Origin of the sequence: Pigmentiphaga sp., assembly GCF_033795525.1 — a bacterium.
Lineage (GTDB): Bacteria > Pseudomonadota > Gammaproteobacteria > Burkholderiales > Burkholderiaceae_B > Pigmentiphaga.
The window spans coordinates 1-225180 of record NZ_JARYGM010000003.1 but is presented as its reverse complement, the minus strand read 5'-3'; the positions used below and the strand labels follow the sequence as shown (position 1 = coordinate 225180).

The following is a 225180-nucleotide window of genomic DNA, read 5'->3' as shown; positions in this document are numbered from 1 at the left end:
GGCGCATGTGATCGGCTACATCGGCCGCATTTCGCAACGGGATCTCAACCGCCTGGAAGAAGACGGCCTCATCGCCAATTACCGGGGCACCGACTACATCGGCAAGGAAGGGCTGGAGAAGTCGTACGAGGCGGTCCTGCACGGCAAGACGGGCGTAGAGGAAGTCGAGGTCACGGCGTCGGGCCGCGCGGTGCGCACCTTGTCGCGCACGCCGCCGGTGCCGGGCAAGAACCTGATCCTGTCCATCGACCTGGAGTTGCAGAAGATCGCCGAGGCGGCGTTCGGAGACCGCCGCGGCGCGCTGGTGGCCATCGAGCCGGCCACGGGGGACATCCTGGCCTTCGTTTCCCGGCCTTCGTTCGATCCCAACCTGTTCGTCGACGGCATCGACGTCGAGAGCTGGAAGGCCTTGAACGAATCGCCCGACCATCCGCTGATCAACCGGCCGCTGTACGGCACTTATCCCATAGGCTCGACCTACAAGCCCTTCATGGCGCTGGCCGGCCTGGAACTCGGCAAGCGGACCGCGACCTGGACCATGTACGACCCCGGCTTTTTCGAGTTCGGCGATCGCCGCTACCGCAATTCGGGGGAGCGCGCCTACGGCACCATAGACATGAAGCGGGCGCTGGAAGTCTCGTCCGATACTTATTTCTACTCGCTGGCGGCCGACCTGGGCGTCGACGCGATCCACGATTTCATGAAACCGTTCGGATTCGGGCAGATTACCGGCATCGACCTGGGTGGTGAAAAGACGGGCATCCTGCCGTCCACTACCTGGAAGCGGCGGGCCTATTCCAAGCCCGAACAGCAGCGCTGGTATGCCGGCGAAACCATTTCCATCGGCGTCGGTCAGGGCTACAACTCGTTCACGCTGTTGCAGCTGGCCCAAGCTACCTCGGTGCTCGCCAACGACGGTATCTACATGAAGCCGCACCTGGTGAAATCCGTGCAGGACAGCATCACCGGCGAGCAGACCTTGACCGTACCGCACGAAAGCTACCGCATTCCCCTCAAGCCGGAGAACGTGCAGGCAGTCAAGCAGGCCATGACCTCGGTCACCAAGAGCGGTACCGCCGCGCGGGCATTTGCCGGCGCGCCGTACGTGGCGGCCGGCAAGACCGGCACGGCGCAGGTCTACAGCCTGCGCAGCGGCGAGCGCTACAACGCCAGCAAGATCGACGAGCGGCTGCGTGACCATGCGCTGTTCATGGCCTTTGCCCCGGCCGAGCAACCTCGCATTGCCGTTGCGCTGATTGTCGAGAATGCGGGGTGGGGCGCCACGGTGGCCGCGCCTATCGCGCGGCAGGTGTTCGACTTCTGGCTGTTGGGCAAACGCCCTGGCGAACCTGCGCCGCCCACGCCGCAACCCATGGAGGCCTCCGGTGATTGACAGTCCGGGCCTGTTCAACCGCCTGACATGGCGGAGCATACTGTCGCGCACGGTAGCGGTGTTCGACGGTCCGATGCTGTTGATCCTGATCGCGCTGGCCGGGATCGGGCTCATGTCGATGTATTCGGCCGGAGGCGGCTTCGATGGGCGCTTTGCCGACCAGTTGCGCAACTACGGCATTGCGCTGCTGGCGATGTGGCTGCTGGCGCAGCTCTCGCCGCATACGCTGATGCGGCTGGCCGTGCCGGTATACCTGGTCGGGATGCTGCTGCTGATCGGCGTGGAGGTGGCCGGCGAAACCAGCAAGGGCGCAACCCGCTGGCTGAACCTTGGCTTCACCCGTATCCAGCCGTCCGAGATGATGAAGATCGCCGTGCCTATGATGCTGGCCTGGTACTTCCACAAGCACCAGGGCGTCTTGCGGGTACGTGATTTCATCGTGGCAGCCGTGCTGATGCTGGCGCCGTTTTCGCTCATTGCGCTGCAACCGGACCTGGGCACCGGCCTGCTGGTGTTCGGTGCCGGGTTCTTCGTCCTGTTCTTCGCCGGCCTGTCGTTTCGCCTGCTGGTGCCCGTCACGCTGGTGAGCGTGCTCTGCCTGGGGACGCTGGTCGTGATGGAAGATTCGTTATGCGTCGATGGTTTCGATTGGGTCGTGCTGCACGACTACCAGAAGCACCGCGTTTGCACGCTGCTCAACCCGGCATCGGATCCGCTGGGCAAGGGCTTCCATACCATTCAGTCGGCCATCGCGGTCGGATCGGGCGGCATGCTGGGCAAGGGGTATATGCAGGGCACGCAGACCCACCTCGACTTCATTCCCGAACGCACCACCGACTTCATCTTTGCCGTCTTCGCCGAGGAGTTCGGCTTCGTCGGCAACCTGCTGCTGCTGTTCCTCTACCTGCTGTTGCTGCTTCGCGGGCTGGTGATTGCCGCGAACGCGCCCACGGTTTTCTCGCGCCTGCTGGCGGGGGCCCTCACCATGGTGTTTTTCGTCTACGCCTTCGTCAACATGGGCATGGTCAGCGGCATCCTGCCTGTCGTGGGAGTGCCGCTGCCGTTCATGAGCTATGGCGGCACGGCGCTGCTGACACTGGGCTGCGCGGCCGGCATCCTGATGGGGATACAGCGGCACAAGACGCTGGTGCAGACCTAGGGCGTGTCACGTGAAAAGGAGCGTTAACGCGCCCTGATGTGCTGTCCCCGGAAAAGCTGGGCGCAAACTTCGCTGATGCTGTCGCGCAGCCAGCGCATGCCGTCATCGCCCGCCTTGTGGCGGGGCCATTGCATGACTTCGGTCAGCGGCGGGATGGTGATGGGCAAATCCATCAGGCGCAAAGGCAGCCATTGCGCGTAGCGCCGGGCCAGGCCGGACTGGACCGTGGCGATGTGGGGAGTGGCGGGCAGGCACATAGGCAGCAGGCTGTATTGCGGCACGCCCGCCGCAACCTTGCGCCGGCGCTTGAAACTGCTGAGCGAGCGCTCGTCGAGCGGCGGGAACATGGGGTGGTTTTCGCGCTTGATCACGTGCTCGAGGTCGAAATACTGGTCTTCCGTCAGCGTGTCCCCGATTAAGGCGTTGCCCTGCCATGCAATCGCGAGCCAGGGGTCTTCGAACAGCGTCGCTTGGGGATAGTCCGGCAGCGCGTAGACGCTGGGAATGATGAGCAGGTCGATCTCTCCGCGCTCCAGCCCCTCCGACAGCTTGGGCGAGAGCGGATAGATCTCGAGATGAATGCCGGGCGCGTGCCTGGCGCAGTGGGCCAGCAAGCGCGGCAGCACCACGACGGAAAAGTAGTCCGACGCGGCGATGGAAAACGTACGCTGCGCCCGGGCGGGCTCGAAGTCGCCCGCCGGCTGTGTCACTTCCTGGATGCGCAGCAAGATCTCCCGGACCTCGCCGCGCAAGGCCTGTGCCCGGTCGGTCAGCACCATGCGCCGGCCGAGCGACACCAGCAACGGGTCGCCAAAGTGTTCACGCAGCCGCGACAGCGCGCTGCTCATCGCCGGTTGGCTGAGATAGATCCGTTCCGCTGCGCGGGAGACGCTGGCTTCTTCCAGCAGGGCATCGAGCGCAACCAGCAGGTTGAGATCCAGCTTGTGATAGCGCATAACCTATCCATGGCATGGATGCAAAGCATCCAACGAATTCATTGGTTAGATGATAGGCGGCTCGCTAGGATGTGGGCAATACGTTGTTCCATAAGGAAAAGAGCATGGAGACCCATCCTGCCCCGTTCGCGCTCGGTACATTCTCCGAGCCGGACGGGACGCCTTTCGTCGCGCTCGTCGTGGAGGAGCAGCGCGCAGTGCCGCTGGCGCCGCTCGCCGCCGAGGCCGGCACGCCATGGAGCGCAAACAGCGTTGCCGATCTGCTGGGCGACTGGGATGGCGCGCTTGCGCGGATCGACCGTATCCTCGCCCGCGCCGGCGCCATGCCGCCGGGTATCCCGGTCGATGGCCTGCTTGCCCATGCGCCTGTTGCGCCACGGCAGATCGTCTGCGTTGGCGCGAACTACCGCAAGCATGTGATCGACTTGGTGATGGCCCAGGGAGCAGGGGCCGAGACCGAGAACATGTCGGTGGAGCAGCGGCGCGACCATGTGGCCCGCCGTACCGATGCGCGGGCCCGCGACGGTATCCCCTATGCCTTTCCCAGGCTGTCGGGCGCGCTTTGCGGGCCATCCGACCCGGTGGTCATCCCCCGGGACGCGGAGCAGTTCGACTGGGAGCTGGAGCTCGCCGTGGTCATCGGCCGCGAAGCGTGGCGAGTCCCGCGCGAGCGGGCGCTGGACTTCGTCGCCGGCTACACGGTGGTCAACGACTTGACCCGGCGCGAGCTGGTCTATCGCCCCGACATCAAGTCGCTGGGATCGGACTGGCTGCGCGCCAAGAGCGGGCCCGGCTTCATGCCCTGCGGGCCGTTCCTGCTTCCCGCGCGTTTCGTTCCTGATCCGCAGTCGCTGCATATCGAATTCCGGCTCAACGGCGAAGTCATGCAGTCGGAAAGCACCGCCGACATGCTGTTCGACGTGGCCAGGCAGATCGAATACATCAGTTCCTATGTGCGGCTGTTTCCAGGAGACCTGGTGGCGACGGGTTCGCCGGCAGGCAACGGCATGCACTACGGCAGGTTCTTGCGTCCCGGCGATGTCATGGAGGGACGCATCGCGGGAATGGGCACGCAGCGCAACCTCTGCGTGGCGGAAGGAGCGTGACATGGCCATCGTCGGTATTCATTCCCTGACCTACCACGTTTCCAATCTCGATACCTGCACCGCGTTCATGGAAGCTTTCGGACTGGCCCGCGTGGCAAGGAGTCCGGAAGAAGCCCGGTTCGGCCTCCCGGATGGGGCCACCGTCTTCTTGCGCCGTGCGGCTCGCCCGGAAGGGCATGGCACGGTGGAAACCGTCTGGGGCGTCGATACGCTGGCGAACCTCGAGGCCGCAGCAAGCCGGCTGGCCCAAGACCGCACGGTCGTGCTGGACGAGACCGGGGTCTTCCGTTTCCAGTCGGATTGCGGCATGGCCATGGGGCTGGCCGTTTTCGAGCGCAAGCCGGTGCTGTGCGCGCCCGACCCCGTCAATGCCCCCGGCCGCGTGCAGCGGCTGGATACCTGGCGCAAGTGGCGCACGCGGGCGGCACCCCGGACGATCAATCACGTGGTCTATGGCGTGGATGACTACAAGGCATCGTGGGATTTCTTCCGGCATCGCCTGGGCTTTCGGCTATCGGATCATTCGCGGGGCCTTGGCGTCTTCCTGCGGGCGGACGGGGCGCCGGAGCATCACACCCTGTTCCTGCAGAACTGCCACTACCACGCGCCCGGTACGCCGGGTTTCCTGCATGCGTGTTTCGGCGTGGAGGACATCGACGAGCTGATGGCCGGCGCCAACTACATGGCGCGGCTGGGACATCGCAGCAAACTGGGCGTGGGGCGCCATCGCATCGCGTCGGCCCTGTTCTACTACCTGGATTGTCCCGCCGGCGGCGAGATCGAGTACGGCGCGGATACCGATTACCTGGACGACCATTGGATGCCCCGCGAATGGGATCCGAAATTCGGCTTCATCAGCTGGTGCGCGAACCTGCCTCCCTTCCTGCAGGAAGCCGCGGCGCCAGACGTGCGGGTGCTCGCGTCGGAGGACGATGTCGACATTCCCGACCTGGCCGCGTATCGGCTCGGGCGGAGGGGCTGACATGATGCTTTGCCATTGCTGCGGGCACCACGTTTACGGCGCGGGAGTCACGCAGGCGCCGCCGGGCCCCCGCTTTTCGTTTCCCACGCTGGACATGCATTGCCACCTGCTGGTCGCCGAGGCGGAAACGCTCGTGGCCGGCCGTGAAGAAAAGCGCAGGGAGTCGGCGTTGCAGCCGGTCCTGATGGGCGCGGCCTCGCATGCCCACAATATGGCGCTGCGGGAGCAGCTGGCCCCGTGCCTGACGGATATCTCCCGGCGTCTCGCGGATATGGACCGCCTGGGTATCGACATCCAGGTGCTCAGTCCATCGCCTACGCAGTATTACTACTGGGCAGACGAAAGCCTCGCCGACGAGCTGGTCGACGTACAGAACGCGCGCATCGCCCAGGTATGTCGGGAACATCCGCGGCGTTTCATCGGGCTGGGGGCGGTAGCGCTCCAGCACCCGGCGCTCGCCGTGCGCCAATTGCGCGAGGCTGTGTCGGAGCATGGGTTGCATGGCGTGGAAATCTCGTCCGATCCTGGCGGGCGAGGCCTTGACGACCCGGCCCTGGAGGGCTTCTGGGCCGAGGCGCGGCGGCTCGAATGCGTGGTATTCCTCCATCCGCTGGGCACCTCGCTGGGAGAGCGCGTGAATCGCTACTACCTGGCCAACGTCATCGGGCAGCCGCTGGAAACCACCGTCGCATTGTCGCAGCTGATCTTCGGCGGCGTGCTGGACAGGCATCCCGGGCTGAAGCTGTGTGCCGCGCACGGCGGCGGCTACCTGCCGTACGCCATAGGCCGGTCGGACCATGCCCATGGCGTGCGGCCGGAAGCGGCCGGATGCCGTTTCGCCCCGAGCACCTATTTGAAGCAGATCTGGTACGACACCGTTGTATTCCGGCCCCAGGCGCTGCACGCGCTGGCCGACATCGCCGGGGTGGGGCAAATCGTGGCGGGCACCGACTATCCCTTCGACATGGGCGACTACGCGCTTCATGACCTGTTGCGCGCCACCGGCTGGGACGCGTCCGAGGTTGCCGCCGTGCTCGGCGGCAATGCGATCCGCCTGCTTGGCCTGGATCCGGATCATCCGGCCCTGCTGGCCGCGTCGGCCCGGCTTGCCGCCAAGGTGGCGCCATGAGCAATTCCGTCTATCCACGCATACTGGTCGCGGGCGGCGGCATCGGCGGATTGGCCGCGGCGACGGCGCTGCGCCAGGCGGGCTGCGAGGTCGACCTGGTGGAAATCAAGACTACATGGGAAGTGGCCGGCGTGGGCATCATCCAGCCCGCCAACGCGCTGCGCGCGCTGGATACCTTGGGCTTGGCCGATGCATGCCTGGCCCGTGGGTTCGGCTACGACAGCTATCGCTATCTGGCGGCCGACGGGTCGTTGCTGAACGAAATGCCCGGGCCCAAGGCCGCGGGCGCGCATCGGCCTGCCTATAACGGCATCGCGCGGCGTGCGCTGCAGGAAATCCTGCTCACGGCCGCGCGGGATGCGGGAGCCAGGCTGCACAGCGGTTGCGCCATCGAGTCGTTGCAGCAGGACGAACACGGCGTCGACGTCATATTCAGCGATGGCCGCGCGCAGCGCTATGCCTGCGTGGTCGGCGCCGACGGCATTTATTCCTGGCTGCGCCGCACCCTGTTCGGGACCGGCATCCGCGCGCGGCCAACCGGCCAGAGCGTCTGGCGCGTGATGATGCCCCGCCCATCCTGGATGACCTGGGGCGTCATGATGGTAGGCGAGCGCAGCAAGGCGGGGTTCATTCCCATCAGCCAGGACCAGATGTATTTGCTGCTGGTCACCCAGGAGGAGCCGGGAGCCTTCATGCCCCCGGGCCGCTTGCACGACCTGCTGGCGGAAAGGCTGAAGGGCTTCGGCGGAATGGTGCCGGAAGCCTCTCGCACGATCGATGGCCCGGCCGGCATCGTATACCGCCCGATGGAAGTGGTCATGATGCCGCCGCCTTGGCACCGGGGGCGGGTCATGCTGATCGGCGACGCGGCGCACGCCTCGACGCCGCATCTGGGCCAGGGTGCCGCCATGGCGATCGAAGATGCCGTCGTGCTGGCCGACCTGGTGCGCCGCGGATTGCCTTGGGAAGCGCTGGTGGCGAACTACATGCAGCGCCGGTTCGACCGGGCGACCTTTATCCAAGGGGCCTCCTTCCGGATCGGCGAATTCGAACAAGGGCGTGAACCTGGTCTCGATCTGTTCGCATTGCTCGGGCGTGCCAGGGAGACCATGGCCGCCCCCCTATGACCTGCCACGAGGCAGGCACATCAGGACTACAACCCATCAAGGAGGGGAGACATGAAACTACTCAAACGCCTCATGGCCGGTGTAGCCAGCGCCGGCTTGCTCGCCGGCGCCTCGCAGGCCCAGCCGGCAGATGCCTCGTCCGGGCAAGCCGTCGAAATACTGGTGCCCTTCACCGCCGGCGGCGTGGTGGATATCATGGCCCGCGGCTTTGCGGCGGCATTCGGCAAGTACCTGAACCAGCGCGTGGTGGTGGTGAACCGCGCCGGCGCGGGGGGCGTGGTGGCCATGGCCTCGCTGGTAAATGCGCCTGCCGACGGGCACACCGTGGCATTCAGCGTGGTGACGCCGCTGACGGTGCAGCCCCACCGCATGAAGAGCATGCCTTTTGCGCCGGCCGACGTCGTGCCCGTGTGCCAGACGTTCGAGAATGCCTTCTTGATTGCCGCGCCGCCCGGGTCGCCCTACAAGGATTTCGAGACCCTGAGTGCCGCGGCGCGCGCCCGGCCGGGGAAGATCACGTACGGACATCCTGGCCCGGCCTCGTCCCCCCATTTGTCGGCGCTCGAACTATGGCGAGCCGCCAAGCTGGAGCTCAGCGACGTGCCTTACCAGGGCGAGTCGCAAATGGCGCCCCAGTTGTTGAGCGGCCAGGTAGAGCTGGGCTCGGTCACCGCGGCCATGGTTATTACGCAGAAGCTGCAACCGCTGCTCGTGTTCGCAGACAAGCGGCTCGAGGAGTTCCCGAACGTGCCCACCAGCGCGGAACTGGGATATCCCATCAAGCCATCGGGCTACGGCGGCCTGTTCGTCCGCCGCGGGCTGCCGGCCGAGTCCCTGGCGCGGCTGGAGGCGGCATGCCAGAAGGCCATGAACGACAGCGATTACCAGGCGTTGGCCAGAAGGCAGTTCCAGTTGTCGGAGTACCTGGACGCCAAGGCCTTCGCCGAGCGCATCGCTGCGGACTATCGCGCCAAGGCACAACTGATTCCTACGCTCAACCTGACGCAGTAGCGCCGGCGGCGATAGACGGCTAGTGGTCGAACTCCGGGCCCTCGACCACGATCCGGTGCATGACCCGCTCGCCCGCCCCGTAGTCGTTGACGGCAAAGTGCCAGGTCTGCAGGTTGTCCCAGAAGGCGAGCGAGCCGGGCCGCCAACGGAACCGGCAGAACAGCTCCGGGTGCTGGCCCTGCTGGAACAGGAACTCCAGCAGCGGGCGGCTTTCGGCCTCGGTCCAGCCTTCGAACCGGACGGTGTAGGCCGGATTCACGTACAAGACGGGCTTGCCGCCTTCGGGGTGCCGGACCACGACGGGATGTGTCACCTCCGGGTCGGGTGCGCGCCCGGTGCCCATGCGCGCCTGCACGCCGGCGTTCGAGTGCACGGCGCGCAAGCCTCCCAAGGTTTGCTTCAGTCCGTCCGAGAGCCGATGGTAGGCAGCCGCCATGCTGGAGAACAGCGTGTCGCCGCCCGTGGCGGGCGCTTTCCGGCACAACAGCATGGTGCCCCAGCTGGGCGCTTTGCGATAAGCCTGGTCGGTGTGCCAGCTGCCGCCGACGTTCCGATCGCGGCCTGCTTCCTTGCGGACTTCGGCAATTTCCTCCGACCCGGGGATGGGCGGGATGATGCCGCTGGTCGGCACCGTGGGGCGGCCGAAGCGCCGCGCCAGGGCCACATATTGTTCGGAGCTGAGCGTCTGGTCGCGAAAGAAGACGACGCCGTGGTCGATCAGGGCTTGCCGGATCTGCCGATAGACCTCGGCCGGCTGCTCGACCGATAAATCGACCCCCTCGATTTCCGCGCCGACGTTGGAGGTGACTGGTGTGATGCGCATGGCTATGCTTCCCGTAGTAGGTCGTCCCGCCGGACGCTAGCGCCCGACCGATTTTTCGAACACCTCGCGAAAGCGCGTCCGTTCGATGATGCCGCGGTAGCGCTCGTAGTCCGCCTTGACCATGCCGGCGAAGACCTCGGTGGTGACCTGCACGGGTTCGAATCCCAGGTTGGCGAGCGCCTGCTGCCCCTGTTCCGAACCGCTCACCTCATTCATCGCGCGGTTCATGCGCTCGAGCACCGCTTGCGGCGTGCGCGCCACCATGAAGACTCCCAGCCAGTCCTGGAAGACGATGTCCTTGTAGCCGAGCTCGCCGGTGGTCGGAATATCCGGCAGGAAGCGGGAGCGCTTGGCGCCGGTTACGGCCAGCACCCGTATGCCGCCCGACTGGTGCTGGGGAATGGCGCTGGCGATGGGCAGGATGATGGCAGGCACGTGTCCGCCCAGCAGGTCCTGCAAGGCCGGTGCATCGCCTTTGTACGAGACGTTGTCCAGCTTCACGTTGGCCGCCTGCGAGAAACTCGTGCCCACCAGGTGCTGACTCGATCCGGTCTGGGCCGCGTAGAGCGCCTGGCCGGGGTGCTCGCGGCACCAGCGCACGTAGTCTTCCAGCGTCCGGACCTCGGCCGGGACGGCCGGCCCGACGGCGATGGTCATCATCGAGCGGCCGGCGATTCCTACGGGCGCGAAGTCGCGCAGGGGATCGTAGGGCAGCGTAGAGACGACGTGCGGCGAAATCACGATAGGGTAGGCCGGCGACAGGAACATCAGGCTGCCGTCCTTGACGCCGCTGTGCTTGACATGGGCATAGGCGATAGCGCCGCCCGCACCGGCCTTGTTCTCGACAATGACCCGGTCCGCATAGCGCCGGCCGAGTCCGTCGGCAAACATGCGCGCGAGCTTGTCGGTGGCCCCGCCGGGGGGCGATCCGACCAGGATGGTCGCCTGCGTCAACGTCGACGCGCCGAAGGCGCGGCGTCCCGCTGCCGCGCAACAAAGGCTTGCGGCCGAAGCCGCCAGGAAGCGGCGGCGCGCGTGGGCCGGGCCGTCCTGCAATACGCTGATCGCCATGATGGTGTCTCCTGTCTCGAGTTGTCGTGGGGCGTGCTAGCCCGGCATGCGCTTGGCGGCATGTTCCCGTGCAACGTCTTCCTGGATGTCCGCTCCCCAACCCGGACCCTGGGGCAAGGCGAAGCAGCCGTCGCGCAGGGTCCATGGCCGGGTCAGGAGATGGCGGCGCCAGGGCACTTCGTCTTCGTCGTATTCCATGAAGCGCAGGTTGGGAATGACGGCACAGAAATGTGCGCTCATCAGCGATCCCAGCGGGCCGTGGGAGTTGTGCGCGGCCACGTTGATTTCCCAGGCGTCCAGCAGGGCGGCCATCTTGACGGACTCGGCCATGCCGTTGAATACGACGTCGACGATGCCCACGTCTACCGCCTGTGCATCCAGGTAAGGCTTGAGCGCCCGCCTTCCCAGCACGGTCTCCATCGAGGCAATAGGGGTACGTGTAGTACGCCGGATCAGACCGAGTGCTTCCGGATTCTGGCTGTCCATTTCCAGCCAGGTCAGGCCCAGCGGTTCGGCGGCAAGCGCGAGGCGGCGGAAGCCTTCGGTTTTGTAGTTGAAGTTCAGGTCCAACATCAGGCCCATGTCCGCGCCGCCTCCTTCGCGCAGCGCCGCGAGCTGGTCCACGACACGGCGCTCGATGGCATGGTCGATGTTGAGCTCGAAGCTGCCGGTGCCGCGGCCGATGGCCGCCGGCTTGCCTGGGTGGAAAACCAGCAGATTGGTCTTGAGCGCCTTGAAGCCGTTGCGGGCCGCCTCGGCCGCCAGCCGCTTCAGGTCGTCGAGCCCCCGCACGGCCGCCTTGCCGATGACCTGCTCGAACAGGTCGACATTGCGCGCGCGGTACATGCCGAAATGCGACCAGTAGACCGGTATGTCGTGGCGCAGCGCGCCGCCGAACAGCTCGTATACCGGAACGCCCAGCGCCTTGGCCTTGATGTCCAGGCAGGCATTCTCGTAGGCGCCTATGGCGAGCGCCTGCAAGCCGCCCGCGGTCATCTGGGTCAGCGCGTACAGCCTGGCGGACAGGCGCCCGACGTCGCGCGGGTCCTCGCCCATGATCAGCTCGGCCATGCCTTGGACTACCGCCGCCAGTCCGCGCCTGCCGCGGGCCTGGTTGAATTCGGACCAGCCGATCAGGCCGTCGTCGGTCGTCAGCTTCAGGAAGGACCAGTCGTCCCATCCGCCATCCACGTGCAATTGCTCGACCCGGACAATCTTCATGTCAGTCCTTGACCATGTGCAGCAGCGGTTCGCCGCCCATGAACCGCCGCAGGTTCTCGCTGACCACGTCGGCGATCCGCCTTCCCGTATGCACGCTGCCCGCGCCGGCGGTATGGGGCGAAATGAACAGGTTCGGCGCATCCCATAGCGGATGATCCGGGGGCAGCGGCTCGGGTTCGGTCACGTCGATGAACGCGCTCGCCAGGCGCCCTGAGGTCAACGCCTCGCTCAGGGCATCCTGGTCCACCGTTTCTCCTCGGGTCAGGTTGATGAAGAAGGCGCCGGGCTTGATGGCCGCGAACCGTTGCGCGTTCATGATGTGGCGTGTCGCGGGCGACGAGGCGATGCAAAGGGCTACGACGTCGGCCTGGGCAAGGGCCTCGTCCAAGGCCTCCATGGGCCGCATCTCGGCCAGCGGGCTGGCGGGGAGCGACCTGGATAGGCCTATCACCTTCATGTCGAAGCCCGCCGCCCGCTTGGCCAACTGCGCGCCGATGTTGCCGAAGCCGACGATGGCGAGTGTCTTGCCTTCCAGCGAGACGAGCGGCGGTGAGAACTCCTTGTTCCATTCATGCCGCGCCGAGCGCTCGCAAATGTCGGCGATCCGGCGCGCCATGCCCAGCATCATCGCCATCCCATGCTCGGCCACCGCGGGCGCGACGGCGCCGCCCTGGTTGGTGACTACGACGTGCGCCGGCACGCCATGCGCCAGCAGGCCGGCCGCGCCGGCCGACAAGAGCTGTACCCAGCGCACCTTGCTGCCGGGTTGCTTGATGGCGGCGGAAATCTCCCGGCCGGGCGCCCCGCGGGGATCGGACAGGATCAGCGCGTCGGCCTGCGCGGCGATCGGCGCAACCTCCGACAGGTCTTCGCAGATGACCAGGTCCAGACCGGGAAAGGACTCCAGCGCGCGCTGCACCGGGGCGCGGGCGATTCTGGTGCTGAATATGACTCGCATGGTCAGGCGGCTCCGGTAGATTGATGCTCGCGGTAGACCCGGGCATAGGCTTGCCCGCGGGCGTAGAACTCAGGCACGACCGGCCGCCCATCGGGTACCGTCAGCCAGAGCCGCAGCAGCAGCCGCCTGTGCTGGTCGTCGTTCTCGAATTCCGTGCGGGAGTGCAGATTGGTGAAGTTGTGCCAGAGCAGGATCTCGCCCGGCGCCAGCATGAAGCGCAGTGCCAGCTCGTCGCGCTGCGCGATGGCCGAGAACGCTTCCAGGGCTTCAGACAGCTTGTCGGGGAGCGCCGTGTTGTTGCGGCGGGCGGCTTCGCGCATGAAGCTGGCTGCATACATGCAGCTCACCTGCCCGTCCACGTGGCAAAAGACCGGAATCTTCTCGTCCGTGACCGGTTTGCTGCTCAGCCGAGCTTCCGGGATGGCGAGGTAATAGCCTTCATACAGCGGTTCCAGCAGGTCCGGCCTTTCCCGCAGCAGGGCATTGTGGATCGCCAGAGAGCTGACCAGCGCGCTTTGCCCGCCGCGGGCTGCCTGGCGGATGCATTGCAAGCCCACGACTTCGTAGGAATCGGTGTGCATGACCAGTTCGCCGCTACTGCGGTAACCGCGTGCGACGGGGTCCTTGTCGTCCTGCTCCACCCGGCCCAGCCGGTCCCCGGCGTGGCTTTGCACGGCCGCTTCGCCCAGGTGCGTGCCCACGGCCCAGTAGATGCGTTCGAGCTGCTCGGGGTCGTATCGCGACGGGTCCAGGCCGGTCACCAGCACGACGCCACGCCCGTGCATGATGTCCGCGCGCAGCTCGTCCAGCAGGCCGACGAGCGCGGGTTGGCGGACGTCCCCCCGCGTGACGGCCTGCGGCGCCAGATGGGCGGTCTGTTCGAGCAATCGATCGATATCGTCGAGCTCGTTCTGGCGCAGCGGCCGGGTGATGGCGCCGCGGCCCCCGAGGTCCCGGGAGGTCCAGGCGCTGGGATGGTCAATGGGCGTACGGCATATCGATGTCATGGCGCGTCTCCTGCGCGGGAGGATTAGCGGGCAACGCCCAGTTCCCTGGCCAACATGCGCTTGCGTTCATCGGGCACGTCAAAGCGCATTTCCATGCCCTTGCGCACCGGTATGCAGCCGCGGCTGTCGTCCGGCGCCATGGCCAGGGAAGTCGGGCTGATCGAGCAAGTGAGCTTCAAGCCTTCTTCCGAAAGCAGCCAGTTCAGGTAGAGCCGGGCCGCATTGGGATGGGGAGCGTCGGCCACGATGGCAATGCTGCGGGGCGAGACCACCGCAGGGTCCTGCAGGTACTGGATGGCGATGGGCGCCTTCTTCTCGATCAGCCGCGCCGAGAACGACGCGAAGGTCGGCGCGTTGAACAGGTAGGCGCCCGCGGCCACCATCTGCGCACCGGAGGCCCCGCTCTGGGTGATCTTGTAGTTCTGCCCGGCGATCTTGCGTAGCAGTTCGACCCCGCGTGCGCGCTCGATGGCGTCCAGCCAGCCCATGTAGTTGTCGGCCACCTGCGGATCGGTCAACAGGAACTTGCCTTTCCATTTCGGATCGGCCAGTTCCGTCCAGGTCTTGGGCACTTCCTGCGGCTTGAGCTGCTCGGTGTTGTAGGCCAGAGCCACGAGGTCCGTGGTCCAGATCATGTGCTTGTCGGCCACGCGATAGTCGGGCCACTTCGCCAGGTTGGGGAGGACGGAGCGGCCCAGGTCCGCGAAACGATCGGGGCGCTGCTCGTAGGGAACGGGCGAACTCACGCTCACGATGTCAGCGCGCACGTCCTTGGCGTCGTACTCGGTCGAGAAACGCTGCATGAGCGGGCCGGTGGGGAAGCGTATGAAACTGCCCTTGATGCCGTAGCGCTTTTCGAAGGCGGCCAGCAGGGTCTTGGTCTGGTTCTCGTCCGACGAGGAGTAGATCATCAATTGCCCCTCGGCCTGGGCAGCCTTGACGAGCGCCGCCGGCTGCTCGACGTCGCCGGTGCTTTGCGCCAGGGCAGGTAGCGATACCGCCATCAGGCCGCCCAGGGCGGCGCGGCGGGCTGCATGGAGAAAACCGCCGAAGCGGGTGGAGGAAGGGCGCGACATGTTCCGTTCTCCTTGAAGGGATCGGCCGGCTAGCCGCCTCGCGGCGCAGACCGGGCGAAGCGCGGACGTCCCAGCAAAAGCACCGCGGATACGGCGACGGCGGAAACGACGCCGATGATGCTGCCGATGGCGGCCAGTTGCGAATACGTGCCGTTGTCGAAAAGCGTGAGGATCAGATAGCCGATGACAGGATTGCGCGGGCCCGACAGGATGGCCGCCGCATTGAGTTCGCCCAGCACCAGCGCGAAGATCGACGCCCAGCCCGCGGCCAGGCCGGGCAGGATCAAGGGCAGCTGCACGGTCCGGAACGTGCGTACCGGCGAGGCGCCGAACAGGCGCGCCGCTTCGGTCAGCTGGTTGCCTACCTGCTGGACCGAAGATTCGGCGGCGATCGACGCGGTGGGCAAGTAGATCGCCGCATAGGCCAGAAACAGGATCAGCCAGGTGCCGCCCAGGTGGAAAGGCGCAAAGCCAAAGGCCACGAGTACGCCGACCGCGAAGACGATATGGGGGATGGCGGTGGGGACCTTGGTGACGATGCCCAGGGTTTGTTCCCGCCGGCCGCCGGCGTGCCGGGCGATGACTGCGACCAAGCCGGCCGCCAGCACCGCGGCGGTCGACGCGCATATGGCCAGCATGGCGCTGTTCGAGATCGCACTTCGCGCCGCTGCCGATGCGCCGAATTCCGCGAAATTGCCCAGCGAAAGATCGGACAGCACGATGCGGGAGCGCCAGAAGGGCTGCAGTGCCACCACCACCAGGGCCAGCAGCGGCAGCACCGAGGTCAGCAGGACGTACAGCAGCACGGCCAGCCGCGCGGGCCAGCGCCAGCCGCCCAGCGCGAGCAGGTTGGGGCGTATGCCCATGCCGCCGATTTGCGCGTGGCCGGTACGTGAGGCGATGCGCCGCTGCAGCAGCCATATCGAAGCGATCAGCACCATCAGCAGCAGCCCGATAATGACTGCCTGCGAGGTTCGCGGCGGATAAGAGAAATTCAGCAGGCGATAGATGTAGACCGACAGCACTTCGATGCGTGCGGCGCTGCCGATCAAAGCCGCGATCGAATACAGGCCGATACTGGATATGACGCAGACCAGGACGGACGAGCCGACGGCATGGCGGATCGCCGGCAGGGACACGCCCAGGAAACAGCGCATGCGTCCTTTGCCGCATATGCGCGCGGCTTCTTCCAGGCTTGGATCCAGGCCGCTGAAGGCCGCGGCTGCAATGACGTAGACGTGCGGTACGGCCCATAGCACGTAAAGAAAAATCAGCCCGGCCCAGCTTTGTATGGCGACCTGGTCCGCATCCAGCGGCAGCCCCAGTGCCTGCAGCGCATCGATGAGCGGGCGCGCCAGGAAGCCGGCCCGGGGGTCGGCCAGGAACAGCCAGCCGATGGCCATGGCGACCGGAGGCAACAACAGCGGTATGACGGGCAGCAGGCGCGACAGGCTGCCCCACCGGGCGTCGGTGCGTTCAATCAGCCAAGCGAAGAAAACGCCGATCGGGACGGCCAGGCACGTTGTGGTCGCCGCCAGGATAGCGGTGTTCCGTACTGCGGCCAATAAACCGGGGGCGGTCAGCGTACTGGCCCACAGCGCCCAGTCCAGGCGGCCCTCGGGCGCAATGGCGCGTACGAGGATGATCGCGATCGGGTAGAAGACGATCACGCTGACCGCCAGCAGCAAGGGCACGACGAACCAGGTCGCCGAGCTGCCTCCGCGAGCGGGCGCCGGCGGCTGTCCCAGGTCTCCGGCGGTTGTCGCGCTCATGCCGGGAACCACCTGAGGCTGGCCGCGGGCAGCGTGACGTCGATGGCATCGCCCGGCCGCATGGCGGCCTGGTTCCATGCCCGCCCCGTGGTCCACGCCGTCATCGGCGTACCGGCGACCTCAAGCCGGAGCTCCTGCCGTGCGCCGAAATAGATGGCATCTTGCACGACCCCGGGAAACGACGGGCCGGGCTGCGATGGCGGCGAACCGGCCGGCGCCACGGCCACCTGCTCGGGGCGTATCGTCAGCCATCCGTCGTCGCCGGTCCTGGCGCCAAGCCCCACGCCCGAGACCGGCAGCTTGCCCAGGGGCGTGGCGATGACCGCTTCACCTCCGGAAATGGTTTCCACCCGCCCTTGCAAGCGGTTGATCTCGCCTACGAATTCGGCCACGTAGATCGACGCCGGGTGTTCATAGACGTCGCGTCCGCTCGCCGACTGGCTGATCCGGCCCGACTCCATCACCGCCAGGGTGTCGGCCAGTTCCATGGCCTCTTCCTGGTCGTGCGTGACGTAGATGCCCGAAAACCCCGCCTGCGCCTTGAGCTCACGCAGTTCCCGGCGCAGCCGGCGCCGCACCTTGGCATCGATATTCGACAGCGGTTCGTCGAACAGCATCACTGACGGCGCGCCGGCCAATGCCCGTGCCAGCGCCACCCGCTGCTGCTGGCCGCCGCTCAGCTCGCCGGGGTAGCGGTGATCCATGCCGACTATCCCCAGCCGGCCCAGCACGTCGGCGACCCGGGCCCGAATGGATTCCTTGTCGTAGCCGTCGAGCGCGGTCAGCGGATAGGCCACGTTCTGGAACACCGTCATATGCGGCCAGAGTGCATACGACTGGAACATCATCCCGATATGGCGATGCTCGGGCGGGACATAGACATGGTGGCGCGACGAGAAAACGGTCTTGCCGTTTATCTGGATTTCGCCGCCGTCCGGTTTTTCGAGCCCCGCAATGCATCGCAACAAGGTGGTCTTGCCGCAGCCGCTCGGCCCTAGCAATACCACCAGCTCGCCGCGGCGTACGGTCAGATCCACGGCATCCACCGCCAGTACGCCGTCGTGCCCCTTGCGGCCGTCACCCGGGTAGATCTTGGTCAGGTGACTGACCCGTACGATCGCTTCGCTCCCCGCGGGGAGCCCTGTCGCAGCGGCCAAGATGTCTTCCTCCAGATGTGGCGGCGCGCTACAGTCGCCACCTATCTTTTTGGTGTTTTGTTCAATCTAGCATGAATCTAAATCTTTATTGAACAAGAAATTTAAAAAAACGAGTTGTTTGGTGTAAATTCAAACTAATTGTCCAAAATGTGGACAGAGGGCGATAGCGTGTCAGCAGTCACAAACAAGATCCGGATAGAGAAAGCAGGGCGTAGCGACGAGGCTTCGCCCAGTGCCGTCAAGACGCTGGGCAAGGCATTGGCCGTGCTCGAAGCGGTTGCGCAGTGCGAGCATCCGCCGACCGTCGGCGAACTGGCCGCCTTGCTGGGCCTGGCCCGGCCCACGGTGCACAGGCTGGTACAGACCCTGGTGGGCGCCGGCTTTCTGCAGCAGAACACCACCGACGCCCGGGTCAGCATAGGATTTGCGGTGCTGCCGCTCGCGTCTTCGCTGCTCGATAACAACCGCCTTCGGCTCGAAGCCTTGCCGCACCTGCAGGCGCTGGCGCAGAAAATGAACGAGCGGGTCAACCTGGGCATCCTGCACCGGGGCCAGGTGCTCATCATCGGCGGCACCGAAAAGCCCAACCTGCCCACGATCTATTCCCGCTTCGGCCGGTCGGTGCCCCTCCATTGCTGCGCGCTGGGCAAGGCCATGCTCGCTTTCATGCCGTCCGAAGAAGCGCTTACCCTGCTCGAGGCGCGGCCCATGGTCGCCCGCACGCCCAACACGATCACGTCCATCCCGGAGATGATGAAAGAGCTCGCCGCCATTCGGCAGCGGGGCTATTCAACGGAGCGCGGGGAGAACTCCCCTACGTCCAGCTGCATAGGCGTGCCCTTGCTGGACCGGAACGATTTCCCGGTCGGCGCCATCAGCGTCAGCGGCCGGTCCATGGAACCGCTGGAGAAGGACGTCGGCGAAGCGCTGGCCACGGCGGAACTGATTTCCCACCTGCTCTAGCCGGACGCGCAGCAATCACGATGGAGTACTGGCATGAAGATCCAATCCGTAGAGATCTGCAAACTCGAATTGCCTCCCCGGACGCCATCGACCCCGCCGCGCCGGTCCAGCTACAACCAGACCGCCAAGCGCGCTTTTCCGATCAACAAATATGCCGAGTTCCCGCGCCAGTTACGCAAGATCCCCGGCGAAGTGGCCGACGAGGCCTGGATCAAGGTGACCGCCGAAGACGGCACCTGGGGCGTGGGGTTGTGCCACTGGGGCAGCCTGATCGAACCGCTGGTCCGCAGGCATTTCTCGCCGCTGCTGACGGGGCGCGACTGCCTGGCGATCGAATACCTGAACGATCTCATGTGGCGGTCATGCCAGCGGTTTGGTGCGACGGGCCTCGCCTCGGTGGCGCGCAGCGGCATTGATCTGGCCTTGTGGGATCTCAAGGGCAAGCTGCTGGACGTGCCGGTCTACAGCTTGATCGGCGGACCCTGCCGCGAACAGATCGACTGCTATTGCACCAGCGACGATCTGGATTGGACGATGGAGCTGGGGTTCAAAGCGTTCAAGATCAGCAATCCCGTTCACTACGAGGAAAGCACCGAAGGCATCAATCGGCTGGAAGAAAAAGTCGCCAAGGCGCGCGAGACGGTGGGACCGGATGCGGACCTGATGCTCAATCCCGTGATGTCGTTCAACGTGGAGTTCGCCGCCCGCCTGATGGAGCGGCTGTTGCCGTACCGGCTGCGTTGGATAGAGGAACCCTTGATGCCGCACGACGTCGATGGCCTCGCCCAGCTCAAGCAGGCTGTCCCGACCCTGCCGATCGCCACCGGCGAGGATCACAAAGGCCGCCATGCGTTCCGGGAACTGGTGGACCGGCGATGCGTAGACGTGCTGCAGCCCGACCTGCGCTGGTTTGGCGGGCTGACCGAGGCGCTGAAGGTCTATACGTTGGCCGAGGCCGCGGGCCTGTCGACCTTTCCGCATTCCGGGGCCAGCCTGCCGTTCGGCCAGCACTTCCATTTCGCCATGCCCGAAGCGCAGCTGGCGGAGTACTGGCTGGGGGCCGATGTGGGGGTGCCGCTGGCCGAAGCCATGCGCCTGCCCGGTGTCCAGGTGCCGGTGAACGGCAAGGTTCGGCCTTCCGATGCGCCGGGATTCGGCATCGACCTGAAGCAAGAATGGCTGGTGCCCTGGCCTTGACGGCCGACGGGGCCCCCTACACCAGTCCTCCCCGGGCAAACAAGCCTTGCAGCAGCTTCTTCACCGGCGCGGGCAGCGCGGCTTCGGCCAGTTCGCTGGTGGGCAGCCAGATCTGCGGTTGCCCCGCGTCGCGCAGCGCCAGCGAACCTGCATGCACGTGCCAGGGGTCCACATGCAGCCGGAAATGGGTGAAGGTGTGTGAGAACCGCGGCAGCCGTATCGTTTGCGCGGGCGCCACCCCCAGATGCCGGCAGGCCAGTCCCGGATCGCCGTCGGCGAATTCCGGCAAGCTCCACAACCCGCCCCAGATGCCCGGCGAAGGCCGGCGCTGCACCAGGATCTCGCCGCCTTTCTCGATCACCAGCATGCCGGTATGCCGTTCCGGCACGGCCTTGCGTTCGCGCGGCGTGGGCAGTTCGTGCTGGCGCGCCTCGCGCAGCGCCGTGCAGGTGTCGCGTACCGGGCATCGTCCGCAGTCGGGATCGCCGCGGGTGCAAAGCGTGGCGCCAAGGTCCATCAGCCCCTGGGTATAGCGCCGCATTTCCTCCGCGGCGTCGGGCCCCTCTGCCGGCACCTCGGCCTGGGCGATAGCCCACATGCGCTGTTCCACCACGCGCTTGGTCGGGACGCCCTCGATTCCGAAATGGCGCGCGAACACGCGCTTGACGTTGCCATCCAGGATGGGGCTGCGCTCGCCATAGGCAAACGCGGCGATCGCCGCCGCCGTGGAGCGGCCGATGCCGGGCAGGGTTTCGATATCCGCCGCCGTAGGCGGAAAACGCCCGCCCCAGTCCGACACGATCCGCTTGGCGCACGCATGCAGATTCCGGGCGCGCGTGTAGTAGCCCAGCCCTGCCCACAAGGCCATGACGTCTTCTTCGTCCGCCGCTGCCAGATCGGCCACCGTCGGGAATTTCGCCAGGAAACGCTCGTAGTACGGAATCACCGTCGCTACCTGCGTCTGCTGCAGCATGATCTCCGACAGCCAGATCCGATAAGGGTCGTGCGTGTTCTGCCACGGCAGCGTATGCCGCCCATGGGTCCGCTGCCACGCCACCACACGCTCGGAAAACGACTTCACTACACCTCCTGTTGGGCGCTTATCTCTGACACCGCGGGCAAAAATACGTCGCCCGCTGGCCCTGCACCAGCCGCCGGATCGGCGTGGCGCATACCCGGCAGGGCTGCCCGGCCCGGTCGTAGACGCGGGCGTCGATCTGGAAATAGCCCGACTCGCCACCTGCGCCTACGTAGTCGCGCAGCGAGCTGCCGCCCGCGCGGATGGCGTCTTCCAGCGTGGCCCGCACCGCGGCCGCCAGTGTCTCATAGCGCGCCGCGGAGATGCGGCCGGCGGGCGTGCGAGGGTGGATACCGGCCCGGAACAGGCTTTCGGACGCATAGATGTTGCCGACTCCCACGACGATATCGCCCATAAGCAGGGCCTGCTTGATCGGCGCACTGCGCCGCCGGGTATGGCGAAACAGCCAAGCGCCGTCGAAGCGTGGATCGAAGGGCTCGATGCCGAGCTTGGCCAGCAAGGGGTGGTCTTCGACCGGTCCCGCTTCGGCGTCATGCCACAGCACCGCGCCGAAACGCCGGGGGTCGTGCAGGCGCAGGACGGCCTGGTCGAAGATCCAGTCAACATGATCGTGCTTGCGCGGCGGTTCGCCCGGATCGACATGGCGCAGCGATCCGGACATCCCTAGGTGGACGATCAGCCACCCATGCTCGAATTGCATCAAAAGGTATTTGCCGCGGCGGCCCGTGGTCAGGACGCGGCGCCCCTCTACCCGCGCGGCCAGATCCGGCGGGACCGGCCAGCGCAGGCGGGGCTCGCGTATGATCAGGCGGCGCAGCTCGCGGCCTTCCACCGTGGGCGCGATGCCGCGGCGGGTGGTTTCTACTTCTGGAAGTTCGGGCATGTTGATTGCTGCCGGCGCCAATGAACTGTTCGCGCCGCCGGCAGTCCGATGATTAAAGCCTATGAACCCGCGTATCTCCGCCGGCATGCCTGGCCCGCCGGCGGGCTCGCCGACCGGTTGGGCAGATAAGCGCAGTGCTAACATCACCTAATATGGACGGCGTCGGCGGTACGCCAAGGAATTGTGCCATGTTGTTTAACGCTTATCGTTTGAAGCTGGCGGCCGCGTGCGTGGGGCTGGCGGCCATGGTCCCGGGCGCGCTTGCCCAGACCGAGCCGGCCGCTTCGGACGAATTGCTGGTTCCGGGCTTGAGCCTTTCGCCGCTCAGCGGAAGGGCGATCGGGCCCAAGGCCCTTCCGAGCGTCGAGCTATCGGCCGACGTCCTGTTCCAGATCCTGGCTTCCGAGATCGCGGCCCAACGCGGCGCTTTCGGCCCCGCTACCAGTACCTCCCTGGAGCTCGCGGAAAATACCGGGGACCCCCGCCTGGCTCGCCGGGCGGTCGAGTTCGCGCTGGCCGGGGGCGATCTGGTGCGCGCGCTGGAAGCGGCGCAGGCGTGGGCCGAACTCGATCCGGCCGACGTGGAAGCGCGCCAGACCGCGCTTTCGCTGGCAGCCGCCGCAGGCCGCGTCGAAGGCATGGGGTCCGCGCTGCGGTCCAGGATCGCAGCCGCGCCCGACAAATCCGTAGCGATCGTCGAAGCCCGCCGCGTGGTTGCCCGCCTGGAAGACAAGCGCCGGGCGCTGACCATTCTCGAGGAAGCGCTGGCCGATGTGCGCAACCATCCCGAGGCGCACCTTGCCCTGGCCCGGGTCGCCGCGGCGGCCGGTGACAATACCCGCGCGCTGCGCGAGGCGCGTGCCGCGCTCGATGCGCAGCCCGATTCAGAAGCGGCAGCCATGCTGGCCCTGCAGCTGGGCATAGAAATCGAGCCCGAGCAGTCGGTTGCGCGGGCTCGCGCCTTCATTGCCACGCATGCCGAGTCGCGCAACCTGCGGGTCCTGCTCGCGCGGGCGCTGGCATCCCTGAAGGACTACGAAGGCGCCCGGTCGGAGCTGGATGCCCTGGCGCGGGCCAATCCCGAGGATTTCGAGATCCTCTACATGCAAGGCGTGCTGGCCTACCAGTCCGGGCGCCTGTCGGACGCGGACCGCTACCTCAGGCAGTACCTGGACATCCACGAACAACGCGTCGGCGCCGACAAGCGGCTTGCGCCGCTGCCCGAAGCCGATAATGCGCTGTTCCTGCGCGTGCAGATCGCCGAAGACCAGCAGCGCTACGACGACGCTTTCGAGCTGCTGGACAAGGTCGACGACCCGGAGGCCGCCTTGCCCGCCCGCCTGCGCCAGGCGGTGCTGCGCTCCAAGCAGGGGCGGGTCGACGAAGCCCGGCAAATACTCTCGGTCATCGATCCGCGCAGCACGCGCGAGGGCACGCAGGTGGCGCTGACCGAAGCGCAGATCCTTAGGTCGGCCGGGCAGCGCGACGAAGCGGTCAAGGTTCTCGAGGCGGCGAACGAACGCTATCCCGATACGCCCGACATCATGTACGACCTGGCCATGCTGTACGAACAGCAGAACCGGATCGACGAGATGGAGAGCCGGCTGCGCCGCATCATCGCGATCAAGCCCGACCACGCCCACGCCTACAACGCGCTCGGCTATTCGCTGGCCGACCGCAACGTCCGGCTGGACGAGGCCAAGAAGCTGATCGAGCGCGCGTTGAACCTGGCCCCCGACGATCCCTTCATCATCGACAGCATGGGCTGGGTCTACTACCGGATGGGCGACAACACGCGGGCGCTGTCCTATCTCGAGCGGGCCTACCAGCTGCGGCCGGACGCTGAAATCGCCGTGCATCTGGGCGAGGTCCTCTGGGCCGCGGGCCAGCAGGCCCGGGCACGCCAGTTGTGGCGCGAAGTCCAGGCCAAGGATCCTTCCAACGCCGCGCTCAAGGGCACCCTTGTGCGCCTGGATGTGACGCTGTGAGCCATTGCTGCTTGCGGTTGGCGCGTGCGGCGGCGACTGGCGCCTTGATCGCGCTGGTGGGCGCCTGCGCCGTGCCGGTTCCGATTCCCGCGCCGCAGGGCGCGGACGAAAGCCGCTCTTTGTCGCGGGTCGGGCGTTTCGCGTTGCGCGTGGAAGAGATCAGCGGCAAGCAGAACGCGGTGCAAGGAAGCTTTGCCTGGCGCGACGACGGCAGCAGCCTCGCGCTCGACTTGGTGTCTCCCATGGGCGCCACGCTGGCCCGGGTCGAGGCCGCTCCAGGCCGGGCCGTGCTGCGCGAATCGAACGGCAAGGAAACCCGCGCCGGCGATCCGGACGAATTGGTAGGTATCGTGCTCGGCAGCGATATTCCGGTATCCGGGTTGCGCGATTGGCTGCGCGGCCGCATCGCGGCCCGGCCCGCCGCGGTGATCGTCGAACGCGACGAACAGGGCCGGCCCCTGGTGTTCGACCAGGCCGGCTGGCGCGTGACAGCCCGCGAGTACGACGCCATGGGCCCGACCCGGCTGCACCTGGCGCGCAACGAAGCCGGTCAGGAAGTGGACCTGCGCCTCGTCATCAATCCCTAGATGAACCTGCTTCCCGGACCCTTCGGGCGACGCCGGGCAGCGGCCTGACTCTTGCCATGGCCACAGAACTGAACGACGTACCCGCGCCCGCGAAGATCAACCTGTTCCTGCACGTGGTCGGACGGCGTGCCGACGGCTATCACCTGCTGCAAACCGTCTTCCGCTTCATCGACCTGCAGGACACGCTGCATTTCCGCGTCCGCGCGGATAACCGCATCGTGCGTGCCTACGAATTGCCCGGCGTGCCCGCGGACGCGGACTTGGTCGTGCGGGCGGCGCGCGCCTTGCAACAGGCTACCGGCTGTGCCCTGGGGGCGGAGATCGTGCTCGAAAAACGGATCCCGGCCGGCGGCGGGCTGGGCGGGGGTTCGAGCGATGCCGCCTCGGTGCTGTTGGCGCTGAACCGCTTGTGGAAGACTGGCCTGTCGCGGCGCCAGTTGATGCAGCTGGCCTTGCCGCTGGGTGCGGATGTCCCGGTGTTCGTGTTCGGCCGCAATGCCTTCGCCGAAGGGGTAGGAGAAGAGCTGACCGGGCTGGTCCTGCCACCGCGCTGGTACGTGCTGGTCCAGCCCGATGCCAGCGTGCCGACCGCAGAGGTTTTCCGGGCACCGGAATTGACAAGAGACACGCGACGCGTCAAAATAGCGGACTTTCCTGACGGCGCATTTAATGCTGCACCAGATGCTGTCTTTGGGAACGATCTGGAAGCTGTCGTTTTTGCCCGCTTTCCTGAAGTTGGGCGGATCCGGGCGGTGGTTTCCCAGGCGCTTGGTGGTGCCAGGGTCAGAATGTCCGGATCGGGCGCGTGCCTATTTGTCGAATGCGACACGCAGGCACAGGCCAATGGCGCGGTATGCAAAATCGCCGCTACAATGCGGGATCAGCCCAGCGGGCTACCGGCGTTGAGAGTCAATCTGGCATGTGCCGGGCTCGATACGCATCCGTTGCTGGACTGGGCCGCATAGGCCGGAAGTAAATGGCCACCAGTCGGCAATGTTCGTCGCAGCCGGACGTTGTCGCGACAAGTTTCGATGTCCACGCAGGTTTCTGCGCGGGCAACGAGTTGGGGAGTCGCCAAGTTGGTTAAGGCACCGGATTTTGATTCCGGCATTCGAGGGTTCGAATCCTTCCTCCCCAGCCAAAGTCTTTGACCGAAAGCTGTTGATGCCTGTCCGTGTTTCACAGGGTCAACAGCTTTGTTGTTTTGTCGATCGGTCCCGGTTACAGGTCACCCGGGCCACAGCCACGGGCAAATGCGTCATGGCGCAAGAAAGCTTCATGATATTCACGGGGACTGCCAACCCCAAGCTGGCGGCGGACGTCGCGAGTCATCTCGGCATACCACTGGGCAAGATGAGCGTCGGTCGCTTCTCCGACGGCGAAGTCATGGTGGAGATCAACGAGAACGTCCGTGGTAAAGACGTATTCGTGCTCCAGCCCACCTGTGCCCCGACCAACGACAACCTGATGGAAATCATGGTCATGGTGGATGCGCTGCGCCGGGCATCCGCCGGCCGCATCACGGCCGCCATGCCATATTTCGGCTATGCCCGCCAGGACCGCCGCCCCCGTTCGGCGCGCGTGGCGATCTCGGCCAAGGTCGTGGCCAACATGCTGCAGGTGGTAGGCGTGGACCGGATCCTGACCATGGACCTGCACGCCGACCAGATCCAGGGGTTTTTCGACATCCCGGTCGACAACATCTACGCCGCGCCCATCCTGCTCAGCGACATCTGGAAGCGCAACCTGTCGAACCTGATGGTGGTGTCGCCCGACGTGGGCGGCGTGGTCCGCGCCCGTGCGCTGGCCAAGCGCCTCGAGGTCGACCTGGCCATCATCGACAAGCGCCGCCCGCGGGCCAACGTGTCCGAAGTGATGAACATCATCGGCGACGTCGAAGGCCGCACCTGCATCATCATGGACGACATGGTCGATACCGCCGGCACGCTGTGCAAGGCGGCCCAGGTCCTCAAGCAGCGGGGCGCGCTGGCGGTCTATGCGTATTGCACGCACGCCGTGTTGTCGGGCGGCGCGGTGGGCCGTATCGCCGAGTCCGACCTGGACGAACTGGTGGTGACCGATACCATTCCCGCCAGTGAGGAGGTCAAGGCCTGCAGCCGCATCCGCCAGTTGTCGTGCGCGGCCCTGATCGGCGAGACCATGCTGCGCATCTCGCGGGCCGACTCGGTCAGCTCGCTGTTCGTCGAATAAGTTTTGTCCTTTGCGCCTTGCCGCAGGCAGGCGCAAAGGCGAACCGGAAGCGCTGGTCGCGGCGCTGCCGGGCGGAACGCGATGGTCGCGTTCCGTGCACCGCTCGCGGGCATGTCGCCCGCCGCATTTTGGAGAAAACCATGCAATTCAACGCCACTTCGCGTAGCGTCCAGGGTTCGAGTGCGAGCCGCCGCCTGCGCCGCGCCGGCCGTGTTCCCGCCATCGTTTATGGCGCCGACGCAGCGCCCCTGTCCATCGAACTCGACCACAACGAGATCTACCATGCCCTGCGCAAGGAAGAGTTCCATTCTTCCATCCTGAGCATGCAACTCGACGGCAAGAGCTCCCAGGTCCTGCTGCGTGCCGTGCAATGGCACCCCTACAAGCCGCAAGTGCTGCATGTGGACTTCCAGCGCGTCGCCGCCGGCCAGGCCCTGCACACCAAGGTTCCGCTGCACTTCATCAACGCCGAGACCTCGCCTGCGGTCAAGCTCAGCGGCGCGATCATCACCCATGTGCTGACCGAAATCGAAGTCACTTGCCTGCCCAATGACCTGCCGCAGTTCATTGAAGTCGACCTGGGCAATATCGTGGCCGGCGCATCGGTGCACCTGTCCGACATCAAGGCCCCCAAGGGCGTGACCTTCACGGTGGGCGGCGAGACCGTCTTGGCCACCGCGGTCGCCAAGCCCGGCGGCGCGGCCGACGAAGCGGAGGCACCGGCAGAGGGCTGATTGCCCCACGTCCGGCGCTCGGCCATCATGGAACCCCGGTGCTTGCGCCGGGGTTTTTTTATGGCTGAGCGCCGAAACGCCGGCTGAAACAAAAAAGATATCAGCCGTGCCATTGAAAAGAATTAGATATATCAGAGGCCTTGGGGCACACTCGGTCGTGCGGGGCTGACAGCCCATACCGGATTCTTACCACTCTATCGCTGACGACCATGTCTACTACCACGCATTTTCCGTCTCCGACCCGGGCTCCCGCCGCCTGGCGCGGCCCCGACGTCGATTGGACACAGGAGTGCCTGTTCCGGCTGGATGACGCCGATATCGCCGAGATCGACCGGGCGCTCAAGGCGTTGAACGCGGGCGCAATCGAGCGGCCGCTGCCCTTGCGGCCCCAGGATTTCCCCCTCGAGCGAGTGGCGAGCAAGCTGCAGGCCGTGGGCGAACAACTCTACCGCGGCAAGGGGTTTGCCATGCTGCGCGGCTTGCCGCGGACCCGGTACAGCGCCGACGAAATGGCCCAGATTTATTTCGGCCTGTCGGTGTATCTGGGCGTCCCGATTTCGCAGTCGCATCGCGGCGAATTGCTGGGGCACGTGCTGAACCTGGCCGGCTATGGCGAGGTGGCGCGGGCCTACCAGGACGGCGGGCATATGAACATGCATACCGATTCCTGCGACATCATCGGACTCATGTGCCTGCGTACCGCCCGAGCCGGCGGCGCAAGCCGGATCTGCAGCGCGCTCGCCATTCACGATGCATTGGCCGAGCAGCGGCCGGACCTGCTGGCCAGCCTCTATGCCGGCTACTACTTCCGGCGCGGCGACAAGGATGCACAATTGGGTGATGGCAGAAAAGTCAGCGTGGCCCCCGTCCCGGTGTTCGATCGGCTCCCCGGCTGGCCGCAACAGGTTTCCTGCTATTTCCTGGGCAGCTATATTCGCCGCGCCGCCAAGGAGGGATTCGGCAGCCTGAGCGCAGTGGACCAGGAAGCCGTCGCTACGCTCGAAGCCATGGCCGAGTCGCCGGAGTTCTATCTGGACATGCAATTCCAGGATGGGGACATCCAGTTCTTGAACAACCGCGTTATCTTGCATGGCCGGACCGACTACGCCGACGAGGACGATATCGGCAAGCGGCGGCATTTGCTCCGGGTCTGGCTGAGCGCGCCCGAGTGGCCGCCCTTGGCCCCCCGGCAAGTGATGCATTCCGACGAAGACCACCGGCTCTGGCTGGAACGCCGGGACCCGGCGCTGGAATTTCCCCAGGCTTATCTCGAATCGCTGCGTGCCCACGCGGATTGAACGACAGAAGGAGAAGTGACTGCCATGAAACGCCTTGTCTATGGGATCGCACGCATTCGTGGGCTGATCGCCGCCGTATTGGTCTTCACGGGGCTGGCCTTCGTCGTCCCGGCCGGCGCAGCCGAACAGTACCCCAACCGCAATCTGGAACTCATCGTCCCGTATGCGCCGGGAGGCCTGCTCGACGTCGCAGCGCGCCTGTCGGCTACTTATCTGGCGCAGGAACTGGGCCAGCCTGTGGTGGTGAGGAACGTGCCCGGTGCCGGCGGCACCATCGGCATGGTACGGCTGGCCAAGGCCAAGCCCGACGGCTACACCTTGGCGCTCGGGTCGTTCGGCCTGCTGATCAACAAAAAGCTGCGGCCGGACGTGGAATACGATCCGCTGCGCAGTTTCACCCCGGTGGGCTATGTAGGCGACCAGGGCTTCGTGCTCATGGTCGCTCCCGCCCATTTCGACGTCGCCAACGTGAACGAACTGGCCGAGCGCATCAAGGCCAAGCCCGGCGCCTATACCTATGCGTCGGGTGGCGTGGGTGCGCCGTCGCACGTGCTGGCCGAACAGTTCCGCGCCCAGCAGGGGCTGAACATGGTGCATGCGCCGTATCAGGGGCAGAATCCGGCCATCATGGCCTTGCTGGCGGGCGACGTGCAGGTGACCTTGCAAACCGTGGCCGGCGCCGAAGAGCTGCTGCACAGCGGCCGCATCCGTGGGCTGGCCTCCACGGGCTCCGAGCGTCCCGCGGCGTTTCCGACGGTTCCGACCTTCAAGGAGCTCGGTATCGAAGGCATGGAGAACGAGGGGTGGCTGGCGATCTTTGCGCCGTCGGGCGTGAGCCAGCCGGTCAAGGAAAAGCTGCGGGCCGCCTGGGCACGCGTGGCGAGCAACGACGAATTCCGGCAAGCGCTGGCCAAGCGCGCCATTCAGGCGCGCGCCGTGACGCCGGAACAATTCGAGACCATGATGGCCGACGACCTGAAGTACTGGACGCAGCTCCTGGACAAGACCGGCATCACCTTGAACTGATGTCCCGTACGCGGCTGACGCATCGTCCATGAGCAGCCCGCAACGGCCGTCGTGTCCGGCGGATCTTCGCCAGCTGCAGCAATTCATCGTCGTTGCCGAGGAGCTGAATTTCCGCCGCGCCGCCAGCCGGCTCTGCATGACGCAGCCTCCGCTGAGCACGGCCATCAAGCGGCTGGAAGAAGCGGTCGGGACGCCGCTGTTCCAGCGCAACCGCTCGGCAGTGTCGCTCACGCCGGCCGGTGTGGTGCTCTTGCGCGAAGCGCGCTATCTGCTTCGCCAGGCCGAAGTTTCTTTTGCCGAGGCCCGGGCCGCCTCGGCCGGCGCGCGCGAGATCCTCAGGGTCAAAAGCATAGATAGCGCGATGCTGAACCTGCTGCCGGAATGGCTGGAACGGTTCTGCTCCACGGAAAAAGGCATACGGTTGTCTTTGACCACGGGCTCCAGCCAGGACGTCATCTCGGCGGTCGAGGGCGGCAGTATCGATCTGGGCGTATGCGTGCCAGGGGGCGCCAGCTATCCCCACTTGCGGACCTTTCCCTTCGGCCGCGAACGCTTCTGCCTGGCCGTCCATGCTTCGCATCGTTTCGCGGGCCGCGCCCAGGTCCGGCTGCCCGAACTCGCGGGCGAGCACATCGTCACCCATTACCCGCATGCGGCCAGCCCCGGCTATCACGCCGCAGTAAGCGTTGCCTTGCAGCAGACCGGCGCACACGTGCACGTGCACCAGTCCGAAACCCACTTGCTTGCCACGCTGGGTCTGGTGAGGCTGGAGGTCGGCCTGGCGCTGATTCCCGATTCGATGCGGCGCATAGGCATGGATGGCGTCGTATACGTGGAAGTGGTGTCCGAGCAGGGGGACGCCGTCACCTATCCCATCGTGCTGGCCGTGCGCCAGAGCGGCGCGAGTGACGCCGCCGTGCGATTCTGCGAGTTCGTCCAGCGGCGGACCGCGGCAGCGGGGCGTTCTTAAACTAAGATACAAGCCTTCGTCCGGGTTTCGGCGGCCATGCCGTCCCGGCCGGCTGTGCATTCCTCTGTTTTTCGCATCGCTCCCTTCATGTCAGAACCCATACGCCTCATTGCCGGCCTGGGCAATCCCGGTCCTGAATACGAACGCACCCGGCACAACGCGGGCTTCTGGCTGCTCGACCAGATCGCCGACGATTTGCGCGTGTCCTTTACCAACGAAAAAAGCTTCTTTGGCCACGTTGCCAAGGCCCGGGTGGACGGCGCCGCGATTCTGCTGGCCAAGCCCATGACCTACATGAACCGCTCGGGCCAGGCCGTCGGCGCCTTGGCCCGGTTCTACAAGCTTGGGCCGGAGCAGATACTGGTCGCACACGATGAGCTCGACCTGTTGCCCGGCCAGGCCAAGCTCAAGCAAGGGGGCAGCCACGCAGGGCACAACGGCCTGAAGGATATCCAGGCGGCGCTGGGGTCACCGGCGTTCTGGCGCTTGCGCGTGGGCATCGGACATCCGCGATCGCTGGGCCTGGCCCAGCAGGTCGTCGACTTCGTGCTTCATCCTCCCGGCCGCGAAGAACAGGCCCGCATCGACGAAACGCTGGACCGCGCGCGCGCAATCGTCCCGGCGTTGCTCAAGGGTGAATTCGAACAGGCCATGCAACAGCTGCACAGTGGCAATGCCTGATACCGATTGGCCCGGCGCATCGGCGGCGCGCGCGCCTGGCCGGGGCCGTCCCGGATTTCGCGAGGAGTTCGCCGACTTCCTGGCCTTCGTCAGGCGACCCGCGCTGGGGCCACGCCTGCCTCGCGCGCCCTACGGCTATCGCCGCCTGGACGGCAGCCGGCCCCGCTATGCGTCTCAGGAGTGGCTGGGCGGCATAGCGGGGCCGCACCTGGCCGCCTGGTTGGCGGTGCTGTGGGGCATCAACCTGCTGGTTCTGGGGCCGGTAGCGGCCTCTGTCGCGACCGCCTCCGGCGCCGAGCGCCGGCTGGACACGCTGCAGCTTTCGTGGTTCCACGTGGTGCTCTGGGCTCCTGTGGTCGAGGAAATGCTGTTCCGCTTCGGGCTGCGTCGCCCCGCCACGGCGCTGTGGCTGCTGCCCGTGCTGCTTGCGGCCTTGTTGTTGCGTCCCACTCCTGCGATGGCGGCCAGCGTTGCCTTTGCCTGCGCCATCATCGCTGCGGTCCTTGCCTGGCGCCGCTACCGCTGGCCATGGCGGTGGCTGCGGCGCTATCGCGACGCCTTTCCCGCCATCTTCCATCTTTCCACGCTGGCGTTCGCCTTTCTGCACCTGCTCAACTTCCGCCTGGGCGAGGCGGGCTGGCTGCTTCTGCCGCTGCTGGTGCTGCCGCAATGGGCAACGGGACTGGCGCTCGGATGGATGCGCGTGCGGTTCGGCATAGGCACTTCCATGGCCATGCATGCCGCCTTCAATGCCGGGCCCATGGCGCTGCTGTGGGCACTGCAGAAGTATGCGCCGGGCTGGCTGGATGGATAATGGCTGCCAAGGTTTGAATCCAGGAGACGTGCCATGACGCGAGCGCCCGTGCTTTCGTTCGATGCTTCGGTCGTGATGATCACCGGCGCCAGCAAGGGAATCGGCCTTGCATGCGCGCTGGCCTTTGCCCGGGCCGGCGCCACGGTGGCCGGCATATCGCGCAGCCAGGCCAATCTCGACACCGCCCGGGCCGCCTTGCGGGCCGAAGGCCTGGACATGCACGCGATCGCCACCGACCTGACCGACGAAGCCGCGGCACTGGCGGCCGTGCAGCGCGTCGAGGACGAGATCGGCCCTCTCTCGGTGCTGGTCAACTCGGCGGGCGCTGCCCGGCGCTATGCACCCGAGCAACTGGGCGGCGCGGCCTTTCGCCAGGCCATGGACGCAAAGTATTTCAGCTACATGCACGTACTCGACGCAGTGGCCCGCCGCATGGCCGGCCGCAAGCGGGGCAGCATCGTCAATGTGATCGGCCAGGGCGGCAAGTCGCCGGGTTCCTTCCATATCGCCGGCGGTGCGGCCAATGCGGCGCTCATGCTGGCTACCGTTGGCTATGCGCGTGCCTATGCAGCGGCGGGAGTGCGGTTCAACGCCATCAATCCCGGCTTGACCCGCACCGGCCGGGTGGAAGAGGGCTTGGCCGTGGCGGCGCAGTCCAGCGGACAGAGCCCCGAGCAGGTCCTGGCGCAGCAGGTTGCCGACATCCCCATGGGACGCTTGGCCGAGCCGGACGAGATCGCCAACGTAGCGATGTTTCTCGCGTCCGATCTGGCCAGCTACGTGTCGGGGGCGGTCATCCCGATGGATGGGTGCGCGGCGCCGTTCATCTGAGTTCGTGCCGAACAGCTCATGGCGGCCCACATCCAGCAGACCCATCGCTTCGCCCAGCGTCTTTCCGACGAGGATTTCGATCGCGTTTCAATCCGTGACCGCCGGAAAGCGGTCGCGCCGATCTATACGATTTGCCGATCAATCTATACAAACAATTCAATTCCGAAAAAGAAAGCCCTTTGTTACCTTGGGGCTGATCTTGTATCGGAATGCATGAATGAAAACAGCAGTTTACGGAGACTACGACCAGGAAGAACTGGACCGGCAGTACGACAACCAGCGCTATTGCCCCACTTTCCGCGAGACCTTGGACGAGGGCGCGCGCCTCAGTCTTGAAGCGTCGCCGTTGTGCACCGAGCGCGACGTGCGCTGGGGCGAGCACCCGGATGCCCGCCTCGATATCTACCGGCCCGCCGGGCCGGGGCCGTATCCGGTGGTGGTCTACGTCCATGGCGGCGCGTGGCTGGGACAGAGCAAGGAGGAAAGCGCGTTCGCTGCCCCGGCATTCGTCGAGGACCAGTGCATGTACGTGGCCCTCGGATTCCCCCGCGCATCGCAAGTGCCTTTTGCCGACATGGTCGCCGCCGTGCGCGAAGGCATAGGCTGGATCGTGCGAAATATCGCGCGTTTTGGAGGCGACCCGCGTCGTATCGTGTTGATCGGCCACTCCTCGGGCAGCCACCTGGTCTCGCAGTGCCTGATCCACGATTGGAAGGCCGCGGGCCTGCCGGGCAACGATTTTGCCGGCGCGGTGCTGGTGAGCGGCCTGGGCGATCTCGAACCGGTGCGGTTGTCGTATCGCAATCAGCGCCTGCACCTGACGCCTGCCCAGGTGAACGAGTTCTCGCTGCTACGCAACGAACCCAGCGGCCGGACGCCGGTGGTGGTGGCCGTGGCCCGGGGAGATACCGACGAATTCCGCCGGCAGAGCGGCGAGGTCGCCCGCTACTGGCGCGCGCGGGGATTGCTGGCGTCCGAACATGTCTTCGAGGACCGCCATCATTTCGACGTGATTCTCGACCTGTGCAACCGGTCGAGCGCCTTGTATCGAGCCGTCATGGAGTTGGCCGGAGGGGACGGCATCCGTTCAACCTAACCAAGGAAACCGCCATGTTCCGCTATCCTGTTTCTGTCCCGTCACGTCGCGGCGCGCTTGCCGCGTTGCTGCTCCTGAGCGCCTTTAGCGCCGGCGCGCAGGGGGCCGACACCTGGCCCTCGCGCCCCATACGGGTCGTGGTGCCGTACGCACCCGGCAATGCCGGGGACGTGACCTTCCGCATCGTCCAGCAGGAACTGGAAGCACGCCTGGGCGCCAACTTCTTTATCGACAACAAGAGCGGGGCATCCGGCAACATCGGCGCCGAGGATGTGGTGCGCGCCGCGCCCGACGGCTACACCCTGCTGCTGGGCGCGACCAACAACTTCGTGACCAACCAGTTCCTCGCCACGCTGCGCTATGACCCGACGCGGGACCTCGTCCCTATCAGCGTCATCAACAACGCGCCCGCCGTGGTGGTGGTCAACGCCAGCCTGCCGGTCAACGATCTTGTCGAGTTGACGGCCTATGCCAAGAAGCATCCCGGCAAGCTCAACTACGGTACGCCGGGCAGCGGTACGGCACCTCATTTGATCGGTGCGCTCTATGCGCAGTCGGCCGGCATAGAGCTGGTACACGTGCCCTACCGCGGTTCGCCGCCGGCGGTCCAGGCGCTGTTGGCGGGCGACGTGCAGATCTTCTTCGCTTCGGCCGGCATCAGCACCGTGGCCGGACATATCGCCAGCGGCAAGCTCAAGGCGCTGGCGGTGGCGGCCCCGCAGCGGATGCCGGCGCTGCCCGAAGTGAAAACCACGGTCGAACAAGGCATGCCATGGTGGCCGGCAACTGGTGGGGGCTGGCCGCTCCGGTCGGCACCGACCCGGCCATCATTGCGAAACTGGCCGATGCCGTGAAGGCGGCCGTGTCCAAGCGGGATATCATGCAGCAGTTCGAGAAGCTGGGGCTCGATGCCGTGGGCAACAGCCCGGCGGACTTCTCCGTGCAGATCCAGCAGGAGGCGGCGGTCTGGAAGGAAACCATCCGCAAGGCCGGCATCAAGGCTGAATAAGGCGGCGCGCCGGAAGCTAAGGGACTCCCCCTGCGGCACCGGCTCTTTTCTTTGCGTTCTCATGCGGCGTGCCCTCAGGGCGCGCCGTTTTTGTTTGGTCCGGGATTTCCCTGGCTTTTACAAATAATCGATTTTTTCATTGACATCGATTTTACGAAATAATAGATTGTAAAAACGATTATTTGGTAATCATCGATTCAGCGGGGTGCTTTATGGGAATTCGCGATACGGATCGGACGCTGCCGTCCAACCGCATGGTGTTCGAACTGCGGCGCGACGTAGCCAAGTATGAGGCCTTCAAGGCGGATCTGGAGGGCACCATGCAGGCCTACGGCCTGAGCGAGGAAGAAAAGCGCGCGTGGCGCGACGTGGACTTGCCTGCGCTGGGCGCCATGGGCGTGCACCCGTACTTCCTCCCGCAGATCTCGCGCTTGTTCAAGGGCGGTGACTACAACCATAACGACAGCGATGCCGCGCGTCTATATGCGCAAAAGATGGGCATCGGCGGCAAGGACTGAGCGGGAGTACCGAACATGGCAAAACTGGTAGCGGCCCTGGGCATCGCCCATGCACCCGGCGTGACAGGCTGGATCGACAAAAGTCCCAAGTCCGAGCAGGACGCGGTGCTGGCAGGCTATGCAGCCTTCCACGAGCGCATGGAGGCCCTGCGTCCCGACGTGGTGATCGGCGTGGCCAACGATCACCTGCTCAATTTTCCGATGGAGAACATTCCCGACTTTTGCGTGGGCATCGGCGATCACTGGTCCGGACCGGCTCCCTGGTTCCGCAACTGGCTCAACGTGCCCGACTATGCCATCCAAGGACACCGCGAGTTGGGACGCACCCTGGTGCGGGAGTCGGCGCGGGCCGGCATCAACCACGCGTTCGCCGAACAGCTGCTGTTCGACGACAACTGGTCGGTCCCCTTGATGTTCCTCTTCCCGCGGTACGACGTGCGCTTCGTGCCTATTCACATGAACCCCATCGTGCCGCCGGTACCCACCGCGGAGCGCTGCCTCCAGGTTGGCGCGCAGATCGCGCGCATCGTGCAGGCCTTCCCCGGCAACGAGCGCGTGGTGTTGATGGGAACCGGCGGGCTCTCGCATGATCCCGGCGGTCCCGACTACTTCACCGTGCACGAGGACTTCGATCGCTGGTTCATGGATTTGCTCACCACGGGCGACCTCGAGCGCGTCAAGCGCGAGGTGACCTTCGAGAAGCTGCTGACCGGCGGCGACGGGGGCGCGGGCGAGCTGCTGGCATGGCTGGTGGCCATGGGCGCGGCGGCAGAACTGGGCCGTCCCCAGGCGGAGAGCGTGTTCTACGTGCCTTCGGTGCCGATGCGCTGCGGCATGGGCGGTTCCTACTGGGATCTCTCGTAATGGGCGGCCTTCCTGGAAGACCGCGCGGCGACGACGCGGAGCTGCCCGTCGCGTTGGCCGACAAGCTGCTGCCCTCGGACTGCGCGTTGCTGGTCATCGATATGCAGAACGATTTTTGCGCGCCTGGCGGCTATGTCGACCGGGTGATGGGCAAAGACGTGACCGCGGCCGCCGGCATCGTGCCCGCGCTGCAGGAGATGGTCGCGACGGCCCGCGCTGCCGGCGTGCCGGTGGTCTGGGTATGTGCCGACTATTCGCACGCGCTGGCGCCCGACTCCATGCGCGTCAAGCTCAAGGCGCGCGGCATCCAGACCGAATGCTGCAAGCCCGGCACCTGGGGCGCCGAGGCCTTTGGCGTAGCGCCGCAGCCGGGCGAACCGGTGGTGTTCAAGCACACCTATAGCGGCTTCATCGGCACTGAACTGGCCAGCGTGCTGGTGCGGCTCGGCCGGCGCACGCTGGTGTTCGGCGGGGTCCAGACGCAGATATGCGTCGAGTCCACCGTGCGCGACGCGCATTCGCTGGGGTACTTCTGCGTGGTGCCGCGGGACGCGGTGGCTTCGCACACCCAGGCTTTGCACGAAGGCAGCCTGACCAACATCCAGTTCCTGTTCGGCGACGTATGCGCGGTCTCGGACGTGCGTGCGGCCTGGTCCGGCGCGCCGGCGGCGGCTGCCTGACGGGTCCGCGCGTTTCCCGCGGCGACCGGGTGATGGCTTGCCGGCCGGGCTGCCGCGGCGCCGACCTGGCGTGCGGCGGGCGCGACCTGCGCCACGTTTTGTGTCGTCTTCCGTTCCTCCTGACCCTTGCCTGAGAAGAGAGATCACCATGAAGCGTAGAACCTTCCACACCACGGTGCTGGCCGCCGCGCTCCTTGCCCTCAGCCCGCTCGCGCAGGCCCAGAGCGGACCGCCGTTGCGCATCGGCATCATCACCGAGATGTCGGGTCCGTTTGCCGACTATGGCCGACAGGTGCGCAGCGCCATCGACCTGTTCCTGAAGGTGAACGGCGACACGGTTGCCGGACGCAAGGTCGAGGTACTGTATCGCGACACCACCGGCCCCAATCCGGAGATCGCGCGGCGCCATGCGCAGGAACTCATCCTGCGCGACAAGGTGGACTTCATCGCCGGCTTCGGCCTGTCGCCGAACGCGATGGGACCGGCCCCGGTGATGACCGAGGCCAAGAAGCCGATGATCATCATGAACGCGGCGGCGACCTCCTCCATCGTGATGCGCTCGCCCTATATCGTGCGCATGTCCTTCACGCTGCCGCAGGTGACCGCGCCGCTGGCCGAGTGGGCCGCCAAGAACGGCATCAAGAACGTCTACACCATCGTGTCGGACTACGGCCCCGGGCTGGATGCCGAAAAAGCCTTCGTCAAGGCCTTTACCGAGCATGGCGGCAAGATCGTTGGCAGCGTGCGTGCGCCGCTGTCCAATCCCGAGTTCGGTCCCTTCCTGCAGCGGGCGCGCGATGCGAAGCCGGATGCGGTATTCGGCTTCGTGCCCTCGGGCGACATCGGCGTGCAGTTCATCAAGACCTATGCCGACCGAGGGCTCGCCAAGGATGGCATCAAACTGATCACCACCGGCGACCTGACCGACGACGTGTTCCTGGAGACCATCGGCGATGCGGCCCTGGGCCTGATCACCAGCCACCACTACTCGATGGCGCACGATTCGCCCGAGAACAAGGCGTTCGTCGATGCCTACAAGAAGGCCTACGGGCCTGACGCCCGCACCAACTTCTACATGGTGGGCTCGTGGGACGGCATGGCCGCCATCTACGAGACGGCGCGCCGCCTCAACGGAAAGATCGATGGCGACAAGGCCGTGGAGGTGCTGCGCTCGCTCAAGATCCAGAGCCCGCGCGGGCCCATCAGCTTCGACGAGAATCGCGACGTCGTGCAGAACGTCTATATCCGCCGGGTGGAGCGCCGCGATGACGGCAAGCTCTACAACGTCGAGTTCGCCACCATCCCGAACGTCAAGGATCCCGGCAAATGACGCGGCGGGCGGGACAAGACCTTGCGCGGAGGCGGCCATGACGGCTTTTTTGGGCGTCCTGATCGACGGACTGTCGTATGGCGCGCTGATCTTCCTGATGGCGATAGGGCTGTCGGTCACGCTGGGCCTGATGGGTTTCGTCAACCTGGCGCATACCGCGCTCGCCATGGTCGGGGGCTACTTCACGGTCCTGTTCGGGGAACGCATGGGGTGGCCTTTCGGGTGGGCCGTGCTCGGGGCCGTGGCGGTCGCTACGGTGCTGGGCGTGGTGCTCGAGCGGTCGTTGTTCCGCCTGATCTACCGGCGCGATGCGCTGGTGCAGGTGCTGTTGACCATCGGTGTCATGATGATGATCTCGGCCGCCATGATCTATTTCTTCGGGCCCGCGCTGCAGATGGTGCAGATTCCCGAGGCGCTGCGCGGCCGGGTCAGCCTGGGCGTGCTGGACGCATCGCGCTACCGCTTGATGCTGCTGGGGATCAGCCTGGTCCTGGTCGTGATCCTGCAATGGGGTTTTGAACGCACCCGCTTCGGCACGATGATACGCGCCGCGGTGGACAACCAGCGCGTGGCGGCCGCCCTTGGCGTGCCCATCCAGGCGGTCTTCATGGCCACGTTCGCCGTGGGCACGGCCCTGGCGGCCTTGGGCGGGGCGCTGGGCGTCGAGGCGCTGGGCCTCGATCCTGCCTTCGCGATGAAGAACCTGATCCTGGCGCTGCTGGTGGTAGTGGTCGGCGGCGCAGGCTCCATCATGGGTACCTTCGCCGCTTCGATGATGGTGGCGGTATTCGATATCGCCTGCAAATACTACGTGCCGGAGATCGGCGCCTTTGCCATGTACGGCCTGATGCTGCTGTTGCTGATGGTCCGGCCGCAAGGCATTCGCGGCGCCAAGGGGGCTTCCGCATGAATTCACGTCTACCTTTGGCCGCGCCGCGCGGGCGCGAGCCTTTCGGCAAATCCTGGCACGCCGGCGAGCTGGGCCTGTGGGTGCTCGTCGTAGCCGTCTGGTTCCTGATGCCCGATCGCCTGGGCCTGGGCACCCAGGTGCTGATCGCGGCCTTGTTCGCGCTTTCGCTCGACCTGGCGATGGGCTATGCCGGCATCGTCACCCTGGGCCATGCCGCCTATCTGGGCCTGGGCGCCTACGTCGCCGGCTGGCTGGGCAAGTATGGCTGGACCGAGCCTATCAGTGCCGCGTTGTTGGCGCTGGCGGCCGGTGCGTTGATGGGACTGATGACTACGCGCGTCGTGGCGGCCGGCACGCACCTGGCCGGCTTGATGGTGACGCTGTGCCTGGGGCTCCTGCTATATGAAGCGGCCAACAAGGGCACCGAATATACCGGTGGCGTCGATGGCATGCAGGGCATCACGGTAGACCCGGTGCTGGGGCTGTTCCGCTTCGACTTTGCTTCCCGCACTGCCTACATCTATGTCGCGGTCTGGCTGTTGTTGTCGTTGCTGCTGGTGCGGCGTATGGTGGGCAGCCCATATGGGCTGACGCTGCGCGGCGTGCGCCAGAACCCTCGCCGCACCGCGTCCCTGGGCGTGGACAATCGCCGCGCCATCACCATCGCCTACACCGTTTCGGCGGGCCTGGCGGGCCTGGCCGGCGCGCTGATGACCCAGAGCACCCAATATGTCGCGCTGGACGTGCTGGCCTTCCACCGCAGCGCCGACATCGTCACCATGCTGGTGATAGGCGGGGCCGGCTATCTGTATGGCGGCGTGCTCGGCGCCGCGCTGTTCATCATCCTGCAGGACACGCTCTCCGGCATCAATCCCGTGTATTGGCAGTTCTGGCTGGGGCTGGCGCTGGTCCTGGTGATGCTGTTCATGCCGGACGGCCTGATGGGCGCGGCCGACCGCCTGCGCGGGTGGCTGCGCACGCGCAAGACCCGTGCCATGCCCGTGGTTCAAAGGAAGAGCGATGCTTGAAGTACGCGGACTCTGCAAGCGCTTCGGCGCGCTCGCCGCGACCCAGTCGGTGGACCTGGCGCTGGCGCCGGGCGCACGGCACGCGCTTATCGGCCCCAATGGCGCCGGCAAGACCACCCTGGTCAATCTCTTGACCGGCCACCTGGCGCCCGACAGCGGATCCATGACGCTGGATGGCGCCGACCTGCTGCCGCTGCGGCCGCACCAGCGGGTCAGGGCCGGGCTGGTGCGTACATTCCAGATCAACTCGCTGTTCATGGAATACACGCCGCTGCAATCCGTCGCGCTGGCCATCGCGCAGCGGGAAGGCGATGCGATGCGGATGTGGGGATTTGCCGCCGCCGGCCGCAAGCATGTCGAGGAAGCCGGGGCGCTGCTGCACGACGTGGGCCTGGGCAACTACCTGCACGAGCGCACCGACCTGCTGCCCTATGGCCTGCAGCGGCTGCTCGAAGTCGCGTTGGCGCTGGCCTGCAAGCCCAAGGTGCTGCTGCTGGACGAGCCGGCGGCGGGCGTCTCGACCGACGCCAGCCAGCGGCTGTTCGACCTGATCGACCGCCTGCCGGGCGACTTGGCGATCTTGCTGATCGAGCACGACATGCGCCTGGTGTTCCGTTTCGCCCAGCGTATATCGGTGCTGGTGGCGGGCGCGGTGCTTACCGAAGGCACGCCCGCCGAGATCGCCGCCGATCCCAAGGTGCGCGAAGTCTACCTGGGGAGCCGCCATGCTGCTTGAAGTCGAATCGTTGACGGCCGGACACGGCCCGGCGCTCGCCCTGCACAATATCTCGTTCGCCCTGCCCGAAGGCGAGGGCCTGGCGGTGCTGGGCCGCAATGGGGCCGGCAAGACCACCTTGCTCGAAACCCTGATGGGACTGACCACGCTGCACGGCGGCACGATCCGCTTCGCCGGCCAGTCCATCGCCGGGCTCTCGCCCACCCGCCGCGCTCGCCTGGGCCTGGGCTGGGTGCCGCAGGAGCGCGAGGTGTTTCGATCGCTGACCGTCACGGACAATCTGACCGTGGTGCAACAGCGCGGGCCGTGGACCCTCGAGCGGGTATTCGAGCTGTTTCCGCGCCTGGGCGAGCGTGCCGGGAACCTGGGCAGCCAGTTGTCCGGCGGCGAACAGCAGATGCTCGCGATCGGCCGCGCCCTGATGACCAATCCACGCCTGCTGCTGCTGGACGAGCCGATGGAAGGGCTGGCGCCCATCATCGTCGACGAACTGGCGCGTTCCATCGATGCACTGGTGCGCAGCACCGGCATGTCGCTGATCGTGGTCGAACAGCATCCCGTCATTGCGCTGTCCATGAGCCGGCGCGCGCTGATCCTGGAGCAGGGGCGCGCCGTACACACCGCCGACAGCAGCCGGCTCCAGGCCGACCAGGAAACGCTGGACCGCTACCTGGGCGTGGACGTGACCTGAACCCGCAACCGCAAGGGGAAACGCATGAGCGACATTGGAACGAATATCCTGGCCGGTACCGTGGCCGAAATGACCTGGTTCGAGATCGAGGCCGCGGCCCGCGAGGGCGCCATCCTGCTCTGGGCCTTCGGCGTGATCGAACAACACGGTCCGCACCTGCCCACCGGCACCGACGTCTACCTGCCGATGGCGCGCCTGCGCATGGTCAAGGACATGCTGGCCGAACACGGGGTGCGCGCGCTCATCGTACCGCCCTACTACTGGGGGGTGAACGTGGTGTCGGGCGCCTTCCCGTCGTCGTACCGGGTCCGTCCTGAACTGATGCGCGAGCTGATGGCCGACGTCTTCGCCAGCCTCGAGACGGACGGCTTTGGCCGCGTGTTCTGTTTTTCCGGCCATGGCGACGCCCTGCACAACAAGACCATCTGCGAAGGCATCGCGCTCGGCCGCGAACGTACCGGCATGGATATCAGCTTCGTGATCGAAGACGCGCTGGCCCAGCGCCTGGGACTCTCGCGCGACGATCCCCGCGTGGCGCTGCGGCCCACGGCCGCCCCGCCCGATTCCATGCAGGTGGCCGGCTCGTCGCCCTCGGCCTCGCTGCCGGGCGCGGCGCCCTCGCGCTTCCTCGATGTGCATGCCGGCGAATGGGAAACCTCCATCATGATGGAAGTCACGCCCAGCCTCGTGCATGAAGAAGCGCGGCGCGGCCTGGCGCCCACCAACTACGGTCCCGACGACCTGGCCGAGTGGCGCAAAGGCTTCGAGCATGCGCGCCGCAAAACCCCCATGGGCTATTTCGGCGCGCCCGCCGACGCCTCGGCCGAACAGGGCCGGGAACTGCTGCGGGAATCGGCCCGGAACGCCGTGGAGGCCATCCTGGCGCGCCTGCAGCGCAGCTGACTCCCCGCAGGGCCGGCGGAGGCTACAATGTCGGGCTGGCCGGTCCGGCCCGACATTGATCACGATTTCCAAGGAACACCCCCATGGCCCTCCAGTGCGGCATCGTGGGCCTGCCCAACGTCGGCAAGTCCACCCTTTTCAACGCGTTGACCAAAGCCGGCATCGCCGCTGAAAACTACCCGTTCTGCACGATCGAACCCAACGTGGGCGTGGTCGAGGTCCCCGACCCGCGGCTGCAGGCCCTGGCCGAGATCGTCAAGCCCGAGCGGGTCGTGCCGGCCACCGTCGAATTCGTCGACATCGCCGGCCTGGTGGCGGGCGCCAGCACCGGTGAAGGCCTGGGCAACCAGTTCCTGGCCCACATCCGCGAAACCGACGCCATCGTCAATGTGGTGCGCTGCTTCGAGGACCCCAACGTGGTCCACGTGGCCGGCAAGGTCGATCCCATTGCCGACATCGAGGTCATCGAGACCGAACTGGCGCTGGCCGACCTGCAGACCGCGGAAAAGGCCCTGCAGCGCCACACCAAGACTGCCCGCGCCGGCGACAAGGACGCCGCCAAGCTGGTGGCCGTGCTGGAAAAATGCGTCGCGCAGCTCAACGAGGCCAAGCCCATTCGCGGCATGGACTTGTCGACCGATGAAAAGGCGCTGATCAAGCCGCTGTGCTTCATCACCGCCAAGCCCGCCATGTACGTGGGCAACGTCAAGGAAGACGGCTTTACCGACAACCCGCTGCTGGACAAGCTGGTCGACTACGCGAACCGGCAGAATGCCCCCACCGTGGCCATCTGCGCCGCCATCGAAGCCGAGCTGGGCGAAATGGACGACGAGGACCGTGCGGTGTTCCTGGCCGACATGGGCATGGAAGAGCCCGGCCTGAACCGCCTGATCCGCGCCGGCTTCAAGCTGCTGGGCCTGCAGACCTATTTCACCGCGGGGGTGAAGGAAGTCCGCGCCTGGACCGTTCCCATCGGCGCCACCGCGCCGCAGGCCGCGGGCGTGATCCACACCGATTTCGAGCGCGGTTTCATTCGCGCGCAGACCATTTCCTACGAGGACTTCATCCAGTACAAGGGCGAGGCCGGTGCGAAGGAAGCGGGGAAGATGCGTGCCGAAGGGAAGGATTACATCGTCAAGGATGGCGATGTGATGAACTTCTTGTTCAACGTCTGACGATTTTTTCTGAACTCAGGAGCGCTCAATAGCGCACGATGGAATGAGCAGGCCTTTTGAAATCAATGGCTTGCCTAACAATACGGTCTGCTGAGCGTTCCTATTGTTCATCGAGGTCTGAAAAATTCGGGGGTAGCGTTGGGGGTACTCGTGTTCAACCGTGGGGGTACTTTTCCCCGCAGTGGAGTCCAACGATGCCCGAGAATCTACTCACCGACGCCAAGATCAGGTCGGCCAAATCAACTGATCGAGATTGGAAACTTTCAGACGGCGGGGGCTTGTTCCTGCTGGTCAAGCCTACCGGCGGCAAGCTCTGGCGGTGGAAGTACCGCCTGCAAGGCAAGGAGAACCTCTTTGCCATTGGCGGCTTTCCTCAAGTAAGCCTTGCAGAGGCGCGTGCGGCCCGTGAGAAGGCACGCGCCTTGGTCAAGCAAGGCATTCATCCTGCCCATGAGCGGCAGCAGGTCAAGCAGCGCAACCTTGAAGCGCTGGAGGAACGCAAGCGCGCAAAGGAAAGCTCGTTCGCCAAGGTGGCACAGGCGTACTTGGCCGAGATCAAGCCAGTCTTTGCGCTCAGCTCCTACCGCACGAAAGAGTCCCGCATCAGGAAGTACCTGTCGCCGAAGTTTGACGGGATGCCGATGAGCGATATCGGCGTGAAGCAGATTCGTCCGCTGTTGGAAGAGTGCAAGGCCCATGGCGCATGGGCGGCCATTCACGTCAAAGGTGATCTTTCGGCGATCTTCGAGTTTGCGGTGGTGCGTGGCCTGGTAGAGGCCAATCCAATTCCCAGTCTTCGCGGGCTGCTGCGCGTGCCGTTCAGCGAGAGCAAGGCGGCGATGACGCGAGAGCAAATCCAGAAGTTCTGTCAGGAGTTGCGCGGCTACCGGGGCTATCCGGAAACCTCGTTGTGCCTGCGGCTGATTGCGCTGACCGCATGCCGTCCAGGGGAGGCGGCGGATGCCGAGTGGGACGAGTTCGACTTTGAGGATGCACTATGGCGTCGGCCTGCGGCGAAGATGAAAGCGCGGCGTGACCATGTCAGCCCGTTGTCGGTGCAGGCCATTGCCGTGCTGAAGGATTTGCAGTGCATCACGGGCGGCGGCCGCTATCTGTTCCCACACCGGAGCGGCAAGGGCTTCACTACGCCCAATCGGCTGACCTACGCCATGCGCGACATGAACCTGGGCCGGGGCACAACGCCGCATTGCTGGCGGACGACCTTTTCGACCTGGGCCAACGAGAATGGGTACCGTCCTGATGCGATTGAGCGGCAGCTTGCCCACGTGGAAAGCAACAAGGTGCGGGCGACGTACAACAAGGCGTTGCTGCTGGATCAGAGAAGGACGCTGTTGCAGGACTGGGCGGACTATCTGAGTGCTGCGGAGGGCAGCGGCATAGCATAGGGACGATTTGGCCGGGTGTTGCAGAACGAATGGACAGAGCGGCCTTTTCCTTTTCTGGATACGGCCGTTGTCCCTTGAGTGCCGTTCCCTTGTGCCCTTTTTGGTGTCCATCTGACACGGCGCGGCTTTAGAACGGCTAACAAAGCTGCGTGTGCGTTTCGAGCGAAGCATTCATACCCACGTGGCCCTGCTATCCCCGGATATCTGTCAGTTATCATCAAAATGATTCTATGAAGAGATTCATTTTGATTGTATTGAGGCCCGATAGGGACGATAATTGCGCGTCGTTCATCTATTTGCGCGTCGATCCGTACATGTCCAGCGAATCTCTCCTGTCACTCACCCAAGCGCAACGCGACCGTCTCGCGTTCGTCGATCTGCGGCTGCGATTCGTAGGTGAGATTCGGCGGCAGGACTTGATGGCGCGATTTGGCATCCAGATGGCGGCTGCAACCAGGGATCTTGCGCAGTACAAAGAGCTTGCTGCTGGCAACTTGGAGTACGACACGCGAAGCAAGGTCTATGTCCGTAGCACTTGGTTCCGACCGTTGTTCGACTTTCCCGCAGGGCGGGTGCTGACCTGGCTAACCGAAAGCTATGGAGATGGGGAGCCCCTTCAATGGAAGAGCATCGTGTCATGGGAAGGCGTCAACCTGCCTGGAAGAATCAATCTTGAGTTGCTTTCGGTTCTGACCCGCGCCATTCATCAAGGTGGCGCTGTCGAAATTTCCTACCGAGCGCTGTCCAGCGGGCGGACGACACGTGAAATCGTGCCGTTCGCCCTGGCCGACAACGGCCTGCGCTGGCATGTACGTGGTTTTGATCGGCGCAGCGGCGAGTTTCGCGATTTCGTGCTGGGGCGACTTGAGGATGCTCGCATCCTTCCCGGCCCTGTGGCTTCACATGAGAAATCCGAGCAAGACATTCAGTGGGCCCGCATCACCGAGCTTGAACTCGTACCGCACCCAGCCAACGTGCAGCACCCCGACACCATCGAAGCCGAGTACGGCATGGAGGGCGGCGTGATCAACGTGCGTGTGCGTGCGGCAATGGCGGGCTATTTGTTACGCCACTGGAATGTGGACTGCACTGAAGACCATAGCCTCAAGGGCGGCGAGCACCACCTATGGCTGCGTAATCGCCAGGCGCTCTACGGCGTGGCCAACTTGATCTTGGCACCGGGTTACAACGCCTCTGGCAAGGAATGATCGCATCATGCTGAAGCTCGAACAGATCCAGAAGAATGCGGCCATTTCGGGGGTAGAGCCCGGCCAGGTGGTTCGCATCGTCACGACCGAGCCGGTTGGTGACAACGCGCTCACCGTCTACTACAAGACGGCCGACGGCAAGCTCCTTGAACGAATGCTGTTCCGTACCGACGAGGCCAACCTTTCGCTTGCCGAAGCAGGCCGGCCGTGGGCCTTCGATGCGTCAGGCGAAGCGTTCAAACTTGCCGCAGAGGCCTACCGGATCAACCTGGCCCATCTGTTCGATCCGATGATGGCTGTGCACACGTCCAATGTGGAACCGCTGCCACACCAGATCACGGCGGTGTATGAGTCGATGTTGCCGCGCCAACCGTTGCGTTACGTTCTGGCCGATGACCCGGGTGCGGGCAAAACCATCATGGCGGGGCTGTTCATCCGAGAGCTGCTGATGCGTGCAGACGCCAAGCGTGTACTGATCGTTGCTCCCGGCAGCTTGGTCGAACAATGGCAGGACGAAATGTTCGAGAAGTTCGGTCTGTCTTTCACGCTGTTCTCGCGGGAGCAGGTCGAGCAATCCCGCAGCGGCAATCCCTTCGACGACATCGACCTGATGGTGGCCCGTGTCGATCAGCTTTCCCGCAATGAAGACCTCCAGGAAAAGCTCCGCCTTTCCCACTGGGATCTGGTGGTCGTCGATGAAGCACACAAGCTGTCGGCCAGCTACTTTGGCAACAAGGTCAACAAGACCAAGCGTTTCCTGCTCGGCGAATTGCTGGGCTCGATCACCCGCCACTTTCTGCTGATGACAGCGACGCCGCACAACGGCAAGGAGGAGGACTTCCAGCTCTTCATGTCGCTGCTCGATGCAGATCGCTTCTATGGAAAGTTCCGCGATGGCACGCACAAAGTCGATGTCACCGACCTGATGCGTCGCATGGTCAAGGAGGACATGCTCCGTTTCGACGGTACGCGGCTCTTCCCCGAACGCCGGGCCTACACAGTCAACTACAAGCTCTCCGATCTCGAAGCCGCCCTGTATGCAGCGGTGACCGATTATGTGAAGACTGAGTTCGCCAAGGCCGATCAACTGGCCGATGGCGGACGCAAAGGCACCGTCGGTTTCGCGCTGACAGCCTTGCAACGTCGGCTGGCATCCAGCCCCGAGGCCATTTATCAGTCGCTCAAACGCCGCCGCAACAAGCTCAAGCGCCGTGTCGAGGACGAAAAACTGCGTCAGTGCGGCCAGATCCTGGCCGAAACCCTACTCAGTACGGGCACGAATGGCGCGCCGGAAGACATCTGGGAGTCGGCAGACGCACTCCTGCCTGAAGACTACGAGAACTTCGAGGAAGCCGTGGTGGACCAGGCCACGGCCGCCCAGACGATCCAGGAGCTCGAAGCCGAAATCATCATTCTCGAAGGGCTGGAAGAACAGGCCCGTCAGGTCGTGCATTCAGGCCAGGATCGGAAGTGGGACGAACTCTCGCGCCTGCTGCAGGACACACCGGAAATGCATGACGCCGAAGGCCGGCAGCGCAAGCTGATCATCTTCACCGAGCACCGCGACACGCTGAACTATCTGGCGACCAAGATCCGTGGCCTGATCGGAAGTGAGGAAGCCGTGGTAATGATCCACGGTGGCGTCAAGCGCGAAGAACGTCGCAAAGTGCAGGAGCTGTTCCGCAACGATCCCGCCTCGCGGGTGCTCATCGCTACCGATGCGGCTGGCGAAGGCGTGAACCTGCAGAACGCTAACCTGATGGTCAACTACGACCTGCCTTGGAACCCGAACCGCCTGGAACAGCGCTTTGGCCGCATCCACCGCATCGGCCAGACTGAAGTCTGCCATTTGTGGAACATGGTGGCGGCCGAAACCCGCGAGGGCGATGTCTTCCAGCGGCTGTTCGAGAAGCTGGAGATCGAGCGCGCGGCTCTCGGTGGCCGTGTGTTCGACATCCTGGGTGAGGTGTTCGAGGATCGCAGTCTCAAAGATCTGCTGATCGAAGCCATCCGCTACGGCTCCGACCCTGAGGTTCGTGCCCGGCTCTTGCGCCGGGTGGAAGGTGCCCTGGACACCCAGCATCTGGAAACCATCATCAAGCGCAACGCGCTGTGCGAAGAAGTGATGGACGAGAAGCGCCTGTTCGCCGTCAAGGAAGAAATGGAGAAGGCCGAAGCGCGCAAGTTGCAGCCCTTCTTCATCCGCTCCTTCTTCGGCCAGGCCTTCCAGCAGTTGGGCGGGGAACTGCGCCAACGAGAGCCGGGTCGCTACGAGATCACCAACGTCCCTGCCATCATCCGCGAACGCGACCGCCAGATCAGTGGCCGCGACAGGCGCAACGCCAACCCGGTGCTGCGCCGCTATGAGCGTGTTTGCTTCGAAAAACAATACGTGCGCTTGACCGAGCGTGTCGGTGCACCCATGGCCAGCCTGCTGCACCCCGGGCATCCACTGATGCAGTCGGTGACCGACCTGATACTGGAAGCCCATCGCGCCAAGCTCAAGCAAGGCGCCGTGCTGGTAGATCCCAGCGATATGGGGTTGACGCCAAAGGTCATGTTCATCATTGACCACTCGGTCAAGGAAGGCGCCGCGCCCAGCGGTCAGCACAGCGAAGCACATTCTTCGACGCATGTGGCGTCGCGCCGCATGCAGTTCGTCGAAATCGACGCATCGGGTAACGCCATCAATGCAGGCTGGGCACCTCACCTGGATCTGGAGCCACTGGCCTCGGCCGACAGGGTCCTGATCGAAGATGTACTGGCCGCTCCCTGGATCGCCAAGGATCTGGAACAAGCCGCGCTTGCTCACGCCTCCACCCATCTGGTTCCCGAACACTTCGATGAGGTTCGTGCCCGTCGTGAGAGGACTGTGGACAAGACGCTGGCAGCCGTCCACGAGCGCTTGGTCCGGGAAATCAACTTCTGGTCCGATCGCTACATCAAGCTGCAAGACGATATCGCTGCCGGCAAGGATGTGCGTCTCACGCTGGAGAACGTCCGCCGCACCATCGACGATCTGACCGCCCGCCGTGAATCACGCGAGAAGGAACTACTGGCCATGCGCCATGTCATCTCCGCCACACCGGTCATCCTTGGCGGCGCACTTGTTATCCCCGCAGGCCTGCTGTTGCAGCGCAAGGGCCAGCCGGGCTGGACTGCCGACGCAGCCGCCCGGGCCCGTGTTGAGCAAGTGGCGATGCAGGCGGTGATGAGCGCCGAACGAGCGCTGGGACATGAAGTCATCGACGTGTCGGCGGAAAAATGCGGCTGGGACATCACCAGCCTGCCCAAAGCGCAGGGCGGCCTGCTGCCGCCTTCACGCCACATCGAGGTCAAGGGCCGTGCCAAGGGCCAGACCACGATCACGGTGACTCGCAACGAAATCCTCTACGGACTCAACCAGGCCGACAAGTTCATCCTGGCCATCGTGCTGGTGGATGGTGACCAACACGAAGGGCCGTTCTACGTGAGGAATCCTTTTACCCAGGAACCCGATTGGGCGGTGACCAGCATCAACCTGGATTTGGATCAGTTGTTGGCTAAAGCGGAGTGTGTCGAATGAATCAGCACGACATCTTCGACTCGCTGACCCGTAACGCCTTCGACTTTTTGGAACGCGGCATCGGGGAGTTCGACAAGTCCCCCAAGTATTCCGTCATCCATTTCTGCGCGGCGGTTGAGATGCTGCTCAAGGCACGGCTGATGAAGGAGCACTGGTCGCTGATCGTCTCCAAGCCCGATCAGGCTAACCTCGCCAAGTTCATGGCCGGTGACTTCGCCTCGGTCACGCTGGAAGATGCCAGGGCGCGGATTCGTGATGTCGCGGGCGAGGACATCGGCGACGAAGCCTACGGCAGCTTCCGCGCGCTGGCGAACCATCGCAACAAGATGGTTCACTTCTTCCACAACGGGCTGGAGAACAACGAAAAGGCCAAGACGCAGATCGTCGCCGAGCACTGCCGCTCGTGGTTTCATTTGCACCGCTTGTTGAATCGATGGAACGGCTACTTCCACGACTTCAGCGGCGAAATCGCCCACGCGGATCGGGCGATGAAGGGCCACCGGCAATACTTGGCCGCCAAGTTCAAGGCGCTCGCCCCGGAACTGGACGCCGTGCGCAATGCGGGCGGCAAGCCGAAAGCATGCAGCGCCTGCGGCTTCAAGGCCGCCATACCGGATGCCCTTGACGACCAGATCGCGTCGCTGCGCTGTCTGGTGTGCGATCACGTCGAAACGCAGGTCGAACTCGATTGCCCGCACTGCGGCGAACTGATCGCCATTGCGAACGAGGGCTATGCGACGTGCGAGCACTGCGGGGAAGGCATCGAGCCAGAGCATGTGGCGGACTCGCTGACGGATCATGCTGTCGCGCACATCGGCATCAAGGACGGCGACGACCGCTGGGAGCCTGCCAACTGCGGCAATTGCGAGGGCTACCACACGGTAGTCAGGCGCGGCGACCGCTACTTCTGCGCGAACTGCTTCGACATCTCGGACGGCATCGAGCAGTGCCAGTGGTGCAACGAATACAACACCGGCGATATGGAACACAGTTACTCGGTCGGCTGTAGCCAATGTGATGGCAAGGTCGGCTGGGAGAAGGACGACTAAATGAACAACAACATCAAAACACCGAAAAAGCTGATCGAAGTCGCCCTGCCGCTCGATGCCATCAACAAGGCCGCCGCACGCGAGAAGTCCATCCGCCACGGCCACCCCAGCACGCTGCACCTGTGGTGGGCGCGGCGTCCGCTGGCGGCGGCGCGGGCGGTCATCTTCGCGCAGATGGTCAACGACCCCGGCTACCAGCAGGGCGGCGGGTTCCGCTACGGCGTCAACAAAGAAAAGGCGCAGGCCGAGCGCGAGCGGCTGTTCAAGATCATCGAAGACCTGGTGCAGTGGGAGAACACCAACAACGAGGAAGTCCTGGAGCGCGCCCGCGCTGAAATCCGCCGCTCGTGGCGTGAGGTCTGCGAGCTGAACAAGAGCCACCCGCAGGCCGCCGAACTGTTCAACCCCGACAAGCTGCCCGCCTTTCACGACCCCTTTGCGGGCGGCGGCGCGCTGCCGCTGGAAGCGCAGCGCCTGGGACTGGAAAGCTACGCCAGCGATCTCAACCCCGTGGCCGTCACGATCAACAAGGCCATGATCGAAATCCCGCCGCGCTTCGCCGGTCGCGAACCGGTCGGGCCACGCGTGCTGGGTGACAAGCAGGGCAAGCTGAGCGAGGACTGGAGCGGCGCGAAGGGGCTGGCTGAAGATGTGCGCCGCTACGGCGCATGGATGCGCGCAGAGGCGGAGAAACGTATCGGCCATCTGTATCCGCAGGTCGAGATCACCGCCGAAATCGTGAAGGAGCGGCCTGACCTCAAGCCATTGTTGGGCCAGAAGCTCACGGTCATCGCATGGTTGTGGGCACGCACGGTGAAAAGCCCGAATCCTGCGTTCAGCCATGTGGACGTGCCGCTGGCGTCCACCTTCATCCTCAGCAGCAAGGTAGGCAAGGAAAGCTATGTGCAGCCCGTGGTCGAAGGCGACCACTACCGCTTCACAGTGAAGGCGGGAACGCCGCCGGAAGCAGCGAAGAACGGAACGAAGCTGGCGCGTGGCGCGAACTTTCGCTGCTTGGTGTCGGATTCGCCCATCGAACCGGACTACATCAAGGCGGAAGGTGTTGCCGGGCGAATGGGAGCGAAGCTCATGGCCATCGTCGCCGAAGGTGCGCGTGGCCGCGTCTATCTCGCTCCGGCCGCCGAACACGAAGCCATTGCGCGGCAGGCGCGACCCGAATGGAAGCCCGAAACGGCGCTGCCGGATGACCCGCGCAACTTTTGGACGATCAGCTACGGCCTGACGAAATACGGCGACCTCTTCACCCCGCGCCAACTGGTGGCGCTGACCACCTTCTCCGATCTGGTGGGCGAAGCCATCGCCAAGGTCAAGGCCGATGCTATCGCCGCTGGCCTGCCCGATGACGATGCAGGTCTTGATGCGGGAGGCGCTGGCGCGACGGCGTATGCGCAGGCGGTAGGGGTGTATCTCACGTTCGCCATCAGTCGAACTGCGGATCGTGGTTCAACGATTTGCTCATGGGATAGCAGCCCGAAGATGGAAGCGTTGCGGAATACCTTTGGGCGACAAGCTATTCCGATGACTTGGGACTTTGCGGAAGGTAATCCCTTCTCGGAATCTAGCGGCAACTGGATGTTCAACATTGAGTGGGGTGTGAAGGCTGTTCAACTCTTTCCTGCTCGCGCGGGCGGCTATGTCGTGCAGCAAGACGCCCAGACGCAAACGACCAGCAAGAACAAGCTCGTTTCATCAGACCCTCCGTACTACGACAACATTGGCTACGCCGACCTGTCCGACTTTTTCTATGTCTGGTTGCGCCGTTCACTGCGGCAGATTTACCCCAATCTGTTCGCCACTGTCGCCGTTCCCAAGGCCGAAGAATTGGTTGCCACTCCCTACCGTCACGGCGGCAAGGAACAAGCCGAGAAGTTCTTTCTCGACGGCATGACCGAGGCACTGCGCAACCTGGCACAGCAAGCGCACGCTGCTTTCCCCGTCACCATCTACTACGCCTTCAAGCAGTCCGAAACCAAGAGCGAAGCGGGCACTTCCAGCACGGGCTGGGAAACCTTCCTCGAAGCCGTGCTCAAGGCTGGTTTCGCGCTCACCGGCACCTGGCCGACGCGAACGGAACTTGGCAATCGCATGATCGGCTCCGGCACCAACGCCCTCGCTTCCAGCATTGTTCTCGTCTGCCGCCAACGCCCCTTTGATGCGCCCACCGTCTCGCGTCGCGAGTTCATCCGCGAACTCAACGCCGTGCTGCCCGAGGCGCTGCTGGACATGACGCGCGGCGGCGTCAACTCGCCCGTCGCGCCGGTGGATTTGTCGCAAGCCATCATCGGCCCCGGCATGGCCATCTTCAGCCAATACGCCGCCGTGCTGGAAGCCGACGGCACGCCGATGAGTGTGCGCACTGCGCTGCAACTGATCAACCGCTTCCTTGCCGAAGACGACTTTGACCACGACACGCAGTTCTGCCTGCACTGGTTCGAGCAGCAGGGCTGGGCCACCGGCAAGTACGGCGACGCCGATGTGCTGGCCCGCGCCAAGGGCACCAGCGTGGGCGGCCTGCAAGCCAGTGGCGTGGTCGAGTCGAGCAAGGGCGAACTGCGCCTGCTGCGCTGGGCCGAGCTGCCGAAAGACTGGGCCCCCGAGTCCGATGTCCGCACACCCATCTGGGAATCTTTGCACCAGCTCATCCGTGCCCTGAACCAGGACGGCGAATCCTCTGCCGGCACACTGCTGGCCCGCATGCCTGCTCGCGCCGAACCCATCCGTGCTTTGGCCTACCGCCTCTACACTCTGTGCGAACGCAAGGGCTGGGCCGAGGAAGCCCGCGCCTACAACGAACTGGTGGGAGCGTGGAGTGGTATGGAACAAGCGGCAAGCGAGGCCGGTGTGCTCGGCGCGCAAACACAACTGGATATCTGACCGGGAGAATGACGCATGGCAACGACAGAATGGCCTTTTCCCGGTTCCCGCTGGTGGAAGTTCGACTTCCATACCCATACGCCGGCCTCTAAAGACACCAACGGCTGGCAGCAGGCGATAGGCACGCCCAATGAACTGACGCCTGAAACGTGGCTGCTCAAGTACATGGCCGCGGAGATCGACTGCGTGGCCGTGACAGACCATAACAGCGGTGCCTGGATCGACCTGCTCAAGGCCGCCTATGCGGCCATGAAGGTGTTGGCCGATCAGGGGCAGCCACCTGCCGGGTTTCGGGAGTTGACGCTGTTCCCTGGAGTAGAAATTTCGGTTAGCGGCGGATTTCACTTGCTGGCAATTTTTGATCCCAGTGCAACCACACGCACTATCACCGATCTGCTGGCTGCGGCGCGTTACCAAGGGACAGATGGTGACAGCGACGGCGTGACTCGGGAAGGGCCAGAGAAAGTTGTCGAGGAGATTTTGAATGCCGGAGGTATTCCTATACCGGCGCACGCAGATCGTCCCAATGACACCGGTAAAGGGTTGCTCGCGCTTCGAGACAGCGGTGGCGCAAGCCGCCTGGATGCGAACACCATTCGCGGCGTTCTGGATAACGTGCAGTTATTGGCTGTCGAATGGGAGGACATAAATCGGCCATCACCTGAATGTGTGAAGGCGGCGGCAGATAAACTGACTCGGGTTCTGGGCAGCGACTGCCACAGTTTCCAGGGAGCGGCTGTTCCCGGCAGCCGTTACACCTGGGTCAAGATGGCCAGCCCGACGCTCGAAGGGCTTCGTCTGGCCTTGCTGGATGGCAATGGTGTGTCGATCCGGCGCAGTGATGAAGGCGCATTCGACCCCTTCCGGGTACCCGCCCATGTCATCACCGCCATCGAAATCGAGAATGCGCGCTACATGGGCAATGGCCAGCCAGCAAGACTGCCTTGCTCGCCGTTCTTCAATGCGGTTGTCGGCGGGCGTGGAACGGGTAAGTCCACCGTCGTGCATGCCCTGCGGCTGGCGGCGCGGCGCGACCAGGAATTGATGGCGCTGGGCCAGGGCAACGAGCCGCGTGCGCATTTCGACGCCTTCCGCAAGGTTGTCAATGGTCGTGACGATAAGGGCGCGCTGCGTGCCAATACTGTTATCCGTGTGGAGTGGCTGCACGAGGACGTGCGGCTTCGCATGCTGTGGCGAGCCGATGGCCAAGGCACGGCGGTGGAAGAATGGCACGACGACCAGTGGCAGGCGTCGCCCAGCCAGAGCGTGAATCCGGCACGCTTCCCTCTGCGCATTTTTTCACAGGGGCAGATTGCGGCCTTGGCCGGCAGTGGGCGGCAGACCCTGCTGTCGATCATCGACGAGGCCGCCAACGTCGAGCCGCTGAGGCAGGCCTTCGACGAGGCGCAACGGACCTTCTTCACGCAGCGTGCCCGATTGCGCGAATTGGATGGCAAGCTGGCCGGCCAAGCCGAGGTCGAACGCAAGCTGGATGAGGCCGGGAAGAAGCTGGCGGCGCTGTCGCAGGCCGACCATGCTGCAGTGCTGCGCGCCTATGCACAGGCACAGCACCAGGCCAGGGAAGTGAAGACGCTGTTCGAGCAATTGAATGACATCGCCACCCGCATTGCCGAGCTGCCGGAGAACATCGGACTTGATGACTGGCCCAGCCAGCACTTCACCGAGCAGGATGCCGACCTGTTGGGGTGGCGCAAGGATGTCGATCAGCAGGTGGATCAGCTTTGTCTCGATCTGCTGGAGCGGGCACGCAAGCTCTACGCCAGTATCGAGTCGCTGCAAAAGGACGATCGGCTTGCGCAATGGAAAGCGCGTACCCTTGCGGCGCAGCAGGCACATACCGCACTGCAAGAGCAACTCGTTGCGCAAGGCGTCAGCGACCCGCAGGCCTTTGCACGCCTGACACAGGAACGCCAGCAACTGGAAGTCCAGCGCAAGGCCCTCCAGCAGATGCAGAGCGACCGGCAGACGCTGGTGCAACAGATCGAGGCGCAGCAAGCGCTGCTGACGCAGAAGCGGCAAGCCATCACGCAAGTGCGCCAGTCGTTTATCCAGAACGCACTGGCAGGCAATCCGCATGTGCGGATTGCCGTGGTGCCCTTCGGGTTCGAGGCCAAACAGATCGAACGCGAGTTGCGCGAATTGATAGAGGCGACCGACGAGCGCTTTGCCGACGACATTCTGCTAACGGAGGACGGCGAGGCCTCCAGCGGAATGGCCTTCGATCTGGCGCAGACGGATGATCCTGGCAAGATCGGGGCTGTCGGTACCGTCAAGCAGCGGCTACTGGACGTCGATGCCACCCTGGGTGGTCGTCTGCGCAATTATCTGCAACGCAAGCATGAGAAGCCGGAGTTCGCCGACCATGTCCTGGCCTGGTTTCCAGAGGACGACCTGCGGATCGAGTACCAGCGCGATCATCGGTGGACCTCCATCAGCCAGGGGTCACAGGGACAGCGTTCGGCCGCCTTGCTGGCCTTTCTGCTGGCTTTCGGCGAGGAGCCCATCGTGCTCGACCAGCCCGAGGACGACCTCGACAACCACCTGATCTACGACCTGATCGTGCGGCAGATTCGGGAAAACAAGTTGCACCGTCAGCTCATCATCGTCACGCACAACCCCAATGTGGTGGTAAACGGCGATGCAGAACTGGTGCATGTGATGGAGTTCGGGCGTGGACAGTGTTTTGTGCAGCAAAGCGGTGCCTTGCAGGAATCGGCTGTGCGCCGTGAGGTCTGCCGCGTGATGGAAGGTGGGCACGAGGCGTTTGCACGACGCTGGAAGCGACTGGGAACGGAGGTTTGATATGTTGGCAACCCGTAGCGAACTGATCGAAAAGATCCGGTTAGGCGAAGACAGCTTCCTCGAGTTGAAGGAAGTCCGATTTGCCGGCGACAAGATACGAGGCCCTTCACAGAATGACCTCGCCGATGAACTGGCTGCGTTTGCCAACAGCTCGGGCGGCGTGTTGCTGCTGGGCGTGGAGGACAGGAGCCGCGAGGTGATCGGCATCGAACTGGACAGGCTCGATGCCGTGGAGGCACTGCTGCGCCAGGCATGTGAAGACGCGATCAGGCCGCCATTGGCCCCGGTAATCGAACGCATGACCTTGCCCGATGCCGGCGGCGTAGAGCAACCGGTCATTCGCGTCGAGGTCCCGCGCAGCCTGTTCGTGCATCAAAGCCCGGGCGGCTACATGCAGCGCATTGGCTCATCAGAACGCCCCATTCCGCCTGACCAACTGGCACGTCTGTTCCAGCAGCGCAGCCAATCGCGTTTGATTCGCTTCGACGAAACACCCGTCGCGCGCGCCACGCTGGCTGATCTGGACGAAGCTTTGTGGCGGCGCTTCGCTCCTGCACAAAGTGCCGATGCGCCTGAGATTCTGCTGGGTAAACTTGCGATGGCTGCGCACGATGATCAAGAAGGCGTTTGGCGCCCTACAGTGGCCGGCCTGCTCATGGGGAGTCGTGTTGCACAGCGGTTCCTGCCAGGCGCATTCATCCAGGCCGTGGCATACCAGGGAACCAATGTTTTGCCCGCTGGCGAAGCGATGTACCAGCGCGATGCCCAGGACATCACAGGGCCACTGGACCGGCAGATCATCGACGCTTGTGCCTTCGTGCGCAAGAACATGCGCGTGGCTGCCTACAAACACGCGCAAGGCGGACGCGAGGATATTCCACAATTCGACATGCTGGCGGTGTTCGAGGCAGTGACCAATGCGGTCGCCCACCGGGATTACTCCATGGCCGGTGCCAAGGTGCGGCTGCGTCTGTTCGACGACAGGCTGGAGTTGTATTCGCCCGGTATGCTGCCCAACACCATGACACCGGAGAGTCTGCCGTTCCGCCAGGCAGCACGCAACGAGGCGTTGACCAGCCTGCTTGCGCGCTGCCCTATCGACGATGACACACTGGCCGTACACCGCCAGCACATCATGGACAAGCGCGGTGAAGGCGTGTCCATCATTCTTGAAACGAGTGAGCGTCTGGCGGGCCGCCGCCCCGAGTATCGTCTCAACGATGACAACGAACTGATGCTGGTCATCTACGGCGCACGTATGGAGCAGGAACCATGAGTTTGAAACCGTGGCGTGAGATCGCCGTCCCCCATGAAGATGTGCTCAAGGGCACCTTCCAGCAGGCTGAGTTCGCAGCCGACCTGTCCCGCGTGCATGCAGGTACAGCGACTGCTGAATACCAGGACGCTTCGCTGTTCTTCGAGCGCACCTTCATTACCGAAGGCATGCGCCTGTTGCTGGACTCGGTAGTGAAACGGCTGTCGGGCTGTGGCGGCGATCCCGTTATCCAGTTGCAGACGGCCTTTGGCGGTGGCAAGACGCACACGATGTTGGCGGTCTATCACATGGCCAAGGGTGAAGTAGCGGCCAGTGATTTGCAGGGGGTGGCCGCTATCCTGGATGCGGCGCAGGTAACGGAGTTGCCGCGTGCCCGTGTCGCGGTGCTGGATGGGGTCAAGTCCTCGCCCAACCAACCCCTCAAGCGAGATGCTCAGGAAGTACGCACGCTGTGGGGCGATCTGGCTTGGCAGCTCGGGGGCGCTGAGGGCTACGCGCTGGTGGCCGAGGCCGATGCTTCGGGAACCTCGCCTGGCAAAGCAGTGCTGGAGACACTGCTGGCACGCTGCGCACCTTGTGTGATCCTGGTCGATGAGTTGGTCGCTTACGTGCGCCAGTTCGAGGAAGGCAAGGCACTGAGCGGAGGCACGTTCGATTCCAACCTGTCGTTCGTGCAAGCGCTGACCGAGGCACTGAAGGCCGTGCCCACGGCTGTTCTGCTGGCTTCCCTGCCGGAGTCCGACAAGGAGGCGGGTAGCCAGCGAGGCGTAAAGGCATTGGAGGCGCTGTCGCACTACTTTGGCCGGGTGCAGGCCCTTTGGAAGCCGGTGGCAACAGAGGAGGCGTTCGAGATCGTTCGCCGTCGTCTTTTCGCCTCGATCAACGACCGGTTGGCGATGGAGTCTGTCTGCCGCAGGTTCGCCGACTTCTATGCGGATAACCGTGACGACTTTCCACAGGAAACCCAGGATAGCCGCTACTACGAACGGTTGGTCCATGCTTACCCAATTCACCCAGAGGTATTCGACCGGCTGTACGAGGACTGGTCCACGCTGGATAACTTTCAACGGACGCGTGGTGTGCTCAAGTTGATGGCCAAGGTGATCCATCGCTTATGGAAGGACGGCAACAACGATCCATTGATCATGCCCGGTAGCTTGCCGCTGTACGACGCCGATACGCGCAACGAGGTGATCTATTACCTGCCCCAGGGCTGGGATCCGGTGATCGAGCGCGATGTGGATGGTGAGCGCGCCGAGACCACGGAAATCGAGAACAAGGACACCCGATTCGGCAGCGTCCAGGCCTGCCGCCGCTCGGCACGCGCCGTGTTCCTGGGCAGTGCGCCCAGCACCACGAATCAATTGGTGCGGGGCCTGGAGTTGGAGCGTGTGATGCTCGGCGTCATCCAGCCCGGCCAACAGATCGGCCTATTCAAGGACGCGCTGCGGCGGCTGTCGGACCGGTTGCATTACCTCAACCACGCCAACAACCGCTTCTGGCTCGATACGCGGCCGAACCTGCGGCGTGAAATGGAGGAGCGCAAGCGTCGCTTCCAGGACCGGGAAGACGTGTTCCCAATGGTTCGAGAACGAGTACAGCGCGGCTTTGCCAGCGGAGTTTTCGGCGGTATCCATGTGTTTACGGACAGCGGCGACGTGCCCGATGATTGGGCATTGCGCCTTGTGGTGATGCCACCCGATGCGGCCTTCAGCAAGAGCGGCCAGAGCCTGGCCATCGACCGTGCTACCGAGATCCTCAAGAAGCGTGGAGATCAGCCCCGTTTCAAGCAGAACAGGTTGATCTTCCTGGCGGCCGACTACGATAGCGTCAGCCGGCTGAAGGACCACGTTCGCTCTTACTTGGCATGGCGCAGCATTGTTGCCGATTACAAAGACAACCGTATCGTCCTCGACAACCTGATGGCCAAGCAGGCGAGTGCTGCTTTGGAGCAGGCCGAAGAAACTGTGCGCCGCATGATCCGCGAGACCTACAAATGGATCGTAGCGCCGATGCAGGAGGCCCGGCCCGGCAAAGGCTTGTCCGAATTGCGCTGGGAACACTTCCAGGTCAATCCCGGCGCGCAGAACTGGTCGCAGGAAATCGAGCGAGTCCTCAAAGAGAACGAACTGCTCATCAATGAATGGGCACCTATCCATCTGGCTAAGGTGCTGAAGGACTGGTTCTGGAAAGAGGACATCAAGGAAGCCAACGCCCTCAATGTCTGGCAGCAAAGCTGCCAGCAACTCTACTTGCCACGCCTGAAGGACGATACGGTCTTTCAGATGACGATGGCCGCAGGCGCCGAAAGCCGAGACTTTTTTGGTTTCGCACAAGGCAAGGAAAATGGCCGCTACATCGGTTTCAGCTATGGCAAACGAACTTCATTGATCATGGATGGCTCGTTGCTGCTGATTGAGCCGGTTGCCGCTGGGGCCTACTTGGAAACATTGCGCGCGGCGGAGGAAGCATCGCGGGCCAAGGCAACTACCACAGGCACCGATGGCGTGGCACCCGTAACTACTGGTGGTGGTGACACACCTCGTGTCAATGAGCCGATCGGAGGCTATCCCACAGGGACTGGTGCTGCGGGCCTCGCCGCAAAGAAGCAGTTCTACGGCAGCATTGATCTGGATCCCATCCTGGCCAAGAAGCAGTTCGCCGACTTGGTGGATGAGGTGGTCCAGCAATTTACCTTGCGTCCTGGCGTGAGGGTGAGGATTGCCATCGAGATTCAGGCCGACTCCCCTGTTGGGTTCGATGAAGGTCTTCAGCGTGCGGTGAAGGAGAACTGCAATGTGCTGAAGTTCAAGAACGCTGAATTCGAGGCTGGGGAATAATGAATACAGCAGGCAAGCCTTTTCGGCTGTCGTAGAGACGAATGACCGGGCTATTCGCCGGCGATGCACACCGTCGGCAAGCACCTGAAGCAACTATCCGGAGACTCCGGATAGTTCAACAGAGCGAAGGACAAATGCATCAGGTTCCCAGATAGATCGCTGTCACTGCCGCCCGCTCATGACCAAGTTCGCGGCTGATCTGTTGCCGGGCTTGCTGATCCAGAAGGCGTTGAGACGAATCCAATTGCACCGTACTGAGGCCGCCCATAGCCGGCGCCTTCCACCCCGTCAGCACCTCATACCGCATCTGCGCATACCGATGCCGCAGTCCATGCATGTTGCTCAACCCTGCCGCTTTGCATTGTCCGTCGTAGACATGCCGCTGCTGGATGTAGGTCTTACGCGATGGGATTAGTGATCCCGGACCTGCCAAGCGATGGGCCTCATCCAGCACCGCCCGCTGTTCCGGCGTCGTGATCAACACTGTTCGATCACGCCCGCCTTTTGCCCACGATCCTTTGATGGCGATATGGTCGCCACGGTCGGCATAACGGGGTTGGAACTTGATGGACTCTTCTCGCCGCAAGCCGAAGGCAGCCTGCAAACGCAGGCTCATGCGGACATGAGAGTCGGTGATGCGGTCCAACCTATCACCCAACTCCTTGGCCTTGCTTTCATTGGTCACATAGCGCCGTTCGGGAATGCCCATTTTGGTGTTGTCCGCCGGCAGAATGCCGGCCTTGCCGATCTTCTCGGCCCACCAGCGCAAATGCGCCATACGGTTCTTCAACGTACCGGCTGACAGGCCTTCGGTTTGCCAGCGTTGCAGCAAAGCTTCGACATGCTTGCCCTTCAACGAGGCGGCTCGCATCTGGCGGAAGCCTGCCTCACGTAGTTGCCGCGCAGCCAGCGAGAGAGAACGCATCCGGTCAGCCTGTGTGTTGTGGCTGCCGTCACGGTTGCGCTGGCAAAGCTGTCGCAGGGTGTAGGTCAAGTCGTCCATCTTCCGGCCTCCACGCAAAGCGCCGCACCGCGTTGTCCTGAAATTCAGTGGTTAGTGTTGGTGCCAGCTCGCCAAGGCGAGATCCTGTGGGGGCAAGGGCATGGTGTTCAGGAGACACCAGGGCCTCGAATGAGGCGTCCGTCTTGCTCCCTGCTAGAAGCCCGGACGGGGGTACGACAAGACGAAAGTGATGCGAACGTGGACGAGTCCTCCTATGAAGCGAGTGGGATGAGAAATGCAGCAGGAGCCCTGTGCGTTGCACACAGGGAATTGCCGCAAAGAACAGCGCGCCAGGCGGCGCGGTAGGGATGAGTTCAAACAGACGAAGAGGGCTCCGCCCGTGGGTAGGGCCGGTATGCGATCGGAGCCTGGGCATACCTGGGGTGGTTCCGCCCTGACGGGCCAGCGCTTGCAGGAACCTGCGCTGTTGGGGGTGCCGATGTACGAAGCCCATCGGTCTTGGCAACTGCCCGGTCAGTGTAGGACGGCCATCATCATGTATGCCGCACGCAATAGGATTCGGCATTTGCCCGCATTGTTGCTGGCGTGGGCGGGATCGTCACTGCGGCTGGCAGTGACGATCCGTTTCGCGGCAGCATTTGCTACGCAGGACGCGGTTGCCATCCCCCGGCCTGCATTGCCTGTGCCGCGATGTCCCCAGCGTTCGTCGAGGCGTTCAGCATCTTGCGGATGTTGGCGATGTGCGCCAGGGCGGTTTCACGTGATGCCGGTCGCGTGGTCGGTTCTGGGCGGTGTTCGGTGCGTGGCACACCAGCAGGCCGATTTTCGGCAGGCCGTGGGGCGGCAGACGTCTCCTTGCGTCCTGCCCACAAGCGGAACTCGCCCGCAAAAACGCGCTTCACCAAGGCGAAGAAGTAGGCCACGACATTGCGCACGGTGCCGCTCTGGCTGCGTGCCTGCAACTCGTCGAGTACTTCCTGGCGATGCTGCGGCGGCAGCCGCCGCAAAGCGGCCTGCACGTCCTTTTGCTGATCTGCCTGGGCATTGCTCAGGCAAGGCGGCAAGCTCACCGACTGGGATGCCGAATCGCTGTCGCCTTCACGCGCGCGGAACGTACGTTTTTTTTATACATATACGTCTTATACGTACTGCCCTGCTCAGCCGTCATGTGGCGAGCGTGTCCGGTCTGTTGCGGAACAAGCGTGCTGCTAGCGGAATCGCCGAACAATGGCAGTGGGTCGGCTGCCTCGTTCGCCTGAGACGGCGACGTAGGGGGCAAATCATCGTCATCGCCGAGCTGATCGTGGGTCGCAATGGAGGATGCTTCAGGTGCCTGCGCCAGCGTTGCCTGAATGTGGACGGCCACCCGATCCACCTGGTTGTTTTCGTGGCCGATGGAAGATTGCAGAAGCGCGGGGAGGCTGGCATCGAGCGTGCAAGCCTGTTGGAAGCTGAGGGCGCTTTCGTGAACCTGATACAGCTCGCTGAGCACATGGCCGGTCAGAGGATCGCGTTGCTGGCCCACCTGACTGATCCACCCCGTCAGCCGAAGCACGACGAGAACGCGCCGGGCCGTCTCGTACCCGGCCCGCTGCCCCAGCGGGGTGGAGGTGAGATAGCGGCGCAACTGCCCCAGGTTTGCCAGCGGGCTGATGCCCTCCGCAGAGCGCAGCATGCGCAGAACCTGCCAGCCGTTGCGCTCCAGCGGCGTGAGGCGAGTATCGAGCATGAGCGAGGCGGGCGTGGTGAACAGGGCGTCTTGCCCCAGCGGGTTGTGGCGAGTGTGATGGTCTGCCATGAGAGTTCTCCAAGGTCTGGGCCACAGCGGCCCGTTCCCCTGCATCTCATCGCGTACCGTTCCATGCGTCAGCCAACAATGCGGTCTGCGCCATAACCGTTTTATCCTGCATGCACAGCCCTGGCACCGGCATCCAGACTGATCTATGATCCCGATACCCCCTTGGGGGTACAACTGGGGGTACTTCCAGCGATTCCCGCAAAGGCTGTGGCCCGATTTCCCCGCGAAACCTAGTGTTCACCGCCCTTTGCCGACCGATCAACGTTTAAACGTGTGTTCAACGTCTGACCCAGCAGTCCGCTGCTCCATCGCAGCAGCGACCCCTGCATCAGCCAATTGCACCCAGGTTAAGCAGCTTGCCGGCGTTCGCCAACGCGTAGACCGAAGTGGTGGATGGCGCGCGGGACGCTGTGGTGATGGGCCATGGCCGACCGATCGATGAAACCTTCACGGCGTCGCGCCGTGCCTACGCTCGGCGCGCCGAAGACTCTCCGGCCACACCAGCGAACGATGCAGTTGCGCACCCGCCCAGGCGCCGCTGGCCACGGCCAATGACACCGAATGCGGTACTCGGGCCACGTCGCCGCAAGCGAACACCCCAGGCACGCCGGTCTTGCTTTCGGCGTCGGTACGGATTTGCACGCCCATGGGCGTTTCCTCCAGCGCGCAACCCATCGCTTCGGCCAGTGCGCCGGCCGGAGCGGTGCGCGTTGCGGTGAACAGGCCCGCGAAGTGCAGCCGCCGCCCGTCGGCCATGACCACGTCGGCATGCGCGTCGATCCGGTCGATGCGGGCTTCCTCGATCGTCACGCCTCGTCCTTCCAGCGCGGACCTGGCATCGGGACTCACTGCCAAGGCGCCGTTGACCAGCAGGGTCACCTCGCCCCAATCGGTCAGCAGCTCGGCCTGGTGAATGGACAGGGGGCTGGCGCCGATGATGCCGACGCGGCCCTGGCCGAGTTCGTAGCCATGGCAGTAGGGGCAGTGGAAGACACTGGTGCCCCAGCGTTCGGCCAGCCCCGTCACGGACGGAAGATGGTCGACGACGCCGACGGCCAGCAGGATACGGCGGCTGCGATGGGACGGGCCGCCGGCGGTCATGACGGTGAAGTCGTCGACCTCTCCTGAAACGGCTTCGACCCGGTCATTGAGCCAAGACAGTGTCGGATAGGTTTCGAGCTGGCGGCGCGCGTTCGTTGCGATCTCGGCGGGGTCGACGCCATCCTGGCCAAGAAACCCGTGCGAATGGCTGGCGTACCGGTTGCGCCGTTCGCCAGCATCGATGATCAGCACCGAGCGCCGCGCGCGGATGAGCTGCAAACCCGCCGCCATTCCGGCATAGCTGCCGCCGATAACGATCACGTCGTAACGCATGTCAGCTCCTTTTGCTTCGTACGGCCGCATGCCGGCGCGCGAAGTCCGCGGCCAGGTCGGCAAGGGTGACCTCGGAAAAGCGTTTCAGCAGCAACGCTTCGGCTTCGTCCAGCGTGCTTTCCAGCGCCGCGTTCACCGACTGCTCGACCAGGCACTCAGGGGTTTCGTTGCGATTGCCGATGGCAAACATTGCGGGTTCGCCCAGCGCCTCATGCAATTGCAGCAGCGTGACCGTGGCGAGGTCGGCCCGGATGCGCCAGCCGCCGGCATGCCCCCGATCCGACGTGACGATGCCCGCCTTGCGCAAATAGCCCATGGTGCGCCGGACGACCACGGGGTTGGTGCCCATGCATAGCGCCAGGGTTTCGGAGGTGAGGGGTCCTGGATGTTCGGCCATGTGGAGCAGGGCGTGCAGGACGGAGGAGAGGCGGCTGTCGCGTTTCATGTAACTTATGATGTTCTATTTAATGACTCCCTGTCAACCAGAAGGTGCGCGTGATGCCGGACCTCCCGCAGGTCGGGCTCACAGCTCGGGAATGTCCCAGGCCCCCGCCTTGAGCGATATCCATTGACTGCTTGTCCCGGACACCGCTACATTACGACATCATGTCATCATGATGAATTAACCACCCCCAGGCAGGAGACAAGATGGAAGTCATCAAGACCGGAAAGCACCTCGGCGCCGAAATCCGCGGCGTCGATTTATCCAAGCCGCTGTCGGACGCGCAGTTCGAGGCCGTTAGCCAGGCCTTCTTCGAGCACCAGGTGGTGGTGTTCCCGGACCAGCGGCTGGAGCCCCAGCAACAGATCGATTTCACGAAGCGGTTCGGCACCCTGGAGCACCACGTCCGCAAGGAGAGCCGGCTCGAGGGCTATCCCGAGATCTTCGTGCTGTCGAACATCCTGGACGAGGCAGGCAAGCCCATCGGCGCGCTGGATGCCGGTCGATTCTGGCATAGCGACCTGTCCTACAAGCAGCATCCCAGCATGCTGTCGGCTTTGTATTCGGTGGAAATCCCGGAGAAAGACGGGGTCGTCTATGGCGATACCCACTACGCCAGCGTGGTGGCCGCCTACGATCACCTGCCCGATGCCATGAAGAAGCGGTTGGAGGGCCTGTCTGCCGTGCACAGCTATGCCTACTACCGGCGCAAAAACCGGCTGGCACAGATGGAAGAGGCCGCCCGGGGCGGACGGGTGATCGAAGAGCCGGAGCTGTCCGAGGAGCAGCTGCGCAGCGTGCCCGACATGTCGTTCCCGATTGTCCGCACCCACCCGGTGACGGGGCGCAAGGCGTTGTTCGTGAACGAAGCCCATACCTCGCATATCGTCGGCATGGACCAGGAAGAAGGCGACCGGCTGCTGGCCGAGCTCTACGCGCACATCATCAAGCCGGAGTTTCGCCATACCCATCGCTGGCGCCGCGGCGACCTGCTGATGTGGGACAACACCGCCGCCCAGCACAAGGCAACCTTCGACTACGCGTTGCCGCTGCGCCGGCTGATGTACCGCACGACTGTCCGCGGCAGCGTGCCGTACTGAGCGGGTTCGTCCGGGCATCGTGGCGATGCCCGTAGCCGTGAACTGTCAAAGGAGACGCTCATGCAAGCGGTAGTGACGGACTGGTGGCGGCTGCCCACGGACAAGCTTGCCGACTTCATCGCCTGGCAAGACGGCGAATACCTGCCTGCGCTGGGCGTAGCGGGGCACGGTTGCCGGTACGGCGTGATCGCCGGGGAGCATGTCCAAGTCAGCTGGTACGGCGTCGATGCGGCGCTGTTGCGCCATGGCGTGGCCGCGGCCGACAACGACCTGCCTCCGCTGCCGATCTGGCTCAAGCTGCTCAACGGCCATGCGCGGGAGAGGTTCGCCCTGGAGTTGAAGGCCGATGTGGGCGATACGGCAGGCCCGCCCGCGCCCTTTCGCTACATCGTCCAGGCCGATATTCCCGCCGAGCTCGTGGACGAATACAACCACTGGTACGACCAAGAGCACTTGCCACGACTGGTAAAGGTGCCGGGCGTGCGGCGCGCGCGCCGCTATACCGCCATCGACGCTTCCCCGTATTACCTCACCGCCTACGACATCGATGCGCCGGAAACATGGGAATCGCCGGCGGCGCTGGCTGCCCGCAAGACGCCGTGGACCGAGAGGATGCGAGGCGTGTTCCAGAACAGCCGGCGCAGCATGTTGAAGCGGGAGTATCCGGCCTGACCACGCAAGCAGACCCTACAAATACATATCGAGGAGACAGACATGAAGCGACCCTTGGGCGCCGTATTGGGCGCTGCCCTTTTGCTGTGCGCGTTGCCCGCGCCGGCGCAGCAGTTCCCTTCCCACCCGATCACCCTGGTCGTGCCGTTCGCCCCCGGCGGAGCCAACGATGCCGTGGCGCGTATCGTCGCGCGCAGCGCCGAATCGCGCCTGGGCGTGCCGATCGTGATCGACAACAAGGGCGGCGCGGGCGGCACTATCGGCACCGAGCTGGTGGCGCGGGCGCGGCCGGACGGCTACACCATACTGCTGGTGTCCGCCGCCCACGCCATCAACCCCTTGGTGTACCCCAACCTCGGTTATGACGGCGTCAAGGACTTCGCCCCCATCATCCAGCTGACCGAGTCTCCCTATGTGCTGGTGGTCGGCAAGAACGTGCCGGCCAAATCCCTGGCCGAACTGACCGCGCTGGCGAAGGCCAGCCCCGGCCGCTATACCTACGCCTCGTCGGGCACGGGCAGCGCGCCGCATCTTGCCGGCGCGCTGCTGGGAAGCATGACGGGGACGCAGATCCAGCACGTGCCCTACAAGGGCGGCGCGCCCGCCTTGATCGACGTGATTCGGGGCGATGTCACCATGTATTTCTCGAGCGTGCCGTCAGCTGCGCCACATCTGCAAAGCGGCGCGGTGCGCGCGTTGGCGGTCAGCACGGGCAAGCGTGTGGGATCCATGCCCGATGTGCCTACCGTCGCGGAAAGCGGCGTGCCGGGGTACGAGCTCGCGGGCTGGTACGGCATCCTGGCCCCGGCCCGGACGCCGGAAGCCGTGGTTGCGCGCCTGAACGAGGCGTTCAACGCGGCGCTGGCCGACGATGCCGTGAAGAAGCAGCTGGCAACCGAAGGGAGCACGCCCATAGGCGGGCCCAGCGGCGCCTTGGCGACGCTGATCGAGCGCGACATGGCCAAGTACGCGAAGATGGCGAGCCTTGTGAAAGCGCAATAAGCGGCCGCCGTCGCTCAGCCACCGCCGGGCGGTGGCGCGTCAGGCGCCGACCGATCCGTACTGCAGTTTCAGCTCGTTGTCGTACTTGAAACGATTGGGCGGATAAATGGTGAGGGTGGCCTCGAACAACCTGTGGCTGTCGTCGTAGTAGGTGCGCAGGATCTCGAGGCCGATGGCGCCGTCCGCCATGCCCAGCGCGGCCACTGCCGGCGCCGGCATGGTCACCGCGCCGATGGATTGGTGGATGCGCTCGGTCTTGAGCCCGTAGCGCTGCTCCAGCAGCGAGTAAATGGGAACGCGCCGCGTGCCGACATCCTGCACCGCCTCGCCATAGCGCGCGTCAAGGTAGACGTGCTTCCATGCCAGCGGCTCGCCGTCCAGGAAACGGACTGCCTCGATCAGATACCATTCCCCGGCGGGCAAGGTGACCAGCGCGTCGGAATGATCGATCAGCCGCGTGTTGCCGACTTTCAGCTCGGTCGATTCGACGTATTGCCACAGGTCCGGGATGGCATCGATCTCGAATACATACTTGCCACGGGCTTTCGTCGACTCGACCACGGTGCCGCTGCCCTGCTTGCGCGAGACCACGCCCAGGTCCTGCAGTACCCGCACGGCCTCCCGGACCGTCGTGCGGCTGACCTTGTACTCGTCGCAAAGCTGGGTTTCGGTGGGCAGGAACCCACCTACGGGATAGGCGCCTTCCTCGATCGCCCGCGCGATCTTCTCAGCCAGAACGATGTACAGCGGTTTGCGGTCGGGGAGCATGTGAGGCGGTAGCAGTCGCGGAAGGAGGGAGGAGGCCGCCGCCGGACTGGCATGGCGCGGCTTGGGGTCAAAAATTCTAGCATCCGCAGGGGCCGTTATCCGGCCAGGCGGCGGTTGCGGTAGCGCCAGGACCCGTGTTTGGCCCATAATGATGATGGTTCTCATTATCGAATGCGGGAAGAAGAATGATCAGACATACCCTCAGCGCCTGCGTCCTGGGCTCGGCCCTGTTGGCCGGCGTCCCGGCCCATGCTTTCGAGCTGGCCCACGACAACGGCACGCTGACGCTGCCATCGGCCCCGAAAACCGTCGCTACATTCGACCTCGGAGTGCTGGACACGCTCGATGCCCTGGGCGTCCCGGTGGCCGGCGTGCCCAAGTCCAGCTACGAGGGAGCGCTGAGCCGCTACAACAGCACCCCGGTCATCGGCACGCTGTTCGAGCCCGATTACGCCGCATTGAAGCAGCTCAAGCCGGACCTGATCATTGCCAGCGGGCGTTCGCGCAGGGCCGTGCCCGAACTGTCGGCCATCGCGCCGACCGTTACGCTGGGGGCCAATACCGACGGCTTTATCGCCTCGTTCAAAGCCGATACGCTGGCCCTGGGAAAGGCCTTCGGCAAGGAAGCCGAGGCGGCGGCCGCACTGGACCGCATCCAGAAGCAGTTCGATGCTTTGCACCGGGTCAACCAAGGCAAGACCGGCGCCTTTCTGTTCGTCGCCAACAAGAACGTCATGGCGCATGCGCCGGGAGACCGGTTCGGCTATGCCTATGAGCTCGCCGGCCTGACCTCGGTCGTGCCGCGCCGCGAACCTGCGGCTGCACCCGCCACACGCCCCGCGGCCGGTTCACCCGAAGCCAAGGCCGCCGCCGCAAAGCGCGCCGAGGAGATTCGTGCGCTGGCCCAGGCCGAGCCCGACTGGCTGATCGTCCTGGACCGCGGCGCCATCAACGGCGCCGAGAAGACCGCGGCGGCAACGCTGGCGGCGCATCCGGAGATCAGCCGCACGCGCGCGTTCCGCGAAGGCCGCGTCTATTACGCGAGCCCCAATGCCTGGTATGTGGTGGGCACGGGGCTGAACAACCTGCATGCCATCTCGGCGGACATGCTGCAGGCGATGAAGAAAGGTGCGTTCTGACCGACGCTCGGGCAGCGGTGCGCCGGGCCGCCGGGTAAGCAGCCTGAGCCACGGCGCCGCATGGAGTACGCTCATCAACAGGTACATCGTTTCCATGCCCGTGAACAGCGAGGCTCCATGTGTCGAGCAGAAGGCTGCCTGGTCGATCTCATCGTGGCTGGAGCGTTCGCATGGCGCGCGGATGGGCAATCGCTTCATATAAGAGGCAAACTGCGCGTCCGCGCGCTCGCCGCCGCCTTGTTCGCCTGCGCGCCATCGGGGCGCTTCCACGCCTGAGCCAAAGTCCTGCCGAAGCCAATGACTACATCCGGAGCGAGTTTCGCCACTGGGGCGAGGTAGTCAAGCGCAGCGGGGTCAGCCTGAGCTGACCGACCGCCACCGACCGCAGGTTCCGTCGCTTCATCGTTTATCGAGCCGCCCGTCCGCCGGGCGCGGTGGCGGTCTTCCGGCGCGAGCCCCCGGCGGCCTGGGTCAACTCCGTGCGGTCCAGGTAGAAGCGGCTATTGTTCGCCAGGCGTTCCACCATGAAGTCGATGAACGCCCGGACCCGCTGCGGTTGTTCCGTACGCCGGCGGTAGTAGATGTAGAGGGCGTCTCGCTCGCTGACATGATCGAGCAGCAAGGGAACTAGGCGGCCGGCGCGGATATGGGGCACGGCCGAGAAGCTTCCCAGTTGGCCGATCGCGCCCCCGGTGAGCACCGCTTCGACTTCGGCGTCGAGATCATTGCTGCACAGCGTCGCCGGAAAGTCCCGGTACACGGTCTCGCCGCCGACCACGAACTCCCATGGCGCCACCTTTCCGGTGTTGGCGCGCCGGTATCCCGTGCAGCGGTGATGTGCAAGATCGTCGACGGAGCGCGGCGCGCCGTGGCGCTCGAGGTAGTCCGGCGCCGCACAGACGATCAGCTGGATAGGCAGCAGGCGGCGGCCTATGGTCCCGCCAGCCGGTGCGATGCCGCCGCGGAACCCGACGTCCGCGCGCTGGCTGACCAGATCAGTGAGATGGTCGTCGAATTGCACGTCGAGCTGGATCCCCGGATGCGCGGCGGAAAACTCCAGCATGTAGGGCCACAGGACCGCACGGCCGAGCGCCGACGGCGCGCTCACCCGGAGCAGGCCGCTGTCCTCGTGGCCAGAGCGCCGTACCTCGTCCAGGGCCGCGACGAGCTGGGACAGTGCCGGGGCTGCCTGTTCCAGCAGGCGCTGGCCTTCGTCAGTGAGGGTCAGCTTGCGCGTGGTCCGATGGAAAAGGCGCACGCCCAGCGCCCTTTCCAGTTGCATGACCGCCTGGCTCGCGGCTTGCGGGGAAAAAATTCACCAAGCCTTCATTCAAGCGCGTCTGGTTCATCACCGGCGCAGCCCGCGGCCTGGGCGCGCTGATGGCGCGCGCCGCACTGGAAGACGGCAATGCCGTCGTCGCCACCGGCCGCAATGCAGCCGCCGTCGCGCAAAGCTTGGGATCGGCACCCGGCCTGCTGCCGCTGGCGCTCGACGTGACCGACGAGGCCCAGGCGAGGGAAGCTGTCCGCGGCGCGCTCGAGGTTTTCGGACGTATCGACGTGCTGATCAACAACGCCGGTTTCGGTCTGCTCGGTGCCGTGGAAGAGTCCGCCGATGCCGACGTGCGCCGCATGTACGACACGAACGTATTCGGCCTGTTGAACGTGACGCGCGCCGTATTGCCTGCGATGCGTGCCCGGCGTGCCGGGCACGTCATCAACCTGTCGTCCATCGGCGGCTATCGCGCGGCAGCAGGCTTTGGTGTCTATAGCTCGACCAAGTTCGCTGTCGAAGGGATTACCGAGGCTTTGCATGCGGAACTGAAGCCGCTGGGTATTCATGCCACGGTGGTCGAGCCCGGGTATTTCCGTACGGACTTCCTGGATTCGTCCTCGCTTGCGGTAGCACCGCTGGTCATCGAGGACTATGATGCGACATCCGGGGCGGTGCGGCGCGCGGCGCGAAGCCTCAACCATAATCAACCCGGGGACCCCCGTAAGCTGGCCGCAGCCGTGGTGAAGCTGGTGGATGCGGACGAACCGCCGCTGCGCCTGGCCCTGGGTACCGATACGTTGGCCGCCATCGCCAAGAAGAATGCACAGGTGGCCAGCGAAGTGGAGCAGTGGAAGACGTTGTCGCAGTCGACGGATTTTGCCGCCTGAGGCGATGCAGGAGTAGCGGTACGCGACTAGGCCGCCGTACAGCCGGCCTAGTCGCTGCCTCCCGGCTCGCCAGCGGCGCGCTTGAAATTCTGCTCGAGGATCTCCAGCGTCCGCAGCAGCGCGTCGAGGTCCTGTGTCGACAGGCCTTGCAAGGCTTCGTCGAAGAACGCGGCACGCCGCGGCATGGCTTCGTCGACCACCGCCTGCCCTTGCGGGGTGAGGCTGGCGTTGGTGAGCCGGTTGTCCTGGGGATGCACGTGCCGGGCGATCCAGCCTTGCTGCTCCATGGCCTGGAGCAGGCGGGTCAGCGAGGCGGGGTCCAGCCGGCAGCGTTCTGCGAGCTGTTTCTGGGAACATGTCCCACTCTCGGCCAGCGCCAGCAGGATGCGCCAGCGAGGCAAGGCGTGGCCGACCCTGGCGCTGAAGCCGGCTTGCATGGCGCGATACGTCTGGCCCAGCCGCTGGATGATCTGGAGGCCTCGTTGCTGATGCTTCATGGCTAGGCCTTGTCGCGCCGCTCGGGCTGCATGATCTGGACCGGCGGCACCCGGCGTACCAGCCACAAAGCCAGCAGCGCGACGGCCAGGGCGAGCAGCTGGCCGTCGTGGATGCCGTGCACCAGGGCGACCCGCGCCTGTTCGATCAGGTCCGCCCCGTGCCGTCCGTGCTGCACCAGCTGCGAGACGAGGTCCTGCTGTGCCTGCTGGTCGACCAGCACCTGGGGGTTGTGCAGCTGCGGCAGCCATTGCATGGCTTGGCCTTCTTGCAGCGCTTCGGTGACATGCGCGAGATAGCTGTGCGTGACCATGGTGCCGACCATGGCGGTGCCCAGCATGCCGCCCACCATGCGCAGTGACTGCAGCATGGCGGTGGCGATGCCCAGGTCGGTGCGGCTGGCCATCTGCTGCGCGAACACCGTCAGGTTGGGCATGATGAAGCCTATGCCCAGTCCGGCCAGGAACATGTAGGTCGCGATGAGTGCGCGCGGTGTGTCGTGGTGGGTCGTGATGATGCCCAGGCACGCCAGTCCCATCACGGCAAAGCCGGCATAGAGCATGCGGTTCGGCTTTTCGATGCGGGTGATGATGCGGCCATTGACGATACTGCCGACGGTGATGCATACCACCATGGGCGTGATCAGCAGGCCGGCCTCCTGGGGCGACATGCCGAATCCTCCCTGCAGTAGCAGCGGTGCATAGAAAAGCAGCGAAAAAATGATGAAGCCCACGAGCAAGGCCAGCAGGAACAGCGCGGCCAGTGCCGGGTTGCGGAACATGTCGAAGGGCAGCAGCGGCATGGGGCAGCGCCGCTCCCAGAAATAGAGTGCCGTGAATGCGCAGACACTGCCTACGCCCAGCAGCAGCACGGTGGTGGACATGCCTTTGGGGAGCATTTCGACCAGCATCTGGAGGCTGCCGAGCGCCAGCGCGATCAGCACCGCACCGGGCCAGTCGAGTTGTACCTTGGCCGCGGTATGGTGGCGGATACGAGGTAGATAGCGGAAGACGAACCACGCGCCGAGCACGCCGACCGGCACGTTCACGAAGAATACCGAGCGCCAGCCGTACTGCTCGGTCAGGATGCCGCCCAGCGAAGGGCCCACGGCATTGGCGATGCCGAAAGCGGAACTGACGATGATCTGCCAGCGCAGCCGGACCCGGGGCTCGGGAAACAGGTCGGGGATACAGGCGAAGGCGCACCCGACCAGCATGCCGCCGCCTATGCCCTGCAGCGCGCGGGCCAGGACCAGGCCCAGCATGCTGTTGGCGGCGCCGCACAGGACCGAGGCGATGGTGAAGACGAAGATCGCCGCGATCACGAACGGCTTGCGTCCGTAATAGTCGCCCAGCCTGCCGAAGATCGGAACCGTGATGACCGAAGGCAGCAGATAGGCGGTGGCGACCCACGCGTAGAGATCGAATCCCTGCAGCTCCGCCACGATGGTTGGGAGCGCGGTGCCCACCACCGTCTGGTCGATGGCCACCATGACCATGACGAAGCACATGCCGAGCACGGCCATCAGGGACTGGCGGAACGGCAGTACCTGGCCTTCGGAATGCTGGGGGAGCGTGGACATGGAAAGATGGAAGACGAAATCATTGATCGATCAATGATTGTAGTCCTGCTTGGGCCGGCTGGGTTAGCCGGTGCGACCGCCTGTCCGGCGCGGTCTCCAGCCGGGTTTTTGTTTAAGATGGACCGGAATCCAATCGAGGACTGTCCATGCCGCTGTCCGACACCGACCTGCAAGACCTTGCCCATGCCAAGTACCTGCTCGAACATCCCGGTATCGCCGCGCGTATAGCGGGGTTCGCCGGCAAGCCGATCGAGCGCACGCTCGCCGCTCTGCCTGCCAAGGTCTCGGCGATGATCGACGAGGTCACTCGCCGTTCCATTGGCAAGGCCCTGGACGTCGCCTTGCTGACCATGGATCCGGCCAAGCCGGCGGCCCCCACGGAGCGCTGGCACAAGCTTGCAGCCGGGGCCTCGGGTGCCGTGGGCGGGGCGTTCGGCATGGCGGGGCTGGCCGTGGAACTCCCGATATCGACGACCATCATGCTTCGTTCGATTGCCGATATCGCCCGCAGCCAGGGTGAAGACTTGAAGACCGCGGAGGCACGGCTCGAGTGCCTGCATGTGCTGGCGCTGGGCGGCCCGTCGCGGGTCGACGATGCGACCGACGCCGGTTATTTCGCCTCCCGCACGGCGCTGGCGCAGGCTATTGCCTCGGCTAGCCAGTATCTGGCGCAGCACGGCGCCGCCAAAGGCAGCGCGCCCGTGCTGGTGCGCCTGGTTTCCGAGATCGCTTCCCGTTTTTCCATTGCGGTTTCGGAAAAGGCGCTGGCGCAGTCCATCCCGGTGATCGGGGCCATCGGCGGCGGCGCCATCAACGCGTTGTTCATCGACCATTTCCAGGACATGGGACGCGGCCATTTCACGATACGCCGGCTGGAGCGGGCCCACGGACCCGAGGCCGTGCGCGAAGCTTTCTACGCCTTGCCCAGCCGCCGTTAGCACGCGGCACTGCCGCGCTTTCTTGCAGGCAAGTCGTATCAGTCTGTTAATGGCGGCCCGGCTCATGCTTGGGCAGCTTACGATTGCCGCTGGGCCGGCGGCACGCCGGCGAATATTCTTGCGAGGAAGGCTATGAACGCCCCGACTTCCCTGTCCGAAGAACTGATGTCCCAACTGCAGGGTGCTCCCCTGCAGCAGCTTGCCCAGCAACTGGGTACCGATACGGGCCAGGCCCAGCAGGCGGTGAGTACCGCGCTGCCGCTGCTGCTAGGCGCGATGGGCAAGAACGCCGCGCAGCCGCAGGGCGCGCAGGCGCTGTTCGGCGCCTTGCAACAGGACCACGCCGGAGGCGGCGGGCTGCAGGGCATGCTGGGCTCGTTGCTTGGCGGGGCGGGCCAGGGCGGGCCCGCCGGCGCGGACGGTATTCTGGGCCATATCTTCGGCGGCAGCCAGGAGCGCGTCGAGAACGGGTTGGGCCAGGCCACGGGCCTGGGCAGCGGCAACGCCGCCAATCTGCTGAAGATGCTGGCCCCCATCGTGATGGCTTTCCTCGCACAGCGCGTACAGTCGGGCGGGATGACCCCCGACAGCCTCGGCGCCACACTGGGGCAGGAGCGCGACGCTGCGCGCCAGCAAGGCGGCGGGCTGCTGGACTCCCTGCTCGATCAGAACGGCGATGGCCAGGTCGGCATGGAGGACCTGATCAAGATCGGCGGCACGCTGTTCGGCGGCCGGGCCTGACCGCGGCCGGGCGGACATGGCCTGGCGCCATGCTTTCCCGTATCCGGATGCAAAGCAGGGTCCAGGCGCCGCTTATTGCGAAGGCCGCGATGACGTCGCTGAGGAAATGCACCTGCAGGATGACGCGGCTGTATCCGATGCTGGCGATCAAGCCCGCGGCAACCATGGCAATGACTTTGCGCCACCCGGGGGCAGCCGTTCCAGCCAGCAGGTAGGCGAGCAGCCCGTAGACGGACATGGCGCCGCTGGCGTGCCCGCTGGGGAAGCTCCACCCCAGTTCGTGGGCGAAGCCGTGCAGATGCTCCGGGCGCACGCGCTGGAAGATGTGCTTGAGCAGGACGTTGAGGAGGGCTGCGCCCAGTGCTCCCGCGACCCACAGTGCCGCATCCCCCCGTCGCCGCCGCCACAGCAGGACTAGAAACACGGCCGTGCCGAGGGCGATCAGGAAGTCGCGGTTGCCCAGCACCGTCAATGCCGACAAGGCGCGCAGCCAATCCGACGAGGCGTGGCGCGCTATGGTTTCGGCCAGGGCGTTGTCGAAGGCCACGAGCCGGGATTCCATCACGACGTTGATGGCCAGGACGGCGAACAGGACCACCCCGAATGCAGTCAAGGCCGCCATGAGCCGGGCACGCCCGGCCGGGCCTGCGCGAGAGGCGTCCAGGGCGTACGCTACCGCCAGTCCCAGCGCGCAGGCGCATGCCAGCCACGCGGCGAATGCCGTGCCTGCATATTGTTCCGCGATACGTTCCATGGTCATCATTACCGGTGTTTCCCAAGGCGGTGATTAGCCCGGGCCGTTTCCTAAGCGCGCGGCGCAATCGCGAGCGATCGGTCCGTATGAAGCACGAAGCCTGCGTCGCCGCCATAATCCCATCTTTCCACGATGCAGGCGCGCATGCCATCCTCTTTCGGGAGCCATTTAAGCAGGTTGACCGAATTGGGGATGCCGCTGCGTACGCGGCTCGACACCGCCGTGCCGGCCTGGACGGTCCACGTGTGCGGCGCTCCCATGGGCAGGGGGGCGACGTAGGGCAGGTGGATATGGCCGCCCAGCAACAGGTCCGCGCCCATGCTGGACCACACGCGCATCGCGTACTTGCGGCCGCGCACGAGATTCTTCCGGTCCCCCTCTTCCGCTGCAACGAGGGGATGGTGCAGCAGCACGATCCTGAGCTGGCCGCGGCGCGCCCTGGCCAGGATGCCTGCCACCCGCTCCACCTGCTGCCGCGACACCTCGCCTTGCTTGTGCCGGTAGGCACGGGTCGAATCCACGCCTATCGCCAGCACCGTATCGGATTCGTAGACCGCTTCGCGCTGCTGGCCGAAGGCCTCGCAGTAGCGCCGGTAGGGAGCGGTCAGCCGTGTAAACACGTCGAACAAGGGGATGTCATGGTTGCCCGGCACGGCCAGCACCGGCGCCGGCAGCCGTGCGACAAAACGTTGTGCGCGCGCGAATTGCACTGGCCTTGCCCGCTGGGTGATGTCGCCGCCCAGCAGCACCAGTTCCGGTTCGCATGCGCGGGCAAGGTCGACCAGGGCGTCCACCACGGCGGGGCGCTCGGTGCCGAAGTGGGTATCGCTGACGTGGAGGATGGCGGTCATGCGCGGTCGGCCGGATCCATCCGGCGGGGAACCAGCAGCGGCAGCCGGTGCTCGCTCACGTTGAACGTCAATGGCGCCTGCATGCGCGAGACTTCGCCGTCCATGGCTACTTTGTACCGGGTCTTGCGTCCGCCCCGCGGCGTCACCACGAGCCGCTGAAAGCCGAAGCTGACGACATTGTCGGCTTCCCCGAGGCGGCTCAGCGCGCCGAGCAGGATCATCCAGTACAGCGCAGGCGTGCCTACCGGTTTGGGACTGAGGGCAACCAGGCCCCCTTGCTCAAGAACATCTGTGTCCTTGAAGCCCAGCCGCTCCAGCTGCAGGGCGTTGTTGCCCACCACCAGCGTGGGAGTGCGCAAATGACGGAGCTGGCCGTCCCGTACCAGTTCCAGGTGCAGCTGGCGTGGGCGGCGCAGCAGCGTAATCAGCCCCGAGACCAGCGCGACGGCGCGGCTGCGCCCGTAGCGCTGCTTGAACGCCTCGCGGTCTTCCAGCAACTGAGGGTAGAGGCCGACGCTGGCATTGACCAGGAATGCGTGTCCATTGAGCATGCCGATCTGGACCGGCAGGATGCGGGCATCGAGCAACGCAGCCGCGGCCCGTTCGGTATCGGTGGGAATGCCGTAGGTCCGGCCGAAATAGTTGAAGGTGCCCTGGGGCAAAATGGCAAAGGGCAGGCCGGTGCCCAGGGCGACCTGGGCGACGGCATTGAGCGTGCCGTCGCCGCCTGCCGCGACGACGACGCCGCGCTCGTCGCGGGCCCGGTCGACCGCCCAGCGGGCCGCGCTCGCCAAGTCGGCCGGCCGTTGTACCAGGCGCATCTCGTGGCGGCGGCCGGCTCTTCCCAGTACCCGGTCGATGACCGCGCGCTTGTCCGACGCGCCGTCGCGGCCCGAGCCGGTGTTCAGCACGATGAAGAAGGGCTCGGTCCCGGCAAGCTCCGGCACCGAAGAAACGACATTCTGCATGAGGGCACCTCAGCCGCAGGGCGGCAGCTCTCCACCATCATCATATCCGCGCAATGGCGGCATTGGATTGCCGCTATGGCGGCCCCCAGGCGGAGCTTCTACCTTCTGCGAAGGCGCAACCGCCGCGTCACGACGTACCACAATAACGGAGACGGCAGATGATACGCGCGCTACATCCCGCTGGCCTCAATGGACGGTCGCAGTCCATCCGTCCGAGGTGTGCGCGACGTTCACACCCAGGAGGGACAACGGCGCGGCATCGCCGGCAGGCCCTCGCCGCGGCCCGGAGTCGACCCGTACGGTGCGTACGACGCCCCGGTCTGCGGTCGCGATCTGCACCGTTGCCTTCCGGCCTGCCGGCGCATCGTAGTTGTTGATCCCTACGCTGTAGAGGCCCGGCTGCAATCGGTCGGAATCGCAGGTGGCGTGGTAGTGCTCCGGGCCCCAGCCCGACGTGTCATCGAGATCCAGCATTCCGCTTGCGCCGATCCGGGCGCCATAGTGCACGTGTGCGCCGCCGGGTTCCATCACGTGGAGGTCGATGTCGCCTTCGCCGTCCCAGGCCAGCGTGGCGGTGAAGAATCCCGGACTGGCCTGCGGTTCGGCTCTGCGCAGCCCCAGAAGACCGGCCGCCATCAGCCTGCCTGCCGTGGCGCGGCCTGAACGCGCGGAGTCGAGGTAGGTTTCGACCAGCATGTGCCCCGTCACGTCGGCCGTGGACGGCACAAGCCAGATGTTGGGCGGCGGGGGCGTTCCGGGAATCAGGCCGCGCAGCGCCGCGATGACGGTATCGTTGCCCGACAGCAAGTGCGGCCCGCTGGCCTCGGAAGATGCCGGAGCGATGTGGACGGCCGCCGTTGCCGTCGGCGCCGTGCCCGCCACCGCGCGATGCGCCATGTTGAGAAAGAAATTGCCCTGCGAATGCCCGACCATCAGTACGCTGCGGCCCAACGCCAGCAGCGCGCGCAACCGCAACAGGTGGGCGGCGTAATCGACTTCGGTAGGCGGGCGCGCGCCGAGCGACGCTATCTGGGCGATGAGGCGCGCGTTGCGCGCTTCAGTGAGGGCAGTGGCGACCGCGTAGGCGCGCGGCAGCACGCTGGCTATCTTGCGCCACCAGTCCTGGCGGCCATCGACGACTTCCCAGAACAATTCCCACCGCTGCCGCAGCGCGGCGTCGAGTTCGGCAGTGCGTTGCTGGAACACCTCGACCAGGTCTTCGATGCCGCCGCTGGTGCTCCGCTGCAGTCCGCTGGCGTTGTAGAACACCTCGGCGCCGACCTCTATGCCCGCGTGGCCGGGGCCGGCAACCAGCGCTTCGTCCAGCGTGGCGGATAGGGCGCGGGCGCCGGTCATGGCCGCATCGGGGGTGTTCCAGACGCCATTGAAGAAGGCCAGTGTGTGCGTGTAGGCCGGGCAAAGGTCGGCGGCAAAGCTGGGCCACGCCAGCGCGCTCGCGATGGCCAGCGTGGTGGCCTGCAGCCATCGGGTCACCAGGCTAGTCATCGCAGCCGTCCCCGGGGGGCAGCGACATGACGGCGCCGTCGAGCGCTGCCGAATAGTCGAGATAGGCCATGACGCGGGCCTTGGTATTGGCGGTCATTTTGCGCATGTCGGCAATGGCGGCGGAGCCTTGGGCGGGTGACTCGCTGCGCGTCATGACGCAGGCAATGGCGCGGCCGGTGCGTGCGGCCACATCCTGGGCCGCTACCGCGTCCCCGCCCGCCCGCACGGCGCCCTGGTACGTACGCGCCAGCTGGCGGAGCGCTTTCTGCCATGCGTCCGCGCCGCCCTGCCGGCCGATCCAGGCATCGATATCGTCGCGTACGCCATTGTTGTCGATGTCCGGTCCGGCCAGATCGGCAGACCGGTCGAGCACGGGAAGCTGGCCCTGGCTTTCGAGGTCTTCGACGGAATGGGGCACGGATGCCGGTGGAGTCTCGCTTTCGCCGCCGCAGGCGACAAGCAGGAGCACGGTGAAGAACGTTGCGGGACCAAGGCGGATCATGGCGATATTCCTGTGCATGAGCGGTAAGGGCGCGCCGTATGACGATGGCGGCGGACCGGCGTCATTAGGCCTCTCCTGGCCGTCGCATGGGCTGCCAATGGGACCATTCGGTCGTCGTGGATCCTGCGTACTTCTCCGCCGGCATGCTTGGCTTTGCCAAGATGCGTCAATCACGCGAAACTTGGGGCGCAGTGTTATTTGGGAGCCGGAATATGAAGAAATCACACGGCGCCGCGGTGCTCGCCTTGTGCGGGGGCATGGCACCGGCCGCCGCGCCCTGCGCTGATTCCTCCATCTCACTCTATGGTGTCGTCGATGCCGGCATCTATAAGCTGGCGGGCGGACCCACGTCTCTGGGCAACATCCAGCGCAGCTATTGGGGCATTCGGGGGTCGGAAGACCTCGGCAATGGCTATAAGGCGATCTTTCATCTCCAGTCGCGTTTCGAGATCGATACCGGCACCCTCGAGGCCAGCGGCGGTTCGCCGTTCTTCTATGGCGAGTCGACCGTGGGGGTGAGCGGCCCTTTCGGACAGCTGCGGCTGGGCCGGGCCATGACGCCGATGTGGTCGCTCGACTGGCAGTTCGACCCTTGGTACAACTTCGATCGCGTGGCCTCCATCGCCTGGCAGATCTACCATCCGTCCTATCGCGCCGATCCATACCGCAACGGGCCGGTAGGCGATTACAGCCGGGTGAACAATGGAGTGTTCTACGATTCGCCTGCCATGGGGGGCTGGTCGGTCCACCTGTCGGCCAACGGCGATCGCAGCAGGATTCCGGATGCCAACGGTACCGTCGAAAGCAAGCGCGGCCTCGCCGCCGGCATCAATTACGACAATGGCAACGTGACCTTTCTTTTTTCCGGCGAACGCAACAGCGTGAACGACAAGACCTATTTCGTCGGGCTGGCCTATGGGCGCGGCAATACGCGCGTCATGGCGTCAGCCAACCTGACCAGCCTGACGGCCGCCAGCCAGGCCTTCCTGGGCGAAGCCCATAGGCGCCGGACTACCGCCATGCTGGCCGCTACCCACCGCATCGGCGCGGCGACGCTGAAGCTCGGCATAGGCCGCGACTTCCAGGGTTATGGCCGCAGCGGCGCCACCAATTATGTCAGCGCGGGCGTATCGTATGCGTTGTCCAAGCGGACGCAGCTCTATGCCGGGCTCGGTCATGGCCGTCCCGCCAACCAGGGCAGCCGTACCAATCTGGGACTGGGCATGAATCACAGCTTCTAACATCGGGCGCGAGTCTTGTTCCGCCCGGTTCTTTCCATGGCGCTTGGACGCCCAAGGAGTGTTGATGGCTGGCAGCAGTTTTTTCGCGTTGCTCGATGATATTGCGTCCGTTTTGGACGACGTCTCGGTCATGACCAAGGTGGCCGCCAAGAAGACGGCAGGAGTGCTGGGGGACGATCTCGCGCTGAACGCGCAGCAGGTAACCGGGGTCTCGGTCAATCGCGAGCTGCCGGTGGTGTGGGCCGTCGCCAAAGGCTCGTTGCTGAACAAGGCCATACTGGTGCCGGCCGCGCTGCTGATCAGCGTATTTGCGCCGTGGGCCATCACGCCGCTGCTGATGGTGGGGGGCGCCTTCCTGTGCTTCGAAGGCGCCGAGAAGCTGGCCGCCAAATTCCTGCCGGGCCACGACAAAGCGGCGCATCACGAAGAACGGCTCAAGGCGCTCGAGGACCCCCGTGTCGACATGGTGGCCTTCGAACGCGGCAAGATCAAGGGCGCGGTGCGGACCGATTTCATCCTCTCGGCCGAAATCATCGCGATTACGTTGGGGACGGTGGCCGACGCCGACTTCGGGATGCAGGTAGCCGTGCTGGTCGGCATAGCCCTGCTCATGACGGTAGGTGTCTACGGACTGGTGGCCGCGATTGTGAAACTGGACGATGTGGGCGGCTACCTGGTGGGAGCGCGCTCGGGCTTGGCACGGCTCGTGGGGCGCGGCATCGTCGCCGCGGCGCCCTTCCTGATGCACGCCCTGTCCATCATCGGCACCTTGGCGATGTTTGCCGTCGGCGGCTCCATCCTGTCCCATGGACTGGGCCCGGTCCATCATGGAATCGAACACCTGGCCAGTCTGGCCGCGGCGTGGCCGGCAGTGGGGCCGGTGGCAGCCGCGGTGCTGCCGTTCCTGCTGGAGATCGCGGTCGGACTGGCGGTCGGCGCGGCCATCGTGCTGGTCGTCGAACTGGGGCGCAAGCTGCTGCGCAAGTGAGCGCTGCGCGCTAAGGGCCGGCCGGCGTCGGCCCGGCGTCTTCTACCTGGAAGCGCAGCGTGCCTATCATCTGGCCAGCGTCCGTCACGACCTTGACCTGCCATCGTCCGCGCGGGTCCGCCGGAAAGTTCTGTTTGTGGGTCCAGGCGCGATAACCTTCCTTGCGTCCGCCCTGGATGTCGAGCGCGATGCGGTCCACTTCGCGGCCATTGTGCAGCCAGACGTGGTAGATGTGTTCGCGCAGCCCCAGCGGCGCGTTGATAGCCGTGTAGGCATAGATGCCGCCGCCGCGCATCTGCGCCGGGCCGACGGTGCGCAGGCTGTTGCGGGCTTCCATGTCGCGGCTGTCAATCTGGGTCGTGATGGCGACCTTGGTCAGCCTGAGCGTGGCGGGCGGAACCCATAGCCGTCCAAACCATCCCACGGCGCCGAGCGCCAGCATCAGGCCCACCACCGCCCATTTGCGCCAACGTGCCTGCAGCGGGATCAAATCCGCGAGCGAGGGGAAGGACAACAGAACCGCCACTCCAAGGGCCAGCTTGTAACTATTGCCAGTGGGTACGCGCAGGATGAGCGGCAGGGCCGTCAGCAGCACCGCGAACAAGGTAACGGTGTGGTAGGTGAGGAACAGCCACCGCCGGGAAGACAACCACTTGAAATAGAGCGGGTCGACCAGCGCGACCAGCGCCGCCGCGCCGAGCAGGCCCGTAAACAGAGCCTGGCCGCTGTTCCAGGTGGTGGAGACATAGAGAAAAGGCAGGACGAAGAACAGTCCTTCCTGGTGGATCAACTGGGTGGCGTAGCGCAATACAGGCGTAGGGATGGTCCAGCCAAAGCGCTGCGCGAGGCGCTGCCGCGTCGCCTGTTCAAACACCAGCCATATCCAGCTGACGAGCATGATGATCGCGATGCCGCGGGCGAAGCCTTCGTGGCGCTCGACAGTCAGGAAGCTGATGACGCCGGAAATGAAGCCGAAGGCCGCGATGGTGCCCGGATAGCGCTGGACCAGTCCGGCGAGGCGAAGCAAAAGGGTTTTCCAGTTAGGCACGGTGCGCCGGCCCCGGATGAAAAATAGCAGGTCCCATGGATGTTATCACCGGCACTGGGCGCCGCAGCCGCGCGGCGCCCAGGCACGAATCTTGTTGAGGCCGCGCTCGCACGTCCACCCATTGCATCAAGGAAACGCCATGCCTGCCTTTCCCCGACACGGCCTCTTGATCGTCACCGGTATCGTCATCGCGTTGCTCGGTCTCGCGTTGACAGCGGGAGGGGCGTGGCTGGCCGCGCTTGGCGGCTCCTGGTATTACGTCATCGCCGGCCTCGCCCTGGTGGCTTGCGGCGTGCAGCTTGCGCGCGGCAATATCTGGTCGCTTTGGATCTATGCGGCCCTGGTGCTCGGCACGCTGCTATGGGCGCTCTGGGAGGTGGGCATCGATTGGTGGCCCTTGGCCGCGCGGGGCGACGTGCTGTTCGTGCTGGGCCTGTTCCTCCTCACGCCGTGGATCCGGCGCCGGCTGGAGCCGCCCGGCCTCGAAGCCGGGGCGCTGCTGTCGTCGCAGGCGCCGGTGCAGCATGGCCGCATTGCGCTGGCCGCGGCATTGGGGCTTTTTCTGGCGGTGGGCGTGGTGTCGTGGTTCATCGACCCGCACCGTGTAGAAGGGGAGTTTGGCGGCGAACCGCGCGGCGTTGTCGCGGCTCCTGCCGCCGGAGACGAATGGACCGCCTACGGGGGGACCGGATATGGGCAGCGCTACTCGGCGCTGGCGCAGATCACTCCCGACAACGTCGAGCGCCTGGAACAAGCCTGGACATACCGCACCGGCGACGTCCGGGGCCGCGAAGGCGATCCCGAGGAGACGACTTTCCAGGTCACGCCGCTCAAGATCGGCAACCGCCTGTTCCTGTGTACCCCACACCAGTCGGTAATTGCCCTGGACGCGACCACCGGCGAAGAGCTGTGGCGCTACGATCCTCGCGTGCAGGACAAGCTGGCATTGCAGCACCTTACCTGCCGGGGGTTGTCCTATTACAGCGGGGCATCGGTGCCCGGACCCGGGGCAAGCGCCGCGGGCACGGCGGCAGCGCCCCAGCCGGCCGCGGCCAATCCCGGGCAAACCGCCGCTGCCAATCCCGGCCAGCCGGTCGCGGCCCACGACGGCAAGACCTCCGCCTATTGTTCGTCCAAGCTGTTCATGCCCACGGCGGATGGCCGCATTATTGCGCTCAATCCGGAGGACGGAGGTGTCTGCCTCGATTTCGGAAGCGGGACCGGCCAGATCAATCTTTGGCGCAACATGCCCAACGTCAAGCCCGGCTCCTACTACTCGACCTCTCCCGTGGTGGTGGCGCGGGGCCTCATCATCGTGGGCGGGACGGTATTGGACAACGTCTCGGTGAACGAGGCCTCCGGCGTGATCCGTGCGTTCGACATCCGTACCGGCCGCCTGGTATGGAACTGGGATTCAGGCAATCCGGACGATACCGCGCCCATTGCAGAAGGCCGGACCTATACGCCCAACTCGCCCAACAGCTGGTCGATCTCGAGCGTGGACGAGGAGCTGGGCATGGTCTATGTGCCCCTGGGCAACCAACCGCCCGACCAGTGGGGCGGGAATCGGAGCGAGAACGTGGAACGGTATTCGTCGTCTCTCGTCGCCCTGGACCTTGAAACCGGCCGGGTCCGCTGGTCGTTCCAGACCGTCCATCATGATTTGTGGGACTACGACGTTCCTTCTCAGCCCAGCCTGATCGACCTGAACGTGGGCGGAGAAACCGTGCCCGCGCTGGTGCAGCCGACCAAGCAAGGCGAGCTCTATGTCCTGGACCGGCGCACCGGCCGCCCTCTGCTGCCCGTGACCGAAAAGCCTGTCCCGCAGGGCGCGGCGCAGGGCGACCATACCGCTGCCACCCAGCCGGTGTCGGCCTTGTCGTTCGATCCGCCTCCCTTGACCGGGGCCGACATGTGGGGCGCCACCATGTTCGATCAGCTGGTTTGCCGCATCCGGTTCCACCAGTTGCGCTATGAAGGCCGCTATACGCCGCCGTCCACCCGGGGATCGCTGATCTACCCCGGCAACTTTGGTGTCTTCAACTGGGGAAGTATCGCGGTCGATCCGCAGCGGCAGATGGCATTTACCACCCCTACCTACCTGGCGTTCATCTCGCAGCTGGTGCCCCGGCAGGACGACACCTCGCTGTACGTGCAGGGTGGGCAGCGTCCGCACGACAGCCTGCCCTCCCTCAACGAGAACTTCGGCGCTCCCTTCGCGGTGAAGCTCAGCGCCTTTACGTCGGCCCTGGGGTTGCCATGCCAAGCGCCTCCATGGGGCTACGTTGCAGGGGCCGATTTGCGTACGGGCCGCATCGTCTGGAAGCACAAGAACGGCACGGTACGGGACAGCTCGCCGCTGCCGCTGCCGTTCAGAATGGGAGTGCCGAATCTCGGAGGTCCCATCATTACCGCGGGCGGCGTGGCCTTCTTGTCAGGCACGCTCGACTACTACGTGCGGGCCTATGATGTGCGCAATGGCAGGCAGCTATGGCGGAGCCGCCTGCCGGCCGGCGGCCAGGCGACGCCGATGACTTATACGGGCGAGGACGGCCGGCAATACCTGCTGGTCGTTGCCGGCGGCCATGGATCGCTGGGCACGAAGGCGGGCGATCACGTCATCGCCTACGCGTTGCCGAAACAATAGGGCGCAACAGATCCAAGGCTCCAATCAAGGAGTGACCAGCACCATCCAGGTCACGCCGAATCGGTCGGCCACCATGCCGAAGCTCGGAGAAAAGAAGGTGGGGCCCAGCGGCGCGAGGACCTTGCCTCCGTCGCCCAAGGCATCGAACTTGCGCTTTGCGTCGGCCTCGTCGTTGGCGTTGAGCGACAGCGCGAAACCCTGGAAATTGGGCCCCTGGCACATGCCGTCCGAGCCCATGAGCATGGCGTCCCCTATCTGCAGGGACATGTGCATGATCTTGTCTTCGGAACCCGGCGGGGGCGAGCAGCCATCGCCCGGCGCCTGGGGGCTGTCCTTGAACCGCATCATCATCGTGATTTCGGCGCCTAGCGCCTGGCGATAGAACTCGGCCGCTTCTTCCGCGCGGCCTTCGAAGAACAGATAGGGCTGGATAGGCATGGTGGACTCCTTTGGTGGAACTGCGGTGGGGACGTGCGGCGTCTTTGTGGACGGCGTCCACATAAGTTATCAGAGATAATGTACAGTGTCCACATGAAGCCTGACATCGGTATGACCCGTAACGCTACGCCCGCCTCCCGCCGCACCTACCGCCACGGAGACCTGCGCCGTGCACTATTGGATGCGGGGGTCGAACTGGCGAGGCAAGGGGGGCCGTCGGCGGTCGTGCTGCGCGAAGCTACGCGTCGGGCCGGCGTGGTTCCGAACGCGGCCTACCGGCACTTTGCGAACCGCGAGGACCTGCTCATGGCGGTACGGGCCGCGGCGCTGTCCCAACTGGCGCAGGCCATGGAAGCAGAGCTGGACCGGGTGGACGGCGACAGTTCCGCGGCCGACCATGCGCGCGCCAGCCTGCGCGCGGTGGGCAGGGGCTACCTGCGCTTCGCCCGGGCAGAGCCCGGTTTGTTCCGTACGGCTTTCGTGTCTGTCGATGGGCCGCCGGCTGCCCCGGATGCCCCGGATGCCGCCAAGGCCGGCAAGAGCGGCCTGAATCCCTTCCAATTGCTCGCGGGGGCGCTGGACCGCATGGCCGAAGCGGGGCTGCTCACGCCACAGCGCCGCTTTGCCGCGGAGTACCTGGCATGGTCGGCGGTGCACGGCCTGGCCATGCTGGTCATCGATGGACCATTGCGCAGCTTCACGCCGGCGCAGATGGAGGAAGTGGGGAAGCGGTTGCTGGAGATGGTGGAAAAGGGCTTGTAGCGGTTGTGCCGTCAATAGCCGGGCAGGCTCAGCGTGCCCTCGTCCGAGAAGCGGGTCGTGCCGAAGACCCCGCCCGACAGCTTGCCCCGGACCACATAGGGGATGTCGTCCAGGCGCGCGCTGTCGGCCATGCCGAGCGCCTGCCTGATGGCGTTGAATGCGGAGACCGAGACCGGCACCGTCAGCACCGTCTCTCCGAAGCGCGGCACGCTGCCGCGTTCACTGCTGACCCCGGTGGCAAAACGCCTGCCGTTGAGTTCCAGCTCGAGGGCCGCGCCGTCGTAGTCCACTACCGAGTCGTTGGGGTTCTGTACGCGGAGCTTCACCGCCAGCCGCATTTCCAGACCTTCGCCTTGTAGAGGCTCGATGCCCGCGACCTGGACTTCGAGCGGATCGCGCCCGGGAAGGTGTGCGCACCCCGCGGCGGCCAGCGCGAACAAGGCGACCAGCGCATGCCTGCGTAGCGGCGAGAAACCGGAAGGTATGGCGCGCATCGTCGTTGCCCGTCCAAACAAAGCTCCATGATAGAACGCCCCGGGCGCGCGCACAGCCCGGGCCGCAAAACTTGTTACCTCTTGCTCCGGAGACGAGGACTCATTGACGGGCGGCGAGGCGCGTCTATAGATGGGCAAGCTTGTCCGGGTTGCGTACCAGGTAGATGTCGGATACCGACCCGTCCTCGCGATAGGCGAAGGTCATCGCGGCGGTGGCTACTCCCTGCTCGCGAAGGATCACGCCCTTGGCGCCGTTGATGTCGGCCACGATCCACTCCATGCCGCGCCAGAAGCGCATCAATCCGCGTTCGACGAACCGCAGTACCGAGGCCTTGCCCATGAGGTCCTGGCGCAGCGTGGTGGCCTTGCCGCCGCCATCGGACGAGAAGCGGACGTCGTCCGACAACAGCGCGGCCAGCGGTGCCGTGCCCCGGCCGTCGATCGCGTCCCGGAAGGCCGCCAGCAATTCCTGCTGGCGGCCTTCCGGCGTCACGTACCGGACCTTGCCTGCTTCGATCGCTTCCCGCGCGCGCGACACCAGCTTGCGGCAAGCCGTCTCCTGCATGCCGAGCGTCGCGGCGATGTCCGGGTAGGGCAGGTCGAAAATCTCGTGCAGCAGGTAAGCCGCGCGTTCTTTGGGGGTGAGGCGCTCCAGCATTAAGAGGAACGCCGTGGTCAGCGATGTTGCCAGCTCCACCCGCGACTCGGGTGTTTCGTCCAGGGTGGTATGTATCGGCTCCGGCAGCCACGAACCGACGTAGTCGACCCGCGTCTTGTGTGCCGAGCGCAGCATGTCCACGCATAAATTGGTGCATATGCTGGTGAGCCAGGCGGCGGGGTTCTCGATCGAGGCCCGGTCTGCGTGGAACCACTTGATGTAGGTTTCCTGTACTGCATCCTCGGCGTCCGCGCGCGTGCCCAGCATGCGATAGGCCAGCCCGAATAGAAAGCGGCGCCGTGTTTCGAAGAAATCGCTGTCGCCAGGCATCATCGTGAGCATTCGCTTGGGGGAACCCGTGCGCGGGCGCGCACGGGGCCTATCAGTGTTGTGACACCTGTACCCGGTTCCAGAGATTGATCATTGCAATCGTAACCGTCAGCGTGCTGATTTCCTTGTCGGAGAAATGCGCCCGCAATCGGGCGCGCAGCGCGCCATAATCGGTCTTGGGATCGAGCGTGGTCAGCGCTTCGGTCCAGGCCAGGGCGGCTTTTTCCTTTTCAGTGAAGTCGTTGACGTGCGCCCAGACGACCAGGCGGTCGAGCCGGTCATTGGTTTCGCCGTCTTCCCTGGCTTCCCGGGTATGCATTTTGACGCAAAACGCGCAGCCGTTGATTTGCGAGGCCCGCAATACCAGCAGATGGTGTAGCCTCGGTTCCAGGCCCTGCTCCAGGATGACGGCCTGTGCCTCGGCAAAGGCCTTGTAGACGGACGGAAGCTGGACGGCGGGGTTGATGGCGGCGGTACTGGACATGGCGATCGGCTCCATAGAAAGGATGGGGAAACAGTTCTCATCTGTTCGACGATCCAGCCGTACGATTTGTGACGTGCCCCCGTTCGTCCGCACGCGAGGCGGCCGGGGTCCCGTGCCAGCAGCTGCCTATAGCGCTCTATCTATTAAATGTCCTATTGACAGGTCAATAGAATAATTGTGAAATGCCCTGCCGCCTGCCCGTGCGGGGACGGCGATACCGCCGGAAGGCAATCACCCATCAAGCGAGGTAGCGAGTGAGCAGCGGGACCCCAGAGCAGGTCATTATCGTAGGTGGTGGTCCGGTGGGCCTCGTGGCGGCGATGCGGCTCGGCCATTTCGGCATTCCGGCGGTAGTCGTGGAAGCCGAGGACCAGGTTTCCCGGGCGCTGAAAGCGTCCACCTTCCATCCCCCGACGCTGGAAATGCTGGACCAGTATGGCATCACCCCCGGGCTGCTCGAGGCCGGGTTGGTGGCGCCCACTTGGCAAGTCCGCATGCACGAAACGGGGGAATACGCCGAGTTCGATCTTTCCGTGCTGAAGGGCGATACCGCGCATCCTTATCGGCTGCAGGTCGAGCAATGGAAGCTGTCCGAACTGCTGCTGGCGCATATCCGCACCAAGCTGCCCGGCATACGCGTGCTGATGGGGCATCGCTGCGTGGCGGTGGAACAGGACGAAGGCGGGGTTCGCGCGGTGGTGGAGTCGGCCAGCGGCGGCCGCCAGGAACTGGCCGGCCGCTACCTGATCGCTGCCGATGGTGCGCGCAGCACGGTCCGCGCGGCGCTGGACCTCAGCTTCGAAGGCTTGACCTTTCCGGAAACGACGGTGCTTGCCACCACGCGATTCCCGTTCCACGAGCACATACCCACCCTTTCCTACATCAACTACTGCTGGGCATCGACCGGAACCTTCAGCCTGTTGCGCCTGCCGGGCCTGTGGCGGGTCAGCCTTTATCCCTGGGAAGGGGAAACGGTCGAGGACGCCCTGGAACCGGACTCGATCCAGAAGAAGCTGCAGCACATCCTGCCGCGGGACGAGCCTTACGAAATCATGGAAATCCGGCCTTACCGGATTCACCAGCGGGTGGTGAACACCTACGTGAACGGGCGGATCGTGCTGGCGGGCGATGCCGCCCACATCAACAGCCCCAGCGGCGGTATGGGCATGAACGGCGGAATACACGACGCCTTCAACTTGACCGAAAAGCTCAAGCGCATCTATGCCGGTGAAAGCGAAGCGCTGCTTGCGCAATACGAGCGCCAGCGCCGGCCCATCGCGATCAAGCACGTGCTGCAGCAGTCGGGCCGCAACCGGGCGCGCATGCAGGAACGGGGCGAGAAGCAGCGCCGCGCGACCTTGGGCGAGCTGCAGCGCAAAGCCGGAGACCCGCGGCTGGCGCGGGAGTACCTGCTTGAAACCTCGATGATCCTGGGGCTGCGGGAAGCCGCCGCCATCGAATAGCGGCCGCGCCGGCGAGAATCCGGCCGGCAGCTACGCCTGTTGCGCGGCCAGCCGTTCGCGCCAGTGGCCGCCGGTCAGCCAGGGCGCCAGCGGAACGGGATAGCCCTCGAGCGACGACACGCCCATCCAGGCCAGGCATAGCATGCACGACAACACCGGGACACGCGAGCGCGCGTTCGCGGCAAGCAGCGGCGCCAACGTCGGCATACCGGTGCCCAACATCAGGATTGCATCGGTATCGTCGGAAGCCAGATCGTCCAGCAGCGCGCCGGCGGTGTCGGCCTTCATCGAATAAATGGGGTGGAACTGCGAGTGGTCCATGTCGGCCGACGCAATGCGCGATACGGCGAACCCCTGCGATTCCCAGTAAGCCTTGCTGGCGGCGGTCAGGCCGGCGGGATACGGCGAGGCCAGCGCTACCCGGCGCGCGCCCAGCTGGTTCAGCGCCGCCACGACGGCGGTGGCCGCGGTGAACGCCGGCACGCCCCGTTCATGTTCGATCCGGGCCAGGACTTCGGCCTCCCGTTCGCGGCCGACCAGATAGGAGGCACCGGTGCATCCGACCGCCACGGCGCCTATGGGAGCATTGGCGAACTGCGTGCAGGCATCGTTGAGCCGATCCACGTAGTCCACCAGCCGTGCCTCGATAGTGGACTTGTCGCTCATCAAGCGGGCGTTGATGTGCGCGTAGCCTGCCGGCAGCAGGATGTAATGCTCCGGCTCCACGGTGGTATTGGCTTGGGGAGTCAGCAGGCCGATGAGCCCCTTGGGCGCGTACTCGACGGACATGGCTTCATTCCAGTTTGATGTTGGCGGCCTTGATGATGGGCGCCCACTTGCGCTCTTCCTCGTGCAGGAACTTCACGAACTCCGCCTGCGGGGCGCCGACGGGGGTGAGCCCCTGTTCGGCCAGCTTGGCCCGGAACTCGGCGTTGGACATGACCTTGGCCAGCGCCGCCTCGAGTTTGTCCACCACCGCGGCGGGCGTGCCGGCCGGCGCCGATACGCCGAACCAGGCCTCGCCCACCATGCCGGGTATGGTTTCGCTCATGGTCGGCACGTCGGGAAAGGCCGGCACCCGCTTGGGACCGCTGACCGCCAGTATGCGGACATTTCCGGCCCGCGCCTGCGCCGAAGCGACCGCCATGTTGTTGAAGATGGCGTCGAGCTGGCCGCCGATCAGGTCGTTCATGGCCGGTCCGGTCCCTTTGTACGGGACGTGCGTCATGTCGATGTGGGCTTTCTGCTTGAGCATTTCCCCGGCCAGGAAACCCGCCGACCCTACGCCCGCCGATCCATAGTTGTACTTCCCGCCAGCCTGCCGGGCCAGCTCCACGAATTCCTTGAAATCCTTGGCCGGGTGGCTGGTGCGCACGATGACGCCATTGGGAAAGGTCCCCAGCAGCATGATGTGCGTGAAATCCTTGTAGGGATCGTACGGGACCTTCTGCCCGAGCAGCGGGCCGGTGGTGATGGCGGCGCCATTGGTAATGACCAGGGTATAGCCGTTGGGAGGCGCCTTGGCGCCCAGGTCCGTGCCGAGTATGGACCCGGCACCCCCCTTGTTGTCCACCACGACGGTCTGGCCGATTTCCTCGCCTAGCGCAGTGGCCACCAGCCGGCCAATGACGTCGGTCGTGCCGCCCGGGCTGAATGGCACGATGAGTTTGATGGGCCGGTCGGGGTATGTCTGGGCCTGGACGGTAAGCGCGGCAGCCGCGAGGCCGAGGGCCAGCACGGCGCGGCGGCTGATGCTCAGTGCGCCGGGGCGGGCGCAGGGTTCCCCTGTAATATGATGGCGCATGACATGACCTGAGATATGTATGACGGCGATATGGATATTCGATCAGGTTCTGTCATGGCGTCAAGCTAAATGTTCTATTGGACAGACAATAAGACAGAACCTGAGCCCATGCAGCAAACCCTGCCCCTGCCGAAGTACCACAGCGTCTATCTCGTATTGAAAGAACGGTTGCGCGATGGCCTCTATGACGAGCGTGTACCCGGCGAACTGGAGTTGATGGAGGAGTTCGCGGTCTCGCGCGCCACCGTTCGCAAGGCCCTCGAGAACCTGGCACAGGAAGGCCTGATCGAACGGTCGGCCGGGCGCGGGACGCGCCGGCTGCCCCCGCCTGCCACGGCCGGGCATGACGCGCCGCCTCCCACCAGGATGACCGGGCTGCTGGACAATCTCATTACCGCCAGCCTCGATACCACGGTCAAGGTCATCGAGCACGAATACGTTCCCGCCACCGAGCCGGTGGCCCGCATGTTGCAGGTCGAGCCCAAAAGCCAGGTATTGCGCGCGGTCCGGGTCCGGAGCACCAAGGCCGGGCCGGTTTCCTGCATCACGACCTGGGTGCCGCGGGAATTTGCCCGCAACCTGGGCCGCCGGCAATTGGGGCGCAAGGCCATGCTGGTGCTGATGGAGGAATCCGGGATCGAGATCGGGCGCGCCCACCAGACCATTTCGGCGCGTCAGGCCGACGCCGCGGTCGCAGGCCTGCTCGGCATGCCGCTGGGATCGGCGCTGCTGTCCGTGAACCGGGTGGTCTACGACGTGAAGGACCGTCCGGTGCTGTGGCTGCAAGGCTTGTATTGCCCGGACCGCTACGAGTATGAAATGGAACTGTCGCGGGTGGGCGAGATCGATGCCAAGGTCTGGGTCAGCAAGGATTTCAACGCGTATATGCGGTGATGGCGCTTGCCCGTGCCGTGCCTGCAGAAATCGAACACAAACCCGCGAATCAAATGTACTATTGTTAGGACAATAGTTAGGAAGGGCGGCGCGCTCTTCGAGGACGTCGGGTGAGGGTTTGAATAATTCGTCGCATGCAGGCCAGACGCTGGCGCAGAAGCTGATTGCCCGCGCTGCGGGGCGCACGCGGGTGGACGTGGGCGAGATCGTGACCTGCAAGGTCGATCTCGCCATGTTCCACGACTCTTCCGGTCCCCGGCGGCTCAAGCCGATGCTGGAGGAACTGGGCGCCGGAATCTGGGACAAATCGCGGGTAGTGCTGGTGATGGACCATTATGTGCCGGAGCGCGACGAAGGCTCGCGCAAGATCGTGCACATCGCCCGAGAATGGGCCCGGGAACAGGAGTTGCCGCATGTCTACGACAGCAAGGGCATCTGCCATGTAGTGGTTCCCGAAGGCGGGCATATCCTGCCCGGCATGTTCTGCGTCGGCGGCGATTCCCATTCGCCCACCGGCGGCGCATTCGGCGCCTACATGTTCGGCATCGGCGCAACCGAGATGCTGGGGGTGGTCGTGACCGGAGAAATCTGGCTGCGCGTGCCCGATACGCTGCGCATGTTCTGGTCCGGCTCGTTGCAGGCCGGGGTGACCGCCAAGGACATGATGCTGCACATGCTGGGCCGATTCGGCATGAACGGGGGCGGCTACCAGGCGGTGGAGTTCTGCGGCCCCGCGGTACAGGCCTTGAGCATGCAGGAACGCATGACCCTGTCGAATATGAGCGCTGAGCTCGGCGCGCAAGTGGGCCTGATCGCGCCCGATGCCACCACGCGGGAGTGGCTGTCCGCTACCGGCGCCCAAGTGCCTGAGCTGAGCGGGTGGACGACGGACAGCGATGCTTCATGTACCGAGCATGCGTTTGACGCCGACGTGCTTGCACCCATGGTGGCCGCGCCGCACAGTCCCGCCAACGCCGCCCCGGTGGCTGACCATGCCGGCGCCCCGGTCCAGGTCGCCTATGTGGGGGCCTGTACCGGTGCCAAGCTGGATGACCTGCGCGCCGCGGCCGCCGTGCTGCGGGGCCGGCGGGTGGCGCAGGGGGTGCGGCTCATCGTTGCGCCGGCCAGCCTGCGGGATCAGGAAGCGGCCCAGCGCGAAGGCGTATTGCAGGCGCTTCTTGATGCAGGCGCCGAATTGTTCCCGACCTCGTGCGGGGCGTGCGCGGGCTATGGCAACGCCGTGGGCGATGACGTGACGGTAATCTCCACGACCGCGCGCAATTTCAAAGGACGAATGGGGTCGCCCACCGCCCGCGTGTACCTCGGCTCGCCTTATACGGTGGCGGCGTCGGCTTTGCGCGGCACGATCAGCGATCCACGGGAGGTGTTGGCATGAGCGCGGCAACGCATCGGGTCTGGAAACTGGGGCAGGATATCGACACCGATCTGCTGGCGCCGGGATATGTCATGCAGCATGGCTTGGATGTCATTGCAACGCATTGCCTGGAATCGGCGAGGCCGGAATTTGCCGCCACCGTACGCGCGGGCGATGTGGTGGCGGCCGGCCCGGGCTTCGGCATAGGTTCATCGCGCGAACAGGCCGCTGCCGCGCTGGTGCGCCTGGGCGTGGCGGCGGTGATCGCGCCCTCGTATGGCGGGCTGTTTTTCCGCAACGCTTTCAACGTCGGCTTGATGCTGCTGACCTGTCCCGAAGCCGAGTCCCTGCAAGAAGCCGAGCAGATCGAAATCCGGTTCCGCGATACCCCCGAGATCCTGACCCAGGATGGCCGGCTGCTGGCATGCGAGCCTATACCCGGATTCCTGGTTGACATGGCGCGCAGCGGAGGACTCCTGAACCAGCTGCGCAAGCGCCTGGGCCGCGAGCGCCCGGGCGCGTTTTCATAGGACGATCGCCCCGATGGCCTCCAACGTTTCTTCTCCCGATCCCGCCCGTACGGCGCTGCTGATCGTCGACCTGCAGAATGATTTTCTCGCGCCGGACGGTGCCTATGCGCGAGGCGGGGCGGTCAGCCCGGCCGCCGCCAGGCTGCCGGCCCGGGTGGCGGAAGTGGCCCGCACCCTCAAGGCTGCCGGCGGCATGGTGGTCGCGACCCAGTTCACCTTGTGGCCGGACGCGCGCGGGGAGCCCATGATCGCTCCGCACCTGGCCGCGCTGCGCCCGTTCCTGCGCAAGGGCGACTTCGCGCCGGGCAGCCGGGGGCAGGCCAATGTGCCCGCGCTGGATGGCCTCGTCGACGTATCGGTCTGCAAGGTGGCCTATTCCGCGTTCTTCAATACCCAGCTCGATTGGGTGCTGCGCCATGCGGGCATCGATACCGTCGCCGTGTGCGGGATCGTGACCAATGGCGGCGTGGCCAGCACGGTGCGCGACGCCCATATGCGCGAGTACCACACCATCGTGCTGGCCGACGGCTGCGCGGCCTTCCGCGAGGAGGTGCACGCGACCGCGCTGGCAGACATGGCGGGTATCGGCGAGGTGACCGATTGCCTCGGCTTCGTGCGGAGCCTGTCCGCGCCAGGATCACTCTGAAGGAGAATGCGGTGTCTCACGATCTACGTTCGCGGCTTGCGCGGCCCGACATCGTGCTTGCCCCCGGCGTGTACGACGCCTTCAGCGCGCTGATCGCGGAGCAGGCCGGTTTCGAAGCCCTGTACTTGTCGGGCGCTTCCATTGCCTATACGCGGCTGGGGCGTTCGGACGTAGGCCTGACCACCTATACCGAGGTGGAGGATACGCTGGCCCGCATTACCGAGCGGGTCGGGCTGCCGGTCATTGTCGATGCCGACACCGGCTTCGGCAATGCGCTGAATGTCATGCGTACGGTGCGCGGGTTCGAGCGCGCGGGTGCTGCGGTCATCCAGCTGGAGGACCAGACTTTCCCCAAGCGCTGCGGGCACCTGGACGGCAAGTCCGTGGTGCCGGTCGGCGAAATGGTGGGCAAGCTCCGGGCCGCCCTGGATGCCCGCGTATCGACGGCCACGCTGGTGCTTGCCCGTACCGATGCCGTGGCGGTGGAAGGGCTGGAGGCGGCGCTCGAGCGTGCCGAGCGTTACCTGGAGGCAGGGGCCGACGCGCTGTTCATCGAAGCCCTCAGGACGCCCGAGCAGATGGCGGCGGCGTGCCGGCGTTTCGACGGCCGCGCGCCACTGCTGGCCAATATGGTGGAAGGCGGAAAGACGCCGGTTCAAAGCGCGGCGGAACTGCAGCGCCACGGTTTTCGCATCGCCATCTTTCCGGGCGGCACCGCGCGCGCGGTTGCCCATACGTTGCAGGCTTATTACGGAAGCCTGCTCGCGCATGGCACCACCGCTCCCTGGCGCGAGCGCATGCTGGACTTCGATACGCTGAACGAACTGATCGGTACGCCTGAACTCATGCGGCAGGGAAATTCCTACTCCGGTTGAATGCTCCGTCGCGGCACATTCCTTGCTGAGTCGCCATGGCTTCCACTTAGTGTCCATTGCATCGGCGCCGGCATGGAAGCTGCCGGGGCCGCGAGAGGAGATCACCATGGCAGACATCGACCGCACGGTCACGCCGCAAGGCGGAGCCGGTATCGTGGGCAAGGGCAGCGCAACGGCTGACGGGCCAGGTCCGCACATCATGGCCGCGGCCACGCTGGACGGAAACACGGTTTACAGCGCCGACGACGTCGACGTCGGATCGATCAAGGACATCATGCTGGACGTGAACAGCGGACGGATCGCCTATGCCGTTCTCTCCAGCGGAGGATTCCTGGGCATGGGCAGCAAGCTGCTGGCTATCCCGTGGAATGCGTTGACGCTGGATACGGACCGCAAGGCATTTATCCTCAGCGTGAGTGCCGATGTCGTCAAGAACGCCGAAGGGTTCGACAAGGATCACTGGCCGAGTTTCGCCGACGCAGGTTGGGCGACCGCCTTGCATAGCCATTACGGGACCGAGCCCTATTGGCGGCGGCGCCGTGGCGAGGAGACCACCATAGACCAGCCGGTGGTCAACGCGCCTCGCACGGGGTTCTCGGAAGGGCTTTGATGCCGGCGGTGCGGGGCGTGTGCACGGCTTGCGTGCCGGAGGCGGCCTGGCCTATGCCGCCGGCGCGCTGCCGTGGCCGCCCGCCCGGAACGCCTGATTCAGCCTGCGCCGCCAGGCTTTTTTGTCCGCCTCGGCGGCGAAGCTGGCCTCGAAGCTGTTGAGTGCCAGTTGCCTTGCGTGCTCCACGCCCAACTCCGGCAATGCCTCGAAGCAAGCCAGGAAATTATCGGTAACGTAGCCGCCGAAGTAGGCGGGGTCGTCCGAGTTCACGGTGACACAAAGTCCCGCTTTCATCAGCGCGGCCAGCGGATGTTCCGCCATGCCGGGATGCACCTTGAGCATGACGTTGGAAAGCGGGCAGACCGTCAGCGGAATCCGCCGCTCGGCCAGGTAGGCAACCAGGCCGGGGTCTTCGACGCAGCGCACGCCATGATCGATGCGCTCGGCCCCTAATTCGTGCAGGGCACTCCATATATAAGCCGGCGGGCCTTCTTCGCCGGCGTGGGCGACTGCATGCCATCCGAGTTCGCGGCAGCGCCGGAAGACGGCGGCGAATTTTTCGGGCGGGTTGCCCGCTTCGCCGCTGTCCAGTCCCACGCCGATGATGTGTTCGCGATAGGGCATCGCCTGCGCCAGTGTCCCGAAGGCCGCTTCTTCGGGCAGGTGGCGCAGGAAGCACATGATCAGCTCGCTGCCCACGCCGAGCGCTTGCCGGGCGTCGCGCCGGGCACGTAGCAGCCCTGCCATCACCGTGCCAAAGGCTATCCCTCGTGCCGTATGTGTCTGGGGATCGAAGAAGATCTCGGCGTGTACCACGTTGTCCCGCGCGGCGCGCCGGAAATAGGCCATTGCCATGTCGTAGAAATCTTCTTCGCGCTGCAGGACGCCTGCGCCGGCGTAATAGAGGTCCAGGAAGCTTTGCAGATCCTGGAAGGCGTAGGCCCGGCGCAGGCTGTCGATGTCGGGATACGGTAACGCGATGCCGTTGCGCCGCGCCAGCGTGAAGATGAGCTCGGGTTCGAGCGTTCCTTCGATGTGCACGTGCAGCTCGGCCTTGGGCATGGCCTGTAGCAGCGCGGCCAGGTGCGGGCGGGGGACGGGGCGTGTCGCGGGCATTGCCGTAATTCCTAGCGCGGCGGACCGCTATATTCTAGCCCCGCCGCCTTTGCGACCGGCGGCCGAAAAACCGCAAAATCTGCAATGCGGCCTGCCCTACAGTGCGGTCCGGGAGGTCCCATGAAATCGCAAACCCGCAACCACTACGAGCGGCGCCTGGAGCCCGTCCTGGCCTGGTTGGCAGCCCACCCGGACGAGGACGCCGACCTGTACCGCCTCGCCGAGCTGGCGTGCTTGTCGCCGTATCACTTTCATCGCGTCTACCGGGCGATGGTAGGCGAGACGGTGGCGGCCACCGTACAACGGGTGCGCCTGCTCAGGGCGTCGGCCGAGTTGCAGGCCGGCAGCCGTTCGCTCGACCAAGTCGCCCGGCGCGCCGGGTATGGATCGACGGCCGCCTTCAGCCGTGCGTTCGGCACGGCGTTCGGTATGCCGCCGGGGCGATATCGTGAGGACCGTTCCCGCGAAGTCATCCATCGCACCAAGGAGCTCACCATGCATACCGTGAAGATCGAATCATTCCCAGGCCTGTCGCTCGCCGCGTTGCCGCATGTCGGCGACTATCTCCAGGTCGGGGCCACCTTCGACCGGCTGTTCATGCTTGCCGCCAACCGGGGCTTGCTGCGCGGGCAGCAGCGCTGCTTCGGCGTGTATTACGACGACCCGAAACAGGTGCAGCTACAAGAGCTGCGGGCGGACGCGGGTATTGAAGTTTCCGCCGCCGCCGCGCTGGCGGACCCGTTGCACCGCGTGGATCTGCGCGCCGGCCGCTGCGCGGTGCTCGAGCACATCGGACCGTACAGCGAGCTGGAGACGGCCTACGAATGGCTGTTCGGGGGCTGGCTGCCGCGCAGCGGCGAGCAGCCGGCCGACTTCCCGGTGTTCGAGGAGTATCTGGACGATCCCAAGAGCACGCCGCCGTCGGACCTCAGGACGCGGATCTATTTGCCGTTGGCCGATCGCGCCTAGGCGCGTCAGTTGGCGGTGAGATCCACCTTGGCGGCCAGGTCGCCATAAATGGCCAGCTCCCTGGCCAGTTTCTCGCCGAACTGAGGGGGCGTCAGCGGCTGCGCCGCCAGGTTGCCCTGGGCTTCCAGGGCTTTCCGCACGTTGGGATCGCGCAGCAGCGCATTCACGTCGGCGTTGACCTGGTCCACGATATCGGCCGGCGTTCCCGCCGGGGCGAGGATGCCATGCCAGGTGCTGATGGTGTAATCGGCCACACCGGCCTCGGCAAAGGTCGGGACGTCTTTCAGCTGCGCGAGGCGCTCGGGCGCGGCCACGGCCAGTGCCCGCAGCTTGCCCTGGGCGAGGTAGCTCATGGCCGAGCCGGGAGACGGGAAGGACATATCGACCACGCCGCCGATCAGGTCCGTCATGCCCTGGGCGGCGCCTTTGTACGGAACGTGGAGGATCTCCGTGCCGGTCCGGATCTTGAACAGCTCGCCCGCCAGATGGGGGACGCCGCCCACGCCCTGCGAGCTGTAGCTGAACGCTTTCTTCTTCTCGCGCAGGGCGGCCAGCAACTGGCCCAGGTCCTGGTAGGGCGAGGAGGCGCTGACCACGAGGACGTTGGGCACTTCTACCGTCAGGGCCACCGGTGTAAAGGACCTTGCCACGTCATAGCGCAGGTTCTTGTTGACGAATTTGTTCAGGTTGTGGCTCGTGGCCGTGACCAGCATCGTGTAGCCATCCGGCCGGGCGTCGGCTACCGCGGCCGCCGCGATGGTACCGTTGGCGCCCGGCCGATTCTCGACGACTACCGATTGCTTCCAGCGTTTCGAGAGTTCGTTGGCCACCAGGCGGGCCGATTGGTCGATGGCGCCGCCCGGCAGGTAGCCGACAATCAAGGTCACGGGTCGGGCGGGATAGTCCGCGGCAGTGGCGGCGCCGGGCATGAAGGCGCAAAGCGATGCAAGCGCGGCGCCGGCCCGCGCAAGAAGCGTGGACGTGGGCATGAGCAGTCTCCATTGGATTCTTGTAGGAAAGGAAACTGATCGTCGCGTCCTGGCCCGGGCCCGGCAAGGGTATTTTTATCAGTTTTCGCGTAGCGAAAACTACTTCCAAGGTACCGGGGGCGCAGTCAGCCGCCGATTCTCGTAACCCTGGACCGAGCCGAAGCGGTCGCTGCGGTTTTCCCAATCCTGCCGTGCCTGCGCAATGGCTTCCTTGCTGCCAACGAAGTTCCACCAGATCGTGACGTCGTCCGTAGCCGGCGCTCCCCCTATCAGCAGCACGCGGCTTCCCGCGTCCAGCGCCAGGCCCGCGTCGGCGCGGCCGGCGGGCAGGTAGGCCAGTTCGTTGGGCCCGAATCGCTCGTCCTCGACGGCCAGGCCGCCTTCGAGCACCATGAGCCCGTGCTCGTAGCCCGGCTCCAGGGCCAGGCGCAGGGAAACTGCCGCGGCATTCTGCAGGTCGACGCCGACCAAAGGCGAATAGACGCGCGCCGGTGCGCTACGCCCCGCATACGAGCCGGCCAGCAGGGTGAAGGCCACGCCGCTTTCGGTCCAGCGGGGCAGGTCGGGGTAATGGTCGAACGCAGGCGGGATCTCTTGCTTGCCGGGGGGCAAGGCGATCCAGAGCTGGGCGGCATGCAGGACCCGCTGGTCGGGCAGCGACTCCTCGGTATGGCTGATGCCTATGCCGGCCGTCATCAGATTGACCTGGCCCGGACGCAGCACTTGTTCATTGCCCAGGCTGTCCCGGTGCAAGGCTTCTCCTTCGATCAGCCAGGTGAAGGTCTGCAGGCCGATGTGGGGATGGGCCTCGACCAGCATCCCGCCTCCGGGCTCGAAGCGGGCGGGGCCCGCATGATCGAGAAAACACCAGGCTCCGATGCGCCGGCGCTGGCGTACCGGAAGAACGCGATCCACGCTGATGCCGCCGCCGATGTGGGCGCTGCGCGGGCTGATGCGCTCTATGCCGGAATCCTGTTCTGCCATCGCGGTCTCCTTGTCCGCTGGGCCACCGCAGGCTGCGGCGGCGTGTCATGCGACCTCGGTATGATAGTGGCTGCTAGGGTAAAGTCGCAGAAAAGCCGGCTACGGCAGATCGGCCGCCCTGGATTTTCGGAGACGTGTTACATGCGGTGGTTCAAGCGCATCGCAATCGGCGCGGCGGCCGTGCTCGCCCTCGCAGCCATCGGGGTCCTGGCCCTGGTGTTGCTGGTCGACCCCAATCATTACAAGGGTCCGGTCGCCGATGCAGTCAAGAAACGATACGACCGTACGCTGCGTATCGACGGGGACCTCAAGCTCAGCGTTTTTCCGAACCTGGGAGTGGAGGTCGAGCGGCTATCGCTGTCCGAGCCCCGCTCGACCCAGATCTTCGCGGCCGTCGACCGGGCCCGCGCGTCCGTCGCCGTCCTGCCGCTGCTGTCGGGACGCATCGTCGTCGATGGCATCAAGGTCGCAGGCCTGAAGGCCAACATCGTCCGCTACCAGAACGGCAAGCTCAACTTCGAGGACCTGCTCGGCAAGTCGGCCCCGGCGCCGGGCGGCCCGGCCGACGGGCCGCTCCAGGCCGAAGGCAAGCCGCTGCTGTTCGACGTGGCCGGCGTGGAGTTCAGTGGCGGCGAACTGGCGCTGCGCGACTACGTCCGTGGCACGTCGATGCGGGTGGAGCGGCTTGCCGCCACCACCGGCCGGGTGGCGCCCCGCACGCCGTTCGATTTCCGGGTGTCGGCACGTGTGCTGGGACAGAGTCCGCGTGTGGACGCCACCGTACAGAGCGAGGGTAGGTTGACCTTCGATCCGGGGTCGCGCGCGTTCTCCGTCGAGGGGTTCGACCTGAAGGCTTCGGGCGTACTGCCCTCGGTACGGGCCACGGCGCTGACGGCGCGCGGGGATCTCGCCTACGATGGCCAGCGGCAGGCGATCGATGCTTCCGGCGTATCGGTGGTCTTCCAAGGCGACGTGGCGGGAAACCGTCCGCTGACCGGCGTGGACCTGCGCGTGGAGGCGCCTCGCCTGACTGCCGGCCTGGCCGAGGGACGGCTGCGGGCCGAGAAGCTTTCCCTGTCGGCACAGGGCAAGCTGGGCCCGGATCCTTTCGATGTGTCGCTGGCCGCCCCGGCCTTGAACGTATCGCCGCAGGAAGCCGAGGGCGAGGCCGTGACCGGCCGGCTGCGCTTGTCGGGCGCGCGCGATCTCGACATGAGGCTGGCCTTGACCGGTATCTCGGGCAATGCCGACAAGGTGGAAGTCGGCCGTGCCACGCTCGACGGCGAATTGCGCCAGGGCGATCGCCTGGTCAAGCTGGCGAGCGCCTCGCCGCTCGAGGCGAGCCTGCGGCGCAAGACGCTGGCCCTGTCCCGGATAACGGGCCAAGTGGACATCGACGATCCGGCGTTGCCGGCCGGGCCTATGCATATCCCCGTCAAGGGCAGCGTGCGTGCCAACCTCGACAAGGAACACCTGGCGGCAAGGCTGGACGGCAGCATCGAAGGCGGCGAATTCAGCGCGACGGCGGACGTGGCGCAGTTCGACGAGCCCCGCATCACTTTCTCGGCCGCTGCCCAGACCCTGGACCTCGACAAGCTGGCGCCGCCTCAATCGCCTCGACCGCCTCGGGCGCCCGCAGCTGCCGGCACGCCTTCGCGCGAACCGGCCGAGCGTCCCGTCGACCTGTCCGTCCTCAAGGGCGTGACGGCAAGCGGCAATCTGAAGATCGGCCAGTTGGTGGCCCGCGGCCTGAAGGCGGCCAATGTGTCGGCATCGATTCGCGTTGCCAAGGGGCGCGCCGACGTGAGCGGGCTGCGGGCTGCGCTGTACGGCGGCACGCTGTCGGGCAGCCTGTTCGCCGACGCGGGCACGAACCGTATCGGCCTGGCGCCCACGTTGTCCAACATATCGGTGCAACCGCTGTTGGCCGATCTGTCGGGCAAAGACACGCTCATGGGCCGGGGCACGGTGGCGCTCAATCTGACCGCGACCGGCAAGACGGTGGAGGCCATGAAGCGCGGGCTGAACGGCACGGCCAATATTGCGCTGCGCGACGGGGCGATCAAGGGTGTGAACCTGGCGCAGTCCTTGCGCGAGTTCCGTTCCATGCTCACGCAGCGCAAGGACGGCGTGCTGGCGCATGAAGCGACCCGGCAGACCGACTTCTCCGAACTGCAGGCGCAGCTGGTCTTTGCCGCCGGCGTGGGGACGGTACGCAGCCTGAGCGTCAAGGCCCCGCTGCTGCGCATCGCCGAAGGCGAGCCGGCCCGCATCGACATACCCCAAGGGCGCTTCGACCTGGAGGCGCGGGTGACCGTCGTCAACACCACGACCGGCCAGGACGGCAAGGACTTGGCGGAACTGCGTAACGTGACCGTGCCCGTGCACGTGGCGGGGCCTTTCGATGCTCCCTCCTATACCATTGAATGGAGCAAGGTCGCCGGCGACGTGCTCAAGAAGGCCCTCGAAGGAAAAATCCAGGAAGAACTGGGAGTAGAACCGTCCGAATCGGGCGACAAACTGCGCGACGCCGTGCGCGACCGCCTCAAAGGGCTGTTCAAGTAGTCCGCTCCGCAGTAATTCTTGGACGCGCGATAACATACCGCTACGATTCCGATACCGCCCCACGACCCAGGACGGGCTGCCCGCGTTACCTCATGGGCGGGTCGCTGCGCTGGGTGCCTCGCTATGATTGCTATTTCCGGCCTGTACATCTATCCCATCAAATCCTGTGGCGGGATCGCGCTGCAGTCTTCACCCGTCGGCATGGCGGGCTTGCACCATGACAGGCGCTGGATGGTGGTCGACCAGGATGGCGTTTTCCTGACGCAGCGCAGCCACCCGGCCATGGCCCGCATCAGGACCGATTTGCGCGATGGCTATCTGGTGGTGACGGCTCCAGGCCAGCCGCGGCTGGACATTCCCATAGACGTGATCGAGGATGACGACAGCGTGCGCCGCCGCGTGAAGGTCTGGCGCGATGACGTGGACGCAGTGGATGAGGGCGATCTCGCGGCGCAATGGTTCGGCACCTTGCTGGCCTCGACGGCCAGCGTGGAATAGCAGTGCCGCAGAGCGTGGCCTGTAAGCCCACCCAACTCATGCTGCGCGACTTCGGCGACATGACCGCTCTCACTGTCTGCGGGGAACAGCCACTTGCTCTTGCGCTGTACCTTGGGGCTCTCAGCCAGTCGGTGGCCGAACAAGTCGGCGAGTGGGCCTGACAGTGGCAGGTCGAAAGCGCGGCTGGCGCCTCCCTTGGGCTTGGGCACGTGCAGGCGCTTGTCGCTCAGGTGCAGGTCGGTCGTCTGGGCCTCGCAGGCCGAGGTGCGCCGCATCCCTGTGAGCATCATGAACAGGTGCAGGTCGCGCCGCACGGGGTGCAGCTTGAGCACCGCCTTACCCCACGCCTTGAGCTTGTCGGTGCTGGCGTCCACCTTGCGCCGCTTGAGGCCGTGGTAGTCAACGTTCGCGCAGGGATTCGGCGGGAGGTCGGGATGTTCGCGCAGCCCCCGCGAGTAGACAGCGCGGAAGATGCGGAAAGTGCTGTCCGCGCAGGTCGAACCGTGCTTCTCGGTGATGCGGCGGTGGCGCTCACGTACCGCAGAACGGTCCGAGCCGAGCTCGTCCAGCGTCTTGTTCAGCCAGTCCCCGAGGTACTGCTTGCAATAGTAGTTGTAGTCTTCGACTGTGCGGGGCGAGAGCGGCCGTGCGGCAAGATGCAATTCCAGGGCCTGAGCCAGCGTGATGCCGCGCGCCCTGGCCTTGCGGCGCTCTTCATTGGGATTGGTGCCTCCTCGCATGCCGACGAGAACGCTGCGTGCCATGTCGCGGGCTTGCTTGGCGTCGAGGGCAGGGTGATCGCCGAGCTTCGTGCGAACCTGCTTGCCGTTGACCAGAGACTGGACGTAGAAGCTGCGCTTCGTTGGCGTGACGATGAGGTAGAAACCCCGCATTTCGGTGTCGGCATACAGGGCTGACTGACCTTTAGCGGGCGTGGGGCTGCGCTCAACGAGCGATTGGGTGATCTTGGTTTTCAAGTGTTGGCTCCAGAGGTTCGGGGCCACGACGCGAACACGGTTTTTCACCACAAGATGTTGTGTTCAGGCACGTCGTTTCTGCCCTCTGAAAGCCATTAAGTCGCGGTTTTCCCTTGTTGTAAGCGCCCCGAAACCATCGGATTACAAATCATGGCAGAGCGTGCAAGACCCGATTGAAAATCCGCGTGTCGGTGGTTCGATTCCGCCCCAGGCCACCAAGGATTCGATGCCCAGCCCTAAAGGCTGGGCATTTTCATTTGTGCGAAGCCGGATTCGAAAGAGCATCTGCCGGACGACGGCGACAACCTCTTCCCAGTATTTCCCGTCATCGGGCATCAAGCCGTGCTGCCAGCTTCTGCTGCCGAAACTGCTCGGTGACGTAGTCGACGAACACCCGGGTCTTGGCCGGCAGGAATTTGGTGGTAGGGAAATACAGACACACGCTGCCACGATCAACATACCAGCCCGGCAGCACGCGCTTCAGCCTGCCGCTTTCAAGATAGGGCAGGGCATTCGGCATGGAGATCACTGCAATGCCCACGCCCATTTCAGCGGCCCGAGCCGCTGCTTCCGGTTCATTGACCGTCATGCTGACCGTCATCGTCAGCGCATGCTGTTCGTTCCGCTCGTTGCGTAGCGGCAGGTTGCGAATGCGCCCGGTTTGCGGCGAACGGATGAAAATGCCCGCATGACTTCCCAACTGATCCGGCTTGCACAGGGGCGGCTGACGACGCAGATACGCCGCTGACGCGACCAATACCGTGTGGGCCGGAGCCAGTTCGCGCGCAATCATGCCTTGCGGCAATTCAAAACCGCCGCCCAACGCCGCGTCGAAATGCTCGCCGATCAAGTCCACTTGGCGATTGTCGAAGTGCCAGTCGGGCACGATGGCCGGATAGCGCGCCAGGAAGTCCGGCAGCATCGGCAGCACATAATGCAGACCAAAAGCGGTGCCCATGCTGATTTTCAGGGTCCCGGCCGCCTCGCCGCCACCATTCAGGCCCTTTAGCGCGGATTGAAGGGCTTGCACGCTTCCACTGACCTCCTGCAGAAAGCGCTCGCCTGCTTCGGTGAGGGTGAGTTTGCGCGTATTGCGTTGAAACAGCCGCACACCCACCAGGGCTTCCAGTTTGGTGATGTTTTTGCCCACTGCCGCCGAACTCATGCCCAAGGTGCGGCCGGCGGCGGAAAAGCTGCCGTTTTCGGCGCTGCTGACGAAACACTCCAGGTGGCGAAGCATGCATACCCCCGTCAGATTTCAAACTAATGGTTTGAGCTGATCATAGCGTTTTACGGATGGTGCCGGTGTCTTTCTTCTCTCATACTCAGCTCGCAACCCTTCGAACCTCGGACGCTATGGAGAAAGATCATGACAGCAGCACAACCCCTGCAAGGCAAAGTCGCCTTCATTCAAGGCGGCTCGCGCGGCATCGGCGCCGCGATCGCCAAGCGCCTGGCGCGCGATGGCGCAGCCGTGGCACTGACCTATATCGCCTCGAATACCCAGGCTGACGCCGTGGTAAGCGAAATTAGTGCCGCCGGCGGGAAGGCAGTCGCCATCAAGGCCGACAGCACCGACGCAGCGGCGCTGCAGCAGGCGGTGCGCCGGGCGGCGAGCGACTTTGGCAGGCTGGATATTCTGGTAAACAACGCCGGGGTGCTGAAGTGGGGCGATACCAATGACCTGACGTTGGACGATTTAGACCAAACGCTGGCGGTCAACGTGCGCAGCGTGTTCGTCGCCAGCCAGGAGGCGGCGCGTCATATGGGCAACGGCGGGCGCATTATCCATATCGGCAGTACCAATGCTGACCGCATGCCTTCTGGCGGCGGCGCGATATACGCGATGAGCAAGTCGGCGCTGATTGGCATGACCAAGGGCATGGCGCGCGACCTCGGCCCGCGTGGCATTACCGTCAATAACGTACAACCCGGTCCGGTGGACACTGACATGAACCCGGACGGCAGCGATTTCGCCACGCAATTGAAAGCGCTGATGGCGATCAACCGCTACGGGTCTGCCGAAGAAATCGCCAGCTTCGTTGCCTACCTGGCCGGGCCCGATGCCGGCTATATCACCGGCGCCAATCTGACCATCGATGGCGGGTTTTCGGCTTGAATGCAGGTAGCAGATCATCCCGCTCTTGCGTTTTTTGAAACCTGCCGGGCAGTGGGACGGTGCCAGGCGAAGCGCACCGGAGGATGTGTGGGCTACCGCGATACAGCTGATGCCGCTGCGGGGAACCGCATCTCGGACAGGTGCAGCACATGGATGGCCGGGGTCCAGGACAATTCGCTGCGCATGAAGACGTCTATACGCCGGTCCTTTTCTTGATGTATGGTCATCATGGTGCGCCACCCGGGTTTCGGTCCGCTTCTATTCTGATTTGCCCGCCGCGCGATCGATGCTCCCGGGTGACGCCAAGCCCTTCGGTCGAAACTGCGAGGATCCCAACCATGATCACCCGACTCAGTCGCGTTAGCGCCACCGTTCTAACCGTGTTTGCCCTTGCGACGCCATTGCTCCAAGGTTGCGCAACAAGCAGCCAGGAAAATCCCCAGATGGTGGCCGTCGGCATGGACAAGCCGTTCCAAGATTGGCTCGACACACTCGTCAATCAGATAAAAGCCGATCCGAAATACAAGCGCATTCCATTGGACACTAGCGCGCAGCAGGAAGAGTTCACGGTGTGGCTACACAATGCCTATCGCAAGCGCGTCACGAAGCAGGAGTTTGCGTCGTGGGTGAATGGCAAGTATCCGGGCTATCAGTACGAGGTCGGGTTTATTACCGCCAGGCTCCCGTAGTCGCGACAACTGCCCATTTTGCGTCAGAGTTAGCGCGCCAAGCGCTCAGTAGAAGGAAAGGCAGGCGCCATGGCGGCGCCTGCCTGTACCACTATGCGCCGAGAGCGCTTGACACAAAACCGACCAACTAGTAGATTGGGTGGCACTTGCAAACCTGTTTTATCGGAACCGGTCGGTATTGTCGTCCCCTTCATCGCCTTCCTCCACAGTGAAACCCATGAGTTTGGAACTGTCTCCCCGAGCCATCGAGATCGCCGAGCATACGAAAGTGCTGTTGGCCGCCGGGGGCTACAACGGGTTCAGCTATGCCGATTTGTCCGAAAGGGTGCGCATAGGCAAGCCGAGTATCCACCATCATTTCCCCAGCAAGGCGGAGCTCGTCCAGACTGTGGTGACGCTACATCGCCAGCAGACGCGCGAGGGGTTGGCTGCGCTGGATAGTCAAATTACTGATCCGCTGGCGCGGCTCAGCGCCTATACCGCGTATTGGTCCAAGTGCATACGCGAGGGCTCGGCGCCCATATGCATTTGCGCCATGCTGGCTGCCGAGCTGCCCATGATTCCCCAAGGCATCGCAGTCGAGGTGAGCGGCTATTTCAAAGACTTGACCAGCTGGATTGCCGCGGTGTTGGCGGAAGGAGCTGCAAAGGGGCAATTCAAGCTCACTGAAAGCCCAGCCGTGGAGGCCCAGGCGTTTTTGTCTACCGTGCACGGGGCGATGCTGACGGCACGGGCGTCCAAGAATCCGGAGGCATTCGAGTCAATTTCGCGGGCGGCTATCGGTCGATTAAAGGCGGCTTGATCGCGGCGAATGCAGGAGCCGCAACATTTTTTTACCCTCGTAGGCAACCAACTAGTCGGTAGGTGATTCTGGTCGCCCAATTATTATCGGAGCAATCTTCAAATGCCTCATCCACTTTCATCCCTGGGCGCGATTCACACGCTTATCAGCGTCGTTCCGATTGCAGCCGGTATCTACAGCTTCTGGCGCTACCGCGGGATCAATAGCGCCTCCGCTTCTGGGAAGGTCTACTTGGGCGGATTGGTGCTGGCCGTGCTGACATCGTTCGGGCTGTCCAGTACGGGCCGATTCAATGTCGGCCACGCGCTGGGTATTCTGGCGCTGCTGGCCGTCGGTGGCGGCTTGCTTATCTCTCGGGTGCCCGCGCTTACGCGCATGCGGGCCTATCTATCGCAGTTCGGGTTCACGTTCAGCTTCTTTCTTCTGCTGGTTCCGGGTATCAACGAGACGTTGACGCGTCTGCCGGTTGCCCATCCCTTGGCCGCGGGGCCCGAGTCTCCTGTCGTGCGCGGCGCGTTGGCGGCCTGGCTGGTGATCTTTGTGCTGGGTTCAGCGCTGCAGATGTGGGCGATTCGATCCGAACGCAGTCGGATACCCAATACCTGACCATGGCCGGTGCCGTCCGGCTGGGCTGCAAAGCGCGGCTACTGCGGAAGATCGTTCAGTTCGTAGCTGGTACTGCGCCCCCCTGCATCCAATTTTCGCAGCACGCCTCGTGCAAGCAGGTCGTTGATGTCGCGCAGCGCTGTGTCCGGCGAGCACTTTGCAATGGCCGCCCATTTGCTGCTGGTGAGCTTGCCTTCGAAGCCGTCCAGCAACCGGTTGAGCAACCTCACTTGTCGCTCGTTCAAGGGCGTGGCCGCCCAGTGCTGCCAGAAGCGTGCTTTGCGCAGCACGGCGTCAAGCGTGTGCTGCGCTTGATCGACGGCACGATGCAAGACGTCAAGGAACCAGGCGAGCCACTCGGTAACATCCATCGACCCCTTCTGGGTCCGCTCCAGGATGTCGTAGTAGGCCTTGCGTTCCCGTTGGATCTGCGCCGACAGGCTGTAGAAGCGCTGGGGGCTGCCATCGGCACGCGCCAACAGCAGGTCGCCAATGGCCCGGGCGATACGGCCGTTGCCGTCGTCGAACGGATGCAAGGTGACGAACCACAGATGACCGAGGCCGGCATCGAGCAGCGGTAGTCCGTTGGACCTGCCATTCACCCAGTCGATGAACCGGTTGGTCTCAGCGTCCAAATGAATGGCGGGCGGCGCCTCGAAATGTACGCGTTGGCGGCCGATGGGGCCGGATACTACCTGCATGGGGCCACGGGCATCGTCGCGCCAATTGCCGACCTTGATTTTTGAAAGGCCGGAGTAGCCGGTAGGAAATAGCGCGGCATGCCAGCCGAATAAACGCTCCCTGGACATGGGCGCCTGGTAGTTGACCGTGGCGTCGAGCACCATCTCCACCACGCCTTCGACATGCCGGTCCACCGGTGCCAGCGCGCCGATGTCGACGCCCAGCCGGCGCGCTATGCTCGAACGCACGGACTCGACCTTGAGCTGCTCGCCTTCGATCTCGCTGGTCTTAATCACATCGTCGGTGAGCGCGGCCAGGCTCGCCTGATTGCGCAACGGCATGCCGACGTCGGCCAGTCGCCCCAGCAATACGCCCTGGGCACGACTGACGTCAGCCATGGGGCCTGCCAGCGCTGCCAGGTCGAAACGCCAGTGCGGCCAGTCGTTTGCCTGCCAGATGTACCGGTAATCTCCGCTTTTCATGCGGAGATTATGGGCCATAATCTCCGCGCCAGCAAGCTATTCACCGCTTTATCTACGGTGATTGAGCCCCCTATTCGCCGCAAGGCCGGCGGTCGGAGCACGAGGCGGCCTTGACCGGCCCCCTAATCGACTCGGCGTCTTTGGCCGGGGACAATCCGAACATGCGGCGGTATTCCCGCGTGAACTGCTGCACGCTCTCGTACCCTACTGCGTACGCCGCGCTGCTGGCCGACAGGCCGTTCGAGGTCATCAGCCGGCGAGCCTCGATCAAGCGAAGCTGCTTCTGGAATTGCAGCGGCGAGAGCGAGGTGGCTGCACGGAAGTGCTGGTAGAGCGATGACGGACTCATCCCGGCCGCTTTGGCCAGCCGTTCGATGGGAAGCGGTTGCGCAAATTCGGCCCGAAGCAGCGCAACGGCCCGGGCCACCCGTTGGGCATGGCTGTCCGGCCACCCCAGTTGGCGGATCGCAGAGCCATGCCGGCCCACCAGCAGCCAGTAGTGCATTTCGCGCAGGAGCTGGGCTTGCAGCATGGGCAAGGCCGCGGGACGCTCGATCAGGCGCATTAACCGCAGCGCCGAGTCCGCTACCTCGGAATCGGTCGGTTCGATTCGTACCGGTACGCCTTGGGCGACGGGGCCGATTTTCATTTCCATCGACAGTTCAGCGATAAGCGCGTGATCGAGGTCCAGCACGAGGGAAACGTACGGCTCGGCGGCGCTGGCGTGTGTGATCTGGCTGACCGTTGGCACGTCCGCCGTGATCAGGAGCGAATCGCCGGCGGAAAAGGCAAAGGTCTTGGCTCCCATCGTGACCTCTTTGCTACCTTGCAGGACCAGGCAGGCCAGGGGTCGGGAGATCGCGTATTCCAGGCCGCTGGGGTGGGTCGACCGGATGACGGTCAACCCCGGAATGGGCGTTTGGGCCACACCGGTCGAGCCGGCGTAGGCCTCGGTGTAGCGGCGAACCGCATCAAGAAGTGTGTCGTCCATGCCCGGGTACCGTGGTCTTCTTTGGCTGGGCCATCGTACCGGCTTTTCTGGTCCTGTTTGGCACCTTTGGAGAAACGAGCCAGCGACACGGAGATTCAGGCAAAGGAGGTGCACGCGCGCCGCCCCAGAATGAAGCCCTGTCCAACCAAGCACCAGAACGGGAGTTTCATGATGAGCACGATTTCCCTCGTTACAGGCGGCAGCCGGGGTCTGGGCCGCAACACGGTTCTCTCCATCGCCCGCAAGGGCGGCGATGTCATCTTCACCTACCACAGCCGCGAGGCAGAGGCGCAGGCCGTCGTTGCCGAGGTCGAAAGGCTCGGCCGCAAGGCCGTGGCCCTGCAGCTCGACGCAGGCCGGTCGTCGACCTTTTCGGCGTTTGCCGAGCGCTTGAAAGAGGTCCTTCGCCTGACATGGGAACGTGACAGCTTCGATCACCTGGTCAACAACGCCGGCCACGGTGATGTGGCTCCGTTGGCGCAGATGAGCGAAGCGGCGTTCGACAAGCTGGTCGACGTGCACTTCAAGGGCGTGTTCTTCCTGACCCAGAAGCTGCTGCCGCTGTTGGCCGACGGCGGGCGCATCGTGAACCTCTCATCCGGGCTGACCCGCGTTTCCGCCGAGGGCTGGTCCGCCTATGCATCGGTCAAGGGCGCGGTCGAGGTCCTTACGGTGTACATGGCCAAGGAGCTGGGGCATCGCAGGATTGCCGTCAACACGGTGGCGCCGGGCGCGATCGAAACGGACTTTTTCGGCGGGGCCGTGCGCGACACGCCGGAGTTCAACCAGTTCTTTGCCGGCATGACGGCTCTGGGGCGGGTTGGGGTGGCCGACGACATCGGGCCGATGATCGCCAGCCTGCTGTCCGAGGACAACCGCTGGGTCAACGCGCAGCGTATCGAAGTGTCCGGCGGCCAGGGTATCTAGGGGGAGGGGGCAGGGCCACAGGTCCAGGCTGCCCAGGCATAGCGCTTGCTGCGCGGCATGTTCCACTTTCAAGGAGCCAGACATGCCAGCAAAGTCCAAGGCCCAGCAAATGGCGGCCGGCGCAGCGCTGTCGGCCAAGCGTGGCGAACGCAAGGTCGGCGAGCTCGAGGGCGCCTCCAAGTCCATGTACAAGTCGATGAGCGAGAAGGAACTGAAGGACATGGCCTCGACCAAGCAGAAGGGAAAGCCCGGGCACAAGCACTAGCCTGGGCGGCCGCGTAGGGCCATAGGCGCTCGGCAGACGCCAGCGCCTGGATTACCCGATCCCATGCTTGCGCAGCTCCGCTTCTTCGTCTCCTGTCACCCAGCCGAATACTTTGGGCGCGTCTCCTTGCAAGCGGACGAAATAGGCGTTCGTAAAGGGGATGTTCAGCGTTGAGCCCTGCCGGTCGTAGGTGGCGATCCAGTCGACGAACGCGATGGCGTGCAATGCGTCGATGGGATCGACGTGAAGCTGGTGCACGGCCATACGCGTGGTCCCGATGGCCCGGTAGTGCTCGAACCCGGCTTTCATTACCCGTTTGAGGCTCTCGTCATTGGTGCCGGTGGAGATTCCAGCCGGCGTGGCGGACACGAACACATCCGTGTACAGGCTGGAGACTTCGTCCAGGTCGGTGTCACCGGCCAACGCGGTGTTGAAGGCGTGCTCGTAGCGTTCGAACAGCTTGGTAATCGCTTGCTCCATCGTTGCCCTCCTTGCGGACGTGTCCGATGCGTATTCTGGGCGCAATTCGTATACCCGGACGGCCGAAGTGGCGCCTGGGATTCTATTAGACGACGAAAGTGCGCATGCGGAAACCTTTCATGCTTTTGCAGCGTTACGAGTATTCCGTGCCCCAGCGTTCGGCGATGACCCTGGTGAGACTCGCGTTGAATTCCCCTGCGGCAGCAGGCAAGTTTCGCCCCTTCTTCGAAATGCTGCAGAGCTGCAGGTGCAACCGGGGCTGCTCGACGACTTGGAGCTTGAGCCGCCGGCCCACCGCCGCGGCGCCGACGAACGACGGCAGGATGGCAGACCCGAAACCGGCCTCGACCATCGCTAACAGCGTGTGGAAGCTGTTATAGAACGGCCGGTTGTCCTGGTGACGCCCGATCGGTTTGAGGTGCGTGTCGACGAGGCGCTGAATGGCGTGTCCTGGCGGCATACCAAGCAATGGCTCGTCTTTAAGCGCGCTCCAAGCGATGGGGCTACGCGAAATGGCTCTCAGGCTGCTCTCCTGCATGGGCTCGTCGGCGCGGGAGACAACGGCGAAATCGAAATCGAAGATCGGCGTTCGTTCGATCCCCGCTGTCGGCTTGAAGAAGATCCCGACGCCCAAATCACATTCGCCACTGTCGATTAAGGCCCGGACTTCGTTGTGGACGGTATCGTTGAGCCGCACCGAGACGTCCGGGACGATGTTGCGAAAGCGTTCGCAGACCGCAGGCAAAAGACTAGACGAAATGAAGGGTGTTGCCGCCACCGAGAGAACTCGGCGAGCCGATGCTGTGGCCTCGCCCGTCTCGGCGATGGCACGGTCGAATCTGCTGATGATCTCCTCGGCTGCGGCCACAAGCACGGTGCCGGCTTCGGTCAGCGACACGGACCGCGTCGTTCGGTCGAACAGGCGGCAACCCAGTTGCGACTCCAGCTCATGAATCATCGAACTCAAGCCCGCCTGAGTGATGTGCAACCGCTCGGCGGCACGCGTGAAACTCTTCAGTCTCGCGATCTCGAGCAAGGCGCGGAGGTGGCGGGTAGTCGAATTCATAAATCGGCCGTATGAATTGATCCGACAATCTTACTTAACCTACGAATTCGAGTGTGCTGAACTATCGCAAGCCGTTCGGGGGCACGCTGGTGCGCCGACGGCACCAACAGATTGTGCAGCGACGAGAGCGGGCAGGAAACGGCCACGCCGGCATGGACAACTCTCAGAGAGCCAAGATGGAAGAGACACGCCACTCATTCATGATTCCGCTGGAGGACCAGCTACCGGCCGATCCGAATCGTCGCAGCAAGATCATTTCGCTCGATGAAGCCGGCCGTATCATCGCGTCCAAGCGTACCCTGTCGCTGGCCGGTTCGCACTCGGCGGACGGCGCGATGTCGCTGCTGCGCGCGGCGATACGTGCCGGCGCGAGCGGAATGACCATGATTCCGCCAGTCACCGCATCGATCGCGGCTGATCTCCCTATTGCGGCGGGGATGCTGAAAAAACTTTATCTGTCGTACGTGGGCTTCGAGTACTTGGGCATGGCACCGGCGTTTCGCCAGGCGGCCCGGGACCATACCTTGGAAATCGTGGAGGCCGACGAACCTTTCATTATTCTCGGCACGCAGGCAGCAGCCGGCGGACGACCGTTTGCACCGGTCCAGTATCTCTATGAGGCTATCTCCGCCAAAAGTCTTAATCCCGAACTGAAAAAAGTGGTCGATCCCTTCTCCGGTCGGGAGGTTTATGCCATTCCGCCATTGAAATCCGACGTGTTCATCATGCATGCCCAAGTGGCCGACGCCTACGGCAACGCGCAATGCTGGGGGGGCACCGGCCAGGAGCGTGACAAGGCCAAGGCGGCGGATATCGTCATCGTCCAGGCGGACGAAATCGTCGGGCCGGATGTCATCACCAAGGATCCCGTGAAGACCACGATTCCCGGCCTTTGGGTGGATTATGTCGTGCATGCGCCTTTCGGTGCCCATCCCACATTCTCGTCGGGCCACTATGCCCTGGACGAGGACCATCTCAAGCTTTACTTGTCCATGGTGGGCGATGGCAAAGGCCAGCAGTACGTCGAGGAATTCATTCTCGGCCTCGATCACTTCGAGTACCTGGAGAAGGTCGGCGGCCTGCGCAAGTTGACGCAATTGCGTCGGATGCTGGCGGTTTAATCCTTCCCTTCGTACGGAGACGACATGTCTGAAATCGCGACTCCTGGCACGGACAAGTATTCGACTGCTGAACTGCTGGCGATCATCATCGCCCGTTCCTGCGCCGGCGATGACGAGGTCCTTGGGAGCGGCGGGGCGAACCAGATTATCTCGCTGGCGGCCAACCGGCTGGCACAGCTGACGGTTACCCCCAATATGTGGCTGTTCTGCGGCGGTGCCGGCGTATACAACGCCAAGTTCGACACGCTTCCTATCGGCACGTGGGATCCCCGTGCAGCCTATGGTGCCGAATGCAAGATCTATCTTGCCGATGTGGTGGACAACGGGACCAAGGGCCGTCGTGGCAAGCAGCGCATCAGGCGCGGTGGTTCCGGCTTCGGCGGTATGCAGGTCGACAAGTACGGCAATATCAACATGATCGGTATCGGCGGGCCCTATCCCGATCTCAAGGTCAGGGGGCCGGGTACCGTGGGCGTGCTATGGATGGGGACCGGTCCGATCAACCTTTACTTCGAGCACCACAACAAACGCACCTTCGTGGAGCAGGTGGACTACCGGAGCGGCGCGGGCTGGATGGAAGGCGGCAACAGCCGCTACGAGACGCTGGATGGTCGCGAAGGCCCGCAATTGGTGTGGACGCCCATCTGCGTGTGCGACTTTACCGAGGACGAGCATCGCATGCGCCTGGTGTCCGTCCACCCAGGCCATACCGTCGAGGAGGTCGTCGCCAATACCGGGTTCGAGCTGGTGATTCCCGACCATGTGCCGACCACCACCGCGCCTACGGACTGGGAACTGGAAATGCTGCGGACACGCGTGGATCGCGGCGGCATGCTGCGTCGGCGGCGGTTGACGGTGGGTTGAGTTCCGCTTTGAAAGGAGGGCGGGGCTTCCCGCTGGCAACAGGTGAGAAAAAGAAGCTCGATGGCCGTCGGCAGGATCCTGGAACATCATGCCGGCCTGAATCCGGATAGCGAGGCGCTGGTATTCGGTGCCCGGCGTCTGACTTGGCGCGAGCTCGATACCGGCGCCAACCGCGTCGGCCATCTGCTGCAGTCGCTGGGTGCAGAACACGGGGACCGGGTCGTATTGCTACTCAACAATTCGGTCGAGTTCGTCGAAAGCTATTTTGGCATCGCGAAGATCGGTTGCATCAGCGCGCCTGTGATGCCGACGTTGGTGGGGTCCGAAATTGCATTCATCGCCAACAAGCTGCGCGCGCGATTCATGATCGTGGAGGCCTCAGCCGCCGGCATGTATCGGTCGATCGCGGATGAACTGGCGTCAGTCGAGAAGGTAATCGGCGTTGGGCCCGATCACGGGTTGCCAATCGATTACGCTTCGGCGACGGCACTCTGCCCTTCCTGCGTTCCGGATACGGAGGTAGAACCGACCGACGACCTGACTATCAAGTTCACCAGCGGTACGACGGGCCGTCCCAAGGGTTGCGTGCGTACGCACCAGGCTTTCATCATGGGGCTGCTCAGCGCGCTTACCGAGCATCCCCTACGTCAGGACGACGTGGGCCTGGTGGCTCAGCCGCTGGCCGCCGGCATGGCGGTTTACTACCTGCTGCTCTACCTATACCAGGGTATGCGGGTTGTAATGTTGCCCAAGTTCGATGCGGACCTCTATCTGGACGCCGTCGAGCGCGAAGGGATAACCCATGCGACGGCGATGGACTGGATGGCGCGGCGCTTGTCTGCCCACCCGGGATTTATGGGACGAGATCTGGGATCTCTTCGCATTCTGCATGGCATCAACCAGATCCGGTCTCTCGACTCGTGGCGCGCGCAGCCTACCTTTCGCGCCGATATTACCGCGGGCTATGCCTCATCCGAGGCGGGCGGGCTGGTGACCTTCAAGACCCCGATGGATTTCCGTCAAGCCTTCGCCGACCCGGCCTTTCCAGGGACCCATTCCTGTGGTCGTCCAGGTCGCCTGTGCCAGGTGGAATGCGTTGACGAGCAACTGGAGCCTGTGGCGGTTGGCGAGGTCGGCGAGATCGCCATCAGCGGACCGGCTATGTTCCGCGGCTATTGGGAACTTCCCGAAGATACCGCCAAGGCGATCCGCAACGGGTGGCTGCTGACCGGCGATCTGGCCTATAGGGATGAGCGGGGATATCTCTTTCTGTGCGGCCGGAAGCGTGACATGATCCGCTCCGGGGGCATCAACGTTTATCCGGCGGAGATCGAGCCCGTGCTGCTGGCCCACCACGCCGTCCGCGAGGCGGCGGTGGTCGGCGTGCCAGACTCGCACTGGGGCGAGCGCGTGGTGGCGTGCATCGTGCCGCAGTCCAGTTGTACCGAAGAGGAAATCCTTGCCTATTGCCGCGAGCGGCTCGGCGCCCCCAAGCGCCCCAAGTCCGTGCGGTTTTTCGAATCGCTGCCTACCAATGCCACGGGCAAGATCATCAAGAAAGACCTCGTGCTGATACTCCAGGGCCAAGAAACCGGGCCGAGGGCCGAAAACCTATGACACATAACTCAGAAACCACGCTTGCCGGAATTACTGCCCGCATCCGGGCGATCGGCCGCAAACTCGATGCCGAGACGCTTGCCGAGTCACAGCGGCTCTATGCGCCCTTGCATGCCAGCGAGCCGGCCTCCGGCGTGCTGGTAGAGAATGACCACCCGTATGGGCCCGATGAGCGGCATCGATTGGACGTGTTTCGTCCGGACCGGCCTGGCGCCCGGCGACCGGCCCTGCTCTTCGTCCATGGGGGCGGATTCGTGGGCGGTGACAAGCGCCGGCCGGGCAGTCCGTTCAACCAGCATGTCGGCATTTGGGCCGCGCGCCAGGGGCTGGTGGGGGTGAACATGACCTACCGGCTGGCGCCCGCACATCCTTGGCCGGCGGGTCCGCAGGACGTGGGCGCGGCAATCCGATGGATCCGCAACCACGCGAACGACCTGGACGTCGACCCGGCGCGCGTGTTTGTCTTCGGACAGTCCGCTGGCGCAGCGCACGTTGCTGCATACATAGGCCATCGGCAGTTCCACGGCGCCGGCGGACACGGGCTCGCCGGAGGGCTCTTGCTTTCCGGGGTCTACGACCTTGTCGCAAACGACCCTCGCACCGTCGCGGTGGGCTATTACGGCGATGATCCTGCCCGCTTTGCCGAGCGGTCAGCGCTGCCGGGCATCGCCGACGCCGGCGTGCCTTTGTGGGTGGGAGTGGCGGAACTCGACCCGTCGCGTTTCGAGCGGCAGGCTTTGCTCCTTGCCGGGGCGCTGCTCGATAGCCGGCGGCATTTACCTCGCTTCGTGCAGCTCGCCGGGCATAACCACCTCTCCGGCCTGTTGCACCTAGGACTGCCCGGTGACGTATTGGGTCCGGAGATCCTCCGCTTCCTGATGGAGTGCGAGCCACCGTCGGACTAACCGGGCCGCAAATGAGACCAAGGAGGAGACGATGAAAAGAATATGGCTTTCGATGGTTCTGGGAATGGCCTTGCTGGCTGGCGGTGCCGACGCCAAGGAGCCGGATCGGATCACGGTGGGCGCCGTACCGTCGCTGCCCGGCGCACCGCTGTATATCGCGATCGACAAGGGCTACTTCAAGGAGTATGGGCTAAGCGTAGAAGCTCAGCCGGTCGGATCCTCCGGCGATCTGGCTGCGATGCTGGCCTCGGGACGGCTGCAAGCCATCTCCGGCGCACCTTCGGTAGGCCTATTCAATACGGTGGACAAGGGGTTGCCGCTTGAAATCATCATGTCCGGAGCACGTAGCCCGTACAACCAGGCGATCATGCTTCGCAGCGAGCTCAAGGGAGTGGTGAACACGCCCGCGGATCTAAAGGGGCGGACCATCGCTACCAACAATCGCGGGTCGGTAACGATGTATCAGATCAGCAAGGTGCTGGAAGCCGGCGGACTGAGTCTCAAGGACGTCACCGTGAAATTCATGCCGTTCAGCCAGATGCCGGTGGCGCTAGATACGGGTGCGGTCGACGCGGCGATGATGATTTCTCCGTCGATCGAGGTCGCAGAGGAGAAAAAGTTCGCGTTCCGTTGGATCAACCCGGACGATGTCATCAAGGTCAAGCCGACGGACATCGCACTGATGCAGATCAATACCGACTGGGCAGCAGCCAACCCGGATGCGGCCTACAAGTTCGTGCTGGCATTGATGCGTGCCCGGCGCGACTACTGCGATGCGTACCACTTCGGCCCGAACCGGCAGGAGGTTGTGCGGATGATGGCGCGATACACCAAGATCAACGATGAAAAATTCATCGACCGCATTTCGTGGACCGCGATTGATCCTGACGGCAGAGTGGCCGAGCGTAGCCTGATGGCTATACAGGATTTCTTTCTCGAACAAGGGCTGATCGCGAGAAAGCATGCGTTCTCGAAGATGGTCAACACCAGCCTGATCGAGCGGGCTGCCGAGGAACTTGGTCCCTACAAGCCCGCGCGAGATGACGGGCGGGAGGGATGCCGATGAGCGCGCAACCTCGCGGACATGTGCGTCCCGATGTCGAGCTATCCCGCCGTCAGGGCGCCAAGATAGAGATCCAGGGTTTATACAAGGCCTTCGACAGCAAGGGTGGCCAGTTCGTGGCGCTCGATCACGTCGATTTGTCGATCGGAGCGGGAGAATTCTTGTGTCTCGTGGGACCTTCAGGCTGCGGAAAATCGACGCTTATTCGCATTTTAGCGGGGCTCGAAACGCCGGACTCCGGGACGGTGGCGATAGATTCCACCGGCTGGCCCGTCGAAAACGCCATGGTCTTCCAGGAGGCCGGCCTGTTTCCATGGATGAACGTTTTCGATAACGTTGCGTTCGGCCTGCGCAACCGCGGGGTCTCAGGGCGAGAGTGTGAACAGCGCGTGTCCGACGCGCTGCAACTGGTCGGCTTGGGCAAGTTTCGGAAGCATTACCCACACCAGCTATCCGGAGGCATGAAGCAGCGTGCGGCTATCGCGCGTGCCTTTGTCACGAACCCGGCGTTGTTGCTGATGGATGAACCTTTCGCGGCGCTTGACGCGCAGAACCGTGCCATCTTGCAGGATGAGCTGGTGCGCCTCTGGGAAACCAGCCGCAAGACAGTCGTGTACGTCACTCACTCGTTGGAAGAGGCGCTGATGCTTGGCGACCGCACCATCATCATGACGGCACAGCCGGGCCGAATCAAGGAGGAAATGCACATTCCCTTTCCTCGTCCCCGCGACATCATCAGCATCAGTGCCACTCCTGAGTTCGCTTCAATGAAATTGCGGTTGTGGCGCACGCTGGAGGAGGAGGTTACGCGGGCACGGAAGGAGGTGGAGGGCCATGAGTGATATCGCAGGAAGTTCTGTTCGCATTATTTCGGGGACGCTCGGCAGGAGGGCCAGGTCGCGAGCCGCCTCCGAAAAGAGTCGCCAGCGAGTACTCGCGATAGTGGCTCCGCTGGCTCTTCTGCTCGTCTGGGAGGTTGCCGTCGATCTTGGTATGGCGGATCGTCGACTGGTACCGCCGCCAAGCGGCATCGCCCTTACTTTCGTCTCGATGCTCGGTTCAGGCGAACTCCTTGGCCACCTTGGCGCGACGCTGTTTCGGGTCGGTGCCGGCTACGCGATTGCGATCATTCCTGGTGTGGCACTGGGTCTTATGATGGCGATGTGGAAGCCAGTGCGCTATGCGCTCGACCCGCTCATCGCCGCGCTTTTTCCAGTGCCGAAGATCGCGCTGATGCCGTTGCTGTTGCTTGCCTTCGGCTTTGGCGAAGCGTCGAAGATAGCCGTGGTGGCGATTGCTGCCTTCTTTCCTATCTTGATCAATACGTACTCTGGCGCCGCAAATATCGAAAAAATCTACATCGATGCCGCTCGTAACTTCGGCGCGACGCCGGGCATCATGTTTCGCAAAGTGGTGCTGCTAGGCGCCATGCCGATGATTTTCACAGGGCTGCGCTTGGCGCTGGGCTTGTCCCTGTTGATCGTGGTAGCGGCAGAGTTCGTTGCTGCTGACGAGGGGGTTGGCCAGCTTATATGGACATCCTGGGAATTGCTCCAGGTGGACCGCATGTTCGTCGGGGTCGTGACGATGGGAATCCTCGGAGTCTTGACCACGTTGCTGCTTCAGGAACTCGAGCAGGTGGTCATTCCATGGAAGCAACGTGCATGAACGGGCCGGCCGGAGAGTTCGAACCGATCGCCTTGGGGCCGATCGAGCGGTTGCAGCGCTACAAAATCCTGATGGGCAGCGTCGTGCCTCGGCCCATTGCACTGGTTTCGACACTCAATGCGGCAGGCGGAGTCAATGCGGCGCCATTCAGTAATTTCATGGTGGTTTCTACGAGCCCCGCTTTGCTGGCGTTTGCGGTCGGTTCGGAAGGGCGTGCGAGTAATACCGAGAAGGACACGCTACGTAATGTCCGGATGAGCGGGGAATTCGTCGTCAATACCGTGCCGGATACGTTAGCCGAAACGGTACAGGCATGTGGTCAAGCGTTCTTGCCGGAGGTAAGCGAGGTCGATGCGCTGGGTTTGACTACGGTGCCATCTTCCATGATCAGAACACCGAGAGTCGCGGAAACCCTCGTGCAGTTCGAATGTCGTCTGCACAGCATCGTCCGCTTAGGGGAAAGCCACCTGGTGGTTGGCGAGGCCGTCATGGCCCATGCCAGGATTGGACTGGTACGCGACTACAAGGTCGACATCCGGGCGTATGGACCCCTGGGTCGCGTTGGCGGCCGTGTCTATTGTCGCATCGGTGAGTTGATCAAGGTGTGAGCTAAACGGATTCGCATGCTCCGGCTTCCCCGGTCAAATGTCGCGATCCCACCCCGTTTTGACGCAATCTTTACGTTCGCCCAGTCACTCTTGATACTGTCTTTATTCGCCGTTGCCTATCTTTGCGTCTCCCTTCCCATTTCCGGAGACGCTTATGTTGCATCCCATGGGCCGCGCGGCGTTGTTCAGCTCTGCGCTGGCTGTCTGCCACCCCCTTTACGCGCAACCCGCAGACCCTGACCCTGCGTCGAGCTACACCCTCACAGCCAACGCAACCCTGGCCAGCGAGTACCGCTATCGGGGCCTGATGCAGACGAACCGCCGGCCGGCAATCCAGGGCGGGGTGGACTTTACGCATGCGAGCGGCTTCTACCTCGGGAACTGGAACTCGAGCATCAGCTGGCTCGGCGACGGCAATGCCGAGGTGTCGGCGCCGCTGGAAATGGACTTCTACGGCGGCTTTCGCCACGCTTGGGGCAACGGTGTCAATCTCGACGTAGGCGTCCTGCGCTACGAGTATCCCGGCGATTATCCGGCGGGTTTTGTGAGTCCGGATACGACCGAGGTCTATGCAAGCGTGGGCTACGGCCCGCTGAGCGTCAAGTATTCGCATGCCTTGACGAATCTGTTCGGATTTGCGGATAGCAAGAACAGCCACTATGTCGAACTCAACGGCAATTTCGATGTGGGCGTGTGGGGTCTCGTGCTCAATACCCATGTGGGGCGCCAGGTGGTGCAGCACGTCGATAATGGTTCGTACACCGATTGGAAGCTGGGGGTGACGAAAGACCTGGGTGGCGGCTTCAGCGCATCGGTTGCCTATCTCGATACCAACGCCGATCGGGCCGTGTACACGAACCCGAAGGGCCGGTATCTGGGCAGCGCGACCGGGTTCGTGTCGATCACCAAGACGTTCTGAGCGTGGTCCCGGCCGATACGCCCGGGCCGCCTTGGTAGAGCGTCGCGGCAGTCATCGTGGCCAGGCGGACGACAGGATGATGGAGCAGAAATTCATCCGGCGATACGTCGGGTCCTTCAAGGCGAGCACATCGGCCTTGACGTTGCCGAAGGTGGTGTGCGGCTTGTGTTTGATGCCGTCGGCAAAGTGGTCGATGATGTTTTCCTTGAAATTGGACTCGCGCGGATGGTGCGCGCACACGTGTTCGCGCTGTTCGTGCGTGAAGTCGTGGTAGGCGATGCCCAGTACGTCCATTTCGACTCCGGCCGTGACCAGTGCGATGGTGGGGCGCATGTGTTCGGGAATGCCGGGCGTGGTGTGAAGCGCGATGGCGGTCCATACGTCTTCGATCTCGCGTTCGGATACGCCGTAGCTTTTCATGAAGTCGCGCGCGGCGTTGGCGCCATCCACTTCAAAGCGCAGGTCGGGGCTGGAGTAGGGCTGGGTCAGTCCCATGTCGTGGAACATGGCGCCGAGGTAGAGCAGCTCGGGGTCATAGTCGAGTCCACGGCGCTCGCCGGTAAGCGCGCCCCAGAAGAAAACCCGGCGGCTATGGTTGTAGAGCAGGTCGTCTTCGGTATCCCGAACCAGCTGGGTGGCGGCACGGGCGATCGCGCTGTCGGGCACGCGTATGCCCGCAATCGTTTCTGTCATGGTCATACTCCTTGTTGGAAAGGCGCGGGATGCGGGCGCGGCGCCGCCGGAAGCGCCATGGCCGCGGGGCTTCGCGTGTCGGCGTGGGCCGGAGCGCGCACGGGTAGATTTCAGCAGCCGCCCGGGGGAGGGACAAGCAAAGCGCGACAGCGAATCAGGACAAGGAGGCTTCGTTTTGGACGGAGTCCTGGCCCTGCTGCAGGAAGCTGGCGCGGTACTGCGCCGGCGTTACGCCCAGGCGATCGGTAAATACCAGGCGCATCCGGTCGGCGGTGCCGAACCCGCATTCATAGGCGATGGTCTTGAGGGGGCGGTTGCTGCCTTCGAGCATCATGCGCGCCGCATCGATCCGCGCCCGTTGTATGAATTCGTGAGGCGTGACACCCGCTTCCTGGACGAAGTAGCGGGCAAGGTTGCGGGCGCTCATGCCGACTTGGGCGGCAAGCGATTCCAGCGTATGGCGCGCCTTGATGTTGGCCATGATATGGCTTTGCACGCGCGCCACCGGTGAGTCCGTGTCTGCGGACACGGTGAGGTAGGGGCTGAATTGCGACTGGCCGCCCTGGCGCTGGGCGACGACCACGAGCCGCTTGGCGACCGTCAGGGCAAGCTGGGCGCCGTGGCGTTGTCTGACCAGCGCCAGCGCGAGGTCTATCCCCGCCGTTACGCCGGCAGAGGTGAACAGGCGGCCGTCCTGCACGTAGATGGCATCGGGTTCCACGATGGCCTTCGGGAAACGCGCGGCCAATGCCTGCGCGTGCTGCCAATGGGTGGTGACGCGCCGTTCGTCGAGAAGGCCGGCATGGCCCAATACGAAGGCGCCGGTGCAGATGGCGCCGTAAAGCGCCGCCCGGGACGGGGCGGCGCGTACCCAGTCGACCAGCGCGGGGTCCGGTCCGGTGTGGGGCAGCGCCGGGCCGCCCGCAACGAGCAGGATGTCGAAGCCGCCCTCTGCGTCGGCGAATGTCCGGTCGGCAACGAGCTGCATGTGGTTGGAGGCCCGCAGCGGTTCGCGATGGGCGGCGACCAATACGGTCTCGTACCGGTCTTCCGGCGACACATAGTTGTTTGCCTCGTTGAAGACGTCCACGGGGCCCGCGACGTCCAGCGCCTGGACGCCGTCATGGAGCGCGATCGCAACGGTCTGTATGGTCATCCTTGTCCCCCGCCTCGCGGCAAAGGCCTGTTGGCCGGACCGCGTGCACAGCGGGATATTAGTGGATGGGCAGATCGAAGTGCAGCACCTCTTCCCGTATTCCCAGCTTCTGGTAGAGGGCGATGGCCGGGTCGTCGCCGTAGTCGGCCTGGACGAAGACGACCCATGCATCGCGCTCGCGGGCGATCGCGCGCAGCGCAGTGATGAGCCGTGTGGCGATGCCTCGCCGCCGGCGTGACGAGGCCACGGCCAGGTCGTACAGATAGATCTCGCTGCGCGCGCGCTCCAGCTTGTCGAGTTCATAGGCAACCAGGCCGCCGACTACGTGGCCGGCTTCGAGGGCCGCGAGCACTATGACGTGGTCTTTGTCCAGCGTCTTGCGCAGATAGGTGTCGGCCGGCGGCTGCGCGGCATAGCTGTCGGTGTCGCCGAATTCGACGGCGAACAACGCGTTCAGGGCGCGCATGGCCGGGATGTCGCCGCTACGCAGGCGGCGGATGTCGATGGGGGACGGCATCGGGGTCTCCTCGTTCGCTATGGTGGCGATCCGGCAGGAGATTGTAGCGACGGCACCGGTCCTGGCCGCTGTGCGGCCGAGTCCCGTGATGCTCAGAACTGATGTTCGATGGATGCCGGCTTGCCCGGTTGGATGGTCAGCGTCGTTTCATACGGCGGGAGATCGGCGTTGCGTACGACGATCCGGTGCTTGCCCGGCGGCAGCGATAGTTCGCGCAGCGGAGGACTGGGGCCGCGCGACTGTCCATCCACGACGACTTCGCCCCACGGGCTGATCTTCAGCTGTACGCGCACGGGCTGCGTATCGGCGGGGGCGGGCACCGGTGGGGCGGCCGGCGCCATGGCGGCCGGGGGCGGGGCCGCATCGTGGTCCGGCATGGTTGCGGCGGGGACAGCAGGCGTCGGGGGGGCCGGTGGCGGCGCCATGGGAGGTGCCGCTTCGGGTAGCGCGACAGATTCCGGCGTTACGGGCAGGGCCGAGGGTTCGGATGCAGGCTGGGTGGTGCCGGTCTCCTCGTGCGCGACGGCTGGAGGCGTGGGCACTTCGGGGGCGGCAAGCTCGGGCCCGGCGAGCTGCGGCGCAGGAAGTTCCGGCTCGGGCTCGGCCGGTTGTGCGGCATGCTCGGGCGTTGCGGCAAGCTCGGGCGTTGCGGCGGGCGAAGGCGCCTGCGGCGCGGGGCCCCATTCGCGGCCCAGCAGCCAACCCAGGGCGGCCGCGAGCACCACGGCCACGATGGCGGCATACCAGGGCGACACGCGCCGCGATGGCGTCTCCTTGGCGGAAAGGGGCGCCTCGCTAGGAGGGCGGGACGCCGGTGCTTCCACGGGCTGGCCGGCGAGGGCATCCACTCCCGCGGCTGCCGCCATGGGAGCGACGGCCGCAGCTGGCTCCAGGGGCGCAGTGGCGTGCGCGGCTTGCGGGCGCATCTGCAGCATATCGGTCCAAGTCTCGATCGACGCGGGCCGGTCCGACGGCCACAGTGCCAGCGCGGCATCGATGGCGGCCAGTACCGTGGCCGGATGGTTCCCGGCGGGCTGCCGAGTCAGTGGCTCGTATTCGTCGGCAATGGAACGGCGCGGCGCAGCGGGAGGCCGCTTGCCGGTGACGGCTTCATAGGCGAGCGCGCCCAGTCCATAGATGTCGGCCGATGGGCCGGGCCGCGTGGCAGGGTCGTCCAGATACTGTTCCAGTGCGGCATAGCCATCCTCCCAGGGCGCGGGATAGTCGTCCAGGCTCGCCGCCAGTGCGCGGGCGGCGGCATCTCCCGGCAGCAGCAGGGGCTGTCCATCGGCCAGGCGCATCAGATGGGAGAAGGCGACCGCGCCGTGGTAGTGTCCCGCACGATGCACGGCCTGGAGTGCCCCCAGCAGAGGCTCGAGGAGCGCCTTGAGCTCGTCGGCTCCGCACCCGCCGGCGGGCTTGAGCGGCACCGCGGCCGGAGCAGGAGAGGCCGCATAGACCGTGCCGTTGCGGTGTATGACATCGAGCACGCCCAGCAAGGCCGGATGATGAAGATGCGCCATCCATTCGGCCTCGTCGGCGAACGCACGCAGTCCCGCTTGCCATGCATCGCCCTGGCTTTCTGGCGGCAGTATCGCGCCGTCGGTGTTGGATCGCCGGGCCAATGCGGCCGGAAAGTATTCCCGCAGCAGGGCAGGCGACTGCCTCTGGGTGTCGAAGGCCAGGTACTCGACCTGCACGGGGGTGCGGCGCAACTCCCGGCGAATTTCGTAAGGCCCGATGCGTACACCCGCGGACAGGCCGGGAACCTGAGAATGTCCCGTTATGGCTTCCACCGCTTTCTCCTAGATCAGGCCGAGGGGGCGCGGTGCTCCCGTCGGTGCGAACAAATGGCAGAAAAGCGCGGTATTCAGGCCGCCGCCGTGCAGCCAGGTCTGCAGCGGCTGCCCCGCGCTTTGGTTGGTCCACCAATAGCTGGTGCGCCCATCCGGATCGAAATACAGGGCCAGGTCGGGCCAGCCGGGCGGCATGCCTTCGTTGGCGGAATGGCCGCCGGCCGTAACGGTGGGCGCGGGCACCGGCGTCGGCATAATGGGCGGCGCGGCCAAGTCGGGGAGCGGAGCCGTCTCGGGCGTGGCCAGCCCGCTCGTGCCGAGGACGTCCAGGATGTCGCCGCTGCCCGGGTATGCGCCCGGCTGCGGTGCGCCGGCGGGGCCGTTCAGGATGGCCAGGATGTCGTCCCCCGGCTGGTTCGGTCCAGGTGGGAGAGACGCTGAAGGAAGGTAGGGCGTCCGGTCCGCGGTGTCGGTAGGTTTTCGAGCGGGCCGCTCGGCAGCTGGCATGCCCGCATGCCGCACCACGCTCGATGCTGCGCGCAGCAATTCGTCGTCCAGCTGGTCGGGGCCGCGGCGGTGGGCCAGCGCGCCGCTCAGCGCGGCGCCGAGGCCATGGTAGAACTCGCCCGACGACGCCAGCAGCGCGGGGCGATAGTCCGTGCGCGGGACCCGCAGTGCCGCGCACACCGGGTACTCGCGTCCTACCCTGTCGTGGCTTGCGGCGATGCTGCCTACCTGTACGTAGGGAACGCCCAGGCTCGCGGGAATGGCGAAGTTCCAGACCTGGCCGGCGCGGAAGATCTGCGAGGCGCCCGGCTGCAGCCGCAGGCCCGCCATGCCGCCTCGCATCCATCGATCCCACCATTCCAGCAGGTCCCGGGGAATGCGCCGGCTGACGAAATCGCCGGCGGACGGAATCTTGCCGTACCAGCCGAAGACCTTCTCTGCCTGTCGGTTCATGTCGGGAATTCCCAAGGAGGGCAGGCCGGCCCGTCCGCGGCAACGAGTACGGTGCATGTCGTCGTCATCGTCATCCTAGGTGCCGCCGCCGGGACAACGGAAGCCTTCCATCTCGGGCAGACGGAAAGGGCTCTTGACGCTGTGCGCGGCGATCTCCAGCGCCACCTTGCGGCCGTCGAGGTCGAACGTCGCCACCACGATTTCCGGCGAGCGTCCCGGTGCGAGGGCGGCGCGGTCCACGAATCGGTTCAGGGCCCATGGCCCTTCCGTCGCGATGCCCGATGCGGACACTTGCGGGGTCAACTGCAGCCGGACCTGGGTGCCGCCGCGCGGCCCCGGCCATTGCACCGTCGTGGCCACTTGCGGGCCATGCGCATAGCGGATGATCTGGCCATCCACGTCCAGCGTCATTTGCGAAATACCGGGATCCATTTCCAGCGGCTTGATCGATACCGAGAACGATGGCGTCTGTTTGCCGCCCGAGAAGTAGACATCCCGTATGACCGAGGCGCGCTGGAAGGCATCCAGATAGGCCGAACGCGTGCCGCCGCCGCCTTCGATGCCGGGCTTGAACCGCCAGCTGGCGCCCAGGGTGTCGACCTGGCTGGCCAGGTTGTTCTGGAAGAACTGGTCCATCGCCGCGCCGGGGCCGAATAGCCGGGCGAGGTCGTTGTAGGCCACGTCGCGCTGGGAACGGCGGGCGAACGGATACCGGCCTTCGAGCGTTTGCCGGCAGGATAGCCCGATGGTCGATGCGACGTTTCCTTCCAGGCTGGCCCGGTAGCGGCCCGACACGTTGTTGGCCGAGCTCAGCGATAGCTCGTTGACCACGCCGTTCAAGGGGCCCGGCAGGCGGCTGGCTTCGACGCGCAGCTTGGTGACCACCTCGGAGGCCGGCGGTTCGGTGCTGCTGCGCAGGGCGGCGTCGGCCGAGGTCAGGAAGGTGTAGAGCTCGTTGATCAAGGCAACCGTACCTGCCACAGGGGGCTGGCCGCTCGTGCCTTCCGTGACCAGCCGGCGCCAGGGTTCGAAGTGCCGGTCCACCACCGCCTCGGGTTTGTCTTCGGCAGGTGCCGCCGATGCCGTGGGCGGACCGACGGGCCCGAACATCTGTTCCAGCGCATCGGCCGTGCCGCGCACTCGCTCGCGCGCCCGGTCTACCAGGGAGCGTTCGGTGCTGTCGCTGTCGCGCAGCAGGGTGGTCTGCTGCGCGACTTCGTTGGCCAGCCGTATCAGCGGCGAGTCGGAGGCCGACAGGGTGCGCGCGACCTGTATGCTTTCGAGCAGCGTGGCAGCCTTGCGCAGGCTTAGATCGCCCAGATAGGCGTCCCATTGCTTGATGTAGTCATTGAAGTAGAGGCGCTTGACCGAGGCGACGAAGCGGGCGTGTTCTTCCTTGGCGGCCTCGACCGGGGCCTCCAGCCCCAGCACCCAGGCATCGTCGCGCCGCATGCGGGCCACGATCTCGTCGACCCGGGGGTTCAGCAGGTCCCAGTAGCCGCGGTAGCTGAACAGGCCTGGCACGCCCTCGGTGATCGGACGGCCGCTGGTGCGCCGGAATACCGATGCGGCCTGCGGCCCGGCCATGGACGATACGCTGAATTCGTCCATGGGCATGCGCATCAGGATGCGCCGCAAGCGGCTGTAGGCGCGTTCCGCAGGCGAATAGGAAGCCAGCCTTTCACGCTGTTGCTGCACCAGGTTTTCGTCATACACGAAGGGCGACTTCAGCACTTTGTCCCGCAGCAAATTCGACAGGTGCAAGTGCAAGGTGTCGTACTGTTGCCGGGTGTAGCCCGCCGGCATGGTGCGCAGCAAGTCCGAGAGCACCCACGTCAGCATGAAGTCGCCGTCATAGCGGCCGGCGTCGTACAGCATGAGGTAGGCGCGCAATGCTTCGTAGGTGTATTCCAGGTCGTTGGGCGGCGCGTTGCGCAATGCGTTCTCGATGCGCCTGGCCACATGGTGCGCCAGCGTCTGGTCCAGGCCACGCTGGTAGACGCCGCGGGCGGCGGCGTGGATCTTGTCGCCTTGGTAGAGACCCAGTCCATAACTAAGCGGCGGGGCATCGATGTCGAAACGCTCGCTGCGCGGCAGTTCCCAGATCCGGCTGAGAAAGGGCAGCACGTCTCCCAGCCGGTTGTCCCCGCCGGCCGCCAGCTCCGCCCCTAGTTGCTGGAGAGGGGGGATCTTCGCGGCGACCTCGTCCAGGTAGCGCGCATTGTTGCGGTAGCTGTTGAGCCAGCCGGCCGCCAGCGCCGCCAGCAGTACCGCCGCCGTGGCATAGCCGGCCCAGTGCACCAGCCGGTTGCGGCGTTCCCAGCGCAGGTTGCGTCCGGCCAGGCCGGCTTCCTCGAAAATGACTTTTTGCAGCACATGCTTGAGGAAGTAGCTGCGGCCGTGTTCTCCAGGCACCAGCGCGACGGCCTTGGGGGCTGCGCCCGCTACGCCGAGGTAACGCTTGATGCCGCCCATGGCCGGGTCGAGCATTTCGCCGCCCTGGGTGCCGCTGGTGAAGTACACCCCCCGTACGCTGAGCGCTTCTTCGAAGCGCGAACGGCCGAATATGTCGGAAAGAAAGCGCGCCAGCATATAGCGCAGGCCGGCGAACTGCTGCGGCAGCAGGTACGACAGTGCCCGCTTGGCGGGGTCGGCCTGTTCGGCCAGCAGATCCGGCAGGGCATCGTTCAGTCTGCGATGCAGAAGCTCGTATTCATCGTGGAATGCCTGGAGCAGGTCGAAGTCGGGCGAATTGACCCGCTCCATCTCGAACGTGAAGCCCCAGACCTGCGCCAGTTCTTCCCGGGAAAAGTCCGAGAAGTATTCTTCGAATCCCGAAAGCAGGTCCATTTTGGTGACCAGCACATAGATCGGGAACTGGATGCCCAGGCCTGTGCGAAGTTCCTGCAGACGCCGGCGCAGGACCGCGGCATGTTGGGCGCGCTCGGCTTCGGACGCGGTCAACAGATCGGCAACGCTGATGGTCAGGATGGCGCCGTTGATCGGCTGCCTGCCCCGGAACTTGCGCAGCAGGCCGAGGAATCCCTGCCATTCGCGTTCGTCGCCGACGCGATCGCTTTCATGGGTCGTGTAGCGGCCGGCCGTATCCAGCAGCACTGCGTCGTTGGTGAACCACCAGTCGCAATTGCGGGTGCCACCCACGCCGCGGAACGCCATTTTCCCGAACCGGTCGGCGAGCGGAAACTCCAGGCCGGAGTTCACCAGCGCCGTGGTCTTGCCCGACCCGGGCGCACCGATGAAAACGTACCAGGGCAGCTGGTAGAGATACTGGCGGGAGAAGCGCTCGAACAGCGGCACCGACTGGTTGTGGAAGCGCGTCTTCTTGAGTAGATCGGCCGCTTCGGCAAAACGCTCTTCAAGTTCCCGCAGTTCGGAGGCGGGCGGCTGGGTGGTACTGTTTTCTTCCGTCCTCGCCGGTCGCGACAGTTGTCCGAGCAGTTGCGCATTGAGGCGGCCTTCGCGCCATTTGCGCCATGCCAGGCGCACCAGCCATATCGTGAAGATCGCCGCGATAAGCGCGATCCGGCTGGTGCGGCTTTCCAAGGGACGGATATCGCCGATGGCCACCAAGGGGCCGGCGGCCCAGATCAGGACGGCCAGCGCGAGCAGCCCGAGGAAGTTCCATAGGCCGCGGCTAAGCAGGAAGTTCAGGAGCATGTTCATCGGGCGCCTCCCGAAGCGGGGCCTTGCGACCCCAGCAGCAGGGTGATCTCCACACGCCGGTTGCGGGCGCGATTCTGGGCGCTATCATTGGGTGCCACGGGTTCGGCCGAACCCCGGCCTTCCGCGCGAACCCGGTTGGGTGTGGCGAGACGGCGTTCAAGGACGTCCTTGACCGAGTCGGCGCGGGCTTGGGAGAGATGCCAGTTCGATGGAAAGCGTGCGCTACGTATGGGTACGTCGTCGGTGTGGCCGGTGACCAGGATGTTGCCGCTCGTCGCGTTCAGCGCGTCGGCCACCCTGGAGATCACGGGCAAATAACGATCGCGTACTGCATCGGCGCCCGAGTCGAACATCTGGTCGCCGCGCAGGATGACCACGCTCCTGTCGGCCTCGTCCCGCACCGCCACGAGGCCCTCGCGGATCTCGGGTTCCAGGAACCCGGCCAGCCGCTGTGGCCGTTGAGGGGTGGACGCAGGCGGGGCGGGCACGGGCGCGGCGATGGCGCGCTCCGGCAGCAGGCCGTGGATGGAGGCGAATACGGCGTCGGATCGATTGGCCAGCTTCCATCCCAGCAGCAGGAACAGCAGCAGGCCCAGGGCGGCCACGAGCGCCGCGCATGCCCACAGGGGCAGGGGCAGCTTGCGGGTGGCGACCTGGGCCGGTCTGTCCTGCCAGTGCTGGGCCAAAGGTTGCGCATAGGGCGGCCGCGCATTGCGCAAGATCAGCAGCAGCCGCTGCCGCAGCGTTTCGAGTTGTCCGCGGCCATTGTCCAGGACCCGGTAGCGGCCCTCGAAGCCGAGCGCGAGGCAGTAATAGAGCAGCTCCAGCAGATCGAGATGCGCGGCGGGATTCTGCGATAGGCGCGCCAGCAGCTGGAAAAACTTTTCGCCGCCCCAGGTCTCGTTATGGAAGGTCACCAACAGGCTGTGCGAGGCCCACGCACCGCCGCCCCAAGGGGCGAGCGCAGCCGCTTCGTCGAGCGCGGTGCATAGGCAATACCGGGCGCCGATGATGGTTTCGCTGGGAATGCCCGCCCGCTGGGCGCGCAGTTCGAATCGGCGGATTTCGTCGATCAGGTGGACGCGCAGGCTGGCCGGATCCGGATGGGTAGGTGTTTCGCGTATTTGCGGAATCAGGTTCAACAAGGGGTTGGCCGCCGCCACCAGCGGATTGGCGGCGCTCGGGTTCAGGTCTTCCGCGCCGTGGCCGGCGGGCGGGGCGGCCTGCGGGTTGCTGGCGGGCGGTCGGGCATCGGGCGACGCCATGCTTGGAGCTCCAACGATCGTGTTCATTGACGTATGGCCCAGAATTCCATCGACAGGCCCGGGAATTCGCCGGCCAGGTGCAGCGCCAGCCCGCCGGACTGTTCGAGCTGCTTCCAGAGCTCGCTGCCCTTGTCGAGTTCGAAGTAGACGTGTCCCGCGTGATAAGGGATCTGGCGTGGCGCGACGGGCAGCGCCTGGGCCGTCACTCCCGGCAGCTGCAGATGGACCAGGTCGCGAATGCGCTCGACCGGACCGATCTTGGCCTGGGTCGGAAAGCGGGCGCGCAGCAAGCTCGCGGGCATGTCGGCATGGACAGCCAGCACGAAGCCGGCGTGCCGTACCAGATCGATATCGGGAATCTGGGCGACGCTGACGCCATGGCCCCGGTCGTGCAGGGGAATCTGGAAGGCGTTTTGTTCCAGCACCATCGAGAGGGAGCGCCTGAGTTCTTCCATCAACGGGGCGAAGGTGCCCCAGAGATCGTCATGCCGGTAGATGGGCATGACGTGGCAACGGCGGTCCGGCGAGGTATGGGTGGCCAGGCCGCATGCCAGTTCCAGCCATTCGAGGAACAGCTGTTCCGGATGCCGGTGGGCGTGCTGCGCATGCCAGGTCGCGGCCATATGGCGATTCACCAGTTCCAGCAGCATCAGGTCGGCCAGCTCCCCGGCGCCTGCGCGGTCGGGCTGGATGACGCGGCCGGCGAGCGCAGCGCTGCGCTGGTCCAGCAGTCCGTGCAGTTCGCGCGCGAACCCCGCAAGCAGCGGGTGGTTGCCCGCCGCCAGCATGGGCGGGATATAGTCGCGTGCCAGGGCCAGCCGGTTGTCGCTGCGCCGCTCCAGCACACGGACCACGCCCAGCGCCTGCCATTCGTCGGTGAGCTCGGAGGCCAGCATCAGCCGCAGGCGCAGGCGCCCCAGCTGCATCACCGCCGGTTCGAGCGCCACCGCATTGGCATCGGCCACCTCTTGTTCCAGAACCGCGTAGCGCGCCAACGGTGCCTCGTCGCCGTCGAAGGAAACCGCGACGCCGCCTTGGCGCGCGACCGGCAGCGCCAGCACGACGCCGACGTCGGAGGTGCCGGCAGGCACGTCCAGCGGCGGCGGTGCGTCGTCTCCACCTGAGAATGCGAAGGGCGTACCGTCGGGCATCACGCCGTGGGCCCGGTGCAGCAGTATCTTGCCCAGCGCCAGGGCGTCCTCGTCCAGCTCCAGGGTGTGAAAACCCCAATAAAAGCTTCGTTGCGGCCGGATGCGGGTCTCTACGTAGTTTTCAAGATAGCGTTCGAACTGTTGAAAATGCTGGGGACGCAGGAACATCCCCTCCGACCACACCACGCGATGTTTGGATGCCATGCGGTTTACTTCTCCGGCGACACGTCCAGGCCGCCGTTTCCGACCGATACCTGAAGCTCTTTCTTGCCTGGCGAGAACTGCCAGATCTTGTAGAAGTTGGTGCTGCGCGGTTCAGGCAGCTGAATCGAAACGCGCCATCGGTTGGCCTCCAGGTCGCGGTATTCCGCGACGATCCCGAGCTGGCGCGCCTGGAGGTTGCCGCCACCGGAGAAGTCCGCGCTTTCGCCGGGCCGCAGCATGATCTGTTCGTTCTTGATCAATTCGGCCCCCAGCGTTGCCGATGCGTTGCCTTGCAAAGCGAAGAAATCGCTGGATTCGAAAGCCGTGGCGCTCTTGAGCTCGAATATCTGCAGCCGTATGGGGGAAGGACGGCCGCGGCTGTCGGGGTTGACGTCCTTCGACGCGGTGAAGCGTACGGTGTAGGGAACCGGTAATTGGCTCGCGGTGGATGCGCAGCCCGCCGTCACGCCGGCAAGCACGGCTGCGCACAGCAACTTCGAGCCGGTCAGGAGTAAATCGGGTTTCACGAAATGAGAGCGATGGCGACGAAGACCCTCCTGTATAGGAAGCAGATGTGACACTTGTATGTAAGTCACACCCCTATACATTCCTTGCATTCGCGCACCCGGTTCTAACACTTCTGCTGCCGCGTCGTCATAGAAGCCGCGTATGCGGGACGGCACAATAAGGCGGGCCAGGATCGACTGGCCGTTCTCTTCAAACGGGACTTCTCATGTTCAGACTTCAGGCGCATCGCACGCGGCCTGCGCGCGGTATCCCGGTGGCGGCACTGTTCTTGTGCGTCGGCTCGCTGGCAGCATGTTCGACCGTCAAGAACGACAGCCCACCTTCGCCCGGACAGGCCTATCAGGCGGCCCGCCAGGAGGGGCCCTCGGCCGAGGCCGTGGCGGCGCTGCAGGCCTTGCGCGCGGCCTACGATGCCGGAGACTACGGCCGGACGATACGCCTGGCCGCCACCGACGCGCGCCTTCAAGAAGCTCGCAGCGTGCAGCAGGAAGCCTTGAAGCTGTCGGCGTTCAGTTATTGCCTGACCGGCCATACGGCGCTGTGCCGCGAACAGTTCGCCCGCCTGCTCGCGATCGATCCCGGCTTCGAACTGGGCGCCGCGGAGCGCGGCCACCCCATTTGGGGCAAAGAGTTCGCCACCGTTCGCGACGCGCGCGGCAATGGAGGATAGCCATGCACGAAGTTTCGATTCCGCGCATTACGCTCGACGCGACGCACGATAGTCTGCCCGAGCGCCATGTCGAGATCGCGGCTCCCGGCGGTACGATCGGGCGCCGGGTCGAGAACGACCTGTGCCTGCCTGATCCCGATCAGGACATCGGACGCCTGCAAGCTGTCTTGCGCTACGCCGGTACGCACTGGGAGATCGAGAACCTGGGCGGCCCGGCCGCGCTGCGCGTCAACGAGGCGCCGCTGGCGCGCGGCGGTCGCGCGGTCTTGCAAGCCGGCGACCGGATAGAGCTGGGCGCCTGGCGCTTGTCGGCGCGGCTTGCTGCCGGCGACACTGCGGGTGATTCACCGCAGCCCGCGCCGCAGGACGTATTCAGCGATCTGTTCGGTCCCGGCGCCTTGCCGGTAGGCGGCGACGCCGCACCCCGGCCGTCGACGCCGCCGGCGCGCGGTTTCGCGCAGCCGTCGAATACCGCGGTCCATCCCTTCCAGCTCGATTCCGCGATGGGGCGCAACGACCCGGATCCGCTCGCGCGCGTGGCTTCGCCCATCGAACTGTCGCAGATAGGCCGGAACGAAACCGATCCGCTGGCGCTGTTCCGGCATTCCGATCCGTCGATCCCCCATATCCTGTCGGATCCGAGACCGACCACTCTGCGCGACGCTTTGTCCGATCCGCCCGCGCCGGACGGCGAGGGAAGCGGACGTTAGCCGCGCTGCAGGACCCGGTCTGCGAAGCGCTTGAAGTCGGCCAGTCCGAAGTCCTTCAATTCCTGCAGATACTGTTCTTGCCGGGCCGCCACGGCTTGCAGGTCGTCCCGCCCCAGCAACGCTGCCAGCCCCAGCACCCGCTTGGCACGCGATCCATGCAAGGGATGGTGCCCCCAGGCGGACCGGTCGGCCGGCGCAAGCAGGTCATAGGCGGCGGCCAGGTCGGAGTAGCGTTCGAAATAGGGCAGGGCGTGCTGCGCGAACCATTCGATCAGCGATGCGGCGACCTTCGCCACGTCCGGCTCGCCGGCTACCGTCCAGCGGAACTGCGCGCCTTGGACGAGGTTGCCCAATTCGATGCCGAGCGAGGCCGTAGCGGCTTTTTCTTTCTTGGATAGCAGCTTGTTGTCGGCGTTGACGAGTTCTTCGAGCCGCTCGAAGCGGATGGCGACGTCGGCGGTTACATCGAAATCCGCCTCGTGCTCGATGAATCCGAGGTGGAACTCCTGCCGTCCTTCCGGAAAGGGACGGACGAAGGATTGCTCTTTGGGTTGCGGCGTGAACCCATGCGGCGTCACGCCCGCGGCGACCGCTTGCAGCAACTGCTGCTGATGCTGCCGTAGGTGGGGATTCTTCATGCTAGTAGTGCCGTTCTATGGTTTCGAGGATCACGTGCTGTCCGCGTAGCGCGGCCGGGGCATTGACACCCGTCACGACGCCGCCTTCGCTTGCCAGGGCGGCATCCTTGGCCAGTTGTGCCGCGTTTCTCACGGCGTTTCCCGATTTCACTTCGACTGCCATGATACGGCCATCCGGTGTCTGGATCAGGTGATCGATCACCCGGTTGCCCTGGCTGGTGCGTACCGTAACCTGGCTGCCCAGAATCGTATTGCCTTCGCTGGCCAGGTCGATGGCGGCCTGCCGTTCGGCGGCGCGGCCTGCCGCGCGGTTGGCCGCCAGGACTTCCGCCGGCGTGCGGCGCACCGGTTGGGTCGGTTCGGCCACGCGCGGCACCGCCCTGGCGCGGACGTTACGCGCCGCACCGCGGGTCAGCAAGGCCACCAGCGTGCCGACCCCGATGGCGGCGACCGCTTCGGCCAATGCCTCCGCCGCGCGGTCGAGCTCGGCATGGCTGCCGGCCGATACCGTCAGGCGGATGAATTCGGCGATGGCGCGAATGGCGCCAAAAATGCTCCAGCCCACCATCGCGTAGCCAATGGCAATGAGGGCCGCATCGGCGATGAATCCGACGCCGGCGGCATGCGAACCTGCCCAGACCACCAGCGTGCCTACCACCACGATCAGCGTTTCGGGTGCAAGCAGCGCCGAGAACGCCCCTTGCATTTCGGCGGGCAGCTTGGGCAAGGTGAGCCTGAGGACCTCCGAGAAACGCTCGGCCAACGACCATTGCGATACCGGCCGCGGTGCGGCCGCAGCCACGGCCGGCACACCGGCCGCCACCACGTCCGGCCGCGCGGCCGCCGCGGAGGGCAGCCGGGTCGACGGTACGCCGGCATCGGGCAGCCGGACTACACCGATGGTTCGCCGTTGGGCCAGCGTCGTGACAGCGCCTGCGAGCTCCGGCGGGGCCAGCCGCGCGGCGCCCAGGCTGTCGCGGCTGATGCGCTGGTATGCGCCGCGCAACGCTGCCAGCGCAGCGCCGTCGGTCAGGTAGGGCCGCAGCGCTGCCTCGAGCACTTGGCGGTCCTGCAGCAAGGCCGGCGGGGCCAGGCGGTCGAAACAGTGTGCCGGGCCCACCAGCAGCCGCTCGCCGGGCCGCTCCAGGACCGCGATTTCGCCGGGTGCGCAGACGGAGATCCCCATGTCGCCCCCTTCGTCAGGCAGCCAGCATGAGGATCTTGAATTGGCTCGGCACAATGCGCATGCCCAGCGCGTTATTGCGGTTCTGCATGGACAGGCTGGTCATCCGGGTGGCCGGCGTTCCTTTGACCAATACCGTAAAGGCGCCGGTGATATGGCGCGATGGGCCCATCACGGAGGGCGCGGCAATGCCGAGCATCACGCCAGGCGTGTCCCCCATCGTGATCGGCGTGGTGGTGGCGAGGTTGTGGGCAGGCGTTCCCATGTAGAGGATGTTCCAGGCATTGGGGATTGCGGTCGGGCCCATCGCCATATTGGGATAAGGAATCGGCAGCGCCGCCGGCGGGGTCTTGCACACGTCGGGAAAGGCCAGGTCCATTCCCATCATCTGGCAGTTGGCGAACATGGGATCTCCTTTAGCCGATATGGATCTGCGCGGCGTCCACCTTCACCACATGCTTGCCGGTGACGATGGTCTGCGGCGCGTGCAGCCGCGCCAGGTGCTCGGCCTGGATGTCGAGATGCCCGACCCGGGCCTGATCGGTCTTCTCCACGAGCCGGAAAGCCGTGCGGCTGATGTGCACGAGCCGGTCCAGCACGGCTTCGTAGAGGTTGCCGACCAGCTTGACCTGTCCCACCGCGGCATGTAGCGCCGAGCCGATCCAGCGCATCGAGGCAATGCGGGCCTCACCTTGCTCGGCGGCCACCGCCAGGCGGGGCGACTCGAGCTCGATCGCCTCCCGGCCCGACAAACGCACGACGTCCGCGCTTTCGATGGCGACGCTGCCCCGGGGTGTTCGCAGCAAGAGGTCGCCCGGCGCGTCGATGCAGAGCGCGCCGGGCTCGGCCTGTTCGACGACGGCAAGCAGGTACACGCGATACCGGTCGGGACCGGCGATCAGGACCGTGTCACCCGGGCCGGGCCGCAGCAGGCAACTGGCGGCACGGCGGCACTGCCATGCGGTGCCGTCGCAGTCGATGCGATAGATATCGCCCGGCAGCACCTCCGCGACCGTGCCAAGCAGGTTGATCGACGGGGATGGTTGCTCCGGCGTTGCGCTGCGCAGTGCGGTTATCGGCATGGCATTCCTCTCGTACGTTCCAGGTGTGGGTTCATCGGCAGCCGTCGGGTCTCATCGGTGTTTTGCGGCGGACCACAATTCGGCCTCGAACAGTTCATCGTCTTTTTCCAGCAGTCCGCCGCGGTGCCCCCAACGGGTATCCTGCGTCAACGCCCGGTGGATCTTGGTCCGTTCGAACCGGGCCTCGCGGAAATCGGCACCGCGCAGATCGGCGTAGGAAAAGTCGGCGTATCGCAATTGCGTCGCGTTGAAGCGCGCTCCTTCGGCACGGGCGCGGTGAAGCACCGCCTGGACCAGGCTAGAGCCGCTGAAGTCGGCGCCGTCCAGTTGGGCATCGACCCATGCGCTCTGGTCGAAGTTGGCCCCGCGGCAATCCGCGCCGCGCAGCAGCGCTTCGGGAAACATGGCGTAGGGCGCCTGGGCGCCCGCCAGCACCGCGCGCTCCATGGATGCGCCCTTGAACACGCATTGCTCCAGCCCTGCCCGCTGCAGGGAGCAGTCGTCCAGCCGGGCGTCTGTGAACTGGCTCAGCCGGAAGTGCTGGTTGGACAAATCCTGGCCGCGCAGGTCCGCTTCCACGAAGATGGCGTTATCGAAACGCGCTCCGGCCAGGGACGCGCGGCGCAGGTCGAGCTGGTAGAAGATCGCGCCTTTGAACACTCCGCCGTCGAATCGCGTGCCGTCCAGTGCACACTCGAAGAACACGGTTTTCTCCAGCGCGTCGGTAAAGAACCGGCTGCCGTCGAGTACGGTCTGGTTGAACTTCGTTTCGCGCAGCGCCGCGCGCTCGAAGTCGCCCCGCTCGATGCGGCAATTGCCGAGAACAGCTTCGTCCATCGCGGCGCCGGCCAGGCAGGCGTCCGGAAGCGAGCAGTCCAGCATGGCGCCCTGGCGCAGGTCCGCTTCGACCAGCCGCGCGCCCGAAAAGTCGCATTCGATGAACTGCGATTCGCGCAGATCGGCGTGGGATAGATCGACGCCACGGAAGTCCACCTGCCGGAACACGCCACCCGACAGATCGAGCCCGGCCAGGCTCCATCCGCGGCAGCTCCGTCCTTCGATGACATCGCCTCGCCGGACCATGGACTGAAGCCTGCCCGGCGTCATGCAGCCGCCTCCCGCCGCAGAGGCCGTGTCTTGGCCAGGCGGGTGTAGGAGCCCTCCAGCCGGGTGGTGTCGTCGAGCACAGCCTGCGCCAGGTCGGCCCGGAACAGGTTGGCCCCGCGCAGGTCGGCGCCGGCCAGGTCCGCCTTGGCCAGCATCGTGTCGATGAGGACGGCATCGCGTAGCGATGCGCCGGCCAGCCGGGCGCGGATGAAGAGCGAATCCGGTGCCGTGCAGCGCGACAAGTCCGCGCCTTCCAGGCCGCAGGCCGACAGGTCGCTGTTCTCCAGCCTGGCGCCGCTGAGGTCGCTGCCAGCCAAGTCTATGCCGCGCAGGCAGCACTGGGTCAGCCGCGTGCCGCGCAGTGTCGATTGCCGCGCTGAGCTCTTGCCGGCGATACAGGTCGTGCGCAGTTCCGCGTCTGTGAAGTCCAGGGCACCATCGGCATCGACATCGATGAAGGCGCACGCCTGCAGCGTCGCTTGCGTGAACGAGAGCCGGGCCAGCGTCGCGCGAATGACATTGACCTTGTCCCATACCGCGCGGTCGAAGCGCAGGCCGTCCAGCATCACGTCGGCGCCTATCATCACTCCCTTGAGCGTCGCGGCCTCGAAACTGCAGGAGAGCAATCGGCCCTTGAGCAGGGAGATGTCCTCCCACCGCGATTGCGAGAAATCGCAGTCGTGGCCTTCCAGTCCCTCGAGCAGCGTATCGCGCAGGATTGCGCCCTGGAAGCCGGTTCCGCTGCAACGAGCCAGGCTGAGATTCGCGGCAGCCAGATTGGCGCCGGACAGCGACGCCCCTTTCAGGTCGGCGCGTACCAGCACCGCTTCGGTCAAGTCGGCGCCATCGAGGCGCGTGCCCTGCAGGTCCGCGCACTCCATCAGGGCGCCCGCCAGGGTCGCGCCGCGCAGGTCCATGCCGGACAGGTCCGCGCCGGTCAAATCCAGATGGGCGAGATTCCGGTCATTCCGCATGCGCTGCTCGATGTCCTCCCGCACCCGGCGCGACTGGGCCGGCGACATGGGGTCGGCCGCGGCCTGCTCATGGGCGCTGAGCCGATACAATTTGCGCAGCGCGGCCTCGTGCTCGTCCATCCGCTGCATCAAGGCAGACGGCGAGCGCGCAGGCTCGTCTGGGTCGACAGGCAGCGCCGCGACAGCTTCACGCATGGCCGCGAGTTCGCCGCGCGTCTGCAGCGCAGGCGGTCCCTTGGGCCGGTCGGCCCGCTGGTCCAGCACGGCTTCCAGCATCTCCGGAGCCAGGCCGGATGCCGTCTGGGGGCCGTCTGCCGAAGCCAGCAGTTCGCGCAATTCACGACGCTTGGCTTCGAGTTCCGCCCGCTGTTCCCGTTCGACCTGCTCGGCCTTCTCCATGTAGCCGGGCAGTCCGTCCAGGTCCGGCAATTCTTCCAGCGGCGATGCCGGCATGGCATAGCGCTCCGGATCCTGCCCTTCGTCCAGCAGCTGCTGGCGCATGTCGGCCCGCGCCGCCTCTCCGCGGGCGCGGGCGTTGCGCCAGAGCGGGCTCGATGGTTCCGTCAGGGCCACCGTATCCAGCCAGGGGCCGAGCGCAGCGTCAGGCACCAGGTCGCGATCGCGGAACATATGCAAGGCGCCCTTGTCCGGGTCCAGCCGGCTGGCCAATACCGAGCGGTAGTGACCGTCGGTGCGCGGTTCGCCGGCGCTCTCGAGCGCTGGCATCAGATTCAGGATGTCGCTGGCATCGTCTTCGGCGATCGGAGCGGCGCCGTGATAGACCAGGATCACCCGTTCGCGGTCCGGAAAGAACCAGGCTGTGGTGAGGCGCAGGTCGACGGCCTCGGGGTCTTGTTTTCCTTGCCGGGTGAGGAAGCATCGCGCCCGCCATGAAGGCAAGCGGCCGCGCAGGCAATGATGCCGCGGATGCATGTTCCAGATCTCGTAGACGGCGTCGTCCGGCACCCGGCCGCTGGCCGGCCACCACTGGTCGGGCTGTGCCGCGTTGAACAGCCGCCAGTCCATGTCCTTCGCAAAACCTGGGAACGATTCCTCCAGCCAGCGCTGGTCATAGGCCCGCCCGATGCGTTCGAACCGTTCAGGCCAGCTCAGGTCCAGCGGCCCATATCCGGCCGGGCGAGGCTTGCGGTCCGGCCGGTTCATCAAGTCGTCCGGCCGTTCGATATTCGGCAGCCGGCGCACGTGTACGCCATTGACGACCTCGTCCACCGTTCCCCGGCCTAGCGGGTTGGCGGTGTGATCCGGGCCGCCGTAGGCATGGCGCCAATCTATAGGCATCGACTCGAAGGGCTGTGGCGCGGTTGCGCGGCCATTGAGCCAGTAGCGGTCACCGAAGACCAGCAGCGGCTTTTCGACTTCCGCCACGCGCACTTTTACGGCGCAGGCGGTCTTGTCCTGCTGGTGGGCGGTATAGGCGCGGCCGGAAACCAGGAACTCGGCACAGGCCTTGGGAACGGCCATGTCGAGTACTGCGCCTTCGCCCAGTTCTTCCGACGCCATCTTCCACATTTCCGGCTCGGGATAGAGCTGGTCCAGGTCGTCCAGGCCAGACATCGCCAGTACGCCGATGCCGAGCAGCCAGCGGCCTTCGTGCAGGAACGGCCGGTGCATGACACCGAGACGAAATGGCTTGACGATCTTCATGGCAAGACCGTCGGTGTCCGGCGCCGGTCGACCGCGATCTGCGCCGGGTCCGCCGGATCGAGCACGATGTGGATATGCTTGCCGGGCGCGAAGTTGGCGATCAGTTCTTCGGCGATATAGGCCCGCAGGGTGGCCTCCTGCGGCTGCTGCGCGGTGTCGACATAGCGCACCGTCATGTCCATGCCCATGTCGTAGGTGCGGCCGACGCGGCCGCGCTTGAGCGTCATCACGGTGGCTTCCGCCGATACGCCTCGCTCCGCCAGGCGCAGCCAGCGCGCTTCTTCCTGGTTGTAGACGGCGCCGCTACGGACGGTATAGAAGATCACGGTCCCCGCGACCGCCACGGTAACCAGCGCGGCCACCAGCCATGCGGTCCAGACGCCGTCCATCATGATTCCACCGTCAGGCCGTTGGCCCGAAGGTCCAGGCCGGAGTTGCTGACTCTCGCCGCGGCCCGGCGCGCCTCGACGACGTTGTTCACCATCTTCAGGGTGCTGTTCTTGTTCTGGAACAGCGAGAACTCCAGCTTGACCAGCGCGGCCTGCGAGTTCACGACGTAGATCTGTTGCCGGGCGCCCCACAGGTCGAGCGAGGCCCCGATGATCGAGAATCGCAAGCCCGTGCCCGAGGCGCGTTTCGCGGTCCAGAAGCTTTCGCTGGCCGTGTTCACTTGCCAGCCCGGTGCATTCACAGTAACCGCGGGCGCGGTGACAGTGATCGGTCCGGTGGTGGTCTTGGTGACGGGACCGTTCACCGTAGAGGTGTGGAAGGCGTTCACCGTCTCGGTCCGTCCGCCGGTGGTGGTGAGGATTTCCTGGCCGTTGACGGTCGCAGTCAACGCGCCGGTGATGGCCCAGGTCGCGCCCCCCACGATGGTGCGCGACTCCCCGCCGGTGATGTTCTCGGTCACGCCGCCTGCGATCACGCGCGTCTCCCCGCCCGCGATGGTTTCGCTGACCCCGCCTGTCACGTTGCGGTTCTCGCCGCCCGTGACGGTTTCGGTGACGCCGCCATTGACCGTGCGCGTCTGCCCGCCGTTGATGGTTTCCACTGCGCCGGCGTTGACCAGCCGGTGCTCGCCGCCGTTATAGGTGGCGGTTTCCAGGCCCGTAACGTTTGTCGTGCGCGTGCCGGTAACGTCGAGTTTTTCGTTGCCCGTGATGGCGGTGGTGCGGTTGCCGCCGACCGTGCGCGTCTCGTCTGCTTCGACTTCCGTATCGAGATTACGCTCGGCATGCAGCCACACCTGCTCGGCGCCTTTCTTGTCCTCGAAGCGCAGCGCATTGGCATTGGCGGGCGAACCGCCCTTGCTGGAGCGCGTCAGGACGCCGCTTTGCGTGGCGGCGCCCGGCAGCGGCCAGGGCGGCATGCGGTCGGCGTTGTAGACGCGGCCGATGATGATGGGCCGGTCCGGCTCGCCGCCGATGAAATCGACCAATACTTCGTCGCCGATGCGCGGCAGGAAGATGGCGCCATAGTTGGCGCTGGCCCATGAGCTGGAAACCCGTATCCAGCACGAGCTGTTCTGGTCGCGCCGGCCATAGCGGTCCCAGTGGAACTGGACTTTCACGCGGCCGTACTCGTCGGTCCAGATTTCCTCGCCTTCGGGCCCCACCACGACAGCGGTTTGCGGCCCGTGGGTGCGGGGCTTGGCGGTGGCGCGCGGCGGGCGGAAGGGTATGCCGGTCGGCTGTACGCCCAGGTCGACGTCGAACAGGCCCGGACCGTCGTCGCCACTGGCATAGCCGCCCTCCCGCAATTGGTAGTTCATGTCCACCACGAGGTATTCGCGGTTCTCCGAGGCACGGGGGTGGTTGCGCAGTTCAAAGCGATATCCCGGAGCCAGCCCGCGGGCATTGGTATGGGCTGCGACGCGCTCGTGCCGGCTTTGCAGTTCCTCCAGACGGATGCGCGAATAGAACTCCGCCTGTTCCGGTTCGGTATAGCCGCCCAGCCAGTCATAGACTTCCATGTCGGCGTAGTCGTAGGTTCCGGGGTTGCTGCGCTGCGAGTCCAGGCCGGCCCGGGGCTTGCGGAAGTCGAAATCCACCGTGGCGAACCCGCCCGGCGTGATTTCCTCTGCCACCACCCACCGGTCGATGTATTCCTCCTGCGGCACTGCGACCCGGTCCGGACCGTAGTAGGGCACGCTTTCGTATCCGGGGGCGGCTTCGTGGGCACTCAAGTCATCGGCCAGTACCAGCGTATGCTGCCCTTGCTCGTGCTTGAAGTAGTAATAGATGCCTTCGTGCTCCATCAGGCGGTTGACGAAGGCGAAGTCGGTCTCCTGGTACTGCACGCAGTAGTTCCACGGCCGATAGCTGCCGGTGAGTTTCTTCTCGACCGGAAAGCCGTATTCCCCTAGGACCTCGTCCAGGATCTCCGGCACCGTCTTGGTCTGGAATATCTTGTTGTCCGAGGTCTGCGTCAGATACCACAGCCACGGACGGACCGACGCCCGGTAGATATAGTTGCGCGAGGTGCCGCCATCGCGACCCACCAGGGCGCAGCGGACGACGTGCCCGCTCAGGAACCGGCTCGACAGCCAGTCGGTCTGGATTTCCAGCGTCAGCGGCTTGCCCAGCAGTTGCTTCATATCGAGTGAGTGGGTGGAGGCGACGAGGTCCACCTCGAACTCGAACAGCCTGGAAAGGCCTTCGCTGCCGTACATCGAACGGAATGCCAGCAGCGGTCCCAGCGGCGTGTGGGCTTGTATGGTTCGGTTCACAGGCTGCTCCTTTCCGTAAACACATAATCGAAGTCGCTGTGGGAGGCCGCGATCTCGATGGCCTCCAAGGCGCGGCCCGACGCTGACGCTTCCAGCAGCTCGCGGCTGATGCGGGGCAGCACGGTATTGGTCAGGATGGCGTCGATCAGGCGTCCGCCGGACTCGACCTCGTTGCAACGGGCCGCAACGAGCGCCACCGCGCTGTCGTGGCAGGTCAAGGCGATGCCGTGGTTTTCCTGCAGCCGGTCCCGGATCCGATCGAGCTGCAGCCGTACGATCTGCTGCAGCTGTGCCGGGCCCAGCGGGTAATAGGGGACCACCACCATGCGTCCGAGCAGCGCCGCCGGGAACGCCTTGAGCAATTCCGGCCGCAGCGCGTCGGCAAGCGCCTGGGGTGCGGGAATGAGGTCTTCGTCGGCGCAAAGGGCCAGGATCTTGTCGGTGCCGACGTTGGTGGTAAGAATCAGGACCGTATTGCGGAAGTCGATGGCCCGGCCTTCCCCGTCCTCCATCCAGCCTTTGTCGAACACCTGGAAGAACAGCTCGTGCACGTCGGCATGGGCTTTCTCCAGCTCGTCCAGCAGCACGACGCTGTAGGGGCGTCGCCGTACGGCTTCGGTCAGGACGCCTCCTTCGCCATAGCCGACGTAGCCCGGCGGGGCGCCTTTTAGCGTGGAGACGGTATGCGGCTCCTGGAATTCGCTCATGTTGATGGTGATCAGGTTCTGCTCGCCGCCGTACAGTGTTTCGGCCAGCGCGAGGGCGGTTTCGGTCTTGCCGACACCGCTCGGTCCGCACAGCAGGAAAACGCCGACCGGCTTGCCGGGATCGTCCAGCCGGGCGCGCGAAGTCTGGATCCGCCTGGCAATGGCTTCCAGCCCCGGGCGCTGGCCCACCACCCGTCGGCTCAGGGTGTCTGCCAACGCCAGGACTGCCTCGGCCTCGTCGCGTACCATGCGGCCGACGGGAATGCCGGTCCAGTCCGCGACGATGGCCGATACCGCATGGTGGTCTACGCAGGGATGCAGCAAAGGCGCTTCGCCCTGCAGGGTGCGCAGGGCGTGCTGGAGCCCGGACAGCCGCTCGCGGGCGGCCGCGGCGGCACTTTCATCGTCGGTGCCGCGGTCCAGGGTCACCCGCAACCCGGCAATCTGTTCCGCCAGGTTGCGTTCTTGCCGCCAGCGCGCTTCCAGGGCCTGCAAGGCGGCCCGCTCGGCGTCGATCTGCCGGGCCAGGCGGGCCGGACGGTCGGCGTCTCCATCGCCGGCGCGCCGCTCGCGTTCGGCGATGCGATGCTCGATTTCGAGCGCTTCGATGCGCCGCCGGCAGTCCTCTACCGCGGGCGGCTGCGCGTGCTGGCTGACGGCTACTCGCGCGCAGGCGGTGTCGAGCAGCGCGACGGCTTTGTCAGGCAGTTGCCGCGCCGCGATATAGCGATGCGAAAGCCGCACCGCGGCCTCGATGGCTTCATCGAGCAGCACCACCCGATGGTGAGCCTCGAGCTGGCCTGCGATGCCGCGCAGCATGACGATGGCCTGTTCTTCGCTCGGCTCGCCTACCTGGATGACCTGGAAGCGCCGCGTGAGCGCCGGGTCCTTTTCAATGTACTTCTTGTATTCCGCCCACGTGGTGGCGCCCACGGTGCGCAACAGGCCGCGGGCGAGCGCGGGTTTGAGCAGGTTCGCCGCATCGCCGGTGCCTGCCGCGCCGCCCGCGCCGATCAAGGTGTGGATTTCGTCGATGAAAAGCACCACCGGGCGGGGACTGGCCTGCACCTCGTCGATCACCTGTCGCAGCCGTCCTTCGAATTCTCCTTTTACGCCCGCGCCGGCCTGCAGCAGCCCGATGTCCAGCTGCAGCAGCGCGACCTCGCGCAGCGGAGGGGGCACGTCGCCCGTTGCCAGGCGCAGTGCCAAGCCTTCGGCCACGGCGGTCTTTCCCACGCCGGCCTCGCCGGCAAGCAAGGGATTGTTCTGTCGGCGGCGCATGAGCACGTCGATCACTTGCCGGATTTCCTCATCGCGTCCTGAGACGGGATCGATCTCGCCGCGGCGTGCCCGTTCGGTCAAGTCGACCGCATACTTGGCCAAGGCGCTGTCTCCGGATCGGCCGCGCGCGGCGCCGGCGGCCGGCGCGCCGGCCTGTTCCCATTGGTCTTCGGGCGAGCCTTGCACGATGGAGGCAAGCTCGCGGGCCAGCACGTCGGGGACGACTTTCTCGAATTCCCGGGAGATGCCGTGCAGCACGTTGCGCAGCGTGAAGGTCTTGGTCAACGCCACCAGCAGGTGGCCGCCGCGTATCCGCTGGGCATCGAATTTCAGCGTGGCGTAGATCCACGCCCGTTCGACCGCTTCGTCGATGTGCGAGGCGAGGTCCGATACCGTGCCGGCGCCGCGCGGCAGGCGGTCCAGCGCGATGGCGATGTCCCGGTCGAGCGTGGCCGGGTCGACATCGGCACGGCGGAGGACACGGTGCAGATCGCTGTCCTGTGCCTGCAGGAGCTGGTGCAGCCAGTGCACGAGCTCTACGAAAGGATTGCCGCGCAGCTTGCAGAAGGCCGTGGCGCTTTCCAAGGACTGGAATAGCAGCGGATCCAGTTTCCCGAATAAAGTGGCGCGGCTGATTTCCGACATGGGTTCGTTTCACTCCCGGCCGTTATGCGGCCGCTCGACGTTCGAGGTCAATACACAGGTCATCGGCGTCGCCCAGCGCGGGGTCGCGCTTGCCGAGCCACGTGCCCAGGCCCAGCGCGCACTCGCCATCCAGGCGCGCCGGCGCCACATCGGTCCGCCGCAACACCAGCCGGACGTCCCATGCCAGTTCCAGGCCGATGTACTGCCGGACCCAGTCCACCAGTTGGCGGGCCTTTTTCCGTCCCGGCAGGAAGGCGCGATACTGGGCCAGGGGCATGGGCCCGAGTTCGATCCGGAATTTGTGCTGGGCATCGAGCACGGCGACGCCCAAGGTGGTGTCGCGGCCCAGTCCGCCGCCGTTCCGGCTTCCGCGCAGCGAGAGACGCTGCGACGCGTCCAGGCGAAGCCAGGCGGGAACGAACTCGCGGATGCGGACCGCGATCCCGAAGTAGTGGCTAAGGATGCGGGCCAGCCCCTCGGGGTTGCGCGTGTCCCGGACCAGATGTCCGGCCATGAAGAACTTGGCATGGTCGGCCACGTCATCCCGCCGGCGCAGGGAGGGCAGCCCCAGGTGCACCAGGCTGGCCACGTAGCGGGTGAAGCGGGAGTCAGGCCGGTCCAGGCTGGCCGTGCTCTGAGCATCCGCCCAGGCGCGATAGAAAAGCAGGATCAGCCGATGATGGAAAACGTCGGAGAAGGCCTGCAGCGTGCGGTCCTGGTGATGGATCGCGCGCTCTCGCACATATTCGGTCATGTGAAGCGGCAACGGACCGTTCGGCCCGTAGAGGCCGAAGCTGTAGACCGATATGGCCGGCCGTCCGTCCGCGTCGGACACCGAGGCCAGTGTGGCCGGCGCAAAAGCCAGGGACGGTTCCTGGCGCAGCCGGACCGGTTCCTCTCGCGGCAGGGCGGCGCGGCCAAGCGGGAGGCGGCCGGGCGAGCGTGCGTCGATCCACCTCAGCGCCGCGAACAAATCGTGGCCGTAGGGATCGCGCCGCAGCCGTTCCCAGAACGCGGCGTCCAGGGCCGCGGTGTCGGGTGCGGGACCGTTCATGCCACGGTTCTCCTTCCCATCCTGGGCTGCCAGTGGCTGATGTCGCCACGCTGCAGCGAACGCAATACGGTTTCCGTGAACGTATTGATGGCCACATGGCGCGACAAGAAGCGTTCCAGGACCGCTCCCAGCACATAGGGACTACCGCCCGAGAACGCATTCTCGTCTACTTCCAGGGTGATTTTGACCCCGCGGCCGTAGATGATGGGACCGGCCTCGGGCAGGCGCCGGTAGGCCGGTTCTACCGCCACGCGCCGTACGCCATGGATCTGCTTGCGCATCGCTGCGTCCGCGCGTGCCGCGTAGAGCTGCAGCAGCTCACGGATGGCCTGGGCCCCTTCTTCCGGATCCGTCTCCGTCAGCGCCAGGTAGTTCAGCCCGAGGTGGCTGATGAGGCGCCAGGCGATTTCGTTTTCGGCGAGCGGCGGCCGCGGCCGCGATAGATCCCGTACCAGTTTGATGGCCGCGACCGGGGCCGAGACCTTGAGGCTGAAGTCGCTGCCCGAGCCGTGCGGCAGCAGCAGCGCCAGGTCCCGATTGGTGCATACCGCCTCGACCGAAAGATGGCGCAAGCCGTCCGGGTAGGGCGCCTCGCGCTGGTCGACCAGCGACAGATGCACTTCGCTGCCTATGTAGCCGGTGCGCGGGCCGTTGCGGCGTGCGCTGTCTGACAGCAGCCTGGCTTCCCGGCGCACGGAGTAGTAGGCGCCGTAGTCTTCCTCGTCGCTGCCCAGCGATCCGTAGAACGGGCGAAACTCTTGCTGCGCCCGCTCCGCGGCCAGATGGCCGATGACCCGCTCGACTGAATAGACTTCGTAGTCCAGCGGCCGCGTGCGGTCCACCACGAGGTGATATTCATGGGTACGCGGTGTAACGGGGATCCGGTCGGCGTGCTTGACGAACAGATTGACGATGGGGGTGCAGTGGAGCGCGAAATGCCGCGCGTCGACGCCGTTCTCCAGCTCGGGATCGTGGCGGTCCAGCAGCAGGGTCAGTTCGAATGCCTGGCGCTCGTCCGCCGCCTGCTGGCGCAGCGTGCCGCGCAGGGCGTCGGCCAGTCCGCCGATGCTGAAGAAAAGGCAGCGGGCGGGGAACGCAAAGTATTCCTGCAGCAGCCGGTATCCCTGGAAGACGCGGGCATCGCACGGCAGCAATGCCTGGTGGTCGTCCAGTCCTTCGTGCCTGAGGCTATCGGCCGGCAGGCGGCGGACCCACCGCATGGGACGTGCCGCGTCGTGGCATAGGACGGCCCGGGTATGCGAGAGCAGGAGCTCGAGGAGCCGGCTGGCCGCGGTCTCCTGGGCGGCCAGGAAAAACTCCAGGCGGTCCACGGCCAGGTCCTTCAATGGCACGCCCCCCGTGGTCTCGAGCCGCAAACGCAGCGCCGCACGCAGGCTGGCCTGGCGTCCGGCCAGCCCCATCTGCGCAAGGGGCAGGTCGGGAGGCACCCCGGTCAGCTCGGCCTCGGCCACCCGCAAGGGCCAGAGCGTCACGTCGTGCCCGGTGCGGAACTCGCACGGCGTCTGTTCCCCCGGTGCCACCCTGGCGCGCAGGGCGGTGCCGCGCGGCAGGGTAAAGCCGCCCGCCAGGTTGCCCTCGGAGGCGTTAGGACTGATCTCGACGATGCCCATGGACGGCGTGGGCGCCAGGTACTGCGGATGGACGATTTCCAGCAGCCGTTGCGAAAACCGCGGGAACTCGGCGTCCATCTTCATCTGGATGCGGGCCGTCAGGAAGCTGAAGCCCTCCAGCAGGCGCTCGACGTACGGGTCGGCGACGTCCACGCCGTGCATACCGAGCCGGGCCGCTACCTTGGGGTAGGCGCGGGCAAACTCGGCGCCCAGGTCCTTGATGTAGTGCAGCTCGCGGTTGTAGTAGTCCAGCAGGCGCTGTTCCATCACGCCCCTCCCAGGTCCTGCAGGCTCATATGGCCGCTTTCCAGGTCGATGTCGGTGCGGAACAGGATCTCGAGCGGGTAGGGCACGCACCAGAGGCGGCCCTTGATCTCCAGCGACAGGATGTTGTGATGATCCAGTATCTGCGTTTCGCTCACGCAGCGCACTTCGAGCGATTCGGGCAGTATGCGCGGCTCGAAGTGCCGGATGGCGATACTTATGGACTCTTCGACATCGACCCAGTCGATTTCCGACATGCGCTTGCCGGCCAGGGGGCGCACGCCGTAGTTCAAGGTCGAGGCGCGCACGTTCGGAAATGCCGAGAGGCTGCCGGCCGATTCAAAACTGACGCAGTTGAGCAGCCAGCGCATGTCGCGCAGAACCGCCGCGCGCAGGGCCGCGCGTGACATGGCCTGGTCTTCCAGTCCGTCCTGCGCCCGCCAGGGAGCGTGGTCGGTCAGCCGATCGAGCAAGGCCGGCTGCAGCCGGTCGCGTTCGGGCCGGGCCTGCCGGAGAGGGCGCTGCGCGAGGGCGCTGTCGGCCGCCGCGTACTCTTCAGGCATGCGGCGCTCCGTCTACGCTTGCCGATTGCATGGCGCGGATATCGAGCAAGGCATATTCGCCTTCGTCGGTTACCCACATCTTCTGGCCTGTGCCCACATAATGCCCGGGCCGGACTTCGTGCCACTCGGTGCGCCGAGAAAGCTTGGCCGCGTCGTCCAGGCGTGCGTAGCCGTCCGCCGCGCCCGGGCAATAGCGCACCGGGATCAGGCAGGGCTGGGTGCGGCCACTCCGCAGCACCAGTTCCGCGGGGGTCCACAATAAATCCGTCAGACCCTGCGGCGGCGATAGCCGGCACTCGGCGATGTCCGCGAATGCGATCCAGCCGTAGCGGCCGTTGACCAATATCTCGCAGACCGGCCCCAGCCTGCTGTCGCCGTCGGCGAGCCACTGGAAGTCGTGCAGGCGCGTGGCCTTGCCTTCGGCGATGATCAGGGCGCCGCTGGCTGCCGATGCTTCGTCCAGGGCGCGGGACCGGAGTTCGTCGGCCTGCTCGCAATGTCCCGCGGTGTCGGCTTCAAGGGCGCGCGCCAGCCAACCCATCCAGGCCGCGTCTCCTTCTCGAAGGCGCAGCGACTGTTGTCCGGCCAAGACCTGTTCGCGCTCCATCTCGCCGCGCATCGCGGCGTCGTAGAGCAGTACCGAGGAATGCGCCGCCGGGTTCAGGCGCGCGCAGTGCGCAAGCTGCCTGTGCGCCTTGTCCCACAGGCCGCATACGGCCAGTACCTGGAACAGCCTGGCGCGGAGGTCCGCATCCTCCGGCCGGTCCCGTACCGCCTGCTGCGCGGTTTCCACTGCCTGGGCCAGCGAGACGCCGGATCCTGCCTCTAGCCTCAACATGTTCCTGACGAATCCTGCTAAAAAGCGCGATGCCGCGGCCGCGGCATCGCCCGATTCCGGCCGGCCTGGCATGGCCGGCCGCTAAGCGAAGCCTCAGGCTTCCTTGTTCTGCTTCACGTCCCAGGCCACCAGGCTTTCCGCACCCTTGCTGCCTTTGTCGGTTTGTTCCCAGTACTGCTGCTTGACGCGAGCCGCCTGGAAGGCGTAGTCGACCAGCACGGCTTCCGAGTCCTTCTCGCCGGTGATCTGCACCGAAGTGACCAGCACTTCCTCGAGCGTGATCTTGGAGTACTCGACCTGGCTACCGCCCGCCTTGCAGACCGAGACTTCGACCTTGCTGAGGTGCTTGCCGCTCGCGCAGTGCTTCATGACCGCGGGCGCGGCCCGGTCGATGCGGGCGACCACATGCAGGTCGTTGAAGCTGGCCTTGCCGATGCCGCCACCGCCGCCTGCCGCCATCGAGCCGGGCTGGCTCGCGCCCCACGAGAACGAGACGATATCGGTCCAGTCCTTGTGGTTGGCATCCTTGGATTCGCCGCTGGCGCCCTCGACCTTCATGTACATATCAACAGCCACTGTTCTCTCCCTATGCCGGTACTATCCGCCGGACGTTGAAAAAATCCCAGGCCTGCCCTGGGTCTAGCCCTCGTTCTGCTTGACCGAGGGCAGCTTCGACACCAACCGCAGCGATACGGTCAGGCCTTCAAGCTGGTAATGCGGGCGCAGGAAGAATTTCGCGGCGTAGTAGCCGGGGTTGTCTTCCACTTCCTCGACCAGGACTTCGGCGGCGGCCAGCGGCTTGCGCGCCTTGGTTTCCTGCGATGAGTTGACGGGATCGCCATCGACGTAGTTCATGATCCAGTCGTTGAGCCAGCGCTCCATGTCGTCCCGTTCGCGGAACGAGCCGATCTTGTCGCGCACGATGCATTTGAGGTAATGCGCAAAGCGGCAGCACGCGAACAGGTAGGGCAGCCGCGCCGCGAGCTTGGCGTTGGCCGTCGCGTCGGGATCGTGGTATTCGTTCGGCTTTTGCAGGGATTGCGCCCCGATGAAAGCCGCGAAGTCAGAGTTCTTCCGGTGCACCAGCGGCATGAAGCCATTCTTGGCCAGTTCGGCCTCGCGCCGGTCGCTGATCGCGATCTCGGTGGGACACTTCATGTCGACGCCGCCGTCGTCGGTGGGGAAGGTATGGCAAGGAAGGTTCTCGACCGCGCCGCCCGATTCCACACCACGTATCGATGTGCACCACCCGAAGTTTTTGAAGGAACGATTGATGTTGACGGCCATCGCATAGGCCGAGTTGGCCCAGGTATAGCGGTCGTGGGTCGCGCCGTCGGTGTTTTCCTCGAAGTCGAACTCGTCTACCGGGTTGGTACGCGCACCATAGGGCAGGCGCGCCAGGAAGCGGGGCATGGCCAGTCCCAGGTAGCGCGAATCTTCCGATTCGCGCAGGCTGCGCCATGACGCATACTCGGTATTGGTGAAGATCTTGGTCAGGTCGCGCGGATTGGCCAGCTCCTGCCAGGAGTCCATCTGCATCACCGCGGGCGAGGCCCCGGCGATGAAAGGGCAATGCGCAGCCGCCGCGATGCGTGCGAGCTCGCCCAGCATCTCGACGTCGGGCGGACTGTGGTCGAAGTAGTAGTCGCCGACGAGGCAGCCGAGCGGCTCGCCGCCGAACTGGCCGTACTCTTCCTCGTAGACCTTCTTGAAGATCGGGCTTTGGTCCCACCCTATGCCCTTATGCCGCTTGAGCGTCCGGCCCAGCTCCTTCTTGGTGATGCACATGAAGCGGATCTTGAGCAGTTCATCCGTTTCGGTGTTGTTCACCAAGTAGTGCAGGCCGCGCCATGCCCCTTCCAGCTGCTGGAAGTCGGCGTGGTGCATGATCTGGTTGATCTGCTCGGATAGCTTTTCGTCGATGGCGGCAATGATGGCCTGGATGGTCCGGTAGGCATCCTCCGAGACGACGACCGAGTTCTCCAGCGCCTGGTGCGCCAGCGTCCGCACGGCGCTTTCCACGGCCACGCGGGCTTCGTCGGTCTTGGGTTTGAACTCTTTTTGCAGCAGGGCGGAGAACTCGTCGGTACTCGCCTGCGGCGCGGGTTCCAGCTGGCGTTCCATGCTGTTCATGCTTTCACCTCTCGCTGGTATCGGCTTCGGTGCCGGCTTGCGGCAGGGCCTGGGGCTTGGGCGCCGAGGCCAGCGCACTCAAAAGCGCCGGGTCCTGCAGCACTTTTGCCACCAGTTCTTCGGCGCCGTTCTTGCCATCCATATAGGACAGCAGGTTGGAGAGCTGCGTACGGGCCTCGAGCAGCTTGTTCAGCGCCTCGACCTTGCGTGCCACGGTGGCGGGCGAGAAGTCGTCCATGCTTTCGAACGTGATGTCCACGTTCAGCTGGCCTTCGCCGGTCAAGGTGTTCGGAACCTGGAACGCGACGCGCGGCTTGATGGCTTTCATCCGGTCGTCGAAGTTGTCGATGTCGATTTCCAGGAGCCGGCGGTCGGCCACGTCCGGTTGCGGCTCGACCGACTTGCCGGCCAGGTCGGCCAACACGCCCATGACGAACGGAAGCTGGATCTTGCGCTCGGCGCCGTAGACTTCCACGTCGTATTCGATCTGCACCCTGGGGGCGCGATTGCGGGCGATGAATTTCTGTCCGCTACTGCCTGCTCGGCTTGTCGCCATGGTGGTTCTCCGTTGTACTGCGCATGCGGGTCGCGATGGGTGGCATTCAGGAAGCGTCCGCGCTCCCCGGACCCGCGAGGGTTTCGAATTGAGTCAGGCCGGCGGGCGCCAGGTCGCGTACCAGTTCCTGGAAGTTCGCCGAGGCGAGCCGCTGCACGCGCCGAATCAGAAAAGGAGCCGGGTGGCTCGGTTCGTTCGTTTCAAAATAGCTGCACACTTTTTCCAGCATCGCGACGGCGTCGGCCCGGTCGGTAATGACGGCGTCCCGCCACCAGCGGGCATGTACGGCCGCTTCCGTCATCCGCTGCTCCAGCACAGCCGGACCGGCTTCTGGCGGCGCTGCCTCCTGGGCGGAGGCAGGTGCCCCCGCCGTCTCGGCCGGTTCCGGTTGGCTGGCGCCCACGGCGTCGCGCACCGTCCCGAGCGTCCGTGCGACGCCCGCGAACTGGGGCGCCCAGTCCACGCCCAGGCGGTCGCTGCAAAGGGCACGGATGCGCTCCAGTTCGTCCAGCGCGGCGAGCGCGTCCGCGAGCTCAGGCTTGCCCTCGTGGCGGGCGCGCCGCAGATCGTCGACCAAGCGTGACCGTCCGCCAGGGTAGGCCTGGCTGTCCTGGCGGCTTCCGTCGAGCAGCGACTCGGCGTCGCGCAAGCTGACTGCGCCAAAGGTCGAGGTCAATAAGGTGCTGGTCCGCACAGAGCGACCGATGCCCTGAGCATCGGCCAGTGCCTCGATGGCATTCATCCGCGGCATCGGGTCGATCTCGCCATCGACGTCCAGCGTCGGATGCAGCGTGTCCCAGAACCGCTCCAGCATGTTTCGAACCGCCGCTGCTCCCTGTGCGTAGCCGGCCAGTCCATGAAGCTCGGTCCATGCATGCGTCAGCCAGACCGCAACGCGGATGTCGCGCGTGCGCGCGAGCAGCGCCAGCGCGCCTTTTTCTACTTGGTTCCACGCAGGCGCCTCGGCCGGAATGATCGTGGTGCCGAACTGTTGCTCGCCCCGCACGACGATGCTTTGCTGCAAGGCCAGGAAGTCGGCGTCGTATTCGAGGTTGTCGCCGCATGGCGTCTCGGGCGACAAGGGTTCGAGCAGAAGATCGATATGCATCGGTTACCAGGACGGGCAAAGACGGATCTCGCCGTTTTAAGGAAGCCGAAGTCTATCCAACGGAAATTTTCAATCGCTAGCGCAGATAACAAGAAAACACATGCGCTTACCGCCCGACAACACTACGACATTCGCAAGACATGTCATCAATACGTGAAGCGATAGAATTTCGACGTCCGGTCTCCCGATCCAAGGGACCGCCGGGCGCGTTCCTTGCCCCTGCAGCGGACGCCGTATCCTCTTCCGGAAAGTGCATGGCCGAGCAAGAAGAACGCCGCACGGGTGCGGCGCCATCCAAGCGTGACGAACGGGTCGCCGCCAGGCCTGCCATGCCGGCCTCGCCGGACGCTTTGTTCGAACGCCTGGCCCGATCCGCCTTCCGGCGGCGGTTCCGGCTCAACGCGCGGGACCAGCAGTATCTGCGCAGCCGCGGACTGGATGCCGTGCTGGCGCACGCGGCCGAGTTCGTCGCACGCCGCCTCGCCCCGGCCGTGCCGCACAACGACGGCAAGCAGACGCCGATGCGTGGCCATCCCGTGTTCGTCGCCCAGCATGCGACGGCGACGTGCTGCCGAGGGTGCCTGGCGAAATGGCATGGCATCGAAGTGGGAAGGGGCTTGAGCTCAGCCGAGCAGGCCTACGTCGTGGGCGTGATCGGGCAGTGGCTGCGGCGGCAGGAGCGCACCCGGGACGGCGGCCAAGCCCCACGCCAGGGACGGCTTTTCTAAGGCTGTTGCTCGGCCGGCGCGTTCGTCTGCCGTTTGAGCCAGTCGCGGAATGTCTGCAGCGCGGGCAGCGTGACGTTGGCCGGCGGATAGACCAGATAATAGGAGGTCGGCGACCGCACGACCGGCCCGAATGGCGACACCAGCCGCCCGTCGGCCAATTCCTCTTCCACCAGCAGGCGAGGCACGACCGCCGCCCCCAGACCGGCCATGGCGGCGCGCAGGATCAGGGCGAACGATTCGAACTTCATGCCGCGCGCCGCGTTGTCGGCGGGCAGGTCGCAGGCGGCCAGCCAGTCGCGCCATGCATGCGGCCTGAACGTCATCTGCAGCTTGGGGACGCGCGTAAGGTCGGCGGGCGAGTGCAGCTCGGTGGCGGCCATCTCCGGTGTGCAAACCACAAGCATGTATTCGTCCATCAACCAATCCGACCGGGCCCCGGGCCAGCGGGTATTGCCCAGGTTGATGGCAGCATCCAGGCTGTTGTTATGGAAGTTGAACGGAAGCCGCGTGACCAGCGTGAGCGAAACATCAGGGTGTACGCGCTGGAAGTGGCCGAGGCGCGGAATCAGCCATTGCGTGGCGACCGAGGGAACCACACCCAGCCGCAGGACGCTGGAAGCCGGCTCGGTCGAGACGGTCTCGATGATGGCCGACTCCAGCGCATCGAGTGCCGGTGTCAACCGGAGCAGCAAAATCTCCCCCGCTGGCGTGAGCTGCAGGCGCTTGCGCACGCGTTCGAACAGCCTTACCCCGAGAAACTCTTCCAGCGCCTGGATCTGGTGGCTGATCGCGCTTTGCGTCAGGTTCATCGAGTCCGCGGCCTGGGTGAAGCTCAGCGTACGGGCCGACAGCTCGAATGCCTGGAGCATGACGGGCGAGGGAATCTTGCGGCGCATGTCATTAATCCTGCTCATGAATTCATGATGAGACGTCGCTTGTGAAGGGGCGGACGTCTCCGATAACGTTGTCTGCGCGTATCGGGCTTCCTGTCGCGTCTATACGCGCATGAGGCAAGGCGGCCGTTGCCCATCCGGGTACCGCCGTATCTTACGCCCGCAGGGGGGTATCACCGGGCTGCGGCGAAGAGAGGCGAATGCGCCGGCATGGGGCGGGGACAAACCGGAATCGTGCGGGATATCTGTTCTTAAGGGGGGCAGTCTATGGATCGTCGCGATGTACTGCGTATGGGGGTGGCCGCCGGCCTGTTCGCGGCCCGGGGGGCTTGGGCACAGGAAGCGTTTCCTAACCGCCTGATGAAGGTCGTCGTGCCGTACCCGCCTGGCGGGATTACCGATCTGCTGGGGCGAGTCCTGGCGGACATCCTTGCCAAGGAATTTCCAGCCAAGCCGGTGATCGTCGAGAACAAGGGCGGCGGCACCGGCACGGTGGCCCAGCAATATATTCTCCAGCAGCCGCGTGATGGCCACTTGCTGTTGTCCGGCGGACTTGGCGGGCTGATACTGCCCACCATCCTGAATCCCAACCTGCCCATCAATCCGCAGGAGAATTTCGTGCCCGTGGCCCAGCTGGCCGAACTCATGAACGTGCTGGTGGTCGGGCGCGACGTCGAGGCACGCACACTGCCCGAGCTCATTGCCTATGGCAAGACCCAGGTAGGCAAGCTGAACTACGGATCCAACGGCGTCGGGACCCTGGCCCATTTCACGTCGGTGCTGTTCAACCAGCGTGCCGGCACACACTTCGTCCATATCCCGTACCGCTCCAGCGGCGAGATCGTCACCGGCCTGAAGAACGGCGACATCCAGATCTCATTTGCCAACTTGCCGTCGGTGGCGGCGTTGATCCGCGCCGGTTCGCTGCGCGCCATCGCCGTGACGGGCGCCAGGCGCTCTCAGGCGCTGCCCGATGTGCCCACCATGGTGGAACTGGGCATGGCCGACTTCGTCGCGACGGGATGGCTGGGCGCTTATGCGCCGACGGGAACGCCCCAGGCCAACATCGACAAGCTGGGCGACGCCATTGTCGAGGGCGGCAAGATGCCCGAGAACATCCAGCGACTGCAAACCGCGGGGTTCGAAGTAACGGTTCGCGGCCACGCGGATTTCCTGGCCTGGAACCGCAGCGAGTTCGTCAGATGGAACGAGCTGGCTCGCAGGGAAAACATCAGGCCAGAGGCCTGACGGCGACCCGCCCCAAGGTGCGTCGTGCACGATCCCCGCTTCGAGAGCGGCGGAGGAGACCGATTTCAACGAGGACCGTTTTATGCTGCCCACCGCAAGGAAGCTTGTCTTTTCGGAAGTGCCCATCGTCGATCTCGAGCCGGCCTGGCGCGGCGATACCGGCGGCAGGAAAGAAGTGGCCGACGCCATCGCCAGTGCCGCAGGAACCGTCGGTTTTTTCTACATCAGGAATCATGGCCTGGCCGACCAGGACATCCGGGACATCTTCCAGACTGCCGTGGATTTCCACAGCCTGCCCATGCAAGCCAAGATGGAGGTCTCGCTCAAGCTCAACAACCATGCCCAGGGTTACCTGCATGGCATGAGCAAGGGCAACGATGACAAGATCAAGGAAAATCTGCAGGAGGCGTTCCAGATCCGCCGCCCGCTGGCCGACGACGATCCCGACCTGCTGGCCGGCAAGCCTTTGCATGGACGGATTCCATGGCCCTCGGCCATGCCGGATCTCAAGCCGCGGATGATGGCCTACTACGACAAGGTCAATGACCTGGGCTATAGGCTGCTGGAGCTGTTCGAGCTGAGTCTGGAGCTGGAACCGGGGGCGCTCAAGGCCAGCTTCGCCAAGGACATGAATTCACTGCGCCTGCTGCATTATCCGCCGCAGCGCCCGGACGAGTCCGGCGAGCACCTGGGCGCGCGCGGGCATACCGACACCAACGCCTTCACCATCCTGGCGCAGGATGCCAATGGTGGGCTGGAGGTGCGCAACCGCGACGGCGAATGGGTGGCGGTTCCGCCCATCGAGGGCACGCTGGTGGTCAATGTAGGCGAAGTGCTGAAGGTCTGGAGCGACGGCGTGTTCACGTCCGCCGTGCACCGGGTGATCAACCGCTCCGGCAACGAGCGCTATTCCATTCCGTTTTTCATGTATCCCAGCTTCGATGCGGTAATCCGTCCGCTGATCCGGAATCCCGATCCTGCCAACGTCGCGCCCGAAGACCTGCCCACGTCGTTCCCCCGGGACAGGCCTTTCGTCTACGGCGAACTGAAGGCGCGCAACGTCGCGCGCATCATGCCGAGCAAGAATGCAGCGTAGCAGTGTCCGTGACCAGCGACGCGATCGATCACCGAAAGAAGGGGAACAGCACATGCCGGCCTACGTCATCGGCGAGGTAAAGATCCTGAAGCCCGGCGAGATGGGCGGGTATGGCCGCATGGTGGCCGATGCCGTGGTCGCGCACGGGGGACGCTACCTGGCTCGCGGCGCAGAACCGTTCGTGCTCGAAGGCGGGCCGGCCCACAACGTGCTGCTGATCGAGTTCCCGGACCGGGATGCCGCGCTTGCCTGGTATGCCTCGCCGGCGTACCAGGCCGCCAAGAAGCTGCGCGAGGGCAAAAGCAACCTGCGGCTGATCGTGATCTGAGTAGGCCGGCTCCCCGCTCAGCCGGGGCGGTATTGCGCCGACGCAGTCCGGAACGTGATCGACCAGCGTAGGGCCTTTGCCGGCGCGATGCTGTGCTGCCATTCCCAGCGCACGGGGCCGCGCATCAGGTAGATCGAACGCGGGGCCAGGGTCATGCGCACGATGTCGGATTTCCTGGGGCTGACAGGGGGATATGGCCGGAACCGGATCACGATGTCGCTACCCAACGAGATGCCGACCACGTCCTGGAAGTCCGGGACGTCGCGATGCCAGCCCAGCGGCGCGCCGGGGGCGTACTCGGCCACCAGCACATGAACCAGGGCTTGCGGCGGCACGCCCAGCCAGTGCGCGACCCGGTCGCGCAGCCCGTGCAGTTCCGGGATCAGCGGCTGGGCCGGCTGCAGGCGATTGACGTCGTAGTCGAAGCTGCCGCCATAGCTGACCACGCGCCGGCGAGCGGTGTAGTTCTTGTACCGCGCCGCGGCAAAGGGCAGTGTCGCCATCAGCGCCTCCAGCCGGGCGGCCTCGTCCAGGCTCAGGAAGTCGGGTTCGTAGGTCAAGCCTTCGAGGAGTCCGGGGGGCGGGGGCAGGTCGAACAGCGGCGGTTGTTCCATGGCGCCCGCCCTGGGTTCAACGCGCGGCGATCGCCAGTTCGACGCCGGGATACAGCTTGCGCAGTATCTGCGTGCAGGCGTCTTCCAGGACACCGGCGAGCTCGTCCACCGCGGGCTGCGGCGTGTCGTCCTCCCGTGCGCGCGCCCAGATGCGCAGCAGCGAGGCGTCGCGCGCCTGGACGACCTCCATGACCTCGTCGCGCCAGAACGCCGGCGCCTCGCCTTCGACATAGTCGCCGCGCCCCCGGCCGAAATGGATGATGGCCAGATAGCGCAGCAGGTCGGCCACCACCAGTGCGCGCAGGAAGTCGTCCGTCAGCCGTACGGTCGCGTGCTCGGTGCCCTTGGCCTTGTTGATGCCCCATGCGGCGCTGGCGAAGGTGACCGCGCCCACGACCGCGCCGACCAGCATGCCGCCGCCCAGCGTGAGGCCGCCCGCCAGCAGGTCGGCCGAGGCGCCCGTCGCCGCTCCGGAGGCAATGGCGCCCAGCAGGCCCGCTTGCGTGACGTCCACCGGAGCGGTGAACGCGAAGTTCTCCCGCAGCCGCTGGTTCAGCGGCGCCGCAGCGCTGCCTTGGAGGCCATGCAGCGCAAGCAGCCGCGCCGTGGTCTGGCTGCCCATGCTCGAGAGACGCGAGACGATGGATGCCATGGCGCCGTCGCGGGCTGACTCCGACGCCGACTGGCCCAGCCCCAGCGTGCCCAGCGCGGTCCTGAGCCGGGAGCTTTCTCCGAGCGGTTCGGTATCCCGCGCGGCGGCCACGATCTGCTGCGCGATAAGCGCCATGGACTGATGGAAGCGATCGAGGTTGCGTTTCTCCCATGCCCCGACCAGCCGCGCATAGCCGGCCTGGCTGGGTGCGGGCAGGCAATCGCGTATGGCATCGAACAGGACGCGTTCGTGCACCCAGCTGCGAGCAAAAGCATCCAGCGGCACGACCTCGCGCACCATGCCGTAGGGCTGGACATGCCGTGCCCAGCGCTCGACTTCTTCACGCTCGCGGGCCGCCGGACGCGGCGGCCCCATCTGGTTCAACAGGATGACCACCGGCTTGTCCAGCCATTGCAGGATCTGCATTTCGGGTTCGACGTAGCCCGCGTCCCGGGGGTCCTCCGACGCATTGGCCAGGTACAGCACCACGTCTGCGTTGTCGCGGGCCGCCTGCAGCGCGCGCTGGCTGAGCCAGAAGGCCCGGTCCCGCATCCGGTCCCACACTTCGGTCAGGAACCAGCCGAGCGGGTTGCCCGCCTGCGCGAGCCGCTTGGCCAGGCGGGCGGAGTCGCCGAAACCGGGGGTATCCCACAGGTACAGTTCATCGCCGTCTTCGGTAGCCAGCAGGCGAAAAGCGTCCGCGGTCTGCGTGACGTGCGCCGCGTCCCGTACTTCGCCGACGTCGGCGCCGAGCAGGGTGCGGGCGAGCGTGGTCTTGCCCGCATTGGTATGCGAGACCAGGCAAAGCTGGATGCGAACGGGTTTATCGGACATCGGCGGGTGGGTCGAGCAGATCGACGACGGTCACAGGCACCTGGTGCAGGCGCCCGAAATCCTGCCAGAGGCGCTTGCGTTCCTCCAGCCGGCGCGTGGCGTCCGCTTGGCCGGCCAGGCGGGACGCATAGGAAGACTGGTCTACCATCAGTACCAGCTTGCCCGGCAGCGCCCGTGCCAACGCGTCCAGGAACGCACCGTGGTTCTCCCGCTCCGGCGTGGCAGACAGATTGACCAGTGCGGCCGTGACGGTGGCGGGCTCGCCGGCAAGGTCCTGCGGCGGGCGCTCTTCCGGATCGGTGCCATAGCCCCAGCCGGCGCCGACCGTGGCTTGGGCCGTGTCCCCCAGCATGGCACGGGCGACCGCCTGGAGTCCCTGGTTGCGTTCTTCGTCCACCGAAAAACTGTAGGGAATGATGCGCAGGCGCAGCGGCACCGGGCTGAGCGCACCCAGCAGCTTGCGATAGTAGGGCTGGCCGACGTCGAGCGGAAATTCCCGCCGCAGGCGGGCCGCGGTCCAGGCCGCTCCGCCGGCCAGCAGCAGCCGTGGGATGATGACCACGACTGCGAGCAGTGCGGCATAGGAGTGGACCCAGCGGGCCCCCCCGGGCTGGCCCCCGTTGGCATCGAAGCGTAGCGCGGCGACGTCCGCCAGAGAAAAGCCGGGAAGCTGGAACAGCCAGGTCGCGGGAGCGAACAAGACCTGCAGGATGGCATGGACGTGCTCGGCGCCTAGAAAAGTGCTTTCCCAGCCTACCCGGTATTCGACGATCAGGCCTCGCACGTAGAGCGAGGCGGCGATGCCCGCGCCGAACAGCGCGGCAGCCAGGTGGAGGGTGCGGCGGGCGCGCGCCAGGTTGAGCGGCGCCGCCAGGCGGTGCCAGTCCCCGCTGAAACGCGCGATGGCGGAGGCCAGGGCCGCGGGTGCGCGGCGCCGCCTGGGTCCGCCGGCCGGCTTCCATACATGGTCAAGCAGCATCGTCCGGCGTCGCCGCAGCGCCGGTATGGCCTGGAACGCCAGCAAGACCAGGTACATGAGCAGGTTCCAGGCCAGTACGCCCAGCAAGGGCAAGGACAACAGGTCCATGCGATGGGGATTGGCGATACGCTCGGTCAGCGCCCCGGCCACCAGGCCCGCGGGCGGCAGTGCCCAGCTGGCCAGGACCGTGATGCGATAGGGCCGCCGGGCCGCGGCGAGCGCGGGCATCCTGCGTTCCAGCGCATCGAGCAACAAGGCGGCGCGCCTGCTCAGGAAGGCGTCCGCGGCATCGCCGCCGCCCTGCAGATGGCCCATGTTGCGTGCACTGAGGCCGGCCTGCCGGATTTCGTCGGCGCGCAGTAATTGATGCTCTTGGTCTGTGGTTTCAATGGCACGGGCCAGAACCACGTCTCTGGCCGCTCGCTCGTCCATCGGCGTCCTGAATAGTTCTTTAGCCCACAGACTATATAGGAATCGGCGTCCCAGGGCACGGTCGCCCCCCCGGCCATCGGCAGTCCAGCCCGCGCCGGTCCGGCGCGCCACCTTCTTCAGGCCCGCGGCGCACATATTGCGGCTTGGTAATGATGTTTTTGGACTACGTTGCAGGCAGTGCGCGGCAAGCGCCCGATCCCCCCTTTCCGAATCGTAACCAGCAGCCCGGTCGCGGCAATACGGCCGGAACTAGACTGGATTACCGTTTGAGGAGGACTCCATGGGGACCGTTCTACTTTTCATTATCGTCATCGCCTGTACCGTTGGCTTCATGTACTTGCTGATCCGCGTTTCAATGCTGTTCAACCGTGGGGGTGCGGAGGAAACACCCCAGCAGGACGCGCCGCCCAAAGTCGGCAATACCCCCAAGTAGGGGCCGCTCGTCATTTATCCGAGAATGTCTCGAAGATGAGGTTGCGCAGCCATTGGTTGGAGGGCTCGCGATGGAACTTGGCGTGCCAGAAGAGATTGATCCCGATCTTGGGCAGGGCCACCGGATGGTTGACCGCCATCAGCGCGAAGGGTTCGAGACATTCGTCGGCATAGCGTTCCGGCACCGTGGCGATCATATTGGTCGATTGCAGGATGTGGCCGATGGCCACGAAGTGGGGCACGGTCAGGCGTATCTTGCGCGGTATGCCCTTTTTCTTCATGAATTCGTCCACCATGCCGTGGCCGGTGCCGGCCGACACGGCTACCACGTGATCCGCCTTGCGGAAGGCATCGAGCGTGACTTTGCGGCCGTCCAGCTCGTGCCCCCGCCGGAACATGCACACATACTTCTGGCTGAACAGCCGGCGCTGAAAAAAGCCGGCGTTGAGCTGCGGTAGCAGCCCTATGGCCAGGTCCACGTGGCCGGCCTCCATCTCGTCACGCAGGTTCACGGCCGTATTGCGTACGGTATTGATCGAGACGCCGGGTGCAATGCGCGCGGTGATCTCCATCAACCTCGGCAGGAAATAAATTTCGCCGATGTCGGTCATGCCTATGGTGAAGGTACGGGTGCTGCTGGCCGGGTCGAATGTGCTGCGGAAGTTGAGCGTGTCCTGGATGGTGCTCAGCGCATAGGCAATGGGCTCGGCCAGCTGGCGCGCATAGGGCGTGGGCTCCATGCCCCGCGTGGTGCGCAGGAACAATTCGTCTCCCAGCTGCTTGCGCAGGCGATTGAGGGCATTGCTGACGGCAGGCTGGGTCAGGCCGAGTTTTTCGGCGGCGCCCGATACTTTGCGTTCCATCAACATTTGGTTGAACACGACCAGCAGGTTCAGGTCGATGTCTTTGAGTTCCATGGCCGCCACCATTCACGCTGGTGATTGAGTCTATTCACCATATTCTATATATAAATATTTCGCGCCTTCCTATACTGCCTCGACGTATAACTATTCCAGGCGCGAGACATCGATGGAGCTGCTGGTACAGCCCTTGGGCCGGTCCCTGGCGGTAGAGCCGGGCGCCAATCTGTTGCAGACGTTGCGCAGCAATGAGGTGCCGGTGTCCTACAGCTGCATGGCGGGCCGCTGCGGCACCTGCCGTTGCAAGGTGCTCGAGGGCGGCGTGCTGGAATCGGGCCATGAAGCCAAGTTGACCAATCCTCACGACGGGCGCTACGTGCTGGCTTGCATGAGCGTCCTGACGGAAAGCTGCACCATCGAGATCCCGGAGATCGACGAGCTGGTGGTGCATCCGGCGCGCGTGCTCAAGACCGCTGTGACCGAGCTCGAGCCGGTGACCCACGATATCCGCCGGCTGGTGCTGCGGGCCTCGAAGCCGCTGTCGTTCTCTCCGGGCCAGTACGCGACACTGCAATTCACGCCTGAACATATCCGCCCCTATTCCATGGCGGGGCTGCCCGGCGACGAGCTGGAGTTCCATGTCCGGGTGGTGCCGGGAGGAAAGGTCTCGGGCTACATCGACACGCAGCTCAAGCCAGGCGACCAGGTCAGGGTGAGCGGGCCGCTCGGTACGGCCTACCTGCGCCGCAGGCACGCTGGACCCATGCTGTGCGTGGCCGGCGGCACCGGGCTCGCTCCCGTGCTGTCCATCGTGCGCGGTGCGCTGGCATCCGGCATGGGCAACGACATCCATGTTTATTTCGGCGTGCGGTCGGAGCAGGACGTCTATGGCAAGCGCTGGCTCGACGAGTTGTCGGCGCAGCACAGCAATCTGAACGTGCACGTTGTCGTGGCGGCCGGTGCCGAGCGGCTGGGCCATCGCAGCGGCCTGGTGACCGACGCGGTCGATGCCGACTGGAGCCGCCTGTCCGGCTGGCGCGCGTATCTGTGCGGATCGCCGCCCATGGTTGATGCGGCCACGCTGCTGCTGGCGCGCAAGGGGCTATCTGCCGAACACATCTACGCCGACGCGTTCTATCCGAGCAGCGATTGACGCGCGCGGTCCGCGCGTCATCGCGCATCACCATAAGGAGGCAAGCATGGGCGATACCACCGTCTTCCCACGCGAACTCGAATGGCAGGGCAGCGGCTCCAGCCGCATCCCGTTCTGGGCCTATACCGACGAGTCGCTATACAAGAAAGAGCTGGAGCGTTTCTTCTACTCGGGCCATTGGAACTACGTGGGCCTGGAAGCCGAGGTTCCCAACCCGGGCGATTTCAAGCGCACCGTCATCGGCGAACGATCAGTCATCATGACCCGCGCCGAGGACGAAACCATCCACGTCATCGAGAACGTGTGCGCGCACCGCGGCATGCAGTTCTGCCGTGAACGCAGTGGCAACCGCAAGGAACTGGTCTGTCCCTACCACCAATGGAACTACTCGCTGAAGGGCGATCTGCAAGGCGTGCCGTTCCGGCGCGGCGTCAAGCAGGACGGCAAGGTGAACGGCGGCATGCCGGCGGACTTCAAGACGGCCGACCACAGCCTGAACAAGCTCAGGGTAGCGACGCGCGGCGGCGTGGTCTTCGCTTCGTTCGATCACGATGTGCCTTCGCTCGAGGAATTCCTGGGGCCGGTCATACTGGGCTACTACGACCGCCTGTTCAACGGGCGCAAGCTGAAGATCCTGGGCTACAACCGCCAGCGCATCCCGGGCAACTGGAAACTGATGCAGGAGAACATCAAGGATCCGTATCATCCCGGGCTGCTGCATACCTGGTTCATCACCTACGGCCTGTGGCGGGCAGACAATAAGTCCGAATTGAAGATGGACGAGCAGTTTCGCCATGCGGCCATGATTTCCACGCGTGGTTCCGCCGGCGTGAAGTCGGAGGTCACAGCCGGCGTGACCAGCTTCAAGGAAACGATGGAGATCAAGGACAAGCGGCTGCTCGACATCGTGCACGAACCGTGGTGGGGCGAGCCAACCGCGGTCATGATGACCATCTTCCCCAGCGTGATCTTCCAGCAACAGGTCAATAGCGTCTCCACCCGCCATATCCAGCCCAACGGCACGGGCTCGTTCGATTTCGTCTGGACCCATTTCGCGTTCGAGGACGACACGCCCGAAATGGTCCAGCGCCGGCTCATCCAGGCCAACCTGTTCGGCCCGGCCGGCTTCGTTTCGGCCGACGACGGCGAGGTGATCGAGTTTTCGCAAAGCGGATTCGAGCAGAAGCCCTTTCACCGCGCGCTTGCCGAGCTCGGCGGCACCGGCGTCGAGAATACCGACCATATGGTGACCGAGACCCTCATCCGGGGCATGTACGCCTATTGGCGCAAGGCGATGGATGTCTGAGGCGCGCCGGCGCAGTGGAGGAATGTGAGATGGAAGATTTGCAGACGTACCTGGACGTGGCCCGCATGCATGCCGACTATGCCGCGGTAGTGGATGGCGGACGGTGGGAGGAGTGGCCCGAGTTCTTTCTCGACGAGTGCGAATACAAGATACAGCCGCGCGAGAACTTCGAGCACGGCTATCCGCTTGCCACGCTCTACCTGATTAGCAAGAACATGCTCAAGGACCGGGTATACGGCATTACCGAGACACTGTTCCATGACCCCTACTACCAGCGCCACGTGTGCGGCATGCCGCGCATCCTGAAGGAAGAGGCCGGCGTGCTGCACGTCGAGGCCCATTACGCCGTGTTCCGCACGAAGCTCACGGGCGAGTCGACCGTATTCAACGTCGGCCGCTACATCGACCGGATACGCCGCACGCCTGATGGCCTGAAGTTCGAATCTCGGCTGTGCGTGTTCGACACCGAGATGATTCCCAATTCCCTGATTTATCCCATTTGAGGTGGCTATGGCTGAATGGATAGACGTGGCGGCAGCCGACGAGGTGCCCGAAGACGACGTGATCGGCGTGCAGGCGGCGGGCAAGGACGTCGCGCTCTATAGCGTCGAGGGCGATTTCTACGCGACCGACAACATCTGTACGCACGGTCATGCCCGGTTGTGCGACGGCTTTCTGGAGGGCCACGAGATCGAGTGTCCGCTGCACCAGGGGAAATTCGACGTGCGCAGCGGCAAGGCCCTGTGCGCCCCGCTGACCGAAGACATCAAGACCTATCCGGTGAAGGTCGAAGACGGCCGTATCTGGCTGCAGCTGGGTTGACAGGCGGCCGCGGATGCCCGGCCGCCTGTCATTGATACAAGGAGATAAGCATGCAAGAACCCGAGCAGGACGGCCGCCCGTTGCGCGCCTATGCCGATCCGGCCTATCGGCCGCTGTGCGCCACGCTGGCCGAGGTGCGCGCCAACATCGACCGGCTTGACGACGAGATCGTGGCGCTGCTTGCGCAGCGCGCCATGTACGTCAAGGATGCCGCGCGTTTCAAGAAGGACGCCTATCAGGTAAGCGCGCCGGCGCGCCAGGCCGAGGTGTTCGCTAAGGTGCGGGCACTGGCCACGCGCCATAACCAGGGCTTCGAGGGCTTGGAAGACGTGGTCGAGGCCGGTTACCGCGCATTGGTGGCCGCATTCATAGCGGCCGAACAAACTTATCACGACAAGATGACCAGCCTGGAGGACGGAGATGTTTAGCCATCGATGGAAAAGCGCCATGGCGCACGCGATGGCGGCGGCGATCGTGACGTGCGCCGTGCCGGTGGGCGCGGCGCAGGGGCAGGCATGGCCCACGCATCCGCTCAAGTTGATCGTGCCGTTCGGCCCCGGTTCCAGTCCCGACCAGGTGGCGCGGGTGGTGGGCGACCGGCTGGGCGGCTTGCTGGGCCAGACCGTGGTGGTCGAGAATCGCCCCGGCGCCAGCGGCAACATCGGCACCAATGCCATTGCCAAGGCGACCCCGGACGGCTACACGTTCGGCGTGTCGATCACCGGCCCGCTGGTCAACAACACGGTCCTGTTCGATTCGTTGCCTTACGAGCCGGCCAAGGACCTGGCGCCGCTCACTCTGGCGGTGCATCAACCCAATGTGCTGGTGGTACCTGCCGCGTCGGGGATCGGTAGCGTTGCACAACTGCTCGACGCCCTCAAGAAGCAGCCCGACAAGTTCAACTTTCCGTCGACCGGCGCCGGCACGGTGTCTCATCTGTCGGTCGAACTGATGCTGCAGCAGATCGGCGCCAAGGCCGTGCATGCGCCTTATCCGTCTTCGCCCGCCGCGCTGACATCGCTGCTTTCGGGGGATACGCAGTTCGCTGCCTTGCCGCCGATCGCCGTCATGCCCATGGTCAAGGACGGCAGATTGAAGGCGCTGGCCGTGACTTCGTCCAAGCGTTCCAGCCTGCTGCCCGACATTCCGACCCTGGGCGAAGCCGGTGTAGCGGGTATCGAAGGCTCCGCCTGGATAGGCTTTGTCATCTCCTCGAAGGCGCCGGCCGACATCCAGAAGAAACTATCGGATGCACTCATCGCCGTCCTCAAGGATCCCGAGGTAGTGAAAAGGCTCGAAGCCCAGTACATGGAGCCGGCGGCCACCACGCCCCAGGAGTTCCAGCGGTATATGGACGACGAGCTCAAGCGGTGGGCGCCGCTGATCAAGAAGCTCGGCTTGAAGGGCCAGTAGCGCGAGACAGGCGGCCGGTGCCCGGGCCGGCCGCCTGTCTCAGTCCAGCCGGACGTTGGCCTTGCGCACGACTTCGCCCCACTTGGCGCGATCGGCCGCTATGAACGCCGCGAATTCTGCCGGCGTATTTCCCTTCAGCTCGCCGCCGTAGGAGCGCCACTTCTGCGCCAGCTCCGGCGATTGGGCGGCCTTGCGCATCGCTTCGCTGAGCTTGTCGACGATGGCCCTGGGCGTGCCCGCGGGAGCCAGCAGCCCTTGCCAGGCAATCGGCTCGAAGTCCGCGATGCCGGCTTCCGAAAACGTGGGCACGTCCGGGAAAGTGGGATGCCGCTGCTTGCCGGTGATGGCCAGCAACTTGAGCTTCCCGGCCCGGATGTTGCCGGCGGCCGCCGGCAGGCCATCGAACATCAGTTGCACTTGTCCGGCAAGCAGGTCGGCGTACGGGCTGTTGCTGTTGTACGGGACGAAGGTGAGCTTGGTGCGCGCGCTGAACCCGAACCATTCGCCCGACAGGTGGGAGTAGCTGCCGGGCCCCTGGGTGGCCACGTTGACCGCGTCCGGCTTGGCTTTCATCAGTGCGAGCAGGCCGGCGACATCGTTGGCCGGCAGCTTGGGCGTGGCGATGAGGCCGGTATTCAGAATGCCCAGCAGACTGACCGGGGCGAAGTCCTTGGCCGCGTCGAACGGTAGTTTGGTGTAGAGGTGCGGCACCACGGACAGCGTGCTGGTCGTGCCGATGTATAGCGTATAGCCGTCCGGCGCGGCGCGCGCGGCGGCTTCTGTGCCTATGATGCCCGAGGCGCCCGGGCGATTGTCCACGATGACGGTTTGGCCCAGGACTTTGTTGAGCTCGGCCGCGATCTCCCTGGCATTGGCGTCGGGCCCCGTGCCGGCGGCAAAGGGAGCGATGATGCGTATGGCCCGGGCCGGGTAGTCCTCGGCTTGTGCGCCGGCCGACGCCCAGGCGCCGAGGACTATGGCGGAAAGCCCGACGCAGCGGAAGAAAGCGTTCATTTGTCGTCTCCGGAAGTCATCACGTTCGCGTGATTTGTTTTCTATTATCAAAATACAAGAATTTGTGTATATTAAAACCAGGAACTAAGATAAAAATCAATAGAGTTCTCTTATAAAGAGAACGAGGAGGAAAAAAATGGGTGCAGGTCAGATTGCCGAACCTTCGGTCCGGCCGCGCGGTCTGCGGCTCGCATTCAGCCACCTTGGGCTGTTCGTTCGCGACCTGGACGCCATGGCGGCGTTCTACGAGACGGTACTCGGGTTTACCGAGACCGACCGGGGCAACCTGGGGACGACGCGGCTGATCTTCTTGAGCCGGGACCCGGCCGAGCACCATCAGATCGTGCTGGTCACGGGCCGCCCTGAGGAACTGCGCTTCAGTGTGGTGAACCAGATTTCGTTCCGTGTGCCCGACCTGCCGACGCTGCGGCGATTCCACGAGTTGCTGGTGGCGGCGCGCGTGGACGACGTACAGCCCGTTACGCATGGCAACGCGGTGTCGATCTATTGCCGCGATCCCGAGGGCAACCGGCTGGAGTTGTTCATGGATACGGACTGGTATTGCGAGCAGCCATTGCGCGAGCCGGTCGACTTTGGCGACAGCGACGAGGAAATCCTGCGCAAGGCCGAGGCCATCGCGCGCAAGTATCCGCGCTTCCAGCCGCGGGCCGAATGGCAGGCCATGATCGCGCAACGTATGGAAGCCGATCAGCATGGCTGAGACGTCAACGGCGACGGTCGACGTAGCCATCGTCGGCTACGGTCCCGTAGGGGCGCTGCTGGCAAATCTATTGGGGCAGCTGGGATTGTCGGTGCTGGTGCTGGACAAGGAGCCGGGCATCTATCCGCTCCCGCGCGCCATCCATTTCGATGGCGAAGTAATGCGCGTCTTCCAAAGCGCGGGCTTGCGCCAAGCGGTTCTGGAGGTCGTGCGCCCCGGCACCCAGGGCATGCACTTCGTCAATGCCGAAGGGCGGACCTTGCTTATCCGTGGCGGTACCGCCGAGCTCGGGCCGCATGGTTGCGCCAATAACTATTATTTTCACCAACCGGAACTCGAACAGGTCTTGCGCCAGGGGGCGGGCCGCTTTCCCCATGTCGAAATACGCCTGGGCTGCGAAGTAACCGCCCTGCGGGAAGAGCCGGAATGGGTGGAACTGGAATTGACCGACAGTGTGCGCGCGGACCGGCGCGTGGCCCGCGCCCGCTACGTCGTGGGATGCGACGGCGCGCGCTCCCTGGTGCGCAAGACCATGGGAAGCCGGATGGAAGACCTCGGCCTGCATCAGCCCTGGCTGGTCTTCGACGTGATCCTCGACGATGCAAGTCCCGCTCTGCCCGGCCACACCATCCAGTACTGCGACCCAGCCCGTCCCATGACGTATTGCAACGTCGTCGGACGCCGCCGCCGCTGGGAAATCATGATCATGCCGGATGACGACGTCGCGGCGATCGTCCAACCGGATACCTTGTGGAAACTGGTCGGACGCTGGATCCGGCCGGAACAGGCGGCGCTCGAACGGGCGGTGGTCTACACCTTCCATTCCGTGCTGGCCCACGGCTGGCGCAAGGGCCGCATGCTGCTCGCCGGTGATTCCGCGCACCAGACGCCGCCCTTCCTGGGGCAAGGGATGTGCGCCGGCATGCGGGATGCCGCCAACCTGGCGTGGAAACTGGAAGCCGTCCTGCGTGGCCGGGCCGCGGCCGAGCTGCTCGACAGCTACGAGGCGGAACGGGCTCCGCACGTGCGCGCCTTCGTCGAATTGGCGGTGCGCCTGGGCGATATCATCCAGACCACCGATCCCGAACGGGCGCGCGAGCGCGACCGGCGCTTCGAGGCGGGCGGGCCGGAAATCTTTGAATTCCCGTCGCCCGCGCTGGGAGCCGGCCTGCAGTACAGCGACCGGCCGCCGGTAGGGCAACCGTTTCCGCAGCCGCGCATGGACGATGGAAGGCTGATGGACGACGTACTGGGCTATCGCATGGCCGTGATCGGACATGCGGGGGTGATTCGCGACGTCGGCGAATGGACGCGCGAGCGATGGGAGAGGCTGGGTGCAGTGGTGCTCGATCGTCCCGACCGTACACTAGCCGACTGGCTCGATGCCCATGGCGTGGGAGCCGTCGTGCTGCGCCCGGACCGCTATCTGATGGGCATGGCGCGCACACCGGACGAACTCGAGCGGATCACGGCCCGTTTGCCGACGGCCGCGGCCGCCTTATGCTGACGACTGCATGGAAGAAAAATCTGCGACCAGCCTGGAACGCCTGTTGAGGGTGCTGGACCTGTTCGATGACGAACACCTGACCCGCACGGCCGAGGAAATCGCCACGCTGCTGGATGTGTCGCTGCCTACCGGCTATCGCTACGTCAAAACCCTGGGGGATGCGGGATTGCTGCAGCGTGCCGGCGATTCGCGCTACGCCCTGGGCCCGCGCATCGTGGTCTTGGACTATTACATCCGCCGCGCCGATCCGCTGTTGCGCGTGGCGATTCCCCACATGGCCGAACTGGTCGAGAAGACCAGTTTCGATTGCGTCACTTCGGCCTGGTTCGGATCGCAGATCCTGGACACGCATCGCGAGATGGGCAAGGTCCCCGCCGCGTTGGCCTACGGCCGCGGCCGCCCCCGGCCGTTGTTCAGCGGCGGGGCGCCCAAGGTCATCCTGGCCTCGTTTCCGCCGGCGCAGTTGCGGCGCCTGTTCGATGCGCACCCGGACGAGATCGCCCGGGCGGGCCTGCCGACCGACTGGCCGGCGTTCAGGAAGTACTACGCCGCCATACGCAAGGCCGGCTACTACGTTTCCATGGGCGAGCTGGAAGCTCAGCTGGCCGCCATTGCGGCGCCGATCCCCAAGGCCGAGGGGGGCGTGTGGGGCGCGCTGTCGCTGGTGATCGATATGCCGAGGGTGGAAGTGGTCGACATGCCGAAGGTGGTACAACTGGTGCGGCGGACGGCTGCGCGCATCGCCGATGAGCTGGCCCGGCCCCTTGCGGCAGCGGCTGCCGCCGATGCCGCGTGAAGGCCGGGCAGGCCGGTTTCAATCGGAGCTCAACCCCAGGTCATTGGGCCGGCGCCGTTCCAGGTTCCACTTCAGGAGGGCCGCGCTACGGTAGATGCCATGCGCGAATTTGCCGTAGGGCAGGGTCAGGAACAGTGCCATGACAAAGCCCAGGTGCACGGCCAGCAGCAGCCCCATCGCGGAGGTGTCCCGGCCGGCCAGCAGCGCGAGGCCGGTCAGGCTGGTGAAGAACAGCAGACAGATGAAGCCGCGATCCATCGGCCGTTGCGCGGCGTCGCCGTGCTGGGGGTGGCGGCGCATGTTCAGCCACAGCAGTCCGGCCGGCCCGATCAGCAGGCCTATGCCGCCCGCGGTCCCCAGCAGCACCGGGAGGCTGGACCAGGCGTAAGGCGCCGGCAGACCCAACACATAGTGATAGAGCGTAGCGACGCACGTTGCGGCGAAGCACAGCATAAAGCCATAGAAGGTGAAGTGGTGGAAGCGCCGGCGGGCCAGCGTGAAGGCGTCGTCGGCCTCGTTGCAGCCTTTGCCGTGGCCGCCGTCCAGGTACTTCAGGCGCAATGCGTCGCCGGCGGTTTCGGCGGCAGCCGCCACGGACGGGTTTCCCGGCGAGACGTCGCGCCAGAAGCGGGCCACCCCTACGGCCAGCGCCACCAAGGCCAGCACGAACACGGTGCCGAACATCGCCACCAGCAGGTTATGCGGGAAGATCGCATAGAAATTGCCGGCCAGCGGGGCATGGAGCAGCGAGCCGTTCATGGCGATGGCCAGGATCAGGAACAGCGCCAGGCCGATTGCGGTCGCCATGGCTACCGTGACGCCATTGCGCGCGTACAGGCGTCCCAGCGCCGGCGGCCAGGCATAGTCGGTATAGGTCTGCATGCGGACCTTGGCCATGGCCTGCGGCACGTTGACCGCGAATTCGTGCGGCGGCGCATATTGGCACGCATGCAGGCAGGCGCCGCAGTTGTGGCACAGGTTGGCCAGATAGTGCACATCGGCCTTGCCGAACTCCAGCCGGCGCATCATGGCCGGGAAGGTGGCACAGAACCCTTCGCAATAGCGGCAGGCATTGCAGATTTGCAGCACGCGGCCCACTTCGGCTTCGTTGGGCGTCAGTGCGGCCGTGGCCTTGTCGCGAGCGGCGCGGTCCACCCATTGCACGGGAACGGGCTCGATGGCGGCGGCCGAGGTAGACGCGGCAGTCACGGGACGCGCGCGCTGCGCCGACTGGGTTGCTTCAAGCTGCTTCACGATTCTGCGCTCCTTCTTGTTGGCCGAGTGCGGCCTGCGCGGCCTGGGTGCCGGCGATGCGGCCAAACGCGGTGCCGATGGACATTCCTACGCCCGCGGTATAGCCCTTGCCGAGCACATTGCCCGCCATGATTTCACCGGCGGCGAACAGGTTCGGGCTCGGTTCCCCGCCAAAGTGCACGGCGGCGTTTTCGTTCACCTTGGGACCCAGGTAAGTGAAGGTAATGCCCGGGCGCAGCGGGTAGGCGAAAAATGGCGGCGTGTCGATCGGCCGCGCCCAGTGCGTCTTGGCCGGTTCGATACCCTCGGTATGGCAGTCGTCCATGATGGTGTGGTCGAAGTTCTGTCCGCGGCAGGCAGCGTTGTACTGCGCCACCGTCTCTGCCAGCCGGGTTTCGTCCAGTCCGATCTGGCGCGCCAGCTCGGCCAGGCTGTTGGCCTGGGCGCCCGGGAACACAGGCGGCATGAAGCGTCCCACCGCCTTCGAGTCGATGATGGAATAGGCGATCTGCCCGGGCTGGAACGCTACCAGGCGTCCCCAGATGGCATAGCGCTTGGGCCAGAAGTCCTCGCCTTCATCGTAGAAGCGCTGGGCGTCGCGGTTGACGACGATGCCCAGCGACACGCAGTCGATCCGGGTGCAGATGCCGCCGTCGTACAGGGGCGCGCGGGCGTCGATGGCGACGCAGTGTGCCTGGGTGGGATCGCCGATCATGTCGGCGCCGGCTTCTATCAGAAACTTCAGCAGCGCGCCCTGGTTATAGCGTGTACCGCGGATCAGGAAGTTGTCGGCCGGCCATTCGCCGCGTTCGTTCTGTCCCCACGCCTCGCGCTGCCAGGCGATATTGGACTCGAAGCCGCCGGCCGCCAGGACACAGGTCTTGGCTTCGATCCGTTCCGTTCCCGTATGCGCGGCCACGAAGCGGCCGTTGTCCAGCTCCAGCGATTGCACCGGCGTTTCGTAGCGGATCTGCACGCCCAGCGCTTCGGCGCTCCGGTAATAGGCATTGACCAGCGCCTTGCCGCCGCCCATGAAGAAGGCGTTGGTGCGGGCGACGTGCAGCGTGCCCGACAAGGCCGGCTGGAAATTGACGCCGTGCTTGCGCATCCAGTCTCGGCAGCTGGACGAGGCACGGATCACCAGCCGCGCCAGTTTTTCGTCGGTGGCCCCTCCGGTGACCTTGAGCAGGTCCTGCCAGAACTCTTCCTCCGGATAGGCCCCGACCAGGACGTCCTGCGGCTCGTCGTGCATGCAGCGCAGGTTGCGGGTGTGTTGCGAGTTGCCGCCTCGCCATTCGCGCGGTGCCGCTTCGAGCAGCAGTACGGAGGCGCCCGCTTCGCGGGCCATCAGGGCGGCGCACAAGGCAGCGTTGCCGCCGCCGATCACGAGTACGTCTACCATGCGGTTCCTTTGGTCAGTGTGCCGGCACTGTAGAGCCGCGCGCCCGGCGCGCCTAGAGGCCGCGCCGGCAAGGGGTGTTCACGATTCGTGAATGGTTGCGCCCGGCCAGCGTCCTTCCCGCACCAGGGCCCGCATGACATCCACCAGGACCACCCGGGCCGCCAGCGCGGGGGGCGAGAGTTCGTCGTCCGAGACGCTCGTGACCACGTTGCGGCGATAAAGGCCGGGCTCGGAAAGCGGGTACATGCGCAGATCGTGGGCTTGCAGGCGGCCGGCCGCCACCCCGGGCTGGATAGTGGCGATGGGATTGTCCAGGACCACGTCCAGCAGCGTTGCCAGACCGTCCACTTCCAGCACGACGTTGGGTTCGATCCCCGCCCGGTCGAAGGCCGCGTCCACCAGGATGCGCAACCCATGGGTCTTGCTCGGCATGGCCAGCGGCAAGCGGGCCGTCTGGCGCAGTTCCAGCGTCTGGCCATCGGCCACGTCCAGCATGCCGGGCCGGGCCAGCACGAACAGTTTTTCGTCCAGCAGCGGCATCACGCTCCAGTGCCGTCCGCTTTCCGTCTGGAACAGCACGGCCAGGTCCAGCAGGCGGGCATTCAGCATGCTGGCCAAGTGGCCGGACAGGCTTTCGACCAGATGCAGCCGCACGTCCGGATAGCGCTCGTTCATGGCGGCGATAAAGGGCCGGGCCAGCAAGGAAGCCGTGGACGGGGCAAAGCCCAGGCTGACCGCGCCGGACAGGCGTGCTTCGCGCGCGGCCACGATCGCGTTGTCGGCATGCCGCAGCGCCATCTGCGCCTGCCGCCAGAATGCCAGCCCCGCGTCGGTCGGAATGACGCCGGTAGCGGTGCGCTGCAACAGGCGCGTCGCCAGCTCGCTTTCCAAACGGCTGATCTGCTGGCTGAGGGCGGAGGGGACGAGATCCAGTTCGCGCGCGGCGCGGCCCATGCTGCCCAGCTCGACGACACGAACGAAATAGCGGAGTTGGCGAAGTTCCATGGAGTTCCTGTTGGGAGACGGCGGCGCTGTGCAGCGATGCATGTCTTATATAAGATATAAGACAGTTGCGGGCGGCGGCGGCTAGTCCTACAATCCCCCGCTTATCGCCCTCATCCCAACCATATCGGGACACCGTCAATGCTCCAATCGTACCGTCAACACGTCGCCGAGCGTGCCGCGCTCGGCATCCCGCCGCTGCCGCTGTCGGCGCAGCAGACCGCCGACCTGATCGAGCTGCTCAAGAATCCCCCCGCCGGGGAAGAGCAGGAACTGCTGAATCTGCTGACCCATCGCGTGCCCGCGGGTGTGGACGACGCCGCCAAGGTGAAGGCCTCGTACCTGGCCGCCGTCGCGCTGGGCAAGGAAACCTGCCCGCTGATCGACCGCGCCAAGGCAACCGAGCTGCTGGGCACCATGCTCGGCGGCTATAACATCAGCGCCCTGGTCGAGCTGCTGGACGATGCGCAAGTCGGCACCATCGCGGCCGACGGCCTGAAGAAGACCCTGCTCATGTTCGACGCCTTCCACGACGTGAAGGAAAAGGCGGACAAGGGCAATGCCAACGCCAAGGCCGTGATGCAAAGCTGGGCCGAGGGCGAATGGTTCACCAGCCGTCCGGAAGTGCCCGAGAGCCTGACGGTCACCGTGTTCAAGGTCACCGGCGAAACCAACACCGACGACCTGTCGCCCGCCCCGGACGCCTGGAGCCGGCCCGACATCCCGCTGCATGCCCTGGCCATGCTCAAGAACCCCCGTCCCGGCATCGAGCCGCAGGAACCGGGCAAGGTCGGCCCGCTCAAGCAGATCAACGAGCTCAAGGAAAAAGGCCATCTGGTCGCCTACGTGGGCGACGTGGTCGGTACCGGTTCTTCCCGCAAGTCGGCCACCAACTCCGTGCTGTGGTGGACCGGTGAAGACATCCCCTTCGTTCCCAATAAGCGCTTTGGCGGCGTCTGTCTGGGCGGCAAGATCGCTCCCATCTTCTACAACACCATGGAAGACGCGGGCGCGCTGCCGATCGAGCTGGATGTCTCCAAGATGGAAATGGGCGACGTCATCGAGCTGCGCCCCTACGAAGGCAAGGCGCTGAAGAACGGCGAAGTCATCGCCGAATTCGAGCTCAAGTCCGAAGTGCTGTTCGACGAAGTGCGCGCCGGCGGCCGCATTCCGCTGATCATCGGCCGCGGCCTGACGGCCAAGGCGCGCGAAGCGCTGGGCCTGCCACCCTCGACCCTGTTCCGCCTGCCCAAGAACCCGGCCGACACCGGCAAGGGCTACACGCTGGCCCAGAAGATGGTCGGCCGCGCCTGCGGCCTGCCGGAAGGCAAGGGCATCCGCCCGGGCACCTACTGCGAACCGCGCATGACTTCGGTCGGCAGCCAGGACACCACCGGCCCCATGACCCGCGACGAACTGAAGGACCTGGCTTGCCTGGGCTTCTCGGCCGACCTGGTGATGCAGTCGTTCTGCCACACCGCCGCTTATCCCAAGCCCGTGGACGTGAAAACGCACCACACGCTGCCCGCCTTCATCAGCACCCGCGGCGGCATTTCGCTGCGTCCGGGCGATGGCGTCATCCACTCGTGGCTCAACCGCATGCTGCTGCCCGACACGGTCGGCACCGGCGGCGACTCGCACACCCGCTTCCCCATCGGCATCAGCTTCCCGGCCGGCTCGGGCCTGGTGGCCTTTGCCGCCGCCACCGGCGTGATGCCGCTGGACATGCCGGAATCGGTGCTGGTCCGCTTCAAGGGCAAGCTGCAGCCCGGCGTCACGCTGCGGGACCTGGTCAACGCCATTCCGTACTACGCCATCAAGCAGGGCCTGCTGACGGTCGAAAAGAAGGGCAAGAAGAACATCTTCTCGGGCCGCATCCTGGAAATCGAAGGGCTGCCCGACCTCAAGGTCGAACAGGCTTTCGAGCTGTCCGACGCGTCGGCCGAGCGTTCGGCCGCCGGCTGCACGGTGCGCCTGAACAAGGAACCGATCATCGAATACATCAATAGCAACATCACGTTGCTGAAGTGGATGATCGCCAACGGCTACGAAGACGAGCGCTCGATCGCCCGCCGCATCAAGGCCATGGAAGCCTGGCTGGCCGACCCGCAGCTGCTGGAACCCGATGCCGACGCCGAGTATGCCGCCGTCATCGAGATCGACCTGGCCGACGTCCACGAGCCGCTGGTGGCTTGCCCGAACGACCCGGATGACGTCAAGACGCTGTCCGACGTTGCCGGCGCCAAGATCGACGAAGTGTTCATCGGCAGCTGCATGACCAATATCGGGCACTTCCGCGCGGCGTCCAAGCTGCTGGAAGGCAAGCGTGACATTCCGGTCAAGCTGTGGGTGGCTCCGCCCACCAAGATGGATCAGAAGCAGCTGACCGAGGAAGGCCACTACGGTGTGCTGGGTTCGGCCGGCGCCCGCATGGAAATGCCGGGCTGCTCGCTGTGCATGGGCAACCAGGCGCAAGTGCGCGAGGGTGCCACGGTCATGTCCACCAGCACCCGCAACTTCCCGAACCGCCTGGGCAAGAACTCCAACGTATACCTGGGGTCCGCCGAACTGGCCGCGATCTGCTCGCGCCTGGGACGCATTCCCACCAAGGAAGAGTACTTGGCCGAGGCCGGCATCCTGTCCCAGCACGAGAAGACCATCTACCGCTACATGAATTTCGACCAGATTCCCGACTTCAAGGATGTGGCCGATTCGGTAGGCGTCTAAACCGAGAGGGCGCCGCAGACCACGGCGCCCTGGCATTTCAATACGCGCTGCTCTGCGGGCACCTGCGGAACCGGCCTCGAGCCGGATCCGCGGTGTGTCCGCAGAGCTTTTTTTGGGGCTGTCGCGGCCGGTACTGCGCTGGCCGGCTGCACCGCGCCCGGGCGTCCGGGAATCTGTCGTACGCTATCATTGCCCGGCCATAACGACGATCCACGATTATGCGTGCACAAGACTATCCGATCGACCGCAGCATCGGCTTCCAATTAGGCAGGACATTCCGCCGGCTGCGACCGATCATGGAACAGCAGATCAACAGCGCCGGAATCTCCTATGGCATGTGGTTCTTCCTGCGCGCGCTGTGGGAGCGGGACGGCGTGAGCCAGCGCGAAATCGCCGAAATGGTCGGGCTGACCCAGCCGACCGCGTGGGCGGCCCTGCGCAAGCTCGAAGCCCAGAAGATGGTGACCTTGCGGCCGGACGAAGAGGACAAGCGCCGCGTACTGGTCTTCCTGACCGAACGAGGCAAGGGCCTGGAGGAGGTACTCCTGCCGCGGGTCGAGCACATCAACGAAGTCGCGCTGCAAGGTATCAGCAATGCCGAGCTGGCGACCTTCCAGCGTGTGCTGCGGAAGATCGAGGCCAACATCTCGCCAGCCGACTGAGCGCGCAGGGATCCGGGATGGACTAAAAAAAATCCGTCGCTTACTGGCATTTAATTAGATTGCGATCTAATATAATCGGCGTATAGTATTCATGCCGGTTGACCTCGGTGGGGCCGGGGGAGAGTCCGCCACGGGCGTAAGCCCGGGAATGGCGCATTATAAAACGTTAGCTATCTAAATAATTGAACGGCGGCCGCGAAGGCGCGGGATGTGGAGAGCGAAATGAGCGACAAGCAGGACTGGCCTGAACTGGTGCGTGGCGTACCCCAAGGTCTGGAGCTGGGGTTGCGCAACTATTGGTACCCCATCATCCAGAGCGAAGAGTTGCCGGCCGACAAGCCCCTGGGACTGAAATGCCTGAACGAAGACCTGGTGGTTTTCCGGGACGGGCAGGGCAGGCCCAACGTGCTGTACGACCGGTGCCCGCACCGGTTCGTCAAGCTCTCGAGCGGCAGGGTGCTCGATGGCCAGTTGCAGTGCGCCTATCACGGCCTGCGTTTTGACGGGCAAGGCGCCTGCGTACTGATTCCGTGGGAGCCCGAGGCCGGACAGGAACAGTTGTCCAAGGTCTGCGCCAAACATTATCCCTGTACCGAAATCGGCGGGTACGTCTGGGCGTATCTTGGCGAGGTCGAGCGATTTCCGCCTCCGCCCATCGAGACCTGCATACCGGAAGAACTGCTGTATCCCGACCGGTTCGTGCACTTCCGGCTGGATACGGAAGAGTGGGACGCCAACTGGCTGTTGGTGATCGACGGAAGCGATGCCTATCACGCCGTCACGCTGCATATGGAATCCCAGTTCCACGAGGCCGTGGAGCGGTATCTGGCGGCCGGCGGCGATGCCGCGCACGCCAAGCCGCTGACGCCGCTGGCTGACCGGCGGGTCAAGATCGTCGAGACTGATGGACACGGCCTGCGCGGGGTATCGGTGGATCTCGAGGGCAACATGCTGGACCACGGCCACCGGCTCGACAAGATCAAGGGCGAGCGTTTCAACTTGCCCGGCCTGGTGTCCAACCTGCTGAGGCCCACGTCCAACGCCGCGCCGTATGTCTCGCGCCTGTTCCAGGTGCCCATCGACTACCACCGCACGCGGCTGTTCCGCTATGCCGCATGGCGTATCGAAGGGCCGGATGACCGCGAACGCCTCAAGGAGCACTTCGAGAAGGTCGTCAAGCCGCGGCAGATGAAGACCGCGGAGGAAGACAAGGAAATGGCGCGCGTGGCGGGCGATCTGGTCGAGTCCCGCGCGAACGAAGTCCTGTTTGCGCCGGACCGCGACATGATCCGGATCCGGCGGCGCCTGGCGGCGGCGTACGTCGCGCAGCAGACGCAGAACGTGCGCGCGCCGGCCGATGAGCCGACGCCCACGCCGGCGTCGCTGGTCTTTCCCGCTTGACGCCGCGTGTGGCGGCGATGCCGCTGCTGCCACGGGCGCCTGCGCGGGCTCCAACAGATTACCGAACTATCCCGGCCGGGATGGCGTATATGGCGCACAGCGGAGGTTAGTGATGAAGAAGGCCTTGGCAGTATCCTGTATCGGCGTGGCGGCAGTGTTGGCATCCGGGGGGGACGCGAGGGGGCAGCCATACCCGAACCGGCCCATTACGCTTGTCATGCCGTACAGCGCGGGTACCGGCATCGATACCGCAACGCGGGCATTGGCAGAAAAGCTGCGACAGAACATGAAGCAGTCCGTCATTGTGCAGAACAAAGTGGGCGCGGGCGGCAACATCGGCTCGGAGTTCGTGGCCAGGGCGGCGCCCGACGGCTATACCTTGCTGGTCGTTGCCAATACGCTGGCAATGAATCCCAGCCTGTACAAGAACCTTCCTTACGATCCGGTAAAGGATTTCCAACCGATAGGCCTGCTCTTCAAGGGAGCGATGGTGCTGGTTGGCGGGCGGACGGTTTCGGCGCGCGACTTGTCCCAGTTCATCGACCAGGCCGCGAAGGCGCCCGGCCGCTACAACTATGCATCCGCGGGCGTCGGCACGCCGCAGCACCTTGCCATGGAACTGCTCAAGGACGCCACCGGCATGGACGTCCTGCACATTCCGCATAAAGGGGCGGGCGAAGCCGTGACCGCGATTGCCGGCGGGCAGGTCGAAGTCGGCTTCGTCCCTATTCAATCGGCGTTGGCGCAGATCGACGCGGGCCATATGCATGCCCTGGCGGTATCCAGCCCGCGGCGCCACGCCGCATTGCCGGACGTGCCCACGGTGTCGGAGTCGATCGGCAAGCCTTTCGACGTGGACCTCTGGTATGGAATGTTCGCCCCGGCCGGCACACCGGCCCCCGTCGTAGCGCAACTGCAGCGGGCCGTGCAGGATGCGCTGAAGCTGCCCGAAGTCAGGGAGAGTCTAGCGTCCCAGGGGATGGTGGAGGCATCCAGTACGCCGGCCGAGTTGGCTGCCCTGGTCGAGTCTGATTTGACGCGCTGGGCGCAGGTCATCAAGGCCAGGGGCATCCAGCCGAATTGATGTGCGGCGGTCAGCCAGGGGCGCGTCCATCTCCGTTTCCCCTGGCCCGATTTCGTCTCAATAGGTGAGAAACTCCATTGACGCCGTCCGCGCCGGCGCGGATAGTTCCCCCATCACTAGAACGACATGGGTGGAATGGCCATGGAATTGGGAGCATCCCTGCATCATCTGCATCTGACCTCGCCGGACCCGCAGCGGCTGGCGGATTTCTATGCCCGGACGCACGGTCTGCAGGCCCGTGCGGACCCGGGGCGCTGGGTGTGCGCAGCACCGGGCCGCACGCTGGTGCTGTCGTCCGGTCCCGCAAACGGCTTGGCCTATGCCGCGTTCGGTTTCCAAGACCCCGCACGCTGGCAGGCCTTTCGTAACCGGGTCGCGGCACATGCGCGTGCCGAGACGCCGGCGCTGCCGGTCGATTGCGAAGACGCTCTGGCAGTCCGCGACCCCGACGGCAACGTGATCGTTTTCGCGCTTCGGCCCGGCCTCCCCGCTGGCGTGCCGGCCCAGGACGACTTGCCGTCGGCGCACTTGCAGCACTTCGCGCTGCGCACGACCGACCCGGCTCCCATGCTGGCGTTCTACGAGGGGGTGCTGGGCTTCACGCTGTCGGACAAGGTGCAGGACGAGGAGGGCATGTTGCGTGCCTGTTTCCTGCGCACGGAGAGCCTGCATCACGCGCTGGCACTGTTCCGCGCGCCGATGCGCTGTTTCGATCACCAGTCCTTCGAGACTGGTTCCTGGAACGACATGAAGACCTGGGGCGACCGCATGGCCGCCATTCGCGAGACCATTGTCTGGGGTATCGGCCGGCATGGCCCCGGCAACGACGTGTTCTTCATGGTCCGCGACCCGGATGGGAACTTGGCCGAGATCTCCGCTGAGATTGAAGTCTGCGCGCCGGACCGGCCTGCCGGAGTCTGGGTGCACGAAGAGCGCACGCTGAACCTCTGGGGCAAGGCGATCATGCGCGACTGAGGTGGGTGTGTCCGGTCGTCTGCTCCGCATCCTGGCGTCGTTCGACCTGAGCCGGCCCGTGCGCAAGCCCGCCGAGCTCATGGAGGAGCTGGGTGTGTCGCGGGCCAGTATCTACCGCGACCTGAAGGCGCTGGAGGAGGCTGGGCTGCTGGAGCGCGTGGCTGACCGCGGTTATGCGCTGGGGCCGCTCATTGTCGAGCTGGACCGCCAGATACGGCTCGCCGACCCGCTGCTGCAGGCATCGGGCTCGCTGCTGCGCAAGCTGGCCGCGGACACCAAGGGGACCGTGCTGCTGTGCCGGGTGCACCGCGACAAGGTCTTGTGTATCCACCAGGAAGTGCCGGCCGAGTCCGTGACGCCGGTGAGCTACGAGCGGGGCCGCGCGATGCCCCTCTATCGAGGGGCGACGTCCAAGGTCATCCTGGCGCATCTTCCGCGGGCCGAGCTCGAGCGGCTGTGGCAACGCGACCGCGCCGCGATCATCGCGGCCGGTTTCTCGCCGAGCTGGAAGGGGTTCCTGGCCGAGCTCGAACCGTTGCGGGAGGCCAAGGCCTGCGTGACGCACAGCGAAGTGGACCCCGGACTGGCGGGCATCGCGGTCGCGCTGCTCGACGGCCAGCGCGTGCTGGGCAGCCTGAGCGTCGTCATTCCGCTCGCCCACCTTCCGCCCGGACGCAGCAAGGCCATGCTGTCCAAGGTCTTCTCGGTCGCTTCGTCGATCGAGTCGGCCCTTGAAAACGAACGCCTACGGGCAAGAAGCAGAAGATAAGAACCATGCAAGCGACATCCCATTATCCGGTCATCGTCCTCGGTGCCGGCCCGACTGGCTTGACCCTCGCCAACCTGCTCGGGATATACGGCGTGCGGACGCTGCTGCTCGAACGCAACGTGTCCACCGTGGACGAACCGCGAGCCGTGTCGATCGACGACGAGAGCCTGCGTACTGCGCAGGCCGCAGGACTGGTGGACGAGATCCTGCCCAGCATCGTCCAGGGCTATGGCGTGCATTATTTCTCGTGGGCAGGGCGCGAGTTCGCCCGTATCGAGCCGCAATCGGCGGAGTATGGGTTCCCCAAGCGCAACGCGTTCCGGCAGGCTGTGCTGGCCGCCCAGCTATGCGCCGGGCTGCGGCGCTTTCCCCATGTCGAGACCAGGTTCCAGCACGAGGTGCGCAGCTTCGTGCAGGACGGCGACAAAGTGACGCTACAGGTGGACCACCGCGGCACGCCGGTCACTTTCAGCTGCGATTGGCTGGTGGCCTGCGATGGCGGCCGCAGCGGCGTGCGCGAACAGTTGGGGATCGCCTTGTCGGGCAATACGTTCGCCGAGAAATGGCTGATCGTGGACCTGCTCGATCGCAAGACGCCATTCCGCCATACCCGGACCTATTGCGACCCCGTGCGACCCGCCATCCGCCTGCCCGGGCCGCAGGGCACCGTACGCTACGAGTTCATGCTCAAGGAGGGCGAGACGCCCGAGTATGTGCTCGATGAGCCGCGCCTGCGAGCCTGGATCCGGGACCGCGAGCCGCTCGATGCCGACCTGCCCATCGCGCGCAAGGTCGTCTACACCTTCCACGCGCGGCTGGCCGAGCGCTGGCGCGAGGGCCGCGTTTTCCTGGCCGGCGACGCTGCCCACTTGACGCCGCCTTTCGCCGGGCAGGGCATGAACAGCGGCGTACGCGATGCCACCAACCTGGCGTGGAAGCTGCACGCGGTCGTCGATGGCCGGCTCGGCCCGGACGTGCTCGACACCTATGAAACCGAGCGCAAACCCCACGCCTGGGCATTGATCAAGATGGCGATAACAATCGGACGCTACATGCAGCCAAAGTCGCGCCTGGAGGCGATGGCGGCGCAATGGGCGTTGAAGGCCTGCAGCCTGTATCCGCCGGCGCGTGACTACATCCTGCAGTTGAAGTTCAAACCCAAGCCGCGCTTTTCCGAAGGGTTCTTCCTGCCCTGCCGGGCGCCCGACGCGGCGGTCAAGGCAGGCCAGCTGTTGCCCCAGCCCCGCATGGAATGGCCGGGCGGTGCGCGGCGGCTACTGGACGAGGCGCTTGGCCCCGGGTTCGCGTGTCTGAGCTGGGCCGGCCGGCCGCTGGCGCCGGAGGTCGAGAGTCTGGCCGAGGCTACCGGCATGCGGCGGATAGAGATGGTGCGCGCCGAAGATGATTTTCCGTGGCCACCCGCGCCGGAACGGGAAGGCTGTATCGTCGTGCGCGATTGCGAACGCGTCATGCAGGATGTGCTCGCTGCAGCGGGGGCGCATGCCGTGCTGGTCAGGCCAGATCGCTACGTGCTGGCTTTTCTGGCGGACAGCGGAAAGGAGGACGCCGTTCGCCTGCAGGGGCTGTTCGACCGCTATGCCGCCGCGTCGAAGGCCGTGGTGGCGGATCAGTGCGCCGCCTGAACAGACAACAAGGAAGCAAACGGGACAACGCCGGCCTGCAGGGGCCGGTTCACCAGGCGACCTGGGCCAAGGGCGCGCCGTCTTCCTCCCATGGTCCCGACAGTTGTTCGGCGATCTGCTCGCGCACCCAGCGGTGCAGCGGACTCAAGTGCGTCCGGACGTGCCAGCCCATCGCCAATTCCATCTTGGGCAAGGCGTAGGGCAGGGGATAGCTTTTCAGGCTGGACAGCAGGCCGCGTGCCAGCGAGGCGGGGAATACCGCGACGAAGTCCGTCGAACGAAGAATGCGTTCGGCCACCAGGAAGCTGGTCACCGAGACCACCGTACTGCGCGACAAACCCAGGTGGCGCAGCATTTCATCGGTGGCATCGTCGAAGTCCCCGCCCAGCGGCGAGACGATGACATGTTGCATGGCCGACAGGGCCTTGGCCGTCAATTGTTTCTTCTGGTAGGGGTGGTCCCAGCGCATGACGCAGACGAACTGCTCCTCGTGCAGCGACCGCACGTGCAGCCGGTCTGGAAATGCCGATCGGCGCGTGATGACGATGTCCAGGTGGCCGGCTGCCATGTAGTGCTCGATGTCCGGCGCCATCATCCGGGTGGCGGCCACAAAGCCGATCTGTATGCCCGGCGCCGTCCTGCCCAGTGTTCCCAGCCATTTGGCCAAGCGGCATTGCGTCGCGTCGGTGGTGCCGATCAGGACGCGTCCCCGTGCCGTGGCCGGATCGAACTCGTTCGGCTGGACGATGGCGCGGAAGCCGTCGAGAAGCGCCGAGAGCCGCGGCGCCAGCTCCAGCGCCCGCGGAGTGGGGGTCATGCCGCGCGCGCCCGGGATCAGCAGGGGATCGTTGAACATGCGCCGCAGGCGGACCAGCTGCGCGGAAACCGCCGGCTGGCTGCTGTTCAGCTTGGCCGCCGCCTTGGTCACGTTGAGCTCGTCGAGCAGGGTCTCCAGGGTGAGGAGCAGGTTGAGGTCCACGCGCGCAGGCATCATCTAATCCTTATACCAAGAATCAAATCAATTGATTTCTATTATGCCTGTGGAAGGCGCAATATTCATTCACGGTCGATCAAGCAATACGTACATACCCTTGATTCTGGCCCGCAAATGAATCAGAAGAGATAAGGAGTTCACCATGAAAGTCTTCGCATATACCGCTCTCATCGCCGCTTCCATGATCGGCGCCGCCGCGCACGCCGATGCCGGCAACGACTACGCTAACGATTTCCCCCCTCCCGGGATCTCGACCACCCACGAACTGACCCGCGGGCAAGTGCTGGCCGAACTGGCCGAAGCCAAAGCCCATGGCGGCATCGTGTATGGCCAGGAAGGCTTCCCCGACGAGCCCAGGCAACAGAGCGCGCCAGTCAGCCGGGCTCAGGTCGTCAAGGAGCTCAAGCGGGCGGAACTGGCGCATCGCGCCGGGGGCCCGGGGGAATATCCCTTCAACATGTAGTTCCCCGCTGCCCAGGACGATGACGCTCCCGCACCGCGTGACCCCACCAGGGTTCCGCGTCGCCCGCCGGCTATCCGCCGGCGGGTTTTTTTTTATAGGCCTCAGTCGCCGAAGCGGTAGCCGATGTTGGTCAGCAGCAGCGTGTCGGACTTTTTCACGCCCGGCTGCGGATTGCTCATGTACCGGTTCGAAAGCGTGATCTTCAGCTCTATCTTCCTGGTGATGGAAGTGGTCAGGCCAGCATCGAATTGGATCCGGTATTCGCCGCTGTCGGTCAGGTTGGGATAGATGGCCAGGCGCTGGTGCAGCGAGGTGGTGTCCGAGATCTTGTGGTTAGATTCCTCGCCGAGCAGCAATTCCGCGGAGTTGCGCGTTTCCTCGGTGAATCGTTCGTGGTTATAGGCCAGGCCCGAGAACAGGTCGAACACCGTGCGGTCGTTCTTGATGATGTGGCGCCCGAGGCCGGCGGCCGCCACGCCGCGCAGATTCAGCTCCTGGAGCTTGTCGTGCTCGAGATCGAGCGAGCCGAAGCCGAACATGCGGTCGGTAATGTCGCGATCGTACTTGCCGCCCATTCGTAGCAGCTTGGCCGTTTCGGAGCGTTCGCCGTCTTCATCCTTTGTCCCGTACAGTCCGGTAAGGTTGAAGTTCAGGCGATCCATGGCAGTGGCACGGCCTGCGTTGGCTCCGATGTTCAGCGAAGTCGCGTCGGTATTGCCCGAGGCCAGGCTTGCCCCGGCACTGATCGAGCCGCGCCACTTGCCATCGGGCTCCAACGGGGGCTGGGCCCAAACCGGGCCGGCCACGAGCAGGAAGGCGATGGGAACAAGGCGTTGGGCGTGATGCATCGATGCGCTCCTAGGTTGTGCCGCGCCGCATGCGTTGCGCGTGCGGCAAGGCGTCCGCAATGACGGCGTGCCATTCGGAGGGTTGGACGAGCCCGCGGTCATGTCCGCACAGCGGCGGGAAGCCCGGGACGAGCTCGAAAGAGTGCGTCTAAGGACGCGATTGAATGCGGGCCGGCAGTTGCAACCAGCCGGATCGCGAGGTGGGCACGCCACTTGCCGGGCGTGTCCGGGGCGCGGCTGCGCCCAAGTGCATACCATACACCCCGTATGGCCGCGCTGCCAACGTAGAATGGCGGCATTGCCTTCCCGCGCGGACCGTTTTCGCTTCATGGACGCCATTTCTTCTTACTGGGAACGATTGGTTGCGTGGTTCAACGCTTCCGATACGCCCGCCCAACTCGTAACGACGCTGCTGGTGCTGATTGCCGCCACTTTCGCTACGCGGGCGGCCACGCGCTATTACCGCGGCAAAGGGTCCGGTTCGACCGAAGAGCGGCGCACGGGCTACCTCACGGCGCGCAACGCCATCGTGATCACCACGATGCTGCTCATGCTGTTCATCTGGGGCGGGCAGCTGCGCCATTTCGCGCTGTCAGTCGCGGCCCTGGCCGCCGCCGCCGCCATCGCGAGCAAGGAATACGTGATGAGCGCGCTCGGGTCGCTGATGCGGGCGACGCAGAGCACTTATTCAGTGGGCGACGTCATCGAAATCAACGGCTTGAAGGGCGAGGTACTGACTATCGACCTGTTCTCCACCGTGCTCCTCGAACAGGCGCCGTCAGGACTGGTCACCGGCCGCATCTGCCGGTTTCCCAACATGTTGCTGCTGCTCAATCCCGTGCGGACCATCTCGGCCATGGGCACCTTCGTACTGGAATCCGTCCGGATCCCGCTGGAGCCCGGCGACGACATTCCGGCGGCCCAGGCGCGGCTGCTCAAAGCGGGAAGAGAAGTGTGCGAGCCGTGGCTCCAGCAGGCCGACGTGCACTTCCGCCATATCGAGGGCGCCTACCTGATTGCGCTGCCGGCCAGCGAACCGCTGGCCGTGATCGAGCCGGTCGATCCCAAGCGGCTGGACATCGTGCTGCGATTCCCGTGTCCGAGCAACCGGCGCCTGCGCTCGGGACAGGAGATCCTGGAGAACTACTACCAGCAGGTGCGGGACGAAGGCGAGCGTCAGGGCGACCAGGGCCAGGGCGACCAGGGCCAGGGCGGTTGAGCCGCCGCTGTACACTGGCGGCTGCACCGTCCTCCAAGTCATGACTCAAGCTTCTTCTTTCCATGCGGATATCGTGGTCGCCGGCACCGGCATTGTGGGGTTGGCGGCTGCGCTCGCGCTGTCCCGCGGCGGGGCGCGCGTCGGCTTGCTTGGACCGCGTCCCGCGTTGCCCGCGCCCGAGCCGGGTCTTTACGACCCGCGTGTGTACGCGCTGTCGCCCGCGAGCCGGCAATTGCTGGCGGAGCTCGGCATCTGGGAAGCCCTTCCCGAAGATCGGATAACCGGCGTCCGGGCCATGGAAATCCTCGGTGACCGGCCCGCGTGGGGGGATCGCCCAGGGCATCTCGGCCTTTCCGCCTGGCAGGCCGGTTCCGACTATCTCGCGTGGATCGTCGAGTCGCGTGAACTCGAGCGTGTGCTGCGGCAAGCCGTGCAATGGTCCGGCGTACGCTGGACGACCGAGGATTTCGTCGGCCTGGAATGGCTGCCGGGCGCTTCCGGCATGGTCCTGCGGACCTCCGGGGGCCAGTCGCTGCAGACGTTGCTGGCGGTTGCCGCCGACGGGGCGGATTCCCGGCTGCGGCAGGCGGCGCAGGTTTCCGCCACCCGGTCCGACTACGGTGCGACCGGCGTGGTAGTGCATCTGGATGCCGAGTTGCCGCACCAGGAGTGCGCCTGTCAATGGTTTTCAGACGATGGCGTGCTGGCGCTGCTGCCCATGCCCGATACCGACGCCGGCCCCCAGGTGTCCATGGTGTGGTCGATGCATCGCGCGCAGGCCCGGGCCTTGTTCGCCCTGCCCGAGCAGGAGCGCGCCGCGACACTGGAGGCACGCCTGGACGCCGTGACCCGCGGCCGGCTGGGCCGGTTGCGCGTGCGCAGCCCCCTGTTCGGTTTTCCGCTCATGCTGCAGCATGCCTCGCCGCTGGCGAGCCGTGGCGTGGTGCTGGTAGGAGACGCGGCGCACGTGGTCCATCCCTTGGCCGGACAGGGGTTGAACCTCGGGCTGGGCGACGTGCAGGCGCTGGCCGATGTGCTGGGCGGCCGGGAGCCGTTCCGGGCGATCGACGATCCCCGCCTGCTGCGCCGCTACGAACGCGCGCGCGCCGAGCCCCTGCTGGCGATGCGCGTCGTGACCGACGGGCTGTTTCACTTGTTCGGTACGCGGGCGGCGCCTGTGGCGTGGCTGCGCAATGCCGGGCTCGATGTGGTGGACCGTCTGCCCTTGCTCAAGCGCCTGCTAGTGAACGGCGCCTCGGGGACATGACCAGCGGTGGGCCGCCGGAACCCGCCCCCGGGTAAGCCGGTCCACAGAACTACGTGGCAATGGAGGCAGGCGCGGTGGCGCATGCCAGGAAGGAGATCTCATGAAACGCTTGCTTATGTCCCTCTTGCTGACCGCGGCTGCCGCGCTGCCATGGTCGCCGGCCGCTGCTCAGGGCGCATCCGCGAAGGACGCCACGGCCGCGGAGGAAGCGGTCAAGCAACGTTTCCTGCAGCGCTTCGGACAGGTCGGCATCGAGGGCGTGGCCCGCACGCCTTATGGCCTCTATGAAATCCGTATCGGGTCGGAACTGGTCTATACCGACGAGAAAGTCAGCTTCGTGCTCGACGGCAATCTCATCGATGCCGCTACCAAGAAGAACGTCACGCGAGAGCGCAAGGAGCAGCTGCTGGCCGTGAAATTCAACGATCTGCCCCTGAACCTGGCCATCAAGCAGGTGCGCGGCAACGGCTCGCGGCGCATCGCCTTGTTCGAGGATCCCAATTGCGGTTATTGCAAGCAGCTGCGGCGTTCTATGCAGGGGATCGACAACGTCACCATCTACACCTTTCTCTATCCCATCCTGTCGCCCGACTCCACCACCAAGTCGCAGGCGGTCTGGTGTTCGGCGGACCGCGGCAAGGCCTGGGACGATTGGATGCTGAACGGCAAGGCGCCCAAGGCAGCGGCCTGCGACGCGCCGATCAAGGACCTCTTGGCCCTGGGCCGCAAGCTGCGGGTGGACGGCACGCCCACCATCATTTTCGGCGACGACACCCGCGTGGGCGGGGCCATCCCCGCCGATCGGCTGCGCCAGAAACTGGACTCCATGAAGGCAGGCTAGGCGCGCCCCCGGCCGCTGGCGGGCCCGGTCCGTTGCCGGCGCTACGCCTGCCGCGCTAGCGAGCAGGCGCAGGCACGCCTTCGTCCTTGGGCCAGAGTACCCAGAGCCGGCTCGGCTGCTTCATCCGGCCCGCCATCTCGCCGGCTTCCTGGCCGAAACCCCAGAACAGGTCTACTCGCGCCGGCCCCTTGATGGCCGAGCCGGTATCCTGCGCCAGCGCGGCGAGATTCATGGGCTGCCGCGAGTTCGGTTGCGTAGTGGCGAGAAAGACCGGGGTCCCGAGCGGGACAATGGACGGATCCACGGCAACCGACCGGTGGGGCGTCAAGGGCAGGCCCATGGCTCCCTTGGGACCTTCGGTCGGGTCGATCACCGCCTCTTCACGGAAAAAGACCACGGCGGGGTTGGCGTTCAGCATTTCCTTCACGCGTCCCGGATTGCGCTGCGCCCACGTGCGTATGCCTTGCATCGAGGCCTGCGCCATGCTCAGTTCTCCCTTGTCGATCAACCACTTTCCTATCGAGATGTAGGGATGGCCGTTGTGGTCGGCATAGGCGAGCCGGATGGTGCTGCCCTGGCCGGGCCCGGTATCAAGGATGGCGCGGCCGGTGCCCTGTACCTGCAGGAAAAACGCATCGACCGGGTCGTCCACCCAGACGATGGCGGGTGGCTGCCGCTCGGGACGCTCGATCTCGCTGCGCGTATCGTAGGGAACGACCCGCTTGCCATCCAGCTTGCCTCGTATGCGCTTGCCTACCAGTTCGGGGTAGAGGGAGCCCAGGTCGATGGTCAGCAGGTCGGTCGGAACCGCGTAGAGCGGCCACTGATAGGCCCCGCCGCGTTCGCGCGACGCGTGCACCAGCGGCTCGTAGTAGCTGGTCGCCAGGCTGACGGCCTGCTCGCCGCCGGGGCCGCGTACGGACCACGGCTGCAGCCATTGCTCGAGGAAGGCGCGTACCTGCTCCGCCGGCGGGGCGGTCGGCAGTTCACGGGCGGCAGCGCACGTGCGCTGCCAGGCATAGGGGTCGGCCAGGGGCGGCGCGGTATTGGATATCGGGCTGCCCGTGCGCTGCATGATGGAGCGGCAGTTGGCCATGAAAGGGCGCCACAGCGAGTCGACCGGATCGGTCTTCCAGCCGGGCAGCTGCGTCCAGGACGCCCGGGAGAAATGCTTGCTGCTCTGTAGCGCCGGCCGGTTCGCGGGGCGCGGTACGGGCGCAGGCAAGGGCCGCACGCTGTCGGGTTCCGGCGTTGCGGTGGGAGGCTGCGCGGGAGCCGTCGGCACAGCGGGCGCCGGGACGCCGGGAGAAGGGGGGGCCGAACCGGGAGGCTGGGCGCAGCCCGCGACGAGCGCGGAGAACGCAAGCGCGGACAGATGGAAGCGGTTAAATTCAGGACAATGCAAGGTTTTCGCAACGAAATCGCGAAGGGACATTATGTGGTTGCTCCTGCTGGAAGCGTTTCTGGCGCTTTCCTTACTGGTGTTCATCGTGGCCTGGACCATGTGGCCGAAAAAACGGCCTCCCCTACGCGCTGACGCACGCCCCGCAGGGGGCGATGCTGGCGGACCGGCGGAGCCGGATCCGCGGCATCCTGGCCCTAAACAAGGGGATTAGGCGGTCTCAGTGCAAGGTGCGGGGCATGGCCAGGACGAACTCGGGGATCTCGACTTCGAACGGCATGCCATTCTCGCCCACGCAATGGTAGGTGCCGCGCATGGTGCCGACTGGCGTGGAGAGCGGGCAGCCGCTGGTGTATTCGAAGCTTTCGCCCGGTTGCAGCAGGGGTTGCTGGCCGACCACGCCCAGGCCTCTTACTTCTTGCTGCTGCTGGTTGCCGTCGGTGATGATCCAATGGCGGCTGATGAGCTGAGCCGGCTCGGAGCCCGTATTGGTGATGCGGATGGTGTACGCAAAGACATACTGCCGCTGGTCCGGGTCGGATTGGTCCGCCAGGTAGCGAGGCTGTACGGTTACCGTGAATTCATGAGATTTCATGCGTGCGCCATGGGGAGATGACAAGCTTCTAAAATGGGATGCATCGGGCCGGACCGGGGTCCGCGCGGGCAGCGTCCCGGCGTCTCCGGCACATGGCCCTCGTAAACGGAACATCTTATGCCAGCCTTTACCACTTCCGGGCCTGCCTCCACGCGCATCGCCCCTAGCATTCTATCCGCCGATTTCGCCCGCTTGGGGGAAGAGGTGCGCAATGTCGTAGCCGCGGGTGCGGATTGGATACATTTTGACGTAATGGACAATCATTACGTTCCCAACCTCACCATCGGCCCCATGGTCTGCGAAGCCATCCGCCCCCACGTGCAAGTGCCCATAGACGTGCACCTGATGGTCGAGCCGGTAGATGCGCTCATTCCCATGTTCGCGAAGGCGGGGGCCGACGTCATCACCTTTCATCCCGAGGCCTCGCGCCATGTCGACCGCACGCTAGGACTGATCCGCGACCAGGGCTGCCAGGCCGGGCTGGTATTCAATCCGGCGACGCCGTTGGACTGGATGGACCATGTGATGGATAAGCTCGACCTGGTCCTGCTGATGTCGGTCAACCCGGGTTTCGGCGGCCAGAGCTTCCTGCCTTCCGCGCTCGACAAGCTGCGCCAGGCACGGGCACGGCTGGACCGCTACCAGGCCGATACCGGGCGGACCATTCTGCTGGAGGTCGATGGCGGAGTGAAGGCGGACAACATCGCCGAGATCCGTGCCGCGGGCGCCGACACCTTCGTTGCGGGCTCGGCCATCTTCGGCAAGCCGGACTACGCGACCGTGATCAAGGAACTGCGGATGCAGATCGCCAAGGGCGACTCGTCCTACGCCTGAGAGGCCGCCTACCATGACAACCAGGAGCCCGGCATGACCTTCCGCGCGGTATTGATCGATCTTGACGGGACGCTGGTGGACTCCGTGCCGGACCTGGCGCGCGCGGCGAATGCCATGCGTGTGGAATTTGGCCTGGACCCCTTGCGGGAAGATGTCATCGCCAGCTTCGTCGGCAAGGGCATCGAGAATCTGGTGCATCGCGCGCTGTCGGACAGCATGGACGGGCGCGTCGAGCAGGAGCGTTTTCCGGCCGCGCTGCAGGCATTCCGCGACGCCTATCACGTCGTCAACGGCGAGAAAGCCCGGATCTTCGACGGCGTGCTCGAGGGCCTGCAGGCCATGAAGGCGCTGGGGCTGAGGCTTGCCGTCGTGACCAACAAGCCGGCCGAGTTCACCATGCCGTTGCTCGAGCGCATCGGCCTGCGCGCCTTTTTCGACGCCGTGGTCAGCGGCGACAGCGTGGCCCGCAAGAAACCCGACCCGATGCCCATGCTGCATGCCTGCTCGTTGCTCGGGGTGGAACCGGCCGAGGCCGTGGTGGTGGGTGACTCCATGAACGACGCCTCGGCGGCAAAGGCTGCGGGATGCCGGGTCCTGCTGGTGCCTTACGGCTACAACGAAGGGCGAGACGTGCACGCGGTGGAGTGCGATGGTATAGTTTGCTCGCTTGTGGACGCCGCGCGGTGGATTTCGCAATCCCAGGTCCTGTCCCGGACCACGGTGGTGCCGCCAGCCTCGTACTAGTCTTTCCCGAGGGTTCTTTCCCGTATCTTATGGTTGCCATGACTCGGTCGTTCGCCCAATCCTGCGCCTGGTGGCGTTGGTGGCGTTCGTCTGCCGGGTGGTGGTGATTCTCTCCGGCCGCAAGTCAGCACGCTGACCGGCCACGCAAGCAAGCATCCCGATACGAATCTTCCCCCGCCCGAGTCCTGCCGGACCGTCGGGGCGTGCGTCCTTGTGCGATCCGGACACGGTCTTCGCCGGCGTTGCAACGATCATCACAAGACGAGGTTCGCATGACAGAAGTCGAATTCCAGGCCCTGGCTTCCCAAGGTTTCAATCGCATCCCGCTGGTGTCGGAGACGTATGCCGACCTGGACACGCCCCTGGGGCTGTATCTGAAGCTGGCGCAGGGCGGGCCGCAGCGCGGGGCCATGAGCTGCCTGCTCGAATCCGTGGTGGGCGGCGAGCGCTTCGGCCGCTACTCATTCATCGGCCTGCCTGCGCGTTCTTTCATCCGTGCCCGCGGCCGGGATGTCGAAGTGGTCACCGATGGCGAGGTGGTCGAACGCCACCAGGGCGACCCGCTGAGTTTCATCGCGGATTTCCAGAAGCGCTTCAAGGTCGCGCTGCGTCCCGGCATGCCGCGTTTCGTGGGCGGGCTCGCCGGGTACTTCGGACATGACATGGTGCGCCACATCGAGCCGCGACTCGGGCCTTGCACCAAACCCGATCCGGCCGGGATGGGCGATCCGGTTCCCGACCTGTTGCTGCTGCTGATCGATGAACTGGCCATCATCGACAATCTGAGCGGGCGCCTCTACCTGATGGTGTACGCCGATCCGTCCGAGCGCGAGGCCTATGCCCGTGCCAGGACCCGGCTGCTGGAATTGCGGGCGCAGTTGCGGCGGCCGGTAGAGATCCCTTATAGCCAGGCCAGCATGGTGACCGACACCCGCCGCGATTTCCAGAAGGCGGATTACCTCGCCGCGGTGCGCAAGGCCAAGGAATACATTGCCGCCGGCGACCTGATGCAGGTGCAGGTAGGGCAGGTGATTGCCAAGCCATTCCGCGATTCGCCGCTGTCGCTGTACCGGGCGCTGCGCTCGCTCAACCCCTCGCCGTACATGTATTTCTGGAACTTCGGCGATTTTCACGTCGTCGGGTCCTCGCCCGAAATCCTGGTACGCCAGGAGACCGTGCAGGAGCAGGGCGCCTCTCGCAGCCGCGTGACCATCCGTCCGCTGGCCGGGACGCGACCGCGCGGCGGGACGCCTGAGGAAGACGCGGCCCTGGCCGAAGAGCTACGGGCCGATCCCAAGGAAATCGCCGAGCATGTCATGTTGATCGACCTGGCCCGCAACGATGTCGGTCGCATCGCCGAGATCGGATCGGTACAAGTAACCGACCAGCTTGCCATCGAGCGCTACTCGCACGTCATGCACCTCGTCTCGAACGTAACCGGCGTATTGCGCCAGGACTTCAGCTCGATGGACGTGCTGCGCGCCACGTTTCCGGCCGGTACCTTGTCCGGGGCGCCCAAGGTGCGCGCGCTGGAGCTGATCGACGAACTCGAGCCGGTGCGCCGCTGCGTGTATGGCGGAGCCGCGGGCTATTTGAGCTATGGCGGGGAAATGGACCTGGCGATCGCCATCCGGACCGGGGTTATCAAGAACGGCACGCTGTATGTGCAAGCGGCTGCCGGCGTGGTGGCGGATTCCGAGCCCGAGAAGGAATGGCTGGAGACCGAGGCCAAGGCGCGCGCTGTGTTGCGCGCGGCCGAGCAGGTGCAATTAGGGCTGGATGACCCGGTCTGAGCCGCACAGCGCGGCGCCCTGGCTCAGGCCAGGCCTACGCCTCGCATGACCAGCTTGAGCACGGAGGCGACCACGAAGACCGCCGCCACGCCGGCCATCCACAGGGCCACCAGCCATGCGAGCCGGCGCGCCCAGGTGCGGCGCGTGGCCGCCATCAATGGTAGCCCTCGCCGTGCCGCACCTTGCCCCGGAACACCCAGTAGCTCAAGGCCGTGTACATCAGCACGAAGGGAATGATCAGCAGCGCCCCCACCAGCGCGAAGCCCATGCTCTGCGGCGGGGCGGCGGCATCCCAGATCGAGATGGAGGGCGGGATGATGCTGGGCCACAAGCTGATGCCCAGGCCGCTGTAGCCCAGGAAGACGAGCGCGAGCGTCAGCAGGAAGGGCCAGGCATGGCCCTCGCCGCGCAGCGTGCGCAGCAGCTGCCAGGTGACCAGCAGCACCAGCACCGGCACCGGCGCGAACCAGACGATATTGGGAAAGCTGAACCAACGCTCCGCAATGGGCGGGTGCGCCAGCGGGGTCCATACGCTGATGACGCCGATGGCCGCCAGCGTGATCCACGTCAGCCACGCGGCAATGCGCCGCATCCGCGCTTGCAGCTCGCCTTCCGTTTTCATGACCAGCCAGGTGGCGCCCAGCAGCGCATAGGCGCACACCAGGCCGAGGCCGGTGAACAGCGGGAACGGCGCGATCCAGTCGAAGGCGCCCCCGGCGTACTGGCCGTCCTGCACCGGCAGGCCGTTCAAGTATGCCCCCAGCGTGACGCCCTGGCAGAACGTGGCAAGCAGCGAGCCGCCCACGAATGCCCAGTCCCAACGCCGGCGTTCATGGTCGCGGACCTTGAAGCGGAACTCGAAGGCCACGCCGCGGAAAATGAGCCCCACCAGCATCAGGATCAAGGGCAGGGTGAGCGCGCTCAATATGACGGAGTAGGCCAAGGGGAAGGCGGCCAGCAGGCCGGCGCCGCCCAGCACCAGCCAGGTTTCGTTGCCGTCCCAGACCGGCGCGACCGTGTTCATCATGACGTCCCGTTCATCCTTGTCCGGAAAGAACGGGAACAGGATGCCTATGCCCAGATCGAAGCCGTCCATGATGACGTACATCATGATGCCGAACAGGATGATCACTGCCCAGACCAGTGGAAGGTCAATGCCCATGACGCGGCTCCTCTGACGTGGATCCTTCGGACTCGCCCTCTTCCTGTGCCGCGGACAGCGGCCGCATCGGCTGCCGGTGCTCCCCGGGGCCGCCGCTGGGCGGGCGCCGGGTTTCGTCCAGTACCGGTCCCTTGGCGATGAGCCGCAGCCCGTATGCCGTGCCCGCGCCGAATACTGCCAGGTAGACCACCACGAAAAGCAGCAAGGTAAATGCCAGTTGGCCGGTAGTGTGCTGCGGCGTGACGGCATCGGCGGTACGCAACAGGCCGTAGACCGTCCAGGGCTGGCGGCCGATTTCGGTGGTGTACCAGCCTGCCAGGATGGCGGCCAGACCGGCGGGCGACATGGCCAGCGCGAATCGAAGGAACGGGCGGGAAGTGTAGAGCCGGGCCGAACGCCGCAGCCACAGGCCGCTCAGGGCCAGCGCAATCATCAGCAGACCCAGGCCCACCATGAGGCGGAAGGTCCAGAACACGATGGTCGAATTGGGCCGGTCTTCCGGCGGGAAATCCTTCAGTGCGGGAACTTCGCCGTCCCAGCTGTGCGTCAGGATCAGACTGCCCAGCCGCGGAACCTCGACTGCGTAGCGGGTGGTTTCAGCCGCCATGTCAGGCCATCCGAACAGGATCAGCGGCGTGCCCGCGCCAGGCGCCGCGCGTTCCCAATGGCCTTCCATCGCCGCAAGCTTGGCGGGCTGGTGCTCGAGCGTATTGAGCCCGTGCAGATCCCCCACGATGGCCTGGAGCGGGGCTGCGGCCAGCAGCATCCACATGGCCATCGACAGCATGGTTCTTATCGGCGCGCCGTCGCGGCCGCGCAGCAGATGCCAGGCGGCTGTCCCACCCACCATCAGGGCCGTGGCCAGGTAGGCGGCGATCACCATATGGACCAGCCTGTACGGGAACGACGGATTGAAAATAACCGCCATCCAATCGACCGGCACGACTTGTCCATTGATGATCTCGTGCCCCTGGGGTGTCTGCATCCAGCTGTTGGATGCCAGGATCCACGTGGCGGAGATCAGCGTCCCGACCGCGACCGCCAAGGTCGACACGAAATGCAGCCCGGGTCCCACGCGCTTGAACCCGAACAGCATGACGCCCAGGAAGCCCGCTTCGAGGAAGAACGCGGTCAGGACCTCATAAGTAAGCAGCGGGCCGGTAATGCTGCCGGCAAATCGTGAGAAATTGCTCCAGTTCGTGCCGAACTGGTAGGCCATTACGATGCCGGAGACGACCCCCATCGCAAAGGCCACGGCGAACACCTTGAGCCAGAAGTGGTACAGGTCGATGTAGGCCTGCTTGCGCGTGCGCAGCCACAAGGCCTCGAGCACCACCAGGTAGCTTGCCAGCCCTATCGTGAGGGCCGGGAAGATGATGTGGAAGGAAATGGTGAACCCGAACTGGATCCGGGCGAGCAGCAGGGCGTCCATGATGGGCCCGGCTCAGCGCCGCGAACAGGCTGTAACGCCGGCCCCGGATGCGCGGGGAACCGCGGGGAATCGTCCGGCGGGACCGCTCGGCTTGACCTTGCCATCGCTCATGACACCTCCTGCTGGCGGGTGGGATGGGAGGGCGGCTTCACCCTGGCAGGGTTAAGTGTGCCGTCATCGACCGCGAAGCTCAAGCAATAGTGTTCATGCGGGCGGGCAGGTGTTCCGCCTGGCACACAGTGACAGGGCGCCCCGAGGCCGGTCCGTCGTCCGCCTGGCGTTCCCGATCAGCGTGTGCCCCGCCGCGGGTTCGGCGTCTATGTGCCGACGAGGACGTCTCCGGCCGACTATTGAAGATCCGTATAAACACATTGGTGTCATCGCATAGTCATGCGCTTGGCGCCCCACCTATCATCGCCGGGCGGTAGATACAACAGGCACAGCCAATCGAGGAGACCCGCGCATGAAAAACCGATATATCGGCATGGCATTCGCCCTTTCCGTCATGCTCCCCCTGCAGGCCATGGCGGGCAAGTGGCCTACGGGGCCGGTCCGATGGATCGTCCCTTACCCGCCCGGCGGTGGCAACGATGGCATCAGCCGGCTGATCGCGCACGAAATCGAGCAGCGAACGGGGGCGTCAGTGGTGGTGGACAACAAGGGCGGCGCCAACGGCACCATCGGTATCAATGCCCTGCGCCAGGCCGTCCCCGACGGGCATACCGTATCGACGGTTCCGTCCGGGCCGCTGGACGTCAATCCTACGCTCAACAAAACCGTCCCCTACGACCGCGACAAGGACTTCTCCTATGTCGGCTCCATGATCAAGTTTCCCTTATTCCTCGTTGCCTCCCACCGGTCAGGGATCAAATCCGTCACGCAGCTCGTTGAACGGGCGCGGCTCCATCCTGACAAGCTGACGTACAGCTCGGCGGGCATCGGCAATAGCACCCACCTTGCCGGGGCTCTGCTAGGGCAACTGACGGGCACCCGTCTTTTGCACGTTCCGTATACCGGAACCGGTCCTGCCGCGGTAGCCGTCGTGTCGGGCGAAGTGGACCTGACGTTCGGGTCGGGGCCGTCGATCATGCCTATGGTCCAGGCCAACAAGGTTCGTCTTCTCGGGGTAGCGGAGTCGGCCCGCCTCGCCAACATGCCCGACGTGCCGACGGTTGCGGAACAAGGCGTGCCCGGTTTCGAGGCATTTTCCTGGGCGGGGGTAGTCGCCCCGGCTGGCATCAAGGCTGATGTCCTCGATGACATCAGCCGGACTATATTCGAGATCGTCTCCGATCCTGCATTCCAGAAGAAAGTCTATGAATACGGCATGGTGCCTATGCCCGGGACCAGCCAGGCGTTTCGGGCGGTGGTAGCCCGCGATGCGGAAAAATGGGGGAGGCTGATCAGGGAGGCCGGGATAACGGCTCAATAGCCGGCCGCATCAGCGGAGACAAGCTTCCGATCCAGGGGAATTCCGGCATGTCAGGGCACGCCGTGCCGCCGCAGGCTTCCCGGGCTTGTCATCCGTTCATGTACCCGAGGCTATGAAGCACGATTTCAACATCAAACTGATCGACTATCTCGAGGCGCTGATCGAAGAGCGCCACGTTTCAAACGCGGCCATGCGCGTAGGCATCAACCAGCCTGCGATGAGTCTTGCACTGAAGCGCCTGCGTGAAATCCTCAATGACCCGATCTTCGTCAAGACGGACAACGGGTACATCGCCACGGCTGCGGCCATCGAAGTCCTGGAGGAGCTGCGCACGGCTCGCAATGTCATCAACCGGTCCCTGCACAATCGACAAATCTTCAGTGCGGACGACGCCGACATGGATTTCGTCGTCGCCGCCAGCGAATCCATCGCGGTCTACTTCCTGCCCCGCGTGGTTGAGCGCGTTGCATCGATCAACCCCAATATACGCATCAAATGCCAGCATCTGGACCTGGCGACGATCAAGAGCCACCTGGAAGACGGGCGCGTAGATCTCATGCTGAGCTATGCGCACGATGTGCCGCAGGCGTTGCGGCACAGCCCGCTCGCCAAGGATACGGTGGTCGGGGTGAAGTCCCGCTCCAACTCGGACATCGATGGGCGCGCGACCATGGACCAATACCTCGCTCATGGTCATGTCTATCACGAGATCCTGCCGAACCGCGGGTCGTCCATCGAAGTCGAGATCGACCGCTATCTTCTGATGAACGGCTTGTCGCGCCGCAAGGCGTGCACCGTTTGCTCCACGCCTGCCACGGTTGCTACCGTCGGCCATACGAGGCTGATCGCAGCCATGCCTAAGACGGTCGCGCTGCTGCTGGCCGACAGCATGCACATCGAGACCTTCCGGCTTCCGTTCGAGCTGGCGCGCATATCCATAGGCATGTACTGGCACGAGCGCAGCCATGGCCTGGGATCCCACCGCTGGATGCGGCAGATTCTCAAGGAAGTCGCAGACCTGGTTTACCCACCGTGATGCAGGGCCGGGCGGTATCGCCGGCCGTCTACTTTCCCCTGATGAGGTCGAGCCCTATGTTGCAGGACGAATATGTCGACATCGAAGTCCCGGCCGGCTGCGCACGAGGCCTGCGCGTAGACGATGTCCTGGTCTTCAAAGGCCTTCCGTACGCGTTGGCGCCGATTGCGGAAAGAAGGTTCCAGCCTCCGGTGCCCATGGCTCGATGGGCCGGGCGCTTTGACGCGACGCGCGAGCCTTTCATCGCGCCGCAACCGCAGTCCCGGGTATCGAAGGTAACGGGGGAAAACAGCGGGCCGCAAAGCGAGGATTGTCCCAATCTCACCATCTATACCCCGGCCGCAGATGGCCAGAGGCGGCCAGTATTGGTCTGGCTGCACGGCGGGGCGCATACGACAGGGGGCGGTTCGCTGGCGTGGCATGCGGGACATGTTCTCGCACGGGCGGGCGATTTGGTCGTGGTATGCCCGAATTTCCGTTTGGGCGCCCTCGGGTTTCTTTATCTTCCCGGTATTTCGGAGGGTAATCTCGGCCTGCTCGACCAGGTCGCGGCGCTGGAATGGATACGGGAGAACATTCATGCCTTGGGTGGCGATCCGGGCAACATTACCATCGCGGGACAGTCCTCGGGCGCAAGCTGTGTCGCGCACCTGACCGCCATGCCGCAAGCAGCGGGGTTGTTCCGCCGGGCCATTATCCAGAGCGCCCCGCTCGGGCGGCCGGAGCGGCCGCCGGAAGAGGCGGCGGAGCAGGGGGAGCAGTTCCGCAAGCATTTGATGGGCGGCGGGGAAGGAGGCGACCTGAGGTCCGTGCCCGTCGATGCACTGCTGCGGGCACAGGCTGCCTATGCACAAGCCCTGCCGCCCGCGCCTCTGGGAGCGACCAACCTTCCTTTTATGCCGGTCGTGGATGGCCGCGCTGTTCCTTCGCTGGGCGCAGTTGCGCACGGCGCCGGTTGTGACCTGATCATCGGCTTTACTCGGGAGGAAATGGCCACCTTCCATGCCGGCGACGAGCGCCTGGCCCATCTCACGCGGGATGATGCTTTGGGGTCGATGCGGCACTTCACGGACCATGCCGAGCGGGTCTACCGCCACTATGGCCGCTACCGGGCCAGCACGTCCCCGCGTGCGATTCTGGCCGACATGCTGACCGCCAGAATCTTCGGGATCCCCAGCCTGGAACTGGCGCGGCGCTATGCCGATGCCGGTCATTCGGTATACGCGTACCGGTTCGACTGGCAGTCGCCCGCCGGCTTCGGCGCGTGCCATTGCCTGGATATCCCGTTCGTCTTCAACAATCTTGACGTGTGGGCACGGTCGCCCATGTTGCTTGGCGTAGACCGCGAAGCATTCCGCGGCCTCGCGGCCAAGGTCCAGGGAGCATGGGCGGCGTTCGCACGCCATGGCGATCCGAATCAATCCGGCGACATGCCCGAGTGGCCGGCGTACTCCGCCGCGATGCCGTCTGTCATGCGCCTGGCATCGATGGTGGAAGCCGGCCCGCTGCCATGTCTGGCCCCTGGTGATGCATTCAACCGGGCATAGTTTCGTCCGGCCAGCAAAGCGGCGCGCGGCCAAGCAAGGCGTTATCTAAATCGCATATATCCACATTGACGTCACCGCATTTTTCGTAGAGGGAGAATCCCCTACCATGCCGGTGCGATCTTGCTTTCGCCTACAAGGAGAGCCGTCCATGAAAGCGTACAAAATGGCCATCATCGACCTGTCGCCCGAAGAAATGGAAAAGCGGGTTGCAAGGTTTGACTCGCTCAAGTATCCGCCGAACCGCTATCACGACAGCCAGCTGCCCGGCAATAAACGCAAGAACTACCTGGTGGTTGGGCGCGGCCTGATCGCGGAAGGAGCGACCGACCCGATGTCGGCCATTCCGGTCGATGAAGGTTTCCAGCTGTCGTATATCAAGGCTGAGCCCGGCAACGGTCCGAGCTTGCACAACCATGACACCAACGAGACCTTCACGTGCCTGGAAGGAAAGTGGAAGGTGATCTGGGGCCGAAATGCCGAGCACTCCGTCGTGCTGGAAAAGTACGACGTCTGTTCGGTACCTCCCTTCGTTCCTCGGCGCTTCGAGTGCGTCGAACCGGAACCGGGCAAGACAGAAGGCCTGCTCCAGGCGATACAGCCAGGCAACATCGCACAAGTCGAATGGGTCTGACGCTTCGGTGACCTTTGCGTTGGCCGGGCATATTGATGGAGGGAGACGGATTCATGCAAGAACGAATGAAGGTATCGGAGTGGTTGGCCTCCGAAATCAAGCAGAGCGACATTACCCACGTGTTCTTCGTCGAGGCAATCTTGCGCAACACGTTGCTCGCGTTGGTCAGGCAGGGCGTCAAGCCGATTCTTGCGCACTCGGAAGCAGCCGCGGCGTATATGGCCGACGGCTACTCGCGCATTGCCCGCAAGCCGGGAATATGCATGTCGCAGTCGGTAGGGGCCGCGAACCTGGCCGCGGGTCTGCAAGATGCATGGCTGGGGAAAGGCCAAGTGTTGGCCATCACCGGCCGAAAACCGCAGGCCCATCAGTTCCGTAACGCCTACCAGGAGATCGACCATCGCAAGGCGTTCTCGGCCACGGCAAAGATTTCCCTGCACGCAGAGTCTCCCGAGATGGTTCCGAGGGTGCTTGCCCAGGCTTGGCGCGCACTGCACGACGGCAAGATGCAGCCCGTGCATATCGACGTGGAAGGGCTGATGGGCGAGCACGTCGAGAACGGGGAGGTCGAGCCGGTCCAGTCGCCATTGCTTGCACAAATCCGGTTCGAGGTGCAGCGGCCTTCCGACGAACGCGCGCGCGAGTGTGCCGAACGGGTGCTGGCAGCGCGCAAGGTGGTGATCGTCGCCGGGTACGAGGCGGCGTACTGCCGGGTCGGGACCCTCGTGCTCGAACTGGCGCGGGCATTGCAGGCTCCCGTGGCAACCACGGTGGGCGCCAAGGCGCTGATCCCGACCGATGACCCGCTGAATATCGGCACCGTAGGCAGCTACGGGATGGCCGTTACCAACGAGGTGGTTCACGAGGCCGACGTGGTGATCGCTATCGGCTGTCAGTTGAGCGACCAGAACACGCATGGCTGGCGGGTCATTCGCCCAGGGCAGACGGTCGTGCAGCTCGACCGTTGCCTGGACGACATAGGCAAGTCGTATCTCAAGACCGTCGCATTGGTGGGAGACCTTCGCAGTTCGATTACCGCACTGGGCAAAGCCGTCGCCGCGCACGGGGCCGAGCGAGACGCCGCCTTCGCCCACGAGGCAGCCAACCGTATGCAGGCCTGGCGGCACACGGCGCGAGAGCTTACGGAAAGCAACAGCCACCCCATCCGGGTGGAGCGCATTATTCATGAGATCTGCCGAGCCCTGCCGGAGGACGGCATTCTGGTGGCCGATACCGGGTACTCGGCGATCTGGTCCAGTGTGTATGCCGGCCTGAACGGTACCCGACAGGAATACCTCCGCGCTGCAGGCTCGCTCGGCTGGGCGTTTCCGGCGGCATTGGGGGCTAAATGCGCCGCAGGGGGCAGAAAGGTCGTCTGCTTCGCGGGTGACGGAGGCTTCTACTATCACGTTGCAGAGATCGAAACTGCGCTGCGCAACGATATTCCCCTGGTAGTCGTCGTGAACAACAACTCCGGCTTCGGCCAGGACTCGGTCAATATGTATGCCAAAGGCATGAGCCGGGAGGATGTCCATTTGCTGGCGGGGTTTGATCCCGTCTCGGTGGCAGCGGTCGCCAAGGGCTTCGGTGCCAATGGAATGCGCGTCACGCGGCCGGAGGACCTTCGGCCCGCCATCGAGGCAGCGCTGCAAAGCAATACGCTGACGATCGTCGAAGTGACCACGCCGATCGACATGGCCGCGCCGGAGGCCTGGGCGCCGCCGGGCTGAGGCGGACAAGGAAGCGCGATTTTTCCATGTAGCAAATTTGGCGCGGTGTCCCATAACTGAGAGGCGGCGGTGTGCTGCTTTATGGTGCCCGCGCACTGTTTTGGTATGAGCAGTGCCGCTACCGGTGCACGGCGCCAAGGCCTCGCGCGTGTGACCGGTTTCGCTGTGGTAGGTGGAATAACAAAAATAGTGTTTTAACCATTATTGGCACAATCCTTGCCTGTCCCTCGTTGCGGTTCCAGATGCGCCTGCAATCGTTTCGACAAGGGACAAGGGTTCATGGATTTCCTGGTAAAGCTTGCCTGCGCGGTGCGCAGGTCGTCCGGCCTCATGCGGGCCCGGGCATGGATTGCAGTGGGCATTCTGGCGGCCGTTGCGCCCGCGCAGGCTGCCGAGCAGGTCAAGGTCCGGCTCGATTTCCTGCCCTATGGGCTGCATGGGCCGTTCTACCTGGCCCAAGAGAAGGGCTGGTTCAAGGAAAAGGGCCTGGAAGTCGAGATCGAGGACGGCAATGGTACCGGCCCCGCCTTGGCGCTGATGGCCGCCAATAAGTACGACATCGCCCAGATCAGCCTCGGGGCGCTGCCCATCGCGCGTGACAAGGGCATGCCGGTCAAGGCCATCGCTGCGATCCTGCGCAAGGGCGACTGGGGCCTCGTGGTGGACGAGAAGAGCGGGATCAAGACGCCGCGAGACCTGGAAGGCAAGACCATCCTGTATTCGGCCGGCTCTGCCGAAACGCCCTTCATCGACATCTATCTCAAGCGGGTAGGCGTGGACAAGGCCAAGGTGAATATGGTGAATGTCGACCTGTCGGCCAAGATCGCGTCATATATGGGAGGCAAGGGCGACGCCATGCTGTCCGCGGTACCGCTCTATACGATCAAGGGCCTGACCCCGCGGCCTTCGCATGGCATCCTGTTTTCCGAAGCGGGTATCAACGTCCCCAGCTTCGGCCTGGTCGCGAACGAGGCCACGATCGCCAAGCGGCCACAGGTGCTGCAGGATTTCGTGGCGGTATTCCAGCGCGCCTGGAACGAAGCGCGCACCAGCGCCGGCGCCGACGAGGCGGTGGCCGCGTTGATCAAGCATCGTCCCAATGCCAAGCTGAACCCGGCACTGATGAAGGCGCAGATCGAAGCCGTCTATCCCTATCTGAGCACGGAGGCGTCGCAGGGCAAGCCCTTGCTGTGGATGCCGCCCTCCGATTGGAAAGATGCGGTAGACGTGATGGCCGACCTCAAGCTGATCAAGGCGGGCACGCGTCCCGAAAGCATCTACACCAACCAATTCGTTCCGGGGCTCTGACCATGGCTTCGATGGCGGCTCACGCCGACGCACCCGCGCCGGCACACCTGCAGTTGCGCAACGTCGGCAAGGTCTACCATTCCATGAACGGCGACCTGACGGCGTTGGCCAATGTGAACCTGGATGTGCGGGAGGGCGAGTTCCTGAGCCTGCTGGGCCCTAGCGGCTGCGGCAAGAGCACGGTGCTGCGTTGCCTCGCGGGCCTGGAAGACGCTTCCTCGGGCCAGGTCATGGTCAACGGCAAGGCGGTCAGCGGCCCGCCGGAAGGGCTCGGGGTGGTGTTCCAGCGCGACGTGCTGCTGGACTGGCGCACGGTCATGGACAATGTGCTGCTGCCATTCGAGTTCGCCGGGCGCCGCAAACTGACTGACATGAAACCGCATGCCATGCAGCTACTGCGCATGGTAGGGCTGGGCGCCTATGCCGATCGATACCCGTGGGAGCTGTCTGGCGGCATGCGGCAGCGGGCCGCCATTTGCCGGGCGTTGGTGGATGAGCCCGCGCTGCTGCTGATGGACGAGCCCTTCGGTGCGCTCGACGAATTTACGCGCGACCAGCTCAACCTCGAGCTGCAGCGCATCTGGGCCGAAACCCGCAAGACTGTAGTGTTCATTACGCACAGCATCGCCGAAGCCATCATGCTGTCCGATCGTGTCGCGGTCATGGCGCGCAATCCGGGCCGCATCGTGGAAGTGATCGAGATCGACCTGCCGCGCCCGCGGACCTTGATGGACCGGGACTCGGCCCGGTTCAGCCAGTACAGCGCGCACATCCGGGCCATATTCGACCGCATGGGACACGCCGCGCAATGATGAACGCCAGGAACGCCAACGAGGCCGTCATGGCCGCGACATCCCGACCCCGCCCGGTGCGCCGCCGCGCCTGGTCCTCCTCCTGCTATACCGCCGCGACCGTGGCGGCGCTGCTGCTTGCCTGGGAAGCCGCGTGCCGTATCTTCGATATCGGCGCCTATCTGCTGCCGACGCCGACCGAGGTCATCAAGACCATCGCCGACGATCCCGTATTCCTGCTGGGCCACACGGGTGCGACGGCGGCTGCCACGATTGCCGGCTTCGTGCTGGCAGTGATCGTCGGTGTGGCGCTGGCCGTGGCCATCGTCTATTCACGCCTGCTCGAGAAGACCTTGTTCACCTCGCTGGTCGCCTTCAATGCGATCCCGAAGGTCGCCATTGCTCCGCTGTTCATCATGTGGGTGGGCACCGGCATCGAGTCCAAGGTGCTCATGGCGTTCCTGATCGCGATCTTTCCCATCATCGTCGATACGGTGGCGGGCCTGCGGTCGGTGGATCCGGCGCAGCTCGACCTGGCCCGGACCTATCGTTCGTCGCATTTCAAGATGTTCTGGAAGATCCGATTTCCCAATGCGCTGCCCGGCATCTTCGCGGGCATGAAGGTGGGCATCACATTGGCGCTGATCGGTACCATCGTCGGCGAGTTCGTCGGCTCGAACCGCGGCCTGGGATTCGTGGTGCTGCAGGCGCAGGGAACCTATCAGACACCACTGGTATTCGCCGCCATCAGCGTGCTGTCGGTGCTGGGCGTCGTGCTGTTTCATCTCATCGACCTGGCCGAGCGGCGCTTGCTGCCCTGGCACGTATCGCACCGTGGGGCCAAGCCATGACGCCAGGCGTGCACGATGCCCTGCTGGTGATAGACGTGCAGCACGATTTTGTGGATGGCTCGGTGGCCATTCCCGATGCGGCTGCCATTATCCCGGTCGTCAATCGGGTCAGCCCGCTGTTTCGCCACGTGGTCTTTACGCTCGACTGGCATCCGCCTGGCCACGTGTCGTTTGCCAGTTCCCATCCCGGCGCGCGTTCCGGCGACGTGGTCAGCGTGGCGTATGGCGAGCAATCCGTACATGCGCAGCATTGCGTGCAGGGCCAGCCAGGTGCGCGTCTGCATGATGCCTTGGACCTGCGCGCGGCCAGCATGTTGCTGCACAAGGGCTGCCAGCGCGACATCGATTCCTTTTCGGCTTTTGTCGAGAACGATCGCCGCACCTCTACCGGATTGGCGGCCTGGCTGCGCGAACGCGGCGTCTCGCGGGTGTTCCTGGCGGGACTGGCGCTGTACGGGTGCGTCCGCATGAGCGCATTGGATGCCATTGCAGCCGGGTTCGAAAGCGTGATCATCGACGATGCCTGCCGCGCACGGCCCTCTCCCCGCAATGACGACTATGCCAGGCAGTTCGAAGCGGCCGGCGTAGCGCGTATTGCGTCGGCGCGGCTGGTGGCGGCATCCGCCGCCGCAGCATAGATAGAAGGAGGAAAACCATGGCGCTCGTCCCGCTGTCCGACAAGGGCAACTTCATGCATATCTTCGACTTCCGGGTCCTGCCCGGGACCGGAGAGGAGTTCATCCGCCTGTTCGAGGCGTTCGACTATTCCGACGACAACCCCATGCACAAGTCGCCTGCCCAGGTGAAGGATGGCGTGCTGTGCCGGGATACTAACGATCCCGACCATTTCTACTTGATCGGCGAGTGGCGCGACATCCAGATCCATGCCGCCATCGGCAAGCAGATCGCCATGGAGATCAAGCCTGAATTCATGAAGCTGGTGGCCGGCGGCCGCTTCATTCCTACCTACGCCGAGGTGGTGTCCAGCACGCCGCAGGACATCCTGGACAAGGCCTGCTGAGCGCAACCACGAGGTGATCCCATGTCCCATGACCTGGCCCTGAGTCCGCCGCCGTCGCGCGTCGCACCGGAGGACCTCCATGATTTGCGTTGGCCGGACGATCCGAGCGAAATCCCGGATTGGATCTATACCGACCGGCGTGTCTACGAACTCGAGCAGCAGCGCATTTTTGGTGGGCGCGCCTGGAACTACGTCGGTATCGACGCCGAATTGCCCAACCCCGGCGACTACATCCGCTCGTACGTAGGCGCGGTGCCGGTGGTCGTGGCGCGTGACAAGCAGGGGCAGGTCCATGTCTTCGAGAATCGCTGCGCCCACCGCGGCGCGGAATTCTGCAAGACCTACCGCGGCAATACGCGTGTGTTTACCTGCCCTTATCACCAGTGGAGCTTCCGGTTGGATGGGTCGCTGGCGGGCGTACCCTTCCGTGGCGGCGTCAACGGCAAGGGTGGTATGCCCGAGGACTTCGACCAGAGCCGGCATGGCCTGCGCAAGCTCTACGTGACATGCCGCAACGGCGCGATTTTCGCGTCGTTCAGCGCCGACACGCCCCCGCTCGAAGAATACCTGGGCGTCGAGATGCTGGCCCAGTTCGACACCATCTTCAGCGGTCGCAAGCTCAAGCTGCTGGGCGTGCATCGCAACACGCTGGAAGGCAACTGGAAGCTCTACCAGGAAAACCTCAAGGATCCCTACCATGCCACGTTGCTGCACACCTACCTGACGACCTTCGGGCTGTTCGTGGCGGGCAATCGCACGGGCATCGTGGTCGACCCGACGGGCGTGCACTCGGCCCTGCTCAATGCGCGCCCGAAGGTCGCGCCTACGCTGGACGAGCACAAGGTCGAGATCAAGTCCTTCAAGCCCGGCATGAAGCTGGCGGATGAACGGGTGCTGGATTTCTTCCGCGAGTTCGATTCGGATTGGTCCAGCAGCGCGATGACCATCTGGCCCAACCTGATCCTGCTGCGCCAGATGAACATCCTGAGCGCGCGGCAGATCGTGCCGCTGGGGCCGGCGAAATTCCTGCTGGTATGGACGGCCTTCGGCTACGAGGACGACTCCGACGCCATGACGCAGCACCGGCTGCGCCAGAACAACATCTTCGGCCCGGGAGGATTCCTGGGCATCGACGATCACGAGGCGCTCAAGTTCGTGCAGGACGGCCTCAACCGCTCCGTGCCCCGCCATGGCGTGGCCGCCCTAGGCAACGAGCACGATACCTTCGATACCGTGATTACCGACCGCGCGATACGTCTCATGTACCGGCACTACCGGCACGCCATGGGGTTCTAGCATGGAAACGCTCATCGCCCCGACCGAAGCCTGGACCCGCAAGCAGCAGCTGCGGATGATGATCGAAGAGTTCCATGGCGACTATGCCGCGACGCTGGACAGCGGCCACATCGAGCAATGGCCGGCTTATTTCACTGACGATGCCGTGTATCGCGTCATCGCCCGCGACAACTGGGAGTGCGGACTGCCGCTGTGCCTGATGCTGTGCGACGGGCGCGGAATGCTGGAAGACCGGGCCTACGCCATTGCGCACACGGAAATGTACGCGCCGCGCTATGTGCAGCACCAGATCTCGCTCACGCGCATCCTCGGCGTGGACGAGCAGGGCATCGAGGCGCAAGCGAACTACGCCATCTACGAGACCTTGATCGACGAACCGACGCGATTACTGCAGGTCGGCCGATACAGCGACACATTCGTGCTGCGGGGCGGACGGCTTTTGCTTTCGCGCCGCGACTGCGTGTACGACACGGTGCTGGTGCCGAATTGCCAGGTTTTCCCGGTTTGAGGGCGGGCGTCAGCAAGTGCGGCGAGGTGTGCCCGCCGCAGCGGTCGAGCGGCGGATGGCGTTTTTTCGCGTGTGTCGACAGGCCCGAGCCAGCTCGGTTAGAATACAAGCCGGTTTCGCCGCACTCCCGGCGGCGGATCGCTTATTTCAGTTCGGTTGCTTCAATAATGAACCCATTCATGATGCTCGGCCTCGGTCAGTGGTGGCGCTTCCACTAGGAAGCGGCACAGTGCTGCGGCCACGCGTCGCGCCTTGCCGCCGGACCGGCAGGCAAGGCTCGAATTGATGGTTCCTCCCCTCCCGGCCCGGCGGCTCCCAAGCGTTAGGAGACTGCCAGGATGTTTTTACCCTCCCCATCGGTTCTACATTCTCTCTGCCCAGGCCTGAAGGGCGGGAATGTGTCGCCGCGCGTCCACGGCCATTGCCGATGGCGTCCCGGCCGCGAGCAGGCGGGTGGGGTATTCGCGGCGTGCGTTGCGGCCAGCCGCACCGGCATTTTTCCCCCGGATTCCCGCTCTTAGGCGTCACGATCGCCACGGAGGCCCTTCGCCCGCGCGTCTCTAGCCAGGCGCGCGCAGGGTAAAGGCCTTGATAAAACTTTTATAAATCAACGGGATAGAGCAATGTCCATGCTCATGATAGACAACTACGACTCGTTCACCTACAACCTCGTCCAGTACTTCGGGGAACTGGGTGCCGACGTGCGCGTGTTCCGCAACGACCAGATCACGCTCGAGCAAGTCGAGGCGCTGGCGCCCGACCGTATATGCATCTCGCCCGGGCCTTGCTCGCCGGCCGAGGCCGGCATTTCGGTGCCGCTCATCCAGGCCTATGCCGGCAAGGTGCCCATCCTGGGCGTGTGCCTGGGCCACCAGTCCATCGGCGCCGCGTTTGGTGGCAAAATCGTCCGCGCGCGGCAGATCATGCACGGCAAGACGTCGGCGATCACCCATGCGGGCAGCGACGTATTCCAGGACTTGCCGTCTCCTTATACGGTCATCCGGTATCACTCGCTGGCCATCGAGCGCGAGAGCCTGCCCGGTTGCCTGGAGGTGACGGCGCAGACCGAGGATGGCGAGATCATGGGCGTGCGGCATCGCACGCTTCCCGTCTACGGCGTGCAGTTCCATCCCGAGTCCGTCCTGAGCGAGCACGGCCACGGCTTGCTGCGCAATTTTCTACGGTTGAACGCGTGAACCAGCTGCAACGATTTCCCGAGGAGTCCAAGGTGCCTATTACCCCTACCGAAGCGCTGGTGCGTTGCATCGAACACCGCGAGATCTTCCATGACGAGATGCTGTCGCTGATGCGGATGCTGATGCGTGGCGAGATGGCGCCTGCCACCGCGGCGGCGCTGATCATGGGTTTGCGCGTCAAGAAAGAGACCATAGGCGAGATCACCGCCGCTGCGCGCGTGATGCGGGAATTCGCCGACGGCGTGAAAGTGGCCGACACCGACAGCCTGGTGGACCTGGCCGGTACCGGTGGCGACGGCGCCCATACCTTCAATATCTCGACGGCCGCGATGTTCGTGGCGGCCGCCGGCGGGGCCAAGGTCGCCAAGCACGGCAACCGCGGCGTGTCCTCGTCGTCGGGCAGCGCCGACGTGCTGGAGGCGCTCGGTGCCGACGTCATGCTGCCGCCCGAGGCGGTCGCCGAGTGCATCGAGGCCACCGGCATCGGCTTCATGTTCGCCCCCATTCACCATTCGGCCATGAAGAACATAGCCGCGATCCGCAAGGAACTCGCGGTGCGCACCATCTTCAACCTGCTGGGGCCGCTGACGAACCCGGCGGGGGCCGCCAACCAGCTGATGGGGGTGTTCCATCCCGACCTGGTCGGCATCCAGGTACGCGTCCTGCAGCGTCTCGGGTCCAAGCACGTGCTGGTCGTCTACGGCAAGGACGGCATGGACGAGGGCTCGCTGGGCGCGGCGACCATGGTGGGCGAGCTGCGCGACGGCGAAGTCTACGAATATGAAATCCATCCCGAGGATTTCGGCTTGCAGATGGTGTCGAACCGGAGCCTGAAGGTGGCCAATCGCGAAGAGTCGCGCGAGCTCGTGCTCGAGGCCTTGTCCAATGTGCCGGGGCCCGCACGCGATATCGTCGCGCTGAACGGGGGGCTCGCCATGTATGCCGGCAACACCGTTACGTCCATCGCCGAAGGCATCAGCAAGGCGTTCGAATTGATCGCCAGCGGCGCGGCGCGCGCCCGCCTGGATGACTTCGTATCCTTCACCAGGAAGGCCAGCGCCCGCTAGGGCGGCCGGCTCTCTGTCTTTTCATCGGATGGGTCATGAGCGACATTCTCCAACGCATACTGGAAGTAAAGGCCGAAGAGGTAGCCACCGCGCGCCTGTTGCGCAGCGAAGCCGACCTGCGGCGCGAGGCCGAAGCGCGCCAGGACGTCCGCGGTTTTGCCCAAGCGATCGAAACCAAGGTCGCGGCAGGCCGGTCGGGGGTCATCGCCGAGGTCAAGAAGGCATCGCCTTCCAAGGGCCTGCTGCGAGAAAACTTCCAGCCCGACGAAATCGCCGCCTCGTATGCCGCGCATGGCGCCGCGTGCCTGTCGGTGCTGACCGACGTGCAGTTCTTCCAAGGGTCGCTCGATTACATGCGGCGCGCCCGGGCCGCGTGCGCGCTGCCGGTGCTGCGCAAGGACTTCATCGTCGATCCCTACCAAGTGGTAGAGGCGCGCGCCATGGGAGCGGACTGCATCCTGCTCATCGTGGCGGCACTGCAGCCCGCGCAATTGCATGACCTCGAGGCGCTGGCCATGGATCTCGGCATGGACGTGCTGGCCGAAGTCCATGACGCGGCCGAGCTGGACGTCGCGTTGCAGATGCGTACGAATTTGCTGGGTATCAACAACCGCAACCTGCGGACCTTCGAGGTGTCGCTGCAAACGACGATAGACTTGCTGCCCCGAATTCCCCAGGGCAAGCGTGTCGTGACCGAAAGCGGCATCCTCGGCCGCGCCGAGGTTCGCCAGATGCGCGAGTACGGCGTCCATGCCTTCCTCGTCGGCGAAGCCTTCATGCGAGCGCCCGACCCCGGCGCGGAATTGGCGAGGTTGTTTGCATGAGCGTAGTCCCGGCGTTGGCGCAAGGCCCCGGAAACCGGCTGACCGAGCCGCTCCAGGTCCATGTCGACCGGTTGCCTCGCGCCTGGCGGGAGCTGTTGGACGAGGCGCTGGCCAGTCCTTCGTTCACCGCCCTGCAGCGATTCGTCGGCCGGCGGCTGGAGGAAGGCGCCGTCATCTATCCCGTCTCGCCGTTTCGCGCGCTGGACCTGCTGGCCCCGGAAGAAGTGCGCGTGGTCATTCTCGGGCAGGACCCCTACCATGGCCCGGGGCAGGCCCAGGGGCTGGCCTTCTCCGTGCCCGACGGTTTCAAGCGGCCGCCGAGCCTGCGCAATATTTTCAACGAGATCGCCATGTGTTTCGGCGGCGATCCCGCTGTCTTCGGCAACGATCTGGAACGGTGGGCGAGACAAGGCGTGCTCTTGCTCAACACCTCGCTCACGGTGGAGGACGGCTTGCCCGCCTCGCATGCCAGGCAGGGCTGGGAGGCCTTCACCGACGCAGTCATCGCGGCGGTGGCACGCGAGCCCTCACCCAAAGTCTTCATGTTGTGGGGCGCGCACGCCCAGGCCAAGCAAGCCCTGCTGCCACCCGATGGCACACACCTGGTGCTGACGGCCAACCATCCTTCGCCGCTATCGGCGCGCCGTCCGCCGGTGCCGTTTCTCGGTTGCGCCCACTTCGCGCAAGCCAATCGTTGGCTGTCCGAACGAGGGCGGCGACCGATAGCGTGGTAGGGCCGGTCCCTATCCGAACGCTCGGTCAGGCAGGATCCGTCCAAGATCGGCGGCCGCTTCGCTCAAGAGGGGCACGCCGTTCGCAACCAACTGTTCGGGGCTTTGCCGTGCGAGCGTCGTATTGGTATTGAGCGACGCTACGACACGCCCCGCGCGGTCGCGGACAGGCACGGATACCGAAGCCCATCCTGTTTCCAGCTCTTCATTGACCAGCGCATAGCCGTGTTCGCGGGCCTGCCTCACTGCCTGCAGCAGGCTCCGGGGATCGGTGAGCGTCTTAGGGGTGCTGGCGTGCAAGTCCATCCGGGCGAACCGTCGGGCTACTTCCTCGTCGGGCAGGGCGGCCAGCAGCACCCGGCCTGACGCCATCAGGTAGGCAGGCCAGCGCGATCCTTCACGCAGCAGAAAGCCGGTCTTGCGCTGTGGCGACGTGACGTGGAACACCGACACCGCTTCGAGGTCGTCCAGCACGCTGACCGACACCGATTCTCCTAGCCGGTTCGACAACGCTTCCAATAAAGGGCGCACCAGTCCGTCTAGTCCGGCCTGGGAGACGAAGGCGTAACCCAGCCGCATGATGCGCGGCGTGAGCTGGAACGTTTTGTTCGATTGGATAGCGAAACCGAGTTCCACCAGAGTCAATAGCATCCGCCGGGCTACGGCACGGTCCACACCCGCGCGCTCGGCCACCGCTGCGAGGCTAAGCGGCTCGGAGGCATTGCCGAACGCTTCGATGACGGCCAGGCCACGTGCAAAGCCGCCGACAAAGTTGCGACTATCGGGCTCGTGCTTACGCATCTTGTCCATACGTTGACGGCCTTCCTCCCATTTTTATATCATTAACGCACAAATGTGCGCACAACGCACAATATTCCTAGAATCGAACAGCAGGAGACACTGATGCCTTCCCTTGACCACGGCGCCGAACGGCCGCCTATTGTTGCAAGATACGATGTGCTTGTCGCCGGAGGCGGCGCGTCGGGCCTGGTCGCCGCTGCCTCGGCCGCGCGCGCCGGCGCCCGGGTTGCCGTGGTGGAGCGGGCGGGATGCCTGGGCGGTACGGCTACTGCCAGCATGGTTGCTCAATGGCTAGGCTTCTTTAATCGCGACACCCGCGTCGTGGGCGGGCTGCCGCTGGAACTCACGGAGCGCGTTTGCCAGGCGGGCGGAAGCGAGGGGTTTCGGCGCTATACGCTGGGTGAAGCGCTCAAGAACCCGCTTCCTCTGGTCAACTTCCCGTTCAATCCCGAGATCGTCAAGATCGTCGCGGATGAATTGCTGGCGGATGCCGGGGTCGACGTGCTGCTGCATACCCAGGTAGCCGAGCCCGTCATGGAAGCAGGGCGCGTTCGCGGCCTCGTTATCCAGAACGTCTCCGGCCGCTCCGCCGTGGCCGCCGAGACTCTGATCGACGCTACGGGCGATGCCGCAGTGGCGCACGCATGCGGCGTCGCATGCGCTGATCCCGATTTCGACCGGCACGGCCGTCAGCCGTGCACACTGGTTTTCCGCCTCTCCAACATCGATGTGCGGCGCTTTCGCGCGGTGCCCCGCGACGAAAAGCGGGCGCTGGCGTTGGAAGGCGTACGTCGCGGGGACCTGCCGTGGGAGAGCCTGTCTTTCTGCAGCACGCCGGGAGATACCGACGCGATCAGCCTGATGAGCCGCATCCACGGCATCGATGCGCTCGATGGCACCGAGGCGAGCCGGGCCATGGCTGTCGGGCGTCAGCAAATCAAGCGGATACTGCCGTTCCTGCGGGCCAACGTGCCCGGATTCGAGCGCGCCGTGCTTTCGGGCATCGCGGAGCAGCTAGGCGTGCGGGAGACTCGGCGGATCGTCGGCCGCTATACGCTTCGGGCCGAGGACATTCGGGGGCGCGTCCGGTTCGACGACTCTATTGCGCTCGGGGCGGGGCCGGTCGACGTGCATGACGAGAAAGGGACAGGCGTGTCGCTCTGGATGCCCGACGGCCCGTTCGAGATTCCATTGCGCACGATGCTGCCAACGGACGTGCACGGCCTGGTGGTCACCGGCCGCGCCATATCGGCGACCCGTGAGGCCAATGGCGGCGCCCGCCACATGGCGACTGCCATGGCGCTGGGCGAGGCCGCCGGCGTATGCGCGGCACTGGTCGCGAAGGGCCGGGACCTGGCCGACATCGCGGCCGACGTCCGTGCGGCACTGCGCAGCCGGGGCGCCTTGGTGGCCGCCGAGGACGTCGCCCGCGTGGCGCAGCCCGAACCTGAATCGATCCCCGCCATCTGAGCGGCATTTCCAGCAAGGAGCTCGTCATGCGTTTCATCCAGGCGTGGATCCGCGCGATGGCCGTCGTCGCTCTGTTTTGCGGCGGAGCGGTCCAGGCGCAACCTTATCCGTCCCATCCTATCCGGCTGATCGTACCGTTCGCGGTCGGCGGCCCCTCCGACATCTCGGCACGTGCGCTGGCCGCAGGGCTTCAACAGGAACTGGGCCAGGCGGTCATCGTCGACAACCGGCCCGGCAGCGCGGCCATTGTTGGCGTGCAGGCACTGCTTGGCGCTCCCGCCGATGGCTACACCATCATGATGGCCAGCAATATCATCGTGACCGGCAAGTGGCTATATAAGAAACTGCCCTATGATCCGCTCAAGGATTTCCGCGCGATCGCCGGCGTGTCGAAAAGCCCCGTGGTCGTGCTGGTGCCGGGCAAGTCACCCTACAAGAATATGGAGGACCTGATGCAAGCCGCCCGCGCCCGGCCGGGGGAGCTGAACTACGGTTCGGCCGGGCTCGGCACGATTCCGCAACTGGCCAACGAGTTCTTCCTGCAGAAGACTGGCTTGAACATGAAGCACATTCCCTTCAAGGGCTCTGGACAAGCCATGCCGGCAGTCATGGCCGGCCAGGTCGACGTGTTCTTCGATGTGGCGCTGTCGGCGCAGTCGCAGGCAGGAAATGACGCCATCCGGGCGATCGGCGTGGTGTCGCCGAGCCGTCTTGCGCAATTGCCCGATGTGCCGACGCTGGCCGAGCAGGGCATTACCGACTTCGACGTGGCGGCCTGGTTCGGGCTGGTCGGGCGGGCAACCCTGCCCAACAGTGTCGTAGCGACGCTGAACGCTGCCGTCAATAAGGTGTTGGCGACGCCAGCGTTCCGCAAGCAGATCACCACGCTGGGCGGAGTGCCGCTTGGCGGTTCACCCGAGGATTTCCACAAGATGTACGTGGATGAATATCACATGTGGGGCAAGGTCATCCCAGCAGCGGGCCTGCGCCTGGACTAGACGGCGCGATCGTGCACTCCGTTTCGGGGGCTGGCTCCAGCTTCACGGTGAAGCGACGCAGTTCGTCACGCCGGAAGGCATGCACTTCCACGCGGTCGCCGGGTCGATAGCGGGCTAGCAGCTTGTCGAAGTTGCCGTTCTGGACGCGGACCCCATCGATGGCGACCAGCACGTCATGGGCCGAGAGCCCGGCCCGGTGGGCCGGACCCCGCTCATAGACGGTGGCCAGACGCAGCTCCTCTTCCTGGCGTGCGGTCTTCACGCCCATCGACGGGACCGAGGAGCCTGCCTTCCAGGCAAGGGCGTAGCCATGCCGCCGCAGCAGGTCGGCAAGCGGTACGTCTTCCCGTCCGTAGACATAGCGCCGCAGGAATTCGCGCACGTCCACGCCGGTCGCTTCGCGAATCAAGGCGGGCATCGCGTCTTCCGGCACTCCCTGCGGCGAGCCCCGGTAGAAGTTCCGGCCGTACCGGGTCCATAGCAGCCGCATGACATCGTCCAGGCCGTGCCGCCCGCCGCTTTCGTGGCGCAGAAGCAAATCCAGCCCGAGAGCGGCCAGCGACCCCTTCGCGTAGTAGCTGACGATGGCATTGGGCGAGTTCTCGTCCTGCTTGTAATAGCGCGTCCACGCGTCGAACGAGCTTTCCGCCACCGATTGCTTGAATCGCCCGGGCGCCGCGTGAACCGACGAAATCGTCTTGGCCAGCGTGCGCAGGTAGTCCTGCGGCGTGATCAGGCCCGCGCGCAGCACGAACAGGTCGTCGTAGTACGAGGTAAAACCCTCGAACAACCACAGCAGGCGGGTATGGTTCTCGCGCTCCAGGTCATAGGGCGCAAAGGCAGCCGGCTTGATGCGCTTGACGTTCCAGGTATGGAAGTACTCGTGGCTGACGAGGCCCAGGAAGTTGCGATAGCCCTCGGTCTGCTCCGGCCGGCCTCGCACCGGAAGGTCGGCGCGCGAGGTCATCAGAGCCGTGGACGACCGGTGTTCCAGTCCGCCATAGCCGTCGCCGGTGACCATGGTCATGAAGACATAGCGGTCCGAGCTATCCAGGAACGGCGCACGTCCTGTGCGGGGCTCGAAAAAGGCGATCTGCTTCTCGCAGATCTTGCGGATGTCCGCGACCAGGCGCTCCAGGTCCAGGTTGGCGACCTTGCCCGTGAACACCAGTTCGTGCGGTGCCCCATGTGCCTCGAAACGGGCGACCTGCGGAGTGCCCATTTCGATCGGATGATCGATGAGCGCGTCGTAGTCCGGCGCCTGGTACATGCCGAAGCCATGGCGGGATGCGCGCTGGGGGTGTCCCGCGGCTTCCGGCAGGCTGGTGTAGACCTTCCAGTCCAGACCGCGCGGCGGCGCGAGTTCCAGGAGGCAGGGGCGGTCTTCCTGTCCCGCTATCCGCAGGAACACGCTGGTGCCGTTGAAAAAGCCGTGGGTTTCGTCCAGGTGCGCGGCCCGTACCGAGAGGTCCCAGGCGTAGATGGTACACGTGATCACCAGCGGACCCCGGCACGGCGCGGCTTGCCAGGTATGCTTGTCCAGCTTGGTGAGTTCGACCTTCCGGCCCCATGCCCGCGCGTCGATGCTTTCTATCTGCCGGGCGAAGTCGCGGATCATGTAGCTGCCGGGTATCCAGGCGGGCAGGCTGACGCGCTGGCCGGTCGGGTCCGGGTCGGGGATGGAAACGGTAACGGTGCAGCGATGGCCGGCCGGGTCGGTCGGCTCCAGTCGATAGCTGATGGTGTCGGTCATGGAGTTCCAGCGTGAGGCTCGTGTGACTTATCTTAGGCCAGGAGCGTCGGGCCCGCCTGGAGGTCGGCGGGAGTGTCGACGTCGCGCACGCAGCCCGGGTCGTCGACGTGGATCAGCGTCACGTTGCCCGCGATCAGGCCGCGCGCGCCGGCATCGCCCTGCAGCAGCGACAATCGGGGCGTCCAGGCGGGGCCGAACAGCACGGGGTGCCCGCGCATCTGACGATAGGCCGGTGCGAGGACGGCCTGCGCGCGGCGGCCGGGCGGCAAGGCCAGCCATGCATCGCGCAGCGCCTGCACGGTGGCCGGGTGCAGCCAGGGCATGTCGGCCGGCATGACGCACCAGGCGGGCGCCGGATTACCGGCCGCGGTTTCGCGCGCCTGGAGCTGGCCGATGGCCTGCGCCAGGGTTGCACCCATCCCTTCGCCTGCACGGTCGCAGAGCACTATGTCGCAGCCGCTTCCCCTCAGGACTGCGGCAACTTGTTCCGCAGCCGGCGACGTGGCTGCCACGATGCGAGGCAGGACGCCCTGCAGCGCTTGCGCCGCCGCTACGCAGACGGGGCGGCCATCGACGGGCGCCAACAGCTTGTTGGCCGAGCCGTCGGCCGAAAAACGCGAGCCACGGCCGCCTGCCAACAAAAGTCCGATGATCGTCCGGCCGCTGTCTGCTGCCATCATGGTTCTGCCCCGCGGGTGTGAAACGGAAAATGGTGCGCCATGACGCTGCGAAACTCAAGCCGCGCAGGTATGCTTGGTACACGTCCGCGGGCCCCAGCATGGCCCGCTTCTATGTATATATATGTGTTGTGGGAGGAATCCGGCCGTGAGCGAAGCCCTGGTATTGATCGAACGGCGTGGCCGCGTCGGCCTGCTGACCCTGAACCGTCCCAAAGCGCTCAACGCCCTGAATGACGCGCTGATGGACGAGCTGGGCGCCGCCTTGCTGGCGTTCGACAAAGACCCCGAGGTCGGCGCCATGGTCATCACAGGCAATGAAAAGGCCTTTGCCGCGGGCGCCGACATTGCCGCGATGAAGGACTGGTCCTATATGGATGTCTACGGCTCCGACTACATTACGCGCAATTGGGAAACCCTGCGCCGGATCCGCAAGCCGGTCATCGCTGCCGTGGCGGGGTACGCGCTGGGCGGCGGATGCGAGCTCGCCATGATGTGCGACATGCTGGTGGCGGCCGACACTGCCCGGTTCGGCCAGCCCGAGATCAAGCTCGGCATCATTCCGGGGTCGGGCGGCACCCAGCGCCTGCCGCGTGCGGTCGGCAAGGCCAAGGCGATGGACTTGGTGCTGACGGGCCGGATGATGGATGCCGCCGAGGCCGAGCGCGCGGGATTGGTGTCGCGTGTGGTGCCGGCGGACCGGCTGCTGGAGGAGGCGATCGAGATGGCGACGGTCATCGCCTCGATGTCGCTGCCCTCGGTCATGATGGCCAAGGAGGCGGTCAACCGTGCCTACGAAACGCCGCTTTCCGAGGGCATGCTGTTCGAGCGCCGCCTGTTCCACTCGCTGTTCGGAACGCACGACCAGAAAGAGGGCATGGAGGCCTTCCTGGCCAAGCGGACTCCGGCGTTCCGGAACAAATAACGGTGGGCGCAAGCGTGCTGCTCGAGCATGTGGGCGTTCCATCTTCACGAAAGTGACAAAAAAGTGTGGGCCGATTTGCATAGGGATTTTGATACGTGCTATAGTCACTGTCTCGACGCAAACAACGCAGCGCCAGGCGCAGCGGGGTGGGCGGCGATGAACGGATGGTCTGGCTGGCAGTTGCGCTGAGGCGGATGCGGCGGGCGATACGTTCAGGGGTTGGAGGGGCTGTGGCGGTGGTTGAGCTGCGGTGCGGTCAAGTCGGTAGCAAGCGTGAGCAAGCAGCGATTTGACAGCGATAAAAAACTCCTTCATAATCTCGCTTCTCTGCTGATGACGCAGCGCTAGCAAAGCGGCGCAGCGATCGGTGGGGAAAAGCAGGTGGCAGTACCGTTCTTTAACAAGTTAACAGCCGATAAGTGTGGGCGCTTGGTTTGGGCGCGAGACGGTCGAGTTGGGTCACTCTGACTTGATTGGTCGACGCAAAATGAATCAAGTGCTCATATGAAGAAGTTTGTAGGTAATCATTTATCTGCAATTTCTTTGAGTACGCAAGCGATCGTGCC

At 65.0% G+C, this 225180-nt stretch carries 211 protein-coding genes, 1 tRNA gene and 2 pseudogenes (1 of these 214 only partly in view); 128 read left to right on the top strand and 86 right to left on the bottom strand.

Annotated features, from left to right (window positions below; genetic code table 11):
• A protein-coding gene (mrdA, locus tag QHC78_RS09650; RefSeq protein ID WP_319743873.1) for a penicillin-binding protein 2 crosses the window boundary here: on the top strand, nucleotides 1-1393 show its 3' portion. The gene continues 509 nt to the left of window position 1, outside the view; the window shows 1393 of its 1902 coding nt (coding positions 510-1902); its start codon lies beyond the left edge, outside the window; it ends in the stop codon at nucleotides 1391-1393.
• 73 nt (nucleotides 1394-1466) lie between these two features.
• Nucleotides 1467-2552, top strand: a complete 1086-nt coding sequence (gene rodA, locus QHC78_RS09645) for a rod shape-determining protein RodA (RefSeq protein ID WP_319744881.1) — start codon at nucleotides 1467-1469, stop codon at nucleotides 2550-2552.
• A 23-nt stretch (nucleotides 2553-2575) separates the two neighbouring features.
• On the opposite strand, the gene QHC78_RS09640 is transcribed toward rodA, so the two are convergent.
• Nucleotides 2576-3508: a LysR family transcriptional regulator gene (locus QHC78_RS09640; RefSeq protein WP_319743871.1), complete on the bottom strand. Its 933-nt coding sequence runs from the start codon at nucleotides 3506-3508 to the stop codon at nucleotides 2576-2578.
• 104 nt (nucleotides 3509-3612) lie between these two features.
• On the opposite strand from QHC78_RS09640, the gene QHC78_RS09635 reads away from it, so the two are divergent.
• The 5 genes from QHC78_RS09635 to QHC78_RS09615 are packed head-to-tail and all read left to right on the top strand — an operon-like array spanning nucleotide 3613 to nucleotide 8863.
• Complete coding sequence (locus tag QHC78_RS09635) at nucleotides 3613-4614, top strand: fumarylacetoacetate hydrolase family protein (protein ID WP_319743868.1); 1002 nt, start codon at nucleotides 3613-3615, stop codon at nucleotides 4612-4614.
• A 1-nt stretch (nucleotide 4615) separates the two neighbouring features.
• A complete protein-coding gene (locus QHC78_RS09630) occupies nucleotides 4616-5596 on the top strand; it encodes a VOC family protein (RefSeq protein ID WP_319743866.1) in 981 nt (326 codons plus the stop codon).
• A gap of 1 nt (nucleotide 5597) precedes the next feature.
• Nucleotides 5598-6725: an amidohydrolase family protein gene (locus QHC78_RS09625; RefSeq protein ID WP_319743864.1), complete on the top strand. Its 1128-nt coding sequence runs from the start codon at nucleotides 5598-5600 to the stop codon at nucleotides 6723-6725.
• On the top strand, nucleotides 6722-7852 hold the full coding sequence (locus tag QHC78_RS09620) for an FAD-dependent monooxygenase (protein WP_319743862.1): 1131 nt from the start codon (nucleotides 6722-6724) through the stop codon (nucleotides 7850-7852). Before QHC78_RS09625 ends, QHC78_RS09620 begins: the two co-directional genes overlap by 4 nt.
• Nucleotides 7853-7903: 51 nt before the next feature.
• The gene (locus QHC78_RS09615; RefSeq protein WP_319743861.1) at nucleotides 7904-8863 is read left to right on the top strand and encodes a Bug family tripartite tricarboxylate transporter substrate binding protein; all 960 of its coding nucleotides are present in this window, start codon (nucleotides 7904-7906) and stop codon (nucleotides 8861-8863) included.
• A 19-nt stretch (nucleotides 8864-8882) separates the two neighbouring features.
• Here QHC78_RS09615 and QHC78_RS09610 read toward each other — a convergent pair whose 3' ends face one another.
• From QHC78_RS09610 to QHC78_RS09575, 8 genes are read right to left on the bottom strand one after another with little or no spacing between them, the layout of a single operon-like run.
• On the bottom strand, nucleotides 8883-9686 hold the full coding sequence (locus QHC78_RS09610) for a TauD/TfdA dioxygenase family protein (RefSeq protein WP_319743859.1): 804 nt from the start codon (nucleotides 9684-9686) through the stop codon (nucleotides 8883-8885).
• A gap of 36 nt (nucleotides 9687-9722) precedes the next feature.
• Nucleotides 9723-10757: a tripartite tricarboxylate transporter substrate-binding protein gene (locus QHC78_RS09605; protein ID WP_319743857.1), complete on the bottom strand. Its 1035-nt coding sequence runs from the start codon at nucleotides 10755-10757 to the stop codon at nucleotides 9723-9725.
• Nucleotides 10758-10793: 36 nt separating this feature from the next.
• Complete coding sequence (locus tag QHC78_RS09600; RefSeq protein ID WP_319743855.1) at nucleotides 10794-11978, bottom strand: mandelate racemase/muconate lactonizing enzyme family protein; 1185 nt, start codon at nucleotides 11976-11978, stop codon at nucleotides 10794-10796.
• A gap of 1 nt (nucleotide 11979) precedes the next feature.
• Entirely contained in the window at nucleotides 11980-12936 is a 957-nt protein-coding gene (locus QHC78_RS09595) for a D-2-hydroxyacid dehydrogenase (RefSeq protein ID WP_319743853.1), read from the bottom strand.
• Nucleotides 12937-12938: 2 nt separating this feature from the next.
• Complete coding sequence (locus QHC78_RS09590) at nucleotides 12939-13943, bottom strand: TauD/TfdA family dioxygenase (RefSeq protein ID WP_319743851.1); 1005 nt, start codon at nucleotides 13941-13943, stop codon at nucleotides 12939-12941.
• A gap of 23 nt (nucleotides 13944-13966) precedes the next feature.
• Complete coding sequence (locus QHC78_RS09585) at nucleotides 13967-15019, bottom strand: ABC transporter substrate-binding protein (RefSeq protein ID WP_319743849.1); 1053 nt, start codon at nucleotides 15017-15019, stop codon at nucleotides 13967-13969.
• Between the two features lie 29 nt (nucleotides 15020-15048).
• Nucleotides 15049-16791, bottom strand: coding sequence for an ABC transporter permease (locus QHC78_RS09580; protein ID WP_319743847.1), 1743 nt, complete (start codon nucleotides 16789-16791; stop codon nucleotides 15049-15051).
• Complete coding sequence (locus QHC78_RS09575; RefSeq protein WP_319743845.1) at nucleotides 16788-17948, bottom strand: ABC transporter ATP-binding protein; 1161 nt, start codon at nucleotides 17946-17948, stop codon at nucleotides 16788-16790. Before QHC78_RS09575 ends, QHC78_RS09580 begins: the two co-directional genes overlap by 4 nt.
• A gap of 127 nt (nucleotides 17949-18075) precedes the next feature.
• Between QHC78_RS09575 and QHC78_RS21135 the strand changes: the two genes are divergently transcribed.
• The 3 genes from QHC78_RS21135 to QHC78_RS09565 are packed head-to-tail and all read left to right on the top strand — an operon-like array spanning nucleotide 18076 to nucleotide 20108.
• A complete protein-coding gene (locus QHC78_RS21135; RefSeq protein ID WP_413816455.1) occupies nucleotides 18076-18147 on the top strand; it encodes a hypothetical protein in 72 nt (23 codons plus the stop codon).
• Complete coding sequence (locus tag QHC78_RS09570; protein WP_319743843.1) at nucleotides 18117-18911, top strand: IclR family transcriptional regulator; 795 nt, start codon at nucleotides 18117-18119, stop codon at nucleotides 18909-18911. Before QHC78_RS21135 ends, QHC78_RS09570 begins: the two co-directional genes overlap by 31 nt.
• A gap of 33 nt (nucleotides 18912-18944) precedes the next feature.
• Nucleotides 18945-20108 carry an enolase C-terminal domain-like protein gene (locus QHC78_RS09565; protein WP_319743840.1) on the top strand — a complete coding sequence of 388 codons (1164 nt, stop codon included), beginning with the start codon at nucleotides 18945-18947 and terminating at the stop codon, nucleotides 20106-20108.
• Between the two features lie 16 nt (nucleotides 20109-20124).
• On the opposite strand, the gene mutY is transcribed toward QHC78_RS09565, so the two are convergent.
• Nucleotides 20125-21189, bottom strand: a complete 1065-nt coding sequence (gene mutY / locus QHC78_RS09560; protein ID WP_319743838.1) for an A/G-specific adenine glycosylase — start codon at nucleotides 21187-21189, stop codon at nucleotides 20125-20127.
• A 19-nt stretch (nucleotides 21190-21208) separates the two neighbouring features.
• Complete coding sequence (mutM, locus tag QHC78_RS09555) at nucleotides 21209-22030, bottom strand: bifunctional DNA-formamidopyrimidine glycosylase/DNA-(apurinic or apyrimidinic site) lyase (RefSeq protein WP_319743836.1); 822 nt, start codon at nucleotides 22028-22030, stop codon at nucleotides 21209-21211.
• A 188-nt stretch (nucleotides 22031-22218) separates the two neighbouring features.
• Here mutM and QHC78_RS09550 point away from each other — a divergent pair, with 188 nt between their 5' ends.
• From QHC78_RS09550 to QHC78_RS09395, 33 genes are all read left to right on the top strand, one after another.
• Nucleotides 22219-24018, top strand: a complete 1800-nt coding sequence (locus tag QHC78_RS09550) for a tetratricopeptide repeat protein (protein ID WP_319743834.1) — start codon at nucleotides 22219-22221, stop codon at nucleotides 24016-24018.
• The gene (locus QHC78_RS09545; RefSeq protein WP_319743832.1) at nucleotides 24015-24605 is read left to right on the top strand and encodes an outer membrane lipoprotein LolB; all 591 of its coding nucleotides are present in this window, start codon (nucleotides 24015-24017) and stop codon (nucleotides 24603-24605) included. The genes QHC78_RS09550 and QHC78_RS09545 overlap by 4 nt, the downstream gene beginning before the upstream one ends.
• A 56-nt stretch (nucleotides 24606-24661) precedes the next feature.
• Nucleotides 24662-25570: a 4-(cytidine 5'-diphospho)-2-C-methyl-D-erythritol kinase gene (ispE, locus tag QHC78_RS09540; RefSeq protein ID WP_319743830.1), complete on the top strand. Its 909-nt coding sequence runs from the start codon at nucleotides 24662-24664 to the stop codon at nucleotides 25568-25570.
• A 99-nt stretch (nucleotides 25571-25669) separates the two neighbouring features.
• Nucleotides 25670-25746: transfer RNA gene (locus QHC78_RS09535), tRNA-Gln, on the top strand.
• 119 nt (nucleotides 25747-25865) lie between these two features.
• Nucleotides 25866-26816, top strand: coding sequence for a ribose-phosphate pyrophosphokinase (locus tag QHC78_RS09530; protein WP_319743828.1), 951 nt, complete (start codon nucleotides 25866-25868; stop codon nucleotides 26814-26816).
• A 140-nt stretch (nucleotides 26817-26956) separates the two neighbouring features.
• Nucleotides 26957-27550 (top strand): 50S ribosomal protein L25/general stress protein Ctc, encoded by a 594-nt coding sequence (locus tag QHC78_RS09525; RefSeq protein WP_319743826.1) that lies wholly within the window; start codon nucleotides 26957-26959, stop codon nucleotides 27548-27550.
• Between the two features lie 209 nt (nucleotides 27551-27759).
• Nucleotides 27760-28848 carry a TauD/TfdA family dioxygenase gene (locus QHC78_RS09520; RefSeq protein ID WP_319743824.1) on the top strand — a complete coding sequence of 363 codons (1089 nt, stop codon included), beginning with the start codon at nucleotides 27760-27762 and terminating at the stop codon, nucleotides 28846-28848.
• Between the two features lie 24 nt (nucleotides 28849-28872).
• Complete coding sequence (locus QHC78_RS09515) at nucleotides 28873-29874, top strand: Bug family tripartite tricarboxylate transporter substrate binding protein (protein WP_319743822.1); 1002 nt, start codon at nucleotides 28873-28875, stop codon at nucleotides 29872-29874.
• 28 nt (nucleotides 29875-29902) lie between these two features.
• On the top strand, nucleotides 29903-30844 hold the full coding sequence (locus tag QHC78_RS09510) for a LysR family transcriptional regulator (protein ID WP_319743820.1): 942 nt from the start codon (nucleotides 29903-29905) through the stop codon (nucleotides 30842-30844).
• 87 nt (nucleotides 30845-30931) lie between these two features.
• Nucleotides 30932-31525 carry an aminoacyl-tRNA hydrolase gene (gene pth / locus QHC78_RS09505; protein WP_319743818.1) on the top strand — a complete coding sequence of 198 codons (594 nt, stop codon included), beginning with the start codon at nucleotides 30932-30934 and terminating at the stop codon, nucleotides 31523-31525.
• On the top strand, nucleotides 31518-32339 hold the full coding sequence (locus tag QHC78_RS09500) for a CPBP family glutamic-type intramembrane protease (protein WP_319743816.1): 822 nt from the start codon (nucleotides 31518-31520) through the stop codon (nucleotides 32337-32339). The genes pth and QHC78_RS09500 overlap by 8 nt, the downstream gene beginning before the upstream one ends.
• A 33-nt stretch (nucleotides 32340-32372) precedes the next feature.
• Nucleotides 32373-33170: an SDR family NAD(P)-dependent oxidoreductase gene (locus QHC78_RS09495; RefSeq protein ID WP_319743814.1), complete on the top strand. Its 798-nt coding sequence runs from the start codon at nucleotides 32373-32375 to the stop codon at nucleotides 33168-33170.
• A 217-nt stretch (nucleotides 33171-33387) separates the two neighbouring features.
• A complete protein-coding gene (locus QHC78_RS09490) occupies nucleotides 33388-34266 on the top strand; it encodes an alpha/beta hydrolase (RefSeq protein ID WP_319743812.1) in 879 nt (292 codons plus the stop codon).
• A 14-nt stretch (nucleotides 34267-34280) separates the two neighbouring features.
• On the top strand, nucleotides 34281-35120 hold the full coding sequence (locus QHC78_RS09485; RefSeq protein WP_413816440.1) for a Bug family tripartite tricarboxylate transporter substrate binding protein: 840 nt from the start codon (nucleotides 34281-34283) through the stop codon (nucleotides 35118-35120).
• Nucleotides 35039-35275 carry a tripartite tricarboxylate transporter substrate-binding protein gene (locus tag QHC78_RS21130; RefSeq protein WP_413816439.1) on the top strand — a complete coding sequence of 79 codons (237 nt, stop codon included), beginning with the start codon at nucleotides 35039-35041 and terminating at the stop codon, nucleotides 35273-35275. Before QHC78_RS09485 ends, QHC78_RS21130 begins: the two co-directional genes overlap by 82 nt.
• Before the next feature lie 212 nt (nucleotides 35276-35487).
• Nucleotides 35488-35793: a hypothetical protein gene (locus QHC78_RS09480; RefSeq protein WP_319743810.1), complete on the top strand. Its 306-nt coding sequence runs from the start codon at nucleotides 35488-35490 to the stop codon at nucleotides 35791-35793.
• Nucleotides 35794-35808: 15 nt separating this feature from the next.
• Nucleotides 35809-36657 carry a DODA-type extradiol aromatic ring-opening family dioxygenase gene (locus tag QHC78_RS09475; RefSeq protein WP_319743808.1) on the top strand — a complete coding sequence of 283 codons (849 nt, stop codon included), beginning with the start codon at nucleotides 35809-35811 and terminating at the stop codon, nucleotides 36655-36657.
• Entirely contained in the window at nucleotides 36657-37337 is a 681-nt protein-coding gene (locus QHC78_RS09470) for a cysteine hydrolase family protein (protein WP_319743806.1), read from the top strand. Before QHC78_RS09475 ends, QHC78_RS09470 begins: the two co-directional genes overlap by 1 nt.
• 148 nt (nucleotides 37338-37485) lie before the next feature.
• Complete coding sequence (locus QHC78_RS09465; protein ID WP_319743804.1) at nucleotides 37486-38667, top strand: ABC transporter substrate-binding protein; 1182 nt, start codon at nucleotides 37486-37488, stop codon at nucleotides 38665-38667.
• A gap of 37 nt (nucleotides 38668-38704) precedes the next feature.
• Nucleotides 38705-39577, top strand: a complete 873-nt coding sequence (locus QHC78_RS09460; protein WP_319743803.1) for a branched-chain amino acid ABC transporter permease — start codon at nucleotides 38705-38707, stop codon at nucleotides 39575-39577.
• Complete coding sequence (locus QHC78_RS09455; protein WP_319743800.1) at nucleotides 39574-40605, top strand: branched-chain amino acid ABC transporter permease; 1032 nt, start codon at nucleotides 39574-39576, stop codon at nucleotides 40603-40605. The genes QHC78_RS09460 and QHC78_RS09455 overlap by 4 nt, the downstream gene beginning before the upstream one ends.
• Entirely contained in the window at nucleotides 40598-41341 is a 744-nt protein-coding gene (locus tag QHC78_RS09450; protein WP_319743798.1) for an ABC transporter ATP-binding protein, read from the top strand. Before QHC78_RS09455 ends, QHC78_RS09450 begins: the two co-directional genes overlap by 8 nt.
• Nucleotides 41331-42032 carry an ABC transporter ATP-binding protein gene (locus QHC78_RS09445; protein ID WP_319743796.1) on the top strand — a complete coding sequence of 234 codons (702 nt, stop codon included), beginning with the start codon at nucleotides 41331-41333 and terminating at the stop codon, nucleotides 42030-42032. The genes QHC78_RS09450 and QHC78_RS09445 overlap by 11 nt, the downstream gene beginning before the upstream one ends.
• A gap of 24 nt (nucleotides 42033-42056) precedes the next feature.
• A complete protein-coding gene (locus QHC78_RS09440; protein ID WP_319743794.1) occupies nucleotides 42057-42935 on the top strand; it encodes a creatininase family protein in 879 nt (292 codons plus the stop codon).
• Nucleotides 42936-43018: 83 nt separating this feature from the next.
• A complete protein-coding gene (ychF, locus tag QHC78_RS09435; protein WP_319743792.1) occupies nucleotides 43019-44110 on the top strand; it encodes a redox-regulated ATPase YchF in 1092 nt (363 codons plus the stop codon).
• A 194-nt stretch (nucleotides 44111-44304) separates the two neighbouring features.
• A complete protein-coding gene (locus QHC78_RS09430; protein WP_319743789.1) occupies nucleotides 44305-45516 on the top strand; it encodes a tyrosine-type recombinase/integrase in 1212 nt (403 codons plus the stop codon).
• Between the two features lie 314 nt (nucleotides 45517-45830).
• Nucleotides 45831-46724 (top strand): WYL domain-containing protein, encoded by an 894-nt coding sequence (locus QHC78_RS09425; RefSeq protein ID WP_319744879.1) that lies wholly within the window; start codon nucleotides 45831-45833, stop codon nucleotides 46722-46724.
• A 7-nt stretch (nucleotides 46725-46731) separates the two neighbouring features.
• Nucleotides 46732-50289 carry a helicase-related protein gene (locus tag QHC78_RS09420; protein ID WP_319743788.1) on the top strand — a complete coding sequence of 1186 codons (3558 nt, stop codon included), beginning with the start codon at nucleotides 46732-46734 and terminating at the stop codon, nucleotides 50287-50289.
• Complete coding sequence (locus tag QHC78_RS09415; RefSeq protein WP_319743786.1) at nucleotides 50286-51338, top strand: hypothetical protein; 1053 nt, start codon at nucleotides 50286-50288, stop codon at nucleotides 51336-51338. The genes QHC78_RS09420 and QHC78_RS09415 overlap by 4 nt, the downstream gene beginning before the upstream one ends.
• A complete protein-coding gene (locus tag QHC78_RS09410; protein WP_319743784.1) occupies nucleotides 51339-54233 on the top strand; it encodes a DUF1156 domain-containing protein in 2895 nt (964 codons plus the stop codon).
• 15 nt (nucleotides 54234-54248) lie between these two features.
• A complete protein-coding gene (locus QHC78_RS09405) occupies nucleotides 54249-57056 on the top strand; it encodes a TrlF family AAA-like ATPase (protein WP_319743782.1) in 2808 nt (935 codons plus the stop codon).
• Between the two features lies 1 nt (nucleotide 57057).
• Nucleotides 57058-58332 carry an ATP-binding protein gene (locus QHC78_RS09400; protein ID WP_319743781.1) on the top strand — a complete coding sequence of 425 codons (1275 nt, stop codon included), beginning with the start codon at nucleotides 57058-57060 and terminating at the stop codon, nucleotides 58330-58332.
• Nucleotides 58329-61172: an ATP-binding protein gene (locus QHC78_RS09395; protein WP_319743779.1), complete on the top strand. Its 2844-nt coding sequence runs from the start codon at nucleotides 58329-58331 to the stop codon at nucleotides 61170-61172. The genes QHC78_RS09400 and QHC78_RS09395 overlap by 4 nt, the downstream gene beginning before the upstream one ends.
• Before the next feature lie 139 nt (nucleotides 61173-61311).
• Here the strand turns inward: QHC78_RS09395 and QHC78_RS09390 are convergent, their stop codons facing one another.
• The 5 genes from QHC78_RS09390 to QHC78_RS09370 all read right to left on the bottom strand — a co-directional run bounded on the left by QHC78_RS09390 (nucleotide 61312) and on the right by QHC78_RS09370 (nucleotide 65753).
• The gene (locus QHC78_RS09390; protein WP_319743777.1) at nucleotides 61312-62175 is read right to left on the bottom strand and encodes a phage integrase N-terminal domain-containing protein; all 864 of its coding nucleotides are present in this window, start codon (nucleotides 62173-62175) and stop codon (nucleotides 61312-61314) included.
• A gap of 602 nt (nucleotides 62176-62777) precedes the next feature.
• Nucleotides 62778-63206, bottom strand: coding sequence for a hypothetical protein (locus tag QHC78_RS09385; RefSeq protein ID WP_319743775.1), 429 nt, complete (start codon nucleotides 63204-63206; stop codon nucleotides 62778-62780).
• Nucleotides 63203-63934: an STY4528 family pathogenicity island replication protein gene (locus QHC78_RS09380; RefSeq protein ID WP_319743774.1), complete on the bottom strand. Its 732-nt coding sequence runs from the start codon at nucleotides 63932-63934 to the stop codon at nucleotides 63203-63205. The genes QHC78_RS09385 and QHC78_RS09380 overlap by 4 nt, the downstream gene beginning before the upstream one ends.
• 447 nt (nucleotides 63935-64381) lie before the next feature.
• The gene (locus QHC78_RS09375) at nucleotides 64382-65308 is read right to left on the bottom strand and encodes an NAD(P)/FAD-dependent oxidoreductase (protein ID WP_319743772.1); all 927 of its coding nucleotides are present in this window, start codon (nucleotides 65306-65308) and stop codon (nucleotides 64382-64384) included.
• Nucleotide 65309: 1 nt separating this feature from the next.
• Nucleotides 65310-65753, bottom strand: a complete 444-nt coding sequence (locus QHC78_RS09370; protein WP_319743770.1) for an RrF2 family transcriptional regulator — start codon at nucleotides 65751-65753, stop codon at nucleotides 65310-65312.
• A gap of 203 nt (nucleotides 65754-65956) precedes the next feature.
• Here QHC78_RS09370 and QHC78_RS09365 point away from each other — a divergent pair, with 203 nt between their 5' ends.
• The 3 genes from QHC78_RS09365 to QHC78_RS09355 are packed head-to-tail and all read left to right on the top strand — an operon-like array spanning nucleotide 65957 to nucleotide 68524.
• Nucleotides 65957-66850 (top strand): TauD/TfdA dioxygenase family protein, encoded by an 894-nt coding sequence (locus tag QHC78_RS09365; protein WP_319743767.1) that lies wholly within the window; start codon nucleotides 65957-65959, stop codon nucleotides 66848-66850.
• A gap of 60 nt (nucleotides 66851-66910) precedes the next feature.
• Nucleotides 66911-67522, top strand: a complete 612-nt coding sequence (locus QHC78_RS09360; RefSeq protein WP_319743766.1) for a DUF4286 family protein — start codon at nucleotides 66911-66913, stop codon at nucleotides 67520-67522.
• Between the two features lie 42 nt (nucleotides 67523-67564).
• Nucleotides 67565-68524, top strand: a complete 960-nt coding sequence (locus tag QHC78_RS09355) for a tripartite tricarboxylate transporter substrate binding protein (RefSeq protein ID WP_319743764.1) — start codon at nucleotides 67565-67567, stop codon at nucleotides 68522-68524.
• 39 nt (nucleotides 68525-68563) lie between these two features.
• Here the strand turns inward: QHC78_RS09355 and QHC78_RS09350 are convergent, their stop codons facing one another.
• On the bottom strand, nucleotides 68564-69292 hold the full coding sequence (locus QHC78_RS09350; protein WP_319743761.1) for a GntR family transcriptional regulator: 729 nt from the start codon (nucleotides 69290-69292) through the stop codon (nucleotides 68564-68566).
• A gap of 185 nt (nucleotides 69293-69477) precedes the next feature.
• On the opposite strand from QHC78_RS09350, the gene QHC78_RS09345 reads away from it, so the two are divergent.
• Nucleotides 69478-70431: a siderophore ABC transporter substrate-binding protein gene (locus QHC78_RS09345; protein WP_319743759.1), complete on the top strand. Its 954-nt coding sequence runs from the start codon at nucleotides 69478-69480 to the stop codon at nucleotides 70429-70431.
• Nucleotides 70432-70837: 406 nt separating this feature from the next.
• On the opposite strand, the gene QHC78_RS09340 is transcribed toward QHC78_RS09345, so the two are convergent.
• On the bottom strand, nucleotides 70838-71746 hold the full coding sequence (locus tag QHC78_RS09340) for a LysR family transcriptional regulator (RefSeq protein ID WP_413816454.1): 909 nt from the start codon (nucleotides 71744-71746) through the stop codon (nucleotides 70838-70840).
• A gap of 14 nt (nucleotides 71747-71760) precedes the next feature.
• Here QHC78_RS09340 and QHC78_RS09335 point away from each other — a divergent pair.
• A pseudogene (locus QHC78_RS09335) lies at nucleotides 71761-72594 on the top strand (oxidoreductase); the annotation flags it as partial.
• A 47-nt stretch (nucleotides 72595-72641) separates the two neighbouring features.
• Here QHC78_RS09335 and QHC78_RS09330 read toward each other — a convergent pair.
• Complete coding sequence (locus tag QHC78_RS09330; protein ID WP_319743755.1) at nucleotides 72642-73091, bottom strand: MarR family winged helix-turn-helix transcriptional regulator; 450 nt, start codon at nucleotides 73089-73091, stop codon at nucleotides 72642-72644.
• 2 nt (nucleotides 73092-73093) lie between these two features.
• Nucleotides 73094-74671 (bottom strand): MDR family MFS transporter, encoded by a 1578-nt coding sequence (locus QHC78_RS09325; RefSeq protein ID WP_319743753.1) that lies wholly within the window; start codon nucleotides 74669-74671, stop codon nucleotides 73094-73096.
• 146 nt (nucleotides 74672-74817) lie between these two features.
• On the opposite strand from QHC78_RS09325, the gene QHC78_RS09320 reads away from it, so the two are divergent.
• Complete coding sequence (locus QHC78_RS09320; RefSeq protein ID WP_319743751.1) at nucleotides 74818-75609, top strand: EcsC family protein; 792 nt, start codon at nucleotides 74818-74820, stop codon at nucleotides 75607-75609.
• Nucleotides 75610-75741: 132 nt separating this feature from the next.
• A complete protein-coding gene (locus tag QHC78_RS09315) occupies nucleotides 75742-76350 on the top strand; it encodes a DUF937 domain-containing protein (RefSeq protein WP_319743749.1) in 609 nt (202 codons plus the stop codon).
• Here the strand turns inward: QHC78_RS09315 and QHC78_RS09310 are convergent.
• The 5 genes from QHC78_RS09310 to QHC78_RS09290 form a co-directional block, all read right to left on the bottom strand.
• Nucleotides 76313-77113: a phosphatase PAP2 family protein gene (locus QHC78_RS09310; RefSeq protein ID WP_319743747.1), complete on the bottom strand. Its 801-nt coding sequence runs from the start codon at nucleotides 77111-77113 to the stop codon at nucleotides 76313-76315. The genes QHC78_RS09315 and QHC78_RS09310 overlap by 38 nt on opposite strands.
• A 41-nt stretch (nucleotides 77114-77154) precedes the next feature.
• The gene (locus QHC78_RS09305; RefSeq protein WP_319743745.1) at nucleotides 77155-77955 is read right to left on the bottom strand and encodes a metallophosphoesterase family protein; all 801 of its coding nucleotides are present in this window, start codon (nucleotides 77953-77955) and stop codon (nucleotides 77155-77157) included.
• On the bottom strand, nucleotides 77952-78923 hold the full coding sequence (locus QHC78_RS09300; protein ID WP_319743743.1) for a diacylglycerol/lipid kinase family protein: 972 nt from the start codon (nucleotides 78921-78923) through the stop codon (nucleotides 77952-77954). Before QHC78_RS09300 ends, QHC78_RS09305 begins: the two co-directional genes overlap by 4 nt.
• Before the next feature lie 186 nt (nucleotides 78924-79109).
• A complete protein-coding gene (locus QHC78_RS09295; protein WP_319743741.1) occupies nucleotides 79110-80429 on the bottom strand; it encodes a YfaP family protein in 1320 nt (439 codons plus the stop codon).
• Nucleotides 80422-80931 (bottom strand): hypothetical protein, encoded by a 510-nt coding sequence (locus QHC78_RS09290; protein ID WP_319743740.1) that lies wholly within the window; start codon nucleotides 80929-80931, stop codon nucleotides 80422-80424. Before QHC78_RS09290 ends, QHC78_RS09295 begins: the two co-directional genes overlap by 8 nt.
• Nucleotides 80932-81143: 212 nt before the next feature.
• Between QHC78_RS09290 and QHC78_RS09285 the strand changes: the two genes are divergently transcribed.
• Both QHC78_RS09285 and QHC78_RS09280 read left to right on the top strand, forming a co-directional pair.
• Nucleotides 81144-82172, top strand: coding sequence for a porin (locus tag QHC78_RS09285; RefSeq protein ID WP_319743738.1), 1029 nt, complete (start codon nucleotides 81144-81146; stop codon nucleotides 82170-82172).
• 64 nt (nucleotides 82173-82236) lie between these two features.
• Complete coding sequence (locus QHC78_RS09280; protein WP_319743736.1) at nucleotides 82237-83160, top strand: DUF808 domain-containing protein; 924 nt, start codon at nucleotides 82237-82239, stop codon at nucleotides 83158-83160.
• A gap of 10 nt (nucleotides 83161-83170) precedes the next feature.
• Here QHC78_RS09280 and QHC78_RS09275 read toward each other — a convergent pair whose 3' ends face one another.
• On the bottom strand, nucleotides 83171-84208 hold the full coding sequence (locus QHC78_RS09275) for a DUF5924 family protein (protein WP_319743734.1): 1038 nt from the start codon (nucleotides 84206-84208) through the stop codon (nucleotides 83171-83173).
• A gap of 139 nt (nucleotides 84209-84347) precedes the next feature.
• Between QHC78_RS09275 and QHC78_RS09270 the strand changes: the two genes are divergently transcribed.
• On the top strand, nucleotides 84348-86855 hold the full coding sequence (locus QHC78_RS09270; protein WP_319743732.1) for a glucose/quinate/shikimate family membrane-bound PQQ-dependent dehydrogenase: 2508 nt from the start codon (nucleotides 84348-84350) through the stop codon (nucleotides 86853-86855).
• A gap of 24 nt (nucleotides 86856-86879) precedes the next feature.
• Here QHC78_RS09270 and QHC78_RS09265 read toward each other — a convergent pair whose 3' ends face one another.
• Nucleotides 86880-87293, bottom strand: coding sequence for a VOC family protein (locus QHC78_RS09265; protein WP_319743730.1), 414 nt, complete (start codon nucleotides 87291-87293; stop codon nucleotides 86880-86882).
• A gap of 111 nt (nucleotides 87294-87404) precedes the next feature.
• Here QHC78_RS09265 and QHC78_RS09260 point away from each other — a divergent pair, with 111 nt between their 5' ends.
• A complete protein-coding gene (locus QHC78_RS09260) occupies nucleotides 87405-88055 on the top strand; it encodes a TetR/AcrR family transcriptional regulator (RefSeq protein WP_319744875.1) in 651 nt (216 codons plus the stop codon).
• Nucleotides 88056-88066: 11 nt separating this feature from the next.
• Here the strand turns inward: QHC78_RS09260 and QHC78_RS09255 are convergent, their stop codons facing one another.
• The 3 genes from QHC78_RS09255 to QHC78_RS09245 form a co-directional block, all read right to left on the bottom strand.
• A complete protein-coding gene (locus tag QHC78_RS09255; protein ID WP_319743728.1) occupies nucleotides 88067-88549 on the bottom strand; it encodes an LEA/WHy family protein in 483 nt (160 codons plus the stop codon).
• Nucleotides 88550-88673: 124 nt separating this feature from the next.
• Nucleotides 88674-89540: an RNA polymerase sigma factor SigJ gene (gene sigJ, locus QHC78_RS09250; RefSeq protein ID WP_319743726.1), complete on the bottom strand. Its 867-nt coding sequence runs from the start codon at nucleotides 89538-89540 to the stop codon at nucleotides 88674-88676.
• A gap of 49 nt (nucleotides 89541-89589) precedes the next feature.
• A complete protein-coding gene (locus QHC78_RS09245; protein WP_319743724.1) occupies nucleotides 89590-90021 on the bottom strand; it encodes a carboxymuconolactone decarboxylase family protein in 432 nt (143 codons plus the stop codon).
• 254 nt (nucleotides 90022-90275) lie between these two features.
• Here QHC78_RS09245 and QHC78_RS09240 point away from each other — a divergent pair, with 254 nt between their 5' ends.
• Nucleotides 90276-91484: an FAD-dependent oxidoreductase gene (locus QHC78_RS09240; protein WP_319743722.1), complete on the top strand. Its 1209-nt coding sequence runs from the start codon at nucleotides 90276-90278 to the stop codon at nucleotides 91482-91484.
• Between the two features lie 30 nt (nucleotides 91485-91514).
• Here the strand turns inward: QHC78_RS09240 and QHC78_RS09235 are convergent, their stop codons facing one another.
• Together QHC78_RS09235 and QHC78_RS09230 are read right to left on the bottom strand one after the other, a co-directional pair.
• A complete protein-coding gene (locus QHC78_RS09235) occupies nucleotides 91515-92273 on the bottom strand; it encodes a maleate cis-trans isomerase family protein (protein WP_319743720.1) in 759 nt (252 codons plus the stop codon).
• A 4-nt stretch (nucleotides 92274-92277) separates the two neighbouring features.
• On the bottom strand, nucleotides 92278-93288 hold the full coding sequence (locus QHC78_RS09230; protein WP_319743718.1) for a Bug family tripartite tricarboxylate transporter substrate binding protein: 1011 nt from the start codon (nucleotides 93286-93288) through the stop codon (nucleotides 92278-92280).
• Between the two features lie 108 nt (nucleotides 93289-93396).
• On the opposite strand from QHC78_RS09230, the gene QHC78_RS09225 reads away from it, so the two are divergent.
• The 6 genes from QHC78_RS09225 to QHC78_RS09200 all read left to right on the top strand — a co-directional run bounded on the left by QHC78_RS09225 (nucleotide 93397) and on the right by QHC78_RS09200 (nucleotide 98218).
• A complete protein-coding gene (locus tag QHC78_RS09225; RefSeq protein WP_319743716.1) occupies nucleotides 93397-94182 on the top strand; it encodes a GntR family transcriptional regulator in 786 nt (261 codons plus the stop codon).
• Nucleotides 94183-94300: 118 nt separating this feature from the next.
• Nucleotides 94301-95578: a 3-isopropylmalate dehydratase large subunit gene (locus QHC78_RS09220; RefSeq protein WP_319743714.1), complete on the top strand. Its 1278-nt coding sequence runs from the start codon at nucleotides 94301-94303 to the stop codon at nucleotides 95576-95578.
• Entirely contained in the window at nucleotides 95575-96087 is a 513-nt protein-coding gene (locus QHC78_RS09215; protein ID WP_319743712.1) for a LeuD/DmdB family oxidoreductase small subunit, read from the top strand. Before QHC78_RS09220 ends, QHC78_RS09215 begins: the two co-directional genes overlap by 4 nt.
• Nucleotides 96088-96100: 13 nt before the next feature.
• Nucleotides 96101-96733: a cysteine hydrolase family protein gene (locus QHC78_RS09210; RefSeq protein WP_319743710.1), complete on the top strand. Its 633-nt coding sequence runs from the start codon at nucleotides 96101-96103 to the stop codon at nucleotides 96731-96733.
• A gap of 11 nt (nucleotides 96734-96744) precedes the next feature.
• Complete coding sequence (locus QHC78_RS09205) at nucleotides 96745-97608, top strand: isocitrate lyase/PEP mutase family protein (protein ID WP_319743708.1); 864 nt, start codon at nucleotides 96745-96747, stop codon at nucleotides 97606-97608.
• A gap of 106 nt (nucleotides 97609-97714) precedes the next feature.
• Complete coding sequence (locus QHC78_RS09200) at nucleotides 97715-98218, top strand: PRC-barrel domain-containing protein (RefSeq protein WP_319743706.1); 504 nt, start codon at nucleotides 97715-97717, stop codon at nucleotides 98216-98218.
• A gap of 51 nt (nucleotides 98219-98269) precedes the next feature.
• On the opposite strand, the gene QHC78_RS09195 is transcribed toward QHC78_RS09200, so the two are convergent.
• Complete coding sequence (locus tag QHC78_RS09195) at nucleotides 98270-99334, bottom strand: adenosine deaminase (protein WP_319743704.1); 1065 nt, start codon at nucleotides 99332-99334, stop codon at nucleotides 98270-98272.
• Nucleotides 99335-99454: 120 nt separating this feature from the next.
• On the opposite strand from QHC78_RS09195, the gene QHC78_RS09190 reads away from it, so the two are divergent.
• Nucleotides 99455-100303, top strand: coding sequence for an AraC family transcriptional regulator (locus tag QHC78_RS09190; protein ID WP_319743702.1), 849 nt, complete (start codon nucleotides 99455-99457; stop codon nucleotides 100301-100303).
• Nucleotides 100304-100308: 5 nt separating this feature from the next.
• Here the strand turns inward: QHC78_RS09190 and QHC78_RS09185 are convergent, their stop codons facing one another.
• Entirely contained in the window at nucleotides 100309-101292 is a 984-nt protein-coding gene (locus tag QHC78_RS09185) for a Bug family tripartite tricarboxylate transporter substrate binding protein (RefSeq protein WP_319743700.1), read from the bottom strand.
• Between the two features lie 99 nt (nucleotides 101293-101391).
• Complete coding sequence (locus tag QHC78_RS09180) at nucleotides 101392-102276, bottom strand: pirin family protein (RefSeq protein ID WP_319743698.1); 885 nt, start codon at nucleotides 102274-102276, stop codon at nucleotides 101392-101394.
• A gap of 141 nt (nucleotides 102277-102417) precedes the next feature.
• On the opposite strand from QHC78_RS09180, the gene QHC78_RS09175 reads away from it, so the two are divergent.
• Both QHC78_RS09175 and QHC78_RS21125 read left to right on the top strand, forming a co-directional pair.
• The gene (locus QHC78_RS09175; protein WP_319743696.1) at nucleotides 102418-104841 is read left to right on the top strand and encodes an AsmA family protein; all 2424 of its coding nucleotides are present in this window, start codon (nucleotides 102418-102420) and stop codon (nucleotides 104839-104841) included.
• Between the two features lie 123 nt (nucleotides 104842-104964).
• Nucleotides 104965-105258 (top strand): annotated as a pseudogene (locus QHC78_RS21125) (MOSC N-terminal beta barrel domain-containing protein); the annotation flags it as partial.
• On the opposite strand, the gene QHC78_RS09170 reads toward QHC78_RS21125, so the two are convergent.
• Entirely contained in the window at nucleotides 105156-106343 is a 1188-nt protein-coding gene (locus tag QHC78_RS09170) for an integrase arm-type DNA-binding domain-containing protein (RefSeq protein WP_413816453.1), read from the bottom strand. The pseudogene QHC78_RS21125 and the gene QHC78_RS09170 sit on opposite strands and share 103 nt — an antisense overlap.
• Nucleotides 106344-106641: 298 nt before the next feature.
• Entirely contained in the window at nucleotides 106642-107556 is a 915-nt protein-coding gene (locus QHC78_RS09165; RefSeq protein ID WP_319743692.1) for a LysR family transcriptional regulator, read from the bottom strand.
• A gap of 129 nt (nucleotides 107557-107685) precedes the next feature.
• Between QHC78_RS09165 and QHC78_RS09160 the strand changes: the two genes are divergently transcribed.
• The 4 genes from QHC78_RS09160 to QHC78_RS09145 all read left to right on the top strand — a co-directional run bounded on the left by QHC78_RS09160 (nucleotide 107686) and on the right by QHC78_RS09145 (nucleotide 110532).
• Nucleotides 107686-108435, top strand: coding sequence for a 3-oxoacyl-ACP reductase family protein (locus QHC78_RS09160; RefSeq protein WP_319743690.1), 750 nt, complete (start codon nucleotides 107686-107688; stop codon nucleotides 108433-108435).
• A 338-nt stretch (nucleotides 108436-108773) separates the two neighbouring features.
• A complete protein-coding gene (locus tag QHC78_RS09155) occupies nucleotides 108774-109124 on the top strand; it encodes a hypothetical protein (RefSeq protein WP_319743688.1) in 351 nt (116 codons plus the stop codon).
• Nucleotides 109125-109341: 217 nt separating this feature from the next.
• Entirely contained in the window at nucleotides 109342-109926 is a 585-nt protein-coding gene (locus QHC78_RS09150) for a TetR/AcrR family transcriptional regulator (protein WP_319743686.1), read from the top strand.
• 102 nt (nucleotides 109927-110028) lie between these two features.
• Entirely contained in the window at nucleotides 110029-110532 is a 504-nt protein-coding gene (locus QHC78_RS09145; protein ID WP_319743683.1) for a hypothetical protein, read from the top strand.
• A gap of 38 nt (nucleotides 110533-110570) precedes the next feature.
• Here QHC78_RS09145 and QHC78_RS09140 read toward each other — a convergent pair whose 3' ends face one another.
• Together QHC78_RS09140 and QHC78_RS09135 are read right to left on the bottom strand one after the other, a co-directional pair.
• A complete protein-coding gene (locus tag QHC78_RS09140; protein WP_319744873.1) occupies nucleotides 110571-111695 on the bottom strand; it encodes a Fic family protein in 1125 nt (374 codons plus the stop codon).
• A gap of 70 nt (nucleotides 111696-111765) precedes the next feature.
• Entirely contained in the window at nucleotides 111766-112686 is a 921-nt protein-coding gene (locus QHC78_RS09135; protein ID WP_319743681.1) for an AraC family transcriptional regulator, read from the bottom strand.
• A gap of 171 nt (nucleotides 112687-112857) precedes the next feature.
• Between QHC78_RS09135 and QHC78_RS09130 the strand changes: the two genes are divergently transcribed.
• Together QHC78_RS09130 and QHC78_RS09125 are read left to right on the top strand one after the other, a co-directional pair.
• A complete protein-coding gene (locus QHC78_RS09130) occupies nucleotides 112858-113613 on the top strand; it encodes an SDR family NAD(P)-dependent oxidoreductase (protein ID WP_319744871.1) in 756 nt (251 codons plus the stop codon).
• 82 nt (nucleotides 113614-113695) lie between these two features.
• Entirely contained in the window at nucleotides 113696-113878 is a 183-nt protein-coding gene (locus QHC78_RS09125) for a DUF3008 family protein (protein ID WP_319743679.1), read from the top strand.
• 51 nt (nucleotides 113879-113929) lie between these two features.
• On the opposite strand, the gene QHC78_RS09120 is transcribed toward QHC78_RS09125, so the two are convergent.
• Together QHC78_RS09120 and QHC78_RS09115 are read right to left on the bottom strand one after the other, a co-directional pair.
• Complete coding sequence (locus tag QHC78_RS09120; protein WP_319743677.1) at nucleotides 113930-114358, bottom strand: DUF6841 family protein; 429 nt, start codon at nucleotides 114356-114358, stop codon at nucleotides 113930-113932.
• A gap of 133 nt (nucleotides 114359-114491) precedes the next feature.
• Nucleotides 114492-115424, bottom strand: coding sequence for a LysR family transcriptional regulator (locus QHC78_RS09115; protein WP_319743675.1), 933 nt, complete (start codon nucleotides 115422-115424; stop codon nucleotides 114492-114494).
• Between the two features lie 53 nt (nucleotides 115425-115477).
• Between QHC78_RS09115 and QHC78_RS09110 the strand changes: the two genes are divergently transcribed.
• From QHC78_RS09110 to QHC78_RS09070, 9 genes are all read left to right on the top strand, one after another.
• On the top strand, nucleotides 115478-116545 hold the full coding sequence (locus QHC78_RS09110) for a CoA transferase subunit A (protein WP_319743673.1): 1068 nt from the start codon (nucleotides 115478-115480) through the stop codon (nucleotides 116543-116545).
• A 24-nt stretch (nucleotides 116546-116569) separates the two neighbouring features.
• Complete coding sequence (locus tag QHC78_RS09105) at nucleotides 116570-117409, top strand: CoA-transferase (protein WP_319743671.1); 840 nt, start codon at nucleotides 116570-116572, stop codon at nucleotides 117407-117409.
• 60 nt (nucleotides 117410-117469) lie between these two features.
• Nucleotides 117470-119026 carry a class I adenylate-forming enzyme family protein gene (locus tag QHC78_RS09100; protein WP_319743669.1) on the top strand — a complete coding sequence of 519 codons (1557 nt, stop codon included), beginning with the start codon at nucleotides 117470-117472 and terminating at the stop codon, nucleotides 119024-119026.
• Entirely contained in the window at nucleotides 119023-119931 is a 909-nt protein-coding gene (locus tag QHC78_RS09095; protein ID WP_319743667.1) for an alpha/beta hydrolase, read from the top strand. Before QHC78_RS09100 ends, QHC78_RS09095 begins: the two co-directional genes overlap by 4 nt.
• Nucleotides 119932-119962: 31 nt before the next feature.
• On the top strand, nucleotides 119963-120997 hold the full coding sequence (locus tag QHC78_RS09090) for an ABC transporter substrate-binding protein (RefSeq protein WP_319743665.1): 1035 nt from the start codon (nucleotides 119963-119965) through the stop codon (nucleotides 120995-120997).
• The gene (locus QHC78_RS09085; RefSeq protein WP_319743663.1) at nucleotides 120994-121836 is read left to right on the top strand and encodes an ABC transporter ATP-binding protein; all 843 of its coding nucleotides are present in this window, start codon (nucleotides 120994-120996) and stop codon (nucleotides 121834-121836) included. The genes QHC78_RS09090 and QHC78_RS09085 overlap by 4 nt, the downstream gene beginning before the upstream one ends.
• On the top strand, nucleotides 121829-122662 hold the full coding sequence (locus QHC78_RS09080) for an ABC transporter permease (RefSeq protein WP_319743661.1): 834 nt from the start codon (nucleotides 121829-121831) through the stop codon (nucleotides 122660-122662). The genes QHC78_RS09085 and QHC78_RS09080 overlap by 8 nt, the downstream gene beginning before the upstream one ends.
• Nucleotides 122659-123270 carry a flavin reductase family protein gene (locus QHC78_RS09075; RefSeq protein ID WP_319743659.1) on the top strand — a complete coding sequence of 204 codons (612 nt, stop codon included), beginning with the start codon at nucleotides 122659-122661 and terminating at the stop codon, nucleotides 123268-123270. The genes QHC78_RS09080 and QHC78_RS09075 overlap by 4 nt, the downstream gene beginning before the upstream one ends.
• Before the next feature lie 154 nt (nucleotides 123271-123424).
• Nucleotides 123425-124189 carry a TorF family putative porin gene (locus QHC78_RS09070; protein WP_413816438.1) on the top strand — a complete coding sequence of 255 codons (765 nt, stop codon included), beginning with the start codon at nucleotides 123425-123427 and terminating at the stop codon, nucleotides 124187-124189.
• A gap of 51 nt (nucleotides 124190-124240) precedes the next feature.
• Here the strand turns inward: QHC78_RS09070 and QHC78_RS09065 are convergent, their stop codons facing one another.
• The 9 genes from QHC78_RS09065 to tssJ all read right to left on the bottom strand — a co-directional run bounded on the left by QHC78_RS09065 (nucleotide 124241) and on the right by tssJ (nucleotide 136142).
• Nucleotides 124241-124882 (bottom strand): HD domain-containing protein, encoded by a 642-nt coding sequence (locus QHC78_RS09065; protein WP_319743657.1) that lies wholly within the window; start codon nucleotides 124880-124882, stop codon nucleotides 124241-124243.
• 154 nt (nucleotides 124883-125036) lie between these two features.
• Entirely contained in the window at nucleotides 125037-126032 is a 996-nt protein-coding gene (locus QHC78_RS09060; protein WP_319744867.1) for a GlxA family transcriptional regulator, read from the bottom strand.
• A gap of 64 nt (nucleotides 126033-126096) precedes the next feature.
• A complete protein-coding gene (locus QHC78_RS09055) occupies nucleotides 126097-126555 on the bottom strand; it encodes an AAC(3)-I family aminoglycoside N-acetyltransferase (RefSeq protein ID WP_319743655.1) in 459 nt (152 codons plus the stop codon).
• A gap of 92 nt (nucleotides 126556-126647) precedes the next feature.
• Nucleotides 126648-128351 (bottom strand): serine/threonine-protein kinase, encoded by a 1704-nt coding sequence (locus QHC78_RS09050; protein ID WP_319743653.1) that lies wholly within the window; start codon nucleotides 128349-128351, stop codon nucleotides 126648-126650.
• Between the two features lie 9 nt (nucleotides 128352-128360).
• Nucleotides 128361-129311 (bottom strand): type VI secretion system-associated protein TagF, encoded by a 951-nt coding sequence (gene tagF / locus QHC78_RS09045; RefSeq protein ID WP_319743651.1) that lies wholly within the window; start codon nucleotides 129309-129311, stop codon nucleotides 128361-128363.
• Nucleotides 129312-129386: 75 nt separating this feature from the next.
• The gene (gene tssM, locus QHC78_RS09040; protein WP_319743649.1) at nucleotides 129387-132995 is read right to left on the bottom strand and encodes a type VI secretion system membrane subunit TssM; all 3609 of its coding nucleotides are present in this window, start codon (nucleotides 132993-132995) and stop codon (nucleotides 129387-129389) included.
• The gene (locus tag QHC78_RS09035; protein ID WP_319743647.1) at nucleotides 132992-134287 is read right to left on the bottom strand and encodes a DotU family type VI secretion system protein; all 1296 of its coding nucleotides are present in this window, start codon (nucleotides 134285-134287) and stop codon (nucleotides 132992-132994) included. Before QHC78_RS09035 ends, tssM begins: the two co-directional genes overlap by 4 nt.
• Nucleotides 134284-135615, bottom strand: coding sequence for a type VI secretion system baseplate subunit TssK (gene tssK / locus QHC78_RS09030; protein WP_319743645.1), 1332 nt, complete (start codon nucleotides 135613-135615; stop codon nucleotides 134284-134286). Before tssK ends, QHC78_RS09035 begins: the two co-directional genes overlap by 4 nt.
• A gap of 5 nt (nucleotides 135616-135620) precedes the next feature.
• Nucleotides 135621-136142: a type VI secretion system lipoprotein TssJ gene (gene tssJ, locus QHC78_RS09025; RefSeq protein ID WP_319743643.1), complete on the bottom strand. Its 522-nt coding sequence runs from the start codon at nucleotides 136140-136142 to the stop codon at nucleotides 135621-135623.
• 206 nt (nucleotides 136143-136348) lie between these two features.
• On the opposite strand from tssJ, the gene QHC78_RS09020 reads away from it, so the two are divergent.
• A complete protein-coding gene (locus tag QHC78_RS09020) occupies nucleotides 136349-136813 on the top strand; it encodes a TssQ family T6SS-associated lipoprotein (protein WP_319743641.1) in 465 nt (154 codons plus the stop codon).
• 2 nt (nucleotides 136814-136815) lie between these two features.
• A complete protein-coding gene (locus tag QHC78_RS09015; RefSeq protein WP_319743639.1) occupies nucleotides 136816-137523 on the top strand; it encodes an FHA domain-containing protein in 708 nt (235 codons plus the stop codon).
• Here QHC78_RS09015 and QHC78_RS09010 read toward each other — a convergent pair.
• The 17 genes from QHC78_RS09010 to tssA form a co-directional block, all read right to left on the bottom strand.
• On the bottom strand, nucleotides 137520-138161 hold the full coding sequence (locus QHC78_RS09010) for a hypothetical protein (RefSeq protein WP_319743637.1): 642 nt from the start codon (nucleotides 138159-138161) through the stop codon (nucleotides 137520-137522). The genes QHC78_RS09015 and QHC78_RS09010 overlap by 4 nt on opposite strands.
• A 1-nt stretch (nucleotide 138162) precedes the next feature.
• Nucleotides 138163-139347, bottom strand: a complete 1185-nt coding sequence (locus tag QHC78_RS09005) for a hypothetical protein (RefSeq protein ID WP_319743635.1) — start codon at nucleotides 139345-139347, stop codon at nucleotides 138163-138165.
• Nucleotides 139348-139360: 13 nt separating this feature from the next.
• On the bottom strand, nucleotides 139361-139750 hold the full coding sequence (locus tag QHC78_RS09000; RefSeq protein WP_319743634.1) for a DUF4150 domain-containing protein: 390 nt from the start codon (nucleotides 139748-139750) through the stop codon (nucleotides 139361-139363).
• Between the two features lie 10 nt (nucleotides 139751-139760).
• A complete protein-coding gene (locus QHC78_RS08995) occupies nucleotides 139761-140426 on the bottom strand; it encodes a DUF3540 domain-containing protein (protein ID WP_319743632.1) in 666 nt (221 codons plus the stop codon).
• A gap of 51 nt (nucleotides 140427-140477) precedes the next feature.
• Nucleotides 140478-141533, bottom strand: coding sequence for a pentapeptide repeat-containing protein (locus QHC78_RS08990; RefSeq protein WP_319743630.1), 1056 nt, complete (start codon nucleotides 141531-141533; stop codon nucleotides 140478-140480).
• Complete coding sequence (locus QHC78_RS08985) at nucleotides 141530-144172, bottom strand: DUF2169 family type VI secretion system accessory protein (RefSeq protein ID WP_319743629.1); 2643 nt, start codon at nucleotides 144170-144172, stop codon at nucleotides 141530-141532. The genes QHC78_RS08990 and QHC78_RS08985 overlap by 4 nt, the downstream gene beginning before the upstream one ends.
• Nucleotides 144169-144564, bottom strand: coding sequence for a DUF3592 domain-containing protein (locus tag QHC78_RS08980; protein WP_319743627.1), 396 nt, complete (start codon nucleotides 144562-144564; stop codon nucleotides 144169-144171). Before QHC78_RS08980 ends, QHC78_RS08985 begins: the two co-directional genes overlap by 4 nt.
• Complete coding sequence (locus QHC78_RS08975; RefSeq protein ID WP_319743625.1) at nucleotides 144561-146900, bottom strand: type VI secretion system Vgr family protein; 2340 nt, start codon at nucleotides 146898-146900, stop codon at nucleotides 144561-144563. The genes QHC78_RS08980 and QHC78_RS08975 overlap by 4 nt, the downstream gene beginning before the upstream one ends.
• On the bottom strand, nucleotides 146897-149533 hold the full coding sequence (gene tssH / locus QHC78_RS08970; protein ID WP_319743623.1) for a type VI secretion system ATPase TssH: 2637 nt from the start codon (nucleotides 149531-149533) through the stop codon (nucleotides 146897-146899). Before tssH ends, QHC78_RS08975 begins: the two co-directional genes overlap by 4 nt.
• A gap of 22 nt (nucleotides 149534-149555) precedes the next feature.
• Nucleotides 149556-150587, bottom strand: coding sequence for a type VI secretion system baseplate subunit TssG (tssG, locus tag QHC78_RS08965; protein ID WP_319743620.1), 1032 nt, complete (start codon nucleotides 150585-150587; stop codon nucleotides 149556-149558).
• Nucleotides 150584-152485 (bottom strand): type VI secretion system baseplate subunit TssF, encoded by a 1902-nt coding sequence (gene tssF, locus QHC78_RS08960; RefSeq protein WP_319743618.1) that lies wholly within the window; start codon nucleotides 152483-152485, stop codon nucleotides 150584-150586. Before tssF ends, tssG begins: the two co-directional genes overlap by 4 nt.
• Nucleotides 152485-153045, bottom strand: a complete 561-nt coding sequence (gene tssE / locus QHC78_RS08955) for a type VI secretion system baseplate subunit TssE (protein WP_319743616.1) — start codon at nucleotides 153043-153045, stop codon at nucleotides 152485-152487. Before tssE ends, tssF begins: the two co-directional genes overlap by 1 nt.
• Nucleotides 153038-153883 (bottom strand): type VI secretion system accessory protein TagJ, encoded by an 846-nt coding sequence (locus QHC78_RS08950; RefSeq protein ID WP_319743614.1) that lies wholly within the window; start codon nucleotides 153881-153883, stop codon nucleotides 153038-153040. The genes tssE and QHC78_RS08950 overlap by 8 nt, the downstream gene beginning before the upstream one ends.
• 93 nt (nucleotides 153884-153976) lie before the next feature.
• Nucleotides 153977-154459, bottom strand: coding sequence for an Hcp family type VI secretion system effector (locus QHC78_RS08945; RefSeq protein ID WP_319743612.1), 483 nt, complete (start codon nucleotides 154457-154459; stop codon nucleotides 153977-153979).
• Between the two features lie 63 nt (nucleotides 154460-154522).
• Nucleotides 154523-156007, bottom strand: coding sequence for a type VI secretion system contractile sheath large subunit (gene tssC, locus QHC78_RS08940; protein WP_413816452.1), 1485 nt, complete (start codon nucleotides 156005-156007; stop codon nucleotides 154523-154525).
• Nucleotides 156008-156020: 13 nt separating this feature from the next.
• Complete coding sequence (tssB, locus tag QHC78_RS08935; protein ID WP_319743608.1) at nucleotides 156021-156572, bottom strand: type VI secretion system contractile sheath small subunit; 552 nt, start codon at nucleotides 156570-156572, stop codon at nucleotides 156021-156023.
• Nucleotides 156573-156618: 46 nt separating this feature from the next.
• Nucleotides 156619-157680, bottom strand: coding sequence for a type VI secretion system protein TssA (gene tssA / locus QHC78_RS08930; RefSeq protein ID WP_319743606.1), 1062 nt, complete (start codon nucleotides 157678-157680; stop codon nucleotides 156619-156621).
• 254 nt (nucleotides 157681-157934) lie between these two features.
• Here tssA and QHC78_RS08925 point away from each other — a divergent pair, with 254 nt between their 5' ends.
• Entirely contained in the window at nucleotides 157935-158408 is a 474-nt protein-coding gene (locus tag QHC78_RS08925; protein ID WP_319743604.1) for a DUF4186 domain-containing protein, read from the top strand.
• On the opposite strand, the gene QHC78_RS08920 is transcribed toward QHC78_RS08925, so the two are convergent.
• The gene (locus QHC78_RS08920; protein WP_319743602.1) at nucleotides 158405-159304 is read right to left on the bottom strand and encodes a LysR substrate-binding domain-containing protein; all 900 of its coding nucleotides are present in this window, start codon (nucleotides 159302-159304) and stop codon (nucleotides 158405-158407) included. The two genes, QHC78_RS08925 and QHC78_RS08920, sit on opposite strands and share 4 nt — an antisense overlap.
• 264 nt (nucleotides 159305-159568) lie before the next feature.
• On the opposite strand from QHC78_RS08920, the gene QHC78_RS08915 reads away from it, so the two are divergent.
• From QHC78_RS08915 to QHC78_RS08905, 3 genes are all read left to right on the top strand, one after another.
• Nucleotides 159569-160549 carry a Bug family tripartite tricarboxylate transporter substrate binding protein gene (locus QHC78_RS08915; protein ID WP_319743600.1) on the top strand — a complete coding sequence of 327 codons (981 nt, stop codon included), beginning with the start codon at nucleotides 159569-159571 and terminating at the stop codon, nucleotides 160547-160549.
• Between the two features lie 82 nt (nucleotides 160550-160631).
• Nucleotides 160632-161645 (top strand): isopenicillin N synthase family dioxygenase, encoded by a 1014-nt coding sequence (locus tag QHC78_RS08910; RefSeq protein WP_319743598.1) that lies wholly within the window; start codon nucleotides 160632-160634, stop codon nucleotides 161643-161645.
• Nucleotides 161646-161697: 52 nt separating this feature from the next.
• Nucleotides 161698-161973, top strand: a complete 276-nt coding sequence (locus tag QHC78_RS08905; RefSeq protein WP_319743596.1) for a DUF1330 domain-containing protein — start codon at nucleotides 161698-161700, stop codon at nucleotides 161971-161973.
• 17 nt (nucleotides 161974-161990) lie between these two features.
• On the opposite strand, the gene QHC78_RS08900 is transcribed toward QHC78_RS08905, so the two are convergent.
• From QHC78_RS08900 to QHC78_RS08890, 3 genes are read right to left on the bottom strand one after another with little or no spacing between them, the layout of a single operon-like run.
• Nucleotides 161991-162587, bottom strand: coding sequence for an alpha-ketoglutarate-dependent dioxygenase AlkB (locus QHC78_RS08900; protein ID WP_319743594.1), 597 nt, complete (start codon nucleotides 162585-162587; stop codon nucleotides 161991-161993).
• Nucleotides 162588-162603: 16 nt separating this feature from the next.
• The gene (locus QHC78_RS08895; protein WP_319743592.1) at nucleotides 162604-164073 is read right to left on the bottom strand and encodes a GTPase domain-containing protein; all 1470 of its coding nucleotides are present in this window, start codon (nucleotides 164071-164073) and stop codon (nucleotides 162604-162606) included.
• Nucleotides 164063-165460, bottom strand: a complete 1398-nt coding sequence (locus QHC78_RS08890) for a DUF2868 domain-containing protein (protein ID WP_319743591.1) — start codon at nucleotides 165458-165460, stop codon at nucleotides 164063-164065. Before QHC78_RS08890 ends, QHC78_RS08895 begins: the two co-directional genes overlap by 11 nt.
• 304 nt (nucleotides 165461-165764) lie before the next feature.
• Here QHC78_RS08890 and QHC78_RS08885 point away from each other — a divergent pair, with 304 nt between their 5' ends.
• A complete protein-coding gene (locus QHC78_RS08885) occupies nucleotides 165765-165917 on the top strand; it encodes a hypothetical protein (RefSeq protein WP_319743589.1) in 153 nt (50 codons plus the stop codon).
• 10 nt (nucleotides 165918-165927) lie between these two features.
• On the opposite strand, the gene QHC78_RS08880 is transcribed toward QHC78_RS08885, so the two are convergent.
• Nucleotides 165928-166833 (bottom strand): LysR family transcriptional regulator, encoded by a 906-nt coding sequence (locus QHC78_RS08880; RefSeq protein WP_319743587.1) that lies wholly within the window; start codon nucleotides 166831-166833, stop codon nucleotides 165928-165930.
• Nucleotides 166834-166945: 112 nt separating this feature from the next.
• Between QHC78_RS08880 and QHC78_RS08875 the strand changes: the two genes are divergently transcribed.
• The 6 genes from QHC78_RS08875 to QHC78_RS08850 are packed head-to-tail and all read left to right on the top strand — an operon-like array spanning nucleotide 166946 to nucleotide 171470.
• A complete protein-coding gene (locus tag QHC78_RS08875; protein ID WP_319743585.1) occupies nucleotides 166946-167929 on the top strand; it encodes a 2Fe-2S iron-sulfur cluster-binding protein in 984 nt (327 codons plus the stop codon).
• Between the two features lie 46 nt (nucleotides 167930-167975).
• Nucleotides 167976-169235 (top strand): aromatic ring-hydroxylating dioxygenase subunit alpha, encoded by a 1260-nt coding sequence (locus tag QHC78_RS08870; RefSeq protein WP_319743583.1) that lies wholly within the window; start codon nucleotides 167976-167978, stop codon nucleotides 169233-169235.
• Nucleotides 169236-169264: 29 nt separating this feature from the next.
• A complete protein-coding gene (locus QHC78_RS08865; protein ID WP_319743581.1) occupies nucleotides 169265-169738 on the top strand; it encodes an aromatic-ring-hydroxylating dioxygenase subunit beta in 474 nt (157 codons plus the stop codon).
• A gap of 7 nt (nucleotides 169739-169745) precedes the next feature.
• Nucleotides 169746-170057 carry a non-heme iron oxygenase ferredoxin subunit gene (locus QHC78_RS08860; RefSeq protein WP_319743579.1) on the top strand — a complete coding sequence of 104 codons (312 nt, stop codon included), beginning with the start codon at nucleotides 169746-169748 and terminating at the stop codon, nucleotides 170055-170057.
• 50 nt (nucleotides 170058-170107) lie between these two features.
• Nucleotides 170108-170485, top strand: coding sequence for a chorismate mutase (locus QHC78_RS08855; RefSeq protein ID WP_319743577.1), 378 nt, complete (start codon nucleotides 170108-170110; stop codon nucleotides 170483-170485).
• Nucleotides 170486-170516: 31 nt separating this feature from the next.
• Nucleotides 170517-171470, top strand: coding sequence for a Bug family tripartite tricarboxylate transporter substrate binding protein (locus QHC78_RS08850; RefSeq protein ID WP_319744865.1), 954 nt, complete (start codon nucleotides 170517-170519; stop codon nucleotides 171468-171470).
• Nucleotides 171471-171509: 39 nt separating this feature from the next.
• Here the strand turns inward: QHC78_RS08850 and QHC78_RS08845 are convergent, their stop codons facing one another.
• On the bottom strand, nucleotides 171510-172484 hold the full coding sequence (locus QHC78_RS08845) for a Bug family tripartite tricarboxylate transporter substrate binding protein (RefSeq protein WP_319743566.1): 975 nt from the start codon (nucleotides 172482-172484) through the stop codon (nucleotides 171510-171512).
• Between the two features lie 136 nt (nucleotides 172485-172620).
• On the opposite strand from QHC78_RS08845, the gene QHC78_RS08840 reads away from it, so the two are divergent.
• From QHC78_RS08840 to QHC78_RS08830, 3 genes are read left to right on the top strand one after another with little or no spacing between them, the layout of a single operon-like run.
• Nucleotides 172621-173205, top strand: coding sequence for a VOC family protein (locus QHC78_RS08840; RefSeq protein WP_319743564.1), 585 nt, complete (start codon nucleotides 172621-172623; stop codon nucleotides 173203-173205).
• Nucleotides 173198-174712, top strand: a complete 1515-nt coding sequence (gene mhpA, locus QHC78_RS08835) for a bifunctional 3-(3-hydroxy-phenyl)propionate/3-hydroxycinnamic acid hydroxylase MhpA (RefSeq protein ID WP_319743563.1) — start codon at nucleotides 173198-173200, stop codon at nucleotides 174710-174712. The genes QHC78_RS08840 and mhpA overlap by 8 nt, the downstream gene beginning before the upstream one ends.
• A gap of 7 nt (nucleotides 174713-174719) precedes the next feature.
• Nucleotides 174720-175508, top strand: coding sequence for an IclR family transcriptional regulator (locus QHC78_RS08830; protein WP_319743561.1), 789 nt, complete (start codon nucleotides 174720-174722; stop codon nucleotides 175506-175508).
• A gap of 18 nt (nucleotides 175509-175526) precedes the next feature.
• Here the strand turns inward: QHC78_RS08830 and tcuB are convergent, their stop codons facing one another.
• From tcuB to QHC78_RS08815, 3 genes are all read right to left on the bottom strand, one after another.
• Nucleotides 175527-176687 carry a tricarballylate utilization 4Fe-4S protein TcuB gene (gene tcuB, locus QHC78_RS08825; protein WP_413816451.1) on the bottom strand — a complete coding sequence of 387 codons (1161 nt, stop codon included), beginning with the start codon at nucleotides 176685-176687 and terminating at the stop codon, nucleotides 175527-175529.
• 61 nt (nucleotides 176688-176748) lie between these two features.
• The gene (tcuA, locus tag QHC78_RS08820) at nucleotides 176749-178164 is read right to left on the bottom strand and encodes an FAD-dependent tricarballylate dehydrogenase TcuA (protein ID WP_319743557.1); all 1416 of its coding nucleotides are present in this window, start codon (nucleotides 178162-178164) and stop codon (nucleotides 176749-176751) included.
• 78 nt (nucleotides 178165-178242) lie between these two features.
• Nucleotides 178243-179169 carry a LysR family transcriptional regulator gene (locus tag QHC78_RS08815; RefSeq protein WP_319743555.1) on the bottom strand — a complete coding sequence of 309 codons (927 nt, stop codon included), beginning with the start codon at nucleotides 179167-179169 and terminating at the stop codon, nucleotides 178243-178245.
• A 138-nt stretch (nucleotides 179170-179307) separates the two neighbouring features.
• Here QHC78_RS08815 and acnB point away from each other — a divergent pair, with 138 nt between their 5' ends.
• From acnB to QHC78_RS08780, 7 genes are all read left to right on the top strand, one after another.
• Nucleotides 179308-181893, top strand: a complete 2586-nt coding sequence (gene acnB / locus QHC78_RS08810) for a bifunctional aconitate hydratase 2/2-methylisocitrate dehydratase (RefSeq protein WP_319743553.1) — start codon at nucleotides 179308-179310, stop codon at nucleotides 181891-181893.
• A 218-nt stretch (nucleotides 181894-182111) separates the two neighbouring features.
• Nucleotides 182112-182555: a MarR family winged helix-turn-helix transcriptional regulator gene (locus QHC78_RS08805; protein WP_319743552.1), complete on the top strand. Its 444-nt coding sequence runs from the start codon at nucleotides 182112-182114 to the stop codon at nucleotides 182553-182555.
• 222 nt (nucleotides 182556-182777) lie between these two features.
• Nucleotides 182778-183956, top strand: a complete 1179-nt coding sequence (locus QHC78_RS08800) for a Rieske 2Fe-2S domain-containing protein (protein WP_319743550.1) — start codon at nucleotides 182778-182780, stop codon at nucleotides 183954-183956.
• Nucleotides 183913-185040, top strand: a complete 1128-nt coding sequence (locus QHC78_RS08795) for a Bug family tripartite tricarboxylate transporter substrate binding protein (RefSeq protein WP_319743548.1) — start codon at nucleotides 183913-183915, stop codon at nucleotides 185038-185040. Before QHC78_RS08800 ends, QHC78_RS08795 begins: the two co-directional genes overlap by 44 nt.
• 141 nt (nucleotides 185041-185181) lie before the next feature.
• A complete protein-coding gene (locus QHC78_RS08790) occupies nucleotides 185182-186015 on the top strand; it encodes a VOC family protein (protein WP_319743546.1) in 834 nt (277 codons plus the stop codon).
• A 7-nt stretch (nucleotides 186016-186022) separates the two neighbouring features.
• Nucleotides 186023-186784, top strand: coding sequence for an IclR family transcriptional regulator (locus tag QHC78_RS08785; RefSeq protein WP_319743545.1), 762 nt, complete (start codon nucleotides 186023-186025; stop codon nucleotides 186782-186784).
• Between the two features lie 5 nt (nucleotides 186785-186789).
• Nucleotides 186790-188427: a bifunctional 3-(3-hydroxy-phenyl)propionate/3-hydroxycinnamic acid hydroxylase gene (locus QHC78_RS08780; RefSeq protein ID WP_319743543.1), complete on the top strand. Its 1638-nt coding sequence runs from the start codon at nucleotides 186790-186792 to the stop codon at nucleotides 188425-188427.
• 49 nt (nucleotides 188428-188476) lie between these two features.
• Here the strand turns inward: QHC78_RS08780 and QHC78_RS08775 are convergent, their stop codons facing one another.
• The gene (locus tag QHC78_RS08775; protein WP_319743541.1) at nucleotides 188477-189421 is read right to left on the bottom strand and encodes a LysR family transcriptional regulator; all 945 of its coding nucleotides are present in this window, start codon (nucleotides 189419-189421) and stop codon (nucleotides 188477-188479) included.
• Between the two features lie 142 nt (nucleotides 189422-189563).
• Between QHC78_RS08775 and QHC78_RS08770 the strand changes: the two genes are divergently transcribed.
• Nucleotides 189564-189884 (top strand): DUF4148 domain-containing protein, encoded by a 321-nt coding sequence (locus QHC78_RS08770; protein ID WP_319743539.1) that lies wholly within the window; start codon nucleotides 189564-189566, stop codon nucleotides 189882-189884.
• A 101-nt stretch (nucleotides 189885-189985) separates the two neighbouring features.
• On the opposite strand, the gene QHC78_RS08765 is transcribed toward QHC78_RS08770, so the two are convergent.
• Entirely contained in the window at nucleotides 189986-190732 is a 747-nt protein-coding gene (locus QHC78_RS08765; protein ID WP_319743537.1) for a DUF481 domain-containing protein, read from the bottom strand.
• Between the two features lie 328 nt (nucleotides 190733-191060).
• On the opposite strand from QHC78_RS08765, the gene QHC78_RS08760 reads away from it, so the two are divergent.
• From QHC78_RS08760 to QHC78_RS08750, 3 genes are all read left to right on the top strand, one after another.
• On the top strand, nucleotides 191061-191951 hold the full coding sequence (locus tag QHC78_RS08760; protein ID WP_319743535.1) for a mechanosensitive ion channel family protein: 891 nt from the start codon (nucleotides 191061-191063) through the stop codon (nucleotides 191949-191951).
• Between the two features lie 40 nt (nucleotides 191952-191991).
• On the top strand, nucleotides 191992-193218 hold the full coding sequence (locus tag QHC78_RS08755; protein WP_319743533.1) for an FAD-dependent monooxygenase: 1227 nt from the start codon (nucleotides 191992-191994) through the stop codon (nucleotides 193216-193218).
• A gap of 100 nt (nucleotides 193219-193318) precedes the next feature.
• Nucleotides 193319-194059, top strand: coding sequence for a DsbC family protein (locus QHC78_RS08750; RefSeq protein WP_319743530.1), 741 nt, complete (start codon nucleotides 193319-193321; stop codon nucleotides 194057-194059).
• A 55-nt stretch (nucleotides 194060-194114) separates the two neighbouring features.
• Here the strand turns inward: QHC78_RS08750 and mltA are convergent, their stop codons facing one another.
• Together mltA and apaG are read right to left on the bottom strand one after the other, a co-directional pair.
• Nucleotides 194115-195494 (bottom strand): murein transglycosylase A, encoded by a 1380-nt coding sequence (mltA, locus tag QHC78_RS08745; protein ID WP_319743528.1) that lies wholly within the window; start codon nucleotides 195492-195494, stop codon nucleotides 194115-194117.
• 187 nt (nucleotides 195495-195681) lie between these two features.
• On the bottom strand, nucleotides 195682-196056 hold the full coding sequence (gene apaG / locus QHC78_RS08740) for a Co2+/Mg2+ efflux facilitator ApaG/CorD (protein ID WP_319743526.1): 375 nt from the start codon (nucleotides 196054-196056) through the stop codon (nucleotides 195682-195684).
• Between the two features lie 117 nt (nucleotides 196057-196173).
• On the opposite strand from apaG, the gene rpe reads away from it, so the two are divergent.
• The 3 genes from rpe (at nucleotide 196174) to QHC78_RS08725 (ending at nucleotide 199427) form a co-directional block, all read left to right on the top strand.
• Nucleotides 196174-196890 (top strand): ribulose-phosphate 3-epimerase, encoded by a 717-nt coding sequence (rpe, locus tag QHC78_RS08735; protein WP_319743524.1) that lies wholly within the window; start codon nucleotides 196174-196176, stop codon nucleotides 196888-196890.
• 33 nt (nucleotides 196891-196923) lie between these two features.
• Nucleotides 196924-197634, top strand: a complete 711-nt coding sequence (locus QHC78_RS08730; protein WP_319743522.1) for a phosphoglycolate phosphatase — start codon at nucleotides 196924-196926, stop codon at nucleotides 197632-197634.
• Nucleotides 197635-197906: 272 nt separating this feature from the next.
• Nucleotides 197907-199427 (top strand): anthranilate synthase component I family protein, encoded by a 1521-nt coding sequence (locus tag QHC78_RS08725; protein WP_319743520.1) that lies wholly within the window; start codon nucleotides 197907-197909, stop codon nucleotides 199425-199427.
• Nucleotides 199428-199450: 23 nt separating this feature from the next.
• Here the strand turns inward: QHC78_RS08725 and QHC78_RS08720 are convergent, their stop codons facing one another.
• The 3 genes from QHC78_RS08720 to QHC78_RS08710 are packed head-to-tail and all read right to left on the bottom strand — an operon-like array spanning nucleotide 199451 to nucleotide 202021.
• Complete coding sequence (locus QHC78_RS08720; RefSeq protein ID WP_319743518.1) at nucleotides 199451-199582, bottom strand: DUF2474 family protein; 132 nt, start codon at nucleotides 199580-199582, stop codon at nucleotides 199451-199453.
• A complete protein-coding gene (gene cydB / locus QHC78_RS08715; RefSeq protein ID WP_319743516.1) occupies nucleotides 199582-200589 on the bottom strand; it encodes a cytochrome d ubiquinol oxidase subunit II in 1008 nt (335 codons plus the stop codon). Before cydB ends, QHC78_RS08720 begins: the two co-directional genes overlap by 1 nt.
• A complete protein-coding gene (locus QHC78_RS08710; protein WP_319743514.1) occupies nucleotides 200579-202021 on the bottom strand; it encodes a cytochrome ubiquinol oxidase subunit I in 1443 nt (480 codons plus the stop codon). Before QHC78_RS08710 ends, cydB begins: the two co-directional genes overlap by 11 nt.
• Before the next feature lie 463 nt (nucleotides 202022-202484).
• Here QHC78_RS08710 and QHC78_RS08705 point away from each other — a divergent pair, with 463 nt between their 5' ends.
• The 16 genes from QHC78_RS08705 to QHC78_RS08630 all read left to right on the top strand — a co-directional run bounded on the left by QHC78_RS08705 (nucleotide 202485) and on the right by QHC78_RS08630 (nucleotide 217993).
• The gene (locus tag QHC78_RS08705) at nucleotides 202485-203453 is read left to right on the top strand and encodes a Bug family tripartite tricarboxylate transporter substrate binding protein (protein WP_319743512.1); all 969 of its coding nucleotides are present in this window, start codon (nucleotides 202485-202487) and stop codon (nucleotides 203451-203453) included.
• Nucleotides 203454-203565: 112 nt separating this feature from the next.
• The gene (locus QHC78_RS08700) at nucleotides 203566-204489 is read left to right on the top strand and encodes a LysR family transcriptional regulator (RefSeq protein ID WP_319743511.1); all 924 of its coding nucleotides are present in this window, start codon (nucleotides 203566-203568) and stop codon (nucleotides 204487-204489) included.
• A gap of 56 nt (nucleotides 204490-204545) precedes the next feature.
• Entirely contained in the window at nucleotides 204546-206036 is a 1491-nt protein-coding gene (locus QHC78_RS08695; protein WP_319743509.1) for a carboxylesterase/lipase family protein, read from the top strand.
• A gap of 148 nt (nucleotides 206037-206184) precedes the next feature.
• Complete coding sequence (locus tag QHC78_RS08690; RefSeq protein WP_319743508.1) at nucleotides 206185-206667, top strand: cupin domain-containing protein; 483 nt, start codon at nucleotides 206185-206187, stop codon at nucleotides 206665-206667.
• Between the two features lie 53 nt (nucleotides 206668-206720).
• Nucleotides 206721-208397 carry a thiamine pyrophosphate-binding protein gene (locus tag QHC78_RS08685; protein WP_319743506.1) on the top strand — a complete coding sequence of 559 codons (1677 nt, stop codon included), beginning with the start codon at nucleotides 206721-206723 and terminating at the stop codon, nucleotides 208395-208397.
• Nucleotides 208398-208676: 279 nt separating this feature from the next.
• Nucleotides 208677-209705: an ABC transporter substrate-binding protein gene (locus QHC78_RS08680; RefSeq protein WP_319743505.1), complete on the top strand. Its 1029-nt coding sequence runs from the start codon at nucleotides 208677-208679 to the stop codon at nucleotides 209703-209705.
• A 2-nt stretch (nucleotides 209706-209707) separates the two neighbouring features.
• On the top strand, nucleotides 209708-210517 hold the full coding sequence (locus QHC78_RS08675; protein ID WP_413816437.1) for an ABC transporter ATP-binding protein: 810 nt from the start codon (nucleotides 209708-209710) through the stop codon (nucleotides 210515-210517).
• Nucleotides 210514-211347 (top strand): ABC transporter permease, encoded by an 834-nt coding sequence (locus QHC78_RS08670; protein ID WP_319743503.1) that lies wholly within the window; start codon nucleotides 210514-210516, stop codon nucleotides 211345-211347. Before QHC78_RS08675 ends, QHC78_RS08670 begins: the two co-directional genes overlap by 4 nt.
• A complete protein-coding gene (locus QHC78_RS08665; protein WP_319743502.1) occupies nucleotides 211344-211985 on the top strand; it encodes an isochorismatase family protein in 642 nt (213 codons plus the stop codon). The genes QHC78_RS08670 and QHC78_RS08665 overlap by 4 nt, the downstream gene beginning before the upstream one ends.
• A gap of 17 nt (nucleotides 211986-212002) precedes the next feature.
• Complete coding sequence (locus QHC78_RS08660; RefSeq protein ID WP_319743501.1) at nucleotides 212003-212368, top strand: putative quinol monooxygenase; 366 nt, start codon at nucleotides 212003-212005, stop codon at nucleotides 212366-212368.
• Between the two features lie 21 nt (nucleotides 212369-212389).
• The gene (locus tag QHC78_RS08655; protein ID WP_319743500.1) at nucleotides 212390-213664 is read left to right on the top strand and encodes an aromatic ring-hydroxylating oxygenase subunit alpha; all 1275 of its coding nucleotides are present in this window, start codon (nucleotides 212390-212392) and stop codon (nucleotides 213662-213664) included.
• Nucleotide 213665: 1 nt separating this feature from the next.
• On the top strand, nucleotides 213666-214172 hold the full coding sequence (locus QHC78_RS08650) for an aromatic-ring-hydroxylating dioxygenase subunit beta (RefSeq protein ID WP_319743499.1): 507 nt from the start codon (nucleotides 213666-213668) through the stop codon (nucleotides 214170-214172).
• Nucleotides 214173-214795: 623 nt separating this feature from the next.
• A complete protein-coding gene (locus tag QHC78_RS08645) occupies nucleotides 214796-215368 on the top strand; it encodes an anthranilate synthase component II (protein WP_319743498.1) in 573 nt (190 codons plus the stop codon).
• Between the two features lie 32 nt (nucleotides 215369-215400).
• Entirely contained in the window at nucleotides 215401-216435 is a 1035-nt protein-coding gene (gene trpD, locus QHC78_RS08640) for an anthranilate phosphoribosyltransferase (protein WP_319744861.1), read from the top strand.
• A 35-nt stretch (nucleotides 216436-216470) separates the two neighbouring features.
• Entirely contained in the window at nucleotides 216471-217259 is a 789-nt protein-coding gene (gene trpC / locus QHC78_RS08635) for an indole-3-glycerol phosphate synthase TrpC (RefSeq protein ID WP_319743497.1), read from the top strand.
• Nucleotides 217256-217993 (top strand): uracil-DNA glycosylase, encoded by a 738-nt coding sequence (locus QHC78_RS08630; protein ID WP_319743496.1) that lies wholly within the window; start codon nucleotides 217256-217258, stop codon nucleotides 217991-217993. The genes trpC and QHC78_RS08630 overlap by 4 nt, the downstream gene beginning before the upstream one ends.
• Nucleotides 217994-218002: 9 nt before the next feature.
• On the opposite strand, the gene QHC78_RS08625 is transcribed toward QHC78_RS08630, so the two are convergent.
• Entirely contained in the window at nucleotides 218003-218800 is a 798-nt protein-coding gene (locus QHC78_RS08625) for an IclR family transcriptional regulator domain-containing protein (protein WP_319743495.1), read from the bottom strand.
• 93 nt (nucleotides 218801-218893) lie between these two features.
• Here QHC78_RS08625 and QHC78_RS08620 point away from each other — a divergent pair, with 93 nt between their 5' ends.
• Nucleotides 218894-220261, top strand: a complete 1368-nt coding sequence (locus tag QHC78_RS08620; RefSeq protein ID WP_319743494.1) for an FAD-dependent oxidoreductase — start codon at nucleotides 218894-218896, stop codon at nucleotides 220259-220261.
• Nucleotides 220262-220287: 26 nt separating this feature from the next.
• The gene (locus QHC78_RS08615; RefSeq protein ID WP_319743493.1) at nucleotides 220288-221259 is read left to right on the top strand and encodes a Bug family tripartite tricarboxylate transporter substrate binding protein; all 972 of its coding nucleotides are present in this window, start codon (nucleotides 220288-220290) and stop codon (nucleotides 221257-221259) included.
• Here QHC78_RS08615 and QHC78_RS08610 read toward each other — a convergent pair.
• The gene (locus tag QHC78_RS08610) at nucleotides 221228-223012 is read right to left on the bottom strand and encodes a M61 family metallopeptidase (protein ID WP_319743492.1); all 1785 of its coding nucleotides are present in this window, start codon (nucleotides 223010-223012) and stop codon (nucleotides 221228-221230) included. The genes QHC78_RS08615 and QHC78_RS08610 overlap by 32 nt on opposite strands.
• 32 nt (nucleotides 223013-223044) lie before the next feature.
• Entirely contained in the window at nucleotides 223045-223692 is a 648-nt protein-coding gene (locus tag QHC78_RS08605) for a nucleotidyltransferase family protein (RefSeq protein WP_319743491.1), read from the bottom strand.
• Between the two features lie 145 nt (nucleotides 223693-223837).
• Here QHC78_RS08605 and QHC78_RS08600 point away from each other — a divergent pair, with 145 nt between their 5' ends.
• The gene (locus QHC78_RS08600) at nucleotides 223838-224614 is read left to right on the top strand and encodes an enoyl-CoA hydratase (protein ID WP_319743490.1); all 777 of its coding nucleotides are present in this window, start codon (nucleotides 223838-223840) and stop codon (nucleotides 224612-224614) included.
• Nucleotides 224615-225180: the final 566 nt, after the last annotated feature.

What these genes read in the sequence shown, in the direction of transcription:
- QHC78_RS08845 (WP_319743566.1), bottom strand. Translation starts at nt 172,484, where the DNA reads ATGAACGCTTTCTTCCGCTGCGTCGGGCTTTCCGCCATAGTCCTCGGC.
- QHC78_RS08755 (WP_319743533.1), top strand. Translation starts at nt 191,992, where the DNA reads ATGACTCAAGCTTCTTCTTTCCATGCGGATATCGTGGTCGCCGGCACC.
- QHC78_RS09115 (WP_319743675.1), bottom strand. Translation starts at nt 115,424, where the DNA reads ATGAATTCGACTACCCGCCACCTCCGCGCCTTGCTCGAGATCGCGAGA.
- QHC78_RS09195 (WP_319743704.1), bottom strand. Translation starts at nt 99,334, where the DNA reads ATGCCCGCGACACGCCCCGTCCCCCGCCCGCACCTGGCCGCGCTGCTA.
- QHC78_RS09400 (WP_319743781.1), top strand. Translation starts at nt 57,058, where the DNA reads ATGTTGGCAACCCGTAGCGAACTGATCGAAAAGATCCGGTTAGGCGAA.
- QHC78_RS08610 (WP_319743492.1), bottom strand. Translation starts at nt 223,012, where the DNA reads ATGACCGACACCATCAGCTATCGACTGGAGCCGACCGACCCGGCCGGC.
- QHC78_RS09010 (WP_319743637.1), bottom strand. Translation starts at nt 138,161, where the DNA reads ATGAAGAATCCCCACCTACGGCAGCATCAGCAGCAGTTGCTGCAAGCG.
- QHC78_RS08920 (WP_319743602.1), bottom strand. Translation starts at nt 159,304, where the DNA reads ATGCGCCGCAAGATTCCCTCGCCCGTCATGCTCCAGGCATTCGAGCTG.
- QHC78_RS09620 (WP_319743862.1), top strand. Translation starts at nt 6,722, where the DNA reads ATGAGCAATTCCGTCTATCCACGCATACTGGTCGCGGGCGGCGGCATC.
- QHC78_RS08850 (WP_319744865.1), top strand. Translation starts at nt 170,517, where the DNA reads ATGGCGGCGGCGATCGTGACGTGCGCCGTGCCGGTGGGCGCGGCGCAG.
- QHC78_RS08665 (WP_319743502.1), top strand. Translation starts at nt 211,344, where the DNA reads ATGACGCCAGGCGTGCACGATGCCCTGCTGGTGATAGACGTGCAGCAC.
- QHC78_RS08720 (WP_319743518.1), bottom strand. Translation starts at nt 199,582, where the DNA reads ATGGCGGCCACGCGCCGCACCTGGGCGCGCCGGCTCGCATGGCTGGTG.
- QHC78_RS08800 (WP_319743550.1), top strand. Translation starts at nt 182,778, where the DNA reads ATGAGCGACAAGCAGGACTGGCCTGAACTGGTGCGTGGCGTACCCCAA.
- QHC78_RS09225 (WP_319743716.1), top strand. Translation starts at nt 93,397, where the DNA reads ATGCAGCAAACCCTGCCCCTGCCGAAGTACCACAGCGTCTATCTCGTA.
- QHC78_RS09370 (WP_319743770.1), bottom strand. Translation starts at nt 65,753, where the DNA reads ATGAAACGCGACAGCCGCCTCTCCTCCGTCCTGCACGCCCTGCTCCAC.
- QHC78_RS08855 (WP_319743577.1), top strand. Translation starts at nt 170,108, where the DNA reads ATGCAAGAACCCGAGCAGGACGGCCGCCCGTTGCGCGCCTATGCCGAT.
- QHC78_RS09135 (WP_319743681.1), bottom strand. Translation starts at nt 112,686, where the DNA reads ATGGACGACACACTTCTTGATGCGGTTCGCCGCTACACCGAGGCCTAC.
- tagF (WP_319743651.1), bottom strand. Translation starts at nt 129,311, where the DNA reads ATGAACCGACAGGCAGAGAAGGTCTTCGGCTGGTACGGCAAGATTCCG.
- QHC78_RS09125 (WP_319743679.1), top strand. Translation starts at nt 113,696, where the DNA reads ATGCCAGCAAAGTCCAAGGCCCAGCAAATGGCGGCCGGCGCAGCGCTG.
- QHC78_RS09310 (WP_319743747.1), bottom strand. Translation starts at nt 77,113, where the DNA reads ATGATGACCATGGAACGTATCGCGGAACAATATGCAGGCACGGCATTC.
- QHC78_RS08685 (WP_319743506.1), top strand. Translation starts at nt 206,721, where the DNA reads ATGCAAGAACGAATGAAGGTATCGGAGTGGTTGGCCTCCGAAATCAAG.
- QHC78_RS09625 (WP_319743864.1), top strand. Translation starts at nt 5,598, where the DNA reads ATGATGCTTTGCCATTGCTGCGGGCACCACGTTTACGGCGCGGGAGTC.
- QHC78_RS08615 (WP_319743493.1), top strand. Translation starts at nt 220,288, where the DNA reads ATGCGTTTCATCCAGGCGTGGATCCGCGCGATGGCCGTCGTCGCTCTG.
- QHC78_RS08860 (WP_319743579.1), top strand. Translation starts at nt 169,746, where the DNA reads ATGGCTGAATGGATAGACGTGGCGGCAGCCGACGAGGTGCCCGAAGAC.
- mutM (WP_319743836.1), bottom strand. Translation starts at nt 22,030, where the DNA reads ATGCCCGAACTTCCAGAAGTAGAAACCACCCGCCGCGGCATCGCGCCC.
- QHC78_RS09215 (WP_319743712.1), top strand. Translation starts at nt 95,575, where the DNA reads ATGAGCGCGGCAACGCATCGGGTCTGGAAACTGGGGCAGGATATCGAC.
- QHC78_RS09485 (WP_413816440.1), top strand. Translation starts at nt 34,281, where the DNA reads ATGTTCCGCTATCCTGTTTCTGTCCCGTCACGTCGCGGCGCGCTTGCC.
- QHC78_RS09475 (WP_319743808.1), top strand. Translation starts at nt 35,809, where the DNA reads ATGGCAAAACTGGTAGCGGCCCTGGGCATCGCCCATGCACCCGGCGTG.
- QHC78_RS09265 (WP_319743730.1), bottom strand. Translation starts at nt 87,293, where the DNA reads ATGCCTATCCAGCCCTATCTGTTCTTCGAAGGCCGCGCGGAAGAAGCG.
- QHC78_RS09525 (WP_319743826.1), top strand. Translation starts at nt 26,957, where the DNA reads ATGCAATTCAACGCCACTTCGCGTAGCGTCCAGGGTTCGAGTGCGAGC.
- QHC78_RS08730 (WP_319743522.1), top strand. Translation starts at nt 196,924, where the DNA reads ATGACCTTCCGCGCGGTATTGATCGATCTTGACGGGACGCTGGTGGAC.
- QHC78_RS09380 (WP_319743774.1), bottom strand. Translation starts at nt 63,934, where the DNA reads ATGGCAGACCATCACACTCGCCACAACCCGCTGGGGCAAGACGCCCTG.
- QHC78_RS09395 (WP_319743779.1), top strand. Translation starts at nt 58,329, where the DNA reads ATGAGTTTGAAACCGTGGCGTGAGATCGCCGTCCCCCATGAAGATGTG.
- QHC78_RS09090 (WP_319743665.1), top strand. Translation starts at nt 119,963, where the DNA reads ATGAAAAGAATATGGCTTTCGATGGTTCTGGGAATGGCCTTGCTGGCT.
- QHC78_RS08775 (WP_319743541.1), bottom strand. Translation starts at nt 189,421, where the DNA reads ATGATGCCTGCGCGCGTGGACCTCAACCTGCTCCTCACCCTGGAGACC.
- QHC78_RS08925 (WP_319743604.1), top strand. Translation starts at nt 157,935, where the DNA reads ATGGCCGAGCAAGAAGAACGCCGCACGGGTGCGGCGCCATCCAAGCGT.
- QHC78_RS09080 (WP_319743661.1), top strand. Translation starts at nt 121,829, where the DNA reads ATGAGTGATATCGCAGGAAGTTCTGTTCGCATTATTTCGGGGACGCTC.
- QHC78_RS09410 (WP_319743784.1), top strand. Translation starts at nt 51,339, where the DNA reads ATGAACAACAACATCAAAACACCGAAAAAGCTGATCGAAGTCGCCCTG.
- QHC78_RS08780 (WP_319743543.1), top strand. Translation starts at nt 186,790, where the DNA reads ATGCAAGCGACATCCCATTATCCGGTCATCGTCCTCGGTGCCGGCCCG.
- QHC78_RS08865 (WP_319743581.1), top strand. Translation starts at nt 169,265, where the DNA reads ATGGAAGATTTGCAGACGTACCTGGACGTGGCCCGCATGCATGCCGAC.
- QHC78_RS08870 (WP_319743583.1), top strand. Translation starts at nt 167,976, where the DNA reads ATGGGCGATACCACCGTCTTCCCACGCGAACTCGAATGGCAGGGCAGC.
- QHC78_RS08990 (WP_319743630.1), bottom strand. Translation starts at nt 141,533, where the DNA reads ATGACGCCGGGCAGGCTTCAGTCCATGGTCCGGCGAGGCGATGTCATC.
- QHC78_RS09305 (WP_319743745.1), bottom strand. Translation starts at nt 77,955, where the DNA reads ATGACCGCCATCCTCCACGTCAGCGATACCCACTTCGGCACCGAGCGC.
- QHC78_RS09095 (WP_319743667.1), top strand. Translation starts at nt 119,023, where the DNA reads ATGACACATAACTCAGAAACCACGCTTGCCGGAATTACTGCCCGCATC.
- QHC78_RS08630 (WP_319743496.1), top strand. Translation starts at nt 217,256, where the DNA reads ATGAGCGTAGTCCCGGCGTTGGCGCAAGGCCCCGGAAACCGGCTGACC.
- QHC78_RS09640 (WP_319743871.1), bottom strand. Translation starts at nt 3,508, where the DNA reads ATGCGCTATCACAAGCTGGATCTCAACCTGCTGGTTGCGCTCGATGCC.
- acnB (WP_319743553.1), top strand. Translation starts at nt 179,308, where the DNA reads ATGCTCCAATCGTACCGTCAACACGTCGCCGAGCGTGCCGCGCTCGGC.
- QHC78_RS08625 (WP_319743495.1), bottom strand. Translation starts at nt 218,800, where the DNA reads ATGGACAAGATGCGTAAGCACGAGCCCGATAGTCGCAACTTTGTCGGC.
- QHC78_RS08670 (WP_319743503.1), top strand. Translation starts at nt 210,514, where the DNA reads ATGATGAACGCCAGGAACGCCAACGAGGCCGTCATGGCCGCGACATCC.
- QHC78_RS08815 (WP_319743555.1), bottom strand. Translation starts at nt 179,169, where the DNA reads ATGGAACTTCGCCAACTCCGCTATTTCGTTCGTGTCGTCGAGCTGGGC.
- QHC78_RS09515 (WP_319743822.1), top strand. Translation starts at nt 28,873, where the DNA reads ATGAAACGCCTTGTCTATGGGATCGCACGCATTCGTGGGCTGATCGCC.
- QHC78_RS09635 (WP_319743868.1), top strand. Translation starts at nt 3,613, where the DNA reads ATGGAGACCCATCCTGCCCCGTTCGCGCTCGGTACATTCTCCGAGCCG.
- QHC78_RS09245 (WP_319743724.1), bottom strand. Translation starts at nt 90,021, where the DNA reads ATGTCCAGTACCGCCGCCATCAACCCCGCCGTCCAGCTTCCGTCCGTC.
- QHC78_RS09160 (WP_319743690.1), top strand. Translation starts at nt 107,686, where the DNA reads ATGACAGCAGCACAACCCCTGCAAGGCAAAGTCGCCTTCATTCAAGGC.
- QHC78_RS08700 (WP_319743511.1), top strand. Translation starts at nt 203,566, where the DNA reads ATGAAGCACGATTTCAACATCAAACTGATCGACTATCTCGAGGCGCTG.
- QHC78_RS08650 (WP_319743499.1), top strand. Translation starts at nt 213,666, where the DNA reads ATGGAAACGCTCATCGCCCCGACCGAAGCCTGGACCCGCAAGCAGCAG.
- QHC78_RS09280 (WP_319743736.1), top strand. Translation starts at nt 82,237, where the DNA reads ATGGCTGGCAGCAGTTTTTTCGCGTTGCTCGATGATATTGCGTCCGTT.
- QHC78_RS09500 (WP_319743816.1), top strand. Translation starts at nt 31,518, where the DNA reads ATGCCTGATACCGATTGGCCCGGCGCATCGGCGGCGCGCGCGCCTGGC.
- QHC78_RS08790 (WP_319743546.1), top strand. Translation starts at nt 185,182, where the DNA reads ATGGAATTGGGAGCATCCCTGCATCATCTGCATCTGACCTCGCCGGAC.
- QHC78_RS09430 (WP_319743789.1), top strand. Translation starts at nt 44,305, where the DNA reads ATGCCCGAGAATCTACTCACCGACGCCAAGATCAGGTCGGCCAAATCA.
- QHC78_RS09165 (WP_319743692.1), bottom strand. Translation starts at nt 107,556, where the DNA reads ATGCTTCGCCACCTGGAGTGTTTCGTCAGCAGCGCCGAAAACGGCAGC.
- QHC78_RS09630 (WP_319743866.1), top strand. Translation starts at nt 4,616, where the DNA reads ATGGCCATCGTCGGTATTCATTCCCTGACCTACCACGTTTCCAATCTC.
- tssM (WP_319743649.1), bottom strand. Translation starts at nt 132,995, where the DNA reads ATGAACATGCTCCTGAACTTCCTGCTTAGCCGCGGCCTATGGAACTTC.
- QHC78_RS09290 (WP_319743740.1), bottom strand. Translation starts at nt 80,931, where the DNA reads ATGATCCGCCTTGGTCCCGCAACGTTCTTCACCGTGCTCCTGCTTGTC.
- QHC78_RS09320 (WP_319743751.1), top strand. Translation starts at nt 74,818, where the DNA reads ATGCCGCTGTCCGACACCGACCTGCAAGACCTTGCCCATGCCAAGTAC.
- QHC78_RS08995 (WP_319743632.1), bottom strand. Translation starts at nt 140,426, where the DNA reads ATGCCGATAACCGCACTGCGCAGCGCAACGCCGGAGCAACCATCCCCG.
- QHC78_RS09015 (WP_319743639.1), top strand. Translation starts at nt 136,816, where the DNA reads ATGCACGAAGTTTCGATTCCGCGCATTACGCTCGACGCGACGCACGAT.
- QHC78_RS09295 (WP_319743741.1), bottom strand. Translation starts at nt 80,429, where the DNA reads ATGACTAGCCTGGTGACCCGATGGCTGCAGGCCACCACGCTGGCCATC.
- QHC78_RS09550 (WP_319743834.1), top strand. Translation starts at nt 22,219, where the DNA reads ATGTTGTTTAACGCTTATCGTTTGAAGCTGGCGGCCGCGTGCGTGGGG.
- mltA (WP_319743528.1), bottom strand. Translation starts at nt 195,494, where the DNA reads ATGTCCCTTCGCGATTTCGTTGCGAAAACCTTGCATTGTCCTGAATTT.
- QHC78_RS09325 (WP_319743753.1), bottom strand. Translation starts at nt 74,671, where the DNA reads ATGTCCACGCTCCCCCAGCATTCCGAAGGCCAGGTACTGCCGTTCCGC.
- QHC78_RS08675 (WP_413816437.1), top strand. Translation starts at nt 209,708, where the DNA reads ATGGCTTCGATGGCGGCTCACGCCGACGCACCCGCGCCGGCACACCTG.
- QHC78_RS09610 (WP_319743859.1), bottom strand. Translation starts at nt 9,686, where the DNA reads ATGCGCATCACACCAGTCACCTCCAACGTCGGCGCGGAAATCGAGGGG.
- QHC78_RS09605 (WP_319743857.1), bottom strand. Translation starts at nt 10,757, where the DNA reads ATGGCGATCAGCGTATTGCAGGACGGCCCGGCCCACGCGCGCCGCCGC.
- QHC78_RS08880 (WP_319743587.1), bottom strand. Translation starts at nt 166,833, where the DNA reads ATGGAACTCAAAGACATCGACCTGAACCTGCTGGTCGTGTTCAACCAA.
- ychF (WP_319743792.1), top strand. Translation starts at nt 43,019, where the DNA reads ATGGCCCTCCAGTGCGGCATCGTGGGCCTGCCCAACGTCGGCAAGTCC.
- QHC78_RS09065 (WP_319743657.1), bottom strand. Translation starts at nt 124,882, where the DNA reads ATGACAGAAACGATTGCGGGCATACGCGTGCCCGACAGCGCGATCGCC.
- tssA (WP_319743606.1), bottom strand. Translation starts at nt 157,680, where the DNA reads ATGCATATCGATCTTCTGCTCGAACCCTTGTCGCCCGAGACGCCATGC.
- QHC78_RS09100 (WP_319743669.1), top strand. Translation starts at nt 117,470, where the DNA reads ATGGCCGTCGGCAGGATCCTGGAACATCATGCCGGCCTGAATCCGGAT.
- trpC (WP_319743497.1), top strand. Translation starts at nt 216,471, where the DNA reads ATGAGCGACATTCTCCAACGCATACTGGAAGTAAAGGCCGAAGAGGTA.
- QHC78_RS08985 (WP_319743629.1), bottom strand. Translation starts at nt 144,172, where the DNA reads ATGAAGATCGTCAAGCCATTTCGTCTCGGTGTCATGCACCGGCCGTTC.
- QHC78_RS08605 (WP_319743491.1), bottom strand. Translation starts at nt 223,692, where the DNA reads ATGATGGCAGCAGACAGCGGCCGGACGATCATCGGACTTTTGTTGGCA.
- QHC78_RS09285 (WP_319743738.1), top strand. Translation starts at nt 81,144, where the DNA reads ATGAAGAAATCACACGGCGCCGCGGTGCTCGCCTTGTGCGGGGGCATG.
- QHC78_RS08950 (WP_319743614.1), bottom strand. Translation starts at nt 153,883, where the DNA reads ATGTTGAGGCTAGAGGCAGGATCCGGCGTCTCGCTGGCCCAGGCAGTG.
- QHC78_RS08680 (WP_319743505.1), top strand. Translation starts at nt 208,677, where the DNA reads ATGGATTTCCTGGTAAAGCTTGCCTGCGCGGTGCGCAGGTCGTCCGGC.
- QHC78_RS08620 (WP_319743494.1), top strand. Translation starts at nt 218,894, where the DNA reads ATGCCTTCCCTTGACCACGGCGCCGAACGGCCGCCTATTGTTGCAAGA.
- QHC78_RS08905 (WP_319743596.1), top strand. Translation starts at nt 161,698, where the DNA reads ATGCCGGCCTACGTCATCGGCGAGGTAAAGATCCTGAAGCCCGGCGAG.
- QHC78_RS08830 (WP_319743561.1), top strand. Translation starts at nt 174,720, where the DNA reads ATGGAAGAAAAATCTGCGACCAGCCTGGAACGCCTGTTGAGGGTGCTG.
- pth (WP_319743818.1), top strand. Translation starts at nt 30,932, where the DNA reads ATGTCAGAACCCATACGCCTCATTGCCGGCCTGGGCAATCCCGGTCCT.
- QHC78_RS09235 (WP_319743720.1), bottom strand. Translation starts at nt 92,273, where the DNA reads ATGTCCGTCGAGTACGCGCCCAAGGGGCTCATCGGCCTGCTGACTCCC.
- QHC78_RS09085 (WP_319743663.1), top strand. Translation starts at nt 120,994, where the DNA reads ATGAGCGCGCAACCTCGCGGACATGTGCGTCCCGATGTCGAGCTATCC.
- QHC78_RS08690 (WP_319743508.1), top strand. Translation starts at nt 206,185, where the DNA reads ATGAAAGCGTACAAAATGGCCATCATCGACCTGTCGCCCGAAGAAATG.
- QHC78_RS09520 (WP_319743824.1), top strand. Translation starts at nt 27,760, where the DNA reads ATGTCTACTACCACGCATTTTCCGTCTCCGACCCGGGCTCCCGCCGCC.
- QHC78_RS21130 (WP_413816439.1), top strand. Translation starts at nt 35,039, where the DNA reads ATGGTGGCCGGCAACTGGTGGGGGCTGGCCGCTCCGGTCGGCACCGAC.
- QHC78_RS09450 (WP_319743798.1), top strand. Translation starts at nt 40,598, where the DNA reads ATGCTTGAAGTACGCGGACTCTGCAAGCGCTTCGGCGCGCTCGCCGCG.
- QHC78_RS09405 (WP_319743782.1), top strand. Translation starts at nt 54,249, where the DNA reads ATGGCAACGACAGAATGGCCTTTTCCCGGTTCCCGCTGGTGGAAGTTC.
- tssF (WP_319743618.1), bottom strand. Translation starts at nt 152,485, where the DNA reads ATGGAACAGCGCCTGCTGGACTACTACAACCGCGAGCTGCACTACATC.
- QHC78_RS09595 (WP_319743853.1), bottom strand. Translation starts at nt 12,936, where the DNA reads ATGCGAGTCATATTCAGCACCAGAATCGCCCGCGCCCCGGTGCAGCGC.
- QHC78_RS08875 (WP_319743585.1), top strand. Translation starts at nt 166,946, where the DNA reads ATGGAGCTGCTGGTACAGCCCTTGGGCCGGTCCCTGGCGGTAGAGCCG.
- apaG (WP_319743526.1), bottom strand. Translation starts at nt 196,056, where the DNA reads ATGAAATCTCATGAATTCACGGTAACCGTACAGCCTCGCTACCTGGCG.
- QHC78_RS08710 (WP_319743514.1), bottom strand. Translation starts at nt 202,021, where the DNA reads ATGGACGCCCTGCTGCTCGCCCGGATCCAGTTCGGGTTCACCATTTCC.
- QHC78_RS09150 (WP_319743686.1), top strand. Translation starts at nt 109,342, where the DNA reads ATGAGTTTGGAACTGTCTCCCCGAGCCATCGAGATCGCCGAGCATACG.
- QHC78_RS09390 (WP_319743777.1), bottom strand. Translation starts at nt 62,175, where the DNA reads ATGGACGACTTGACCTACACCCTGCGACAGCTTTGCCAGCGCAACCGT.
- tssB (WP_319743608.1), bottom strand. Translation starts at nt 156,572, where the DNA reads ATGGCGACAAGCCGAGCAGGCAGTAGCGGACAGAAATTCATCGCCCGC.
- QHC78_RS08980 (WP_319743627.1), bottom strand. Translation starts at nt 144,564, where the DNA reads ATGATGGACGGCGTCTGGACCGCATGGCTGGTGGCCGCGCTGGTTACC.
- QHC78_RS09480 (WP_319743810.1), top strand. Translation starts at nt 35,488, where the DNA reads ATGGGAATTCGCGATACGGATCGGACGCTGCCGTCCAACCGCATGGTG.
- QHC78_RS08795 (WP_319743548.1), top strand. Translation starts at nt 183,913, where the DNA reads ATGAGCCGACGCCCACGCCGGCGTCGCTGGTCTTTCCCGCTTGACGCC.
- QHC78_RS09020 (WP_319743641.1), top strand. Translation starts at nt 136,349, where the DNA reads ATGTTCAGACTTCAGGCGCATCGCACGCGGCCTGCGCGCGGTATCCCG.
- QHC78_RS09495 (WP_319743814.1), top strand. Translation starts at nt 32,373, where the DNA reads ATGACGCGAGCGCCCGTGCTTTCGTTCGATGCTTCGGTCGTGATGATC.
- QHC78_RS09000 (WP_319743634.1), bottom strand. Translation starts at nt 139,750, where the DNA reads ATGTTCGCCAACTGCCAGATGATGGGAATGGACCTGGCCTTTCCCGAC.
- QHC78_RS09185 (WP_319743700.1), bottom strand. Translation starts at nt 101,292, where the DNA reads ATGCCCACGTCCACGCTTCTTGCGCGGGCCGGCGCCGCGCTTGCATCG.
- QHC78_RS09315 (WP_319743749.1), top strand. Translation starts at nt 75,742, where the DNA reads ATGAACGCCCCGACTTCCCTGTCCGAAGAACTGATGTCCCAACTGCAG.
- QHC78_RS09455 (WP_319743800.1), top strand. Translation starts at nt 39,574, where the DNA reads ATGAATTCACGTCTACCTTTGGCCGCGCCGCGCGGGCGCGAGCCTTTC.
- QHC78_RS09055 (WP_319743655.1), bottom strand. Translation starts at nt 126,555, where the DNA reads ATGCCGTCCCCCATCGACATCCGCCGCCTGCGTAGCGGCGACATCCCG.
- QHC78_RS09465 (WP_319743804.1), top strand. Translation starts at nt 37,486, where the DNA reads ATGAAGCGTAGAACCTTCCACACCACGGTGCTGGCCGCCGCGCTCCTT.
- QHC78_RS09345 (WP_319743759.1), top strand. Translation starts at nt 69,478, where the DNA reads ATGATCAGACATACCCTCAGCGCCTGCGTCCTGGGCTCGGCCCTGTTG.
- QHC78_RS08725 (WP_319743520.1), top strand. Translation starts at nt 197,907, where the DNA reads ATGACAGAAGTCGAATTCCAGGCCCTGGCTTCCCAAGGTTTCAATCGC.
- mhpA (WP_319743563.1), top strand. Translation starts at nt 173,198, where the DNA reads ATGGCTGAGACGTCAACGGCGACGGTCGACGTAGCCATCGTCGGCTAC.
- QHC78_RS09005 (WP_319743635.1), bottom strand. Translation starts at nt 139,347, where the DNA reads ATGGGGATCTCCGTCTGCGCACCCGGCGAAATCGCGGTCCTGGAGCGG.
- QHC78_RS09425 (WP_319744879.1), top strand. Translation starts at nt 45,831, where the DNA reads ATGTCCAGCGAATCTCTCCTGTCACTCACCCAAGCGCAACGCGACCGT.
- QHC78_RS09360 (WP_319743766.1), top strand. Translation starts at nt 66,911, where the DNA reads ATGCAAGCGGTAGTGACGGACTGGTGGCGGCTGCCCACGGACAAGCTT.
- QHC78_RS09350 (WP_319743761.1), bottom strand. Translation starts at nt 69,292, where the DNA reads ATGCTCCCCGACCGCAAACCGCTGTACATCGTTCTGGCTGAGAAGATC.
- QHC78_RS09230 (WP_319743718.1), bottom strand. Translation starts at nt 93,288, where the DNA reads ATGCGCCATCATATTACAGGGGAACCCTGCGCCCGCCCCGGCGCACTG.
- QHC78_RS09440 (WP_319743794.1), top strand. Translation starts at nt 42,057, where the DNA reads ATGAGCGACATTGGAACGAATATCCTGGCCGGTACCGTGGCCGAAATG.
- QHC78_RS08885 (WP_319743589.1), top strand. Translation starts at nt 165,765, where the DNA reads ATGGGGACCGTTCTACTTTTCATTATCGTCATCGCCTGTACCGTTGGC.
- QHC78_RS09130 (WP_319744871.1), top strand. Translation starts at nt 112,858, where the DNA reads ATGAGCACGATTTCCCTCGTTACAGGCGGCAGCCGGGGTCTGGGCCGC.
- QHC78_RS09445 (WP_319743796.1), top strand. Translation starts at nt 41,331, where the DNA reads ATGCTGCTTGAAGTCGAATCGTTGACGGCCGGACACGGCCCGGCGCTC.
- QHC78_RS09580 (WP_319743847.1), bottom strand. Translation starts at nt 16,791, where the DNA reads ATGAGCGCGACAACCGCCGGAGACCTGGGACAGCCGCCGGCGCCCGCT.
- QHC78_RS09105 (WP_319743671.1), top strand. Translation starts at nt 116,570, where the DNA reads ATGTCTGAAATCGCGACTCCTGGCACGGACAAGTATTCGACTGCTGAA.
- QHC78_RS09600 (WP_319743855.1), bottom strand. Translation starts at nt 11,978, where the DNA reads ATGAAGATTGTCCGGGTCGAGCAATTGCACGTGGATGGCGGATGGGAC.
- QHC78_RS09365 (WP_319743767.1), top strand. Translation starts at nt 65,957, where the DNA reads ATGGAAGTCATCAAGACCGGAAAGCACCTCGGCGCCGAAATCCGCGGC.
- rpe (WP_319743524.1), top strand. Translation starts at nt 196,174, where the DNA reads ATGCCAGCCTTTACCACTTCCGGGCCTGCCTCCACGCGCATCGCCCCT.
- QHC78_RS09565 (WP_319743840.1), top strand. Translation starts at nt 18,945, where the DNA reads ATGAAGATCCAATCCGTAGAGATCTGCAAACTCGAATTGCCTCCCCGG.
- QHC78_RS08840 (WP_319743564.1), top strand. Translation starts at nt 172,621, where the DNA reads ATGGGTGCAGGTCAGATTGCCGAACCTTCGGTCCGGCCGCGCGGTCTG.
- QHC78_RS08765 (WP_319743537.1), bottom strand. Translation starts at nt 190,732, where the DNA reads ATGCATCACGCCCAACGCCTTGTTCCCATCGCCTTCCTGCTCGTGGCC.
- QHC78_RS09300 (WP_319743743.1), bottom strand. Translation starts at nt 78,923, where the DNA reads ATGCAGAATGTCGTTTCTTCGGTGCCGGAGCTTGCCGGGACCGAGCCC.
- QHC78_RS08760 (WP_319743535.1), top strand. Translation starts at nt 191,061, where the DNA reads ATGGACGCCATTTCTTCTTACTGGGAACGATTGGTTGCGTGGTTCAAC.
- QHC78_RS09210 (WP_319743710.1), top strand. Translation starts at nt 96,101, where the DNA reads ATGGCCTCCAACGTTTCTTCTCCCGATCCCGCCCGTACGGCGCTGCTG.
- QHC78_RS09180 (WP_319743698.1), bottom strand. Translation starts at nt 102,276, where the DNA reads ATGGCAGAACAGGATTCCGGCATAGAGCGCATCAGCCCGCGCAGCGCC.
- QHC78_RS09510 (WP_319743820.1), top strand. Translation starts at nt 29,903, where the DNA reads ATGAGCAGCCCGCAACGGCCGTCGTGTCCGGCGGATCTTCGCCAGCTG.
- QHC78_RS09120 (WP_319743677.1), bottom strand. Translation starts at nt 114,358, where the DNA reads ATGGAGCAAGCGATTACCAAGCTGTTCGAACGCTACGAGCACGCCTTC.
- QHC78_RS08660 (WP_319743501.1), top strand. Translation starts at nt 212,003, where the DNA reads ATGGCGCTCGTCCCGCTGTCCGACAAGGGCAACTTCATGCATATCTTC.
- QHC78_RS09415 (WP_319743786.1), top strand. Translation starts at nt 50,286, where the DNA reads ATGAATCAGCACGACATCTTCGACTCGCTGACCCGTAACGCCTTCGAC.
- cydB (WP_319743516.1), bottom strand. Translation starts at nt 200,589, where the DNA reads ATGGGCATTGACCTTCCACTGGTCTGGGCAGTGATCATCCTGTTCGGC.
- QHC78_RS08645 (WP_319743498.1), top strand. Translation starts at nt 214,796, where the DNA reads ATGTCCATGCTCATGATAGACAACTACGACTCGTTCACCTACAACCTC.
- tssC (WP_413816452.1), bottom strand. Translation starts at nt 156,007, where the DNA reads ATGGAACGCCAGCTGGAACCCGCGCCGCAGGCGAGTACCGACGAGTTC.
- QHC78_RS09375 (WP_319743772.1), bottom strand. Translation starts at nt 65,308, where the DNA reads ATGCGTTACGACGTGATCGTTATCGGCGGCAGCTATGCCGGAATGGCG.
- sigJ (WP_319743726.1), bottom strand. Translation starts at nt 89,540, where the DNA reads ATGATGCCTGGCGACAGCGATTTCTTCGAAACACGGCGCCGCTTTCTA.
- QHC78_RS09155 (WP_319743688.1), top strand. Translation starts at nt 108,774, where the DNA reads ATGATCACCCGACTCAGTCGCGTTAGCGCCACCGTTCTAACCGTGTTT.
- QHC78_RS08895 (WP_319743592.1), bottom strand. Translation starts at nt 164,073, where the DNA reads ATGTCCGATAAACCCGTTCGCATCCAGCTTTGCCTGGTCTCGCATACC.
- QHC78_RS09615 (WP_319743861.1), top strand. Translation starts at nt 7,904, where the DNA reads ATGAAACTACTCAAACGCCTCATGGCCGGTGTAGCCAGCGCCGGCTTG.
- QHC78_RS09255 (WP_319743728.1), bottom strand. Translation starts at nt 88,549, where the DNA reads ATGCGCGCCATACCTTCCGGTTTCTCGCCGCTACGCAGGCATGCGCTG.
- QHC78_RS08770 (WP_319743539.1), top strand. Translation starts at nt 189,564, where the DNA reads ATGAAAGTCTTCGCATATACCGCTCTCATCGCCGCTTCCATGATCGGC.
- QHC78_RS08705 (WP_319743512.1), top strand. Translation starts at nt 202,485, where the DNA reads ATGAAAAACCGATATATCGGCATGGCATTCGCCCTTTCCGTCATGCTC.
- QHC78_RS08900 (WP_319743594.1), bottom strand. Translation starts at nt 162,587, where the DNA reads ATGGAACAACCGCCGCTGTTCGACCTGCCCCCGCCCCCCGGACTCCTC.
- ispE (WP_319743830.1), top strand. Translation starts at nt 24,662, where the DNA reads ATGGCCACAGAACTGAACGACGTACCCGCGCCCGCGAAGATCAACCTG.
- QHC78_RS09470 (WP_319743806.1), top strand. Translation starts at nt 36,657, where the DNA reads ATGGGCGGCCTTCCTGGAAGACCGCGCGGCGACGACGCGGAGCTGCCC.
- QHC78_RS09590 (WP_319743851.1), bottom strand. Translation starts at nt 13,943, where the DNA reads ATGACATCGATATGCCGTACGCCCATTGACCATCCCAGCGCCTGGACC.
- QHC78_RS09355 (WP_319743764.1), top strand. Translation starts at nt 67,565, where the DNA reads ATGAAGCGACCCTTGGGCGCCGTATTGGGCGCTGCCCTTTTGCTGTGC.
- QHC78_RS09530 (WP_319743828.1), top strand. Translation starts at nt 25,866, where the DNA reads ATGGCGCAAGAAAGCTTCATGATATTCACGGGGACTGCCAACCCCAAG.
- QHC78_RS09190 (WP_319743702.1), top strand. Translation starts at nt 99,455, where the DNA reads ATGAAATCGCAAACCCGCAACCACTACGAGCGGCGCCTGGAGCCCGTC.
- QHC78_RS09260 (WP_319744875.1), top strand. Translation starts at nt 87,405, where the DNA reads ATGACCCGTAACGCTACGCCCGCCTCCCGCCGCACCTACCGCCACGGA.
- QHC78_RS09270 (WP_319743732.1), top strand. Translation starts at nt 84,348, where the DNA reads ATGCCTGCCTTTCCCCGACACGGCCTCTTGATCGTCACCGGTATCGTC.
- QHC78_RS09420 (WP_319743788.1), top strand. Translation starts at nt 46,732, where the DNA reads ATGCTGAAGCTCGAACAGATCCAGAAGAATGCGGCCATTTCGGGGGTA.
- QHC78_RS09460 (WP_319743803.1), top strand. Translation starts at nt 38,705, where the DNA reads ATGACGGCTTTTTTGGGCGTCCTGATCGACGGACTGTCGTATGGCGCG.
- tssG (WP_319743620.1), bottom strand. Translation starts at nt 150,587, where the DNA reads ATGAACGGTCCCGCACCCGACACCGCGGCCCTGGACGCCGCGTTCTGG.
- QHC78_RS08750 (WP_319743530.1), top strand. Translation starts at nt 193,319, where the DNA reads ATGAAACGCTTGCTTATGTCCCTCTTGCTGACCGCGGCTGCCGCGCTG.
- rodA (WP_319744881.1), top strand. Translation starts at nt 1,467, where the DNA reads ATGCTGTTGATCCTGATCGCGCTGGCCGGGATCGGGCTCATGTCGATG.
- tssH (WP_319743623.1), bottom strand. Translation starts at nt 149,533, where the DNA reads ATGTCGGAAATCAGCCGCGCCACTTTATTCGGGAAACTGGATCCGCTG.
- tcuA (WP_319743557.1), bottom strand. Translation starts at nt 178,164, where the DNA reads ATGGTAGACGTACTCGTGATCGGCGGCGGCAACGCTGCCTTGTGCGCC.
- QHC78_RS08910 (WP_319743598.1), top strand. Translation starts at nt 160,632, where the DNA reads ATGCTGCCCACCGCAAGGAAGCTTGTCTTTTCGGAAGTGCCCATCGTC.
- QHC78_RS08695 (WP_319743509.1), top strand. Translation starts at nt 204,546, where the DNA reads ATGTTGCAGGACGAATATGTCGACATCGAAGTCCCGGCCGGCTGCGCA.
- QHC78_RS09075 (WP_319743659.1), top strand. Translation starts at nt 122,659, where the DNA reads ATGAACGGGCCGGCCGGAGAGTTCGAACCGATCGCCTTGGGGCCGATC.
- QHC78_RS08805 (WP_319743552.1), top strand. Translation starts at nt 182,112, where the DNA reads ATGCGTGCACAAGACTATCCGATCGACCGCAGCATCGGCTTCCAATTA.
- QHC78_RS09200 (WP_319743706.1), top strand. Translation starts at nt 97,715, where the DNA reads ATGGCAGACATCGACCGCACGGTCACGCCGCAAGGCGGAGCCGGTATC.
- QHC78_RS09035 (WP_319743647.1), bottom strand. Translation starts at nt 134,287, where the DNA reads ATGAACACGATCGTTGGAGCTCCAAGCATGGCGTCGCCCGATGCCCGA.
- QHC78_RS09175 (WP_319743696.1), top strand. Translation starts at nt 102,418, where the DNA reads ATGCGGTGGTTCAAGCGCATCGCAATCGGCGCGGCGGCCGTGCTCGCC.
- QHC78_RS08655 (WP_319743500.1), top strand. Translation starts at nt 212,390, where the DNA reads ATGTCCCATGACCTGGCCCTGAGTCCGCCGCCGTCGCGCGTCGCACCG.
- QHC78_RS09140 (WP_319744873.1), bottom strand. Translation starts at nt 111,695, where the DNA reads ATGAAAAGCGGAGATTACCGGTACATCTGGCAGGCAAACGACTGGCCG.
- QHC78_RS09490 (WP_319743812.1), top strand. Translation starts at nt 33,388, where the DNA reads ATGAAAACAGCAGTTTACGGAGACTACGACCAGGAAGAACTGGACCGG.
- QHC78_RS09585 (WP_319743849.1), bottom strand. Translation starts at nt 15,019, where the DNA reads ATGTCGCGCCCTTCCTCCACCCGCTTCGGCGGTTTTCTCCATGCAGCC.
- QHC78_RS08915 (WP_319743600.1), top strand. Translation starts at nt 159,569, where the DNA reads ATGGATCGTCGCGATGTACTGCGTATGGGGGTGGCCGCCGGCCTGTTC.
- QHC78_RS09145 (WP_319743683.1), top strand. Translation starts at nt 110,029, where the DNA reads ATGCCTCATCCACTTTCATCCCTGGGCGCGATTCACACGCTTATCAGC.
- QHC78_RS09330 (WP_319743755.1), bottom strand. Translation starts at nt 73,091, where the DNA reads ATGAAGCATCAGCAACGAGGCCTCCAGATCATCCAGCGGCTGGGCCAG.
- tssE (WP_319743616.1), bottom strand. Translation starts at nt 153,045, where the DNA reads ATGCCTGAAGAGTACGCGGCGGCCGACAGCGCCCTCGCGCAGCGCCCT.
- tssK (WP_319743645.1), bottom strand. Translation starts at nt 135,615, where the DNA reads ATGGCATCCAAACATCGCGTGGTGTGGTCGGAGGGGATGTTCCTGCGT.
- QHC78_RS09070 (WP_413816438.1), top strand. Translation starts at nt 123,425, where the DNA reads ATGTTGCATCCCATGGGCCGCGCGGCGTTGTTCAGCTCTGCGCTGGCT.